Raw genomic sequence first — 227,293 nt, 5'->3', positions numbered from 1 at the left:
TCTCCTTAATGTTGACGCCGAACCCGACACCGATCGCCATCGGGGTCGTCATCATCATCGCCATCTCGATCCTTCTCTTCTTGAACCTCGAGTCGACGACCCGGACCGTCATCTTGACGACGATTCTGATTATGGAAGGGGCGAGCCAATCGGACATGCCCGTCTGGATGTTCGCCGGAGAACGTTACTTGCTTATCATGATGGGGATCACGGTGGCGCTTCTCGTCAACGCGCTCTTGTTCCCGCCACGCTATGAGCGGAAACTTGAGGACGAAATTACGACCGTCTTCCAAATGGCCGTCCGTATCGCCCGTCTGTTCTCGGAAACGGAAGGGGGGCGCTCGTCGTTCGAGTCACTCGAGGAGACGAAGAAGAAACATCGGGATTCGAAGACAACTTACGACTTCTTTGAAGAAGAGATTAAAGCCAACCGCTGGCTCGAGAAGAAGACACCGATTTATCGCCGAGCCGTCTTGAAGTCGAAAATGATTGATACGAACAGTGCCGCTATCCACGTACTCGACAAGCTGCATGACGATTTTCTGACGCTCGAACACTTGCCTCCACAGCTCAAGGACGAATTGATGCGTCATATGCGACACTTGCTCAGACGACATGAGCGTCTATTCTCGGCTTATGAGTTAGAGAACGAGCACATCATCGACCGGGAAGAGGATCTTATCCACGAGAACTTCGACTTCGCCAAGCTGATGATCGAGAAGATGCGGGATGAAGAGGAAGACCTCATCCTGACCGTCGTCCCGCTCGTCGCAACGATGACGGACTGGGTCAAGGCGATGAACGAACTCGAACGCTACCTCATCACCGAGATGAAGAAGCATGGGGACAATTTGAAAGTGGAGCCACGCAAGAAGTGGTTCTTTGAAGACTGAATGTCTGTTAAAAAAATCGCCTTACCTTACTTGGCTTTTAAAAAGTCAGTGAGGTGAGGCGATTTTTATGAGCTGAGCTTGCTTGTTTTTTATTTTCGTCACGTAAGGCGAGAAACGGGTTGAACCCATATAGTGATCTTGCTCCGAGAGACTAGAGAGTAAGGCGAGGATGTTTTTAAGCTGCTTCGCCCCTTCTTGGATGCTCAAGTGATTGACATGTCCCTTTTGATCTAATCGGTTCACAAACAGCTCGACCTTCCCGCCGCTTTCAATCAATTCCCGACTGACCAATGCCGTATCCTCTATCAACTCTTCGAACTGATGATGAAGGCCGATCCCGTTCGAAGCCGACAAGTCGAGATACACCGTGAACATGTCTTGATTGACCGGCTGGTACAGTTTCGTTTGCAAAGTGGATTTCTTCGCCGTCGCATACCAGTCGATTTGTCTAGACGGTTCATCCTCATAGGGCTTCGATGAGATTTGTAGTAATCGATCCTTAATTGGAGAATATTTAGAGACGCGCTCACCAAGCTTCAGGTGTGATCGTATACGCTGCGCATGAGTACTTGAAATCGATGGATATACCGTCCAACGTAAAGGGGGAGCCAAATAGAGTGTTAACGTCCCTAACGATAGAGGCAAGCTAATCGTGATGGAGATTTCTGCTATTTCGATGGGCCCTCTTCGATTACTTGTAAGTTCGAAGACGAAATCAGACGGCAGCTCGTCCAATTCGATGATGGTTTCCGTATGCCCCTCTAAGTTCACGACGTAAGGTCCATCCTTTGGCGTACGTATATACGTTTTCGTGCCCATTTCGTTTAAGAGGTGCACGTTCGTCAGTTCAAGGGTGAACTTACAACTTTCGTCCTTGAACAGAATCGAGTCGAACTGTCTCCACGTGACGTCCATTTGTGCAGTCAGTCGTTTCGTGTAACGCTCGATATAAAGACTTGCTGCCAAAAAAACAGCAAGAACGAATGAAAAGATCGAGAGGTACGGCACGAACAACAAGATGACCATCACTGAAAATAAGACGATTTGGATTCGTTTTTCAAGCAAGAAAAATACATTGGTCGTGATGTTCATCGGAGTCACATGCCCATCTCGACCGGGACCGGGATGGTCGCCAAGAGTTCTTCCATGACCATGGCCTTCGAGGACTTGATCTCGCCCTCGAGCGTCAGTGTCAATCGATGTGCGAAAACGTATGGGGCCAAGAACTTGATGTCCTCTGGTGTGACATAGTCACGATTTTGGATATAGGCATAACTTTGAGCGGCTTTCGAGAGCGCGATCGTCGCACGTGGACTGATCCCCGTCTGAACATTCCGGTGACTACGTGACGCGGTCGCAATCGAGACGATATAACGTAACACATCTTTCGAGATGTGGATTTTCATGGCATCGGCTCGATATTGTAGGAGTTGCTCGAAATCGACATTCGCCAGTACCGCCTTCCGGGTCTCGGTGACGGATTCCTCCAACAATTGAAGTTCGAATTCTTCGGTCGGGTACCCTGTATGTAAACACATCATGAACCGGTCAAGCTGCGCATCAGGCAAAGAAAAGGTACCAGATGATTCAATCGGGTTTTGCGTCGCGATGACGAAGAATGGGGTAGGAAGGTGATATGTCTTGCCCCCGACCGTCACCTGTCGTTCTTCCATCGCTTCAAGCAATGCAGACTGGGTACGTGGGACGGCCCGGTTGATTTCATCGATGAGCACGATGTTGGCGAAGATCGGGCCTTGCTTGTTTTCAAACTCTTGCGTCTTTAGATTGAAAAAATCTGAACCGACAATATCTGACGGTAATAAGTCGGCTGTGAACTGAATTCTTGAAAAGTCGCCGTGGAAACTCGTCGCCAATGTCTTGGCCAACATCGTCTTTCCGGTGCCCGGTACATCTTCTAAGAGAACATGTCCGTTTGCCAAAAGTGATGTCACACACAACTCTACTACTGTCGGATTGCCCAAATAGACTTGGTTGATTTCCTCAATCATCGTACGAATGTTCATCAAGATTTCTCTCCTTTATAGTGTTGGATGTATTGTCTGACAGATACTTTGAAATCATGAAGTGAGCGCTCGTCGATCACGTCCAGTTCTCCATATCGTACATCGGCATAAGGTTTCACAGATTGTTCGAATCGAATGCGTGCAAACCACTCTGAGACGGTCTCGTGAGGTTTTCGTTTTTGAGTGTCGCTCAAGATGTCATTCAACTCCACGAGTAGTTTCCCAAGCTCAGTATCAGAGGCATAAAGAAAGGTTGGTGTTGTATTGGTCACCGTGTTCATGTTGGCTCGAGATGATAATGGTCTCTCGTCAGCTGAGGACGGTGTCGCTTTGCGTCGCCGCTTATCCCACCAGTTTCGTACGCGCTTGTAGTACTTGAGAAATAAAATGAGCAAGAAAGCTATAACTGCCCATTTTAGGACATCTGAAACAGTCTCTTGATCTTCGCCAGACGTCTTCTTCTCAAACCGTTCTTTCGACAAAAGATCATACCACTTCGGTATATCATTAGTATCCTCTAGATTCTCTGTTTTGTCTTTAAAGGTTGCCAACTCACCGTCGATATACCTTGGATTTCCCGACATGTCTTGTTGGGTGGGACGATCTACAATCATTCCATAAAGGAAAGTCCCGCCGGTTTTAAATAAAGCGAGGATGACCAAGGTCGAAATGATAAAATAATACATTTTTCTTTTCTGCATAAACCCTCCATCATCAAAATGCCTGCCTACTTTTGTAAGATTAAGTTATTGTTAGTAGAATACACATTGCTACTTTATTTCGCAGAAGTGATTCACCTTCTATTTGATTCTATTGATAAAAAAAACGGGTCTACCAATCAAACCGTTACTACATCGCATAAGTTTATACTTATATATTCCATTATAAAAAAATAATGTCAATAATTGAATTTAATTACATTAGATTGATCTGGTCCTTCATCGTTCAAATTCTGCGTATAATGAAAACATCTTAAGCGATATGGGGATGAGCAGATGCAAACCTACTTACAACACACCACGAAGTTTTGGAACATCCGTGTCGGGTCCGACGAGTTCGCCTTACATTACGGAAAGCTCGGGACAATCGGGAAAGTGCAAATCAAATCGTTCGAATCGGAGGACGTCTGTCAGAAAGAAGCGGACAAGCTGGTTCGCCAGAAACTCCGGAAAGGGTACATCGAGACCGAGATTGATTGGGACGACTTCATTTATGTCGACGACCCGGAAGTCGGTCCTGACCGACTCACCGCACACCCTCGGTTCAATGATCATTTTCAGGAGGATTTTTACTTGGATTGCACGGATGAGTACAGTCCGTTCGGCAGTGACTAAGGGGCCGACGTTCTCGTGATGTTCGAGGATGCGATTCGAAAACAGCGGGACATCGATTTTCTCGTCGGGGCGTACGACATCGTGTCGGGCTGGATGGAGCGGGACGTGTCGAGCCCGGACGACTGGGCGACATATGAATATGGCTTCGACTGTGACGTCGCTATCATGGCAAGTACGTTCGCGTCGATTAAACTGACCGGTCATCTAGACGCTGCGCTACAGGGGGAAGGTGTCGCCGCACTCGACCGCCTTATCCAGCAAGTGGAGGCCGAAGACAAACCGCGCTTTGAGTTGATGAGATCACGGTTGAACAGTTTCCCGACCTCAATTTGAAACTTTTTTAGGGAGTGCACCGTATACTAGAGGTAGAACGGGCACATGCTCCGAATCGTTAGGGGGAAACACTAATGTCAGACATAGAAACAACACCAACATCATTCAGCGGCACATTGCCGATTGAGGCACGTACCGTCTTCCGGTTGTCGAGTGCCATCTTTTATCTCATCGGCCTCGTCATCATAGGTGGACTCGTCGCCGCCGCGCTCTATTTTGACTGGCCGACGTGGCTCCAATATACGATGTACGCTTTACTCGCCATCGATCTCATCTATAGTGTGATCGACATCGTCGTCTTCCAAAAGTGGAAGCAAGAGCGGTTCACGTATGACGTGAAACCACTCGAGATCCGCCTGCATCACGGGATCATCACGACGCATGACGTATTGATTCCGATGACGAAAGTCCAATACGTCCACGCCCAGCAAGGCCCGTTGCTACGAAAGTACGGCTTGCAGACGATTACGATCGGGACGGCCGCCGGATCGCATGACATTTATGCGATTGAGGAGTCGTTCGCGAAGACGCTTCGTGAACAGATTGCGGTCTACGCTCGCATCGAGGAGGAGGATGTCGTATGACGGAAGCCGCCCTCACGTGGCATCGGCTGCCGAGTCGCGTCTTACTGTTACGGGTATTAGAGGTCATCAAGTCGTTCGCTATCCCACTCGTGTTATTGTTCGTCGTCAACAACGATTGGGAGTCCACGTTCGGCATCATCTTACGGGTCGGAATCCTGCTCTTTCTCGGGCTCGATGTCCTGCAGAAGTTCTTCGGCTGGCTCAACTTCCGGTATGCGCTCGATGAGAAGACGGTATATATCATCGATGGCAATTGGATTAAGAAAGAGAAGTCGCTTCCGCTCTATAAGATTCAAAGTGTCCATTCGAACAGCCCGTTCTTGTACCGATTGCTCGGGGTTGTCGAGTTGACGTTCGACACGAACGCGAACAGTGACGACGCCTCGTTCAAACTGGCCGGCGTCTTCCCGAACGAGGCGAAGCGGCTCGAGGACATCCTTGACCAGGTGCGTCATCGCAAGACCGAGACCGACATACCGGTAGAAGGGGAGACGGACGGGACAGTTGCACCGGTGGCGATTGAAAAACCGTCGAGCCGTTTATTGTACGCCCTCTCAACCCGAGAAATCATTATCGCCTCGCTGACGTCATTGTCAGTGTTCGCCATCTTCCCGGTCGCCTCGACAATCATCTCGTCGATTGATGACTTCATCAATCTCGACGGGACGTTCGATACGATTGGGGATTGGGTCGTCCATGCGTCAATCATCGCGATTGGTGTGCTCGTCTTAGCGGTCCTGATCTTGTCGATTGTCATCGGCATGGTCATCAATTTCTTGAAATACGGGAATTTCCGACTCGAACGACGCGGCGACCGCATTCGCGTCGAGAAGGGATTGCTCAACCGTTCCGCCAAAGAGATTCCGTACGAGAAGATTCAAGCGGTCCGGGTCAAAGAGACGTTCATCCGGCGGTGGTTCCATATCGTCGGTGTCGAACTCGTCGCAGCGGGGACGATGGACGAGTTGAAAAATGAATCATCGACCATCCTGCCGTTCGTGAAACGAGAGCGGGCAATGAATGTTTTGAACGAACACTTCGACCAGTTCGTCTGGTCTGATGCGCTCCATCGCCTGCCGAAGCGTTCGCTCTGGGTTAAACTGTTGCGCATCAGCTGGGTCGGACTGATCGTCTCGGGAGTCGTACTGTACTTCTTCCGTGAGTATGCCTGGTGGCTCATCCTGTTGTGGGCCATTATCATCGGCGGCCGTTTGTTGAGCTATATGACGACACGCTACGCCCAAAACGGTCAGTTCATAGAACTACGGACCGGCGCCTTCAACGTCACGTCGTTCTTGACGGACAAGCCGAGGATCGAACAGATTCAAGTGACGCAGACGCCGCTCCAGCGCCGTTTCGATGTATGTAACGTCCTGTTCTCGACGCGCGGTGTCTTATCACATGAATTAATCGAGGATATCCCGAAACAAGAAGCGGATGCCATGCTGAAGTGGTTCTCTCGCTATGAAGAAGAAAACATGAAACGACCGGGCTAACGCTGCCCCGTTCGTATAGTCGACGAGCCCAATCGCAACACGCGATTGGGCTCGTTTTTTTACACCTTGAGGCATTCTTTCCGACGTAACCTTAAGGGTGGAAAAAAATATGTGGATACGAAAAAACATGACGGGTGTAGGTCACACGGGCCATGCTTTCTCATGGACAGCATTAGGAGAGACTTTTGGGAGAATGATTGTGAACGTCGTTTCTCTTGGTTGGCTCGTCACGTGAATCTCACCCTCATGTAAATCGATGATGGACTTGGCGATGGCAAGACCGAGACCTGATCCACCAGTGTAATGCGCGCGTGACTGTTCCACTCTAAAAAATCGCTCAAACACGTAAGGAATGTCACGGGAGGGGATGGCATCCTCGCCGTAGTTCGTCATGTTGATAAGGACCGCTTCATCCGTATCGTCGATGAACATATCGATATACGTTCCGTCACGCCCGTAACGAATCGCATTCTCGAGTATATTCTCAAACACACGGACTAGCTTCAACGCATCCCCTTCCACGATGGGACGTTCGGCTGAGGAGCTGAATCGAGCTTCCATTCCAACTTCCGAGAGACGTAACGTCGACTGCATGATGAGCTGATTGAGCAATTCATCGAGACGGACCTCGCTTGTCTGGAGGGCGATACGGTCGTTTTGTAGAAACGTATAGTCAAAGATATCGTTAATCAAGCCTTTCAGATGGGTCGCGTTCTCATGAATGACGTGAATGTAATGACGCAACTCCACCTCGTCCCGGTAACGGTCGCTGTGAATCAAGTCAAGATAACCCGTGATCGACGTGAGCGGGGAGCGCAAGTCGTGGGCGACGTTCGTCACGAGCTCATGTTTCAAACGATCCGCTTGAAGCACTTCCTGCTCCGCTTTTGCCGCACTGTCCGAGATGGCGCGAACGGTTGCCATCAACCGGTCTAGCTCTGGCGGAACAGATCGTTCATCCGAATCACGGTCGACATGGAGTTCTTCGACAAGTGACGTCATCCGTTCAATGTGAAACTGTAAATATCGTTTGCGCTCATATTGATAAATCAACACGAGACAAACGATAACCACCAGACTGTAAAACATGACGATGACACCTTCCCGAAAATACGACAACACGATGATCAGACTCTCCACAAATCGTGATGACTCTTCAAAGTACCAGATGACAGGCAGTAACAGCATACCGCTCAGGGTGGCGACCCCGAAAGCAATCAATACATACATCAGACGTTTCCACATCGGGATGAACGTTATGACGCGCCATATATTATGTCTCAATTTTATATCCCACTCCCCACACCGTATGAATGATGACCTCATGTGGCACGACGGCATGTAATTTCTCACGGATGTTACTGATATGAACCATCACCGTCTGATTCGACCCGACGCCATGCTCTTGCCAGACCGTCTCAAATATCTCTTCAGAGCTGAACACCTGGCCTTTATGTTTCGCCAGTAAATACAAGATCTCAAATTCACGTGCCGTCAATCGAATCGTCTGATCTTGCATCGTGACAGTGTGACTGGCTCGATCGATCAGGAAGGGGCCAGCTTGCACACTTGAGGACGCGCTTGGTCGGTTATAGTTTGAACGGCGCAGCAATGCTTTGACACGTGCCATCAACTCGAGCGGATTGAACGGCTTGATGATGTAATCATCGACCCCTGTCGTCAATCCCAATATCTTATCCAGGTCACCCACTTTGGCACTGACCATTAAAATCGGGATTTGGCTCGTCTGACGCACCCGCTTACAAAATTCAAGCCCATCCATCCGAGGCATCATCCAATCTAAGATGATTAAGTCAAACGGCTCTCGGTTGAACAAGGCAAGCGCCATTTCCCCATCGGTTGCCAGCGTCGTGAGATACCCGTCATTCTTTACATACACATCAATCAGTTCTGCGATTTGGACATCATCATCCACTAACAAGATTTTTGTCATGCCTGAAACTCCCTTACGAATTAAAGTTGGAAATTCTGATATAAACGTCGGAACGGGGCAAATTGGACGACGAAACGAACGAGTAGGAACCCTAAAAGTGCGCCGAGCGCATTTGCCAATAAGTCATTCACATCTGTGCTTCGTCCACTGCCTAGTGTCGTACGTACCAATAATTGAGTCAGTTCAAGGATAAGACTGAATTGAAAACCTCGTAGGAGGACTTCTTTTTTCGTGATCGACGGTTTCAAAAATGGAAGATAGCAGCCGAACGGGAGAAACATGACGACATTTAGCACAAATGAATACACATCGATGGTCAGAATCGGAATAAAATTAATCGTTCTCCACCACGGGACTTGATTCGCATACTTTCCTAAATTGACGTCAATTGGGAAGAAGACAAAGTGAAGGACACCTAATACGTATATCCCGAACGACAAAAGCAAAAGAGTTTGCGGGACCTTTACATGTTTCTTACGAAACGACCAGACGAGTAACGTGATGAGACCGAGAATCGCGAGCGGGATAAGAACGACCCCTGATTCGATTGTGAACATGACTGAATAATCTTTATTATACATGGTATGAACCTCCTAAGAATTTGAACTGTCTTCAGTGTAGATGACGGATTTAAAGATTTCTTAAAGGTGTCATAAATGAAATCTAAAAAAGGCATAGCGCTTTGCTCTGCCTCAAACTGTTGAACAACGGGCTTAGAAACGTGGTCTCTGAATGATGTCGGACGGACAGCTATCATTCGTCACGTCAACTTCACCGTTTTTGTGTTTCTGTTACTGAAAAATGGGAACAAGTATGGTATGATGCAAGTAGAAAGAGACCGGTGCTGGACACACCGGCCTCTGGCTCACAGGCTACCACTTCAAGAGTGGCCCAGCCGCCACAATGGTTAGTGAATCAGAAAGTGACCCATCTCATTGCGCCGAGGGGGTCATTTTTTTGTGCGTTCAGACGTTGCACGATCGGATGTTTGGTGTAATACCAAATGAACGATGATCGGAGCGAGGATCGGGACGATCACATAATCGCCGACCCAGGTCCATAATTGTTCCATCCGCACCACCGCCTTCCTCCATTGTGGACTTGGCGGCTGACCCCACTATTGCTGCGTTAACCTGCTCCTTCATTATAGCAGATTCTCTTCAAAAAAGATGCTAAAAACAGGAACGTTTGTTCTTGTTTTATAAAATGAACCTTTCGTCCGAACGGGTCTCATGACTGGGTCCAAAGATGGATTTGAACCAAGATTGGCTTGCATGTCAGAAGTCAGACAGGATATAATCAATCTCGTGTGTATAACCACATGGGTGGGTGAGGGTGCCAATAAAGGATTGATTCCTATGGCAAAACAAACAGAATGGAAAACAGAAACATACGGGGGCGTGCTGAACTTTCTGGCGACAGCATACATCCCGGCCGTTCACGCGGCAATCTTGACACAAGCCGGACTCCCGTTCGAGGGAGCGCTCGTCGGAGCGATTTTGACAAGCATCATCGGAACGTTCATCGCAGGGCTGTTCAACTTGCCATTGCTCCTGTTACCAGGGATGGGCATCAACGCGCTGTTCACGTACACGCTCGTCCTGCAGATGGGGCTGAGCTGGCAAGGCGCGCTCGCCGTCTCGTTCGTCTCGGGGGCGCTCGTCGTCCTGCTGACGGTAACGAAAGTGGCGAGGAAACTCGCGAACGCGTTTCCACCGATCATTCATGACGGATTGACGGTCGGGCTCGGCCTGTTCCTCATCTTGATCGGGCTCGAGGCGGCGGGGATCGTCTCGGGCGGTGGCGGGGCACTGCTTCACATCGGAGACCTCGGGGAACGACCGGTACAGGTCGCGTTCCTGTCGCTCTTCGTCGCCATCCTGCTCTTCTTGAAGATGGGACCGAGCAGTTTCTTATGGACGATCGCGTTCGGTGTCGGCTTGAGCGCCGTCATGGGAACGCTCGACTGGACCGGCGAGTATGCGCTCACGCCGTTCTTCGTGTCATTCGGTACCGTGTTCGGCAACGTCTCGTTCGCCGAGTCGGCGTCACCGATCTTCCTTGTCGCCGTCGGCGTGTTGACGCTCGTCTTGCTGATCGAGAACATCAGCCTGATCCAAAATCAGACGCGCGCTATCGGTAAGGATGCGGACGCACCCAAAGGGCTCGTCGCCCAAGGGTTGTCGACGATGGCCGGTGCCATGTTCGGCTCGAGCCCGACCGTCTCGACGGTCGAGGTCGCGGCCGGCATCTCGGTCGGTGCACGGGGCGGCATCGCCTCGTTCGTCACGTCAGGCCTGTACGTCGTCTCGCTCTTGTTGTTGCCGCTGTTCGCGATCATTCCGGTGACGGCGATCGCGCCGGTGTTGATCATCATCGGCATGATGATGTTCCAGAACGTGAAGCATCTCCCGCTCGACAATTGGGAGCATGCCTTCCCGGCGATTCTCGTCATCATCATGATTCCGTTCACGTATTCCATCGTCGATGGCATCGGGCTCGGCTTCATCGCATACACGATGATCGTCTTGTTCAAGAAGGGCTATCGGTCGCTCAGTCCGGTCGTCGGTGTCTTGACCGTATTGTTCTTGGTTTTCTTTTCTTTACCAGTCTGGCTGTAAGATGGGGCGGTGCCGTGTATACGGTGCCGCTTTTTTGTATGATGAGACAAAGGGGTGAGGGTCTATGGAGAAAGGGTGGGTTCGTTTCAATCGGAATCGCATTTACAAAAGGGATTGGGTTATCTCGCTCTCTTGAAGCAGTGTGTGAAAAGCTTATAGACGGCAACGGCAGAATTATCAACACGTCATACAGTGAGGACGAGGGCGGAAGTAACTGGGTGACGGTTCGAACCGAGGAAGCAGCGTTTGATGTGTCGCACAGCCAGTTTTATGGATCCGTCCGCTTAACGACTACACGATTCGGTCGACGCGACCAAATCGTGACGGTGTCGTTGCGAGACGAATTGGAGTTTGACGGCCTACTTATCGATTTGGACTATGAGGACGTATTCCCCGATGAAACGAAATCGAAATCGCATGTTGAAATCAGCAAATACGTGGAGCGACTTTTGGTAGACCTTTACGGACGCGTACCATTCGCTTACGCAGTAGCGAGTCATGAGATGGAATGGGACTGGGCACCTGCGACCTTCCATCGTGAAATCGAAAGCATGGGTCATCTCCCTCTCTCCGTCGTCCCGGTCGATGGTGGCATCAACATGTATCACGGGTCGATCGCACTTGACGGAATGACACCACAACCGAATCGAATGAACAAGATTCGTCTATGAAGCGTTACAGCGACATGGTATAATTTCCTTAATTTAGAAATTGAGGAAGGCGAATGTACAGTAAATGAGGGAGACACATGAACCGGGAATCGAAAGTACGCGGCATGAGACGGAAGATCAACCAAATGACAGAGCGGGTCGAAGAGATGGCATCAACGTTTCCGACGACGTTGATCAATGGGTACTGGAACCGCAAACTACCGATTGGACAACGCGTGCTCTATTCCAAACGGTTCAAAAGGAGAGGAAAACGTGCCGTCGTCGAAACGTTGATGGATGGTGCGATTCACTTGAAGCAAATCCGCCCTGATGAGTCGTCTCGAATCGTGGTGTTATTGGACATCCCAACACACTGGTCGTCTGAAATCATCGTGTTTCACAGCGATGACACATATCGATACTTCATGCAAAACGTGGATTGGGTTCCAATTGCGAAAGACGATGAGCAAGATACATATTTACCTACACTTCCCGTCGATGTTGAGCTGAAACGCTTCACGTCCACAACCTGTGATGAGGACGGTTGGTCAGAAAGTGAGATTAGGCTATTAGAGATTTAGCGATTTACTCCATTCATTAATTACTGAAAATTCCGACAACGGATATTGGAAATTGACTAATTATTTAAAGGGGAGCTCTTTCATGATCCAACGTTTCTTACAAACAGAGCACTTCCGTCTATGAGGCGGGCACACCTGATTTTCCTGTCTGCTGTCATGGCGGCTATCGTTCTACTATCCTTATTTACCTATACTGGACAATTAGCGTATACCTTCTATCAATCACTCGACATCTCAGGCAGTGAGGTAAATGGCGTGTCAAAAGGGTGTCGTGATAAGACAAAGCTGTTTGGCATGATTGAAGTTGTCGATGTCGATCGTTACTGCCAAAGTGGAGGACCACTCGAAGAACAGTTTCAAGCAGGTGAAGATATGGGGCCAGCAGAAGGCCCGATTGATAAAGGTGGGACACCGCGTGAAAATTTAAATGACGTTTCAAGAATCAGCAACGGTACACCGTCCGAACAGGCATCAGCCTCCCGCTCATATTTGCCATATATCATTGTAATCGGGATTGCTTTGTCGGCCATCTGGATGTGGCAAAAACGTCGTCGTATACCGAGACAGTTTGAAGAGGAGTCGTCATTTGCCGAACCTCTTCAAAAAAATCCAGAAATACGTTCGAACCAGAAAAATAAGTCGACTGTCTCGTTACCTGTCTCTACCTTGCGGAAACACTTGATTCACTTCGAACAAGCATTACCCGTTCCAAAGAGACGGCTTCCGCACGAGACACTCTCCACATGGGCAGCCCGCATCGGCCTAGACGCACCGCTCCTCCCTTATTTTGAGACCCGGTATGATGAGGGGGCAGTATTGGACACGCGCCAAGCGACCATCTTTGAACGACAGCTAACCGACTATCTATCCCAAATGGAGAAGGAGTAACCCATATGACGATCCAATCAGTGCTCAATCAACTAGACCGCATTTATCTTGGAAAACCGGAGATCACCCGTCTTTGCTGCACGGCGCTCCTCGCCAACGGACACATCTTATTAGAGGACGTCCCCGGTACCGGGAAAACGCTCCTTGCGAAAAGTATCGCCAAAAGTTTCGAGGCCGAGTTCACACGTATCCAGTTCACGGCAGACCTGCTTCCGACGGACATCATCGGGACGGATTTCTTCAACGTGCAGACCCAGACGTTCGAGAACAAGACCGGGCCCATCTTCACGAACATCTTGCTGATTGACGAGGTCAACCGGGCCGTCCCGCGTACCCAATCGGCGTTGCTCGAGGCGATGGAAGAGCGACAAGTCTCCATCGGCGGTGTGACGTATCGATTGCCCGAACCGTTCTTCGTCATCGCAACCCAGAATCCGATCGAGTCGGCCGGCACATTCGCTCTCCCAGATGCACAGCTCGACCGCTTCCTCTTGTCACTCCAAGTCGGCTATCCGGGGGCGGAAGATGAGCGGAATTTGATTCTGCAGACCTTGACGAAGACGCGGCATACCGTCCACGCGCTCATGACGAGCGAAGCGTTCTTAGCGGCGCAAGCCGAGGTCGAGGACGTCCGCATCCACGAAGACGTCGTCACATATCTGCTCACACTGATCCAAGAGACGCGTCATCATCCGCTCGTCGAGGTCGGCGCCAGCCCTCGGGCGACGCTCGCTCTCGTCAAAGCATCCCAAGCGTATGCCTATATCCAAGGCCGGCAATTCGTGACGCCGGAGGATGTTCAGGCCGTGGCACCACACGTCCTATCGCACCGCTTGACGTTGACACTTGAAGGGGACGTCAAATCGACGAAACGGAACGTGCTCGACGATCTATTAGAGCGCGTCGAAGTACCTGTCGAGAAGGTGTGACGATGCGACAGGTCGAAGTCAGTTCACCGTCCCTATTAGAAGATAAACTATGGCCCGCCTATACGAGTGTGATGCTGCTAGTCGTATGGTTCCCTTATGTCTGGCCTGTCGCATATGTGTGCGGCGCTTTACTCGGGTTGATGGTGGCTCGGAACTGGATGACGAAACAGATTGAGCAGCATGTCCACGTGACGTTCAAACAAAAAGAACAGTTACTGTTCATCGAGGACACCGCTGTCTATCAGGTAAACGTAACAGGACTGAAGCGATTAAAGACGCTAGGTCTACCGCTGTCGCTTCGTTTCGGCTTACAACCAGGTTTGACGTTCACCGAGGGAGGGGGCACGCACACGATTCAAGTGATTTCGGAAGAGCCACGTTATTCGATATCGATTCAAGCAGTGAAACGTGGCCCGACTGGCGTTTCCGAGTGTGTCCTCAGCGTGAGACTGCCGTTTCGGTTAGGCGTCGTCCTACTCGTCGAACCGGTCAAGTCCTTGCCGAATTGGACCATCCTCCCGTCCATCAAGAAAATGAGTCTCTCCGACTCGAAGCAAATCCGTATCGGGGACCGAATCGTCAAACATTCCCCGCTCAAAGACCCACTGATGGTGCTAAGTTCTAAAAGCTATGAAGCGGAGCCTGTGAAACAAATCGATTGGATTGCCACAGCAAGGACTGGAAAGATGCAGGCGAAAGTGTTCCAGCGACAAAATGTGGATACGTTCACGTTGATGCTCGATTTGAACACCCCACAGGGAAACGGGTTGCATGCCCGGTTTGAAGAGTTGATTCAGCAAGCCTCGTACGTCGTCTCTTATTTAGTGAAAGAGGAATGTAAAGTCGAACTGTTCATCAATCGACTCGACCGAATCAATCAGATTGACCACCTACACATGAACGAGGGAAGAAAACAGCTCCGGCTCTCCCTCATGCGACTCGCAGTAGTCAAAGAGCAAGATCAATTCGTTGCGTCTGAGCGCTTTTCGCGCATTGTCGAAAGTCGGAAACATGCGCAAAGCGAGCTCATCACCATCAATCATGCGTTACTCATCAATCCATAGGCAAACCACTAATAAGGAGAGAATGATATGACTGATCAAGACTGTTTGAGACGATTCGTCGCCCATATCGACTGGCTCGACATACTCCGAACCATCGATGAAGCGACATGGGACACACCGGTCGCCCCAGGGAAGTGGTCGATGAAAGCCCTCATTCTTCATATGACGAACTGGGACCGCTATCTGTTGAGCGAGACGTTGCCTGCCATCCGCGAAGGAAAAGACGTTGTGTTTCCAGAGTTTGACTCCTTCAATCAACGATCCGTCGAGCAAGCGACGTCCGGCATCTCGTCCGATAAGGTCATCAAAGAATCGATTGAAACGAGACGTGCGTTGATTCAGGCCATCGAAGGACGAGGACGACTGTCCCAACAGGCGGAGGCGAAACTGTTTCCCATCATTGAAGACTTTATCGAGCATGACCACCATCACGAGCAACAAATCGACACGTTCCTACATCGCAGCGGACAGGAGAGACCATCATGAACGAACAACTATTCCGTCTCGGCGGCATCCTCGGATTAAGCCTCGCCCTCATCACGACACCGGTTCTCGCGGCAGAGACCGAGAAGACACCCGAGGCGTATGCCGACCAGCATTTTGAAGAGATTGTACTCGATTATATCCATGAGGGTCCAGCGCAATATGACATGACGACGAGTGAAAACCTATCGTTTGGCCCACTCCATCCCGTCATGACACCATCCCGGACGTATATGACGTCTGAGGAGACGTTGCCACTTGGAGAGGCGCTCGAGTTCACGGCCGAATATATCGCCGTCGTCTATCAGGACAACGTGCCGGTCAACGTCATCGGGACGTACGAAGTGGCAGCGGACGAGTTTGGCTTCTCGACGTTTGGATATGGGAAAGAGTTGGCCGTCGCCCTGGATGCGCTGGACGACCCAAAAGGCGACATTGTCTATCAAGCGCAACAAAGTGCCTGGTTCGAAGTGGACGGTGAGACGATGAGCGCGCTGACGCCGGATACGAAAAAGTTTGTCGGAGAGGACACGATTTCGCTGACTTCGTACAAAGAACTGGCCGGTAACCTATACACCGCACCTGGTGAACCGAGAGATAGCGACCGGGTCGGTGTGACAGCTGTTTCAGAGGAAGCAGCCAGGCCACAAGAACTTCGACGTTACGGGATTACCGTATTGGCGTCTATCCCGTTCATCTATCTCGTGTTCCGTCGGCGGTTACGCGGATGACAGAATCGAACGGCAAAAGGGTCACCATCGACGTAACAACCATCCGAACTTCAAAAGAGTTGCATCTTCTCTTGAAAGATCAGTTAGGATTCCCAAATCACTATGGCGAGAATTGGGCGGCGTTTTGGGATGTCATCACGGACGAGAATGGATTACCTGACATCGTGAAGTTCGTGGGGTGGGATGTATTGACGCAGCGCCTGCCGGACGATGCAGGTCATTTGAAAGCGTGTTTCACTGATTATGGGAAGGAAGCGGAACTCAAACCGTGTCATGTCATGTATGACTCGGCACGGATGGTCATCTTGCCATCCCATGCGTTACAGGAGGGGGAGGCGCTCCGCTTGATTCATCGACATGTAGCAGGCGCAACGTTCCCACTCCGCGTCGAACGAAAGACGTCAATCCGCCAACCGAAGAGACATCGCTTCTCGACCGAGCGGTGGGAAGCGTCATCCGTCACGGAAGGGATTGTCGACAATCTAGAGGCAGTCGATTCATGGCTGACGCTAAGTGATGACGAAAATCAACAAGACGTGGTGATTTTCTCGGACAAGTCGGATTGGCTCCTCAGCTATTATCCGGACGGGTTGACGCTCCAAGGCACACAAATCGAAGTGGTCGAGCCCGCAGACACCGCCGACTATGAGACATTCTTTCAACACTTGATACGGGGTGCATACCCAATCGAGCTGACATTCTGTCTAAGTGGCACATTCGGACCAACGGAGAAGGTATATCGATTGACGTTAAATGATACGAATTGGGAGCGGTTGATTGAAGAAGAGTTGTTGCCACAGCTTGACCTTCCGAAGACAAGAGGGTTTTGGCAGTCCCTTGCACGGCCGACAGAGCCACAGACAGGGGAAACATTTTTAGGGGAGTTTCATCCGAACATATTCGGAAACTTTGTATTGGCTCACAGCGCGGATGATTGTTATCATTTTTTTGACCATATAAACTTAGCGATTAAGCGGTTTTAGGTGAGAATTTGCGTTTGAGTGTGTATTCATCCTTAGAAAACCTTTACGGATCGGAGATTTATTAATGAAGTTGTATACTTGCATCTGTTGTGGCTATAAGACGATGGACGAAGAACCTCCAGGGACGTTTTCGATTTGTCCAAAATGTTTTTGGGAGGATGATGGTGTGAATCCTGATTCTTGGGGAGGCGCCAATGGTATTTCATTGCGAACGGCGCAACGGAATGTAATTTGGTTTGGCGTATCCGATGAATGGTACATCAACGAACATAGTACGAGGGAATATGAAAAAGATATGACGTGGAAACCCGTATGGGAAATGGAAGAATCTCAATCTGCGTTCATTTTAATTAATGGTGATGTCTTTTGTAAAAAAAAGAACAAGAATGTTGATATTAACCGGTTTAATGAACAATTCGAAAAGATGTTGAAACAAAATGGGTGGGTATTCGCCGGAGAGTTGAATCAATCTGAAACTTAAGTTTGAGATCCGTAGTTACCGCACACATTTCAACATAAAAAGAAAGTAGGAATAGGATTGGACTATTTAGAACATTTAGAAACCCATTGCGGCGAATTTGTCGGTGGCTACGATTTTCCCGATTTACCGGAGGACCATGTCCAAATCCTCAAATTGAAAGAGCCAAAACCATCTGACGTCGTGAGCATCTCGACACTAGGGTTACATCTGCATCCTCTTCAATTCGAGGATGGCTCCGGTGCCCATCAAGAGGTGCTGTTTCGCTTCAAACAAAAGCGTGCCGAGCAGGACATCGTCCAGTTAGCATGGCACTTAGCGACCCATGCGCTCGAGACACATCAAGCATTTGATTTAGGTGAGTACTTCAGCTTGCCGAAAGGTGTGCTCAAACGTAGTAAATTCTCATCCATCTATGTGACCACACCATTCTACTCGGATGAATCGTTTTTGGTGTACGAAGGCGATACGCAGAACGTTCTCGTCGTCTGGTTCGTCCCGATTTTCCCGTCAGAAGAACGGTTTATCGAGGAGCACGGTGCCGAAGCGTTCGACGAATTGCTTTATGAAACGGATGACGAACTGCTCGATTTGAAACGCAAACCGCTCGTCTAAACCGAATCCGTGTTAACTGACAAGCCCCCATGCGCATGCATGAGGGCTTGTTTTACATATATGGACCGTTCGCTTGGACGACGAACTGCGAATGCTCGTAGTGGTACGTGATGCGTGAGTAGTCGAAAGGCTTTCCGTTCGTCAGATGAAAGATCGTCTCGATGCGAAGCGTCGGGTCGTCCTTCTTAAGACCGAGGTACTGGGCTTCGGTCTCGTCCAACCGCCCGACCTGCATGTACATGTCCGAGAAGCCGATCGTGACGCCAAGTGCGCCTTGGACGTAATCGAAAATCGAGTCGGCGACAATCTCCCGGTTCAAATACGGCACAATCGCCTTCACGTAATACGATTTCTCGTAACAGAACACCTCGCCGTCGACATAGCGGACGCGTTCGACACGATAGACGTCATCTGTCACGTCAATACCGAGGTTCGCTGCAATCGTCTCGTCGGGCTTTGTCACCGAGACGTCGAGCACATCCGATGTCAGAATGCGGCCCCCGAGGTTGCTCTTGAATCCTTGCGTCGAGAACAGGCTCATATAACCTGGGCGGTTGTGGCGCCGGACGAAGATGCCGCTCCCACGCAATTGAAAGATGATGCCTTTTCGCTCGAGCAACTCGAGCGCTTTCGTGATTGTGCTCTTACTGACGGCATATTGGCTCATCAACTGTTCGAGGACGGGCAGTTTATCTCCTTGCTTCAAATCGTGTTGATTGATGTATTGTTCAATCTCTGCTGCAATCTGTTGGTATTTTAGCATGTGGCATCCTCACCTTGTATGATCTGCTTTGATTGTACCACGTCACCATTTCGTCGAGAATACAAAATGTATCGTACTTGTATAATTGTACCGGTACAATTATACTTGACGTGTACGATTCATCATTGGTATCTCGAACAAGGAGGAACAAATATGAAGACATTACCAAAAGACTTTCTATGGGGTGGCGCTCTTGCCGCGCATCAATTTGAAGGCGGCTGGGACGCCGACGGGAAAGGACCGAGTGTCGTTGATGTGTTGACGGCAGGCGCCCACGGTGTCGCACGTCGCATCACAGACAAGGTCGAGCCGGACGAGTTTTATCCGAACCATGAGGCCATTGGCTTCTACCACCGTTATAAAGAAGACATCGCGCTCTTCGCCGAGATGGGCTTGAAGTGCCTCCGTACCTCAATCGGCTGGAGCCGGATCTTCCCGAACGGCGACGATGCAGAGCCGAACGAAGCCGGTCTACAATTCTACGACGACTTGTTCGACGAGCTATTGAAGCACGGCATCGAACCGATCATCACGTTGTCGCATTTCGAGATGCCACTCCACCTCGCGCGTGAGTACGGCGGGTTCCGCAACCGTAAAGTCGTCGACCATTTCGTCCGTTTCGCCGAAGTGTGTTTCGACCGTTACAAAGACAAGGTCAAATACTGGATGACATTCAACGAGATCAACAACAAGATGGACGTCAACAACCCGCTCTTCTTATGGACGAACTCAGGTGTCATCGTCGAAGACGGGGAGAACGCCCGTGAAGTGATGTATCAGACGGGACATCACGAATTGATTGCGAGTGCGCTCGCCGTCGCGAAAGGGAAAGCAATCAACCCGGACTTCGAGATCGGGGCGATGGTGTCTCACGTGCCAATCTACCCATACTCGTCGAACCCGGACGACGTCATGCTCGCCGAAGAGATGATGCGTCAGCGCTACTTCTTCCCTGACGTGCAAGTGCGCGGGGTCTATCCGAGCTACGCCTTGAACGAATTCGAGCGGGAAGGTTACACGATCCCGTTCCTTGATGGAGACGAAAAAATCTTGAAGAACGGGACCGTCGATTATCTCGGGTTCAGCTACTACATGTCGACGACCGTGAAGAGTGACGTCGTCGCCGACAACAGCGGGGACATCGTCAACGGCGGTCTGCCGAACGGTGTCGAGAACCCGTATATCAAGTCAAGCGACTGGGGCTGGGCAATCGACCCGGTCGGCCTCCGCTACGTGCTCAACCGGTTGTATGACCGCTATCAAATCCCGCTCTTCATCGTTGAGAACGGATTCGGGGCAGTCGATGAGATCGTCGACGGGAAAATTCATGATGCGGCCCGCATCGACTACTTGAAGGCACACATCGAGCAGCTGAAACAAGCGGTCGTCTATGATGGTGTCGACTTGATTGGTTACACACCGTGGGGCATCATCGACATCGTCTCGTTCACGACGGGTGAGATGAAGAAACGGTACGGTATGATTTACGTCGACCGTGACAATGAGGGCAACGGCTCGATGGAGCGGATGAAGAAAGATTCGTTCGATTGGTACAAGCATGTGATCGAGACGAACGGGGAAGCGCTCGCCTACGAGCCTTCGAAATAAACGACGATACCTCCCAGAGACGACCGTCTTCAGGAGGTATTTTTCTGTGCTTATGTTGTTTTTGGTTTGACCGCTACCCACACTTCGCTATAGACGTTGTCTGATGGTCCGTCATGCTTCGTGAACGAGATGCTCGGCAAGTCGGCCAGCTCGTACCCAGACGTCGGTAGCCATTCGGCATAAGTCTTGGCCATCGTCTCCTGCAGCGTTTCCGGGAACTGGCCGGTATTTGGGAAGACGGCCCATAGGTTCGACTCGATTGTAATCTGTTCAAGGTCTTCATACGGATTGTGTTGCGTTGTCGCAAAGCCAATCATGTGCGTCAGTGAACCTTGTTCGTCCAAATAGCCTTCATCGAAGTCGTATGATACGTTGAGCACTTGGTGCGGATAGAGGTCCGCCAACTGATGCATCTCGCTACGCTGTTGCTCCGTGATGGACTGTGCCAACGCGACAATTGAATGGTTCACCCCTTCAAACTGAATCGGGACGCGTTTCGACACGCCGACGACGTTGAAGGAAGGTTTTTGTTCTAGTTTGAATTCCATCGAGATTCCTCCTTTGATGTCGATAAAGAATGTGAATTTCGGGAATGACTTTTGTATCTTGTTCTTGATCACTTCTGACGGTAAAAAGCCGCACCAGTCTCGAAACGCCCGCGAGAAGCCGTCGACGGATTGGTATCCATACATATAGGCCACGTCCGTGACCGATTTGCCATGAATCAAGTCCTTATTCGCTTCGGATAATCGACGGTTTCGGATGTATTCATTGAGCGTCATCCCGGCCATGTACGAAAACATGCGTCGAAAATGATAGTCCGACACTCCGACGATGCGGGTGATGTCCTGACTCGTGATGTCTTCTGTTAGGTGTTGATCGATATGGTCCATCAATCGGTTCAATGACTCAAGCATCTGCATTCCCTCCTTTCTGCACTCATCATACTTCGAACATCGTAAAGGGACTCGATGATTTCGATACGGATGTCATCGGATAGAAGACATCACTGGTTGTAGCCGATGAACGTTGTGAACAGGATCAGGATGATCGACGACGTCATGAGGAGGAATGCAAGCGAGCTCGCGAACACGAGAAATGCTTTGGAGAAGTGAAGACGTCGTTTCCAAATTGCGATGACAAACACCACGTTCAGCATGAGAAACAGTGCGAGCAACAGTAGCGGGAGGGCCCGGTCCTGCATCAATATAAGTAAGTCCATAACTAATCCCCTTCCTTTGCTGGTTTGTTAACAACGAAATTAGTGATGCTCGGTGAAGACGAGATACCAACAATCCTGTCCTTGCCAGACGCGTATCGTCCAACAAGATCCGTTCGGAAAATCGTCAAGAGAAAACGCATGATTAAAGGTGAGGTGGTGTTTGAATGTCATTTCCCACATTTGCTGTAGTTGGTCGAGTGGCTGTTCTTCTAACTGGATCCTCCGCGAAGAATGGTGTCGGGTGATCAAACACCTGATGGCCTCAGGACCAAATACCAACCGTTCGATAAGCTCCAAAGTAAGCGGTTCAACCATCTCGTGTTCTGAGACAAGCAAATTCCCTTGATAGAGTTGTTCATTCGTATTGTCGATATGAAACGGTGATAAGGTCAATGTGATGGTCCTTTCATTTGAACATTTTATAAATCAGGTTAGTTATCCTAATCCCTCCTATAATGAACGAGAATGGTAACGCATATCGTTTGTGATCAAGGAGGAAACAATTATGAAGAAACTACTTCGCGCGACCATCGCTGGGATCGCGTTGTTCACGCTCAGTGTCGCGCCGTCAGAGACCGTGGACGCCGCACCGAAAAAATTTAAGAATTGTACCGAGCTGAATAAGACATACAAAGGCGGGGTCGCTAAAACGAAGACGACGAAAAACAAAGGCGGGAAGACGAAGTACAAGCCTTACGCCAACAGTTCGCTGTATGAAGCGAACAAATCAAAAGATCGTGATAAAGACGGTATCGCTTGTGAACGCTAAGAGATGAGAGGACAGCCGTCCTCCGTCTCTTTTTTAGTTATTAAAGCGGTACGATATATCCCCTTCAGCATCATATCCAGCGATCGACTCAATCGACTCGATTTCGTCGACGAGCACGAACCAGACATTATTCCCGGCCTTCGTCTTCAACAGCTCCGGTTCGAACCGGTCCCCGTTCAACTCGACGACGACCCGGCTCGTCTCGCCGTGGTTCATCCCATAAAGGATCTCGTATGGGGAACATGCTGACGTATCTCCGCACGTTCGGCCATCGATTGACCATGTGAGATTTTCTTCTGACAGCGTTCGCGATGTAATCGACTCAACGCGATCGTCAATGGTAATTTCAAGCCCGATACCTTGCGTGGACATATCGTCGCTCCATTCGTCGACAGCAAAGCTGTTCTTGAAAAAGCGAAGACTCATGTCACGGTCATCAACAGGGTAGGTGAGAATCGGTTGCGCTCCATCGGGCAGCTGTGGCTGCTTCGTCGAATCAAATGCCCAGGCAACTCCGGATGATAACAACAACATGAACACGAGAATGAGGACAATCTTTTGCTGACGGTTCATGTATTCCACACTCCTTATGAGCAAAAAAATTCGTTCTAACTCTTCATATATGTATATCTTTTATTGTACGGGACGGTCTTTCATAACAGAAGAAGATATTTCCAAGTGGACACACACTTCTTCAAAAATCCGGGTATAGAATAATGACACGTGAGCAGGGTGCACTTGTCATTTTCTCTGTCGCTCTTCAGTTGTCTCAATAAGGAGGAATGCGGTGGGAAATTATCAGGTAAGACGGCGCTCGTCACCGTGGCCGGGTCAGGGATGGGGCGGGCCATCGCCAAACTGTTTGCCGAGGAAGGGGCGTGCGTCGTCGCCGTCGACATGAATGCGGATTCGGTCGAAGCGGTCGCCTCAGACATTAAAGCGAGCGGCGGGGAAGCCGTCGGTGTCGCCGGGAACGTCACGAAACAGGAAGATATCGACAAGATGGTCGAGACGGCGACGAGCACGTTCGGTTCGCTCGACATCTTGGTCAACAACGCCGGGATCATGGACAACTTTTTGACCGTCGGCGAAGTGACCCACGAAGTATGGGACCGGGTCATCGCCGTCAACTTGACTGGACCGATGAAATTGGCCCGGGCCGCCATCAACGTCATGGACAAGCAAGAATCGGGTGGCGTCATCATCAATAACGCCTCGGTCGGCGGTCTGTTCGGGACACGGGGCGGTGCCTCGTACGTCGCCTCGAAGCACGCACTTATCGGCCTGACAAAAAACATTGCCGCCACGTACGGCACGTTCAACAAGATTCGGGCCAACGCCATCGCGCCGAGCGGGGTCAATACGAATATCGGTGCCACCATCACCGCACCGAGCGAGCTCGGGATGCGTGCCATCCAAGGGGCAGGGGAGGCGCCGATGGGTGAACCGGAGCAGATCGCCAAAGTCGCGTTGTTCCTCGCCTCCGACGATTCGAGTTTCGTCAATGGCGACGTATTGAAAGCAGACGGCGGTTGGACCGCCCTGTAACGAGAAAAGCCGACACGCGTGTCGGCTTTTGTTATGTCTTCAATTTGCGAAACGCGAGCGGCGTCCGATTATGTACTTTCTTGAACGTCTGGACGAAATGGCTCACGCTCGTGAAGGCAAGCCGGTTCGCCACTTCAGCGACCGGAATGTCCGTATCACGCAACAGACGTGCGGCCCGTTGCATCCGGACGACTTGGACGTAGGCGAGCGGTGAGGTGTCTCCCCATTTCGTAAAATAGCGGCAACACTCGGCCCGGCTCAATCCGCCGACAGCAGCGATGTCTTCAAGCGACAGCTTCATCGTGTCATGGTCGTGTATATAGGAAATCATACGCTGCATGCGCTCCTGCCCATGCCGCCGTGTCACGGGTGGCCGTTGAATCCAGTAGCGCCAGACGACGGCGAGTTGCAAGGTCGCATCGAGCCATGCGAAAGCAGCGTCTTTCTTTAAATTTCTGATGATTTTATCAACCGTCTCAAGGGTGGCCTTGTCACCTGGTTCAGCCGGGTGCAACACGTGATGGCCAATCGTCTCGATGAACGGGGTGACATAGCGATCCGCGAGTGGCGCGGCCATTAAGTCGAACGGGTCGACTTGGACCATCGTCATGTGAAACGAGTCATCGGTCCGCTCGACTTTGGTGATTTGTCCACGGTCGAGTAACAATGCCATCCCGGTACGAAGCCTTGAACGGGTACCGTTAATTCTGACATCGACTTCTCCTTGCGTCACTAGCCAGATTTGAAATTGCGCAGTCATCATGAACCCGATCTCCATCGTTCGTCCGGTCCACGACTGGACATCAATCATGTTTCCTTCAACATTCATTCCCACACCTCAACAATCGAACATTTATTTCAATTTCGCACCGGATGGAGACTTCGTTCCCTCGCCACCAGGCGTCAATCCGGACATTTTGAATTCATTTCCGCGAGACGGCTCGAACGAGTTTCTTCAATATAATGGCGTCAGAAGATGAACCAACCTGTGATTCCGGCATGGACGAGGATGGCGACCGGGACACCAATCCGAAACATCGGCTTCAACGTCTTATGACGGAAGAGGCGCATCGCGAGATAGGCCCCGAATGCTCCACCAATCCAGACGAGAATGAGTAACGTTCGTTCTGAAATTCGCCATTCCCCTGATTTTGCACGGCGTTTATCGAGGAAAAATGACATAAACGCTAGTAAATTAGTCACAATGTAATATAGCAGTAATAGTTCCAAAGACTAAAACCTCCTTTCTCTTCTCTTAAGTATAGACGAAAACGGCTCAACAAAGCCATTTTTATCTGGATTGTAAAAATTCAGATTCCTCTCATCTCCGTGAAAGCTTCTGTAACTGAACTGATATCACTCTCATATCAGGCTGTAACGGCAGTGAAATATACAGGTGTTACAGTAAGGGGGCGTTAGAAAAGGGAGGAATATTCTTATGAAAAAACCACTATTGACACTAACGGCACTCGCTGGCCTTAGTTTAGGAGTCGCTGCTCCAGCTTCGGCAGCATCAACACACACAGTTCAGTCTGGAGATACACTTTACCGTATCGCCGTGAACAACAACGTATCTGTAAATGATATCAAACAAGCGAACGGCTTAAACTCTAATATGATCTATCCGAATCAAGTATTGAAGCTCGCGAAGTCAGAAGCTAAAGCTTCAAGCGCTTCAAAAACGTATACAGTTAAAGCAGGCGACACGTTGTATCGCATCGCGACAAACAACGGCGTATCTGTCAAACAGTTGATGACATGGAACGGTCTTAATTCAGATCTCATTTTCCCTGGTCAACAATTCTCTGTAAAAGGTGCTAAAGCAGCATCGGTTGCGAACAGCGCACCAGCCGCTAAACCAAAAGCATCAACATCTGCACCAGTGACGAAACAGTCTACGTCTACAACGCAAACCCAAGCTCCGGCTTCAGGTAAGACGATGACTGTGGAAGCAACGGCTTACACGCCATACTGTGCAGGATGCTCAGGAATCACGGCAACAGGAATCGACGTCCGCTCGAACCCGAACCAAAAAGTCATCGCGGTTGACCCTTCAGTCATCCCACTCGGCTCTAAAGTATGGGTTGAAGGCTACGGCGAAGCAATCGCAGGAGATACTGGTGGCGCCATCAAAGGTAACAAAATCGATATCTTGATGCCGACACGAGAGCAAGCGCTCAACTTCGGTCGTAAATCAATCACAATCAAAGTCTTAAACTAATCGATTTACCCCAAAAACACCGCAGGCGCGGTGTTTTTTTTGTGTGTCTATCCCTTTACCTGCAAACGAGCATTTCATTCTTACGAAGAATGGGTAAACAAGAGACAAAAGGAGGAAATCGAGATGGTCACGACAGAATTCATTCTAGGCATACTCGGTATCGTATTGGTCATCCTCAACGTGACGTTTGCGGTCACCATCATCTTCTTCGAACGGCGCGATATCGGGTCGACGTGGGCCTGGCTACTTGTTTTATTCTTCGTGCCGCTGCTCGGATTCTTCATCTATATCTTCTTCGGACGCTTGATCAAATCGAATAACTTCTACCAAGTCGACGAGGAACGACGGCATGAATACGCGGAACACGTCCATAACCAGTTAACTGAGCTCGACGACCATGGCGGCTTGTTCGCCAGTGATCCGCTCTTATCCAAGTATCGTCGCCTCGCCCGCTTGAACTTATCCTCCACGAATGCGCTCGTGACGTATCATAATGCAATTCAAGTCATCCATGACGGCGAGCAGAAGTTCGAGGCGTTGTTCCATGACATCGAGATGGCGACCCAGGAAATCAACATCCAATACTATATCATTCAAAATGATTCGCTCGGTCAAGCGCTCATCGAGGCACTCACGCGCAGGGCCAAGGACGGCGTCAAAGTACGTCTGCTCTATGACGCCGTCGGCTCACGGGGATTGCGACGTTCCCATTTCAAACAACTCCTCGCGCACGGCGGCGAGGTCAAATCGTTCTTCCCGTCACGTCTTGGCATCAACTTCCGTGTCAACAACCGGAATCACCGGAAACTATGTATCATCGATGGGGAGATCGGCTATATCGGCGGTTTCAACGTCGGGAATGAATACCTCGGGACGAACCGTCAGTTCGGCTATTGGCGCGATGTGCATCTACGGATGAGAGGGGAGGCGGTCCGAGAACTGCTCGAGCGTTTCCTCCTCGATTGGAACCGTGCCGTACCGACGAAGCATCGGGCCGAGAAAGAGGATTTCATTTGGCCGTCCATCCTTATTGAGACGGCCCAATCACCGGTGCAAATCGTCACATCGGGCCCGAACTCATCGACCGAGCACTTGAAAAACATGCTCGTCAAGATGATCACCGAGGCGAAAGAGACGATTTACATCCAGACCCCTTACTTCATCCCTGACGCCAGCTTCCTCGACGCCTGCCGCAACGCGCTCATGTCCGGGACGAAGATCCGCCTGATGATCCCGAACAAGCCGGACCATATGTTTGTCTACTGGGCGACGTATACGAATGCGGCCGAGCTTGTCCGCTACGGGGCCGAGGTATATACGTATGAAGGCGGCTTTTTGCACGCGAAGACGCTCGTCATCGATGGCGAGGTCACCTCGATCGGCACGACGAACATCGACGCCCGCAGTTTCCGACTCAATTTCGAGATCTCGGCGCTCGTCTATGACGAGGTCGTGGCCCAGTCTGTCATCGATGCATTCAATCGAGACCTCGCATGTGCTGACAGGTTAACGGTTGAGCGTTATGAGACACGAACGAAATGGATTCGCTTCAAAGAGAGCGTGTCGCGCCTGTTGAGCCCGATTCTTTAAAAAAAGACCAGTCAGGTGTCCCGGAAAGTCCGGTCATCTGGCTGGTCTTATTGTTTGAGCGTCTGTTTGACTTGCCGTTCGAACGCCTCGACGATCGGAGCCGGCGCTTCTTTCTCTCCGTACTCGGCCGCCTCCAGCCATGTGGCAAAGCGACTTCCTTCGGTAAATCCGATTCGTTCGAACCATTCCGAAACAGTCTCTTCGCGCTGGCGGGGATGCGCTTGTTCGAGACGTCTCCCGGCATCAAGCAGACGGACGTGCCGAGGAGCCCGTGTCGAGCGGCGAACCGAATCGGCCGCTTGATGGCGTTGCTTCGGCACCGTCACATCCTCATGGATTTCTTTTCGGCGTTGCACATAGATGAATAAAGCGATGACGCTGACGAGAACGACGAGAAACGTGACGACCAAGAATAGCGATTGATTCGTCGTCGATTCGAGTAACGTCTCGTTTGAAATCGTCTCGGCATCGATGTTCGGATTGTCCGGGACGAGGATACGGTTGACGCGATCGGTCGGATCGAGATTGACTCCGTCGAACCAACCGCCGATCCAAATCAGGATGGGCTGGATCCAGGCGACGAGATTGCCGAACAACAGCTCTTTGATGGTCCGGATGATTATCGCCAAACCGAGGCCGACCCCTAGGGCGACGACGAGCGTGGACAACATTCGTTTATAGTCACGGCGATAATACAGGCTCCGTTGCCAAAACAAGAACAAGAACGGGAAGACGATCATCGCCAGCGGCTGAGACGCCGGCGGGAACAACCAATCGACAATGAGGAAGAGCACACTTGCGATCGCATAACGGTCCGTCCAATCGAGAGTTCGGATAAAGGCGTGGACGTACGTGAACAACAGTAGCGTGATGCTCATCTCATACGAGAACAAGAGCGCGGCGATGCTCAGGGCCGTCTGCACCCCGAGCTGCCAGTTGCGCGGCAAGCGGAGCGTCAGCAGAAAGACGAGCGGAAACACGTGACCGACATAGAACGCGGCGAACACCCACCAAAGTAGTCTCATCGTCCGTCACCTCCCAGTCGTAAAATGGATTGGCTGCCGCCGTATTTAGCGACCTTCCGTTCGAACAACGACCGGGCGAGTGGGAAATCCCGTTCCGACAGGCAGGCGAGCGTCGTCATGACCTTGCGGAAATGCGTCTCACCGCTCCCCGGGGCGAGGTCATAGGTGATGCCTTCCTTCGTCAGGGTCGGGACGATCAGCCCATAGCTCGCGTTCTCTTTCTCGAAGTCGCGGCATAGCGCCGCCGCCTGCGAGATCAACCGTTCCATCTGATGGGTGAGAGCGCGCCCGTCTTTCGTCAACAAGTCGAGCACGACGACATATTCGTTCGCCTGGACGGGTTGCTCGGTCCGGGCGAGCAGTTCCCCCGTTTTCGCATAGGCCGACCAATACAGTTGTCGCATCGGCTGGCCGTGATACGGCGCCACTGACTGGAACGTCTCCGGGTCACGGTAGGCGCTATGACGGACCATCTCCTCCCCAGGTAACGTCGGAGGGCGCTTCGGAATCGGATAAGGCAGGAATTCAGGGAACACATAGCCGATGCGGTCGAGCGGGTCTTCCTTATAGAGCGAGAACATACGGAGCGGGTCACGAATCTCCATACCGATCGCCTCCATGCGGATCGGTCCGCGTCGAATCGCCTTGAGCGGGAGCGTATAGGCGACGGCCGCCTCGCGTCCGACATAGTTCTCTTGGCGCCAGAAGGCGTGTTCCTCCGACTCGACGGTCGGATGGAGATAACCCGACAATCGGACGACGCCAAGGGGCACAGGCGCCGTCGAAATCAATTTGAGCGTATACGTCTCTTCATCGTTCGGGAACAGCTTCAGTTCGTCAGTCACTTCGACGTGGACGTATTCAGCGAGCCGGAATAACAACTCCGGCATGATGAGCGCATACAGGCTGAACCCGATAATCACACTCGCGAGGAAGACGTTCCCGTATAGGGCGGCGAACACCCCGACGACGAACAAGAGCCACATATACCCGGACTCGAGGTAGCGAGGGCTGACGAGTTGCATATCACACCTCTGACGGGACCGGGATGGTCTCCAAAACGGACTTGATTAATTTGGACGGCTTCGTCTTGAGCGATGCCTCGACCGTCAAGACGATCCGGTGGCCGAGGATGGGCAGGGCGAGCGCGCGAATGTCTTCAGGCGTGACGTAATCCCGTCCGTCCATATAGGCGTGCGCCCGGGCTGCCATCGTATAGGCGAGCGTCGCCCGCGGGCTCGGTCCGACCTCGATGTCTCGGTGATGACGGAGCGCCTCGACGAAGTCGAGAAGGTAGTCTTCCATCGCCTCGTGAAACAAGACGTCACGGACGGCTTGCTGCATCTCGACAAGCTCGGTCTGTTGCAACGTGAACGGAGCCGCACTCAAATGCTCATTCCGCAGCAACCGGCGTTCCGACTCTCGTGACAGCGGAGCGAGTGACAGTTTGAATAAGAAGCGGTCAAGCTGCGCCTGAGGCAGCGGGAACGTCCCTTGCCCGTCGAACGGGTTTTGCGTCGCGATGACGAAGAACGGGTCTGGTAAACGAAGCGACACCTCGCCGAGCGTCACTTGCCGCTCCTGCATCGCCTCTAACAGTGCCGACTGCGTCCGTGGTGTCGTCCGGTTGATCTCATCGACGAGTAAAATCGACGTGAAGATTGGGCCCGTTCTCCGTTCGAACGCGCCTGTCGTCGGATTGAACAGTTCCATCCCTAAAATGTCACTCGGCAACGTGTCCGGCGTACACTGTACCCGTTGGAATGCGGCCGAGACCGAGGTGGCCAGGCTACGTGCGAGCGTCGTCTTTCCTGTCCCCGGTCGGTCCTCGAGCAGGACGTGTCCCCCGGAGAGGAGGGCGATCGTCGCCAGCTTGATCGCCTTCGACTGCCCGATCACTTGATCGTTTAAATGTGTCGTCCATTGTTGCACCATAATAAAATTCCCCCGTCTATTTTCTGATAATTAAGAAAATCATAGCACACTCGCGGTCCGAGATGGAACGCTAAAGACCAGCGCTTCAAAATATGTACGTCACGTGTGGTCAATCCGAAGAGGCCGTCTTCGCTCTTTTCTGGCTCGGGAACTTAAAAACCAAGTAATAAAGGACAATCATACTCGTGTATGGGTTTAAGGCACTGACCCATGCCGGTCCATCGAATAAAATATACGTGAGTGCGATGAGGCCGGATGCGACGAATAATAGCTTTGAGAACATAGGTGATGTCTCTCCTTTGAAGCGAAATATAGAATAAGTTGACTATACCATGTCACTTTCGCAATAACCGCCCGACAAAAAAACTGACCTGCCTGTATGAGGCAAGTCAGTCATCGTTTCGGTGTATCCAAATAGCGTTCGAAATGCCGCTCCAGCCAGTCCTGGAAGAACGACATGAACGTACAGATGCCCCAATAGATCAAGGCGACAACCAAATAGACGGTCATATAATCGAATTCCCGACCCCCGACGATTTTCGCCTTATTGAAAATCTCCGGAACCGTGATCATGGCGGCGAGCGAACTCGCTTTAATCAAATCGAGGAACACGTTCGAAAGCGGGGGGAGCGCGATTCGCGTCGCCTGCGGCAAGATGACCCCTTTGAGCGTCAGCCACTTGTTCATCCCGAGCGAGCGGGCCGCCTCGACCTGTCCCGGATCGACGGCACGGATCGCAGCCCGGATAATCTCCGCGATATAGGCCGCCGAGTTCAGACTGAACCCGATGATCGCCGCCGTCAGCGCCGCGAACTCGATGCCGATGAATGGAAACCCTGAATATAAGATGAACAGGATAATCAAAATCGGCACGCCCCGCATGAACGAGATATAGAACGTCGACGGGAACCGAAGCATCCGGGACGGTGACAGTTTCCCAAGGGCAAGCACGAGACCGAGCAACAAGCCGAAGAGCATGCTGACGAATGAGATCCAAAGCGTGTTCGGCAAACCGCCTAGCAGATAAGGGAACGAGCGCACAGCCAGGTCGACGTCAAAGATTGCTTCCCATTTCACACCTTCGAACATGACCGCTTAGTCCAATTCGACGATCGTCGCGTCGACGTCCGGTTCTACCGAGACATCGGCTCCGTTATAGAACGTTTCCGACAATTCTTTCACCGTACCGTCTTCAAGCATCTCGCCAAGGACGCGGTCGATGTTCTCTTGGAGCTCTGTATTCTCTTTGTCCATCAAGAACGCGACTTCCTGTGGGTTATAGGCGATATCCGGGTGGATCGTGATATCGAAGTCCGGGAAGAAGGCGAGGGCGAGTGTCTGAAGATAGTAGTCGTTCAAGATGACGTCGGTCCGTCCTGTCGAGACGTCACGGAGATACTGGTCGTTCGTCGCATTGTCATAGATGACTTCCTCGGCCCCATATTGACGAGCCACGTCCATGAAGACAGTTGTCGCTTCCCCAGCGGCTTTCTTGCCTTTCAAGTCCTCAAGTGACTCGATACCAGACAGGTCGCTCTTACGAACGATGGCCGTGCCGTACGTGTACTTGTATGGCGTCGAGAAGGCGAACTTCTCTTTGCGGTCCTCTGTGACCGAGATATCGTTTGCTGCGACATCGACTTGTCCGTTTTGGACACTCGTCAACATGTTGTCGAACGCCATCTCTTTGAATTGGACCTTAAGGTCGAGACGCTTCCCGATCTCTTTCATGAGCTCGACGTCAAACCCCGTCAACGTATCGCTATCTTCTTCCCGGAACGAAGCGGGGTAGAGCGTCCCTGCCGTACCGACCGTGAGCGTACCGTCTTCTTTGATTTCGTCCCAGCGCGAAGTTTCGGCCTGATCGGTGCTAGAATCACCACACGCCGCGAGCGGGACAGCCAATAATAGGGATGCTGCCAAACCTTTTGTCATACGTTTCATTCAAGTTCCTCCTTAAGTTATCATCTGTCTAAAAATAGCATGACATACGCTTACAGGCAACTCCTAAGAGCGTATAAACAGTCTTAATGTTATATTTGAAACATTAATCCATTAAGCGCTAACATGTTGATGAATGAAGGATTCAATCGAATGACACAGTTTATTAATTGTGGTGAAACAGATGAATGGATGTCGGTTTGAACAATACGGTTTAAGCGAAGATATCATCGTGTTGATCAGCCGACTCCCACGCATGTGAACGTCATTAATTAACGTATGATAGATAGTGAAGGATTATTTGGAACATATCAAAATGAGGAGAGGAGGGCACACATGGAGAAATGGGAAAGATGGACCGCCAATCCAGAGATACCGGATAAACTATATCTGCAGGCGCTAATTGATGATAAAGACGGATTAAGACTCATGTTTACCGATGCGCATGAAAACACACATACATTCTTGTTTGACGGACTTGTATTGTCGTATCGAAATACAGACGAAGGAACGCTTATTAGAACGCTAGAACATTTATACAAACATCATGACCCTGATTTTTTTGGCGACTGGACACTCTTTAAAGTGACCGATTCCAGCTATTTAAAATGGTTAGCTGAAGAATCAACAAACATTTACGAAACGGTTTATAATATTCAGCATTACGTGTTCCTGACATCAAATGATATAATTGAAGTGTTGTCGACAGAACCACCGACTTTGATTTCATGATCGCCACTTTATGGCTAGTCTAGTGAGACCATTTGGTTCTGGCATGGAGCGGTCATTACATATGAAGGGAGAAAGATGCAATGGAAGAAGCCCCGAACATCTCGATCAAACCGTTAGATGAGTATTCCATCAGCGTCGTGAACGAAGCCAATAATCCGTTTCCAGTCATCGGAAAAATCATTCCGAGCTTTTGTGACAGGGTTTGGACGTATGAGGAACAGTTATATGAAAAATCCCATGAGACGAGCTTTCCGGACGATTCACTGGACTGGTATGCATACATCAATCGTGAGGACAAACAAGTATTCTTGGCGTTCGACGAGACGACATGTATCGGACAAATCCGTATGGTGAAAGACTGGACCCGTTTTGCGTATATCGAGAATATCGCGGTGCGAGCGAGCTATCGGAACAGCGGACTCGGACATTTACTGATGGAAGCTGCGGAAACGTGGGCAAAAGAACAATCGTTGCTTGGATTGTCACTGGAAGCGCAGAACGATAACGTGATCGCGTGTCGATTTTATGCAAAAGAAGGGTTCGCGCTCGGCGGCGTGGATACGCTCAAACAGACCGGCAATCCGAACATCGACATGACGTTGTATTGGTACAAGATTTTCTGATTTTCTCGAGAGGAGAGACGTCACATCTGACATCGATTTTCTCTTTTTTTCTTCTAGTTAACATAACATATATTATCAGTAAAAATAAAACTCCGTCTCAATTCTTTAGTATACTTAAAGTAGTGAGACGGAATGTGAAATTTGCCGAAAGGGATTCAAGTTCGCGTAAAACGGATCAATGTGACGCCCGGTTCGGGTTCAAACTCGGCACTCGGTTCGAACCCGAGCTTCGTGTACAGTTTTTTGGCCGGTCCGTTATGTTTGCCGGTGTGCACATAGACGAGTTTGTCCTCGTGCAAGCTGAGCACGTGTTCGAGCAACGTCGTCGCAAGTCTCGCCCTGAAATATCGAGGATCGATGCACAGTTTTGTGACCTCGACCGTGTTCTCAGCCGCTTCGATCGTGATAAAGCCAATCAACCGCCCGTCGTTATACAAACCGTAGCTCGTACCGGGCAGATTCTGGATCACCTCGACCGTCTCATAACGCGCTGGGATCTCATCGAAGCCGATTAGCTCGGCCTCGACCGCATAAGCGTTTCGTTGAATCTCGAGCATTTGCTCGGCCAGTTGATAATCTGTCGTCTGAATCTCGCGTAATTCCACCTGTGAGCACCCCCGGATTATCGTAAAAATAGACGTGCTTGCTTGCGTTTGGCCCGCTTCAGTGCCAAATAGAGCCGATGTGTCCCGGCGACTGGTTGCCCATGACCGACGAATGTACGTTGCGGTGCGAGATCGATCAACTTCTCCGCCTGCTCTAACGCTGCACGCTTATCCCATGTCGCGATACCCGGCAGCGGGAACAACGGACGAACGTCCCCTGCCACGGCGACTCCCCCACGCGTCTGAAATGCATCTCCCGCAAACAAAATCCGCTCCTTTTCATCGAAAAAAGCAATCGAACCAGGGGTATGACCCGCTGCCGGATAAACCCGTAAGCCGAACAGCCGCTCACCTGGGTCAAGCAATTTATCCGGCAAAGAATGGATTTTCGGGAGAGAACCCTTCAGTTTGAGAGCCCGCTCGTCCGGGTCAGTCGTCCGGTCCCCTTCAAGGAGACGGGCGTCGCGCCTCGAGACGTACAGCTCGGCATGAGGATGGGCTTTCAAAATCGTATCGACACCGCCGACATGACCCCCATGGGCATGCGTCAACAAGATAGCGAGAAGCGGGCGTTCGAACGTCTCGATATACGCTAAAATCGCTTCCGCGTTCTGCGCGAGCCCTGTATCGATCAAGACAAGCCCGAGCTCACGTTCAATCAGTTGGACGTTGATGGGTAAGATGGGTGCGAAAAACGTCAGTTGATGGACGTGATCAAAACGTGTGACTTTCATGGAATCCCCTCCCCTTAATCGAATAACGTGGTCCAATCTTCTTGCCAACGGGCCTCAAAACACATATAGAGCTGCTCTCGCGTGTTCCGCGCAAGTGACAAAGGTGGTAAGGCGTCTCGTGTAAAGAACGCAACCTCGCTCGTCTCATGACTAATTTGCGCCTCTCCACCAATCAACTCGCATTCGATAAACAGTTTATAGTAATGCTGCGACAACGGCGGATGGTCGTGATGATGCATGTCGAACAAGGCAAGCAGCCGAATCGGTGCGACGTCGAAACCGGCCTCTTCCTCGATCTCTTTGATGATGTTCTCTGCCGGGGACAGTCCGATCTCACAAAAGCCGCCCGGAAGCGTCCAAAGTCCGTCTGACCTTTCCTTGACGAGTAACACTGCGTCATCCTTGAAGACGACGCCTCGGACGTCGAGCTTCGGTGTCGGATAACCATCGACGTGGGTCAATTCGGTGATTTCATGCAAAGCAAGATTAGATTGTTGCTCGAACATCTCGGTTGCGATTCGTTGGAGTTCGAGGTAACGTTCTCGATCGAACTCGTCTTTCGTAAACGTCAAGCCAGCCTGTGACAGCGCCTGTAGCCGCTTGGCCCAATCGAGCCACTGTGACATACGTATCCCCCCATGATTTGTCCTCCTGTCCCATTCGCCAAAAGGGATCGTTGTTCCTTTTAGAAATACCCGCTCCTAAGAGAAACTAATGTGACATGGAGTTGAAAAAATCAGCTGATGCCTCCGTGTTATACTGGATAGAGAATAAAATCAAGGGAGGTTGGACATGCCGATTTCACTGTTATCCCAGTTCAAAGCAGACTTGGACGGCTATACCGAGCGGCAGCTCCGTTATCAGGCAGCAGCAGACGTTTGGTCAATCGGGCAGATGTACGACCATATCATCGTGGTGGCCGAGGAATATGCGGACGAGATTGAACGGTGTCTCGCTTCCACTGAAGAACAACCGCTCGGGAAGACCGAGTTCGGTGAACGATTGTTCCGGATGGGTGGTTTCCCACCGGTCAAAATCCGCTTACCTGATGAGATGAACAAACCCCCGAACAACACGGACAAGCGCGAGACGCTCGAACGACGAATCGACGAGTTATCTGCACGCTTGAACCGCCTTGAACCGCTCGCCCGCGAGGCAAACCCTGACGTCAAAGCCCGACATGGCGGTTTCGGTTGGCTGAACGCCCAGGAATGGTACGACCTCATCGAGATGCATAGCCGTCATCATTTGCGCCAACAGGCCGATTTGGAGCGCTATCTCATTGAGGCTGGAATCTAAAATGCAATCAAAAAGAGACGCCTAGAGCGTCTTTTTGTTCATTCCTCATAATAATAGCTTCCCGTGAACGGATAATCTCGCTCGTTCCGTTCGCACCAGTCGAGAAAACTCTCATTTTCCGACTCCGCATGAGTGTAAGCCACCCAATCCGCCAGCAAGTCGCTATAGAGATTTAGTTCCGCCTCATAATCCGCTCGTTTTTCCTCGCTTAATACGGATTGGTTCAGCTTCCTCGCTTCTAAGATGATCTCTCTATCCTCATCAACCTCACTGAGATAGAGGTCTTCATTAATGTGATGAAACGCAAACCAGAGTGCATGGACTTTTTGATCCATGAGCGCTTCGACGGCAATCTGTTCGCCTAGCCCACCGAGTGCGAATGCCTGTTCATACTCTTGTAGCCAGCGATAAGGACGAGGGTCATTCGGGAAACGCTGCTTCCACTCATGAAGGGTCGGTTGTAGTACATTCGTTACGAGCGAATACACGAATATATTATAGGAGTCATCTGGGTCGGAAGATTCGTTATGCGTGTATAGCCAGGCAACGAATTCCTGTCGCTGATCAAAATTCCATGTCTCTACCGTCTTAAGAAACGGTGTCATGGCGGCAAGTGCCTGTTTTCGTAACCCTCGACTCTTCAATTCACAAAATGTGCGGAACTCCGGATAATTGTTCATGTTTGGATCGTTCAGCAAATCGTGCATGGAATGTTCTCCTCTTTAGTGGATTCAATCTCTTCTATTCCCTCTAGTATATCGAAACCAAAAACCCCTGCACAACGTCTGTTGTACAGGGGTTCATACGTTAATCGAGATACACGTCCTCAATCTCACCGAACGTCTCTTCATCAAACACGAATGAGCCGTTGGCGTAGCGGTCCAAGAGCGTCAACTGCTTCGTCTTGACCGTCTTCGCTTTCTCTTTCCCGATGATGTGGAGCGTTTCATCGTCATGCACCGGGAGCACACGACGAATCTGGTGCGGTTTCGATTTGACTTCGCGGATGAGCATCGTCCCGCGCAAGTTGCGGTTCGTGCAGTCGAACTGATCCTCGAGCTTCATCTTCTTGACCGCTCCACGTTGCGTCACGAGGACGAACAGCGGCGGTGTGAAGAAGGCAAAGGCATCGGCGACCACATCGCCATCTTTCAAGTTCATCGCTTTGACGCCGGCGGCACGTTGGCCGACGACCGGAACATCGTCTTCTTTGAACCAGAGGCCATAGCCGCGCTCAGAGACGAGGAACAGTTGTCCTGGCCCGTCACTGATGCCCGCGAAGACGACCTCGTCGTCACCTTTTAACTTGAGCGCCATGAGCGCTTTCGACTTGCGTTGGGCGTCATAGTCACGGAGCGGCGTCCGTTTGACCATGCCTTCACGCGTGACGAACAGGCAGTGCGCGTCGGTGTCGAACGTCGAGACGACATCGGCCGAGACGACTTGTTCGCCTTCGATTGGCACGAGGTTGGCCACATGCTGTCCGGCGTCTTTCCATTTCGACTCTGGAATCTGATGGACCGGGATGAGCAAGTAGCTGCCTTTGTTCGTCCAGACGAGCAAGTGGTCCGTCGTCATCGCCTGGGTGACGAGGACGGGACGGTCTTTCTGCTTCATCTCCGGCATCTCGTCGCTCGAGGCGCCATATGAGCGCATCGATGAACGTTTGACGTACCCGTCGCGGCTGACGAACACCATCGTCTCTTCGACGGCGATCATGACCTCTGTCTTCAGTTTCAACTCTTCGACTTCCGATTCGATGACCGAGCGCCGTGCGTCGCCGAACTCGTCACGGAGCGCGGTCAACTCTTTCGAGATGAGCTTCCGTTTCGTCGCGTCGACGTTCAAGATGTTGGCGAGGCGAGCAATCTCTTTTTGGAGCGCCTTCGCCTCTTTTTGGAGCTCGACGATATCCGTGTTCGTCAACCGATAAAGTTGGAGCATGACGACCGCTTCGGCTTGACGGTCCGTGAACGAGAACCGCTCCATGAGCTTCTGTTTCGCCTCGGACTTGTCTTTGGCCGAACGGATGAGTTCGAGCGTCTCGTCTAGGACCGAGATGGCCTGTTCGAGCGCGTCGACGATCTCGGCGCGTTTCTTCGCCTGATCGAGTTCGAACGTCGTGCGACGGGTGACGACTTCTTCGACGTGCTTCAAGTACGCGTCGATGATCGACAAGAGACCCATCTGTTTCGGTGTCCGGTTGACGATGGAGACCATGTTGTAGTTGTAGGCGAGTTGCAAATCGGTATGCTTCAAGAAGAAATGGAGCACACCTTCCGCATCGGCTTCCTTCTTCAATTCGATGACGACGCGGACGCCGGTCCGGTCGGTCTCGTCACGGACTTCGGCGACACCTTCGACTTTGCGGTCGAGACGGAGCTCTTCCATCTTCTTGACGAGGTTCGCCTTGTTCACCTCATACGGGAGTTCGGTGATGGTGATCTGTTCACGGCCGCCCTTAAGTGGCTCGATGACCGATTTGGCACGGATGATGACCTTGCCTTTTCCGGTCTCGAACGCCTTCAAGATGCCGTCTTTGCCCATGACGATCCCGCCAGACGGGAAGTCAGGTCCTTGCATATAACGGAATGCGTCATTCGTCGTCTCGACCTCACCTTTCAAGCGGGCGATGGCGAGATTGAGCACCTCGGTCAAGTTGTGCGGCGGAATCTCGGTCGCATAACCGGCAGAGATTCCCGTCGTCCCGTTCATGAGCAGGTTCGGGAGGAGTGACGGCAAGACGAGCGGCTCTTCGGTCGAATCGTCGAAGTTCGGCGTATAGTCGACCGTATTCTTCGAGATCGATGTCAGCATGACGCCGGCAATCTTCGACAGACGGGCCTCGGTATACCGCATCGCGGCGGCCGAGTCGCCGTCCATCGAGCCGTTGTTCCCGTGCATGTCGATGAGCGGGTAACGCAACTTCCAGTCCTGCGATAGGCGTACCATCGCCTCATAGACGGAACTGTCACCGTGCGGGTGATAGTTACCGATGACGTTACCGACCGTCTTGGCCGATTTGCGGTACGGTTTCTCGTTCGTGTTGCCTTCATGGTGCATCGCATACAGGATGCGGCGTTGAACGGGTTTGAGCCCGTCGCGCGCGTCCGGGAGGGCCCGGTCCTGGATGATATATTTCGAGTAACGCCCGAAGCGGTCACCGACGACCTGTTCGAGCGACAAGTTTAAAATATGTTGAATCGTCGACATCGTTACATCACTTCCTCAATCGCTTTAGTCACGTGTTCATTGGCGATGATTGAATCATCTTCCTGGAGGCCGAAGGCGACGTTCTCCTCGATCCATTCACGGCGATGGGCGACATTGTCTCCCATGAGCACCGAGACACGCTTGTCGGCGACGGCAGCGTCGTCGACCGTGACGCGGATGAGCGTCCGTGTGTCGGGGTTCATCGTCGTCTCCCATAGCTGGTCGGCGTTCATCTCCCCGAGACCTTTGTAGCGCTGGAGGATATAACCCTTCTTATACACTTTGACGAGCTTCTCGAGCGCCTCTTCGTCCCAGGCGTACTCGAACTGTTCCGACTTGCCTTTCCCTTTCGAAATCCGATAGAGCGGCGGCAAGGCGACGAACACTTTGCCGGCCTCGACGAGCGGACGCATATAGCGGAAGAAGAACGTCAACAGGAGCACTTGGATGTGGGCCCCGTCTGTATCGGCATCGGTCATGATGATGATCTTGTCGAAATTGCAGTCTTCAAGGTCGAAGTCGTGGCCGACCCCAGCCCCGATCGCGTGGATGATCGTGTTGATCTCCTCATTTTTCATGATGTCCTGGAGTTTCGACTTCTCCGAGTTGATGACCTTCCCGCGCAGCGGCAGGATGGCCTGGAACGTCCGGTCGCGGCCCTGTTTGGCCGAACCGCCGGCCGAGTCACCCTCGACGAGGAACAGTTCGTTCTTGGCGGCGTTCTTCGACGTCGCCGGCGTCAGTTTCCCGTTCAAGATGCTCGAACGTTTCTTCTTCTTGCCGTTGCGCGCCTCTTCCCGGGCTTTCCGGGCGGCTTCGCGGGCCTGGGCGGCGCGGATCGCCTTCTTGATGAGCATCGTCGCCATCTGCGGGTTCTCCTCGAGGAAAATCGTCAGTTGTTTGGCCATGACACCATCAGCGCTCGTACGGGCCTCGGGCGAACCGAGTTTCGATTTCGTCTGCCCCTCGAACTGGAGGAACTCTTCCGGGATGCGTACCGAGACGATGAGTGTCAAGCCTTCGCGGACGTCACCGCCGTCAAGGTTCTTATCTTTTTCTTTCAACAATCCGTTCTTACGGGCATACTCGTTCACGATGCGGGTCATCGCCGTCTTGGCGCCGACCTCGTGCGTGCCGCCGTCACGAGTCCGGACGTTGTTGACGAACGAGAGGACGTTCTCAGAATAGGCGTCCGTGAACTGGAAGGCGAGCTCTAGCTCGATATCGTTCTCTGTCCCTTCGAAATAGACGATCGGATGAAGCGTCGCCTTATCGTCGTTCAAATATTGGACGAATTCGGCGATCCCTTCCTCGTAATGGAACGTCTCTTCTTTGGCAGAGCGCTCGTCCGTCAGCGTGATCGTCAATCCTTTTAATAGGAAGGCTGATTCACGGAGACGTTCGGCGAGCGTGTCGTAGTTGTATGTCGTCGTCGAGAAGATCGAGGCATCCGGTTTGAAGTAGACGCTCGTCCCCGTCTGGCGCGTCTTGCCAGTCTCGAGGAGTGTCGTCTGCGGAATCCCGCCATCGGCAAACGTCTGCTCGAACACCTTGCCGTCGCGATAAATCGTGACGAGCACCTTGCTCGATAGTGCGTTCACGACCGAGGCACCGACCCCGTGGAGTCCACCCGACGTCTTATAGCCGCCTTGGCCGAACTTCCCGCCGGCGTGGAGGACGGTGAAAATGACCTCCGGCGTCGGTTTGCCAGAAGCGTGCATCCCCGTCGGCATGCCGCGCCCGTGGTCACGTACCGTGATGGCATCATCTTTATGGATGGTCACATCGATTTGGCCACCGAATCCGGCGAGCGCCTCATCGATCGCGTTATCGACGATCTCATAGACGAGATGGTGCAACCCGCGATGGTCGGTCGAACCGATATACATCCCCGGACGTTTCCGGACAGCAGTCAGTCCTTCGAGCACCTGAATGGCGTCTTCATTGTAATTAAATAGATCTGTTGACATCTTCGTCACCTCAATTTCGAACACACGTTCGTTTTTCTATCCTATTGTATAGCTGTTTTTGGATTCTGGCAAGCCTCCCCGCGAGCAAGGCTCGTGAAAAAAAGGAGACCTACCAAGGAGGTAGGTCTTAACCGAGAAGGCGGGCGTGCTCGACATAGATGCATCGATTTTCGATGTAGTCGAGTCCGGCATCGCGAGCGATTCGCTCGGCGTCCGGGCTGGTGAGCCCGAGCTGGTTGAAGACGAGACCGACATCCCCATGTCGGACCGCATCTTCGGCCACGCCGGCCAAATACTCATTGCGTCGGAAGACGTCGACGATATCGACGCGTCCCGGGATGCTCTCGACCGTCGGATAGACTTTACGTCCGTTCCACGTCTCGAGCGTCGGATTGACAGGGATGACCGTGTAACCTTGTAACAGCAGATAGTCTGCGATTTGGTTTGCGGTCTTGTTCGGGTTGGCTGACACGCCGACGACAGCAATCGTCTTCGCCTCGGTGAGCCATTGTTTCAAACGTTGATCGTCCATCCTGAAATCCCCCTTTTGTTTACGTACTCAGTGTACCTTTACCTGAATCACCGTTTCAAGCTTTATTTTCTTTTATCATACAACTGTAACTCTTTCAAATTTTTAAAACAAATCAATTGGTTCACCATAACTTATTATGTAAACCATATTATAAGGCGTATTTTTATGGTTTCCCGGGTCGATGTGTGACTCACTTGGAAATGACGCTTGAACGAACATTGCGTGAAATATCTATTTCACGCAATTATACGTTCGATTTAAAGGCGTTTGCGCGTGTCGATTTCAATCGATTGTTGGATAGGCATGGGCAAATGAGGATGGGTTCGGTATACTGAAAAAAGGAGGTGTTCGCGTGGGAACAGCCTATGAGGAACGTCGCGGTACACTATATAATTACCGCATCACTTTTTATGGGAACGTGTTCGCTTGGCTCATCCATGTCGTGTTCTTGATCACGTTTTGGCGACTTGACGTAACCGTCCTTGCCTGGTCGAACGTACTCAGCGTTCTTTATTACACATTGTCTTTTTATTTTGTACATAAACGATATTATCGGACGTTCTTCATTGGTCTCTTCGTCGAGGTCGTCTATAACGCCATCATCTCGACAATCGTCCTCGGCTGGGGCGCGAACGTCCACTACTTCATCCTCACGGTCGCCTATGGCGTGTTCTTCATGCCGAACGTGAGCCGGGCCATCCGAATCGCCTCGACGATGCTCGCCATGGGAATCTATGGCTATTTATATGTGAACGTGACGGACGGGACATCGCCGCTCGGCCCGACCCTCGAGCAAGTCATCGGGGTGACATGTTTACTCGCGACCATCGCCTTGATCGCCGGGCTGTCATTCATCTTCGAAGGGGCGGTCGTCGAGGTGACGTCCGAACTCGAACAGACGAACGAACGGCTACATACCCTCGCCTCGCGGGACGGTCTGACCGGTCTCTATAATCGTACGACCGGATACCGTTTAATCGAAGAGGCGATCCGTGAAGCAGTCTTGTCGGGACGCCCGTATGCGGTCGTCCTGGCCGACATCGACCATTTCAAGTCGTTCAATGAACGGCATGGCCACGACTGCGGCGACCTTGTGCTCAAACAAGTCGCCTCTGCACTCACGCGGACCGACGGCATTGCCGTCCGCTGGGGCGGCGAGGAATTTCTTTTGTTCTTGACGGACCAGTCAGAGGACGAGGCGGCGCAAGCGATCGACCACCTGAGACAGCAAATCAAATCTCTCGAGACGATTTATGAGGGACGACGGCTCAGCGTGACAATGACATTCGGTGTCACGACACACCGTGGGTTCAAGCCCGTCGATACGCTCGTCAAAGAGGCGGACGACCGGCTCCGGGCCGGGAAACAGGCCGGGAAAGACCGCATCGTCACGTCAATCCATCATTAAGCGAGGAGCGATTTTTTGAGTATATTCCGCCAGCTCGGCCAATCACCGACGAAAGTCGACGCGAGACGTTTCAACTTGAGCGGCTATGAACGCATGCCGCGCTTCATCCAACGGTTCTTGAACCACTTGGCCGCCAAACACTACTCGGAGCAGACCGCGCAGCGCTATCTGTATGATTTTTTGGATTTCTTCCGCTGGGTCGAGACCGCGAGTGCATCCGAGGTCGACCCGTCATCGGTCGAAATCGAATCGTTCGTCGAGTTCGACCATGCCGGGGCCGAGGCGTACGCGACGTACCTCGCCCTCGAGCTCGACAACGCACCGAGCGTGATCAACCGCAAACTGTCGTCGATGCAGTCGCTGTTCAATCATCTGATCGAGACGGGCATCACGGCGCACAACCCGTTCCAGGCCGTCGAGCGACCGAAGCGCGCCAAGCGCAACCCGGTCTATTTGACCGAACAGGAATGGCTCGACTTCTCGACGCTCGTCCGCAGCAACGTCGGCATGTCCGACCGCGAAGCGAGCTGGTACGAACGCAATCGGGACCGGGACTTCCTGATGATCCAACTACTCGGATTGACCGGGATGCGTGTCTCTGAACTTGTTGGCCTTGATTGGAACGATATCGACCGAGAGAACGGGACGATCCGTGTCATCGGGAAAGGGAACAAGGAACGCGTCATCCCGATCGCCTCCCCGCTCGAGCCGCTCCTCGACGGCTATCGTGGTCAAGGCGCAGGTCCCTTGTTCTGCTCCGAGAAAGGCAAACGGATCTCGGTCCGCACGGTGCAGCACGCGTTGAAAGGGCACATCGACCGCCTGAAGCCATATCTGCCATTTTTGACGCACAAGCAGGTCACGCCGCATAAATTGCGACACACATTCGCCTCTCGTCTCGCCATGAGCGGGGTCGACGTCTTGACGATCCAACAACTGCTCGGACACGAGTCGGTGGCGACGACGCAAGTATATGCCCATATCGGTGACGAGAAGAAAAAACAAGCGTTAACCGGTTTACGATAACTTATTATGTAAACCAAGATAAAACACCCGAATCTATCAACAGGATAGGTTCGGGTGTTTTAGTCATAACTGTTTTGTCGAGAGGATGACAATCGTCTCATCGAGCACTGTATAGTAGGCGTCCTCGAACGTTTGACGTTCGTTCGTCTCGAGGTTGAAGATGCTCACGCCGCCCCCTCCTTCAGCCGATTCATGGATGAAATAGGTCGAAGCGAGTACGCGCTCGAACGGAGCCGTATCGAGGAAGCGGGCACCGGTCGTCGCGTCAATCAGTTCGGTGTGATCTTCCGATTCCTCGACTTTGATAAAGACCGTCGAACTGACATCATCATACGTGAAGTCGATCGGTTCATAGGCCCCCCAGTCGACGACCGTGACCTCCCGGAGCACGTCCGGTGCCGCCAACTCATAAATCGTCTCCTCATTCGCTGCATCGACGAACGCAGAGAACCGCAGTTTCGCGTCCCGTTCCCCGAGATATTGGACCGTGTCCCCTTCCCCATGGAGCCGAATCAAGTCCTCGAACGGAATCTCCCCTTGTCGGTCCCGGATAGCCTCGACCGCCTCGTCGAGCGAACAGATGAGGATCGCTTCCGAGTGGTCGATCGCATCGTCTGGCGAGACCCGTCCGTCCTCGAGCGCCTCGTAATAGGCGAACTCGTCCAATCGGGCGTTACAGACGATATAAGGGACACCGTCCAGCTCGGTCGTGAACAGATACAGCTCGCGGAACTTACCGGCATGGCCGACGAGCCGTTCATCACGGATCCGTTCTTGGAACGACGTCTCGGCATCATACAACCATGCCTCATCCGCATCCCCGAAACTCGTCAAGAACAGGAAGTAACGATCGGCGAGTACCCAATAGAGCGTACTGTTGCCTCGTTTCTCGAATGTCGCGAGTACAACCTCCTGTCCAGAGTGGTAATCGAAGGCGATCAGTTCCGTTCGGACGACCCCGGTCCGGTCCGGTGTCTCGTTCAAGAAATAGACGCGGTCCTTACTGACGAACAGCTTCGAGATTCCGTAGTCTTCATACACACGACGGCCGACCGGAGTAACGGAACCGTCTTCTTCGTCATAGCGGAAGATCGAGAAACTTGTCTCACCCGACTTTTCGCGGTAATAGACGGACGTCTCGGTGACCGCGATCAAGTCCTCATGGCTGATTGACATGGCACGTGCATCAACGATTCTCATAGCGCACCTCTCTCATAAGAAGATTCGACCGGTTCGACGGTGACGATACCGGGTGGTCGTTTCGGGAATGAAATCCGCAGATGGGCGAATTCGATGACAGACTGGCGAGGGTCGGCCTTCTCGATCCAGCGAATTCGTTGCCGGTTCGCCAAGGCATGACCGATTTTTTCTTCGATTTGGAACTGCGAGATACCGCGATAGGCGACTTCCTGGATATACGTCGTCTCGTCGGCTTCGAACTGTTGCCAAATGCCCATGACGAGCTGCCCGAGTGCCGAGACGCGTTGTTCCGGTAATCGGACCGTCCGTAACGTCTGTTCGACTTCTTTCAAACAATCGAGCGGATCGTCAGCCACCGCGAACAATCGCTTCGCCGAGTTGTTCATGACCCGATAACGTCGTTTCCCGCTCTCCAGCCGGAGTACTTGCGCGTATGGCTCGACCGGTACCCCGTGAAAGAACGTGTCCACCCCACCCCAAGAAAATCCGAAGGCTGGATCGAACTTTTGGATCGTCTTCATGAAGGCGAGCATGAAATCCTCGACCTCCCGACGCTCGAGCCGTAACCATTCGGCGAGCGCGAGCGTGCCTCGGTCTTTCTGAATCCGGTGCACCGGGAAGAACAAGTCCCCCTCCGCCAGGCGATGTGGTTTGAGTTCGGTCCCGTCGGCGCGATAGTCCGTCGCCGGACGGCCGCTCCGGCCCGCATAGACAATCCATTCGTCTTCGGTGCTCTCAAACGCGTAGGCTTGATGCGCCCATGGCGGCGTCACGTATAATGCCGGATACTCTTCATACGTCTCCAGGTGCAGGTAAGAGCGGTCGGTCCACAGTTGTGCGAGCAAGCGGACGATTTCCCCGGTCTCTGAGTCCTTCGGTGCGATATAGTTGCCCGTGTTACCGATGTACGTCAAAACATGGAAGTCATAGGCGTGATACAGATGGCGGACGATGCGCTCGAACACGGCGGCGATCATGCGCTCGAACAGCGGATGGTCCTCGTTCCGGTCGACCGAGGTCGCATCGACGGTGCACATGAGCCATCCCATACGCACATAAAGCCGAATCCGGAGCGGATACGAGATCAACGGGGACGAAGATGCATGAATCTCCGTCAGACCAAGGTTGGCCATGTTCTCGACCTGTAACGTGAATCCGCTACGCCTCAGTTGTTCTTCCATCTTCTTTTTCCAATTGATCGTCTCCATCGCATTCACTCGCTTTCTGTTGCCATGTCAGCTTTGTGGCTCATTGTGAAATTTTTCCCGTTTCTTGATTCATACAAACGCCTTTCCACCGGCGTGTTCTGTCAGACGCTTGAGTGCTTCGTCAAGCACTGGTCGTGCCGTCCCGAAATTGAGCCGTTCGAACGTCGTCCCTGACGCACCGAACGGGAGGCCCGGTGACAAGAACAGACGGACTTGCTCGTGCAGCCACTTCTTCCGCGCTTCCGGTTCAAGACCGAGCCCCGCGAAGTCGATCCAGAGGAGATAACTCGCCTCGGGCATGAACGTCTTCAATTGTGGTAGTTCTTCCTGGAGCCGCTCGACGAGGTACGTCGCCTGCTCCTCGAGTTCGGCCGTTAATTGGTCAAGCCAACGCTCGGCGCGCGAATCCGTGTAGGCGGCAATGATGGCCGTGTTCGCGAACGGTGTCGGCAGGACGTGATGTTTGTTCTGGACTTGGATGATTCGTTTACGCATCGCATCGTCCGGACAGATGATGTAAGAAGCGAACAGTCCAGCGATATTAAACGCCTTCGACGGCGCACTCACCGTGATGACCGAGTCATCGAGTCGATTAAGGGCGGTGTGCCGTTGTGACGGGTACGTCAAATCGGCATGGATCTCATCAGCGACGAGGATGACGTCATGGCGACGTGCCAGCTCGACGACCTGCTTCAGCTCGGACTCTGTCCATACCCGTCCGACCGGGTTGTGCGGCGAGCAGAGCAAGAACAGCTTCGCCTTGCGCATCTGTGTCTCGAGCGCATCGAAGTCCATCTCGTAGCGACCATCGACTTGACGAAGCGGGGCGTCGAGCAACTCCCGTTTCAACCCGGTGACCAGTTCATGAAATGGCGGATAGACGGGCGACTGGATGACGACCCCATCCCCTTCCTCCGTCAACGCCTCGACGATATGCGTCAATCCCGGTACGACGCCACTCGAGAACAAGACGTGATTGGCATCGACGTTGAGCCCGTGACGGCGGTCGTACCATGAACTCACGGCCGCTTGCGCCTCTCTAGAGAACAAAGTGTATCCGAACTCGCCTGTCGCGGCCCGCGCCGTGAGCGCCTCCGAGATGGACGGGGCCGTGCGGATATCGATGTCCGCCACCCAAAGCGGCAAGACGTCATCTTTCAAATGGAACCAGCGGTCGAGCCCGTCCCATTTCACCGAATCCGTTCCGGTCCGGTCAAGCGATTGATGTAAGATTGATTTCATGTTCATCCCTCCTACTCCTACTGTAACAAAAAACGGACGTCCGAGTCCGCAAAACGATGGCGGATTCGGGGCACGTCGGCTATAATCGACCGAGATACTACAAGGAGGTGAATCTGATGGACGTGACCGTCATCCGCCATAAACGCCGGAAACGGGCGGCTTTCTTCGTAACGCCGGACGGAATCGAGCTGCGGATTCCAGCTAGGCTCCCGGACCGGGTCGTCGAGACGATTTTAACGGAGCATGCCGGCTGGATCGAAGATCGCCTCGCCGCATTGCCTAAGCGTGACATCTTACCAGCCGACAGACTGCTTTTGCACGGAGAGACGTTCCCGCTCGTCAAACGTGATACCGAGACAAGGTTCCGTTTCGACGGCGAAAACTTTCACTGTCCCGCTGCATGGGACGAGTCATCGCTTCGGAAAGCGCACGAAGCTTGGCTCCGCGAGCGGGCTCTCGCCTACGTCACGAATCGGGCGCCCCACTATGAACGTCAGCTCGGTGTGAAGGCGAGCCGAATCCGCATCGGCCACCAAAAGACGCGCTGGGGGTCATGCAGTTCGACCGGGACGATCTCGATCAACGTCCGGCTCATGCTCGCCCCGCGGGACGTCATGGACTATGTCATCGCCCACGAATGGACCCATCTCGTTCATTTCGACCACTCGAAAGCGTTCTGGTCGAAGCTTGCGTCAGTGTATCCAGACGTCGCCGGCGCGATGGCCTGGTTGAAACAGCATGGCCATACGCTGCAAATCAAAAAAACCAATTGAACGTGCCCCTTTTCAGGAGGCATGTCCGATTGGTTTTTTTAGATGGCGGAGGTGAACCGCTCGGCTGTCCCGTTCAGCGAATCGGCCGACTGTTCGATATGCTCGAACCGCTCGAGTGTCTGTTCCATGATGCGCACACTCTCTTGAATGTCTGCACTGGAGCGGGATACACCGTCGACGATCGAGACGAGCTCTTTGTTCATCCCATCCGTGTTCGAGCGCACTTCGATGACGGCACGTTCGACGAGACGTGACAGGTTCCGCACCTCGGTCGCGACGACGTTGAAGCCGAGACCGTGCTCACCTGCCCGTGCGGCCTCGATGGCGGCGTTGAGCGACAACAGGTTCGTCTGGGCGGCAATCTCTTTGATCGTACTGGCGATTTTCGTGATCTCGCCCGCCTGCTCTTGCAAGTTCGCGAGCATCTTCAAGTTCTGATTCGAGTCCGCATCAAGGCGTTCGATCGTCTGTTTCAACTGTTGACTCTCTTCCATGCCACGACGGGCCCGGTCGTCAAGGTTATCGGCCATGTCACGGAATGAACGCGCATATTCCTCAATCGTTTGTTGGCGACTCGTGATGTCGGAGGCGATTTTGACGACACCGACGACCTCGTCCTGTTCATAGATCGGCATATACGTCGCCTCGAGCCAAATCGAGTCACCTCGGGCGTCAATCCGTTCGATTTTGTCGGCCGAACTGAATCCGTCGAACAGCTTGTTCCAAAACGCTTGATAGTCGGGGCTGCTGACGAAACTTGGTGTGCAGAACAAGTGATGGTGCATCCCGATCATTTCGTCACGTTTATATTTCATTGCCTTGGCGAAGAGGTCGTTCACATCGACGACGCGTCGTTGACGGTCGAATCGGATCATCGCCACGTTGGCCTCGAGGGCACGGAGCACGTCAGGGGATGAGAGGCTAGCGGTCTTTGTCAGTTCCATTCCGATTATTCCTACCTTCTTTTCTCGATTTCCTTTAGTGCTTTATTCCTGGAATGTAGCGGAATTCTAGTGTACCCTGTGTGAAAAGTCCTGAATAGCGTCGGTTTTTGAAATCGAGTCAATATCTTGAATTTGAAGTGTTTTCCAGTTGGTTCACTGCTAAGTCCATGAACAAAGGACCCGTGCAGTGCACGGGTCCCCTATCATTCCTGGTCATCGAATATTGATTTGAACAGCGTGACTTGGTCGGCCGTGAGTTCACCCCGGCTGTCCTGCGGCTCGATACCGCCGATCATCCGCTCATCGAACCAGATTCCGAAGTCGAGCGAACGCTCGGGCGCATCGTCCGGCGTGAACACGAACGTCGCTTTTACATCCGGATCACGATCGATTGGGACGGGCTGGTCTTCCCATTTGATTTCTTCAGTCGTTCGGTCAAGCTCGGCATTCGTCTCAGCGTCGGTAATGGTGCGTGTCGGCCCGTAGTCCCCATCAGTATGTATCGTTTGGTACTCGATACGAGACGGATCCACGTCTTCCTCGCTACTGGCACAACCTCCAAGCAACAGTCCCGCGCAGATGACATATCCAGCTAACATGCGTTTCAACAGCGCATCCCTCCCTGATTCACGTCCAATCTGTTCATTCGAACGCTTGCGGGTACAGTTCTTGGAACGTCTCCGCCCCGACGCTCGACAGTTTGAACACTTCCCCGGTCTTCACGTCTTTCACATAGACATCGACTTTTTTCGAACGTTGCTGGTAGCTGACCTCGAACTGTTGCCCAAGATTTCCACGCAATAGCGTCAAATACTTATAATCTTCCGTTTCACCGCTCTTCGTCGACGGGCGCGCGGTCTCGATGGCTTCGACCAATCGATCATACGCCTCGCCACTCACGCTGACGGCGTCCGGATAAGGGAGCGGGACTTCACGGTGGTACGGATACTTATGGAGGTAAGCAATCGAAACCTTCTCTAACTCGGTAGAATCACTGAGCAACGGGATCGGTTTGAACCGCATCCACAAGGTCTTCGTCACCATCTGTCCGTCCACCTCGACCGTAATATCGTAAAGCGGAATTTGTTTCGACGGTTCCATCGTTCCACCTTCGAATACCCGACGGAAGGTCAGACTGTCTGCCCCATTGAGCAGGTCGGTATCTTGAAGAATGGATGAAGAGTAGCGAGCCCCGTCCCCGCCATAGGACATGAGCAGATGAGGCAGGTTCGTCTCCGTATCCCGCCCTAGTGCGATGAACACATCGAACGGTCTAAGGTTCGGCAAAAAGTCGAAGGATGGGCTAAAGAAGCCCCATTCTCCAATCCCAATCTCGACCGTGCCGTTAAATCCGGGGGACATCCTCATGAGCGTGACCGGATACGGCTCGATATCTTGTCCATTCTCGTAGAAGGCGTCCGGCTGATGTAGCGAGGCCCGCTCGTTCTCCGTCGCGACATGGACGTTCGGAAGGAACGAGACTTCAGTGCCAACTTCGTCTTTTAAGAAAGACGGCCGTGCCTCGAGCTCGACGGCTCGGTACCCTGGTATCCCATCCATTTGATGCGACCTACAGAGCGCATAGACCGCATCCCCTTCAACATATGTCACTTCGTCGAAGGCATATCCATCATAATCTTCAGTTATAAACGGGGCCCGGGTCGCATACGCCATCCCGAGCACCGTGAACGTCTCTTCGTCTAGTTCGGCCAATCGTTCTTTGTCTTCACATTGGTTCAAAATTGTTTCGGCATTTACTTCAGGCTCTTGACTGTTTATCGTAACCCGTTCGGCTTGCCAGTGCTCCTCGATATGGCCATAGCGGACGACGTCCACATCTTCCGAGCAGCCTGCCGTCAACCATAACAGTGACAATGCCATCAACGCTCGTTTCTTCATGTTGATTCCACTCATTTCTTCTTCAAATCAGGGAAGTAAGACAAGAACGTCTCGGCCCCTTCGCTCGTCAGTTTATATGTCTCTTCGGTTGATCGGTCGGTCACGTAGATATCCAGCTTCTTCGATCGCTGTTTATACGTCACCTCGAACTCTTGACCTTTGTGTCCATCGACAATCGTCAAGTATCTGTAGTCACCCTCCTCGCCTGAACGGTTCGTCGGCTCCGCAGAGTCGATCGCTTGGACGAGGTCGTCCATCTCGTTGCCGGCCGCTTTTAAGAGTGCAGGGTATGACAAAGGAGATTCTGTATTGAACGGTTGTTGGTGAAGGTAAATGAGTGGACCGGTCACAAGTGGCATGTAGTCTTCCTCAGGCTGTGTCTCGAGCTTCTTTCGTTCCGCTGTCGACAATAAATCAGAGGTGCGGTAGTTGAACGCCATCGTCTCATTGACGACTTTTCCATCACGGGTATAGGAAAACTCATACAGCGGGTAAGTTTTGTCCGGGACGAGCTCCGTCTCAAGCGGGAGACGTTCGACGGTTAACCCCTCATATGTATGTCCTTCTGTCGTCGGGTCAATCATCGATTCGAGCGGAGTCACAGAGAAATAAAGATCCGCAAACATGAGCAGCAAATACGGTTTCTCAGTGAGCTTGTCATAACCAATTGCCAATTTGATATCAGTCATGCCGGCCATCGACGGGTCGAACGAGAACAACGGATATGGACTCGGCATTCCTCCGACCTCCAATTCAATCTCGCCGTACAGAGCCGGGGAGAAGGCGACAATCGTATCGAGGAACGGTTCAATCGGGTTGCCTGACTCATTCAATTCATCCGCGTTGCGCAAGGCGGTTTTGGCGGAATCGTCGGCCGGTCCGACTACGGGATAGCGATTAATCGGTGTACCTGTCTTCACGTCCACATCGTCAGGGAACGACTCGATCACTTGCGCTGAGAATCGATTTGATGCCATATCACGACAAATGGCATAATTCTCATCTCCTTTCATATACGATACGGCCTTGAACGCATACTCTTCACCCGTGTCCGTCATCGGATAGCGGTTCGCCACAATCGTATCGAATACGGTCAAGTCGCCTTTTAGCTCGGTCGTCAAGTCACCGGTACAGGCTTGAAGTGTCTCGTCGGCTGAATGAAGGGAAATCAGTTTTTCTTCGGCATACTTGTTAACGGTCCAATGCGTATCGACATACGATAAGTTCACGACGTCTGGCTTTTCCCCACCGCAACTGGCCAATAAGCCCATGGATAATACGAGTGCACTGGCTAACTTTTTCAAATCATCCGCCCCTTAAAATCTATTTGTACCAATTTTACCATTATATGACTTTAAGGAGGAACAAGAAAAACCCGTCCACTCTCATGGACGGGTTCGCTCATTTAATTATACGGCTTGATCAATCGCACGCGTCAGTCGCGTCTCGACGTCGTGGGCGATCGATTGAAGCGACTCATCCTCGATCAGCTCGATCAGTTTCGTCGGCTTCGGCATCCCGACATGGGTCGACCCATCTTTCGTGAAGACAGCGAGCTTACAAGGCAGGAAATAGCCGCCTTCCCGATGTGTCGTGATGACTTTCTTCGCTTCTTTCGGATTACATACTTCAAGGATGCGATAGTCCCCGTCGATCGCTTGGCCTTTCTCTTCGAGCGTCTCGCTCAAATCAAAGTCCCAGAGCACTCCGAACTCTTCTTCCTTGAGCGTCGCTTTCAGCTTCTCGACGACCGCTTCGACCGTCTGGTCCGTCTTGACCGTGTAATCAAACATGTAAATCCCTCCTCGGTTATGGTCTCTTTCGTCATGTACCCGAACTGACTGACGACAAATCGTCCGATGGCGATAAAAAGTATATGTGATTTGAAACATATTTCGCGTTCGAAACGTATGAATGAGAGAAAATAGAGAAGTCCATACTTACGTAAAGGAGAAGTGGTTGCCGTGACGGTCACCGTATTCACACATACAAGCTGCAGTTCTTCCCGTAAGACGATTGATTGGTTACGCGAACAGAACATCCCATTCATCGAGAAAAAATTGACCGATCAAGGGATGTCGTTCACCGAGTTCAAAGACATGCTCCGCCTCACCGAGAACGGGACGACCGACCTGTTGTCCGTCCAAAAGAGCGTGTACAAACAAGCGGCGGACCAACTTGACGAGATGTCGCTCCGTGAGCTGTACAGCTTTGTGGCGTCGCACCCCCAAATCTTGAAGAGTCCGATCGTCGTCGACGACAATCGGATTCAGATCGGGTTCAGCGAGAAAGAGATTCGTACGTTCATCCCGCGCCATGACCGAATCGCCGAATTGAAACGATTGCTCGACAACAAGTAAGAGCCCTGCCGAAGCAGAGCTCTTTTCTTATGCCTTCTTGAGTCGGGCCGCCAAGCGGTTACCGAACGATTGAATGGATTGGACGAGCAGGATCAAGACGAAGATGGTCACGTACATGACCTCCGGTTCGAACCGGAGATGCCCGTATTGGTAAGCGATATCGCCGAGTCCTCCGGCCCCGACGAGTCCTGCCATCGCGGTCGCCCCGATCAAACCGATCGTCGCGATCGTCAAACCGAGCACGATTGAAGAGCGGGCCTCCCGGATCAACACGTACCAGATGATTTTACGGGTCGAGATGCCCATCGCCTCATACGCCTCGACGACCCCACGGTCGACCTCGAGTAGCGCCGACTCCATGAGCCGGGCGATATACGGGGCCGTGAACACGATGAGCGGCAACAGCACGCCTTGGACGCCAATCGTCGTGCCCATGATAAAACGGGTGAACGGGAGGATGAAGAATAAGAGAATGATGAACGGGATGGAACGGACGACGTTGATGACACTTGATAACGCCCCGTAGAAATAACGATTGGCGAGCCGGCCGTTCGGTCGCGTCAAGACGAGAAGCGTCCCGAGCGGCAGTCCGATCAACGTCGAGATGACGAGCGCGATGCCGGTCATCGTGAGCGTCTGGATCGTCCCCGTCCAAATCAAGTCACCCCAATTTTCCCAAAACTGAAGCACGGTTCGTCACCTCCTTCACTTTCACACCGCTCGCCTCTAAGAAGCGGACGGCTTGGTCGGTCTGGGCCTCATCCCCGTCCAAATGGACGAGCAGATTGCCGACGAGACCGCCTTTTAGCTTTTTGATGCCGCCCCCGATGATATTCGGGAGCAAGCCGAACCGTTTCGTCAACTGGGCGAGCACGGCCTGTTCACTCTGATGACCGATGAACGACAAGTTGACGAGCATCCCGTGCGTGCTCAACTCTTCGACGACCTCTTTCGGGACATCGAGGTTCGTCTTCAAGAACTTGCGTGTCGTCGCATGCTGCGGGTCCGAGAACACGTCGAGCACGTCCCCTTCCTCGATGATTCGGCCGGCCTCGATGACCGCGACCCGGTCACAGATGCGCTCGATGACTTCCATCTCGTGCGTGATCAAAAAGATCGTCAGTCCGAGCTCGCGGTTGATGTCGAGCAAGAGGTCGAGGATCGACTCGGTCGTCTCCGGGTCGAGCGCGCTCGTCGCCTCGTCGCTGAGCAGGATGTCCGGCTCATGCGCGAGGGCCCGGGCGATGGCGACACGTTGCTTCTGTCCGCCCGAGAGTTGCTCGGGATAATGTTTCCGATGGTCCGTCAAGCCGACGATGTCGAGGTATTTGTCGACGCGAGCACGGATCGTTGCCTTGTCGAGACCTTCAAGCCGGAGCGGGATGGCGACGTTCTCTTCGACGGTCGCCGTCTTGAGCAGGTTGTAGTGTTGGAAGATCATTCCGATTCGATGGCGGAGTTTTGAGAGCCCACGTTTGTCGAGCTTCGTGATGTCCTGCCCTTCGATCTCGACCTGGCCCGACGTCGGGCGTTCGAGCAGATTGATCATGCGGATGAGCGTGCTCTTGCCGGCCCCGCTTCGGCCGATGATGCCGAAGATCTCGCCTTTCTCGATCGTGAGCGAGACGTCGTCGAGTGCGGTGACAGCACCTTTATTTACCGTGAACGTCTTCGTGATTCCTTTAAGTGCGATCATAGGCCCTCCTTAAAACGCCGGGACGATCGAGCCGTCGAACGTCTCTTCGATGAACGTCCGGACCTCGTCCGAGTGATAGTACGACTTGAGCGTCGCGACGACCTCGTCATCCTTGTTGTCGGTACGGACGACGACGTAGTTCGGATACGGGTTGTCGACCGTGTCTTCGTGGAACAAGGCGTCCTCGTTGATTGACAGGCCGGCACCCATCGCGAAGTTCGTGTTGATGGCCGCGAGTGCGACTTCCGGGAGCTGGGTCGGGAGCTGAGACGCCTCGAGCTCGATGAATTCGAGGTTGAGCGGGTTCTCGGCGATGTCGCGTTTCGTCGCCTTGTCCGTCAAGCCTTCCTTCAGCGTGATGAGGCCCGCTGTCTCATACAGACGGAGTGCGCGCAGCTCGTTCGCCGGGTCGTTCGGGACGGCGACCTTGTCGCCTTCTTTCAAGTCCTCAATGTCGGTCAACTTTTCCGAGTAAAGACCCATCGGGAACGCGACGGTCTTGAACACGTCGTCGATCTTATAGCCTTTGTCGGACTTTTGCAGTTCAAGGAATGAGAGCGTCTGATAACTGTTCACGTCGAGACTGCCCTCGGCGAGCGCCGTGTTCGGGGTGTTATAGTCGTTGAACACTTTGATGTCGAGCTCGAGGCCGTCCTCGGCCGCGAGTTCTTGCACTTTTTCGGCGATTTGTTGGTGTGGACCCCCCGTGACGCCGATCGTGAGCGACTCCGTGCTGAGCGATTCGCTCGCGTCCGATTGACCGCACGCCGAGAGTGCGATAGCGGCGAGTAGTGAAGTTCCTACGAGTGCTGTTTTCTGTTTGATGTTCATCTGTTTTTCCTCCTCCAAAATGAAAGCCCGCTACTCATGAAGAGTGGCGGGCACGACAAGACAAAGTCGGACACGCTCATCTCCCAGACGTTCCGTCTGTTGGAATTAGCACCATGATCATAATGATCTGGTTGCCGGGTTTCATAGGGCCAGTCCCTCCACCACTCTTGATAAGCAATCGGTCTATTTAATTGTTATCATCTTACTTTCAATTCTTTTATTTGTAAATAGAAAATTGCAAATTTTCAAATGTTATTTTCAGAAAGTCTTTATCGAGCGGCTTTGGCAACTGTTGCAGCTCGGTCTCCGTCATGACGGAGTCGACCAATACCGGGATCTCGCTCGACCCGACCCCGAGCGTCTCGAGCGTCGTCGGGGCACCGAACTTGCTTAGCCAAGCCTCCAAATACGCGGTATCGGCCGAGCACCGCAACCGCTCTTGGACGATCAAGCCGAAGCCGACCTTGTCCCCGTGTAAGAAACGGTGCGTCGACTCGAAGCGACTGAGAGCGTTATGGACCGCATGGCCCACGGCGACCCGTGTCCCGGCGTCACCAAATCCTCCGACGGCACCTCCGATGGCGAGCACGTGATCGACCGCGAAGCGGACGTCATCACTATACGACTCAAAAGCGTGCTCGCTCAAATCAAGTTCGACGAGACGCCCGCACTGCTGGGCCAAGACGAGCCCGGTGTTGACGCCTGCGTCGACCGAGCTGTCACCGCTCAAGTAACGGGCCTCGTAAAACTTCGCGACCGTGTCGATGACACCGGCTCGGAAATATTCATATGGAGAGCGCGAGATGACCCGCGAGTCAACGATGACCCGTTCGATGACGACGCGGAACATGTCGTAGCGGTCGTAGCTCCCGTCCTCCCGATAGACGACGCTGAGAGGCGTGAACGCCGCACAGTTCGAGGCGAGTGTCGGGACGATGATGAGCGGCACGTTCTGTTGATAGGCGACGAGTTTGGCCGTGTCGACGAGCTTCCCGCCCCCGATGGCGATGAGGACATCGACGTCTTCAAAAATCAGCCGTTCGACTTCCTTGTCCGTACACTCCCCACGGAACGTCGTGGCCGGATAGTCCGTGATGGATGGATGGACGGCCCGCACGACTTCGTACCCGTTCTGACCGCGCAGGACGTGGGCACGTCGGCCGTCGACTAAGTCATCAAGACGGTCGAGCGCGTCATCGGCGTGGTCATATTCAAGGACGGCCTGACGAATCATGCCCGCACCTCCTCATAGGCGGCAAACAACCGCTCGATTCGTTCGACGGCCTCATCGATTTTCGGCTCGGGCGAGACGAGGCCGAAGCGGACGTATCCGTTCCCTTCTGAACCGAAGAAATAGCCCGGTGTGACGGCGACTCCTGCCTCGTACAATAACTTACGCGAGAACGATTTGGCATCGCCCTCGGGCACTTTCGCCCAGACGAAGAACGAACCCTCCGGCGGCTCGACGGCCCAACCGGCCCGGTTCAACCCATCGATCAGGCGATCACGCCGTGCCTCATAGAGTCGGGCCAAATCGTCCCGGATGGAGCGTGGGGCCTCGAGCGCGGCGACAGCCGCCGCCTGGATGGCCGAGAACACGCTGACGTGGACGTGGTCCTGATACGTATTGATCGCCTCGATGATGTCCGCGTTCCCGATGGCAAAGGCGACGCGCCAACCGGACATGTTGAACGCCTTCGACATCGTATATACCTCGATCCCGACTTCTTTCGCCCCTTTCGCCTGCAGGAAGCTCGGCGGGACGTGTCCATCAAACCCGATGCTGCCATACGCGAAGTCATGGACGACCATCAAGTCCCGCTCCTGGGCGAACCGAACGGTGTCATCAAAGAAGGCTGGTGTGGCGACGGCCCCCGTCGGATTGCTCGGATAGTTCAAGTACATGAGTTTCGCCCCTTCCGTATCGAGCGTCTCATAGTCAGGGAGGAAACCGTGCTCCTCGCGTAAGATGAGATCACGGACAACGGCACCGGCGAGTCGTGCCCCAGAGATGTAGTCGGGATAGCCCGGGTTCGGCAGCAAGATCCCGTCCCCTGGCTCGAGCACACATTGCGGCAACGTGATGAGTCCGGACTTGGAACCGATGAGGATCGCGACTTCCGTCTCGGGATCGACTTCGACGCCGTACTCATTCAAGTAAAACGTCGCCACCGCTTGTTTCAGACGGGCCTGACCGCGGAACGGACCGTATTGGTGGGTCGAGGCATCAAGGAGCGCCGTCTGAAGTGCGTCGCAGATTGGGGCGGGCGTCGGCAAATCCGGCGTCCCTTGACCGAGTCGGATGATATCGCGACCGGCCTGTTCAAGTGCTGCGACTTCATCGGCGAGTCCGACAAAATGTTGGGGTGGTAAAGTTTTAAGTAAGTGTGAGCGTCTGTCTGTCATGAATAGTCCTCCTATGCAAAAAACACCCCTTTCCGCGGAAAGGGGTGTCGAGATACGGACGTATTCAAACAACCACCTTTCCATCTCTCAAGGTCACCTTGCTGGAATTAGCACAGTATTGGAACAATCTGTTGCTGAAGCTTCATCGGGCCAGTCCCTCCGCTTCTCTTGATAGAAAGTGTTTTTATATGCGATTTGTCATTTTGTAATATGTCACTTAGTTAACCAAACGTTACCAATCTTGTCAATCCTTTTTCGAAAATGGGTGTGGCCTATTGAATCCCGATAAAAAAAAGGTCATAGTACAAAGTGAACACTATTCTACAAAATTTAAAAGATGAGGGGATGGACCTTTGGAATTAAATCGTCAATTGATTTGGAAGTTGAGCGTGATCGGATTGATTCTGCTCGTCCTATGGAAAGTCATCAGTGAACCGGACACGATTTCTAGTGTGTTGCACTACACGTTCCAGTTGCTGACGCCGATTATCATGGGAATTGCCATCGCGCTGCTCCTGAATACCGTCCTGTCCTATATAGAAGAACGGTTTCAATTAAAACGCTATCAAGGTTTGCTGATCGTTTATATCGTCTTCATCGGGATTCTTGTCATCTCCGCTGTGACATTGTTCCCGCGCATCTACTCGAGTGTGGCCTCACTCATCGAAGAGCTTCCGTTCTACATCCGACAGATTGACGGGTTCCTCGCCCAGTTGAACACGTACTTGAAAGAGTACAACGCGACGATCGCCCAAGCCATCGATTTCAGCCGCTTCGAGGAACGTTACTCGGGCTGGGTCGAGACCGCCGTCTTGTCGTCGGTCAGCTACGTGTCGAGCTTCACGATGACGCTCATCAATTTCTTGATTGGGATCGTCATCTCAATCTATCTGTTAAAAGACAAAGAGGTTTTTGCCCGCATGTTCAAGCGGCTGTTGTATGCGATGTTCCCGGTCGCGTCGGCTAAGACGACGATCGACATCTTTCAAGAGATGGATTACATTTTCAAACGCTATATCATCGGGAAGTCGATCGACTGCCTCATCATCGGGGTGTTGGCCGTCGCCGGTCTGTTGATCATCGGGGCACCTTACGCGCTTCTACTCGGCGTCATCGTCGGCGTCTTGAATTTTATCCCGTACGTCGGTCCGCTGCTCGGGATGATTCCGGCGTTCATCATCACCTACTTCTATGACCCGTTCACGGCGCTCATCGTCCTCTTGTTCATCTTCTTGTTGCAACAATTCGACGGACTCTGGCTCGGCCCGAAGATTCTCGGCGACAGCGTCGGCATCACCCCGTTTTGGGTCATCACCTCGATCATCATCGGGGGTAGCCTGTTCGGTCTCGTCGGGATGTTCATCAGTGTACCGGTCACGGCGATGATTCAAGTCGTGTTCTCTCGGTTGATCGACTACCGGCTCAGTCGAAAGAATTTGAACGAATTATTATGACACATTGACGATTTATGTTGACACATTTCACGGAAATATCATAATCTTGAAGAGAAGACAGTCCAATGCAGAAAGGAGAGGTACCGATGTCAGTCATTCAACGCTCGCACGTCCAAGTTCATATTGACCGGCAGGCGCCTCTCCGTGATTTGAATCCGTGATGTCGCCTGCCTTCCGAGGCATGCCTAAGATCGTAGGGACGCGTATGCCTTTGTGCATGCTGCGTCCCTTTTCTTATTCTATCAACTAAAGCAGGTGACCTTAATGATTCAATCACTCAAACAGCTCGACCGTAACATTTGGATCCGCTTCCTCGGAGAGACGATCACCGGTGTCATGATGTTCATGATCGCACCGTTCCTCGTCCTCTACTATAGCGACAAGCTCGACAGTTATATCCAGGTCGGGGTCATCATGGCGACCGGACCGATCATGGCGCTCATCGGATCGGTCGTCGGTGGACGGCTCGCAGACCTGTATGGCCGCAAACCAATCATGATGGCTGCCATTCTTGGCGACGCCCTCGCCCTCGTCGGTTTCGCCTTCGCCGAAACGTTTTGGCCGCTCCTTCTCTTGAACGCCATGCTCGGTTTGACGAACTCATTGTTCCACCCGGCCGCAAGCGCGATGGTAGCCGATGTGACCGAGCCCGAACAGATGAACGAGGCGTTCGGGCTGTTGCGGATGGGGCACAATATCGGGGCTGCATTCGGCCCGCTCCTCGGGAGTGCCGTCCTCTTTATCGACCGGCAGTATATCTTCTACTCGGCCGCTCTCGTCTTCGTCTTGTACGCACTCGTCCTCGGTCGCTTCATCCGGGAGTCGCTCCCAGAGACGACCGATGTCGACACGCCGTCGAACCGGGATGTCCTGCGCGTGTTCTACAATGACAAGGTGTTCCTCGTGTTCATCTTTGCCGGTGTCTTCATCTCGATGGGCTTCTCGCTCATCGAGAGCATGCTGCCCCTCTTCTTGAGAGAGTCGATGCCATCGTTCACCGATCGTGAGAACCCGTTCGCCTATATGCTCGCCTTGAACGGCATCATGGTCGTGTTGTTCCAGTTCCCGATCGCCTCGAAACTCGGTCGCAAACCGTTCGGCAACGTCATGCTCGCCGGGGCGACCATCTTCGGGGTCGGCATGATTCTGATCGCCGTCATGCCGCGTCTCCTCTATTCACTCGGGACACCGTACCTCGTTCTCGTCAGCGTCTTGCTCGCGGTGTACGCCTTCTATACGCTCGGCGAGATGATCATGTCCCCGGTCCAACAGACATTCATCGCCTTGATCGCTCCGGAGAATATGCGTGGTGCCTACAACGGGGCCGCCAGCATCCAATGGTTGATCGGCGGGGTGACCGCACCGATCATGGCAAGCCTGTTCTTCGACCAACGTGCCGGACATATCGCGTTGATCCTCGTCGGGGCGGCCAGCTGCGTGTCGGGGCTCATCTATTGGCAACTTGGACGCCGCGTCAGCGCAGCCGAAGCGAAACAAAAGACAGCTTGACTTATAAACCACACTGAACCTAGTCGTTTAGTGTGGTTTTTGATTTCGTTCGAATATCATTAAATTTTGAATTTTTCATTCGTTTATTCTTTACAAACATAATGATTCTTTTTTATGATGATACGGTTAAGGAGGGATCTTTCATGGAAAGGATCGATAAACAGAAAATTGTGGACAGCGTGCCACAAAAAGGTTTTTTCGGACAGCCTAAAGGCTTGTTCACGCTATTCTTCACTGAGTTTTGGGAACGGTTCTCGTATTACGGGATGCGCGCCATCCTCGTGTTCTACATGTACTACGAGGTATCTGAGGGCGGTCTCGGTCTCGACCAGAATGTCGCCTTGTCGATCATGTCGGTATACGGCGCACTCGTCTACATGTCGGGGGTCATTGGGGGATGGCTCGCCGACCGTGTCTTCGGGACGTCTCGGGCCGTCTTCTTCGGCGGCGTGTTCATCATGCTCGGTCATATCGTCTTGTCGATTCCAGGCAGCCTGACGTTCTTGTTCATCTCGATGGCACTGATTGTCATCGGTACGGGCTTGTTGAAACCGAACGTTTCAAGCATCGTCGGTGACCTGTATCACGAGACGGACCGTCGTCGTGACGCCGGGTTCAGCATCTTCTATATGGGGATCAACCTCGGTGCCTTCATTTCACCTTTGATTGTCGGTGGGGTCCAAAAGAGCTACGGCTTCCATTGGGGCTTCGCACTCGCCGCGGTCGGGATGTTCATCGGTCTTGTCGTCTTCCTCGTCACGAAGAAAGGCAACCTCGGTCTTGCCGGTTCATATGTGCCGAACCCGTTGACGCCGTCTGAGAAGAGAAACGCAATCAAGTATACGACGATCGCGGTCGTCCTCATCGGTGGCCTGTTGGCCGTGCTCATCCCGCAAGGTTTGTTCACGATCAACACGTTCATCGGCCTCGTCGGTGTGTTCGGGATCGCCATTCCGACGATTTACTTCATTATCATGTATCGCAGTCCGAAAACGACGGAAGTCGAACGGTCACGGATCATCGCCTACATCCCGCTCTTCATCGCTTCGGTCATGTTCTGGGCGATTCAAGAGCAAGGGGCGACGATTTTGGCCAGCTATGCCGACAAGCGGACCGACCTTGAATTTTTAGGGATCACGCTGTCACCGGCCTGGTTCCAGTCGCTCAACCCGCTGTTCATTATCATGCTCGCACCGGTGTTCGCATGGCTTTGGGTTCGACTCGGTGACCGTGAGCCGAGCATCCCGACGAAGTTCGCGTTCGGAATCTTGTTCGCAGGGTTAAGTTTCTTGGTGATCTTGCTCCCGGCCTATTTCGGAGGCCCGGACACGCTCGTCAACCCGCTCTGGCTCGTCCTTAGCTACTTTATCGTCGTGCTCGGTGAGCTCAGCCTGTCGCCGGTCGGTCTGTCGGCGACGACGAAACTCGCCCCGGCCGCTTTCTCGGCCCAGACGATGTCGCTCTGGTTCTTGTCGAACGCGGCGGCGCAAGGGATCAACGCTCAGCTCGTCCGTTTCTATTCACCGGAGAACGAGATGCTCTACTTCGGGATTATCGGTGGCGCGGCCATCGTGCTCAGTCTGATCCTGTTCGCACTCGCCCCGGTCATCAAAAAGTATATGCGCGGCATTCATTAAGCGTAAAAGCCCATTCCTCGGCCGAGGAATGGGCTTTTATATGTTTTGCTTATTTACGGACTTGGATGAGCGACAAGTAGCGGTCGATCAAGTCATGGTTGAAGTAATCGTGGAACCGGTCCGACTTGAGCGATTGGATCGACTCATGGAACGTCGCCGGGAGTGACGAGATGCCTTGACTCTCGATTTGTTTGGCCGAGTACTCAAACAAGTCGTCCTCGTTCGGTGATGACGGCTCAAGCTGTTGCTCGATCCCTTCGAGTCCAGCGTAAATCAGGGCCGCGAGGGCGAGATATGGGTTGGCGCTCGGGTCTGGGTTACGGACTTCGACGCGTGTCGCACTGCCGCGTGACGCCGGGATTCGAATCATCGAACTGCGGTTCGACGGGCTCCAACAGATGTTGACCGGTGCCTCGAAGCCTGGAACGAGACGTTCATATGATTCTGGGAGCGGGTTCGTGAAGATGGCCGTCGCACGGGCATGCTTCAAGATGCCTTCGATGAAATGACGGGCTGTGACCGACAGGCCGTAATCCGACTCCGGCTCTTCGAACGCGTTGACCGTCGGATTGCCGTCCTTGTCGTTCTTCCAGACCGAGATGTTGAGGTGCATTCCCGAACCGTTCACGTCGCGGAGCGGTTTCGGCAAGAACGACACTTTCGCGTTTTTCTCTTGGGCTGCCAACGTGACGATTTCTTTGAAGAACTGGATGTTGTCGGCCGTATGCAACGCGTCATCGTACTTGATGCCGATCTCGTGCTGGGCCGGTGCCACTTCATGGTGGACCGCTTCGATGTTGAAGCCGACATCGCTCAACCGGTTGGCGATATGTTGACGTACCTCATAGCCTTTGTCTTCCGAACGTGTCGAGAAGTATCCGGCCTCGTCATAGAACTCTCCGTTTTCGTCGAAGATAAAGAATTCCGGCTCGGCGCCGACGAAGATCGAGTATCCGTCACGAGCAGCGCGCTCGAGGGCATCCTTCAAGACGTTGCGCGGGTCGAACTCATACCGTTCCCCGTCTGGCGTGCAGACGTCACAGAAGAACGCGAGGATGCTCTCGTCCCCGTCCTGTTCGTAGCGTGGACGATCTAAATCCGGTCTCAAGAATAGGTCTGAGTTTTTGATGGAAGAAAAACCAGCGATGGATGAACCGTCAAACATCGTCTTCCCTTCAAAAACTTCCGGCAACAATTTTGCAGAGAGAGTCAATAGCTTCAAGTCTCCAAGCACGTCGGAGAAGTACATATGGATCTGAGTGATCCCTTTCTCCTGAACCGTTTTTTCAATCTCTTCTTGCTTCTTCCTGTTGCCATCCTTGTCAGTTCCGAATAGATTAGCCATGATTCTAAAAAACCTCACTTAAGTTATTTGACAGATCAACACTGTCATGACGTACCTTGCGTACGCTTCTCCTTAAGTCATAACCCACTTTAAAAAATGTTAAACCCCTAATTTGAAACATCGGGCTGAAAGTGGCTCATTCAGCCGTCGCTTGTTATGATGGGGAGAGACTGAAAAGAGAGGAAGAACGCTGTGAACATTTTTATGACCGGTGCGACCGGATTTTTAGGAGGGCGGCTCGCCCGCGAGTTGATTCATCGAGGCCACACGTTATGCGTCCTCGCCCGCACGCCTGAAAAAGTGGAGGCGATGTTCTCGCAGGACGAACGCCGCTCGATGACAGTGCTGGCTGGGGATTTGACCGCCCCGTTCCTTGGAGCGGACGATGAGTTTATCAAAAAACATGAGCGGAGCTTCGACTTGGTACTCCACATGGCCGCGCTCGTCAAATTCGACGAGGAGCTCCGCGATGAGCTGTTCGAGACGAACTTGACGGGGACTCTGCAATCGCTCAACCTCGCGAAAGCTTTGCACTGCCCCCGCTTCTTCCACGTCAGTACGGCGTATACGCTCGGCGCACGCGAGAACGGAGATGAGACGTTGTATGCGACCGATCAAACGTTCCATAACCCGTACGAGGAGAGCAAGGCCCATGCCGAACAAGCCGTTTGGGAAGCCCGGCATGACCTGGCCGTCTCCATTTTCCGGCCCGCCATCATCGTCGGTGACTCGAAGACCGGCGAAGCAGATTCGAAGTTCACGATGTACGGCTACATGCGGGCCCTGGAAGTGTTCAAGCGTCGACTCGAACGCAAAGGCGCGCCTGTCGGTCCGATCCGACTTCTCGGCTCTGAGACGGGCACGTCGAACCTCGTCCCGGTCGACTATGTCGCCGACGTGCTACTCGCGGCCATCGAACACGCCAAGCCGGATACCATCTATAACGTGACGAACGATGCCCCGCCGCGCAACGAGACGATGCTCGAATATATGAAGCAGGCGCTCGAGTTCCCACATTTGAAAATCACCGAGACGGCGACGTCCTCGTTGAGCAACGTCGAGCAGACGTTCAACGAGATGGTAAAAGTGTTCAACCCGTACTTGAACCGCAACATCTCATTCCAGGATGCGAACACGAAACGCCTGTTGCAGGACGCCGGGTTCAAACCGCTCGATTTGAACGAGCGCTCGCTGCGCCGGATCGTGAACGCCTATTACGAGACGAAATGACAACAGCCGGGACTGATCCGTATCAGTTCCGGCTGTTTTTATGATTTGTCGCAAACGAGGACGATCTTCCCGGCTTGGATTTCACTTTCGAGTGACTCGACCATCTCTTTCGTCAGACCGAGGCTCTCAAGCTGATCGATGCGGTCATCCGAGTTTTTCGTGAACTTCGACATGAGCGATTCCCACAATCCTTTTTCAGTGATGCGGTATGGTTGTACACCTGCTTCTGCGGCAAGACGCACCGTCAATTCTTCATCTTTGGCAAATAAGTAAATGTTCTCGTTGACACATCCGCCTGACACCATTCCATTCACTTCATGGTCGACCGAGGTCATATCCCGCACGATTCTTGTTTCTAACATATTCATCCTCCTAAACGTCCGCTGTTCTAAAATCGAATAATATACTATTCCCGAAAAATGAGTCGTAAAACCCATTTTCCGTCAGCGATTTGAAAAAGAGGGACTTAAGAAAACGTGGCGGTCCAGTCATCGATTCCAAAATGATCGACGATGCCTTGGATTCGTGCCCGTTCCTCCGGTTCAGACGAGACCCCTTCACGGCTGAGACGGACGATATTGACCCCGGTCTGCCAATCGATCTTCCCCGCCCGATAACCGGCCTGTTGCAACAGGCCGGCGACGATCTCGAGCTTCTCGCGCTCCATCGATTTCAATGTATGGCTCACTCTCACATGCGACACTCCTTCCCGTTCCAAGCCGTATTGTATCATAGGGACGGCAGACAGGTGCGACAGCGATTTCAATGATGCTATACTACTTATAATGAGACAAGGAGTGATGTAGATGCCGAGACAGGATATGAATACGATCATGCTCGACTATATGAATGAGAAAGAGGATTACGAGGCGTTCGCCGCCAAACTGAAGTCGCTTCTCAGTGAACTATTGAACGACGCCGGGATTCAGTTCCACTCGATCGTCGCCCGGGCCAAGGAAGCGGAGAGTCTATATGCCAAACTGTCCCGCAAACCGTACCAATACCGGTCATTGCGCGACGTTCAAGACTTGGCGGGGATTCGGATCGTGACCTATTTCCATGACGACGTCCGGGCCGTGGCCCAAATCCTTGAGGACGAGTTCCGAATCGACCGTGAACAGTCGATTGATAAATCCACCCTGCTCGACCCGAACGAGTTCGGCTACCTCTCGGTCCATTACGTCGTCGGTTTGAGTGACAAGCGGCTCGCCCTCGGGGAGTATCGCCGCTTCGAGGAGAAAGAGGCCGAGATTCAAGTCCGGTCCATCTTGCAACACGCCTGGGCCGAGATTGAGCACGACCTAGGTTATAAAAACCCGAACGCCGTCCCGCCGGAGATCAAACGCAGCTTCAGCCGTGTCGCGGGACTGCTCGAAATCGCTGATTCCGAGTTCGTCAACATCCGCAAGCAGCTGCGGACGTTCGAGCAGGAGACGGTCGAACGGATTGTCGAGTCACCGGACAAAGTGAGCATCACCCGGGACAACTTGAACTATTATATCGCCAATGACGTCACTGTCGAGAAGCTTGATAATGCCATCTTCCAGAGCGACTGGTTGCTCGACACCGACCTGTCGACGATCATCGAATTGACGCGCATGTTCCATTATGCCGAGATTCGCACGTTCCAGGACTTGAGTGACACACTCGATCGTTACTTCAACCGGGCCATCCAATGTGCGACGCTCTTACCGTCGTCATTATTGCCGCGGCAAGGGATGGGTGTCGTTTACGCAGTCCTTGCCAAGCTGCTCGCCGAAGGGGATGACCAGCAGATCGAGTTCTTCTTCCGCCGCTTCTATCCGGACTTGAAACATTACGATGAAGTCATCCAAGAACTTCGCATCCGTGAAGAGCCATCATAACTTTACAGACTTCATGTTTTTGTTGTAGAATGTTTTTATGTTCTGAAATATATGCAAATAATGATATTTACCTAGGAGGTACGCTTGAGGATGACAACGCCTGTACAAACAGCATCCCGCCGTCAGCTCGTCGCTGATGCTGAGCGAGGGATTCGCATGAACTATCGCGGAGTGAAGAAAAACCTCCGGTCGATGTTCTCTCAATACTTGACGCGCAACGAATTCTTCATCCTTCGTTCGCTTTGTCAAAATAGTCCTCAAATCGCCTCGGCCTTATCGAACGAGTTTCAGTTCTCGGCTTCGATGATCACGGCCCTCGCAGATGAGCTCACGAAAAAAGGATTGATCTCACGCGAACGTAGCGAACGCGACCGTCGCGTCGTCGAGTTACAGGCGACCGAGGAAGGTCGTGCCTTGTTCGAGACGTTAGAAGATATGAAAATCGAGTACTTGATGGACGTGTTCGAAGACTTTTCAGATGACGAATTGATTCTTCTGTCCAAATTGCTTGATCGAATGGACGCATAAAAACGACTGGGCCCGATTCATTTCGGCCGCAGTCGTTTTTCTTGTGTCGTCCTACAAACGAAAAACCCTCGGTCAGGGCAGTTGCCTTGATCGAGGGTTTTTCGTTCATGCTTTGGCGATTGCCGTGACGACGATCCGGTCACGATATCCGTGTTCCGGGTCATACGGGCCCGCACATGTGATGAGCTGAAGCCGTGTCGCTTGGGTCGCCGCAAAGATCGAGGCGAGCGGAACGTCTTCGAGTCGGTACCGTTCGACGGAGACGACTTCATATTCGATCACCTTTTTGCTACGCTGGAGCGTCACCGATTCTCCGAGGCGCAGTTCGCCAAGGTTTGCGAAGATGGCCGGTCCGCGAAGGTCATCGAGATGACCGGATAGTACGACGTTACCCGTCGCACCCGCTTTGGCCCCGTAACGATACCATCCGACCTCATCAGCGTCTGTCGGCGTATCCATCCGGTCGAGTCGGTCTTTCCCGACCGGTTGGATGACGGCATCGACATCAATTGACGGAATCTTCAGTCGTTTTGGGACGAACGTATCTGTGTGAAAAGATTGACGATCGATCTCGGTCGCTGACAGGACGAGCGGGTCGGCGAAACCGACGGTCGTCAGTTTCGAGTCCGCGTCCGGTGCGTCCGCGCCCGGTGCGATCATAAGGAACGATAGCGTTCCGATCAAGAGAAGCTTAAGCGTCTTGCTTCTGACGACGAAAGACGTAGAAGCCAGCTGCTGCTGCACCAAGGACCGCTGCTGCGAGCAACCAGTTCATTGATGCTGTCTGAGCGAGACCGCCTTGTCCTGTTTCTGGAGCTCCGGCCATTTCACCGCCGTCTGCTGCAAGGAGGACTTCAAACGCTGGTTCGCCTTCAAGGAGTCCGATGGCGAACGCCGTATAGTTTTTGCCGCTTTCGAGGGCAACACCGTCAAGTGCCTTCACGACGTCAGTCGCGCCGGCCGGACGAACTTCGAGGTCATACGTGCCAGCGTCGAGTGTGCCATAGTCGCTGACTGCTTTGAACTCAAGGTTCGAGAAGAGCGGGTCGCCACCTTTAGGGGCTACATCGACTGCAGGTGCGTCAGGTGAGAAGTGAGCGACACGGACTTTCGATTTACCGTCTTCAAAGTTCGCATCGTCTTCCATTGCTGCGATCTCGATGTTTTCAAGTTGGCCGATTGCTGCCGCTGTGTAGAACTTGCCTGCTTCGATCGAGAGGTCTGCCGCAACGACGACCGTCTCGGCATCACCTGCCGGCTTGATCTCAACATTGTAATCTCCAGCCGGGAGTGTCAAATAGTCGGTGAGCGCTTTGAACTCTGCGCCTTCGACTGCGACTTCACCGTTGACGTAGACATCTACCGCCGGTGCATCAGGTGAAGCATGGAGTACACGTACCATCGCGTTCTCGTGTCCATCCGCACTGACCGGTACGATGAGTGCGAACGCCAAGGCGAGTGTACCAAGTAAAGACATCAATTTCTTCATGTGAAATTTCCTCCTTTTTCTGCTTGGGTTGACCGATTGACTGCGTACGACAAGTTTGATGCGTGCTGCAAAGTGTGCTACATCTGATTGCTATGTAGCTGGTGACATCTTAAATTTAAGACAACGGAGCAATGGCGTAAAGGTGACGGTGTGCTCTGAATATGCCGCTGGGCACATCGAGAAGAAACCGCTTTCTTTACATTACCCACACTTCCCCTTCACCTTAATTTAAAAACCCCGCAACGCGTAACGTTACGGGGTTGAATGTGCTTTGGCCCAGTCGATGTCGTTTACGAACACCGCATCGACCCCGAGCCGGCGAAACCGTTCGAGGTCATGCACCGTCTTGACGGTATAGGGACGCACGGCGAGCCCTTTTGTTTGAAGCTGTAGGATTTCCTCATCGGTCATCGTCCGGACGTTCGGATGCACGGCGGTCGCCCCGACCTTCGCACAGTACGCCACAAGGTCATAGAGAGGTTGGGCCAAGAGCACCGCACACTCGATGTCTGGCGCCAACCGTTTCAAACGTTTGAGCGTCGCATGATTGAATGAAGAGAACACGACTTGTTCAACAGGGACACGTCGGTTACGGATTGTATCGACAAGGCGCTGCTCAATCCCGGGATACCGTTCGATATCGGTCTTGACCTCGAGGTTCAGTACCACCGACGTCCCTTGACACAAATCGAACAGTTCATCTAGCGTCGGAATCTGCTCGTGGACCGCGAACGTGACGCCCGCATTGACCGCTCTCAGTTCTGATAGCGTCATATCGGCGATCCGCCCTTGACCATCTGTCGTCCGATCGATTGTCTCGTCATGGATGAGGACGAGACGTCCATCTTTCGTCAGATGAACGTCCGCTTCAATCCCATCTGCCCCTGCCTCGAGTGCAGCCCGGAACGCTGTCATCGTATTTTCGGGATGGCGGTCCATCACTCCTCGATGCGCGAAGAATCTCATCTGTATTCGCCTCAGTTCGTTTTATATTTGCTCGTCAAGTAGCGGACGAGCGGACGTACCGAGATGTCTTCCCCGGTCACTTGTTTGATCAATTCGTTCGGGGTGAGCGCCTTCCCATGACGATGGACATTGTCTTCGAGCCACTGTTTGATCGGGCCGAACTCGCCACTGCTGACGAGCGATTCAAACTCTGGATGGGCATCACGGAGCGCCTCTGTCAATTGGGCGGCATAGACCAAGCCGAGTGCATAGCTTGGGAAGTAACCGAATGAACCGCCGGCCCAGTGCACGTCTTGCAGGACGCCTTTCGCATCACTCGGGACATCGACACCGAGATATTCCTTATACAGCGCGTTCCATGCCTCTGGTAATTCCTCGACCGAAAGATCGCCTTGGATCAGTTTCTTTTCGAGCTCATAGCGGATGATGATGTGCAGACTATACGTCAACTCGTCCGCTTCGATTCGAATGAGGGAGGGTTTTGCCTCGTTCACCCCGGCATAAAACGTCTCGAAAGAAACGTCCTGAAGCGCAGGGTGTTCTGTTTGAAGACGCGGATAGACGCTCTTCAGGAACGCTTCGCTTCGCCCGACAAAATTCTCGAAGAAGAGCGACTGTGATTCATGGATTCCCATCGAGGCCCCGCCTCCGAGCCCGAGCTCGTCGAGTTCCGAGTCGATTTGTTGCTCATACGTGGCATGGCCCGCTTCGTGCATCGTCCCGAACAAGGCGTTGCGGAAGTCGGCCTCGTCATATTTTGTCGTAATGCGCACGTCGCGCCGGTTGATCGTGATCTCGAACGGATGGACCGTCGCGTCGAGTCGGCCCCGTGTCAAATCGTAGTCGACGACACGCATCCAATCCTCGCACAACCGCTGTTGGACCGACTTGTCCATCGCCCAGTCGAGTCCTTGTACAGGTTCCGGCAATTCGCGGATGAGCGGGACGAGTTCGTCCCGGAGCGTCTGGAACAACGCATCGAGCTGTACGACCGTCATGCCAGGTTCATAGTCGTACAGCAAAGCATCATACGGGTGAGACTCGTAGCCGAAATACTCGGCGAACTTGCGTTGGAACCCGATGATCTTCTCGAGATATGGGGCGAACATGTGCCAGTCATCCTGGTCCTTCGCTTTCTCCCATGCCGTCTCGGCTTCAGAGACTAGCGTCACGTACGCCTGATATTCCGATGAAGGGATTTTAGCGTTCCGCTCATACTGCGTCTTGGCGACGGCGACCGATCGGACTTCAATCGGCGTCAATTCCTCGGTCTCGGTCATTTGCGCGAGCAAGTCTTTGAACGACTCGCTCGTCTGGCGCTTGAACGCCTCGGTCGACAGATAGCCGATCGTCTCGGCCCGAAGCGGTGCCGATTGTTCCGGCATCTGGGTGCGCATGTCCCAGTATAGTAAAGAAATCGCCTCATCGAAGGCACGCAATTGTTTGAAATGGTCACGCCACTGCTTTGTTAGTTCCATTCTGATTCCACCCCTATGACAGTTATATCGTTACTTCTTTACTTTAATATAGACGAAGGAAGTTGCCTATTCTTTCGACACATCGGTTTTCTGCTCATATGAGAGCGGCTTCGTCGCCGGTCCCTCCAACACGTTCCCTTTCGTATCGAACCGTGACCCGTGGCAAGGGCAATCCCACGAGCGTTCGGCGTCGTTCCAATTGACCGTGCAGCCCATATGCGTGCACCGTGTCGAGACGAGATGGCATTCGTTGTCGAGGTCGCGATAGGCGCCGACCTTCTTGCCGTCGACTTGGACGATGCCTCCCTCGTCCAGCTGCAGGTCGTCGAGCGTACCCGGTTTCTCGAGTGAACCTTTGACGAACTGGGTCGCCGTGTCGAGGTTCGTTTTCAAGAACTGACCGACATCCGCCGGCTTGAACTTGGAACGAAGTGGATTTAATAGTTCTCGGAAGCGATTGTCCTGACCGGTCAACAGATCAGCCAAGAGGAGCCCCGAGGCGATCCCGTTCGTCATCCCCCACTTGGCGAATCCCGTCGCGACGAACACATCCGGCTCCCGGCTAAACATCTGTCCGACATAGGGGAGATGGTCCAGTGTGATCAAGTCTTGTGAGGACCAACGGAAGCTGGCCTTCTTCGTTTCGAACGCGTCATGGGCGAACCGGTCGAGCCGGTTATAACGCGAGCGCGTCTCCGTCACGTGACCACTCAAGTGACCCTCCCCTCCGACGAGCATGTACGTCTTCTCCCCTTCCTGGAACGTACGGAACGACCGACTCGGTGAATCGACGCTCAAATACATCCCCTCAGGTACGCTTTGCTCGGTCTCGCAAGCGACGATATAAGAGCGTTCGACCTCGAACTTCGAGAAATAAAGTCCCCGGATATCATTGAACGGGTAATGGGTGGCGACGACGACTTGGTTCGCCTGGACCCGCCGCCCCGTCGATGTCGTGACGATTGGTCGGGGTCCGGAGCTGATCTCAGTCGCCCGCGTCTTCTCATGGAGTCGACCGCCCGCCTCAACGAAACGAACGGCTAGCTCGTTCAAGTACTTGACCGGGTGGAATTGGCCTTGGTCCCGGATGACAAGGGCCTGTTTCACTTGGAGCGGGAGCGCGGCATTCACTTCCTCCGTCGCGTCCCCGCCTGCGAGGTCGAGCTGCTCATATGCCTCCCGTTCGGCGACGAGTTGGCTCGATCCGTCGATAGAATATAAGTAAGAATCTTTCGTCTCGTAATCGATGTCGAAACCGTCCGCGACCTGGTCCTGCAAATAGCGAAGGGCCTCTTGATTGAACTCATAATAAAGCCGGGCCGTCTCATGATTGAACGTTCGAATCAATTTGGAGTAAACGGTCCCGTGCTGCACGGAACATTTCGCCGTCGTATGACCGGTCGTCCCCCGTCCGACCTCGGCCGCCTCGAGCAGGACGACTTGTTTACCGCGTCGCTGTAGTTCGTAGGCTGTCACGAGCCCGGCGATGCCCGCTCCAATGACGACGACGTCACATGAGACCGAGCTTTCTAACTTTGGATACGGTACGGTCTCGTCGTGTTGACGCCACAGGGAATTGGTGAATGGATAACGATGCATGAAGGTGCCTCCTTTAGTGGGTTGAGTGTCTGTTATTGTGTATACCCATTCCACTTCATTTCATACGCGTCAATTATTGACCTGATTCTTTATTTTGATGACGATTTCAAGAGGCTCCATCCATTATGGTAGAAAAGTAAACAATGAAGGAGCGATTACATAGTGAAACGAAACCGCAGACACCGTAGAAAGACGTACATCATGAGGCGATTGACCGTCGGCCTCGCCCTGATCGGACTACTCGCCATCATCCCTGCCCTAATCGGCTTCAAGCAAGACTCAGAACCAAAAGCAGAACCATCCGCTCCGGTAGCCGTCCCCGTCAAATCCGGACCGACTTTCCCGGAGATTCCAATCAAGGAATGGACACATCAACCGATTGCAGCAGCCGAGACACCGGATCTGCTCGTCGGGTCGATGGCGTTCGTCAATTTGACGGACGGTCAGATTTTAGTAGATAAAAACGCATCGGAACGCGTCTTTCCTGCCAGTACGACAAAACTGATGACTGCCCTCCTCGCTTATGAGACGGCAGTCGACAAAGATGAGCTCGACAAAGACGTCGTCACCGTAAAACAGTCGACGCTCGATATCCCGTGGGACAGTCACATCGTCCATCTCGCAGTCGGTGACCGGCTCACCGTCCGCCAGGCGCTCTATGCGACGTTGCTCGAGTCGGGGAATGACGCCGCCAATAGCCTCGCCGAATACGTAAGCGGTTCGACATCCGAATTCGTCGACTTGATGAACGCCCGTTCGAAAGTACTCGGGTTGACCGGGACCCAATTTCGGAATGCGCACGGCTACTCCGACCCGGAACACTTTACGACTGCACTCGACATGGCTAAAATCACCTACGCGTTCGGCACGTATCCAGAGCTAGTCGACATCGCCGGGACGTACGAATACGAGGCGAAGTTTGTCGATCAGGCCGGAGATTTGAAACGACGTTGGTGGTATCACCTGGGGTCGGCCATCAACGAGCGGAGCATCCACTATTCGAAGCTCGTCACAGCAACGAAAACCGGATATACGGACGAATCAGGCTACACGATGGTGTTCTTGATGGAACGCGACGGCAAACAATACGCTTTGGTAACCATGCAAGCTAAATCGGGACAGACGTTCCCGACGATGCGTACGGTTGAACAGATTGCTTTTGGCATTACTCATGAATAAATGGACATCAACCACCCGCTCTTCCCTGTACAGGGAAGAGCGGGTGGTTGCGTTAAAACATCAGAAATTAGACGAGTTATATGACAAACAGATGACACAGGAATAACACCCACATGACTAATTGTCAGAATATTTAAACTTTAATCATGAAAAATATAGCCCTTATCCATTGATACAATGCGCTTTAGAGCCATTTTTATGAAAAGATGACAGTTTGCAATGATTGAGTAGGTCCGTTATGGTTAGTCACAAGTTCGCCGAGTCACTCAAGTTTGACGCATTTGTGTGAGATTCACACATGATTGAACTACGATTGATAAAACGACAACAATTGAACACGTACAGGAGGTAATCAAATGTTATGGCAAGAATGGGTATCCATCGCGCTTTATCTCGTGATGATGCTCCTCATCGGATACGTCGCCTATAAGCGAACGACCGATTCATCAGATTATATGTTAGGTGGCCGTAAAATGGGGCCAGGTGTTACCGCCATGTCAGCCGGAGCTTCGGATATGAGTGGTTGGATGTTAATGGGACTTCCGGGCGCAATGTACGCCACGGGATTATCAGCGATTTGGTTAGCCGTTGGATTGGTCATCGGAGCTTACTTGAACTACTTGTTAGTCGCTCCCCGTCTACGCGTCTTCACGGAGATGGCAAATGACTCGATCACGATTCCTGACTTTTTAGAGAATCGGTTCCGAGATCACTCGAACTGGCTACGGATCCTGTCTGCATCCGTTATCATCATCTTCTTCACGTTCTACACGTCAGCCGGACTTGTGTCTGGCGGGAAGTTGTTCGCAAGCTCGTTCGGGCTTGACTATCAGATGGGCGTCATCGTGACGATTAGCGTCGTCATTCTTTATACGCTCTTCGGTGGCTTCACAGCCGTCAGTTGGACAGACTTTGCACAAGGTGTCATCATGTTCCTTGCGCTCGTCCTCGTCCCAATCGTCGCTTTGACAGACGTCGGTGGTGTTTCAAACGCCGTCAACACGGCCACGACGCTCAACACGGATTTGTTCGACCTCTTTAAAGGGACGTCGACGCTCGGGATTATCGGTCTCCTCGCTTGGGGACTTGGTTACTTCGGTCAACCGCACATCATCGTCCGCTTTATGGCGATCCGTGATGTGAAATCATTGAAGACGGCACGCCGTATCGGTATGGGCTGGATGACAGTCTCGATCATCGGTGCCGTTATGACAGGTCTAGTCGGAATCGCCTACTTCCGTGGTCAAGGGAATGCCCTGGCTGACCCGGAAACGGTGTTCATCCGCTTCTCAGAAGTATTGTTCCACCCGTTCATCACTGGATTCTTGCTCGCTGCGATTCTAGCGGCGGTCATGTCGACCGTATCGTCACAGCTTCTCGTGACATCGTCAGCGTTGACAGAAGACTTCTATCGCAAGTTCTTCAATAAAGAAGCAAGTGAGAAGACGATGGTTCTCGCCGGTCGAATCGGTGTTTTAACGGTCGGAGTTGTCGCGACTCTCATGTCGCTCAGCCCGTCGAACACGATTTTGACGCTCGTCGGCTATGCGTGGGCAGGCTTCGGCTCAGCCTTTGGTCCAGCGATTCTCTTGTCGCTCTATTGGACGAAGATGACGCGCCAAGGTGCCCTCGCCGGTATCCTCGTCGGTGCCATCACGGTCATCCTTTGGATCGTGACTGGACTCTCGAGCGTGATTTATGAGATGGTGCCAGGCTTCTTCCTCAGTATGCTTGCCATCGTTCTCGTCAGCACGTTCACGAGCCAACGTGAACAAAAACGAATCAACCGTGAATTCAGTGAAATGGAAGCTGAACTCGCCGTTGCGAAAAAAGAATAACATCAATCAAAAACGCGGGCCGAACGGCTCGCGTTTTTTTGTTGCGCACGGTCACGTATCTTTACTCTAACTCGGCTTGTATTATAGATCACCGTGATCAATGCATTAAAGAAAAGCCCGCAGATATGATATCTGCGGGCTTGAGACTCGATTACATCGCTCTCGCCATGAACCATAATTGAATGAAAAATGGCACCAATACGAGGACGAGCATCGCATTGCGCATCCATCGGTTACGGTTCCAGTAGTACGCCATCAAGACGAACGGATGTAGCGCCGTCAGCTGATATGGGTTGAACCAGAACCAGGTGAGCATCAATACGATAAAGAAATATAACACAGAGCGTTGTTTCGTGGTGCGCCATTCGCGCCACATGTCGAACGCCCCTTTGAAGAATACGATAAACGTCACAATCCAAAACACCATCACAATGATACTATTCAATGACTAGACCACCTTCATGAGACATTTTCAATATAGAACCCGCCCCAGTAAATATGTCGATACGTGTATTCTTTTCCACTCTCTGCCGTGATGATGATTTCATCCTCAGTCAATACGAGCACATGGACCGGAATCTCACCTTTTCGTAACATCGGGCTAAACAGTTGAAACTGTTTGTTCAACCATTTCCGCTCCGAGAAATCACGGTAATGATGCAAGGCGAGCGACGGATGAACCAAGAACACACCAATGATCAAAGCGATGGCTCCCGGTGAGGCGGCCACTTCAAGCAGTAACGAGAGGACGAGCAGAAGTGATAAGACCGCATAACCGAACTCGAGGAGCTCCATCAAAGAGGCTCGACTGGCAATCACGTACTGCATGACGCGGAAGGCCACGTACAGTAACAGACTGACCATCACATACTGGGTGAACGGAGCGCTACTCATCTCAACGTCCAAATAGAACAAGATCGGCAGTAACATGACCCACTTCCATAATTGTAAGGCGAGGTAAAACAATGTTTGATCGATGAAACGACGATTGTGTACGAGCCGTTGCATATCCATGTTTCCCACCTCCGATTAAAAGATGTGATCTTATCGATATCATTCCCTGAATCAAAGATTGATAACAACGATTTACACGTCAACCGGATATTTCTTTTTGTTCGATGAGCGTGGCGTTCAGAAGTCCCCCGAGAAGGATGACCGAGGCCGCCAAGTAGAACCAGATCAACAAGATGATAAAGGCACCGAGCTGACCGTAAAACTGTTCATAGTTTGCATACTGTGAATAGTAGCTGAATACGTTCGAAACTGTCAAGATGCCGATTGTCGCAAAAGCCGCCCCGGCCCAGCTGTCTCGGAACGTGCCGCGATGGCTCGGCAACCACTTATAGACGAGCAGGAAGACACTGAACAGGATGAGTGTCCCGATGATCCAACGGAAGTAGAACCAAATCTGGGCATATCGGGCGACGATGTCATCGATAAAGATGATATGGGTCGCCAACTCTCGTAGCGCCGTCTCGATGACCGGGACGAGCAACGAGAACGGCAGGACGAACATGAGCGCGAGCGTCACGGCGATGTCTTGCAACACCCCGCGCCAGAACGCTTTGTTTCGGATCAGTCGATAGGCGTCGTTCAAGGAGCGAACGAGCGATTGGACGGCCATCGACGAGATCCAAAGTGCCGGTAAGATGCTGAGCGAGGCCAAGCGCAGTCTCGAATCATCAAAAATGGCTTCGATGTTCCCTTGTAACAATCGATAACTCGCTTCGGGCATCACCAAGGACAACGCCGAGATGACGTCTCCGCTCGAGAACGGCAGCCATCCGACGATGCCGAGGACGAACAATAGAAATGGGAATGTGGACAGGATGAAATAGTAAGCCAACATCGCGGCTTGATCGAAGAATCGTTCGGCAAAAAATCGTTTGAATGTGTGAAGAAATGGTTGTATCATATCGTGCGCTCTTTTCTATTTTTATTATATAAATGCGGTATGTGAAATAAAAAAGTTTCAAAAAGGAAAGGCAGGACTGGCGCTGTACGTCAATCCTTGCCTTACACTCAACTAATATTCTCTCGTTTCGCTTCCCATGCTTCGACGTGCTCTTTCCCTGGCAGCTCGACATCGTCCCGATTGAACACCGGATCGCGCCCTGCTCGTTTCTGGGCCACGTAATCATCAAGCAACAGTTTCGCGACTTTACTGAGTCGGAAGATGGCGTACATGTTCACGAGTGCCATCAGACCCATGAAGATGTCGGCGATCGACCAGACAAGCCCGGCCGAACGGACCGAACCGAACAATACCATCCCGATGACGGCGATCCGGTAAATGACGAGATACACTTTCCGTTCCGAGATGAACTCGATGTTCGTCTCCCCGTAATAGTAGTTCGCCAAGATCGAGCTGAAGGCGAATAATAAAATCGCGATCGTCATGAGCGATGTCGCGACCGGCCCGATCTCGGTGAGGAGCGCCTCTTGGGCAAGTTCGATGCCTTGGAAATCTTCAGAACCCGGCACGCCAGAAATGAGGACAATCATCGCCGTCGCCGTACAGATAAAGAGCGTATCGACGAACACGCTGAGTGACTGAATGAGACCTTGCTTGACCGGGTGACTGACCTCGGCGGTCGCAGCCGCGTTCGGGGCCGACCCCATCCCCGCCTCGTTCGAGAACAAGCCTCGGCGAATCCCTTGCAAGACGGCCGCACCGACCGCTCCGCCAAGCAGTTGTCGGAACCCGAGCACGCCTTCTGAGAAAATGGCTGAGAATACGGCCGGGACGACCTCCAAATTCGTCAAGACGACCCACAGGGCGAGCAAGATATAACCGCCAGCCATGATTGGGACGATAATCCCTGACAGTGTCGAGATGGAACGGATCCCCCCGAAGATGACGATCCCCGTCACGACGGCCAAAATAATCCCGATCCAAAGCGTGTCGATCTCGAAGACGTTGTTGACCGACAAGGCGATCGTGTTGGCCTGGACCGAGTTGAATGCAAATCCAAACGCGAACGTGATCAGAATGGCGAACACGATACCGAGCCATCGCTGACCGAGCGCCCGTTCGATATAGTAGGCCGGTCCGCCGCGCCACGCCTTGCCGTCATGCACTTTGTACACTTGGGCGAGCGTGCTCTCGACGAACGCTGACGCCGAACCGATCAACGCGATGAGCCACATCCAAAACACGGCACCCGGTCCCCCGAGTGCGATCGCGGTCGAGACGCCGGCGATATTCCCGGTCCCGACCCGTGCTGCCGTCCCGATGGCGAACGCCTGGAACGACGATACTTGTCCTTTTTCGTGCTTGATCCCTTTGACGAATAACAGCTTGAACATCTCGGGCAGCATCCGGAACTGGACGAACCCCATCCGAATCGTGAAATAAAGCCCACCGGCAATCAATACGAAAATGAGTACGTACGTCCATAACAAATCATTCGCCTGCATGACGAGCTCGCGAATGTCCATGCGCATCCCCTCCTTTTACGGAGTTATTACCCGCTCGACGGACCGCAGAAACGAGACGGTCAGCGCGAAGCCTCTTCTAGTATGCGTTCACAGAGCGCATGCGTCGTCAGACTATCGGCAGCGAGCACCGACTCGTTCGGTTCGCCGTTCAGTAGCTTGATGAACGCATCGATCATCGTCGTGAAACCGCGACGCATAAGGTTCGACTCCCACGGACTCAGAGCCCGCTCGAGCATGCCGTCGCGCGTGAAGTCATACACGCGCTCGACGTCGCGGGACACCCGCTTCAGACGCGGAGACATCACTTCCATCACTTCTTCCGTACAACCGTTGTCGCGGTTCATGATCCCGAGCGCTTCGATCCCATCCGCCGTGAATTGAATCTGCAACTGTTTCAGCGTCTCTCCTTCATAGCGCGTCCGCACCGACAAATTCTCAACCGGTGCGAGCCCCGTCAAGTAACGGAGCGTGTCGACGACGTGGACGAAATCCTCGATGATGAACTCTCGGAGCGTCGCCGGTTGATACGTGCGGTTCTTTTGAATGAGGACGAGGTTTTGGTCCGTGACTTCCTTCAAGGCCGCCGTCGCCGTCGCGAAACGACGATTGAAGCCGGTGACGAGTTCGACCCCGTTGTCTGCCGCGAGCCGCACGAGCCGCTCCGTCTCGTCGAGCGAGAACGTGACCGGCTTATCGATGAACACATGGACGCCCCGCTCGAGCACGTAGCCGACCTGGTCCGCGTGGGCCGACGTCGTCGAATGGATCAACACGCCATCCACCTCATCGAGCGGCACGTCTTGTAACGACCGGTAATGGCCGCTGAATCGGTATTTGTCGACGAGCTGCCCCGCTTTCGCCTCATCTCTCGAGACGAGATAGACGTCCACCCCTTCTAATCCGGCATAAACCGGTAAATACGCTTTTTTAGCGACATCCCCTAACCCAACAACCACGATCTTCATTTCAACATCTCTCCTCTTCGATCGACTGAACAAAACCCCATGGCGTACGCCCGGGGTCGATGGTTCACTTAATGGACGGCAAGAATCTCAAAACTCGTGATCGGCTTGCGAATCGCATCCGACACGATTTGATATAGGTCGGCGAGTTGCTCATTATCCTTTAAATCTGGCGTCCGGTCGAGCTCGACTTCACACGTTCGTGTCGTCTGTTCCTTATCTTGAAACGCATATTCAATCGTATATGTCTGCATGACACGTCTCCTCTCAAGCAATGTATACGTATGTATAGCCTGAAACGAAATGATTGAAACGCCTCGGGTGTGCGACTCAAATCGCTCGAGAGCCCCCTGTTCGACCCGTTCTCACCCATTGTACCATTCGTACCTAGGGCGACGCCTCCCCCATCTGTGACAAAATCTGTCTCGTTTGTCGGAAGCACGATTAAAACCGCCTCCAATCCGTTTGCTTGTAAATGTGGGCGAAGATTCCTAGAATGGACAAGTATGCATAAAAGACATAGGAGTTTTAACATGAAAAACAATCTTACTTATCTTGCCTTCCCGCTGGCCATGCTGTTGTTGGCTGGTTGCACGAACGAGACAGAACCGAATCCCGAGTCGAAGACGGAACCTCAGGAACAGGTTACTGTTGAGACGGAGCCCCCTGACCAGACCGGAACGAACGATTACTTCACGGGCTACGACTTGATTGAAGTCGAGGGTGGAGATTTGTCAGGCGACCGCGAGAATAATGTCGTCGTCGATATCGGATACGGGGAACGCGAGTACTGGGCGTTCACGAACGAGCACGGACAACTCGTGAAAGTGCTCGCCGACGAGATCGTCTTGCAAGATGATGAGATCGAGGACGTCACGTCTTCGGGTCGCTATTATTCAGACGAGGCGAAAGTGCCTGGTGTCGAGCATCGCGACCTCGACGAAGGGCACGTCATCGCCGATTCGCTCGGCGGCGTCTCGAACGCCTTCAACATCACTCCGCAAGACAGCACGCTCAACCGCCACGGGGACCAGGCGTACATGGAGAGCGTGATCCGGAGCGCAGGCGGGGCCACCGACTTCGAGGCCATCATCACCTATCCGGATACGGAGACACAAATCCCTTCACACTATGAGTACACATACACTGTCAAAGGAAATGTCATTACCGATTCGTTCGACAACGTGAACCCGGACGAGGTGAACGAGTCGCTCGGGCTGACCGAGAGTGCGACTGAAGCCGAGACCGTGTCTGAAGACGGTGACGTCGCGAGCATCGATATGAACGGAAACGGCCAGGTGACGATCCAAGAAGCGAAAGATGCCGGGTTCAGCATGCCGATCACCAGTGATCATTGGCTCTATCCTTACATGCATGACAATGATGGCGACGGGATGGTCGGGGAATAAGCTATTTGCATCACCCACAACGATATGAAAGAATCATCGACGTCACGCTCTTCCTGACCAAAGGGAGAGCGTTTTTTTATGGCGAGTCGATATGAGATTGTAAGACATAAAATCAAGCAAAAAAGGACCATAGACGAGTGTCTACGATCCTTCGACCAATTGTTATTTTGAGTCAGTCGACTCAACAGGGCGTCTCGGCGGACGTTTACCGAAGAACTGGTAGTACTGCGTCTCAATATTTCCGTTGTACAGCTTACGGCGTTTCGTCGCCGGACGGCCGTACGCCTTCTCGAAGTCCTCATAGCTCGTCAACATGTAGACGCTATAGCCCGGATACTTGGCGAACTGCTGGCCGATCCGCTCGTACAGGTCGATGATCTCTTCCTCGGTCTGCAACCGTTCGCCGTATGGCGGGTTACCGATGATGACACCGTACTCTTCTTTCGGCTTCAAGGCAGCCGCGTCGCTGTGGACGAACGTGATGGCGTCACGGACGTCAGCGAGCTCGGCGTTGTCCTTGGCGAGCTTGACCATGCGTGGGTCGAGGTCGATGCCGTAGATTTTGAGCGGTTTGTCCCACTCCGCTTTCTCGTTCGCTTCATTGATTGCCTCATACCAAGCTTTCTTCGGTACGCACGGCCAGTCTTGTGAACAGAACTCACGGTTGAGACCAGGTGCGATGTTGCGACCGATGAGCGCCGCCTCGATGGCGAGCGTCCCAGAACCGGTGAAGACGTCATAGAACGGCATGTCCGGCTTCCAGTTCGTCAGCTGGATCATCGCCGCGGCCATCGTCTCTTTGAGCGGTGCCTGTGAGTGAAGCTCACGGTACCCGCGACGGTGAAGCGCGTCACCTGACGTGTCGATCGTGATCGTCGCCACATCTTTCAACAAGGCGACTTCGATTGGATAGTACGCGCCTGTCTTCGGAAGCCACTCGCCCGGCTTGTCGTATCCGCGTTGCATCGCGTCGACAATCGCCTTCTCCGTGATCTTCTGACAGTCGCGGATCGAGAACAACTTCGACTTGACCGAGCGGCCGTCGACGATGAACCGGGCGTCCCACGGCATGAGATCCGTCCAAGGCAGTTCGACGACACCGTCGAACAGTTCCGTGAACGTCGTCGCTTTGAACTCGGCGACGACGAGCTTGACGCGGTCGGCCGTCCGGAGCCAAAGGTTGAGACGTGGAATGTCCTCCATCTCCGCGTCGATATAGACGCGTCCGTTCTCGACCTCACACGTGTAGCCGAGGTCACGTACTTCTTTGGCGACGAGAGCCTCGATGCCCATCGCCGCGGTGGCGATCAGTTTACGTTTTGCCATACTATCCCTACTTTCTATAGTGTAACTCCTAAAATGGTCATGTAAAAAGGAGCTCAAGTAGGATTGCTTGAACTCCTGGTCAATGTTAAATGAGAGACTATGCTGCCCTGTAAGCCATGTTCTGTACTCCGGTGCTCATAACGGTCTCCCTGGCACGATGGAGTGACAATCATCTATCTGCGCCGATTGGCGCCTTCCGTCCCGTTCGGTTCCAGTCAGGAAGTTCCCCTACCATAGTTTGGGTTTCTCGCTCGTGGGGTTTACCTCGTTCCACTCTGAACGTTTCCGATCAGACTCCGTCACTGTGGCACTTTCAAGAAGCTTGCACCATATCCGAGGACTTAGGTGCTTCTTCTGCCGTCAACTTGCGTTGCCTACACTTATCTTTTCGTGTAGCACGATCACTACAGCCATCACAGGCTGTGCGAGCATGGACTTTCCTCAAGACTTGCGTCCCGCGATTGCCCAGACCTCATAGTCACTTTACCCATTGTAGCGGATAACCCGAGAAATGACAACCGAGAACCTGAACTTGATTTTCATGGGCGTCAGCGCTAAAATAAGGCGTGTTCCATTGAACAAGGAGGGATTTTGATGCGTCAAGATGCAAAAAACGGTTGGATTCAACGACTGACCTATGTGATTGAAATCGATGACATTAAAGCGCTCCACCCGAACAACGGCGTGTTCGCCTTCTACCGGAATAATCGACTCGTTCGAGGATTCGAGCCGTTTGACATCAAAGCACCAAATGAATTGTCCAAACGTTCGTATCACTTCGACCATCATAACTTGGCCCACTTACAGGAACGTTTTCCTGAATCAATCCCGACGTTCGACGCGTCGACACAGACACGTCGCGCCTGGAGCGACGACGTCCGCGTCGGCCTCTGCGAGATCATCGTCGACGGGAAACTGAGTTTTGAACATATCGACGATAACGGCAACGTCTTAGAAGCGAATATCCGTTGGAGTGGTGAAGCCATCACGAAAACATAAATCAACACCCGAAGCCAGCACTGGCTCCGGGTGTTTTTTTATGTCGATTCCGCCGAAGTATCCGTCTCGACTTGAACCGGTTGCGGCACATATTTGACCGTCACCACTTTTTCAGTGACGTCGGTCGGCTTCAACAGCACCGTATAGGCCGATCCCGTGTCACCACGAACGGGGAACTTGCCCGGTACATGAAGCGCCTCATAGACGACTTTCTTGTTCGCGTCGAGCACGGTGACGACGCCTTTTCGGGACGTGGTCAACTCGAACGTCCCGGCATCGGCCGCTCTGACCGTGACTAGCGGCTTGACGGCGTTCACATAGGTGAACGAACGATTGACCGAGCGTTTGTGTTTCCCGTCAGTGACGGTGGCATTCAGGCGATATTTCCCGCTCGGTAACCAATCTCCTCCGGCGTACATCGTGAACATCGATTTCCCGGCTGAGAGTGTTTTCACTTTACGCGTTCCTTGATACAACGTATACGTCGTCTTCAAGTTCGACTTTTTCATGACCGTCAGTTTCGCTTCTTTCACATAGCGGCTCTTGAGCGTCGATGGCGCGGAGAGCGCGACCGGTCGTGGTGTCGCATCGATCAGCCGCTTCGTGTTGAGCTCGGTATACGTCTTCCCGCTCGCACGTGGCATTTTTTGAAGCAAAGCATCGATGTCGGCCGGCGTCAGGAACGGGTTGACCGATTTGACGAGCGCGATCCCAGACGACACCATCGGCGCCGCCATCGATGTCCCGTCCATGTAGACGAAGCTATTTTTCACGCCGAGCGACAAGACATTCACTCCGGGCGCCACGATTTTGACTTGGCTGTCCATATTGCTAAAAGCAGCGACACGGCGATTTGCGTCGATCGCCCCGACCGCGATGACTTCTTTCATATTCGCCGGGAACGACGTTTTCTTCTTCCCGTCATTCCCGGATGAGGCGACGATGACGACACCTTTGGCACGGGCGCGACGAATCGAGTCGGCGAGGACGCGGTCATAGTCTTGACCTCCGAGCGACATGTTGATGACGTTCGCCCCTTTCGCGACCGCCGTGTCCACCGCCTTGGCGACCGTCCAAGAATCCGTGTATTCCGAATTTTTGCCGTAAAAGACGTTATAAAAATGATAACGCACGTTCGGAGCGAGCCCTGCCATTCCGAACTTGTTGTGACGTCCGGACATGATGCCGGCCGTGTGCGTGCCGTGATAGTCGACACTATACGGGCCTTTCATCGAGTTGACGACACGCGGGACGTTATACAGCTCTTTATGACTCCGGTCGGCCGATGAATCGATCAATGCGATGACGATGTCCGACGCCCCTCGGGTCGTATTCCACGTCAAGTCGGTACCCGTTTGCTTGATATAGTATTGATGACCGACCCTAGGCTCGGCCACGACATAGCCGTGCTTTTCCAACAGCACCGGTTTGGCCGCGTCCACAGACGTCGGGACTAGCAGCGCGAGCGCTGCTGCAATCATAATTTTTTTCATCGCCTTCCGCTCCAATCCACACTTCATAAGATGACCCCATTATCTCAAATCACGCGGTCGATTTCCCTTTTTTTCAAAAAATAGATTGTGACATTTTTGCGACGCTTACCAATAGTCCGGCTGGTCAGGGTCATTCATCTCGTATTCAACGATTTTTCCGATCGTCAAATACGTGTAATAGCGCGCCAGCTCCGTCCGATACGGGTCAGGTGTGAATCCGTCCAAGTCCTCGCCGAGCGGTGAGCCGTCGATCGTCTCGAACTGTTGACAGAAGAACGATTCCGTCTCCTTGTCCCAGACGATATTGTCGCCGATATAGCCGCTCCCGAACCGGATATAATCGATGATGGAAGGCACGATCACCTCGGCCGGAAGCCGCTCACTCATGCGGCCGACCAATTCATAGCGGTCCCGATCGGCATACTCGGCTTGGTCGAGGGACGTACATTTCAAGACCTCTTTATTGATTTCAATCAAGACGACATAGTCCCCCGGATCAATCGATAGCTTCATCTCATCACCTCATCTCAACTTCCACATAGCTTTATCTTAACAAATATTCGGAACGAAACCGCGAAATCCTGTATGCCTGTAAAATTTTCCATCTGGTCGATTCATACAACATGACGAAATCTGTTTTTGGTATACTGAATGAGATGACATGAAGAGAGGAAGTGCAGTATGGCCAAACGCCCTTTGACCCCTCGCGAGAGTGAATTGATCGCCACGGCCTTGTTCGTCGTCGGGAACGTCCCTTACGTCGGGCACATCGACCGGCTCGAGTCGATCACGCTCCGGGATATCGCAGACGACTATTTGAGTGGAAAAAATTCCGTCGCCGACGCCGTCGAGGCGCTCGACCAATACATCTATGTCCGACGACACCGTTTCAAAAACGTCACGCCGAACAACCTTTGGACGCTTGACGATCGGACCGAGCAGGAGGCACTCCGCTATATCGTGCGCCGGCCTGAGCTGAAGAAAGGCGAGACGCTCAGCAAAAAGGATCAACCGTTCACTGTGGGCCAAGATATCGAGTTCAAGGTCGATAAACAGCTCGACCGCGGCCAGTTCCGGATTTACATCGGTAAACTGAACGGCTACACGGTGAAAGCCCAGTCGAAAGATAAGGAAAAACTCAAATCGGTCAAAGGATGGATCACCCACCTCGACCGGAAAGACCGACTCGTTTTTGTCAACATTTCCGAGTTCGGGCGCGAACCGATCGACCCGGCCGCCAAAGTCCGGCTTGAGGCGATGAGCGCCGCGCTGCTCGGCTGGTTCGCCACCGCCACGTTACCAACCGAGGATGAAGCGATGACGGCCAAACAGATGATTGCCACGCTCCAGCGCCGTGACCAACCGTACTGGTTCACGTTGACCGTCGCGATGAACCATCCGAAGCCCGAGCACGTCAAGCGTTGGGGCACAGTCGTCAACCTGCTCGTCAAGGCGAGCGCCGGCGACGCTTCTGCTCTTGAGACACTCGAGGCGCAAGAAGACAAGTATTTCAAAGATGCCTTTTTGCGGGCGCTTCGGGCCTTGCATAAAGAACTGACCAAAACGACATAACATGCAGGTGACCTGCCACGGGTCACCTGTTTTCGGTGTCGTGATAGAAAGGAAGAGAGCGATGCACGTACTGATTGTAGAGGACGATTTGGCTATCCTTCACCTCGTTGAGACCACGCTACAGCGAGCCGGACATACGGTGACAGCGGTCATGGATGGGGCCGACGCCGAGCGACTGTTTATGGCGAACCCTGCCGATGCCGCGATCATCGACATCTTGCTGCCCGGCCTCGACGGACGGACGCTCTGCTCACGTCTGAAGCAACTGACGGACATTCCCGTCATTTTATTGACCGCCCTCGGGGAATGGGAAGAAAAACGAAGCGGCTTCGAACACGGAGCCGATGATTATATGACGAAACCGTTCATCCCGGAAGAGCTGCTGTTCCGCCTTCAAGCCGTCGCAAAACGTTACGCCAAAAATGCGGCCACACTCGTCACAGTCGGACCGCTCAAGCTCGACTTGCGCGATTATCGCCTTGAACTGAACAGTGAGACGATCCACCTGCCGAAAAAGGAGTTCGAGCTGCTCTATCAGCTGGCGGCGTTCCCGGGCCGGGTGTTCACCCGGGATGAACTGATCGAACAAGTATGGGGCCTTGACTTTGAGGGCGACGACCGGACCGTCGACGTGCACATCAAACGACTCCGAGGCCGCTTGCATGACGACACGATCACGATTCGAACGGTTCGGGGCGTCGGCTATACGCTCGAGGTCTCGCCATGAAGACGCTCTATACCCGGATCGTCCTGACCGTGTTCATGATTTTGCTCTTGTCCGGCGCCATCGCCCTTCTCGTCAGCAATGTCGCCTATTACGTCTGGTGGCAGCCGTCCTACAGCGAAAAGACCGAACAGACGGCACAAGCCGCCCTTGACTACTTCGAGACGCATACGGACGGTGAGGCATCGGCCTTTTATCGTTTGCTCGCTCAGACGGGCTATCAACTCCTCGTCGTGCGTCCTGACGGTGAGATCGACCGCTATGGAGGTTCGTTCCGGGACGAGCAACTCGACGAAGCCGTCATCGCCTCGGTCCGGTCCGGCGAACGCTACGACGGGATGCGCGCTTATCCGTTCCACTTGTTTTGGCTCGGCTTGTTCGACAATGAAGTCGTCAACACGTATGGCTTCAGCCTGGACGGGGAAGATGCCGTCTTCATCCGCCCCGACCTTGGCGCCCAAATCCGAGAATTGCACTTGTTCGTCGGCTTGTTCTTTGCACTCCTGACCGGGCTCGCCTTCATCTTGATCGCCCTATCGACAAGCCTGATCGTCCGACCGGTGCGCACATTGACGGATGCGACTCGCTCCGTCGCATCCGGGGCCCGTCCGCTCGATCTCCCGACCGAGCGCAACGATGAGATTGGAACCCTCGCCCGTCGTTTCTCTGACATGGTCGACTCACTGGAGAAATCCGAGGGTGAACGGCGTCGCTTCGTCTCAAGCGTCTCGCACGAATTCCAAACACCGCTCACCTCAATCAAAGGCTACGCCTCGGAACTGGCCGCCCGAACCGAAGGGGACGCCTTGATGTATGCCGGGATCATTCGTGACGAGACGGATCGCCTCTCGGATTTGACAAAACAGTTGCTCCTGCTCGCCCGGCTCGACGAGTCGAACGTGTCGCTCTCCGAACAAGTCGATGTGAGCGCATCGATCGAGGACGTCATTCGTCGCCATGCGTTCCAGCTGGATGAGAAAGGGATCGCCGTCGCGACAGAGCTTGACACATCGCTCGTCGTGACCGGCGACCCGCTCTTATTGGCCCAAGTCTGGACCAACTTGTTGACGAACGCGATTCACGCCTCTCATGACGGGGGGCTGATCACCATCAAAGCGTATGCAGCCGATCGTCCGACCGTCTCGATTCAAGATGCCGGCGTCGGAATGGATGAGGCGACACAGGCACGCCTATTCGAACGTTTCTATAAAGGAGATGTCTCTCGGACCGGCCGGGGCACCGGTCTCGGACTTGCTATTGCCCAAGACATCGTCCGCCTGCATGGCGGTGAGATGACGGTCGAATCCCATCTCGGGACAGGAAGCACCTTTTACGTCCGGTTTTAGTCCCGTTCATATTCTGTTCATATCCGTCAGTTATGCTTCCTTCATCGCTATGAAGGAGGCTTTTTTGTATGAATTTAGCATTTAAAGAAATGTGGCGGCAAAAACGAAAATTTTCATTGATTTTTGTCATCACCCTACTCATTGTCTTATTGTCGACGCTGATCACCGGGCTTGCCGATGGGCTCGCCTATGACAACGGGGCCAGTTTGCGTGAACTCGACACCGAGACGTTTCAGTTGGCTGAGGATGCGGACGGGCAACTGACCCGCTCGTTCATCGAACTGCCGACGCCAGAAACGCTTACACCGCTCGGGGTCAAACCGTTGACACTCGTCGATGGGACCGTGAAACAGGACGCCACGCTATTCACGTTACCGCGGGATTCTGACATCGGGCCCGCCCTCGACCTCGCCGTCGGCGAAGTCCTCGTCGATCCAAGCTTTCTCGGGGACTTTAAACTCGGGGACACGATTCAAGATTTCACGACCGGCTACTCATTCACCATCGCGGGGACGACGGACGGACGTTACAGTCATGCACCCGTCATGTGGGCATCGATGGAGACGTGGGAGGCGTTCCAGGCAGACAGCGGACAACCCGAATACGTCTCGGCTTGGCTCGGGGAAACTGAGACGTCGCTCGCAACGCTCTCCAAACAAGACGTCGTCGAGGCCGTCCCGGGCTATACAGCCGAACAAGGCACGTTCACGATGATGCGCGGCTTCTTGTTGTTCATCGGTGCGTTCATCTTGACCGCATTCTTTTATATGTTGACGCTCCAGAAACTGCCAGAACTCGGAATTTTGAAAGCGATCGGGATTCGCCCTCGTGTGATCGGCACGGCGCTCGTCACGCAAGTCATGGCAACGGTGCTCGTCGCGAGCCTGTCGGCAGCCGCCTTGACGGCCCTCGTCGCCTCGTTCGTCCCAACTGATATCCCATTCCGTTTCGATGCGGGACATGTGCTGCTCTACAGTGTGATCATGTTCGGGCTCTCACTCATCGGTACGTTGTTACCGCTTTGGAAACTGCGTCACCTTGACGCCGCCGACGCTTTAGGAGGGACATTACAATGAAATTGATGAACATCAGCCACGCCTATGACGGACAATCTGTGTTGCGTGGAATCGATTTGCAGGTCGATGCCGGGGAATGTATCGGCATCATCGGACCGAGCGGCAGCGGGAAAAGTACCTTGCTCCAAATTCTCGGACTATTGAAACGACCGGTGTCGGGACAGGTCGAGCTCGAAGGACAAGACTTGCTCGGTGCCACTGAAGAAGAGCGACGCCTCTTGAGGCTGAACGAAATCGGATTTGTGTTCCAGCAAGCACATCTCGTCCCTTACTTGACGGTCCGGGAACAACTCGAGCTCGTCCAGGCCGAGAGCGAGTCGAAACAAGATCCGATTCGGCTGCTCGACGCGCTCGGTTTGGGGCATCGTCTCGACCAGTTACCAGGGCAACTGTCCGGAGGCGAACGTCAACGTGTCGCGGTCGCTCGGGCCTTGGTCAATCGCCCCCGACTGATTTTGGCCGATGAGCCGACGGCGAGCCTCGATTATGAGAATGGCCGACGGGTGATGGAGTTGCTCGTTACTGAGGCACGGATGAGTGCGCGACGGGTCATCGTTATCACCCATGACGAACGGATGCTCGACGTCTGTGACCGGGTCCTCATGCTTCAGGACGGCCTGCTCCAACCGTCGCCCCGGCATCAAAACAGGGAAGACCGCGATTGAGGCGGCCTTCCCTGTTGTTTGTCAGATGACGTGCGCGTGAAGTGGCTCCTCAATCGATGCACTTACGAGTTTTCCTAAATGATGCGTCAACCAGGCGTTGAAACCGATGATGAGTGTCATGTTCCCATGCTCGTCGATTCCGGCCGAATCGACCCGGATTAGTCTTTCCTCGATATGTTGCGAGACGAGAGTGATGCGGGCGAGCGCTAGGACTGATTGGAAGACCTCGTCCGCCGATGACCCAATCGCTTGCGCCACGTCCGACACGGACAGTTCGATCGGTCGTGCCGGCTCAAGCACATAGCGGTCAATCAGCACATCGAGTACCATCGCATGCTGACGATGGCCGTTGACCGGGGCACGATAGAAGGTCACCCCTTCGGCGGTCTTGTAATCCACCTGCCCCGTCAAGCACGCGTGCAGCAACTGAACCATCACCTCTCGCCCCATCGCTTCGTCTCCTCCCGCTTCACCTTGATGATTGTCTGGTTCCATCATAGCAAGACGATACTGCTCAAACGAACGGGACAATCATCGGTAAGTCCCTTGCTTAACGGCATGAACCCGCCGTCAAACTGACACTGCGCGTGAACTATCGTCACGTTTTCGGGTACAATAATGGAGAAAGGAGCGGTTCAGATGCAGAAGAGATGGAAAGTTGGACTTGCAACACTATTCACCGGCTACTATGCCATCAGTTATTATGCGTTCAAGCGCATGACGCGAGGCAAACGCAAGACACCAGAAATGCTCTTGGCCCCGTATACGAAAGAAGATCAATCGTTTTATCATGACGTGCCGTTCGAGCACGTCTCGCTCCGTTCTCAGGATGGCTATCGGCTGTATGGACGCGTCTACCGCAATGAAGGGTCGACGAAATGGATCGTGTTCGTTCACGGCTATACCGCCTCTCACAGTTTCATGGCCCCACATTTGGCGATGTTCCATCGCCTCGGGTACAACCTCCTCGCTGTCGACTTGAGATCGCACGGTGAGTCCGAGGGCGTATACGCCTCTTATGGTTACCACGAAAAGCATGACATCACCGATTGGGTCGACTGGTTGCGGGCCAATGAAGTGGTCACGGAAGTCGGGTTGCACGGTGTCTCGATGGGAGCTGCCTCGATTTTACAGGCCGGACCGTTAACCGACGTCGACTTCTTGATCGCCGAATGTCCGTTTGACGATATGAGACAGCTCATGCGCCATCAGTTGAACGTGCTGCATCGGTTGCCCGGGGACCTGCTCTTGCCAGGGATCAACTATTTCTTGTGGACACGGGCCGGTTTCCGGATGCATCAAGTCCGGCCCAAATACGATCTCGCCGCGATTGACGCGCCCGTCTTGTTCATCCACGGAACGAAAGATGATTTCGTGCCGACGTGGATGTCGGTCGAGATGAACGCGCTCAACCGGCAAAACGAGTTAGCCCTCATCCATGGGGCCGAGCACACAAACTGTATCTTGAAAGATCAACCCGCCTATGAGGCGGCCGTCAGTCAGTTTCTGAATCGACGACGTGAATCGGTCCAGCGATAAGGTCGAGCAAGGCATGGACGACCATCACTGGCCATAATACCCCCATCGCCAAGTACAAATAGCCGAGTCCCCAGCCGACGATCCCGGTGACCAGAACGCCCCTGACGCCTTGATAAGCATGGGCCAACCCGAACAAGGCGCCGCCGATGAAGGCGAGTGTCAAGGATGAGACGTCAAGATAGAGACTGACGGTGTAGAGGAGCACACCACGGAAGATGAATTCCTCGGTCACACCTGCCGTCCACGAGACAGCGCTCCATGCCTTCGCCTCAATATCCGTCCGCGGCAAGAGCAACCGCTCGATTTCGAGCTCATAGTACGGTCGTAACCGCCGCCGTAACCGAGACGAGGTTTTGACGAGCAAGTAAAACGCCAGCAGCACGGAGATGAGGATGGTCGTGAAAAAGAAAAACTTCCAAGCGGACATGTCCCCTTCGACCGGGGCGAATCCGAGACCGACCATGTCTGGCGGGACGCCGAACAAGAAGACGAGGGCGAGCAAAAGCAGACTGAGCCCCCACGACGACTTGACTGTCTGTTCATAGACACGTCCACGACCGAGCGTTTCGATCATCGGCTTCATCAACCGGGCGTTGAACAATTGAACGATCAACAAATACATGAGAATGATGGTAAAGACGGCCTGTTCGAGCATCTATATCCACTCCTGTCCTTCCTGTTAGCTATATGCTACACTATTCGGGTATTGTCTAGAAAGCTAGGAGGCGGAATCTTGAAACGATTGATTTTGCGACTGACCGGTCTCATGCTTGTGATCGTGCTGTGCCTCGGCGCAATCGGCTGGTTTGGTCAACATGATAAAGTGAACAACGCCCTGTACCGGGCCTATTACGGGGACCATGGCGTCCCGTCCGTCCATCGCGATGTGTATGAGGATGCCGCGGCCACGTATGACGTCGATTGGCGCTTACTTGCCGCCGTCCATCGCGTCGAGACGATTTTCTCCCACAGTTCATCGATGCGTTCATCGGTCGGGGCGATCGGACCGTTCCAATTCATGCCGCGGACGTGGCTCGGCTGGCAATATGACACGGACGATCAAAAAGGCGATGTCCCTGAGGACGAAGTCGATTTGACGGATCTCGCGCTCATCGAACAGTACGGCGGTCTCGGACGCGATGGCAACAATGATGGCAAAGCCGACCCGCACAGTCTCGTCGACTCGGCCCATACGGCCGCTTACTATTTGAGCGAGCACGGCGGGACGAAGGCAGACACGACGGACTCGATTCGAAACGCCATCTTCGAGTACAACCGCAGTGAACAGTATGTCAATGATGTGATGTCGTTTTATGAGTCATATCAAACCGATGTGTCTTATTTACCGGATGACAAGGCGTCGGCAACCCAAAGTGTCGCGCGCTACACAATCCGCTACTTGGAATGGTTCGCAGGCTGGGTCTGACCCGGCACTATTTGATTAAAAGTGAGGAAACCTTATGAACACCCATATCGAGGAAGTGACGATTCGTGTCAAGTCGGTCTTCAATGAGGACAAGACGAAGCGCTACTTGCGTTCGTACGAATTCACAGATGTCGTCGACGGCGTCATCTGTGCCGTCATCATCTACTCGCCCCGGATGAGCGATGCTTTCTTGTCCGGTACGACAACGCAGCGGGCGTATATGCTCATGCGGAACCATCTCGATCAACCGATCCGTGAGATGCGCGTCATCAGCCTCGTCCCGACACTCGCCATCAATGACAATCTGCCGTACGTCGAATCGCAACTCGACGAAGTCAACTTTCATTACGTTGAGGAAACGCTCGACGAGGTCGAGGCGAGCGGAGGTATGATTATCGTCGGCTGGGGCTCTCCGGGACGCTTGATGCATCATGCCACCCCGTATAAGGCGCTCTTTGCCGACCATGAGGCGCATATGTTCTGTATCGGCACGACTTCCAAAGGCGAGCCGCAACAGATTCGTATGGCCAACGAAAACACCGTGCTCGAGGCGTTCAATAACGAATCGATCAAACCGAAATTTAGAATCGTGAAAGAGACGAAACAAGACGACTCCGAGTGAGTCGTCTTGTTTTAACGTACGCCAAGCCACACGCTCACTCCAAACAATAGGAGCAAAAGCGACGCCAACAGAAAGTCGTTCCTGGTGACGGGCACAACCTCGTACGTCGCTCGAGGTTCCCCCGTAAACCCACGTGCTTCCATCGAGAACGCGATTCGTTCCGCTTGGCGGATCGATCCAGCAAGAAGCGGAACGATTAATTTGGGGACGTGGCGGATGTGATCGAGTCTCGTCTCCAAACGCACGCCTCGTAACGCATGCGTTTCATACAGTTGCATCAGTTCTTTTTTTAGAATCGGAAAGAAACGAAAACCGACGAAGACACTATATGCGATTTTTGGTGACAGCTTTCCTTGTTGCATCAAACTGTAGACGAACCGTTTCGGGTCCGTCGTCAGCGTGAACAGAAGCGACAAGGCTGTGAATGCCAACACACGTAAGGAGAGCGTCGCTGCTAGCATCACATTCTCGTCGGTCACATCATTGCCAAACAGCTTGAACACGACATCTCCGCTTGATTGCTTTCCAAAGACGAGCGTCGTCCACAATGTCCCGAGCGCGGTCAATAAAAATGGGATCATGAACAACCCCCATCTTCTCCAGCTCACAGCAGAGAATAGCGTTTGAAGTGTAACTGTACCGAGAAAAACAGCAAGCGGAGTCCAAGGGTTATACATGAAGGCGAGACCGAACATGAGACATGCCACGGTCAGAAATTTAATCGTCGGGTTCATCTCATGAAATGTCATCGCGATTCCTCCATCAATAAGCCGTGGGTGCGTAGTAATTCTTTTTCATCCCAGAGTGAAGCGTCATATGGCCCACTCAAGTCGCCGTCACACATCAAATAATATGTGTTCGCAATCCGCGCGAAGCTGAGGTCGTGCGTCACAAACAAAATCGTCTGGCCGGATCGTGTTCGTTCGACCATTAAGTCATAGAGCGCACGAAGCGATACCTCGTCTTGTCCGGCAGTCGGTTCATCAAACGCAATCAGTTGTTTATTAGACAGCATCATCACTCCGATGGCGAGCCTTCGTTTTTGACCGTGACTAAGGGAGAGTGGATGGTGGTCACGCACTGATTCGAGCCCGAGCCGCGTTAAGACGTCCTCAATCGGGCGATTATGGCCATATGCGAGTTCTCGGGTCACATCATTCGTAACGAATAGATGCGCCGGTGATTGCGGGACGAGGCCGACTTCACGATGTTTCCGGGCTAGGCTTCGCAGCCATGTCGACTTTCCGCTACCATTTCGACCGAGCACCGCAATGAGATCACCCTCAGCGACCTTTAACTCGCTCGCTGCTAATTGAAATGTTTTTCGTTTTAATTCCGGTATGTGAAATAACATTTTTTTCCTTGTTCAACTTTAATTGGAGAGAACGCATAATCTGGTCGGACGATGAACGGTCCATCATAGTCGATGCGCCCACTCACGAGCTTTATTTGTCGGTCAAAAAAATCACCCCATATGTATGGCCGATGCTCGATGACGACAACGTTTACGGTCTGTGCGACGCCGTCGAGCCAACGAACGAAATGATGGGCGGTCTCAGGATCGAGGTGAGCGAGCGGCTCATCGAGGAGGAGCCACTCGGGGCGGCCAATCAAGGCACAAGCGACGGCAATTTGCTGCTTCTCACCCCCCGATAGGTCATGAATGGTACGGTGACGATAATCGGTCAAATGCAACGCCTCTAACATTGTGGTGACACGGGCCATCATCTCGTCTCTCGCGACGGCAAAGTTTTCGAGCGTGAAAATCAATTCTTCTTCGACCGTCTGCATGACGAACTGACTGTCCGGGTCCTGAAAGACCGTTCCGACGCGCCGGTTCACTTCGCCAGCTTCATACGTATCATAAGAGCGATCGAACAAGTGCAGTCTGCCCGTCACGATGCCATCACAATTGTCCGGATAGAGACGATTCATCAAAGCGAGCAATGTTGATTTTCCCGACCCACTTGCCCCTGTAATGACCGTTCTCCCTTTTGTTAGACGTAGTGTGATATCCGTCAAGACATCGCATTTCTTGTTCGGATAACGAAATGTCAGATGTTCTGCCTCAACCATGCATACGGTCCTGTCGCGCGAGAGCATACCCATCAAGCGCGCCCGTCCGAAGCAACAAGTCGCTCAAAATCTTACCGCCCAGACCAGCAATCAACATCCCGCTCGTTGCGCGTAGTGCGAACATCGTAGCCACATATGTCGGACTGAGGGCATTGAGCCCTCCCATGACGTACGTATATGCGAAACTTGTCACAGCAGCACTGAATCCGGCGAGCATGAGCACCCAAAGATCATAGCGTTTATAACCCGTCAAAGCGAACGCCGCTTCGGCGCCGATCCCTTGAACGATCCCGACTAAAATGATGCGCGGTCCGATGGCGTTGCCAATCATCATCTCAATCGTCGCCGCAAGCACTTCGGACAAGAATGCAGCCCCAGGCTTGCGAATGATATAAGCTGCGATAATCGAGACGATGAACCATATCCCAAAAATCCATTCGTAGGCGATTGGTCCAATCAGACCGGCCCACAAGTTCCCAGCATGGACGAACGCCAAATAGACCACCGCGAACACGACCGATAAAATCGACAACAAGACGATCTCTTTTAACTTCCACGATTTAAGCATCCATGCGTCCCTCGTGTGACGGACTGTTCACGCTGAACGTCACCGTCATGACGACGTGGCTTGTCTTCTGTCGGACGCGATCAAACGTCGCCTCATAGAAAGCGAACACCGGCTCGATGTCCCCATGTATACCTGAGGCGTAATGCATCGAGTCATTGAAGACACCTCGCTCTTTCGCAAAAGCGATTTCTTCGTAGATGATGTCCATATAGTCGTCATCACCGAGCGGATAGAGCGCGAACTGTGAGGAGACATATTGCGGACCGACGGGACCATTAAGCGGTTCGCTCGACACAACGAGCACTTCATCTCCGGCCGTATCCCCTGGACACCCGACCGAGAACGTCCCGCTCATCGACACATGTTCCCCTGTCTTCGTCGCGTGTGACAGCACGGTCTTAGCCACATCGAATACATGCTCACTTCGTCCACGGATGACCGTCGACACGTCATCGGTATGTCGCCAGACGTTTTGTAAATCCGTCTCCTTCAACGCCCCTTTGATGATGCTCACGAAATCGGTCGTCATCGGGCTCAGTGTAAAGCGGAACCCGACGATCGGGCTCGTTCCACATTGTTTGTTCATGTTCTATTCCCCCTTATTATGTGTACACAAAAAAGCCGCATCCATGAGAATGCGGCCACTCGTCCAATTTTAATCCATTAGAAAAAGTGCCACACTTCCTCACGCCGGTATTACCCGGATCGAGTCATAAGGGATTGGAGCCATGCTCACATCTCAGCCGAAGCACCCCTAGTGTAGTCCAATGTATGCGGTTGTTCATGCAAGAATCAGTATAGACGACCGCTTTCATTTTGTAAACGGTCTTATGAGAACGTGACGACCTCGTTCCCCGGAAGTGTGTCCCGGAGCGTCGACCAATCTAACGCTATTTCCTCATCTGTCAACAGACACGCGTCGAGTCCGGCCTCGATGACCGAACGATCCATCCGCTGCCCGATCAAGACGAGCTCCGTCTGTCGGTCCCCGTACGGTTCGACATAGTCGGCGGCGAGTTCCGGTTCGGCCGCGAACATGTGATGACGCTCATCTTCCGGAAGCGTCGCGAGCCAGCGCCCGGCATGTTCGAGCGTCGAGGCGTAGCCCGCTTGTGAAAACAGACAGGCGAGGTCGTTCCGGGAAGCAATCCATAAGAACCCTTTCGCGCGGACGATTTCTTCCGGGAACGCCTCGATCCAGGCATGGAGACGCTCCGGGTGGAACGGCCGACGCCGACGATAGACGAATGAACTGATGCCGTATTCTTCCGTCTCCGGCGTGTGCACATCTGTCTCAAGTTCTTGAATCCACCCGGCCGCATGCATCGCCTGTTCGAAATCGAACAAATTGACATCCAACAGCTCGGTCAATTCCACGTTCGCATGGACAGACGTCAACAGCTTCGCGGTTGGGTTGAGCGCCTTCAACAGTCCGGTCATCTCGACGAGTTCGGTCTCGGTCACGCGATCCGCCTTGTTCAAGACGATGATATCGGCGAATTCGACTTGGTCGACGAGCAGGTCGACGACTTCGCGGACGTCCGTCGCCTCGATCGCCTGCTTGCGTTCATGGAGGGACTCGCCCGAGTTGAAATCTGTTAAGAACCGAAACGCATCGACGACGGTCACCATCGCATCGATATAGACTCGGCTCGTCAAATCGATGCCGAGGGCGTCATCGGCATATGTAAACGTTTGGGCGACCGGGATCGGCTCTGAGATACCGGACGACTCGATGATGATTCCGTCGAGGTCCCGCTCGTTCGCAAGCTCTGCTACCGCCTCGAGCAGGTCCTCACGGAGCGTGCAACAGATGCAGCCGTTCGATAGTTCGACCAACTTTTCGTCCGTCCTTGAAAAACCGCCCTGTTCAATCAATCGCTCATCGATATTCAACTCGCTCATGTCGTTGACGATGACGGCGTATTTCTTGCCCGTCCGATTGTTCAATATGTGGTTCAATAGTGTCGTCTTACCGCTTCCTAAATAACCGGACAGCACGGTGATCGGGATTCGTCTCATTCTACCCACTCCTAAATCGTAATGATTACTTTTTAGATAATGACGGGTCGGTGACGTCTTGTCAAGAAAAAAACACGCCCGTTTCCGGACGTGTTCTCCTGCCTATTCCTCTAACGCCTTGCGTTCGGCCTCTGAGCGTGGATAGGCGTTCGCCTGCCATTCGGCTCGATAAATCGAGTCGAGCTGGGTCAGACCGACCTCATCCGCGTCCTTGTCGGCATCCACACTCGGCGTCTCATCCCACCGCGGATTCAAATACGTATGATCGTCTTCCCGGTTTGCCTCCAACAGCTTTTGAATCCCGACCCGGGCGACCGCCGCGAGCGCCAAACCGATTCCCGCACGAACGAGCAATCGTTTTACCATCTTCGTACCTCCTTATCGACCAAACCGATAGAGCGGCATCCCTTTCACATCTGTATCAATTTTAAAGACCGACCCTGCGTCCGGATGGGCCTCGAGCGCCGCGTCATCCATTCCTTCGCGCGCCGTCGTGATCGCAAGTTGTTTCAAGTCATCACCGACGAAACAGCATGACGTGACGTTCGGGGCCGGCACGAGCACCTCGAGCACTTTTTCACCCGTCTTCGGGTTCCAGCGCGAGACGCGTCCGCCCGCGAAGTGGGCAATCCATAAAAAGCCGTCCTCATCGGATGTCATGCCGTCCGGGAATCCTTCCTCATCTTTGAAATCGATGACGACTTCCCCATCCCCGAGTGTTCCTGTTTTCAAGTCGAACGGGTATTTGCGGACCGTCTCGGTCGGTGTATCGATGTGGTAGAACGTCGAGTGGTCCGGAGACCATGTCAGACCGTTCGACAGCGTCAGTTCACTGAGCATGACCTCGGTCGTGCCGTCACGGTTCAAGCGATAGAGCGTCGCCTCGTTCTCCTCGTCGTTGAGATGAAGCGTCCCGGCAAAGATTCGTCCGTACGGGTCGGCCTTTCCGTCGTTGAAGCGAAGATCCCCTTCCGGGTCATCGAGTTCGACGAGTTTATCGAGTCGCTTCGATCCCTCGTCCCATTCATAGATGCCGTCTTTCAAGCCGACGACGACGCCGTCTGTCACTTTCGGGACCGCAAACCCGATCTGTTGTCCCATATCGAACGATGACAGCTCGTCTTCCTTTTCGTCGTACCACCAAAGTGTGTGTCCTTCGATGTCGACCCAATAGAACCGTTTCAGTTCAGCATCCCAACACGGGCCTTCCCCAAGTGTATTTCTGACTCGAATCCATAACGCAGCGTTTACTGTCTCCATTGAATTGCCTCCACTCTCTACATTGATTTCAACTGACTATTCCCTGAGCGGACGAGGTCTATTCAAGATTTTTCAAAATCGTTCCGCAGAGTTAGGGGCGATGTCCGTCTTTCCTTCACCGGAGCGGCTCTATGAAAAAAACTCCTTGAATCATTCGATTCAAGGAGTCCACTTATTTCGCACCTTCGACGTTCATATGTTTACTGCGCAACTGGCCGCATGCCGCATCGATGTCAGTCCCGTGCTCAAGGCGGACACCGGTGTTGATGCCACGCTTCTTCAAGACATCATAGAACGCCATGATGTCCTCCGAGGTACTGCGCTCGTATTGGATATGCTCGTTGACCGGGTTATACGGGATCAAGTTGACGTACGACTTGTCCTTAATATCGTCGATGAGCGCCGCCAATTCCTCGGCGTGCTCCGGTAAATCGTTCACTTTCGACAGGAGAATATATTCGAACGTGATTCGTTTGTTCGTCTTCTCGACGTAATACCGGATGGCCGGCATGAGCTTGTCGAGCGGGAACGCCCGGTTGATTTTCATGATTTGCGTCCGCAGCGCGTCGTTCGGCGCATGGAGCGACAGCGCCAAGTTGATGCGCAAATCGAGGTCCGCGAACTTGTAAATCTTGTCGGCGAGTCCGCTCGTCGAGACGTTGATTTTACGCGGCGCGATCGCGAGACCGCGCTCGTCCTTGACGACACGCAGGAAGTCGACCAAGTTGTCAAAGTTATCGAACGGTTCGCCGATCCCCATAACGACGATATGGCTGACCCGGGCCCCTTCGCCGACTTCGTCCAAGTAGTGTTGAACGGTCATGATTTGTTCGACGACTTCGCCCGCCGTCAAATCACGTGTCTTCTTCAAGAGACCGCTCGCACAGAAGCTGCAGCCGATATTGCACCCGACCTGCGTCGTCACACAGACCGAACGGCCGTACTTATGTCGCATGAGCACAGTCTCGATATAGTGCCCGTCGTGTAGTTTAAGTAAAAATTTGACCGTCCCGTCGCCCGCCTCTTGTTTGACGAACAGGTCTTGCGTCGAGATGACGTATTCGGCGGCGATCGCCTCACGCACCTCGGCCCGTACCGAGATGTCCTCGATTTGCTTCACTCGGTCGATGTAGAGCGAGTCCCAGATTTGTCTCGCATGGAAGGCGCTGTATCCCCAAGAGACACACGCTTCTGTCAGCTGATCGAACGTCAGCCCGTATATAGATGGTTTCATTGCTATCTGTCCTTTCTTCAATCCGCATACGTACCATTGTAGCGGACGTGGACGACGGGTGCAACGTTCTTATAACGGTGGAACGGGACGCGAAATATGCCGCTCGAACGCATACGCCAGACGGATCAAGTCACGTTCGGCATAACTCGTCCCGGTGAACGACAGGCCGAACGGCGCCCCGCTCGCTTTCAAGCGATATGGGATCGTGATGGTCGGATGCCCGGCTTTTGCCGCCATGTCATAGTTCAAATCGTGAGGCAAGACGAGCGCGTGCAACTGCTGTTCGTTTAATAGACGGTCGAGTCCGTCCGTCTTGGCGTCACGCACGTCATCGAGCCGGCGCGTCAAATAGGCCGCCTCGATGAGACGTCCCGACAATCTTTCCGCTTTCTCGAACGTCTTTTGTCCGTGCGGGATCGTCTCAGGATGTCTGTTGTTCCAGTCCATCAAATCCGACAACGTCTCGTATGGGAGCGTCGTCGTGGCCAGGTACGCCTCGATCCCGAGTTTGAACTCGTGGTACAAAATATCGCCTTGGTCGAGCGTATCATGGGCGGGCAGTTCGACTTCGACAAGGTCGATGCCGCTCTGTTTCAACAGCTCGGTCGCCTCACCGTATAATGCTTGTTCTTCTGCTGATAAATCAGCTTTGACGATCCCGACACGCATCCCGACCGCTTGGCGCTCGTCGAGGCACGTCCGATACGGCGGACCGGCCGGGAGGTTGAGTGTCGCCGGGTCCGCCGGGTCTTCCCCTACCATCGCCTCAAGTGCCCTTACCGCGTCTTCGAGCGTTCGTGCCATCGGTCCCGCCGTGTCTTGCGACCGCGAGATCGGGATGATGCCACTCCGACTGATGAGGCCGACGGTCGGTTTGATGCCGACGATGCCGTTGTGCACGCTCGGATGGATGATCGAGCCGCTCGTCTCGCTACCGACAGCGAGCAGTGTCAGGTTCGCTGCGACCGCAGAGGCCGAACCTGAGCTCGAACCTCCGACATCGAGCTTATCCCCATATGGATTGAGCGTCTGCCCACCGACGCCGCTCCAGCCGTTCGGCATGCCCTCGGTCAAAAAGTTGGCCCATTCGGACAAGTTCGCTTTCCCGAGGATGATGGCCCCGCTCGCTCGCAGGTTTTGGACGAGATTGGCGTCCCGGCCTGCGAAGTGATGCGCGAGTGCGACGGCCCCGGCCGTCGTCTTCATGAGTCCGGCTGTCTCGACATTGTCTTTGATCAAGACAGGAATGCCGAGTAGCGGCAAGCGTAGCCCGCGACGAAATGCCCGGTCAGCCGACTCGGCCTCGAACAAGGCGTCCGGGTTCACCTGGATGACCGCCTTCAGTTTGTCGTTGAACTGGGCGATCCGGGTCAAATAATAGGCCGTCACGTCACGCGCCGTGAACGTTCCTTCTTTATATCCGCGATGGGCGGTTTCGATATCGAGTTCCATAAAATCAAATGTGTCAGTCATATTGATTCCTCCTTTGGTCACTCGATGGTATTCGCTATCGACATTTGATTTCCTGTTTTCGTTCGCCAACGAATGTGTAACTTGGTACACTGAAAGAAAAGGGAGGTTACTATGAACCGTTCGTACGTACTCGTCTTATTGTCCGTCTTTGCCTTGTTCTTCTTACAGTTATATGCCGGGGACGCCCCGTATACGCTACCGCTCTCCATCGTGCTCGGCATCCTGATCCTCGGTGCCACCTTGCTCCAACTACGGCGCAAGCCAAACCGTTGACGCCGCTTCAAATCTGATGGTATGATGCTGTCACCAACTACATATCGATATCTTGAGTGAACGAGAGACCTGGCTCTATGACTTCACAGCAACCTGCTACGGCAAGGTGCTACTACCAGCAAGGCGATTGCCTTGGCCGATATGACAGAGCGCTCATGTCGATGACATGGGCGCTTTTTTTGGGAATGAACATGAGGGGGACTTATTAATGGAAAAAGCAACATTCGCAGGCGGCTGCTTTTGGTGCATGGTGACACCGTTCGAGGAACAGCCCGGCATCGAGTCGATCGTATCAGGTTATACGGGAGGTCACGTCGACGATCCGACGTATGAACAAGTGAAGACAGGGACGACAGGACACTATGAGGTCGTCGAGATCACGTTCGACCCGACGCTGTTCGCTTATGAGCGACTGCTCGAACTGTATTGGATTCAGACCGATCCGACCGATGACGGCGGTCAATTCCAAGACCGAGGCAGTCAATATGCGCCGGCCATCTTCCATCATACGGAAGAACAACGTGTGAAAGCAGAGCAGAGTCGCGACGCGCTCGCGGCGAGTGGACGTTTCCAACAGCCGATCGTCACGAAGATTTTACCGGCCGACACGTTCTATCCGGCCGAGGAGTACCATCAAGACTTCCATAAAAAAAATCCGGCCCACTATAAAGAGGACCGGAAAAAATCTGGGCGTGACGCATTCATCGAACAAGCCTGGTAAGCGAAAGACGGGTCGTCTGACCCGTCTTTTAGCTTTTGGCGATTCCGAGCATGAATCCGGCCACGACGATGAGGCCGATACCCATAAAGACGAAGACACGTTCTTTCGTCGTCTTCTCTTCTTTTAATAGATAGATCCCGCCGAGCGTCGCCACGACGACGTTCAATTGCGACAAGGCGAATGACGTCGCGATTCCGACTTCACCGCTCGACACGAACAGCCCGAAGTTCCCGATCCCCCAGGCGATCCCGGCCAAGATGTTTTTGAACGTCTTCGGATCGAACTTCTTCACATCTTTCTCACGCAGGCTGAACAACAGCGCCGCGACGAACATCCCGACCGACTGTGGCAAGATCGCCGTGATCCCGTCGACCTCGAAATAGTTCGTCAGGACGGCGTACGTCACGTAACCGATACTCGACACGAGCAGAACGAGCAAGCCTTTCTTCAAGGCGCCGCTGCTGTCGCCGTCTTTGTTCTGCTGATACGACGTCAACGCAGCCCCAATCACGATGAGAACGAGCGCCGAAAATCCGAGCCATAGTTCGGTCGTCGTTTTCCAGTCTCCGAGGACGATGACACCGAACAACGATGTACCGAGAAGCTGCATGCCGGTGCTGATCGGCATCGCCTTCGAGACACTTAAAATTTGAAACGATTGGAACTGTAAATATTGTCCGAGTGCCCAAAACGCGCCGGAGATGAATCCGGTCACGATTGCGAGCGTCGTGAACCCGGGATTGAACACGAGTGCGATAATGACCGCCATCACCATCGCCCCGATTGTCGTCCCGATCAACTGTTGAATCGGCTTCCCGCCGACCTTTGAGACGATGAGCGGGATGCTCCCCCACATCAAGGCAGGTAAGAGTGCGAGTAAAATCATTTCCATACATGACACCTGCTTTCGTAATATAACATCATTTGTGATTTTCCCACGTTCAGTGCTGATTAAACTTTGTTCAAAAAAATTAAAAATAGCCATTGCCAAATGTTTTACTAGGATGATATAATAATTTTCGAACGGGGCATTAGCTCAGCTGGGAGAGCGCCACGCTGGCAGCGTGGAGGTCAGCGGTTCGAGCCCGCTATGCTCCATTATTGAAGTCACCACTCATTTGAGGGGTGACTTTTTTTGCGTCGCCGCTCGGTTTAACTCATCCGCTAGCGGGTAATGATTGTAAGACATCATTATTCTAAAGGGGGACTTATCATGGACCGAGCCTCTGTCGAAGAGACCATTTTAGCCGTCATCGACTGTATGCGGGCAAGCAATCATTGTTTCTCAAAATGCTTACAAGAAGAAGATTTGTTGATGGTCGCCGAGTGTATCCGGCTGACGAAAGAATGTTCGGAAGTGTGTGCACTCGCCTTGAACGCGCTCGAGACCGATTCGGCTTTCACCAAACCGATTGGTGCACTCTGCGCCCAGGTGTGTGACACGTGCGCCGTCGAATGTGGCCGCCACTTGCACGACCATTGCCAACGCTGTGCCGAAGCATGTCTCCGCTGTGCCGAAGCATGCCGCAACCTCGTGGCCGCATAATCGCTTTTTAGTCTAACGATATGTTAGACTTTTTTTATACTTGTTTTTACGAGAAAGGGATTAATTATGCCACATTCAATTCTTGCCATCGACGTCGAGACGGCGAACCGCGATAGTCGCAGCATCTGCTCTGTCGGCTGGAGCCTGCTTGTCGACGGTGAAATCATCGAAACGAACCAACTGCTCGTCAATCCGGAGGAAGACTTCGATGCCGGCAATATCCGGGTCCATGGCATCCGGCCGAGCGATGTCTGGGACGCCCCAGCGTTACCCGAGGTGCTCGAACAGCTCTATCCGACGCTGCGGGATGTCGACCTCGTCATGGCACACAACGCATCGTTCGATATGGGCGCGTTCAAGAAAGCGATCGCCAAATACGATTTATATACGTTTCCGACGATCGAGTACGGCTGTACCGTCAAGTTGTCGAGAAAACTGTATCCAGGTCTGCCGAATCACAAGCTGAACACGATGGCGGAATATTTGAACGTCCCGTTCATGCATCACGATGCGGCTGAAGATGCTCGCGTCTGTGCCCTGCTCATGCGCGACATGATGCAGAAGACCGGGATCCATGATCCGCGTGAACTGCACCGGTACACATCGGTCAAGCTCGGAAAACTCGCTTATTGAACGATATGCATGCCAGACAGGCCAAGACACACGTCTTGGCCTGTTAGCGTTTAAAGATCCATTTTTTCTGGACATAATAACTGACGACGAACAAGAAGCTGTCGACGAACACTTTGATCCACACCTCACCGTCGCGGATGACATAGAACAGCGCATAGACGAGACCGGCCGACAGCGCCATCTGCAATCCGACTAGACCGAAGTATTTCGGCATCGCCCGCTTCGCCTTCGAATGGAACACAATTTTCCGATTGACGAAATAATTGAACAGCGATGACAGGATACGGGCCACGACCGTCGCAATCAAGACGTGCGTCGTCTCGAACCACGGATTCAACAAATAGACGAACAAGGCATAGAACCCGATGTCTAACAGAAATGATGCGACCGATGATAATGAATAGGCCAAAAACATGCGATAGATAAGAATCGAGTCGATCACCGGCCGGAAATGGGACGAGGCGTTTTCTGCCACATAGACGGTTTGAATTGGTGTCTGATGAATCGGGACTTGCAATCGTTTCGTGAACGTCAACATGTTCATCTCGAACTCATAACGGTTCCCCGGCACATCAAGCAATTGTTCTGCATACCGCAGCGGAATCGCCCGGAGGCCGGTTTGGGTGTCCTTCAGACGAAGACCGCTGCCGAGCAACATGACGCCGCGCGTCATCTGATTTCCGAATCGGCTCCGGAACGGGATATCGGACCCTGAAAAGTCGCGGCAGCCCATAATCAAATGATGAGGCCAACGTATGCCTTCTTCATACAGCTTCAAGACGTCGGCCGGCAGATGTTGCCCATCCGCATCGACCGTGATGACCCCGTTCGTTCTAGGGAAATGCTGAACGACATGTCGAATCCCGGTTTTCAACGCCGCACCCTTCCCTTGATTCCGGGTATGCTCGAGCACCGTGACCCATTTTCCGACCTCGTCAAAAATCGGACGGGACGTCTCGGCACTCCCATCGTTCACGACGAACAGATGGACGAACCCTTCTTCTTTCAACTCCCGGACCAGTGTGACGAGCGCTTGATCGGGATTATATGCTGGGATTAATATGACGTAATCATCAAGACGTTCCACGGAATGCATTTGCATCGCCACCCCTCCTTCCCTCCTTCTATACCCAAGTGAGTGAAAAGTGATTCCTCGAACCGCCTCAAACAAAAAACACGATGTCCGAGGACACCGTGTGGTCGATCAACCGATGAAGATGAAGTAAGACGACGCGAAATAGACGAGGACGACGAGAACGGACGGCAAGACGTAGCGGAACTTCGACGTGACATCTTTTCGAAGGACACTGTACATGACCAAGACCGACAAGATCGTGATCCCGATCGCCGTCACCAAGTGTGACGTGGACACATCCGCCAAAATCGAACCGCCTCGGTAGAAGACATCCGACATCGCGATGATGAGCATATTGAAGATGTTACTCCCCAAAATCGAACCGAACGCCAAGTTGACGTTACCAAGCTTCAAGGCGACGAAGACGGCGACCGCTTCTGGGAGCGACGTCGAGGCCGCGATCAAGAAACTGCCGACAAAGCTCGAACCGAGTCCGGTCACGACGGCGATTTGGTCACCTAACACTGAAAGCGCCGTTCCGGCCGCCATGATGACGAGTGCGGCGATGATGAAGCCGATGACCGCGCGCTTGATCGGAATTGAGTCGGTGACGCTGACACCGACTTCTTGCTCGACTTCCCGTTCTGTCGTAGGTTCTTTTGGACGTTGTCCGATATAGTAAATCCCAACCGCGTACAACCCTGCAATCAATAAGGCATCGATCCCGATCCCGAGAATCGTGAAGTCGATGCGGATGACGAGTGCGAGCATCGTCACGAGCGTCAACATCAAACCGAGACTCGCCGTGTAGAGGTGATCCCGACTTGCTTCGTTAAATAGACGCTTCTGACGATAATACAAGTCAAACATCGCCAAGATAAAGATGTTGAACAAGTTCGAGCCGAGCATGTTCCCGATGGCGATGTCCGGGTTATTGATCATGACGGCCGATACGCTCGTCGTCACTTCCGGAAGCGATGTCGCTCCGGCAAGCAACACGGTCCCGACGAGCATGCCGCTCATCGTCGACTTCTCGCTGATGACGTCGGCATACGTCGATAATTTGATGGCAGCATACACGGTGAGTGCTGCGGCCAAGATGAAGTAAATAAATACCATTTTCTGTGTCTCCCCTTTTTCAAAAAATCAAAAAAGACCTTTTTATGGACGCCGAAGAAGCATCCATAAAAAGGTCTCGCGGACTTGGATCAGAAGCTCGATGGACCGAGTGCGTTGCACCGTAGTGACGATCCATCGACCACATTCGTGGTCGCTACTCCCCTTCTTATGTTCACGATGAATATATCACGTTTAAGGTCACTTGACAATCATTTCACTCAAGCCACGCGACGATCTCGTCCGACTGCAGTGCCATTCGATACGATAATTCATCGATCGCTTGGAGTGCCGGGAGCGACAAGCGTTCCCACAGTCCTGCTTCTTTCAATTGAGCCGACAAGGCGTCGAGCTCGGGTTGATTGACCTCGGTCCCGTGACGATAACCTTCGCGCATCGTCTCGTTCAGCTCAAAAGCGGTCTGACAAAGTGTCGTCGTCTCTTGAAGCCACTCCTCTTCACGGAACCCATGTTTGATGACACCGAACAACTTCTCTAACTTCTCGGTCCGCCCTTCTTCGACTCCATAAAATAACAAGTTCATTTCCGTCTCGAACGCTTCGATCAGCGTCGTCGTCTGCGCGAACGGCGTCAACGCATGGAGCAGTTCATGATAATACCAGGATTGGTCGCGGAGCGGCCGATTGAAACGGTCCCATACTTGTTTGCCGGCAGACTCGACGTCGAGACGAATCGAACGCAGATTATGTAGCTTGTCCGCGGCCAAGAGTGCGACTTCATCATACTGCATCGTCCGCACATGCTGAATCGTCATCCGTTTGCGTTCTTCCCACGACTGATGTTTCCCCGGCTCGGACACAGCCTTGACTAGACGTGTCACTTCATGTCCAAATCGTTCACTCAGTTCATCAGGTGTCGTCAACGTATCTTCGAGCAAGTCGTGGAGCAGACCCGCCACGACGACCGGGACGGGTTGCCGATCTTCGACGAGCAACATGGAGACGGCCACAGGATGGGTCAAGTAAGGAATATTCGTTCCTTTTCGAAACTGTCCGTCGTGACGGACGGCCGCGAAACGGAGTGCCTCCTCGATGATTTGATGCACGACGCTTCCTCCTTCGCTAGTTTCAATGTACTCCCCATCCTATACCCGTCACTAGGTCTTTACACGCATATCGGTTGTTGAAAGATAGGGTAATGGTCCCAGTTTCTTGATTCAAGCTTCGTAAATCATCTTTTTCGTCATGCCCCCGTCGACAATCAAATTATGCCCGTTGACGAAATCGTTTTTCTCGTCAATCAAATAAGAGACGGCACGGACGATATCCTCCGGCGTCCCGACACGTCCTGACGGATGCTGCGCGTGATCGATATCACGAAGGGCTTCATCCGAGGTATGGATCCATCCGGGACTGACCGCATTCACCGTGATTGGTCGTTCAGCCAAAGAGACCGCCATCGACTGAGTCAACGAAACGATCCCGCCTTTTGAGGCGCCGTATGCTTCCCAATCAGCCTCGTTCTGAAGCGCGCGGGTCGAGGCCACGTTGATGATGCGGCCGAAAGCAGCCCCTTCGTTCAACGTCAAGAAAGCTTTCGAGCAAGCGAACGTCCCGACGAGGTTAACATCGATCACGCGTTTGAACGTCTCGACGTCGAGTTCGGTCATCGGTTTGACGAGTGAGGATACGCCACCGTTATTGATAAGCACATGGGCGGTGCCGACTTCTTGATGAATTACTTTGAATACGCTGTTCACATCCTCATGATCCCCCAAATCCATCTGATGGAACGTCACTCCTTCAAGTTGTGGGTCTTGCCCGATATCGAGTCCGACAACACGATATGTCGTGCTAAAATGGCGGGCCAGTTCCCGCCCGATTCCTTGGCTGACACCGGTTATAATCATCGTCTGTTTCATTGTCATCCCTCCTGGACAGTAGAATACCCTGATTGCATGAAAATGAGTCCTATCAGTTCGACCAAAGTGTTTGGTCAGACGTCGTCACGACGGTCGCACCTGCCTCAAGGGCGGCCTCGATTTCTTCAGACGACGAGATCAAGCCGCCGGCGAAGACTGGAATATTTGTCGCTGCTTTCACGCACCGGATATATTTCGGGACGAGACCTGGTAATACCTCAATATAATCCGGTTGAGTGCGGTTGATGAGGCGATAACTCTTCTCGAGCGAACTCGAATCGATTAAAAACAGACGCTGCACCGTTTTAACTTGCTTTTGTTTCGCTTTTAAAATGACACTGCCTTTCGTCGAGATGATTCCATACGGTCGAAACGTCTGACACACATATTCGGTCGCATATTCATCCGCCTTCAGACCTTGAATCAAATCGAGATGGACGAACACTTGCTTGTCATGGGCCGCTAGTAACTGAAACACGGCATCAAGCCGGGCCACATGTACTTCAAGCAAGACGCCAACTTTGAATGGCCCTCTCACAAATGTCTCGAGGTCTTTCATGTCTCGGAGAGCAGGCAAAATCGTTTGACCTTCAATCATTCCCACACAACCTTTCTCCATTCCAGTTTCTCTCATTATCTGTACAACGTCATCCGGAAATCAAGGTTTACCGATTCAATATAGCGGGAAAATAATTTTAACTTATGCGCAGAGAGGGAGTAGTGACATGGTGAATGAAGTAGATGTACGGATTGAGACACCGACACCGGAGGAGCATCAACGCCTTCGCGTCAAAGCAGGCATGCCGAAACGTTCCGACTCAGGCACGGTGAAAGGGCTCGCTAACACGTTATACGGCGTTTGTTTATATAAAGACGACACGATGGTCGGGATGGGACGTGTCGTCGGGGACGGCGGCATGGTGTTTCATCTCGTCGATATCGTCGTCGATCCCGAGTGTCAAGGCCTTGGGCTTGGTAAATTGATCATGGAACGATTGATGGATTGGATTTTACAGGAAGCAGACGAGACGGCCATCATTAGTCTGATTGCTGACATTCCGGCAGACGGCCTGTATCGCCAGTTCGGATTTGACTATTCTCGTCCCGAATCGGTCGGGATGGAATATCAATGGAGTGAAAACTGATGGTGAAGCAATCCTTCCCTTTTTTAGGGGGTGACGTATGGACGTATTCAATGTAATCGTATTCCTCGGATTGGCACTCACCGTAATTTCGGTGCTCAGTTTGATTATCGAGCGGTTGTTCTTTCCTAGTATCCTCGCCTTCATTGCCATCGGCGTCGCGGTCGGCTTCTTTTGGGACGGGAATGAGGTCTTCAAAATCGCCGGGGAAATCGGGATTATTCTGTTATTCTTTCTACTCGGTTTAAAGTTTCCGCTGAGCGAGCTCGTCAAGCGAATGAAACAAGTGTGGAAAGCAGGCGTCCTAGATGTCCTTCTCGCCTTCGGGGTCACGATTGGAATCGCTTTGTTGTTTGGTCTCGACTTCTCACAAGCATTTTTGATCGGTGCCGTCCTCTATGCGACGAGTTCGTCGATTTCGGCGAAACTTCTCGAGCGACATTCTGAAAAACATGAAGATGTGAAAGAGTTCGTACTGGCGCTCCTCATCTTCGAAGACATTTTCGCCCCGCTCATTTTGACCGTGGCCCCGTTCATCATCCAAGACGAACCGATCGCTTTCACGGACATCGGGAAAGTGTTCGCCGGATTTCTAATTTTCGGAGTGCTCCTCTTCATCGGCTCTCGTTTCGTTTTGAACCGACAGCGGTTCGTCAAACATCTGTTGCGACAAGATGATGCGAGTATCGGTTTGATTGGATTGATTTTATTCTTTGCCGGGATTGGCATGGTGTTCGGCCTGTCCGAGATTCTCGGGGCGTTCATTGCCGGAATCATGCTTGCGGGCATCCACGATGTGCGGCCGTTGAAACGATTGACGGTACCCGTTCGCGACTTGTTCTTGCCGATTTTCTTCATCTCGTTCGGGATCTCCATCAATCTCGATCAAGGGGTCATCGTCAATGCCCTCTTCTTCGTCCTGATCGTTTGGGGTGTGTTGTCGAAGTGGATCGTCGGACGCGTCGGGGGTCGCATGTATGGCTTGACGCGGGTGCAGGCGAACGAGGCCGGCTTCTCACTCGCCCCGCGTGGCGAGTTCTCGATTTTGTTCACCGCCCTATCAAACGGAGCGATCAACTTATTTGTCGGTCTCTATATCTTCGTCTCGGCCATCGTCGGCATCGTCTTGTTCCGCTTCTCTGAGATTCTTGCTAACAAGACGGAGGAAAAACTTGAGAAAGTACTTCCCAATGAGACAAAAAATAAAGAAGATCAATGATAGAACACAAAGGAGGACCTTCGCGTGAAGGTCCTCCTTTGTTCGTCAAAATGATGATGCTTGTTTCGACTGTTTTTTCTTCCGTTTCTTGCGCCAGATGAAAAAGACAATCAGACAGACGGCCAATAATCCATATATCGCGTACGAATACACATCTAAATATCGTAAAATCGATTCCCAATTCTCACCGACCCGGATGCCGATATAAATGAGAATCGTGTTCCAAATGACCGTGCCGGCCGTACTGAGCAACAAGAACTTCAGAAACGGCATATTCGACATGCCGGCCGGTAACGAGATCAAGCTTCGGACGACGGGCATCAATCGTCCAAAGAACACCATCCAGCCCCCATATTTGTCGAACCAAGCATCCGCCCGTCGAACGTCCGCGATATCGAGCCGAATCCATTTCCCGTATTTCTTCGTCCACTTCTCAATCTGTTCGACATCTAAATATAATCCGATCCCATATAACAAAATCGCTCCTAAAATGGCACCGGCTGTCGCAGCGAAAATGACGAGCGGGACGTTCAAATCAGTTTTCACGGCAAAGAATCCACCGAACAAGAGCACGACCTCTGATGGAATCGGCGGGAACACATTTTCAATAAAGATCATGAACGCGATACCGAAATAACCGAACTGTTCAATGACCTGGATCATCCACTCTCTCATATCGTTCAACCTCCAATATCCCCTATTATACCCGTCACCTCACTTCAAAAACCGTCCCGACGTGCTAAAATGAAGTACTTGAACGAAAGCGAGGAAACGACAATGACCGAACCGATACGTTGCCCTTGGTGCGGTACAGACCCCATGTACGTCCGTTATCATGACGAGGAATGGGGCAAACCCGTCCACGACGATCAGAAGCACTTCGAATGTTTGACCCTTGAGAGCGCCCAGGCGGGACTCAGTTGGATCACCATTTTACGAAAGCGCGACCATTACCGGGAAGCCTACGCCAACTTCGACGTCGAAGCGGTCGCCTCGTTCGACGAAACGGATGTTGAACGGTTGTTGGCCAATCCCGGTATCGTCCGAAACCGCCGGAAAATCGAGGCGTCAATCAATAATGCCAAGCGCTTCATCGAGATTCAACAAGAGTTCGGCACGTTCGATGCCTACATCTGGTCGTTCGTCGACAATACAGTGATCAACAACCAATGGGCGGCCAATGACGACATCCCCGCCACGACCGAACTGTCTCATCAGATCAGCAAGGATTTGAAACGGCGTGGATTCAAATTTTTAGGGCCGACGACCGTCTATGCCCATCTGCAGGCGACCGGACTCGTCAATGACCACTTGACCTCTTGCTTCGCTAAATAATTTGATTATTTGGTCAATCCTTCAATAAAATCGTGCACTTGATTCAATTTTGTGACAAAATTTTGACATGGTGCATACCATAAACAAAGAAAGCGTTTTCATTATGATTGAGGGGGATGTTTTATGAACGGGATTTTAATATCCATCACCGTTTACATGGCGCTCATGGTACTACTCGGCGTCATCGCCTATCGGCGGACGGAGAGCATCGGCGACTATATGCTCGGAGGGCGCGGACTCGGTCCCGCCGTCGCGGCTTTGTCGGCAGGTGCTTCCGACATGAGTGGTTGGCTGTTGATGGGACTACCGGGTGCGATGTTCGCGACCGGACTCTCGAGCGGATGGATCGTCATCGGGTTGACGATCGGCGCGTACTTGAACTGGTTGCTCGTCGCACCTCGCTTGCGGACGTACTCGTATTTGTCCGAGGATGCCATCACGATTCCAGATTTTTTCGAGAAACGTTTTAAAGATTCACGCGGCACGTTGCGATCGTTCTCGGCGGCTGTGACACTCATCTTTTTCACCCTCTATGCCACGAGCGGATTCGTGGCCGGCGGCCGGTTATTCAATGCCGTCTTCGGAATTGAGTTCGGGACGGGCGTCTTGATTTTGGCTTCTATCATTATCATCTATACGTTCATCGGAGGATTTTTGGCGGTCAGTTGGACGGATTTCGTTCAAGGGTTGATCATGTTGTTCGCCCTCATCCTCGTCCCGGCCATCGCCATCACGGCGACCGACGGCGTGAGCGCCGCCTTCCAGACGATCGGTGACATCGATGAGGCGCTGCTTGATCCGCTGACTGGTCAGTCGCTCATCGGCATCGTCTCCCTATTCGCCTGGGGGCTCGGTTACTTCGGGCAACCGCACATCATCGTCCGTTTTATGGCCATCGAGAAGTTACAGGACATCAAGAAGGCACGACGGATCGGCATCTCATGGATGCTGTTCACCGTCGTCGGCGCGATGGCGACCGGGCTGTTCGGACTCGCCTATTATACGCAGCGTGGACTTGAGATCGATAACCCAGAAAACATTTTTATTAATTTATCTGATTTATTATTCGTCGATCTCATCACCGGCGTCTTGCTTGCGGCGTTGCTCGCTGCCATCATGTCGACCATCTCGTCACAGCTCCTCGTCTCGTCGAGTGCTGCGACGACCGACTTCTATCAGAAGTTCTTCCGAAGAGACGCCGGCGACCGTGAGCTCGTCATGGTCGGCCGGATCACGGTCATCCTCGTGTCGCTCATCTCGATTTGGCTGGCGTTCGGGGCGGATGATACGATCTTGAACTTGGTCGGTTACGCCTGGGCCGGCTTCGGCTCGTCGTTCGGGCCACTCATCCTGTTCAGCCTGTTCTGGAAACGGACGACGCGACAAGGGGCGCTCGCAGGTATGCTAACCGGTGCCTTCATCGTCATCGTCTGGAAAAACTTTGCCGCCGATTGGTTCGGGACCGTCGGTGAGCTCTATGAGATGATTCCAGCGTTCTTCTTGTCGAGCCTCGCCATTTATGTCGTCAGTCTGATGACACCACCACCGAGCTCGACGATCACGAACGAGTTCGAGGAAATGGAACACATCTTGAAGACAGAACGGATTTAACGATCGAAGTGCCATGCTACTATAGCCTGGCACTTTTTTTTGTCGCCTAACAAGGAAATTGACAGTCTATAGCGAAAGGTACATATAGATCAATTTGTATCATAAGAAAGGAAGTGACTCGTCCCTTGAAACGAGTAATCCCGTATAAACAAGCCATATTGACCTTGCCCCTCCTCTTTCTGTTCGGCTGTGCGACCGCCGACGTCGAGACGTCTACGGAGCAAACGGAGACCCCGGCACCAGAGACCGAGGCGGAGGAGCCGGCACCTGTTCCGGAAGAGCCAGAATCAGTCGTGACGACGACGTCCGTCTATGCGATCGGCGATATCTTGTTACACGACAACGTATATAATGCCGCCAAGAGCGGGGACGGCTATGACTTCACTGCCGCCTTCGAACCGATCGCCCCGATTTTGACCGAGGCCGATATTGCCATCGCCAACCAAGAGAGCATGATTGGTGGCAGTGAGATCGGCTTATCGAGCTACCCGGCCTTCAACAGTCCGTATGAGGTCGGTGATGCGCTCCAAGACGCTGGCATCGACCTGGTGACGACGGCGAACAACCATACGCTCGATCGAGGTGTCACGGCCATCGAGAATTCGATTGCCCACTGGAACGAGATCGGTATGCCGTATACTGGTTCGTTCTTATCGGAAGCGGACAAGGCTGAGATTCGGACGTTGACGAAGAATGATATCTCGTTCGCGTTTCTCGCCTACACGTACGGCACGAACGGGGTCGTTCCGAAACAACCGTACCATGTCAACTACATCGATCTCGAGGCAATGAAGCCTGAGATTGAAGCGGCCGAACAAGCAGCCGACCTCACCGTCGTCTCGCTCCATTTCGGGAATGAATATGAGATACTCCCGAACGAGGCACAACAGACACTCGTCCAAGAGCTGTCTGACCTCGGGGTCGATCTCATCATCGGCCATCACCCCCACGTCCTCCAACCGGTCGCTTGGGTGGACGGCGCTGAAGGCAACCGAACGTTCGTCGCCTACTCGCTCGGCAACTTCCTGTCCGGCCAACAAGGGGACGATCGTAATACGGGTGGCATCGTCGGCATCGATGTCGTCAAGACCGTCGAAGCGGATGAGACGACGTTCGAACTCGCCAATCCGATGTTCTATCCGACGTTCACCCGGCGCTCTAGTGCGGACGGACCGTTCGAGGTCGTGCCGTTACAGACGGCAAAACCCGAGTTGTTCGATGCCACGAGCGAACATATGTCGCAATGGATGCCAGAACTCGAAATCGTTCAATGAAGGATCACTTTCACAAGTGATTCTTTTTTTTGCCAAAAAAGGTTGCTTTACATGAAATCATCCGTTAGACTAAGTCGTATATTTATAAATACAGATGAATAATTATGTATAAGGGGTGTAAGGAAATGAAACAAAAACTCGTATTAGCTTATTCAGGTGGACTTGACACATCGGTCGCAATCAAATGGTTGGATGAACAGGGATATGACGTCATCGCCTGCTGTTTGAACGTGGGAGAAGGGAAAGACCTGGAGCGCATTCAACAGAAGGCACTCAAAGTCGGGGCCGTCAAATCGGTCATCATCGATGCGGTCGATGAATTCGTCAACGATTTCGCCCGTTACTCGATGCAGGCACATACAATGTATGAAGGCGTCTATCCACTCGTCTCTGCCCTATCGCGGCCGCTCATCTCGAAGAAGCTAGTCGAGGTCGCGCAAGCCGAAGGTGCCATCGCCGTCGCTCACGGGTGCACGGGGAAAGGGAATGACCAAGTCCGGTTCGAGGTGTCGATTCATGCGCTCGACCCGTCGCTTGAAATCATCGCGCCGGTCCGGGAGTGGAAATGGTCACGGGAAGAAGAAATCGCCTATGCGGCCGAGCACGGTATCCCGATTCCGATCGTCCAGGAAGAGCCGTTCTCGATCGACCAAAACATTTGGGGCCGGGCCGTCGAATGCGGCATCCTTGAGGACCCATGGGCCGCTCCACCGGCGAGCGCTTATGAATTGACGGCACAGCTCGAAGACACTCCGAACGAACCGACGTATGTCGAAATCGAGTTCAACGCCGGCGTACCAGTCGCCATCAATGGACAAGCAGCGACGTTCACAGCCATTCTCGAACAGTTGAATATCGTCGCCGGGGCTCACGGTATCGGGAAAATCGACCATATCGAAAACCGGGTCGTCGGGATCAAATCGCGGGAAGTGTACGAAGCACCGGGTGCGATGACGCTCATCACGGCACACCAGGCGCTCGAGGCGCTCACGCTCGTCCGGGAAGTCGCCCACTTCAAACCAATCGTCGAACAGAAATTGACGGAGACGATCTACAACGGTCTCTGGTACTCGCCACTGACGAAAGCGCTTCTCGCCTTCATCGATGAGACGCAACAGACCGTGACCGGTACGGTCCGGATGAAACTGTTCAAAGGACAAGCCATCGTCGACGGACGGAAGTCGCCGATCTCGCTCTATGACGAACATCTCGCGACGTACACGTCGGCCGACACGTTCGACCAACAAGCCGCCGTCGGTTTCATCAAGTTATGGGGACTGCCGACGAAAGTTCAAGCGGAAGTGCTAGCGGAGAAAGGAACGATGGTGCATGAGTAAACTATGGGGTGGCCGGTTCGAACAGACAGCCAGTGAATGGGTCGACGAGTTCGGGGCCTCGATTCATTTCGACGCCCAGCTCGTGTTAGAAGATATTGAAGGGAGCATCGCCCACGTGACGATGCTCGGGGAGCAGCACATTTTGACGGCGGACGAAGTCGCGCAAATCGTCGCGGGGTTGAAGACGCTAGCCAAGAAGGCACAAGCGGACGAATTGACGTTCAACGTCTTCCATGAAGACATCCATATGAACCTCGAGGCCCTCTTGCATGAAGAAATCGGCCCGGTCGCTGGAAAGATGCACACGGCCCGCAGCCGGAACGACCAAGTCGCGACGGATATGCACCTGTATTTGAAACGCCGTGTCCTCGAGACGATTGACGGGATTGAAGCCGTGCAGACGGCACTCTATGACCACGCCGCTCAAAACGTCGAGTCAATCATGCCGGGTTATACACACTTGCAACGGGCCCAGCCGGTCTCGCTCGCCCATCACTTGCTCGCTTACTTCTGGATGCTCGAGCGCGACAAAGAGCGTTTCAGTGACAGCTTGAAACGGATTGACATGAGCCCGCTCGGAGCGGGTGCCCTGGCTGGGACGACATTCCCGATCGATCGTCATCGCTCGGCCGAGTTGCTCGGTTTCGCCAAAGTCTATCCGAACAGTCTGGACGCCGTCAGCGACCGTGACTTCATCTTAGAGTTCTTGTCGAATGCGTCGCTGCTCATGATGCACTTGTCACGGTTCTGCGAGGAGTTGATCCTTTGGAGCAGTGAAGAGTATCGGTTCATCACGATCTCTGACGTGTTCTCTACGGGATCGAGCATGATGCCACAGAAAAAGAACCCGGACATGGCCGAACTCGTCCGCGGAAAGTCCGGACGCGTCGTCGGCAATCTGATGGGACTTTTGACAATTATGAAAGGACTCCCACTCGCCTATAACAAGGACCTGCAAGAAGATAAGGAAGGCATGTTCGACACCGTCAAGACGGTTCAGGGCAGTCTCAGCATCATGGCCGGTATGATTCAAGACATGACGTTCCACACGGAGACGATGAAGCAAGCGACCGAGCGCGATTTCTCGAACGCGACCGAACTCGCTGATTATTTGACGGCAAAAGGGATGCCGTTCCGTGAGGCCCATGAAGTGACGGGCACGCTCGTCCGGTATTGTATCGACCAGCGTCTGTATTTATCAGAATTACCGATTGAGACGTACCAAGCCCACTCTGAGTTGATTGAAGCGGATGTGTACGAGGCACTCTCGCCGGTGACGGCCGTCAAACGCCGCAACAGTTACGGCGGGACGGGCTTTGACTCAGTTCGGATTCAACTGACAGAAGCGAAAGAGAACCTACCGACACATGCGTAAACGATGAGGACCTGGTCAATTTGCGACCAGGTCCTCATTTTTCTGCTTGTCAAACGAAAAAAATGATGTTAACCTGACTTTAGTCAACGTTAACAGAAAAGGGGTTTACATATTGAAAATTCATGATTTGACACAAGTTGCCATCGGCGCCGCCTTGCTTGCGAGCATCGGCTCCATCGCCATCCCGATCGGCCCCGTTCCGATCACCCTTCAAATGCTCGGCATCATGACGGTCGCTTCCGTGCTCGGCGCCAAAAAAGGCGGTCTTGCCGTCGTCGTCTACTTATTGCTCGGCTTGATCGGTCTACCCGTCTTAAGTGGTTCGGGCGGGCTCGCCCCGTTCGTCGGTCCGACGGTCGGTTACTTGATCGCCTTCCCGATCGCCGCCTTTTTGATCGGTTGGTTATCGGAACGACATCGTACGTTCCCCGCTCTCGTCGCTTATAACATCCTAATCGGACTCGGCTTCGTCTATGTAGTCGGCAGTCTCGGTCTCCAAGCCGTGTTCGGATTGACGTTCATCGATGCACTCAAAGTGAATATCCCGTTCATCCTCGGTGACTTGATCAAAGCAGTGTTAGCTGCAGCCGTCGCCTACAAAGTCTCAACGAACCCGCAAATGCGCAGAACCCTCGCCTCGTGAAGGTTAAAACGTTTCATCGGAAAGAAGAGGTGGAACGTATATAGTATGGAAGGGGGTGTCCTGATGAGCGATTCAACGTTTAAAAAGCGCTTGATGAAAGCGACCCATATCCATCGCTCCCCGAAAGGACAGCGTCGCGGGAAAGACGAGCCGCAACGTGAAAAACGCGACACCGAGGCGTTCGAACGACGGTTGCGTGAAGCGAAGAGCAAAGTCGGAGAGATTCAAGAGAACATTGACCATATCGCCAGACGTTAACACCCTGTCCTCGGACAGGGTTTTTTTGATGCGCTTCAGCACACGTTATACCAATGGTGATGTTCATATGTAGGATATATCATGCTCCGACTATCCCTATAAGAAAGACCCTCGTCTGTAGACGAGGGTCGATCATCACTTCGAACGCGGCCGGATAAACAGCGCGACAATGAACGAGAGCGCGAGGACGACGAGTAGTCCGAGCGAGATGTCGTTGAAGCCGAGCAAGTTGAGTCCGACGCTGATGGCGACAGCGACATAGAAGCCACCGAGCGCTTTTTTGACGAGTTGCGAACTGAACCGTTGCAACTGCTTCGCCCCGATTGGTGAGCCAATCATCGCCCCGGCGATGAGCGCGAGACCATGCCAATAGTTCGCATCGGCCCCGGCGACGGCATAGTTGATGACGCCCGAGACGACGATGAGGAACGCCGCGGCGATACTCGTCCCGACGGCTCGTTTCATCTCGGTATTGAGCAGTTTGACTTGAAGCGGTGTCAATACGAATCCGCCGCTGACACCCATGAGTGACGAGATGAACCCGCCGAACAACCCGATAAAACCGAGGCGTGGGACCGACTCCGAGCCGACACTTCCTTCTTCATGTTGCTTCGACCGGAAGAACGAGACGGCAAAGTACGTCAGTAGCGCGATGTAGGCGAGCGAGATGACCGGCTTCGCACCGTCGAGCGTCTCAAGGTAGAACACGAGCGGCGTCGCCACCCACGTCCCGACGACACCGAAGGCGCCAATCATGAGGGCATGTTTCGGATTGACGTTCTTTAATTTAAGATGAGAGATCGTACCGGCCGTGGTCGACCCGAGCGTGAGCATCAGACTGAGCGCGATGGCCGCACTCGCCTCATATCCGAAGACGAGCAGCAGCGGCGTGAGTAAGATCCCGCCCCCGATGCCGAAGAATCCGCTCAAAATCCCGATGAGCGTTCCGAGCAGTAGAAACGATAGTAATGCTGTGACATCCATGAAAAAACCTTCTTTCTTTCCTTTTCATAATTAATCATAACAAAAAAGGAGCGCTTTATGGCGCCCCTCGTTTATAATACCTTCTCTAAAAATCCGAATACTTTTTGACGATACTCGGTTTGGAACGAGCGATGCGACTGCACGTGCCCATCATTCTCGGTCACCCACAGTTCGACTTCCTCCCCGGCCTCGGCCAATTGTTCACTCTCGCTCACAGGGATGGCATCATCGCCTTCACTATGAATCAACAACACCGGTGCCTCGATTTGAGCGATATCGTCAATCGGCTTGACCACATCGGCATCGAGACCTGTGAACCACGGCGTCACCGTCATGATGACCGGTGTGAACGGAAAGTTCGGTAAATCGCTCCATACAGGCAAGTTTGTCTCGAGGTAGCCCCGGAGGTCACTGAACGGACTATCGGCGATCACAGCGGCCACGTCGGTCTCATCAGCCGCAGACAACGCCGTCGCCGCGCCCATCGACACCCCGTATAAGACGATCGGACCGTCCGAGCGTTCTTTCGCATAGGCGATTGCGGAAGCGAGGTCCGCTTGTTCTTTCGCCCCGACCGTCACACGGTCACCTTCCGAGATGCCTGACCCCCGAAAATCGAACGTCAGGAACTGATATCCTTGTTCATGAAACTCCGGAATCAATTCTTTGAGCGGCAAATCGGACTGCTCGCGGTTCTTCCCATAACCATGTGCGAACACGATCGTTGCGCGCGGTGTCGGGTGCGGGATCCACCACCCGTACAAATCGTGACCATCCTCGGCTTCGATGGTCACATTCTCGTATTTGACACCTAACGTCTTCGGCGTATACGTCAACGTCTCACGTTCGGGCGACGTCAACTGATCGCCGATGTGGGCCGAGATGCCCACGACGGCGAGAAACACGATGAGAAGCAACACACCGGTCGCAATCCCTATATATTTAACCCAACGATTCATCGCACTGCCCCTCTCCATTGTCCACTTGCTTTCAGTTGACTCATCGGAGCCAACTCCGTAAAGCGATTAACGCATGTTGTACCGGTTCCCATGTCTCAGACGGAATGACGTAACACGTCGCCTCCGCAATGTGAAACGTCGTCACATCGGCACGTCGGACGATATTTTCACCGATTGGACCGAACGGGTCACTGTTGACATCCGTATGGTCGAATGTCTTCCACACCCGCGCCCCGTCCTCATAAAGCGCGCACCCAAACGACTTCACCGGTCCGTCAATTCCATACTCGGCATAATGCCATAACGTCGTCGCATCGAGCGGTGAACCGAGATGTAGGATTTTTGCATTACGCTCGATCATGCGTTCGATTGGCGAACCCGGCCCAAAACCGACTTCAAGTGTATGTCCTGCCACGATCTCCTCGGCACCATTCCCCCACGCAGCGACCGACCACATCGGATGATCGCTCCGAAACACGTTCGGATACGTACGGAACAGTTCCGGGACACGGCCCATGCCTCGAGTCGGTGTCTTTTCCTGGTCATACGCCGGCATTTCCTCCCGGATCGTTGGCCACCACTCGACTGGGACGGGTGGGGCTTCCCATTCAGCCGGGTCTGAATTATCACTGCTCTGGGTCGCCATCATGATCAGCCCGTCCGGACCGACCGTATCTTGGAGCGCCTCGATGACGGTCTGAGCCCCGCCACATACCCATCCGAGCTTTGATAAGGACGTGTGGACGAATAGGGTGTCCCCCGGCTTGACGCCGGCACCCTGTAAGTGGGCAACTAAACTTGTTTTCGTTTCGATATGTTTCATCGGATTCACTCCACGATGAGCTGGATCGTCGACCCGCTCCTTGATTTTTTGACTTCAATCCGGGCGTCGACCCGGTCCTTCAATTCCTGAACGTGACTGATGACCCCGACGAGCCGCCCGCTCGATTGGAGCGACATGAGAAGCTCGATCGCTTGGTCGAGCGATTCAGCGTCGAGTGTCCCGAACCCCTCATCGATGAGCATCGTCTCAAGGCTGACCCCGCCACTCAGTTGCTGGACGACTTCGGCGAGTCCAAGGGCGAGCGACAATGATGCTTTGAACCCTTCCCCACCCGACAGGTTTTGGACGCGGCGTGACTGACCCGTATAGGCGTCAAAGACTAATAGTTCGAGACCGGACTTGGCATTTCCTCTCGCCGTCTCGATTTTCCGCTCCAATTGGAACTGTCCGCTCGTCATTTGATCGAGATGGACGTTGGCCGCATGGAGAATTTGATCGAAGAACGCCGTCTGCACGTACGTCTCGAACGTTAACTTTTGCGGATTCAGTCCTCGACCGGTGTCGGCGATCAATTTGACCGTCTCCAGATTCCGTTGATCCTCATCCGTCTTCTCCCGGAGCGCGTTCCATTCGGCTACGATGTGACGATGACGTTTCAATTGCCCGTCCGCCGTCACGAGTTGTTCGGACAGCGCTTCGAACGAACGGTTCTCCTCGTGCAACTTCTCCTGGAGCCGTTCAAGGTCTGGTCGCGGACGGTCCCCGATTTTATCGTTCAGCGCCTTGACGGCGTGTTCGAGCCGGACACCTTCCTCCAGCTCGGTCGCTTGGCGTTCGCGCAGCTCGGGCAGTTGCTCGACGCGCGCGCGATACTCCTTGAACACAACTACAGTCAACTCAATCTTCTCGAGAGCAGCCTCCAGTTCAGCCGTCGCTTCGGAAAGACGAACATGCTCGAACTCGAGTTGTTCACCAAGGAGACGGAGTCGCTCCGCTTCCCCCCACTTCAATCGATTCAATTCTTCAAGCCGACGTTCATACGTCCCCACGTTTCGTTCGATGTGAGTGAGTCGCGTCGCGAGCTGATTCCGCTCGGTCTGCAACATTTCTAACGTCGTCCCATCCGGTTGACGCATCGACTGAAGCTGCTCTTGGACGGTCTGGAGCTGTTCGAACAACTTCTGTCGTTCATCTGCCTGCACACGCTTCGCCGTCTCGAGTTGCTTCAATTCGGTCGTGGTCGCGCGCAAGAGACGCTCCATCCGTTGTCGTTCTTCGGCTTCTTGACGCAACTGCCGGACGCGGGCGTCTTGGTGTTGCATCGCAGCGTCAGCCGCACCATCGAGCTTCAATTCGAGTCGAGCGAGATCACGTTCACGTATCAGCTCATCGAGCTGGCGTTTGAGCGCCCGATAATCCGCCCGAGCTTCATGGAGGTCGGCCTCGATCCGTTTCAGTGTCTCGATGGCTGAGCGATGACCGGCTTGGTCGATGGACGTCCCCGTTCGCTCGGCGTGTCCGTGGGTCAATGAACCGCAGACCGGACAAGGTTCCCCCGCTTCGAGTTGCTCGCGCAGCGTGTCGGCCATGAGCGCATGCTCGGCCTCGACGAATTGGTCGACTTGTTTCGTCTGGGCAGTGAATTGTCGCTGGACTTCCTTCCCGTTGCGTTCACAGGCACCGAGTCGTTCCGTGACCTCTGCCACTTTCTCCTCGAGCCGAACCTGATGTTGGAGCTGACTATACAGCCGTTCGGCCTCGACGAGTTGGTCTGGGGCCGGTGCGTGTTCCAGCTTAGCCGCAAGTTCGCCTTCAGTCGCTTGGAGCTCCTTGAGACGCGCTTCTTCTGAGAACAGGCTGAGCGGCTCCAACTGGCGTTTCAAGTCATCCCGACGTCTCGTGGCCCGGTGCCATTCGTCGACGTAGGGCAACATCTCGTCAATCGCATTGACGCGACTTGTGGCTTGATCTGCCTCCTGGCGCATGGTCGTGATGGCTTCTGCTTCTGCCTTCAACTCTTCCAGCTGTCTCGTGTAGCCTTCGTCTCGTTGACGGGATACATCGCGTTCACGGGTCAACCGTTCGATGTCGTGACGCACCGTTTCGGTACGTTGATAGAGCGGGCTGACGCTTGCCACTTGTTCAAGTCGTTGGATGAGCGCCTGGCGTTCTTCGCGCTCCTGTGCCGCTTCGCGGAATGCTTGGAGCGCGGTCGCGCGCACGTCCCGCTCTTCCATCAACTCGGCGAGCACGGTCGCCTGATTCACTTCTCGACGCAGCGCCTCGAGCCGTTCCTCACCAGTCCGGCGTTGTGCCTGTAGCGAGTCCCTCGCCGCCAAGAGCCGCTCCTCCCGGGCGTCGAGCCACGTCACGATTTCAGGCAAGTTTCGGGTCGACATGTCCTCGACGGCATCGTCTTCGAGTTCCAACAGTTTTAAGCGCGTCGTCTCGACCGCCCATTCGACTCGTTTGCGGTATTTGCCGTAACGTTCGATCCAATCTTCCTGAAAGGCACGGTACGCCTCCGTCTTGAAGATCGATTGCAGAATTTGTTGCTTCTTCGTCGAATCGGAATCGAGGAGCTGACGGAACTGGTTCTGCGGCAACAACAAGATTTGGCTGAACTGCTCATAGCTCAGTTGCAACAACGATTCAATCGTCTGTTCGACGTCGTTCACTTTCGTCGCAATCGGTTTCCAAGCGTCTTTCCATTCGTAGAGCACCGCCTCGTGCGGGATCGGCGTCTTATTTTTCGGGTGCGGCTGTTGTGGTTGGCGGACGATCCGATACCGTTCGTCGCGGATCGTGAACGAAAAGTCGATCTCGGTCTTTCGCTCCGGGTCCGCATATTGGCTTCTAAAATCACTCGCGTTTCGGAGCGTCCCACTCGCCCGTCCGTACAGCGCGAACGTCATCGCGTCAAAAATCGTCGTCTTCCCGGCACCGGTCCGGCCGCTGATGACGAACATCGAACGGCCTTCAAGCTGCGTAAAATCGATTTGTTCTGTCTCGGCGTAAGGACCGAAGGCGGTAATGGTCAATTGTTCCGGTCTCAAATCGATTCCTCCCCTTCTAAGAAGCGTTGCACCGTCGCATCGGCATCGCGGCCGTGGACGGCTTTAAAGAAGTCCATATATACATCCTCGACCGATTGCCGTTCGAGCTTCTCCCGTTCAAAGCGGGACGTCTGGTCTTGGCGACGCAACAACTCAAGTTCGAGGTGTAAGATGTTCGGATAGACGGTCCGCAACTTCGCCATCGGGTCGAATAACGCACGTTCATCGGTCAAGACGATTTTTAAATAGTCGTCGACGGCCTCGTCTTGATAAAACGACGGGTCGAGCAGCTCGTTCAACGTCCCGGTCAAGATGCGCAAGTCACGGCGCGCCTGAAGTGGACGACGTCGACGTGTCCACGTCCCGCCCCATTCGATGACGTCGACCGATTTCACATGCGTCGCCTCGGAGAACGAATATTTCATGAGCGACCCGCTGTACGCGATCCGGTCGTCGCGAATGGCGTCACGGTTATGCAGGTGTCCGAGCGCCGTATAGCCGAACGGCGCGTATAGTCCTTTGGCGACTTGCCCGGCCGTCCCGACGGACAGTTGCCGTTCGGAGTCGGTCTCGAGTCCGCCGGCGACGAAACTGTGGCCGACGGCGACCGCTCGTACGTCGATCGCCCCGTAAGAATCGACGACTGCGGCGAGCGCGTCATGGTGAGTCCGAATCGACTCGTCGCCGAACGCGTAACGGATGCGTGCCGGCTCGAGGAACGGCATCAAATAAAACGGGATGTCGTTCACGACAATCGGCCCTGTTCCCGGATCATATTTCCCGACGATATGGAGACCGACTTTCGTCAACAGTTTGGAGCTGTATTGGAGCCGCTCGGCCGAATCGTGATTGCCGGCGATGGCGAGCACGGGGATGCCCCGCTCGAGGACGAGCGCACGCCACATCTCATCGAGCAGATCGACGGCCTCGACGGGCGGCACGGCCCGGTCATACAAATCACCGGCGACGACGATGGCATCAGGCTTCTCCTCGTCGACGATGTGTAAAAATGATTCAAATAATATATGTTGTTGTTCTTCTGTCATGTGGCGACCGTGGACGATTTTACCTAAATGCCAATCGGCCGTATGTATCCATTTCATGCGACTTCACCTCTGATTCCATTCTAGCATTATTCCGGTGTACGATTCGACGTCTTGACACTTGTTTTCGAAACAGCGAAAGTTAAAAGGAAAGGGGGACGTATCATGGAGTCCACATCCACATGGCAAGCTTTTTTGCGCTTGTTCCGCGTCGCTCGACCACCGAAAGGTCTGTTCATCGGCGCTGTATTGATTTCGTTGCTCCAAGCGATGGCGTCACTCGCCATCCCGCTCATCTTGCAACGCGTCGTCGACAATTGGAGCGAGGCCGCGCTTGACGCCCGTCTCGTCGCCATCTTCGTCATCGCGTTTCTGATTCAAGTCGTCTCGAGCGCGATTTCGATCTATTGGTTACATATCGTCGGACAACGCGTCGTCGCCAACCTGCGGACGACGTTATGGGAGCATCTCGTCGCGCTTCCGATTCCGTTCTATGACGGCGTCAAATCGGGGGATCTCGTCTCGCGGCTCAACAATGACACGACGACGTTGCAGCAGCTCTTGTCCGAACAGAGCGTCCGCTTGTTGACGTCGTTCGTCTCGGTCATCGGCGCCGTCGGCATCTTATTCACACTCGATTGGCAGATGACGCTCGTCATCTTGTTCTCGGTGCCGACGACACTCTTGATTGTCATCCCGCTCGGGCGTAAACTTCGGAAAATCGCCAAGGCGACCCAACATGAACTCGGTGACTTGTCCGGGTTTTTCGCCGAACTGCTCGGGGAGATTCGGCTCGTGAAATCACAGGCGACCGAATCCGTCGAGGTCGCAGAAGGAAAACGCCGCATCGAGCGGCTCTTCGGTCTCGGTGTGCGCGAGGGACGGATTCAAGCAATCTTGATTCCGCTCTTGAACGTCACGTTGACGGCGATGCTGATCGCCATTCTCGGCTTCGGGGCTTATCGCGTCTCGACCGGTGCCCTGTCGACCGGTTCGTTGCTCGCGTTCATGCTGTACTTGTTCCAAATCATCACGCCGCTCATCACGATGACGGAGTTTATCACCCGGCTTCAAAAAGCACGCGGGGCGACCGAAAGAATCTCGGAACTGCTCGCCATCGAGCCGGAACCATACACGGCTGAGCCGTCGACGATTCGACAGTCGTCGCTCTCGTTCGAGGGCCTGACGTTCCGTTATGGCGACCAACCTGTGATTGACGACGTGTCCCTCATTGTCCCGTTCGGTGCCACGACAGCCATCGTCGGACGCAGCGGTGCCGGCAAGACGACACTGTTTGCCCTCGTCGAGCAGTTCTACCTTCCGTCGAGCGGTCACATCTATTACGGGGACCGGGATATCTCAACCTACGGCCGCAACGAATGGCGGCAAGTCATCGGCTACGTCGCCCAAGATTCGCCCGTCCTATCCGGGACGGTGCGGCAAAATATCTTGTACGGCTTGACCCGGACAGCGACCGAGGACGAGATTCGACGAGCCTGCGACATGGCCAACGCCTGGTCGTTCATCGAGTCGATGCCGGACGGACTCGATACAGAGATCGGTGAGCGCGGCGTCCGCTTGTCGGGTGGTCAACGACAACGACTCGCCATTGCCCGGGCGCTGTTACGCGACCCGCAAATCTTATTGCTCGACGAGGCGACATCAAGTCTCGACTCGGAATCTGAGCGTGTCGTCCAAGAAGCGCTCGACCGGCTCATGAAAGGCCGGACGACGCTCGTCATCGCCCACCGCCTTTCGACCGTCCAACATGCCGACCAAATCGTCGTGCTCGAGGACGGCGGCATCAGCGGGCTCGGGACGCACAAAGAGTTGCTTCGGGACAACAAACTCTATGAACGACTCGTGAAACAACAACTTTTAGGAGGCAATCAATTATGAAGACAATCGGATTTATCGGACTCGGTGTGATGGGTCAATCGATGGTCAGAAACTTAATGAAGGCGGGATTCGAAGTCCAAGCGTATACGCGGACGAAAGAGAAGGCGGCTGATTTATTGGCGGAAGGTGTCCGCTGGTGTGATTCGGTCGAAGCCGTCTGTCAAAACGCCGATGCCGTCATCACCATCGTCGGCTACCCGTCTGACGTCGAGAGCCTTTATTTCGGGGACGGTATGATTTTGCAGTCGGCCGAGCCGGGAACGCTCGTGATCGATATGACGACGTCTTCGCCGACGCTCGCCGAACGTATCGCTGAGGCAGCAATCGATCGCAGCTTACTCCCGCTCGACGCACCGGTCACGGGTGGCGATGTCGGTGCGAAGAACGGGACGTTGTCGATTCTCGTCGGGGGCGGCGAATACGCCTTCACGAAGGCGCGACCGCTGTTCGAGGCGATGGGCCAATCGATCGAACGGATGGGCTATGCCGGGAGTGGCCAATATGGAAAGCTCGCCAATCAAATCGCAATCGCCGGCATCATGATGGGCAACGCCGAGATGCTCGCCTTTGCGAAACAAGCCGGGCTCAATCCCGATCAACTGCGCCAGACGATCCGAGGCGGCGCAGCCGGCAGCTGGACGCTCGAGAACCTTGTCCCGCGGATGATCATCGAGGACTACGCTCCCGGTTTCTTCATCAAACATTTCATCAAAGATATGAAACTTGCCCTCGAGAGCGCAGACCAGTTGAACATCAAACTGCCGAGCCTCGAGTTGGCGCATAAACTGTACTCGATCCTCGAAGAGAACGGCTACGGCGAGAACGGGACGCAGGCGCTCATCGAATACTACATGCACCAAGACGTTTGAATCGGCTCGCTCGTGGAATTAGTAGTACAGAAGGGAGCGATGACAGATGCCATGGAATATGAAAGATTATCCGGAATCACTGAAAAACTTCGACCCGCTCGTCAAAAAGAAAGCCATTGATATCGCCAACGCCTTGCTCGCCCAAGGCTACTCCGATCAAAAGGCGATTCCGATCGCCACGGAACAAGCGAAAAAATGGCATGAACATGCCTCAAAAGAAGAGAAAGACGAGTTCCGTGACGCTCCCGACCCACAAAAGTCGGATCGGCACGGGACATAAAAACAACCGGTCGGCTCATTCAGCCGACCGGTTGTTCGTTTGCTTCTGTTTCTGCCTTGATTTCGACGTACAGTCCGGCGAGCGCCGTGTTGATATAAGGTTGCACGAAGATATAGGCCAATCCGCCGGTGAACAAGACGAGCACATACCAACCGATGAAACTCGCATATAGACGAAGCATCGTGCGCTTGTGCCCAAACATGAGACGGCGGCTTTCACGCATCGCGCCGAAAGCGGATAGTTCCGGGCGGTCCCGTAGGACGAACGGGACGATCCGATACGTCAAATAGAACCAGATTCCCGGCACGATCAAGAACAGCATGAGCACGTTCAAGCCGAGATAAAAGACGGCATAATACGTGACGGCACGCATGTAATCTTTGAGCGAACCGAACGCTTCGAACAGCAGACCGAACGACGGTTTCTCGGCTTTCGCGATGTCGAGGAATACCCAGTTGCGGCCAAGTTCTAGCGGAGCGAGCAAGACGGTCGCGGTGTATAGTAAACCGATCGAGACGAACAGGATGCTCGGGTCGGTCGATTCTAAATCGAGCTGCGTCGTGATGACCGCTTGAACGAGCATCGTTGCCACGACCGCAAGGAGCGAGATGCCCCAGTTCCCGGACAACATCCGAAGGGCAAATTGTTTATAGACTGATGATTGCATGACTTCACCTACTGTATCGTTTTTTTCATTATAGCAAAAAAACAGTCATCCGACTGTTTTTAGCGTGTCATCGTTTCCTTGATGGCGTTGAACTTCTGCTCATCTAGCTGTCCATCGGTCCTTACACCACTACCGACATGGACAAAGTCAATGCCTAATCGGTCGACGAGTTGGGACACGTTGTCCGCCGTGATCCCAGCGCCTGGAAGGATGTTCATTTCCGCGACGTCGTGCATCGCGCTCAACCGCTCTAAGCCCTCTAATGCCGTCGCTTGACCGCCAGATGTCAGCACATGGTCCACTTCAGGGAAATCATTCAACACGGTGATAGCGTCCATCAAATCGACCGCGTCATCAATGGCCCGATGGAACGTCAATGCCATCTCGCCCTTATGTTTAATCACTTCCCCGAGCAGTGCCTCATCGATGCGTCCGTCATTCGTCAAAGCACCGAACACGATGCCATCGGCTCCGAGCTCACGACACAGACCGACGTCTGCCAAAATCGTCTCCGCGTCCGCTTCATCATAGACGAATGAGTCTGCATGCGGACGAATCATGACGTGGACCGGAATCGTCGCTTGTTCGAGCACGTTTCGAATCGTCCCGAAACTCGGTGTCGTCCCGCCAGCTCGCATATCCGCAATCAATTCGAGACGGTCCGCCCCGTAACGCTCTGCCTGTTTCGCTTCTTTCAATGTGGTCACGATCACTTCAATCATGTCTTCTGCCTCCTTATTAAGGTGCGAAGCGCCATTCGACCTCGTGCTCCGCTAACGCACGTTTCCAATCTGCGGGCTCCGGGAAATCCGAGATGATTGTCGTCACCTTGGAAAAATCGGAGACCCGATACCGCTTTTGTTGGTTGAACTGGGTATGGTCGGCCAGTAGAAAACATTGTCTACTTTGGTCGAGTACCGCTTGCGTCACGGTCGAGAGACCGTGAGCATCACACGTCAAACCGAGCGAGGGATCGACCCCCTCGACGGAGAAAATCGCCATGTCAAACATGTACGTCTTTAACTGCTGCAAGACGTGTTCGCCGACGGTGACGAGATGCTTCGGATCAATCGTGCCGCCGAGCAGTTGGATGTCCCCCGTGAAGACGCCTTTGGCCCGTTGCTCGAAGAGCGCCTTTGCCGCCATGAGTGACGGTGTGACGACCGTCAAATTTCGTCCGCGAAGTCTCGCGGCGACTTGTTCCGGGGCGACCCCATGACCGATGTAAAGGAGGGTATCATCCTCGACGAGCTGAAACGCCGTATAGGCGATGCGACGAATCCCGTCCATGTTTGAAATCATCATCGGTTGGAACGATACGCTTTGATGCAGCACCGCCCCGCCATACACCCGTTTGATGCGATGTTCTTTTTCAAGTTCTTCTAAGTAGCGGCGGATCGACTCCCCAGAGACGTTCAACCGTTCAATCAACTCACTCGTCTTCACTTTGCCTTCTCGTTCAATCCATTCCACAATCTTTTGCTTACGTTCTTCTCCAATTAAAGACACTTCCCTGCCTCCTCCGCAAATATCGCTTCCTTTCTCAGTGTAGCGAACGGATGTAAATTTAACGTAAACAGAAAGTAAAGAACGGGCAAATCCAACAGATTTTTCGCTCATTTCGACGAAAATCAACAGAAATCCACAAAAAAAGACAGTCGAATGTTGACGTCTTGCTTTCAATCCCGAGCGCATCTCATGAAAATGACCGACCTTCTCTCCGTATCCTCCGAGATCTTGCCGGTCATCGAAACATTCATTTTCGTTTTTGGAACAGTGGTACTTTCGGTTCAGTGCCGGAGCGAATCCGCTGCCAGTTCGTGCGGTGTTTGATGATGATGAACAAGGCGAGCGGAACGATGACGATGAGCGGTAGCCAATCTTTCGCGATGACACCATACGTGACGACGGTCACGAGCCCCACGGCTGCGGCAGCCATCGAAGATAGCGATACCATCTTCGAGACGAACAGCGTCACGAGGAACGTCCCGACGACGACGACGAAAAACCATGGGAACGCCGCGAGCAGAACGCCCGCACTCGTCGCCACCGATTTTCCGCCTTTGAACTTGGCAAACACCGGATACGAATGACCGATGATGGCCGGGATCCCGGCGAGGAGCAAGCTCATCTCGCTCCCGAAGAGGAGCGGTAATAGCGCTGCGACCAACCCTTTACCCATATCCCCGAGCAGAACGAGCGTGCCGGCTTTTTTGCCGAGCACACGGAACGTGTTCGTCGTGCCCAAATTCCCACTCCCATGCTCCCGGACGTCGACCTTATAGCCGAGTTTTCCGACGATAAGAGCAAACGGAATCGCACCGAGTAAATAGCTGATTAAAATGATGATGATTTCTGTCATGTAAGGCATCGCAATTCCCCTTAATCCATTAATTGCTCGAGATAGTGCTCAAGCGGGACGTTCGCCTTGTGGACGTCAGTCGCATGCTCTACCCCGATATAGCGTAAGTGCCACGGTTCGTACATATAACCGGTTTCGGCCTCATATGCACGTTGATAACGGACGATGAATCCGTACGTGTGGGCATTGTCGGCCAACCACTTGCCCTCTTTCGTCTGTTCTAGACTTTGTGTCAATTGATAGCCGACCGAGGCGCTCGAAACATCGATGGCGAGCCCGGTCTGATGTTCCGAGTGTCCTGGTGGTGCCGAATATTTCATCGCCTGTTCTTTCCCGTCCCGAGCGACATAGTTATTGAACAGTTGCACTTGATAATCGTAGGAACGGAACGCACTCGTCCCTTTTAACTCAATGTCGGCCGCTTTCGCGCCCGTCATGAGCTTCTCGATGGCCTGTGCCGCTTCTTTACGAAGCATCTTCCGCTCCCCGGTCGCCGATTCGACGAAATCGATATTCGCCGTCACGAGATCGGCTGGTTTATAGCCCGCTGGCAAGGCGATTTGCTTATTGACAAGGATGAGTGTGTCGAGCTTCAAATTCGCCGTCCCATTCTGTTCAAGCGGTTCGCTCGGCGCTTCAGTCGGCTCCTCTACAGGAGGCGCCTCGGCAACCGGCACTTCTTCTTCAGGCTGATCCTCGGAAGGCTCTTCCGCTGTCGGTTCCTCCGTTTCCGGAGTCGGTTGTTCTGCTTGCTCGTCTTCTTTATCCGTCGGCGTTTCGGCCGGAGTTTCTGTTTGTTGTTCGGTTTCGGCCGGTTTGTTCTCGGCTTCTTCCGTTTTGCTTTGGTCGCTTGTGGTACAGCCCACTAATGTGAGCGTCAAGGCGCAGCACACCATCAGCATAGATGGTTTTCGCATGCGATCTTCCCCTTTCATTGTACAAAAAATACCGTCAAGATATGATACCATACTGACGGTACAAAAGAACCACTGTTATAAGACGGGACTCATGACGCGCATATACATGTCATGCCACTCAGGAAACTCACGATCGAGTCGAATCGGTTTGAAGTCACCGCGTTTGACGACGACATGTGTCGTCTTCGCCGAACCGACGAGATGACCGTTTTGATCAGTCAACTCATAACCATAGACCGTCCGGACCTTCGAATAACTATCGACCCAAACTCGTACGTGGACTGTATCTCCGTACGTCACGCTCTTCTTATAATCGACCGAGACGTTCGTCACTGGGGAAACAAATCCAGCTTCCTCCATGTCTTTATATTCGACCCCGAGCTGGCGCAACAATTCGGTGCGTGCCATTTCAAGATATACTAAATAGTTTGCATGATAGACGATGCCCATCATGTCGGTCTCCTGATAGCGGACCGGAATCTGAATCGTATGCATTGAATCGTCCTCACTTTCAACTTGATTATATTATAACTTGGTCTTAATATCTACTTCTAAAATCTGATTCAATTCACTGTCTTGTGACGATGCTTCGATCAAACGATACGATTGTCTCGCAATCGCTTCATCGATCAACGATAGGGCCGTCCGTGCATTCGGTCGGTCGATTTCTTTTAGACGGTCAAGGAGTGCCTGACTGACATCTTCATCACACGTATAGCCGAATTTTGCGGCATACTTCTTGGCGATATCGACGATCTGTTCAAGCGAGTAGTCCTCGAAGTGAATCGTCCGCTTGATCCGGCTGTTGAGCCCTGGGTTTGAGTTGATCAGGCGACGCATCGGCGCCTCATAGCCCGCCATCACGACGACGAGGTTGTCTCCATGCTTTGGCATCTCGTCAACGAGCGTATCAATCGCTTCGCGCCCGTAGTCGTTCGGCCCTCCATTCAGGCTGTATGCCTCATCGATCAACAACACGCCACCGAGTGCATCGCGAATCGCGGCTTTCGTTTTTTGTGCCGTTTGCCCGACATAGCCGCTGACGAGATCGGCCCGGCTGACGACTTTCAAATGTCCGCGTTTTAAATATCCTGTCTTCTTCAAAAGCTGGGCGTACAGGTGGGCGAACGTCGTTTTTCCGGTCCCGCTGTTCCCGACGAGGGCGGCATGGAGCTGGACGGGTGCCGTCTTCAACCCGAGTTCACGCCGACGCTTCTGAATCGTGACGAGTGCCTCGATCTCGCGCAGTTGACGTTTCGCCTCATCCATCCCGACCAAATCGTCGAGTGTCGGACCGGACGTATCCTCGGTCGCATCCATATCAAAATCGACTTCTGTCAGGAGGGCCATCTCGTCGAGTGGGGCATCGGCACCAAATCGCGACCCTTTCTTGAACATGGCGTCGAGTAGAATGTTGTGCACCGTCCGCGCGTTGCCGAACGTCGCGTCGACCCGTTCCCGGTCGATTCGCGCAATCAAGGCGCGCTTCGCTTCGACCGTCAGGACGTAGTTGTTCTCCGCCGCCACTTTTTCACCGATGGCGACGAGTTCGTCATCACTGTAATTCGGGAGCTCGTAATGGTTGGATTCCGGGAAGCGGGAACGAAGTCCTGGGTTCGCAAGCAGAAAATGACGCATTTCTTCCGGGTAACCGGCGAGAATCACGACAAATTTTCCCGCATACTCCCCGCTCGTCATCGCGGCGACGAGCGTGTCGATGGCTGCTTGTCCATAGTCACTCCCACTCGCATCTTGACGTTTCAAGGCATACGCCTCGTCGATGAATAAGACACCGCCCTCGGCTTCCTTCACCTTGTTCATGACTTGTTCTTCCGTTTGACCGACGAACGCACCGACGAGACTCGACCGGTCCGCCTCGACGACATCGGGACGTGCGAGCAGACCGAGCTCGAAATAAATCTCGGCCATGAGACGCGCGAGCGTCGTCTTGCCGGTCCCTGGATTGCCGGTGAACACGAGATGGAGTGAAGGTTGGTGTTTGGACGAGAACCCCGCTTTCTCACGCTCTTTCTGGAACAACAAGAACCGATACCATGCTTTGACACGTTGCTTCACGTCAGACAAGCCAATCATCGACTCAAGCGACTCAATCGCACTCGACCGTGTCGCTTCAGTTTGTTCTGGTAACAATGCAACAATCGCGTCGAGTCGTTCCTTGACGAGACCGACTCGTTGGCCGAAGCGGTGAAACGCCTCGCGGCTGAAATAATTCCCTTGCATCGACGCCAAGAGTGAGGCTGTGTCGTCTTCGAGCGCGGCCACTTCTTGCATCGCTTCGATGACGACGATGAACAGACGTTCGAGTTGCCCTTTAAACTCCGAGTCCCGTAAATCAGATTTGGCGCGGTCAATCTCATCGTGAAGCTGCTCGAGATGTTCGAGCAACTCGGATGTCTTCGACTCATATTCGGTCAATATTTGAACTTTCATCGACGCGTAATCCGTCTCACGCAGCTTCGGCCACTCGACATGCAGCTGTTGCTTGTGGCGCCGCAAAAGATCATACAATTGACTGACACGAAGGGCTGGCGGCAAAGCACCGAGCGACTCCAACTCTTTCACCCAACGAGTTAACAGCGGGTCGATCGACTGACGGTGCTGTAACCGTCTCGTCGCGAGTAGTGTCAGTGTGCGAATCAATTCTTGGCGATGCCCGGTCGCGCGTGACCAATGGGCGTAAGACAGGAGAGCCGCTTCATCGACGCGCCCACCTTCTTCCCAAGCCGTCAAATCGGTTTGGACTTGCTCCAAGGTGATCTGTTTCATAATATTCTCCTTTTTAGACGACAAAGGAGCCGACGTCTCAGTCTGCTCCTCGCCGGATTATCGTGATTCAAAAGAAGTCATGCGAATCGAATGGAACAACTTTCCGTTGTTACGCGACTCGGCGGCGAGCAGGATTCGCTCGTTCGCATCGACGTAATAGGTCACCGCTTCTTCATTCTCATCTTCACTGAAAATCGATGGATACTTCTCGACCCATTCCGCTGGGACGGCTTCCGGTGTTTCTTTCTTGACGAACGCTTGTGCCGTACGACCGATGATATCGACATCGCCTTCGCTCGAGCCAAGTGTTCCGTCGTCTAGCCATTTACGAATCTGTTCGTTCGTCGCCCTCGACAAGAACGGGTGCGGGGCGACCGCGCCTGAACTTGTCTCTTGGCTGTTCGTCTCATCGCCGTCCGGATTGAACTCACGATAGACGGTCCCATCCCACTCAGCACGGGCGCCGACGTTCGGTCCCTCTACGACCTCGGACACGAAGTGCCCGTCTTCGTCATATGTCACTTTATATTCACGAACTTCTAGCGTCTCCCCGTCCTCAGGCAACTTTTTTTCTTCATAGCCGATGACCACAGACGTATAGAAAGGCTCGGCCCGATTGGTGCGGCCGTCGTCGTCATTTAAATTGGTGACCAAATAAAAGTTATAGGCGAGCAGGGCGCCGACAATGAGAATACCGGCAAAAATCACCCAACTCAATCGCTTCTTTACGTGTTGTTTCATAGAATGCCCTCCCAATCTTCTTCACTTACTATCCTACACTAGCGAGAGGGTCCTGCAAAACATTAACCACTAAAAAAGGCCTCCGTATGGAGACCTTTCAACTTATCCGAGTTTATCTTCTTCGTCTTTATACGCTTCAATCCACTTGTCCCGCTCGTCCGGTTCGTCGGCCAAGTCCTTGAACAAGGCGACGATCATCAGAATCAAGACAAAGATGAACGGGAAGGCGACGAGAATCGCGACCGCTTGTAGCGCCCCGAGCCCACCTGCATATAAGAGGACGGCAGCGATTGAGGACTGGATGAAGCCCCAAATCAACTTGATGCGCATCGGCGGGATCAGTTTCCCGTTCGTCGTCAGCATTCCGAGCACGTAGGTGGCCGAATCTGCTGACGTGATGAAGAATGTCGAAATCAGGAAGATGGCCACGATACTGAGTACCGTCCCAAATCCGCCGAACGTCTCGAACAAGGCGAACAACCCGACTTCCGTCCCGATCTCGTTAACTTGGTCGATCAGTGCTGCGCCGCCGAACAAGTCAGCCCAGATCGCCGATCCACCGAAGACAGAGAACCAAAGTAGACCGAACGATGTCGGAACGAGTAGAATCCCGATGATGAACTCACGAATCGTGCGACCTTTTGAGACGCGGGCGATGAACGTTCCAACGAATGGTGACCATGAGATCCACCATGCCCAATAGAAAATCGTCCACCCGTTGATCCATTCCCGTTCGACAGGCTCAAATGCACCCGTACGGAAACTCATCGTCGGCAACTGTTGCAAGTATGTCCCAATCGTCTGTGTGAACAAATCGAGGATGAACGCACTCGGTCCAGCCACTAGTGTTGCCCCGAGCAAGACGATGGCAAGGAAGATGTTCGTGTTACTCAAGATTCGAATCCCTTTCTCGAGACCCGTCGAAGCACTGATCATATAGAGCACCGTCACGACGGCGATGATGATCAGTTGTGTCGAGAACGCGTTCGGCACGCCTGGAATCAAGTAATGCAAACCACCTGCGATTTGCTGGGCCCCGAAACCGAGCGAAGTAGCGACACCGAAAGCGGTCGCAATGACGGCCAAAATATCAACGGTCTGTTTGACCGGACGTTCATAGCGGTCATTGACGAGCGAACCGATCGTCTCTCCGATCGTCGCCGGACGACCTTTGCGGAACGTCGAGTAAGCAATGGCGAGCGCGATCATCGCATAAATCGCCCACGGGTGGAAGCCCCAATGGAAGAATGAATAACGCATCGCAGTACGCGCATCGCCTTCAGGCGTCGGTGATTCGAATGGTGGTGCGTGGAAATGCGACAACGGTTCTGCCGCCCCCCAGAAGATGAGTCCGATCCCCATCCCGGCACTGAACAACATGGCGAACCATGTCATGTAGCTGAATTCTGGTCGGTCCGTATCTTTTCCGAGTCGAATCGAACCAAATCTTGAAAAAATTAAAAAGACGGCGACTAGTAATATTCCGGTCGCACTGAGTAAATAAAACCAACCCATCCCGTTCGAGAGCCAACCTTGTAACTTCGTCGTCACGTTCAAGAGACTCGCGTTACCGAGGAGGCTCTCCGGGAAGACGCCCCAAATTGTGAACAAGACCGTAATGATGGCTGAAACGAGAAAAACGGTCGTCACTTGGCTTTTTCTTTCCATAATCTCACTCCTATTCAATTTTCTTATTTTCATATACGTTTTCCACCGTAACATAGTTTATAAACCCGACTCAACCCCTCGGCGTGTAATCGCGCCGCTGACAAAAAGAGTGACGATTCGGTTTCGTCACTCTTGCGGCTTCGGTTCTAGCGAGACGATCAATGTCTCGTCCACGACGTAATAAGGCCGTTTCGGCAACACTTTTAAATACCCGCCTTCACGTAATCGTGTCAAATCAAGTTGTAACGTCTGTTGGAATTTTCGGAGCGGTAATTTTTTTTCTTGTTCGAAATATAAATCGAGCGCCCGCTGGACTTGATCCATCTCATAGACCACTTCCCGTTCAGTTTCGGGAACGATGTGAAACGTCTCTTTCGACATGTAAAATCGCTGCCTCGGTTTGCCGGGTAAATGTTTCTTCAAACGCGCAAGATCGATTTCCTGTGCTTCATCGAGGAGCACCGTCCGATTGACGCCTTTCGGCAACGTCTGCTCATACTCGTGGATCGCCTCCCGCAACTGAGGAAGCGTGATGTCGACTTCCTGTTCCGTCACTTCCTCTTTTTGCGTCAGCCGTTGCCACCAGTTTTTGCCTGATTTCGTTTGTCGCTCCATACACTCCCCCCTCTCCCCATTCTCTTCCCGATATCGTGCACCGTCTCACCTTATATTCGCACATTCACTAAAAAAACCTTCCTTTTTTCAAAGGAAGGTCAGTTGGCTTATTTCAATTTGTTACGGAGGACCATCTGCAAGATTCCACCGTGACGGTAGTAATCGATCTCGACTTCAGAATCGAAGCGGGCGACGACTTTGAATTCAGTCACCGTACCGTTCTCATGAGTCGCTTTGACGTTCAGGATATCACGTGGGCGGACCGATTCGTCGACTTGGATGTCGATCGCCTCTTCGCCTGTGAGTCCGAGTGAGTCCGCTGACTCTCCGTCCATGAACTGGAGCGGCAAGACGCCCATCATGACGAGGTTCGAGCGGTGAATCCGTTCGAAGCTTTGCGCGATGACGGCACGGATGCCGAGCAAGTTCGTTCCTTTGGCTGCCCAGTCACGTGACGAGCCCATTCCGTAGTCGTTCCCAGCGAAAACGACGAGGCCTGTGCCCTGCTCTTTATACTTCATGGCCGCATCGTACATCGGCATGATTTCGCCAGTCGGCCAGTACGTCGTGAAGCCGCCTTCAGTGCCTGGTGCGACTTGGTTACGGATACGGATGTTCGCGAACGTACCGCGCATCATGACTTCGTGGTTTCCGCGGCGTGAGCCGTACGAGTTGAAGTCGAGCGGTGCGACACCTTTTGATTGAAGGTATTGGCCTGCTGGTGTCGTTTTCGAGAATGCTCCGGCTGGTGAGATGTGGTCGGTCGTGACCGAATCAGCAAACTTCCCGATGACGCGGAGTCCGTTCAACGCATGGACGACGCCCGCTTCCGGCTCGAGGTTTTCGAAGAATGGCGGGTTTTGGATATACGTTGAATCGTCCGAGAAGTCATACAAGTTGCCTTCTGGCACGTCGAGGGCGTTCCAACGCTCGTTTCCTGTGAACACCGTGTCGTACTCTTTACGGAACGCTTCCGGTGAGACGACGTCTTGAACGACCATCTTGATTTCATCATTTGATGGCCAGATGTCTTTGAAGAAGACATCGTTGCCATCTTTGTCCGTTCCGAACGACTCGTTCATGATGTCGAAGTTGACCGATCCGGCGAGCGCGTACGCGACGACGAGTGGCGGTGACGCCAAGAAGTTCGCTTTCACGAGCGGGTGGACACGGCCTTCGAAGTTACGGTTCCCCGAGAGGACCGACGAGACGAGCAAATCGTTCGATGTGATCGCTTCTTCGACTTCGCGGTCGAGTGGACCCGAGTTTCCGATACAAGTCGTACATCCGTAACCGACGGTGTTGAAACCGAGTTGGTCGAGATACGGCGTGAGACCGGCTTTATCGAGGTAATCGGTAACGACTTTCGAGCCTGGTGCGAGCGACGTCTTCACGAATTTCGGAACCGTGAGACCACGTTCGACGGCTTTCTTCGCGACAAGTCCTGCTCCGACCATGACGTATGGGTTCGACGTGTTCGTACAACTTGTGATCGCTGCGATTGCCACGTCACCTGTACGCATGTCGACACCGCCGTCCGTGTAGTTGACAGCTGCCGTCTTCTCAAGCTCGGCTTTTTCAAGACCGAAACCGCTGTGTCCGGCTGGTGCTGTCACGCTGTCGACGAACGCCGTCTGAAGGTCTGACAAGTTGATCCGGTCTTGTGGACGTTTCGGTCCAGCGAGCGACGGCTCTACTTTCGACAGGTCGAGCGTGAGCGTTTTCGTGAACGACGGGTCAGCCTGGTCTGGCGTATAGAACAAGTCGTTCGCTTTCGAGTAGGCTTCGACAAGGTCGATCAATTCTTCTGGGCGACCTGTCGTGCGCATGTAGTTGAGCGTCTCTGTATCGACTGGGAAGAAGCCACATGTCGCACCATATTCAGGTGCCATGTTGGCGATCGTTGCCCGGTCCGAGAGCGGCATCGTGTGAAGCGACGGTCCGAAGAACTCGACGAACTTGCCGACGACTTTCTCGTTACGGAGCATCTCTGTGACGACGAGCGCGACGTCTGTCGCTGTGACACCCGGGTTGACTTCACCGATGATTTTGACGCCGACGACGTCTGGTACCGGGAAGTAAGACGGTTGTCCGAGCATGCTCGCTTCTGCTTCGATTCCACCGACACCCCAGCCGAGGACACCGAGTCCGTTGATCATCGTCGTGTGCGAGTCCGTTCCGACGAGCGAGTCCGGATAGGCGACATTGCCCGTCCCATCATTCTTTTCGAGCACGACCGAAGCCAAGTATTCCAAGTTGACTTGGTGGACGATCCCTGTTGCTGGCGGGACGGCACGATAGTTGTCGAATGCCGTCTGGGCCCAACGTAAGAACTTGTAGCGCTCTTCGTTACGCTCGAACTCGATGTCCATGTTTTTCATGAGTGCGCCGGCGAAACCGTACGCATCGACTTGGACCGAGTGGTCGACGACGAGGTCGACCGGGATTTCCGGGTTAATCTTGTTCGGGTCTCCGCCGAGGTCGGCCATCGCTTTACGAAGTGAAGCGAGGTCAACGACCGTCGGTACACCCGTGAAGTCCTGAAGGACGACGCGAGCCGGTTTGAACGGAACATCGATGTCTTTCGAGACTTCGGCAGTACCCCATTTAGCCAAGTTCTCGACATGTTCTTTCGTGATGGCGCGGCCATCCTGCTGGCGAAGTACAGATTCGAGCAACACACGAATCGAGTACGGAAGTCGACTAAGTTCCGTCACCCCTTCTTCTTCAAGCTTTTTGAGCCGGTAATAATCGTACGCTTTGCCATTGACCTCGAACTGCGTCCGAGATTTGAAAGCGTCTAATACGTTCGTCTGTTCCATACGATATCCCCCTTTTTGAAAGCGGCGACTTCGGCATGTGCCGTAATCGCTTACTTATCACATGTTTATCATAATACAACTATAGCGTGACGTAAAATACATTCCGTCACAAATTAGTCATAAGTAAAACTTATCAAAATCAACCAAGTCACTGAAACAAAAAAAGGACGGCCCTTTGAAGAGCCGTCCATCCATTATTCTGCGCCAATCTCGACGTTGACGTCGAGAGCGTCGACGAGCGTGAGCTCGTCTTCATAGCGTTCTTTGAAGCGATCGAACGTGAACTCGTTGGCGAACAAGAACACGGGACGCTCCCAGCGGTCTGTCACGAGCATGTTGCGTGAGTCTTGGAACGGCTTGAGCGCCTTTAATTCCTTGTCCTTCACCCAACGGGCGACGCTGTACGAGACCGGCTCCATGCGGATGTCGACGCCGTACTCGTTGTTCAAGCGATACTCGAACACTTCGAATTGGAGTTGACCGACCGCACCGAGATAAATCTCGTTGTACTCGTTACGGTACACTTGGATCGCTCCCTCTTGGGCGAGCTGCTCGACACCTTTGTGGAAATGTTTCGACTTGAGCGAGTTGACCGGCGAGACGCGCATAAAGAGTTCCGGTGGGAACGTCGGCAACGCCTCGAACGCGATTTTTTGTTTCGATGTCGTGATCGTATCACCGATTTGATACGTGCCCGAATCATAAATCCCGATCACGTCTCCAGCGAACGCCTTGTCGACCGTCTCCCGGTCGTTGGCCATGAGCTGTGTCGACTGGCTCAACTTGATCTTTTTGCCCGTCCGTGTGAGCGTGACATCCATGCCGCGCTCAAAGACGCCCGAACAGATGCGAACGAAAGCGATGCGGTCGCGGTGGGCCGGGTTCATGTTCGCTTGAATCTTGAAGACGAAGCCGCTGAAGTCCTCTGACGTCGGGTCGATTGGACCGACGTTCGACTTACGTGCCTCAGGCGCCGGTGACATATCAAGGTAGTGATTCAAGAATGACGTCACCCCGAAGTCGACGAGCGCCGTCCCGAAGAAGACCGGCGTCAATTTCCCGTGCTGGATCGCATCGACGTCGATTTCATTGCCGGCACCGTCGAGAAGATCGATTTCATCTCGAAGGTTCGTCAAGTTCTCTTCCGTCAAGTGATCGGCGAGGATTGGATCATTGACCCCATCTTCGTTCAACGTGAGCGTCGCTTTGTCACCACGGAACAAGTGCACTTCGTTTTTTAAGCGATCGTATACCCCTTCGAACTGCATTCCGCTCCCGATCGGCCAAGTCACGGCGACCGAAGGCATGCCGAGCACTTCTTCAAGTTCTTCCATGAGCTCGAGCGGATCTTTCGCTTGGCGGTCAAGCTTGTTCATGAACGTGAAAATCGGAATCCCGCGCATCCGACAGACTTGGAACAATTTCTTCGTCTGCGTCTCAATCCCTTTGGCCGCATCGATGACCATGACGGCACTGTCGACCGACGTCAAGACGCGATACGTGTCTTCCCCGAAATCGTTGTGTCCTGGTGTGTCCATGATCGAGACGACCTTGTCTTGATAGACGAACTGCATGACCGATGACGTGACCGAGATTCCACGTTGTTTCTCGATCTCCATCCAGTCAGATTTGGCGTGTTTAGAGTTTTTACGGGCTTTGACCGTCCCCGCTTCACGGATGGCTCCCCCGTGAAGGAGCAATTTCTCGGTGAGCGTCGTCTTACCGGCATCCGGGTGCGAGATGATGCCGAAAATACGCCGCTTCTCAACTTCTTGTTTTAATTGGTTCATGTATGGCTCTTTCCTTTCTGAACATTACGATTTACACTGGCTCTTGCTCATTGCAACGCTATCTATTCTAACGAAGCCCGCGCGTTTCGTCCATCTTTATAGTAAGGAACGGATAGCTGTAGCTTTTGTATCGCGCCCCTTTTTTGTATACTTAGCTTGAATGATCGTGAAATGACAGAACGGGGGAAAGACGATGCCAGAAAACTTGGTGATGTATTTCATTGTCTTCTGGGGATTCGTGATGATCGGGTTGATGTCGATCGGCGGCTACTTCATGTTCCGCAAATTTTTAAAACGAATGCCGAAAGAAGACGGGCGCTCACTCCTCGACATCGAGGATGATTACATCGACAAGACACGCCACTTATGGACACCGGAGACGCGTACATTGCTTGATCGTCTCGTCACACCGGTACCGGAGCTGTTCCGCGACGTCGCCATCCGAAAGATTGCGGGCAAAATCGGACAGTTCGCTCTCGAGACGCGGGCCCGTGAAATGACGACCGAGCTCGTCGTCAAAGGCTATATCGCCGCGACACCGAAACGGGACCATAAATTTTTAAAAAAGGCGCTTGAAGAAGAACAAATCGACTGGAAAATGTATCAACATTATTTCCAACAATGATGAAACGAGATGCCGGCCTTGGGCTTGGCATCTTTTTTTTTTAAACAGTTCAACTAAGTTATACGAAACGGAAATTGTGCCATACGACTACTAGGTCCAAAGTACCTTTTTTCGCCGGATTAATTATTCTTAAATACCGTTCATAATATAGACAATATTGAAAACGCTTACAATAAAGTGGTATGACCAATATTAGTATAACATGCATGGGTTTTAGCAATAAAAAATGGATAGCTTTTCCTTTATTTACATTTCTATAATGTACGTATCTTGATTCCAAAAGGAGGTTTTCCGATGCATGATGTCACGCACGTCACGCGAACTGACACCACTCGCTCCGCCGAAACAATCGTCGAGAGCCCGTCATTCCACAAGTTGATGCAAGAAAAGAACCGGTTCATTGTTCCATCCATCATCTTCTCACTCATCTTTTATTTTACGTTACCAATCTCCACGAGCTACTTCACGTTCTTGAACATCGCTGTCGCCGGTCAGATCACTTGGGCCTGGGTGCTCGCCTTCGCTCAATTCTTCATGACCTGGACGTTCTGTGTCATGTATAGCCGGCGGGCCCGCCGCTTCGACGAGCTCGTCGCAGCCATCAAACAAGAGGAGGATGGACGATGAACTGGACAGCTATTCTTCTATTCGTCGCGATTGTTGGACTCACGCTCGTCATCACATTTTTCGCCGCCCGAAAGACAAAGACAGCAAGCGACTTTTACACGGCAGACGGTGGTTTGACCGGATTCCAAAATGGTCTGGCCATCGCTGGTGATTATATGTCGGCCGCTTCATTCCTCGGGATTGCCGGGATGATTGCTCTCGCCGGGTTCGATGGGTTCTTTTACTCGATCGGTTTCCTCGTTGCCTACCTCGTCGTCCTTTATTTGGTCGCCGAGCCGCTCCGTAACCTCGGGAAGTATACGATGGCCGATATGATTGCGGCACGCTTCAACAAGCCGCGCGTGCGTGGGGTTGCCGCCATGAATGCCATCGTCATCTCCATCTTTTATATGATCGCCCAACTCGTCGGCGCCGGGGCACTAATCGAACTGTTGCTCGGGATCCCCTACACGACGAGCGTCATCGTCGTCGGAATCTTAATGACCGTCTATGTCGTTTTCGGGGGGATGACCGCGACATCATGGGTACAGATCACAAAAGCCGTCTTGTTGATGATCGGGACCGCCATCATTTCATTCCTCGTGTTCGCCCGCTTTGACTTCTCCGTCTTCACCATGTTTTCCGAGGTCAGTAAGGCGACACCGCTCGGGGAGAACTTCTTGAACCCTGGCAACAAGTTCAAGCTCCCGCTCGATACGATTTCACTCAATTTGGCACTCGTCCTCGGGACGGCCGGTCTACCGCACATTCTTATCCGCTTCTTCACGGTCAAGGATGCACCGACGGCACGACAATCCGTCGTCTATGCGACATGGGTCATCGGTGCGTTCTACATACTGACGATCTTCCTCGGATTTGGGGCCGCCGCGTTCGTCGGATCGGACGCCATCGTCGCCGCCAACCCGGCCGGGAACATGGCCGCGCCGCTCCTCGCCCAAGTGCTCGGCGGTGACTTATTGTTCGCTTTCGTGGCCGCCATCGCCTTCGCCACAATCCTTGCCGTCGTCGCAGGACTCGTCCTATCGGCGGCCTCGGCGTTCGCCCACGACTTCTATGGTCATATCATCCGGAAGGGCGAAGCGACCGAGAAAGAACAAGTCACAGCGGCCCGGATCGCTTCAATCGCGGTCGCACTCGTCTCGATGGGACTCGCCTTCTTCGCCCAATCGATGAACGTCGCATTTCTCGTCTCTCTCGCATTCGCTGTCGCTGCCAGCGCGAACTTGCCGGTCATTTTGTTCACGATTTATTGGAGACGGTTCAATACGGGCGGAGCCGTGTTCGGCATGGTCGTCGGATTATTCTCGTCCCTCTTCCTCGTCGCCATCAGCCCGAACGTGTGGGCACCGGATGGCTCGGCAATCTTTATCGGTGAGGCGTTATTCCCGCTCACGAACCCGGGAATCGTCTCGATCCCGCTCGGCTTCCTCGCCGCCATCGTCGGGACGTACGTGACGAAGTCGGACGAAGTCGCCGGAAACTTCGAACGCATCCTCGTCAAAGCGAACACCGGGATCGATGCCGAGACGGAAGCTGCCATGACGAAAAAATCTTCATAATCGACAAAACGGCGTCCCTCGCGAGGGACGCCGTTCATGTTGAAGCGATTTGTTTATATTTTTGGTACATGGCGATGCGCCATGGGACGATCATGCCCCAGGCAATCAAATAGAACAGTCCGCCCGTCGCGAAAATATTGACTTCGTCTCCGAGAAACGCCTTCATGACCGTCCGAATCGCCAATAAGACGAAGACGACGATAAAAAACGCTTTCGAACGGGATAAGTACACCTCACCATCACGTTTCTCGAAGTTCGATGTCTTGATGAGAAATACACTGAAAATCAATCCGACGATTAAAGCTTCTCCGACCTCGAGCCAAGTCAATCGAAACGCCGGGACGAGAAATTGCAACATCCCGGTCGACATCGCCAAGGGCGGAATCAAGATCTTTTTAGCATTCGTCGGACGTGCTGATGCTTTGACGCGAACGAAGCTCGCAATCAGGCCCATCATTAGTGCGACGAGGGTCGATCCCCAAAATATCGACATTCGGTCAACCCCTTTTAAAATCCGGTGAATCCTACTAATTCGCTCATCCAAGCAGCGAAGCGATTCATGCCATCAAAATATAATACGACGCCGAAGGCCATCATCAAATAACCTCCGAATTTTGCCACCTTGGCACTGTTGCGCGCCAAGTATTTGATTTTCCCGACAAAGCTCGCCATGATGAGGAATGGGATGGCGAAGCCGATGACGTACGCCAACATATAGCCCATCCCTTGACTCGGGTTCGAGGCCGCGAGCGCGATGACACCGGCAAGAATCGGTCCAGTACACGGGGTCCAACCCGCCGCGAATCCAATTCCGATCAATGCCGTTCCAAAGTAGCCGCTTTTACGCTCCCCTAAAGCGAGCTTTTTCTCACGCATCATGAAACTAGGTTGCCAAAGTCCCGCCAAAAAGACGCCGAATACGAAGATGAGGATGGCACCGAACATGCGCAAACTATCCTTATATTGAATGAACACGTCGGCAATGAGCGAGGTCGACAGACCGAGCACGAGGAAGACGATCGAGAAACCAATCAAGAATGAGAACGTGTGAAACCAGGCCGTGCGTTGTCGCAGTCCCTCGCTCTTTAAATCAGAGACTGAGACCCCAGTGATATACGATAAAAAGACTGGATACAACGGTAGCGTGCACGGTGATAAAAATGATAAGACGCCCGCCCCAAATGCGAGCCAAAGTGTGACTTCCATGCGATCTTCCACCTTTCAGCCCCATTATAGCGAAAACCTTTTCAAAATGCTCGCATCTTTTTCCGAGCACCTTACATGATTGAAGTTGTAATCTTTGAAATGGAAATGAAACTTGTAAACGGTAGTGTTAGATGCTAAGATTTGGATATTCTTATTAGTCAGTATCGATCTTAAAATGATGGGGGAAACACCGTGGCGGTCATCACAGCTGAAAACTTACATTATGCCATTGAACAGAAACGCGATGAACTGTATGAAATCGCCTCGCAGCACAGTTGGACGTCTCCAGAAGTGATTCATGTCAGCCAAGAATTGGACAAGCTGATTACACGTCACGTCCTAGCCATACACGCTTCAGACCACATAAATTAATCGAACCAAACGGCCCGTCCTTCTTTGAAGTGGCGGGCTTTTTCCATGGAAAAAAGACACCTTGACGGTGTCTTTTTTGTAATTTATGACATCAGACGTTGACCAGATTGAAGTTCGTACATCTTTTTGTACAGCCCATCCTGTTTTAAAAGCGCCTGATGGTTACCTCGTTCGACGATCTCACCCCGATGAAGGACGAGAATCAAGTCGGCATCTTGAATCGTCGACAGACGGTGAGCGATGGCAATCGTCGTCCGTCCCCGTCTCATCCGATCGAGGGCGAGCTGGACACGCTCCTCGGTCTCGGTGTCAATCGAACTCGTCGCCTCATCTAAAATCAAAATCTTCGGGTCACGGGCGACCGTCCGGGCGAAGGCGAGCAGTTGCCGTTCTCCGCTCGAGAATGTCGCGCCGCGCTCACCGACCGTATGTCCGTAACCGGCCTCAAGCTTCTCGACGAACGTATGAGCTTGCACGAACTCGGCCGCTTCCCGGACTTTGTCCGAGTCGATCGTCGGATTGAACAGTTTCAAGTTATCCTCGATCGTCCCTGTGAACAAAAATGGATCTTGGAGCACAAGCCCGACTTTGGCTCGGAGCTCGGCTTCCTCGAACTGCTCAATCGGATACCCGTCGATCGTGATTTGGCCTGATTGATACGGATAGAACCGGGTCAACAGGTTGATGATCGAACTCTTTCCGCTACCCGTGTGACCGACGAGGGCGACCGTCTCGCCTGGTTTGGCGACGAATGATATCTGTTTCAATACATCGACTTCCCCATCGTAACTGAACGTGACGTTCTCGAACCGGACTTCCCCGGAGCCGATTTCGGCAGGACCGGCAAGACTCTTTCCTGGAGCCGGTTCATCCGTGTCCAAGATTTTGAAGACACGGTCCGCCGAGACGACCGCCTGTTGAAACTCGCTCAAGCGTTGCATGATGTCGAGCACCGGACGGAAGATGCGCTCGATGTAGCTGATGAAGGCATAGACGACCCCGACCTGCACTTGCTCGGTCGTCGACAAGACGCCGTAATAGCCGAGCAGTCCAATGATGGAGAAGGCGAGCAACAGCTCGATGATTGGTCGCAGCAACATGCTGTCGAGCTTCAAGTTTCGATAGCGTGCCTCTTGATGGGCCTCGTTCGTTTCTTCGAACTGGCGGACGAGCCGCTCTTCTTGACGAAACTGTTGAACGATTCCCATCCCGTTGATCGATTCATTCAATTGCCCGTTCAGTTGTGACAACAAGTCACGCACTTGGGCAAAATATTTTGTCGAATAGCGGCGATACGCCCAGATGATGAGCCAGAACAGCGGAACAAGGACGAGCCCCATCGTCGCGAGCGTCGGTTCGAGGATATAAAGGAACACGTACGTCCCGACCAATTGAACCGCTGACTGTACAAACGTGCTCATTACCCCGACATACAGTTCCTTGACGGCCTCGGTGTCGTTCGTGATTCGAGAGACAAGCACTCCCGCCGGAGTCCGGTCAAAGTAGGCGAGCCGCATCCCCATCACATGTCGGAAGATATCCATCCGGATGTTTTGCACGATCTTCAAGGCAATCTTTTGGAACGAAATTGACTGCAAGTAGTCGAAGATGATCGCCGAGATATGGAGGACGAGATAGACGACGAGCAAGGTGACGACCCAGTTTGTCGGATAGACGCCAGGCGTCACGAACTCATCGATGAACACTTTGATTAAGAACGGTCCTGCGAGTTTTGCGCCGGTGGCGAGCAGCAAGAACACAAAAGCGAGTCCGAGCGGACGTGCGTAGCGGTTCGTGTAGGCCAACAGGCGTTTGATGACCGCCCATTCCTGAACGTCATGCTTCATGGTGGCCACCTCCTTCGACAATCGCCTCGAGTTGTTGGCGATCGTACGTGTCTTTGTACCAACCGGGCTCGCGAATCAAGTCCTGATGACGCCCGCGTTGGATGATTCGACCGTCCTCAAGGACGAGAATCTCATCAGCGTGCTCGACCGCGGACAGTCGATGCGCCACAATCAAGCGGGACTGGTCAGGGTTCCCGGTCCGGAAATGCTCGATGATCGCCTCCTCCGTCTTCGCATCGACAGCCGAGAGGGCATCGTCGAGGATCAACACGTCCGCCTCAATCATGAGGGCACGTGCGATTGAAATCCGTTGCTTCTGACCACCCGACAACGTCACACCCCGTTCCCCGACGAGCGTGGCGTATCCTTCCGGCAGCCGCATGATGTCATCATGAACCTCGGCGATTTTGGCCGCCTCCATGATTTCGTCGAGTTTCGCTTCCGGTTTGCCGAATGCGATATTGTTCGCAATCGAATCGCTGAACAAGAAATGATCTTGCGGGACGACGGCGACTTTATCGAGCAGAAGTGATTTTTTCACTTGGCGAATGTTGACACCACCGATTTTGATCGTCCCATCATGTACGTCATACTCTCGTGTCAACAAGCGTACAATCGTCGTCTTACCAGAACCGGTACGGCCGACGAGTCCGAGCGTCCGTCCGCGTTCGAGGCGGAATGTGACGTCTTGCAGGACGGGCGTCTCGTCATAGCGGAACGCACGAATATCCGCTTCAATCTCCGAATGGGCGAGTTTCGTCGCCGCCATCGGGTCATCCTGAATCTCAGGTTTGACGGCGAGCATCCGCTCGATCCGGTCGTAAGACGCCCGCCCTCGTTCGACGATATTGAACAGCCAGCCGAACGCGAGCATCGGCCATGTGAGCAATCCGAGATAGGCGGTGAAACTAACGATCTGTCCGATGGTCAGCTCTCCTTGTTCAATCAAATACGCCCCATAACCGATCGACAAGATATACGAGAGGCCGACGATTCCAAAGATGGTCGGGTCGTACAAGGCGTCGATTTTCGCGACACGTACGTTTTTCGCCATGACTTCGTCGGATAGCTTCTCGAACGAGTCAACGTCGCGGCCGACTTCCCCGGTCGACTTCAACACCCGGACACCGCTGACGCTCTCTTGGACTTTATCGTTCAGTTCAGAGAACGCCGCTTGGGCGACCCCGAACCGATTATGTAAGAGTTTGCCGTATCGCGTCGTCAACGCGACCATGATTGGCAGCGGCAACAATGCCACGACCGTCAACTTCCAACTGATGGTCGTCACCATCGTGATGATGACGAACGTTCCCATGGTGATGCTATCGACGAGTGTCAAAATCCCCGCACCCGCCGTCGTCGAGACGGCTTGGACATCGTTTGTCGCATGGGCCATCAAATCCCCGACCCGCGACTTCTTATAAAACCGTTGATCTAAATCGGTGAAATGACGATAGAGCTGACTCCGCAACATCCGACCGAGGCGAATCGAAGCCCCGAAGATGAAGTATCGCCAGAAGAAACGGGCCACATAGTTCCCGATCCCGACGGCCGCGAGCCCGCCGAGCAACATCCATAATAAATCTGTTCCAAGCGTTCCCCGGTTGATTTCATCGACGATTCGTCCGATGATGCGCGGCGGTATAAGTTCGAGCGCCGCGACGAACATGAGTAAGACGATGCCGAGCGCATACGTCCGCCACTCGAGCTTGAAGAACCAAGCTAGTTGTTTGAATACACGAATTGGAAACACCCCCTATGTTGTCTTGAATTCAGACTATTCTATTAGATTAGCGAAAGTTTGTTCGATTGTCTAACAAAAACTGGATGAAAAAAGCACTTTGCGGGCGCAAAGTGCTTCGGTCAATCGAGTTTATTTCTTTTCGTTCTTCATTTGAACGTTCATGGCGCGCATCACTTGGTTGACTTTCTTCTGTGACGGCTTTTGACCCATTTGCATCATCAATGTACGAATCATATCTTCGTTGATCGGTGGGTTCTGTTCGAGGTAGTTCATCATGTATTTACGAGCGATAAAGAAACCGATCGCAATACCCCCGATTAGTGCTGCCACGATAAGAAGAATCCAGAATAATGTACTCAAGGCTTAACCTCCTCTACCATATGAAACATCGTTTTTTACTATACACTATATTACGCTAATTCGCTAGTCGTCTGAAAAAAAAGTGGTGACCCAAAACCTCTGGGCCACCACTGACAACATGCGATTAAAGTGATTTGACAGCTGCGACGACGTTGTCGACCGACATACCGTATTCTTTCATGAGGAGATCCCCAGGAGCAGAGGCGCCGAACTTGTCGATGCCGAGTACTTTTCCGCCGAAACCGACGTATTTGTACCAACCGAGCGTCGCGCCCGCTTCGAGCGAGACACGTTTCGTAATCGACGACGGAAGGACCGATTCTTTATACTCTGCCGATTGCGCTTCGAACAATTCCCACGAAGGCATCGAGACGACAGCCGCGTTCACGCCTTCAGCCGCGAGTGCTTCGCGAGCTTCGACGAGGACGTGTACTTCAGAACCTGTACCGAGAAGAAGGACGTCTGCCTCGCTTGAGTTGCCGGCGACGACATAGCCACCTTTAGCTGCGTCTTCAACCGACGTACCAACGAGCTCTGGCAACGCTTGACGCGTCAAGACGAGAAGCGATGGTGATGTTTTCGTCGTGATTGCTTGCTTCCAAGCCGCGATCGTCTCTTTTCCGTCAGCTGGACGGAGAACAGACAAGTTTGGCATCGCACGGAAGCTCATCAAGTGCTCGACCGGTTCGTGCGTCGGGCCATCTTCGCCGACCGCGATCGAATCGTGTGTCAAGACGAACGTTGATGGGATTCCCATGAGCGCAGCAAGTCGAACTGCCGGGCGAAGGTAATCCGAGAAGACGAAGAACGTCGCGCCGTATGGGAGGACCCCACCGTGGAGCGCCATCCCGTTGACGGCTGCTGCCATCGCGAATTCACGGACCCCGAACCAAATGTTGCGGCCGGCTGGATCTTCATCGAAGTCCGCAGCGCCTTTGATCATCGTGTTGTTCGAACCAGCGAGGTCAGCCGAGCCTCCGAAGAGAGTCGGAACCGCTTTGGCGATCGCGTTCAATACTTCACCGCTCGTTTGACGAGTCGCTTTTTTCGAACCGATTTCGAACGTCGGCAATTCGCTGTCCCAACCTTCTGGGAGCTCGTTGTTCATCGCACGCTCGAACTGGGCACCAAGTTCAGGATGTGCTGACTTGTAAGCTTCAACGAGTTCGTTCCAGTCCGCTTCATGCTTCGCGCCTGGCTCAACGACTTTATCGTTGAACAAGTCGTATACTTCGTTCGGTACGTAGAAGTTCTCGCCTTCCCACTTGTAGAACTGCTTCGTGAGCTCAATTTCAGCTTCGCCGAGTGGTGCACCGTGTGATGCCGATTTGCCTGACTTGTTCGGTGAACCGAAGCCGATAACCGTCTTCACTTCGATGAGGGTCGGTTTCGACGTTTCTGCTTTCGCTTCGTCGATTGCTTTCGCGATCGTATCGATATCCGTACCATCTTCGACACGGATCACTTGCCAACCGTAGGCGTTGAAACGATCTTCAACGCTTTCCGAGAACGATTTGTGAAGGTCGCCGTCAAGCGAGATATCATTTGAATCGTAAAGGACGACGAGTTTGCCGAGTTTCAAGTGACCAGCGAGCGAAGCAGCTTCTGCCGATACGCCTTCCATCAAGTCACCGTCTCCGCAAATCCCGTATGTGAAGTGGTCAACCACTTTGAACTCATCGCGGTTGTACGTCGCTTCCAAATGTTTCTCTGCCATTGCCATCCCGACAGCCATGGCGATCCCTTGTCCGAGCGGTCCAGTCGTCGCGTCGACACCTGCCGTGTGACGGTACTCTGGATGCCCAGGCGTTTTCGAATCCATTTGGCGGAACGATTTGAGATCGTCCATTGAGAGATCGTAACCAGATAAGTGAAGAAGCGAGTACAAGAGCATCGAACCGTGTCCCGCTGAAAGGACGAACCGATCACGGTTGAACCAGTTCGGGTTTTTCGGGTTGTGACGCATTTTGTCCGTCCAAAGTGTGAACGCCATCGGAGCCGCACCCATCGGCATACCCGGGTGACCTGAGTTCGCTTTTTGGACCGCATCGATTGAGAGCGTCCGAATCGAGTTAATCGCTAATAATTCTTTAGTAGTTGTTTCCACTAATTTCATCCTCTCTGTTGTTAACAAAGTTTCTACCCGTCATATTTTAGCACACTCATTCGTGTGTCACAACTAATTAATTAGTATAACACATTAAATGGAATCGTTTACTTCCTTTCGTTTGAAAACGCATCAATGAGTCCCCCTGATCAACGTTCGCGTATAACAAACATGCACATCCTATATGAAATAGGATGTGCATTCATGGTCATTCTGAGCGGTAACGTTCCTGCTCATCTTTTAATTTTTCTGGCGTTACGTCGTTTCCTTCCGGATCGACGACCTTCATTCCCATCATCTGTGATTTGAATGATTGGCGGAACGCTTGCAAATATTGTTGGCGCAGCGCTTGCTGCTCGTCCATCTCTTGTGGTGACAGACCATCTGTCTTTGCTTTGTTGGCGAGGAAATTGATTCGCTCCAACTGTTCAGGTGCTAGCATCGGGCTCGCCCCCTCTCTACTGAATTTGTCCTTCTACTGTACAAAATCAGCGAGCAGGAATCAAGTTTCTGGTACCGACACGTGCTCCAAGTAGCGCCGGTTCACGGTCGCTTTCGATACCTCATAACCAAAACCGCGGAGGGTGGCGGCAATTTCAGCGAACGTGAGTCCACGTTCACGCAATTGGACGATTTCTTCAATCGGAACTTCGATTCGGCTCCGGCCGCCCTGGTCATGGTGCTGGATATTCCGATGCGGATTAAATCCGTTCGCGACCGCCCGACGCATTCCGCGTGAAATTTTAGCGTTATGGATCTTGCGTTGATACTCTTCGACGACACTGACGATTTCGAGCACCATCTTCTCGGCGTCGGAGACGATATATTCATCGGACGACTGCATCGTCAACAAGCGCACGTTATGTTTCATGAGCGTATGCAAGATAGCGATTTTTGCATTTCCCCGTCCGAGACGGCTGTCATCGCTCACGAGCACGGCATCGAGATCAGACGTCGAGACGTGCTCCAATAGATCGAGCAGTCCCGCCCGATTGACCTCATACCCGCTCTCTTGTTCACTGATCACATCGACAACCTCAGCATCAAGACGTCTCGCCATCTGCTTCAATTCGTCCGCCTGACGACTGAGCGACGTCTCTTGGGTGGACTTGTTCGTCGATACGCGACAATAAATGACGACTCGCATCGCGTCACTTCCTTTCTTTCCATTCGCCCTCTACGATACACAGGATGAAGGGATGTTCGCAATCAGAAACGATTATTCGGCGGCGAACCACGTCGTCTTGTCGTCTTTTTTCTCATCCCGTTTAGCGAGAATATGCGCTTCGAGCGTCTCCGCCTCTGTCAAGGCGACTTCTTCTTCAATACTGTGTTCGACTTTTTGTTCGGTCACGACGACCGCTTCGTTGTCACGAAGCTCTCCGACCGCGAAAAATACGAACATACCGAATGCCAACATGCCGACTAAGATGATTCCATTGATTGTGTCTCTCATAATCATTGCCTCCTGGGAATAAGAATACACGTTCTCGAGAACGTCTGTTCGTTTATCTGTTCTCATCATAAAATAAGAACTTCTGTTCGGTCAAGCAGAAAAAAACGAACGAATGTTTGTGCGCTCATGTGTTCTTGTGTTAAACTAAACCCATAAAGAATAGGATGCGTTCGCAGGTTATTCGACATAATCGAGGTGAAATCCATTGAAAAAAATGTCAGCAAGACAACAACAGATTCTTGATTTTATAAAAGCCGAGGTTCGGGCGAAAGGGTATCCCCCTTCGGTCCGCGAAATTGGCGAGGCTGTCGGGCTCGCATCGAGCTCGACTGTACACGGTCACTTGGACCGTCTTGAGAAGCGTGGATTGATTCGACGTGATAAGACGAAGCCACGCGCCATCGAGATTTTGGATGAAGAGATGTCCGTCGTCGAAGACCACGATGCCGTCATGTACGTGCCGGTCATCGGGAAAGTCACAGCCGGTACGCCGATCACGGCCATCGAGAACGTGGAAGAACACTTCCCGCTCCCGGCTCACGTCGTCGGTTCCGACAACGTCTACATGCTCTCTGTCTCAGGAGACTCGATGATTAACGCGGGGATCTTGGATGGGGACCGCGTCCTCGTCCGTCAACAGAACACGGCCGACAATGGAGAGATTGTCGTCGCCATGACGGATGAAGGTGAAGCGACCGTGAAGCGGATTTATAAAGAAGCTTCGAAAGTTCGCCTCCAGCCGGAGAACGACGAGCTCGAAGCGATGTATTTCGATAACGTGTCGATTTTAGGGAAGGTCATCGGTGTATACCGCACGATTCACTAATGGCTAGTGGCAAGACACATACCCGTACGAATCTCGTGGCAATCGGTGCTCTTGCGATTGCCACGCCTTTTATTGACATCGATGTTCCGACCGTGTTCTTGCTTGGCGCCCTCATCGGGACGTTCTGGCTCTCCCCGGATCTCGATTTGAAGTCGGACGCCTATTATCGATGGGGACCGCTTCGGGGCTTTTGGCTCCCTTATGTGAAGATTATGCCCCATCGGTCGTTATTCTCGCATTTTCCGCTCTTGAGCGATCTGATCCGGGTCATCTATCTCGGTTTCCCGCTCACGCTTCTGCTCACGGTCACGCCGTATGAGGAAGTTGTCAGATCGTGGCTCGATCTGAACGGGGCAGCATGCTTCTTCGGACTCGTTTTCGCGACGACGCTACATACGACGCTCGACTATGCGTCCACGTTCTTCAAACGTGCGTTTTAACCAGATCGTTATGCTACACACCCAAAAAGGGCAACCCGTCTAAATAGACAGGGTTGCCCTTTTTTGAACCGTTTATTATATAGAAGTTCAATAACTTTTATGCAACATGACATGATGTTCAGCCACTTCTCGTCCATTTACTAACAAGACGACACGATGCTCCCCTGGATAATGCCGACGGGTCGTCAAATCTGACCAGTCGTGCACTCTGGTCGCTGCAAGTCGCGCCCCCCCAGCGACGGTTCTATTCGCTAGCAGGAATGCTTTACGACTCGCTTTCCCGTTGGCCTTTATAAACTCAATCGCGTATTCGATACGAATATAAGCAGCATCCCCTGGACGAATGGACACATCGTATTGAATCTCGCACGCCTCCCCTATGCTGATCACGTTCGGATGTATAGAAATCGATGAGTCGACGGTTAAATTTGTTTCCTGCGTATAACCGAATATCGTTAACGCGTCAGGATGGGCTGACTTGATCAGTGTCCGGCATCCGTGTCTAATGATCCAATCGGTATGAGGATGCTCGCCCTGCCATCGTCGCGAGACTGCGAGTACAGCTTCTGGGTGATCTTTCGAGATATCGTTGAGGTTGTTAGCGACACTTTTTCTCACATATAATGATGGATCGTCTTTTAACAACTCTAAAATCTCCAACACTGGAGCTGGGTCTTCTTTGAACATCGGTAACGATTCCGCCCACGGAAGGCGAGGACGACAACCCTCACTCGCCAAACGCCGAACATGTTCGTTCGGATGAATGGCCCAAGCTGTCATTTGGTGCATCACACGCGTTGGTTCCCGCAATAAAAAAGACCTGATCGCAAATTCAGAAGACGACTTCTGTGTGAAGCGTTCGAGCGCTGACATCGAGCGTTCCCAATGCTCTTCTGCCTGTCCATACACCGCTACAAAGTCCGGGAAAAACAAATAAGGAAAGCCGACGCAGTCATCTGCAATTTCAACCAATACGTCCAAAGCTGATTCGTAATCCTGTGGCAAATACTGACCGAGTTTTATCGAAATACGTCGAGTACGCCCTTTGAGTGCCAACGCTTCCCACGATTCATCTATGATTGATGCGATAAAAGCCTGTACGTCAAATGACGGATACACGGTTTGAATACGTCGTCCAAATTCCAACAAAAAGGTCTCATCATACACGTCTTTTAATGGTGTTGCCACTTCTCGTCCCCCTATCCCATTCCATTACATTTATAGTGATATACATTCTCCCTCATTATATTGATTAGTTGAAGCGAATTATAGAAAAAGAGTCCTGAATGAGCACTTCATACGAAGACTCGTTCAGGACTCTGATTTTAAAGGGAATATCCCTTATTAGTCGACTTAGTAGAGCGTCATGTACTGATCGCGTTCCCACTCTGTCACTTGCGTACGGAACATATCCCACTCGATTTCTTTCAACTCGAGGAAGTGCTCACCGATATGTTCACCGAGTGATTCCATGACGACTTTGTCGGTACGGAGTACTTCGAGCGCGTCGAAGAGCGTAGCCGGAAGGTCGTCAATCCCGTTAGCAACACGTTCTGGCTTGTCCATGACGTAGATGTTGCTATCGATCGGCTTCGGAGCCGCCATTTCTTTCTCGATTCCATCAAGACCTGCAGCCAAAAGCGTGGCCAAAGCGAGGTACGGGTTCGCCGCCGGGTCGACCGAACGTACTTCGATACGTGTCGAGAGGCCACGGGCCGCTGGTACACGAACGAGTGGTGAACGGTTGCGCGCGCTCCATGCTACGTAGCAAGGTGCTTCGTAACCAGGAACGAGGCGCTTGTACGAGTTGACAGTCGGGTTACAGACAGCCGTGAACGCACGAGCGTGCTCGAGAATCCCTGCCGTGAAGGCGCGAGCCGTGTCAGAGAGTTCCATTTCGCCGTTTGGATCGTAGAAGACGTTCGTGTCCCCTTTGAAGAGCGACATGTTGGCGTGCATCCCTGAACCGTTGACACCGAAGAGTGGCTTCGGCATAAACGTCGCGTGAAGACCGTATTTCGCTGCGATCGTCTTGACGACGAGTTTGAACGTTTGGATGTTATCGGCCGTCGTGACCGCATCTGCGTATTTGAAGTCGATCTCGTGCTGACCTGGTGCGACTTCGTGGTGTGATGCTTCGATTTCGAAGCCCATGTTTTCGAGCTCGATGACGATCTCTTTACGGCAGTTCTCGCCGAGGTCGACCGGTGCCAAGTCGAAGTAACCGCCTTGGTCGTTGAGTTCGAGTGTCGGTTGGCCGTTCAAGTCTTTCTTGAAGAGAAAGAACTCAGGCTCTGGTCCGACGTTGAACGCTGTGAAGCCGAGCTTCTGCATGCGCTCGAGGTTACGCTTCAAATTGCCGCGCGGGTCACCGCTGAACGGTTTGCCGTCCGGCGTATAAATATCACAAATCAAGCGAGCGACTTTACCGCTGCCGTCTGTCCACGGGAAGACAACCCATGTGTCAAGGTCTGGATAGAGGTTCATGTCTGATTCCTCGATGCGTACGAACCCTTCGATTGAAGAGCCATCGAACATCATCTTGTTATCAAGTGCTTTGTCCAATTGGCTGATCGGTACCTCGACGTTTTTGATCGTACCGAGGATATCCGTGAATTGAAGACGAATAAAGCGTACGTCCTCTTCTTGTGCGATGCGTTTGATGTCTTCTTTCGTGAACGTTTTTCTGGCCATGGTGAAATGTCCCCTCTCACATTGTGTAATGGTTAGTGTACTGGCGTCATCGATAAAAACGTGACAGCTCACCTTGAATGAGCGACGTCTTATTGAAACGGCCAGCTTCTTGAAGCTGTGTTTTCAATAATTTGTGTAACTCTTGTTCAGAGATCTTCGGTGCTTCATCGACCGGTGCCTTTGGTGATTCCGCATCTTTGGCGTCCGTGTTGTCGAGCATATGACGAATCGCCGCCAAGTTGAAGCCTTGGTCGATAAAATCCTTGATCGTGAGTAGACGTTCGACATCATTAAAGGAATAGAGCCGTCGTTTCGATTCCGTCCGACTAGGCGAAATTAGACCCTGTTCTTCATAGTACCGAATCTGTCTACCTGTCAGCTGTGTCAAATCTTGAACGATTCCAATCGGAAACAACGGGTTGGAGCGACGAAATTGATCGGCCATCTCTTACCCCTCCTTTTCTGTCTCACACTGTGAGAATAATACATGACAACTTACCTGTCAATAGATGTTAAGAAAGTTAACATGACATTTCGGTTACAACTTCTGTGAGATATTGTCACGGTCAAATGTGACGAGCTCTTTCGTCCGCAATTGGCTCAAGGCGAGCATGAGCGCGACCTTGACGTGGGCGTAAGTCAATCCGCCTTGGACGTATGCCGTGTATGGAGCCCGGAGCGGTCCATCGGCCGACAGTTCAATCGATGATCCTTGAATGAACGTCCCGGCCGCCATGATGACGTCATCCTCATAGCCCGGCATATAGGCTGGTACCGGCAACGCGTGGGCATTGACCGGTGACGCCATTTGGATGCTCTGACAGAAGGCGATCATCTTGTCACGGTCGCGGAACGTCACCGATTGAATCAAATCGGTCCGGGGCGTCGTATAATGCGGGTCGGTCTCGAAACCGAGCAATCCGAGCAGGCTCGCCGTCAAGTGTGCCCCTTTCAACGCTTGGGCGACCGTATGTGGCGCCATGTAAAACCCTTGGTACATCTCTTGGAGCGAGTAGAGTGACGGACCGGCCTCGCTCCCGATGCCTGGCGTCGTCATGCGGAACGAACAGCGTTCGACGAGTTCTTTCGTCCCGGCGATATAGCCGCCCGTCTTCGCCAAGCCGCCACCCGGGTTCTTGATGAGCGAGCCGGCCATGAGATCGGCCCCGACGTGGGTCGGTTCGATCGTCTCGACGAACTCGCCGTAGCAGTTGTCGACGAAGATGAAGACGTGCGGATGTGCCGCTTTGATCTTCCTGATCGCCTCACCGATTTCTTGGACCGGGATGCTGCGACGATTGGCGTAACCTTTCGAGCGCTGGATGCCGACGAGCTTTGTCTCAGGACGAATCCGTCCGATGACGGTCTCGACGTCGATTCGGTCCTCTTTCAGCTCGACAGTGTCGTAGCCGACACCGAGCTCTTTGAGCGACCCACGGCCGTCTCCCCGAATCCCGACGATCTCTTCGAGCGTATCGTACGGCTTGCCGGTGATATAGAGCAGCTCATCTCCTGGCAACAACACACCGAACAAGGCAATCCCGATGGCGTGTGTCCCGGAGATGATTTGCGGACGGCATAGGGCGAGGTCCGCCCCGAACACGTCGGCGTAGATCGACTCGAGCGTGTCGCGCCCGATATCGTCATAGCCGTACCCGGTCGTCGGATTGAAATGGAAATCCGACACTTTGTGTTTCTTGAACGACTCGAGGACACGGTATTGGTTGAACTCCGCCGTCGCCTCGATCGTTTCAAAATATGGTTTTACCCGTTCTTCCGCCTCGGTCACGAACGGGGCCAATTCATCATAGTACGCAATCTTTTCTTGCCACATCATTGTTTCACACCTCAAATGGTTTCAGCGTCGCATATAGACGCGTGTCTTCTCTCATATATCCGACGAGTTCGACCGAACCGTCATCGAGGAACTTCTCCTCGAGACGATACATCGAATCTTTGGCCGGATGGTAATGCTCGAACGAGCGGACCGGCAAGACGACGTGTACTTTCGTCAACACATCCGCAATCTTATCTTCAATCGCGCCGATGAGCGTCTCGATATCGGTCGAATCGAGCGCCGAGATGACGAGCGGTCCGCCGACGAAGTCTTCGGTCAACCGGTCTTTCTTATTGTATACCTCGAGCTGCGGTACCTCACTCGCCCCGAGTTCCGACAAGACCGAATTCGTCGTGTCGATTTGGTTCATGTAATGCGGATTCGATGCGTCGATGACGTGCAAGACGAGGTCGGCCCCGAGCACTTCCTCGAGCGTCGAGCGGAACGCGGCGACGAGTTTCGTCGGCAAGTCCCGGATGAATCCGACCGTGTCCGTGATCAACACTCTACCGCCCCGCGGCAACTCGAGCTCGCGCGTGAGCGGGTCGAGCGTCGCGAACAGTTCGTCCTGTTCGTACGTATCCGCATCCGTCAAGCGGTTAAAGATTGTCGACTTCCCGGCGTTCGTGTAACCGACGAGCGCGACTTGGAACACACGGTTTTCTTTCCGACGCTCCCGGTAACGGTCACGGTGCGCGACCGTGCCTTCGAGATTTTTCTTGATTTCATCGATGCGGCGCTTGATGTGACGACGGTCGGACTCGAGTTTCGTCTCACCCGGTCCCCGAGTCCCGATTCCGCCACCGAGACGTGACAACTGCGTGCCTTGTCCGATCAAACGTGGGAGCAGGTAGTTCATCTGAGCGAGCTCGACTTGGAGCTTCCCTTCTTTCGATTGGGCCCGTCCGGCAAAGATGTCTAAAATCAATTGCGTCCGGTCAATCAGTTTCATCTCGTCCGGGTCGTTCAGCGAGATGCGGATATTCTTCGATTGGGCCGGCGACAGCTCGGCGTTGAAGATGACGATGTCCGGCTCGAACTGTTCGATGAGCACCGCGAGCTCCTCGACCTTCCCTTTCCCGATGAATGTGCGGCGGTCGACTTGTTGCCGTTTCTGATCGAGACGGGCGACGACCTCACCTCGTGCCGTATCGACCAATTCGACGAGTTCCCCCATCGATTGTTCATATGTCCAATCGTCGACGGTCGGTAATTGACACCCGACGATAATGACTTTCTCTCGTTGCATAAAAATCCCTCATTCCTATAAGTCTCATCCTCCATCTTACCACGAAACGACGAATGGAGAACGTCCGTTTGTGGTACGATATGAGGAGAAGGAGGAACGTCCATGACGAAACGTAGAAAAGAGTATCCATTGCCTGAATATATCGAGGCGTACTTGTTCCATCTCGGCGCGAGCGGCCGTCAACCGTCGACGCTGAAACGCTATCGGTACGATTTGATCGATGTGCACAAATACTTTCATGACCATAACGTCGAGCTCGATGCCCCGGAGGCGTGGCTCGCCGTCCCGCTCGAATCGTGGAAGACGTTCGTCAACGACTTCCTCATCGAGGAGAAGCAATATCAACAGGCGACGGTCGCCCGGATTGTCACCGTCATCAATAGCCTGACCGTCTTCTTGAACCCGCTCCGTAAGAAGATGCTGACGTATGCGCAACCGGCCCACACGCTCACCGTCGACCAGATCGCCTTGCCTGCCGAGTTCAACAAGCTCGTCCGGACGATCCGCTCAACAAGCGGTCTGAGCGAGAATCAGCTCCAGGCGCACCCATATCTCGTCAACCGAAACGAGTTGATTGTCACGCTGTTCTATAAATACGGTCTCCGGGTCCACCATATCATTCGTCTCCGGATGAACGACCTGCATCTCGCGAGCCATGAGTTCGACGTCTATGACCGGCTCGGCAACCGGTTCACGTTGAAACTCAGTCAAGAAGACCAAACGCTCCTCATGAACTACTTGGCCGACATCCCGACGCCCGTCCGTCCGCGCTGGTACTCGGACGACCCCGTCTTCGTCTCGTTCGACTTCGCCCGAATGACATTCCGCTGGGTGTATGCGAAGAACCAGCCGAAACAGTTGACGATCGTCATGATCACGAAGATGATGCGCCAATTGAACGAACGGAGCGGTCTCACCCGCTCGGTCACACCATCGATGCTCCGGAACGCCCACGTCTTGAAGACGTACGCGACCGACATGACGTCACTCGAGCGGATGAATGTGACATGTATGCATAAAGAGTCATCACTCCGGCGCTACGAACAGGCGTACGCGGAGTTCGGTAGCGAACTCTACGGCGAACAAATCCCAAACGAAAACCCCGCCTTGTAACAGGACGGGGTTTTGTATGTTAATGGGCCCATTCATCTCGCAACAGCCCGTACACGACGTGGTCGACGTAGCGGTCATAGAGCCACTCCGCATTGCGAAGCACCCCTTCTTCGAGGAAACCGAATCGCTCGGGCAGCGCCCGGCTCTTCACGTTCCCAGTTGCGACCCGAATCTCGATTTTATCGAGTTTCAAATCACGGAACCCATAATCGATGACCGTCTCGAGCGCTTGACTCATGATGCCCTTGCCTTGAAAGTCTTGGCCGAGCCAATAGCCGACCGTCCCGCATTTGATGCCCCGGTCGATGTCATTGAAGCCGATCGTCCCGGCGAGCTCGTCCTGATACACAATCGCGAACGATTTCGGATAGCCGCCCGTCTCCATCAATCCTTTGATTCGTCCTTCGATGTTTTGCCGCGAATCTTCGACCGTCTCGGTGTAATCGAGCCACCCGAGCCACTCGCGAAGGTATGGCTTCGATGCCATCGTCAATTGGAACAACGCCTCCGCGTCGTCAATGGTGAACATTCGTAGTTGAAGCTGATCATTGATGTCATAGCGTAACATGTCATTTCCCCCGTTAAGTTACCAATTATTGTGTTCTTCATCATTTCATCGTAAACTATTTGTAAATAATTTGAAAGCGGTGAAAGTATGTAATTCGACCTCATGTCATCCACCCAAAATTGAATAGTTCCGGAGGAGAGTCATGATGAAGTCGTTTTACCTGATGCTGGTCAGTCAATGGCTGGCCAATATTGGTGACGTGCTTTATATCGTCGCCTTAATCGCTTTGTTATATCAACAGACCGGTTCCGCCCTGGCTGCGGCCAGTTTCCCGATTGCCGTCACGCTCGGCATGACCGTGAGCGGTCTGTTCTTTGCCCGCATCTTATCTCGGTTCACCTTCGGTCAGATGTTGCTCGTCACACAACTGTTGAAGACAGTCTTGCTCGGGGCCGTCATTTGGTCGGAGTCGATTCTCGTCCTCGGCCTCGTCGTGCTCATCGCCTTCTTGGATGGGTTCGCCCGTCCGGTCCAGGCGTCGTTCATCCCCAGGCTGACGACGAATCGCCAACAAGCGAACAGTCTCGTCCAAGGGTCGAACCAGTTCATTCAGCTGGCGATGTGGCCTCTCGGCACGATGGTCGTCGCTTCCTTCTCAAGCGAGCTCGCTCTGATGATCGCGTTGATGTTGTTCATGCTCTCGACGCTCGTCACGCTTCGCTTCGTCCGTTCACTCGACCGCGACGTGACGGTAGAAGATGGCGAATCAGACATATCGCTTAAGGACAGCCTCGCCTTCGTGCGCACTGCTCCTTTCGCCAGGTTAATCACGGTGTTCGTCACGTTCGAGTCGTTCGTCAGCACACTCTGGATCTCGGCGCTCTTGCTCGTCTATTTGGAACGCCACCTCCACATCGATACGGGCTGGTGGGGAACGATGAACGCGAGCTTCTTGATTAGCATGATTCTGGCCAGCGCTTACCTGTATCGCGCAAAGCGCAACAGCTCGCTCGCCGTCAGCTCCATCTTGTCTGTCTTAGCGGCCCTATTGTTCGGCATGACATCTCATATCGCGTTCGCGCTCATCGCGCTCGCGGTTCAAGGATACGCCACCCAGCTCCGCATCATCCAGACGAACACGGTGCTCCAAGAAATGACACCTGCCTCGCAACTTCCGTACGTGTATAGCGTCCAACAGACGGCCTACACCCTCGCCTTCAGCATCGGCAGCCTGACGTTCGGACTACTCGCGGACGGATTGCCGATTGCCATCGTCTATTTGATTGGCGCAGCGTTGACCGTTCCGCTCGTCTGGGTCGGTCGACAAATCGACCAGATGGGAGATGTGGTCCAATCTTCATAACAAAAAGGCGCCCCCTTATATGATTTACAATTCCTTTGGTTACAACAGATTCATTCCGCATCACGTATACTAAAAGAAAATACTAGTTAGGAGGAATCTAAATATGAACACGTTATCAAACCAGGAAAAGGACGAGATATTGCAAACTCTACATGTACGATTTAACGCCCATCCCGAACGACATCCTGATCTCACTTGGCCCGACGTCTTGACTCGCCTTCAAGAGGACGACCAGAAACTCGTCGTGCTTGCCGAGATGGAACGAACCGGCGGCGAACCTGATGTGATTCGACTTCCGAATGGCGCCTTAGCTTTTTGCGACTGCTCTCCAGAAAGTCCGAGTGGTCGACGCAGCCTATGCTATGACGCTTCGGCGTTGGCGGCACGGAAGAAGAACAAACCGGATGGGAGCGCCGTCGCATTGGCTGAGGAGATGGGAATCGAGCTACTCGACGAAGCAACGTATCGTCATCTACAGACGCTCGGTTCGTTCGATTTGAAAACATCGAGCTGGATTGTCACTCCAGAAACGATTCGTCAAAAAGGCGGCGCCTTATTCTGCGACCGCCGCTACGACCATATCTTCCTCTATCATAATGGTGCCGATTCGTATTATGCGGCCCGTGGATTCCGCGGGATGTTGATTCTTTGAGCAGGGCCACGGGCCTTGCTTTTTGATGTGGATAGCCAAAAGAAAATGACTGGGAACTATATCACCCATCAGCGTTGGCTCCTCTAAATCTTGAAACAATATTTGTTCCCCAGATGCACACGGACCCCAGCCAAGAAAAAAATATGTTCAGACAATCAAAAGAAGGTTAGCCTACTCCGAATATCTTTCTTAAGATTTTTTGATCAAAATACGGTGTTTGAAATAAACGATAACCATTCATCATGTCTTAACTGTTCAAATTTTAAAGCCTACCTCCTATATGCCTACCAAAAATTTCAAATGAATGAACGGATGGGCATGATGGTTTATCTCACGTCCACATCACCCCACCAAAAAAAACTGCAGACGGTTCGTCTGCAGTTCAACCTTACGCGTGGAGCGTGACGTTCAATTCTTCTGCGACCGCCTTGAAGGCAGCGAGCGCACGTTCGAGGTCGTCACGGGTATGTTCCGCCGTCACGATCGTCCGAATCCGGGCCTTGCCTTTCTCGACCGTCGGGAAGGCGATGCTCTGTGCGAACACGCCGTGGTCTTTCAGCTTGTCCGAGAACGTGTGTGCGAGTGTCTCTTCACCGAGCATGACCGGCGTGATCGGTGTCGTCGCATGCCCGATATCGAAGCCGAGATCGCGAAGTCCTGTCTTAAAGAACTCGGTGTTCGCCCATAACTTATCGAACAGTTCCTCTTCTTCCTTCATGACACGAATCGCTTCACGGTTCGCCGCAACGACCGCTGGCGGGTGTGACGTCGAGAACAAGAACGGACGTCCTTTTTGAATCAAGAAGTCGCGCACGTCGTTCGAGCAGGCGACGTACCCGCCGAGGACGCCGATCGCTTTTGATAGCGTCCCGACTTGGAGCGCGACCCGTCCGTCGAGACCGAAGTGGTTGACCGTACCGCGACCATTCTTCCCGAGCACGCCCGAAGCGTGGGCGTCGTCGACCATGACCGCCGCGTCATACTTCTCGGCGAGCTCGACGATTTCCGGGAGCGGCGCGATATTGCCGTCCATCGAGAAGACGCCGTCCGTGACGATGAGACGTGTCCGGTAATCTTGCGTCTCTTTCAAGGCCGCTTCTAAGTCCTCGAGATCGACGTGTTTATAGATGCGGCGGGCCGCTTTCGTCAACCGGATGCCGTCGATGATCGAGGCGTGGTTGAGCGCGTCGCTGATGACGACGTCCTCTGGGCCGAGTAGCGCCGACAAGACGCCGAGGTTCGTCGCGAAGCCCGACTGGAACACGAGCGCCGCTTCCGTATGCTTGAACTCGGCGAGCTCGCGTTCGAACGCCTCATGCATCTCGAACGTCCCGGCGATCGTCCGCACCGACCCAGTGCCGGCACCGAACTGTTCGACCGCTTCGATTGCCGCTTGCTTCAAGCGCGGATGGTTGGCGAGACCGAGATAGTTGTTCGACGATAGCTGGACGAGCGACTTGCCACCGATCGTGACCTCGTTCCCTTGTGCTGATTCGAGCGGCACGAGCGAACGGAACGTGCCCGCTTGTTTCATTTCATTGACTGCTTCTGTAATATGTTCAAATGCCATATTGATTCCCCCTGTTTATGGTAATAAGACGACCTTTCCACATTTCCCGGCCCGCATGAGCTCGAAACCTTGCTCGAACTCCTCGAGCTTGAACACGTGCGTGATAATCGGTTCGACGTTCAGCTGACCCGTCGCGAGAAGCGTCGACACTTGGCCCCACGTCTCATACATCTTGCGTCCGGTGATGCCTTGGACACGTACCCCTTTAAAGACGACGTCACGCGTCAGGTCGATCGCGACCGGTTTTGCCGGGAGTGACAACACGTTGACATCGCCGCCGGCCGTGACCATCTTGAACGCCTGGTCGATGGCGACCGGATGCCCGCTCATCTCACAGACGACATCGATGCCGTCCCCCTCCGTCTGATCCATGATCAGCTCGAGCGGATTTTGCTCAAGGCTATTGATGACGACGTCCGCCCCCATGTCTTCGGCGAGCTTCAACCGATACGGGTTGACATCGATTGCATAGACCCGGCTCGCGCCCGCTGCTTTGGCGACACCGACGGCCATGAGCCCGATCGGTCCACAACCGACGATGGCGACCGACTTGGCCGACACGTCACTGGCGAGCACCGTATGGACAGCGTTACCGAGCGGTTCTTGAATCGAGGCGAGCTTCGACGGCATCGACTCGGGATTGACCCACAAGTTCTCTTCCGGCATGACGACGTACTCGGCGAAACAGCCTTGCGTGTCGACACCGATGATTTTCGTGTTCTTACAGATGTGATATTGCCCGCGCAAACATTGTTTGCATTGATGACAAACGATATGCGTCTCGGCCGATACGGTCTGTCCGATTTGGATGCGTTTCGTACCTTCCCCGAGCGCCACGACTTCCCCCGCGAACTCGTGACCGAACACGTATGGCGGTTTGACTCGGCTCTTCGCCCAGTCGTCCCACTCATAGATGTGGACATCGGTCCCGCAAATCGATGTCGCCTTCACTTTGATCAACACTTGCCCGGCTCCTGGTGTCGGGATTGGCACTTCGACCAACTTCGCCCCGAATCCGGCCGTATGTTTTTGAATCGCTTTCATCACAGGTGTCGTTGCTTCCTTCTCTGTCATAGACACGAGCTGTTCCATTGAAAACGTCCCCCTCTTCATCTCTTGATCGAACTTCACGTTCCCTTTCATCTTGTCATAAAATGACGAACCTGAGAAGATAGAACGTCATATTTTCAGACAAAAAAGAGAAGCCATCCGCGCCGATGGCTTCTCTTACAAGAATAGGACCTATGTCCCGACCGCAAGCTCATCGTGGTTCGATGATGAGCTTGATTGCCGTTCGTTCTTCTCCGTCAATCATAATATCGGTGAACGCAGGGATGCAAATCAAATCCAATCCGCTCGGCGCGACGAAACCACGCGCGATCGCGACCGCTTTAATGGATTGATTGAGCGCCCCGGCGCCGATTGCTTGAATCTCACACGTTCCTTTTTCACGAAGTACGCCAGCGAGTGCACCCGCCACGGAGTTAGGATTCGATTTTGCCGAAACTTTGAGTACGTCCATTCTTGTTTCCCCCTCGGGTAGGTTGTTCAATCAAACCAAACGGTCTGATCATCTAGGTGTATGCGTTCGATTTTTGTGGCTCGTTTCGATTGGTCATCGATAGTGATTAAAACTCCATTAAGTTGTTCCCGTCCCTCGGCAACTTCAAACCGGACCGGGAGTTGTGTCATGAATTTTCTCAAGACGACCTCGGCATCCATGCCGAGCACCCCATCGAGCGGTCCCGTCATCCCGACGTCGGTGATGTATGCCGTGCCGTTGTTCAATACGCGGTTGTCAGCGGTCTGGACGTGCGTATGGGTCCCGACGACGGCTTGAACGCGTCCATCGAGATGATAGCCCATCGCAATCTTCTCACTCGTCGCTTCAGCGTGCATATCGACGAAGATGGCATCGACCTCACCACGGATTTCTTCGACGAGGGCATCGACCGTGCGGAACGGACAGTCGAGCGATGGCAGGAACACCGTCCCCATCGCATTGATGACGGCGAGCTTCTTCCCACCTTGTTTCAACACCATCATGCCGACACCAGGTGTGCCTTCCGGATAGTTGGCCGGACGGACGATACGGTCGGCATCATCGATCCAGTCGAAGATGTCACGGTTGTCCCAAGTATGATTCCCCATCGTCACGCCATGGAACCCAAGCTCAAGGAACTGTTGGTAGATTTTTTTTGTGATACCGCGTCCGTTGGCTGCGTTTTCACCGTTGACGAGCATGAACGTCGGGCTATACTTGCTCTTCAAGCGTCCGATTTGGGCACTCAGGATGTCGCGACCCGGTTTTCCGACCACGTCGCCGATAAATAAAATTTTCATAGTTTTGTCCTCCTCCAATAGAAAAAGCGGAGAATGTCTCCGCTCTTGTTACTTCGCATAATCGACGGCACGCGTTTCGCGAATGACCGTCACTTTGATTTGGCCTGGATAATCAAGCTCATCTTCGATCCGTTTACAGATGTCGCGGGCCATCTTGTTCGCCACGACGTCGTCGACGACGTCTGGGCGGACGATGATCCGGACTTCACGTCCCGCTTGGATGGCATATGATTTCTCGACTCCTTCGAACGACTCACAAATCGCTTCGAGGCGCTCAAGGCGTCGGATATAGCTTTCGAGCGTCTCTTGACGGGCTCCTGGACGCGCCGCTGACAAGGCGTCAGCCGCTGCGACGAGAACCGCGATCGTCGAGGTCGCTTCGACGTCCCCGTGGTGCGAGGCGATCGAGTTGATGACGACCGGATGCTCTTTGTACTTCGTGGCGAGCTCGACACCGATCTCGACGTGGCTGCCTTCGACTTCATGGTCGATGGCTTTCCCGATATCGTGGAGGAGACCCGCTCGTTTGGCGAGCGTGACGTCTTCCCCGAGCTCGGCGGCCATCATGCCGGCGAGATGGGCCACTTCGACCGAGTGAGCGAGCACGTTTTGACCGTAACTCGTCCGGTAACGCATTCGACCGAGCGTCTTGACGAGGTCCGGGTGGACACCGTGGATGCCGGCTGAGAATGTCGCTTCTTCTCCGTATTCACGGATGCGCTCATCGACTTCTCGACGCGACTTCTCGACCATCTCTTCGATGCGGGCCGGGTGAATCCGACCGTCTTGAACGAGTTTCTCGAGCGTCATCTTGGCGATTTCACGACGGACCGGGTCGAATCCAGACAGGATGACCGCTTCCGGCGTGTCATCGATGATGAGGTCGATGCCGGTGAGCGTCTCGAGCGTGCGGATGTTACGTCCTTCACGTCCGATGATGCGTCCTTTCATCTCATCACTCGGCAAGTTGACGACTGATACGGTCGTCTCGGCGACGTGTTCGGCCGCGTAACGTTGCATCGTGAGAGACAAGAGGTGTTTCGCTTTTTTATCAGCTTCTAATTTTGCTTTTTGCTCGATTTCTTTTTGAAGGAGAGCAGCATCGTGAAGCGCTTCCTGCTTCGCTTCGTCCATGATGATGGTCCGTGCTTCTTCTTTCGACAAGGCTGCCACGCGTACTAGTTCTTGGCGTGCCTCCTCATATAATTCCTCCACTTTGCTCTCGAGCGTTTCCGCTTCACGCTTCCGTTTCGCGAGTGCAGCCTCACGTTCATCCAAGGCGTCTTCTTTCCGTTCAAGCATGTCTGCTTTCCGGTCGAGAAGCTCTTCCTTTTGGACGAAACGATTTTCTTTCACTTTCTGCTCTTCACGTCGTTCGCGCAATTCTTGTTCGGTTTCATTGCGAAGTTGAATCATCTCTTCTTTTACTTCAAGCCGTGCTTCTTTTTGCATCGCTTCCGATTGTTGGCGCGCTTGCTCCACAATCTTGGTCGCTTCCGTCTCGGCACCTTGAATCTTCGCTTCGGCGATCGATTTACGCACAAAAAAACCTGCAACAAAAGCTATCGGCAAAAGGAGGATCAGAATAAGCTCTAATAGCCATTCCATCATGTTCACCTCCCTTTCGCAAGGTTATTTTATTTTTTCATGAATGAAAACGCGAGCGAGCCCGCGTATAGCTTTATTGTACTTATTTACCTGTTAGAATGCAATGCACGGACAGGATAGAACTACCAATTCATCAAAAAAATTATACTAAAAAAATCTCGCCTGAACCGTGTCAGGCGAGAAACGTTGCTTATTCTTCGTCTAGAAGCGAGAGGACGTCATCGTTGTCAGCTTCGACTGTGACCGTCTTTTCACCGTTGAGACCGTAGTGGTCGCGGATTCGTTCTTCGACCGATGCGGCCACCGACGGGTTCTCTTTCATATACTGCTTCGCGTTCTCACGGCCTTGACCGAGACGCTCTTCGTTGTACGAGTACCACGCGCCGCTCTTTTGAACGATATCGAGGTCGGCCCCGATGTCGATGAGCTCGCCTTCACGCGAGATGCCTTCGCCGTACATGATATCGACTTCCGCCGTCTTGAACGGAGGCGCAATCTTGTTTTTGACGACTTTGATTTTCGTCCGGTTCCCGACCATGTCTTGGCCTTGTTTGAGCGTTTCAGCACGACGGACTTCGAGACGGACCGACGAGTAGAACTTGAGGGCACGACCACCAGGTGTCGTTTCCGGGTTACCGAACATGATTCCGATTTTCTCACGGATTTGGTTGATGAAGATGACGATCGTCTTCGATTTGTTCGTCGCACCTGACAATTTACGGAGCGCTTGGCTCATGAGGCGGGCTTGAAGACCGACGTGTGAGTCTCCCATCTCCCCTTCAATCTCGGCTTTCGGAACGAGTGCCGCAACCGAGTCGACGACGAGGATATCGACCGCACCAGAGCGGACGAGGGCTTCCGCGATCTCAAGGGCTTGTTCCCCTGTATCCGGTTGAGACAAGAGCAACTCATCGATGTTGACGCCAAGGTTTTGGGCGTATTTCGGGTCGAGCGCGTGCTCGGCGTCGACGAAGGCTGCTTGCCCGCCGCGCTTTTGAACTTCAGCGATGGCATGAAGCGCCACCGTCGTCTTACCTGACGATTCAGGTCCGTACACTTCGATGACACGACCACGTGGGTAGCCACCGGCACCGAGAGCGATGTCAAGGGCGATTGAGCCTGATGGGGTAACGGAAACTTGCTGATCTGTATTTTCACCAAGGCGCATGATTGAGCCTTTACCGAATTGTTTCTCAATTTGGCGTAATGCCATTTCTAACGCTTGTTTACGATCACTCATAGATTAATGAGCCTCCTTTGATTGATACTTTCATTATAAGCGAACCGAGAACGATACACAAGTTTTTTGCGAACGTTTATTCGCCTTTTTTCATTTGTTGAAGGAGCGCCCATATTCCGTCTTTTGTCGCTCGGGCTTGAATGACGTGCCGCTCTTGATGTGGATAGTTGCGTTCAATCACGTCAATCCCGGCCGGTGACCGGATACCGATAAATACTTTGCCGACCGGTTGACCCGAACTTGACATGGGTCCGGCTTCTCCAGTGAACGCCAGTCCATAATCCGTCTCGGTCTGACGAATCAAACCGAGGATCATTTCAAAGGCGACTTCTGTTGAGACGACCGAGTGTGACTCAATTGTATCAAGGGACACCCCTAAAAACCTATTTTTTAGCTCGTCCGAATACGTGACGACTCCACCTTTGAACACCGAGGATGCCCCCGGCACGGCCGTGAGCATTGCTTGGGCCTGACCGCCGGTGAGCGACTCGGCAATCGACAGTGTGGCATTGCGCGCTTGCAACTCTCGAATCAAATGGGTAGCGAGCGTCTCCTCATCGGAACCAAAGTAATACCGGCCGACCCGATTTAAAATGTCCCGTTTGACCCGGTCGACCATTTGCCGCGCCTCGGATTCCGTTTCGGCCCGAGCACTGATTCGAAGCCGTGACTCGCCCGACTCGGCATATGGGGCGACCGTCGGATTGGCACTGGTCGTTAAATCGACGACCGCCTCATCTAACGCGGACTCGCCGATTTCATAAAACCGAAGCGACTCGGAATGAATCGTCGCACCCGTGAACTTGTTCGGGAACGTAGACTCGACAATCGCTTTCATTTCCCACGGTACGCCAGGCAGTAAGAGCCATGTCGTCTCCCCTTCAATCCACATGCCGGGCGCAAGACCGACCGGGTTGTCAAGTACTTCGGACCCGGATAAGACGTCGGCCTGACGAGCGTCTCCTTCATTCATCGTCCGTCCGCGCGAGGCGACAAAACGACGAATCGTCTCGAGCGAGGCCTCGTCGCGGACGAGTGGACGGTCGAGCACGTCGGCAAGCATCGTCTTCGTGATATCATCGGCCGTCGGGCCAAGTCCGCCAGTGACGATAACGAGTTCGCTCCGGGCTTTCGCTTCTTCGAGCGTTGCTTTCAGGCGCTCCCGGTTATCCCCGACGACTACATGATACAGGACGGACAGTCCGTATTTCGACAGCTGTTCTGACAAGTAACGGGCGTTCGTGTTGGTAATTTCCCCTAAGAGCAGTTCAGAGCCTACCGCAATGATTTCGGTCCGTTTCATCCGAATTCCTCCCCCCAAATAAAAAAACGAGCTGTTCGGCCAAGCTGAACAACTCGTCTGTGCCGACGGTTACATCGACTTTACAATGATCTTGTAATTTTGTGCAAAATATTCGGCCCCTGAGTAAATCGTCAAGACGAGCGCGAGCCACATCGCCCATTCACCGAACGGAATGCCGACATAGCTGAAAATCGGGTTGCCGAACAGTAGGAAGATGATGGCAAAGAGTTGGACCCATGTCTTCGCTTTGCCCGACTTTCCGGCCGCGACGACGATGCCTTCATCGGCAGCCACGAGACGCAGCCCCGTCACCGCGAATTCACGCGAGAGGATGACGACGACGACCCAAGCCGCGACGAGGTCCATCTCGACGAGCAGGACGAGTGCCGCCGTGACGAGTAGTTTGTCAGCGAGCGGATCCATGAACTTCCCGAAGTTGGTGACCAAGTTGTGCTTGCGGGCGAGATGTCCGTCAAGCCAGTCAGTGATAGCGGCAATCGTAAAGATGACCGCGGCGATGAATTGATGGAGCGGTACGTCCGCCCCGAGGAAAGCGATGTCTCCCCAATCAAAATCTACGGCGAGTAAGACGACGAACACGGGGATGAGCAACACCCGTAACATCGTCAAACGGTTAGGTAGGTTCATCGAGAACTCCTCCTCTAGAAGGAGAGTCAACTTATTCTGCGTCGACTCTCTTTACAAATATATTTTGTGTGACCGGCGAGTCGGCTAATTCAAGCTCCCGGCCATTGACAACAATTTTCTCGACCCCACCGATCAAGCCGATTCGGATGCGAAGCGTATCCGTCTCCGCGTCCTCGATGACAATCGGGTTTTGTTTCGATTGGTTCGGATATTCCGGAGCGAGGAACGGTCCTTCGAGTGATGTGTCTCGGACGCCGACATACGTCGCCGGCGATTCTTTCACATGGATCTCCGTCGTCAACTTATCGGCTGTCGCAATCTCGTACGTGAGATCAGCTCCGCTCGTCGACGCGACCGCAATCGGCCCCGTCTCTTCAGCAGGCTCTTCTTCGACCGGCTCTTCCTCGACCGGTTCTTCTTCAACCGGTTCCTCTTTCGGGACATCCTTATTTTGGTCAATCGTCACACCCGAGTTCGACGGCTCGGCCGGTGACGCGTTTTGATCACCAAAATCAAGGTTTCGGACGACGTAATAGACGGCCGTCATCAAGAGGAAGGCGACGAGCACGAGCATGACTTTCGGTACCCAACGCGACACACGGCTCGACGTTTCCGAGGCTTTCGAGTAGGTTTGTTTTCGCGACAATTGAACGGTCGGCTGCGGCTCGATTTTCGGCAAGTCTTTCGCATACGTCTCGTACAGTTCATCGACATCAAGCCCTAACGATTCCGCGTACGTTTTGATGAACGCCCGTGCATAGAACGAGCCAGGGAGATTTTTGTAATCACCTTCCTCGATCGCGATGATATAGCGTTTTTGAATCTTCGTCGTCTGCTGGATTTGGTCGAGCGTCAAACCGCTCGCCTCACGCCTTTGTTTCAAAAAAGTCCCTAGTTCTGTCACAGGGGTCCACACCTTCCATTCAAGTAGTTATTCAAACCATTCTGCCTCACGATGTGTCTCTTGAGGAATAATGATCTCCTCATCTTGTGAGTTCCGTAGTTCGATGATGTAATCAAAATCCTCGAACACACAGTCGGTGTTGCGCACATAAAGATCTGGGTGCTCGATGACTTTGACAGACGGAAGTCGCATGACTTCGCGAATCAATTGCCGATGGCGTTCATCCATCGTCCGCGTCGAGACGGCACCGTCGATGATGTAGACGTGGTCTCCTTCGCGTTCTTCCTCGAACAGCGAAGTCCGCACCGTCTGCTTCATGAGCGTCGAGGACAGGAATAGCCAGCGCTTGTTCGCACAGACGCTCGCTGCCACAATCGACTCGGTCTTTCCGACACGCGGGTTGCCGCGCACGCCGATCAACAAATGCCGCTCTTCTTTCATCAGTTCGGCGACGAAATCGACGAGGACACCCAGGTCCTCACGCACGAAACGAAACGTCTTCTTGTCATCGTTATCGTGCTCGATGTAACGTCCGTGTCGAATTGCGATCCGGTCCCGGAGTTTCGGGCGCCGGAGCTTGATGACGACGATGGCTTCCATCTTGCGCAAAATATGTTCCAAACGATGGACGTGATCGGCCGCCGGTGCCTTTAACAGCATGCCGCGGCGCTGTAGATCGACGCCGTTGATCGTCACGATTGAGATTTGAAGCATCCCCATCAGTGAGGCGATATCCCCGAGGATACCGGGTCGATTTTGGCAAAGTTCATATTCGAGATACCATTCTTCGAACTTATGATCCATCTCGTCCACCCTTTCTGATGTGTGCTCGCTACCTTGTTCATTCTAAATTATTTTAGAAGAATTGAAAAGAACTCGTTTCAACCGAGCCAACAAAGTTTCACACCCAACCGCCGTCGATCCGAAGCACGGTGCCGGTCATGTATGCGGCTGCCGGAGAGCAGAGGAAGCGTATTGTCTCCGCTACTTCCCCTGGGCCTCCTAACCGGCCGAGCGGAATCTCATCCCGAACGTCTTGTTTCGTCTCTTCTACCGTATCATTCATCGGGGTGTCAATCCACCCCGGCGTGACCGCGTTGATGCGGACGTGAAACGGTCCGGCCTCACGCGCGAACGCCTTGACGAATCCAAGCTGGGCGGCCTTGACCGTTGAATAGAGGACTTCTCCGGCCGCACCGACCTCGCCCCAGACACTCGAGACGACGACGATGTCGAGCGGGCGGTCATACGGTTTCAGCCCGACAACGTGCTGGACGAGACGGACCATCGAGCGGACATGTATGCGATACAGCCGGTCGAGCTCGAAGAGTGACTGATCGACGAGCAGACCGTAGGCATGATTACCGGCGACATGGATGAGGCGGTCGACCGGTCCGAGCGTCTCGAGCCAAGCTTCGAGTCCGGCTTCATCGTCGAGGTCACACGTGACGACGTCGGCCGTCAACTGTTCGTGTGAAACGAACGCACGAAGCGACTCCGTTTGCGAATGCGCCTGCAAAATGAGTGCATCGTCTCGAAACGCTAGCGCGACGGCACGGCCAATCGCTCCGCTCGCTCCCGTGATGAGCGTCGTCACGGTTTCTTGACGACACAGACCGTCCGATGATCGGCTTGGAACAGACGGTCGTACGCCGCATACAGGTCGTCAAGCGTAATCGCATCGAGCAAGTCCGGGATGTCGAACATGTTGCCGCCGCTGAGTGCGTAGCGTGAGAACTGGTTGGCGATAAACTCTGGTGAGTTGAGCGCCTTCAAAAACTGTCCTTTCATCATGCGCTTCTTGCGATCGAGTGTCTCGCCGCCGAGTTCGAGCGGACGCTCGAGAGCGGACGTGATCCGGTCGACGAACGTCTCGACGTGTGGCGTCTCCATTGACAGGACGGCGAAGGCGAACGTCTCTTCTGACGTATAGTCGAACGAGAACGCGTCATCAATCAATCCTTCGGCGTACAGTTCCGCATAGAGCGGTGCCGTCGTGTCGAACAAGGCGTGCATGAGGAGCTCGACGATGAGCTCTTGCTTCATGCCCTCTTTGCCGGGGCGTGGCGTATCTTTATAGCCGATCATCACTTTCGGGACCGAGACGTCCATCTCGATGACCCGTTCCGTCATATGGACCGTCTCGGGCTCCTCGACCACCTCACGCGCCGTCAATAGCGGCGCATCAAACGTCTTCGCCGCCTGATTGGCGGTAATCTCGGCAAGGACAGCGTCAGGGTCGATATTGCCGACGACGAACAGCACCATATTGCTCGGATGGTAAAACGCCTCGTGACAGCGATATAAATCGTCGGCCGTGATGGCGCTAATCGATTCGATCGTGCCGGCGATATCGATTTTGACCGGATGTTCGGCATACATCGCCTCAATCAAACCGAAGTAGAGGCGCCAGCCCGGATTGTCCTGATACATTTGAATCTCTTGGCCGATGATCCCTTTCTCTTTCTCGACCGAGGCCTCCGTGAAGTACGGCGCTTGGACAAAGTCGATCAACGTCTTCAAGTTCTCACTGACGTTCGACGTCGCACCGAACAAGTATGCCGTCCGGGTGAACGACGTGAACGCGTTCGCCGACGCGCCGAGGCGTCCGAACTGTTGGAACACGTCGCCGTCTTCTTTCTCGAACATCTTATGCTCAAGGAAATGGGCGATCCCGTCCGGCACGTCGACCCAATCTTCCGTTTTAAAGCGACGGTCGATCGAACCATATTTCGTCGTGAACGTGGCATACGTCTTCTCATAACCGGTCTTCTTCAATAAATAGACCGTCAATCCGTTCTCGAGGACGGTGTGATGGAGCGTTTCTCCGACGTTTGGAAAATCGAGTTTCATACAGTTCCCCCCTTTAAACAATAGACAGCCTGTAAATCCAGGCCCTTGGCGAGCGCGGCCACATCATCCCGCGAGGTCCGCTCGATGATGGCCATCTCTTCCTCGAGCGAGAACGGACGGATGTCCGAGCCGCTCATCCAAGCGATCAATTGGCGCGGGTTATCCCCGAGTTGACGACGTTGATGGTACAGCATCGCTTTCGTCTGTTCGAGTGTCTCGTCCTCGAACGTCCCGGCCTGGAGGTCGGCGAGTTGGTCGGCGATGATCGCCTCGGTCTTCGCCTGGTTCGAGGCATCGATCCCGGCATAGACGAATAACATCCGGCTGAGTGAGCTGTACTGCGAGGCGGCATAGTAGGCCAAACTCTCTTTCTCCCGGACGTTCATGAACAGTTTCGAGTGCGGGAAGCCGCCGAACAGTCCATTGACGACTTGCATCCGGACAGCGTCTTCACTGCGCGGGTCGACGTCGACTTGATAGGCGAGGTGCAATTTGCTCTGATTGATCGTTTGATGTTCCTCGAGACGCTGAAACTCACGGTCGACCGGCTGTGGATACTCACGGACGAGTCGTTCCCCGAGCCCTTCGAGCGGCGCGAACGCGGCAGTCACTTGCTCACGACTCACGTCGCCGACGACGTAGACGTCGACACGATCGTGACGGATCATCGAGGTATAGGCATCAAAGAGCGTCTTAGGCGTCACGTGCTCCAACTGTTCGAGTGTACCGAGCGACTGGATGGCGAGTTCGCCGCCGAGCAGTTCTTGAAGACGTTGCTGGGCGAAGCGCATCTTGTCATCGTATACCGATTCGATGCGCTGACGCTGGAGACGGGCCTCCTGTTCGACGATGAGCGGTTGGAACGCCCCGTCATAGGCGTTCGGACGAAGGAGTACTTCTTCGAGCAGCTTGATCGCCTCACTGAGCACCGGTTCGCCGACGAGCGCATCGCTCACGACTTCGAGCTGGAACTGGATGACATGTTCTTTGCCGACTTTCGACGCTCCGGCGTAAAGGCTCGCGTCATATAATTGTTCGAGCGGCGTATGAAACAATTCGATCGACGGATAGGCTTCTGTCGCTTTCTCCATCACATACGGCAGTAAAGCCCGGTCGGCAATCGTCTCAGCCGACAGTGGGGCCGCAAATGAGACGAGGCATGTCGTCGTTTTAAATTTTTGGGTCGGGTAGACCGAATAATGCAGTCGTTGTTGGAATTGTTCGATTCCTTTCATAAGTTGATCTACTCCTTTTTCTTTTTCGTTTTGAACACGTCCGCACCGCGGGCGTATTCTTGATCGGGAACTCCGGCCACGACATTGGCGTAACGGGCCGCGGTGAACAAATAGTCGCTCAGCCGGTTATAGTACGGGAGCTGACGAGCGGCGGCGTCGACGTTGACGAGCTCTCGTTCGACACGGCGACAGACGGTACGTGCCACGTGCAGGCTCGCCGCACCGACACTGCCACCCGGCAAGATGAAGCGGACGAGCTCCGGACATTTCGGTTCAAGTTCGTCAATCCACGTCTCGAGCTCGGTGACGATTGTCAAATCGACTTGTTGTGGCGGCGTCTCAGTATACATGAGCTCGGAACCGAGATCGAATAGATCATGTTGAATCTTCGTCAGCTGGGACCGGAGCGTCTCGTCTGTCTGATGGGCGAGCGCGAGACCGATCTGACTGTTCAATTCATCTAACAGCCCCATCGCCTGGATGTGCGGATGAATCTTTAAGACACGTCCGCCGATGAGTGATGTTTCCCCTTTGTCCCCGCCTCGTGTGTACAGTTTCATGTCATTTCCTCCTTGATGCCACAAATGGTGACCCATAGGAGTCACCATTGTCGTTATGCGTGCGGTTGTGTGTACGGAAGATGAATCGTGAACGTTGTCCCTTCCCCGTGCGTGCTCGAGACGTCGACCGTGCCTTGATGGGCATCGATGACGTTTTTGACGATGGCGAGACCGATGCCGGTACCCGTCTTGCCGCCGCTCGTCCGCGCTTTATCCGCTTTGTAGAACCGTTCGAACACGAACGGCAAATCTTCTTTCGGGATGCCGCTGCCCGTATCCGACAAACGGATCACGAAGCCGGCCTCCTCTTCACTCGCCTCGAGCCGGATTGATCCCGACTCGGTATGGGCGATGGCATTGCCGATCAAGTTCGTGAACACTTGTTCCAATCGGTCCCCGTCCGCCTCGATGGCATGACGCGGGGCCTCCGTTGACAGCGTGATGCCTTTTTCGTTCGCCATTTGGTTGAATTTGCGCATGACGCGCGGAAGAAATTCACCGAGGTCGAACGTCGTGAACTGCATCGTCTCTTTGCCTGACTCGATTCGTGCCAGGTCGAGCAAATCGTTGACGAGACGGGCCAATCGAAGCGATTCATCGTAGATGATGGAAGCGAACTCTTTCGTCGCGTCATCACTTTCGGTCATGCCGTCGATAATCGCCTCGGAATACCCTTGAAGCGTCACGAGCGGTGTCCGTAGCTCGTGGCTGACGTTGGCAACAAAATCGGTTCGCATCTTGTCAAGACGATGGCTCTCGGTCGTGTCACGGATGACGACGACCGCGCCTTCAAAATCATCCTCGCCGAGAAGCGGTGTCACCGTCAACGTATAATAATGTTCGTCTTGTTTCACTTCGATCGTCTTCTCCGGTGCCCCGGCAACGACGTCCTCATAGAGAGACAGGACGACTTCATGCGGCTGTTCGTCGATGAGGAGCGGTTGGGCTTGCGGGTTCGTGACAATGACGTTCGCATGACGATCGAGCGTGATGACCCCATCGGCCATCGACCGTAAAATCGAGGCGAGTTGGAGCCGTTCTCGATCGAGCGCATTCACGTATGTCGACAGTTGGCTACTCATCGCATTGAACGACCCGGCCAACTCCCCGATCTCATCGTTCGACTTCTGGACGAGACGGAGGTCGAATTGCCCTTCTCCCGTCTTATTGACCGCGTCACGCATCTCGCGGAGCGGTGCCGTGATCCGGGTCGATAAAAAGAAGGCAAATACGGTCGTGACGATGATCGCCGACGCGACCGTCCAAAAGATGATCGTCCGAGCCCCTTCGTTCGCACTCGAGATCGCGTCGAGCGGTTCGATCAAATAGAGCGTATATTCGCCTGTCTCGAGTGAGAATGTCGTCCGATACGCGAGTGCCGCCTGATCGTCAAATGACGAAAAGTTTCCAATCGCCGTCTCCCCGACCGCCTGATACGTTTCCCAATCCTGACGGCCGAGCTCCGTCATGAGACCGTCGACTTCCGTTCCAAAGTTCGAACGGACCGTCCCGTTCTCTAATATATAGTTCGCACCGTACACTTCAATGATTTGGTCGACCGTCCGTGACGCGTCCCCTTCTTGAAGCAACACCGACTGGACCTGCCCGCCGAGCTTGGCCAAGTGGCCGCGTTCCTGGTCGATATGGAACGAGTTGAAAAACTCGAGCATCAACACAGAGACGATGAACAAGATGAGACTGACCAATACGAGAATCGTCAACCATAGTTTTGTGACGATGCTATTCCGGCGAATCATCACTCACTGATGACTTCGAACTTGTACCCGACACCCCATACCGTCGTGATCATTTGCGCGGCTTCTGGAGAGACCCGGTTCAACTTCTCCCGGAGTCGTTTCACGTGTGTGTCGACCGTTCGAAGGTCTCCAAAGAATTCATAGTTCCAAACTTCTTTCAACAGTTGCTCCCGTGAAAATACTTTGTCGACTTGTTTGGCCAAGAAGAACAAGAGCTCATACTCTTTCGGCGTGAGCGCGATTTCTTCTCCGTCGACCGTGACGCGGTGCGCATCGTTGTCGATCGTCAAATGCGCGAAGACGATCAAGTCTTTTGATTTTTCGGCCGTACGCAAATATTTCGTCGAGCCCGAGCGGCGAAGGAGTGCCTTGACGCGCAAGACGACCTCACGCGGACTGAACGGTTTGACGATATAATCGTCCGCTCCGACTTCGAAACCTTGGACACGATCGACTTCTTCGCCTTTCGCCGTCAGCATGATGACCGGTGTCGCCTTCGATTTCCGAAGCTCGGTACATACTTCGACCCCGTCCATTTTCGGCATCATCAAATCAAGCAGGATGACATCAAAATTGTGCTCAAGGGCGAGCTGAAGCGCCTCTTCCCCGTTCGTCGCTTCGACGATCACATATTGTTCCCGTTCCAAATACATTTTTAATAGGCGGCGAATTCTTTCCTCGTCGTCGACCACTAAAATTTTAGTTTTATTAGCCATCCACTAAACCTCCTAAAGAACCATTACAAGATGTAGCGAATGTTGCACAATTGTGAACATTTCGCTCTCTTTCATAACTATACCACTCTATTATTTGGCTTCACAACGGTCAGTTGACAGCGGCGTAAAAAAAGAAGCCACCGAAGTGACTTCTTTTTTTACGCATATGAGTGCAAACCTGCGATGACGAGGTTGACGAACACCAAGTTGAACATGATGACGGCGAAGCCGCCGACACATAACCAAGCGGCTTTTGTTCCCGTCCAACCACGTTGGATGCGCATATGCAAATAGTAGATATAGATGAGCATCGTGATGAGCGCCCACACTTCTTTCGGGTCCCAGCCCCAGAAACGGTTCCAGGCGATTTGTGCCCAAATCATCGCGAAGATGAGTCCACCGAGGATGAACACCGGCAAGCCGATGGCGATCGACCGGTAACTGATCTCGTCGGCGAGATCAAGGTCGACTTTTTTCGCGAGCGGTTGAAGCGCCTCGGCAATCCGTTTTCGCAAGATGACGAAACGAAGCAGTACATAAATCACGACGCCGGCGATGACCGACCAAATGAGCGTGTTCAACTTCAATGTATTGATGAACGTCGGTAACTCAAGTGACAGTCCGCCCGAACCAGAGAGAAGCTGAGCCCCTTCCGGCACGAACAACATCGGCATGAAGTATTCATACGACTCTTGTGTCCCGCGGTCGTTCGTGAACTCGACCACGCCACCGGCACCGATCGCCTTGAAGAGCATCGAGACGAGAATGAAGCCGAGCGTGCACATGAGGACGAACATCGTAATCTCAAGCCACGTTCGTGACTTCGACTGTTCCCGCATCGACGTCTCATTCAATAAGAAAATGAGACCTGAGGCGAAGCTGATGGCGAGAATTCCTTGGCCGAGCGCGGCCGTCGTGACGTGAATTTTCAACCAGACACTGTTCAAGGCCGGGATAAGCGGTGCCACTTCGCTCGAGAACATCGAAGCGAAAGCGATGACGAGAAGCGCCACCGGCATGGCGAACAAGCCAAGCACGTCATTTTTATAAATCCCGTACACGACGAGGAACCCGAACACCATCATCATGCCGAAGAACGTCGTGTATTCGTACAGGTTCGATACCGGTGCATAACCGACCCCGACCCAACGTAAAATAAAATATGTCATTTGAGCGATGAAGCCGATGACGGCCAAAATGAACGCATATTTGCCGTAGGCGATACGGTTGACGTTTCGGCCTTTGCGCATCCCGCTGACCGCGATCGTGAATAACACGGTCGCGACAGCGTAAAGGATGAACGCGATAAAGAGCAAACGACTGCTCCACTGAATCCACTCCATTATGATTCCCCTCTTTCATTGGTTGAGTTGTCGTCCGTCTTTTTTTCAAACCGTGCCTGATCTTCCCAGATCGGCAGGCCATTTTTCTCTAGGAGCGGTGTGATTTCGCGATTGAGCGAGGACGGGTTCTTGTTGGTGAAACCAGCGACGAGCACGTCCGTCTCATTGTGTCGGCGAATCCAGATACGACGGTGCGGCCAATACATCCCCATGACAATTCCAATCATGAAGATGACTCCACCGACAATCAAAATCGGATACGTCGAGTCACTCTTGACGCGTAGACCACTCGTACTTGCCATCTCCGTACCAGCGAACTGGAACACATAGCGATTATCTTCATCGGCCACGTTTAAACGAATTCCAATCAAATTCGATTCCGTCGTGCCGTCTGGTGTGTCAATCGCCATGAAGAAGGCCGGGTTGAGTGCCCGTGGCGATTTCGTGTTCGGTTGGCCGTCCTTGACCTCAAAGTCAGGATACAGGTCGTTCAGTTTGACCGTGACGTCTCCGAGGTCATACGTCGTCTCCGGGTTCGTCAAATCGACCGTGAACGGTCCATACACATCACCTGTCTCTTTATCGGCAACGTTAAAGGACATCGACAAGAATTCCAGGCGACTCGAATACTGTTCTTGATACACTTCGTACTTTTCAAACTTGAACGGGTGGTTCACTTTCGTCGAACCGGTATCGACTTCCTCGAGTTGCGGCGATCCGTCCTCGTTCGTCCCGGTCTTCTTGAACAGCGTCAATTCCGTCTCATAGTTTTTCGGGACTGCGCCCGCTTTCTCGATCGCCTTGGCAAATTTCGCATCTTCCGCGTTATTTTCCGGATCATACATCTCTAAGATGAACTGATCGTTGCGAAGATAATATTCATCATCCGTCGCTTCGAGCGGAACCGTATCGCCTTCGCGCACCCATTCGAGCGTATCCGTATGGAATGCCGGGAAAACGCGAAGCATCGCCCCGATGAAGAAGATGACGAGCCCAATGTGATTGACGTATGGACCCCAGCGACCGAATCGATATTTCTCGGCGAGTAAGGCATCCCCATCACGCTTCACTTGATAACGCTTGGCTTTTAAAGCCTCTCCGAACGCATCGATTTGCTCGTCCGTCCCTTTTCCCTCACCAATCAAACGTTGTCCGCGCATGAAGCGATCGGTACGTCGGACCGGTTGAAATTTCAACGCTTTATACAGCGGGAAAAATCGATCAATCGATACAACGATGAGCGATAACGTCAGCATCACGATCAACGTGATGTACCACCACGATGTATAGAGGTTGTGGAATCCTAGCGTGTAGTAAATCGTACCCGGTGTCCCGTACTCGTCCGTGTAATACTGGTTCGCCGGCAACTGTTGCGGAATATACATCTCTTGCGGGAAAATCGTTCCGATCGCCGACCCGACGATGATAAGCCCGATGAGCCATAGACCGACCTTGACCGATGCAAAAAAGCTCCACACCCGGTCAATCCATGACCGTGGACGACGCTTCGATCGTAAATCGGCGCCGTCGTATTTCATATCTAGCATTTGTGCGCCCCCCGTTCGCTTACAATGACTTCTCGGCCAACTCCATCAGTTTCTCTTTCGTGAGTTCACCTTCGTACTTTTCAATCACTTTGCCGTCGGCATCGATGACGAACGTGACCGGCAAGTTATAAATCCCGTACGCCTTCTCGACTTCGCTGCGCGTGTCCATCAAAATCGGATAGTCGAGCTTGACGCCGAGGCCGTTCACGAAATTATCGACCCGAAGCGGTGTCTCGCCGACGTTGACCGCCCAAAAATCGACGCCCATGTCTTGGAGTGCGGCATAGTTGTCCTGGACGACCGGCATCTCTTTCTCACACGGTTCACAGAATGTGCCCCAGAAGTTCAAGAGCAACCCTTTACCGTCGTATGTGTCACGCTCGACCATCGTCGTCCCGTCAAGACTGACGAGCTTGAAGTTCGGCGCATCGTCACCGGCCTCGATACGTCCGTCGTTGCCGGCTTGTTCAAACAATTGCATGATAACGACCGCTCCTGCGAACAGGACCATCGTCATAATCATGAGCCGCCAAAATGACCGTTTTTTCTTATGGGCCATCGCCTGGTTCATGCGATCACCCGACTTTGTTTCTTTCGTCATGAGTTCACACCATCCTTTAGTTGTTATTGTACTGAAAAAACACCAAAAACGCACATTAACAGACTTTTTTCATCTTTTTGTCACACAATCTCCACAAAATAAAAAATCATCCTATCTCAGGACGATTTTTTAGTTGTTATTTTTTCTTTTTCTTGCCCCGTTGTACGGGTGGTACGGTCGGGTTGGCAAGCTCACGTAGCTTCGATACTTCCTTGCGTGACAGTTCACGCCATTCGCCCGTCGTGAGACCGTCGAGCGTCAAGAAACCGAACTGTTCGCGTTTCAGTTTGATGACTTCTGAACCGACTGCTTCGAGCATGCGACGGATTTGACGGTTATGGCCTTCCGAGATGACGATTTCTAAGATGGCCGAGTTTTTCTTATGGTCGACCGTCTTCATCTTCACTTGGGCGCTACCCGTCTTGTAGCCGTCATCGAGTTCGACACCCGACTCGAGTTGTTTAATCGCGATATACGAAGGAATGTTCTTCACTTTCGCGACATAACGTTTTGGGATCTTGAACTTCGGATGGGTCATCATATTCGAGAACTCACCGTCATTCGTTAAAATGATGAGTCCCGTCGTGTTATAGTCGAGACGTCCAACCGGGAAGACACGCGATCCAGGCGGTACGAGATCGGTGATGACTTTCCGTCCTTTATCGTCTTCGACCGTCGAGACGTAACCGCTCGGCTTGTAGAGCACATAATAAACATGCTCTTCTTGTTCGATTTTCACACCGTCGACCTCGACTTCAGACTTTGGACCGACTTTCGTACCGAGTTCGCGCACGACTTTCCCGTTGACGCGCACCCGTCCATCTAAAATCATTTCTTCGGCTTTACGCCGTGAGGCGACACCTGCTTGGGCAATCACTTTTTGTAAACGTTCCATTTATTCATTCTCCAATCTATCTTGCGTAATCGCAGACGGCTGGCCGAAGAACAAATCGCCTTCGTCCGAGAGCTCGTCTTCAAACGTTAATGGGGGCAATTCATCGAGTGAATTGAATCCAAAATGGTCCAGGAAATGTTCGGTCGTCCGGTATAACTTGGCCCGGCCGATTGTCTTGGCCCGGCCGGCCGCTTCAATCAATCCTTTAGACAACAGCGTATGGATGACACGTTCGACTTTAACGCCCCGGACTTCCTCGATATCAGCCCGGGTGACCGGTTGCTTGTACGCGATGATGACGAGCGTCTCCATCGCGGCACGTGATAACGCCTGTTCGGCCATCGTGCCGACGTAGCGTTGAATGTACTCCGACACTTCAGGAATCGTCACGAGCTTATACACGCCCGCGGATTCAATCAGTTGGAACGGACGACCCGAATCTTTGAACGATGCTTCTAGTTTGCTCAACTGTTCGCGGGCAGCGGCTTCCGAAATGTCGAGCGTGTCCGCGAGGGCCCGCACTTCCATTCCTTCTTCGCCGACGACGAACAATAGACTCTCAATAATCGTTTCATAAGACAGCAACGGCTTCATCCCTTTCCTTTGACGATTCGACGAACGAGATTTGAATGTCTCGCTCTTCCTGTTTGGTCGTAACAACGCGCAACTTGATCAATTCGAGTAGCGCCATGAACGTGACGACAAGGTCCGACACATCGGGACGTTCCTCAAAAAACGAGAAGAACGATGTTGTCCGCTTTGCCGAGACGTGATCGTGCAACCGTGTCATCTGTTCTTCAAGCGTCCGTTCTTCACGTTTGATCGTCTTTTTGCGACGCTCTTTCCACCGCTTGCGTTCGACCATTTTCGAATAGGCGTGCAATAAGTCCGCAAAGTTGAGTGGACCGTCATACGGCTGGACGAGGTCGGACATGTAGCGCGTCAAATCCTCACCGGGACGGCTATACAGTTCGAGGCGAGACTCTTCTTGCTCGCGCATGAATACGACCGCTTCTTTATACGCCTTATATTCAATCAACTGTCGAATCAACCCTTCTCGGGTCGGTTCTTCCCCAAAGTCGGGAATGTCATCTTCTTCAACTGGAACCGGTGGCAACAGTTGCTTGCTCTTCAATTGGAGCAACGTCGCCGCCATGACCAAATATTCACTGGCCACATCGAGTTCAAATTTTTGCATCGTCCGGATATAGGCGACATACTGATCCGTGACCTCGGAGACAGAGATGTCTGCGATGTCGAGCTCCATTTTTCCGATCAAGTGGAGCAACAGGTCAAGCGGGCCTTCGAACGTATCGATTTTGACGTTGTACGCTTCCATAGAGACACCTGCCATTTACATTTTTGCGCTTTAGTATAACATGTTTTGTAGTACCGTGACCACGAAAGGAGAAATTTGATGTCGACGCCTTTTATCCAGTATACGCTCTTATTTGAATGTCATGCCGATTATTTCGAGTGCCATGAAGTGCTTGAAGAAGCATGGCAGGACGGGGGGCGAGAGGATCTCGGTTACGCCGCCTTGATTCAATACGCCGTTGCCCACTACCATGCCCGTCGCGGTAACACGCCCGGTGCAAAAAAGAGTATCGCAGCGTTACAGCAGAAGCTCACGTTGGCCGTGACCGAACTCGAAGCCCTTGGAATCGATACCGCGACGTTCGCCCGTGACTTGCAACGTTGGCCGCTCCCGGAGGCGCTTCCGCTCAATGAAGCGACACGACAACGCATCGAGCGTTTGAAGCCCGCCTTCGAACCGACCACTTTGACGTTTGACGAGCTCGTCCATAAACATATGTATCGAGACCGGACACCCGTCGTCACCGAACGGCTCCGAGCGCTCGAGGCACGTAAAAAAGCTAGGCGCTGAGCCTAGCTTTTTTTAAATGACGACTTGGTTCCATTTATCGAGCAGGTCACCGGTTTTGCCTTGACCGACAAGCGTCAAGTCGAGCGGCAATAAGTTCCGGGTCTCATCGAGCAATTCGTAAGAACGCTTCTCGCCGCGGAACGACGGAGACAGCGCGATATGATGGATGAACATCGTCGTCTCTTGTTGCTCCATCCCGATGATCCCGACGAAGTCTTCCCCGACTCTCCACAGATAGAGGAATTTGGCAGGGTCTTCTTCGTAGGATCGGACGAGTTCGAGCAAGGCGAGCGGAGATTTGTCGCTACATGAGAACGCGAGCAAGCCCATCGCCGTCTTTTCGTACGATTGTTTGTATTTCACCAGCATTGCTGGTTTCACCACCTTTAGTCATTCATGTTTCACTAAGTGAACACGTGAGAGACATGGCTCATTGTGCCATAACGTTCAGGCAGAAATCAATTCTCGTCCCAAACTTTAACTTCGGCCATCTTCGTGCCTTGACGAAGTTTGACCGCGTGCTCAAGGCCAGACGTCACTTTTCCGAAGACCGTGTGGACACCGTCGAGATGTGGTTGTGGCTCATGGACGATAAAGAACTGTGACGAGCCCGTGTTGCGTCCGGCGTGTGCCATTGAAAGCGAACCCGCTTCATGTTTGTATGGGAACGATGTCGATGTCTCACATGGGATCGTCTTGCCTGAACCACCCATACCTGTCCCGTCTGGGCAACCGCCTTGGCTGACGAAACCTGGGATGACCCGGTGGAACGTCAAACCGTTATAGAAGCCGCTGTTCGCGAGCTCCTCGAAGTTGTCGACCGTGATTGGTGCCGCATCGTGGAACAAGTCGAATTCGATCATTTCGCCGTTCTCTAATTTCATAGATCCTTTTTTCATGAAAAGTTACCCCTTTATGTTCATATTGTCATTCTCACTCACACATTGCCCATTCTATCAAAAAAAACCGTCTGTCTCCACTATTTTGTGGAAACAGACGTTCTGACTTGCCGCTTACTGGATGACGGCGTGGACGAGTGGACGCGCCGTCGGCTCTGTCGCACCGATCGTGTACGCGTGGTCCATCCGCTCGAGCGCAGATGTCATGTCTTCTTTGTTCGAACGGAGCACGGCGATCACGTCACCGGCCTCGACCTTGTCACCGACTTTCTTCTCGAGCGTGATACCGGCCGCGAAGTCGAGCTGATCATCTTTTGTCGCGCGACCTGCGCCGAGGAGCATCGCTGCCACACCGACTTCGTCAGCGATAATCGACTCGACGTAACCTGCTTGTTTCGCGACGAACGTCGTCTCATACTTCGCTTGCGGAAGTTTCGATAAGTCATCGACGAGCGACGCGTCGCCACCTTGTGCCGCTACGAACTGACGGAACACTTCGAGGGCATGACCGTCGGCCATCCGTTTCTCAAGGTCAGCGTACGCTTCCTCGAACGTCTGATAGAACTCGCCGAGTACCGCCATATGGCCGGCAATCGTGAGGGCAATCGTCTTCAAGTCGGTCACGTCTTTGCCCGAGAGGACTTCAATCGCTTCTTTCACTTCATTGGCGTTCCCGATTTCGAAACCGAGCGGCTGGTCCATATCCGTGATGACGGCGACCGTCTTACGGCCGACGTTCTTACCGATGGCGACCATCTCTTCAGCGAGCGCTTTCGCGTCGTCGAACGACTTCATGAACGCGCCTGAACCCGTCTTGACGTCGAGGACGATGCTGTCGGCACCGGCCGCGATCTTCTTCGACATGATCGAGCTCGCGATGAGCGGGATTGAATCGACTGTCGCCGTCACGTCACGGAGTGCGTAAAGACGTTTGTCGGCAGGCGTCAAGTTGCCCGTCTGACCGATGATTGACATCTTGATGTCGTTTACTTGCTTCGTGAATTGTTCTTCCGTCAACTCGACGTTGAAGCCAGGGAACGATTCAAGCTTATCGATCGTCCCACCCGTGTGGCCGAGACCGCGACCACTCATCTTCGCGACCGGAATCCCGATTGACGCGACGAGCGGAGCGACGATTAAGCTGATTTTGTCACCGACGCCGCCAGTCGAGTGTTTATCGACTTTTTTACCTTGGATGTTCGACAAATCGATGACGTCACCAGACTTGACCATCTCCATCGTCAAGGCCGCCGTCTCTTTCTCTGTCATGCCGTTAAAGTAAATCGCCATCGAAAGGGCTGACATCTGATAATCAGGAATCGTCTCGTTCGTGAAGCCTTCGACGATGAAACGAATCTCCTCTTCGTTCAATTCGCCACCGTTACGTTTTTTCAAAATCAAATCGACCATGCGCATAAGTTTCGTCCTCCTAGTTGGGTAGTGGTTACATGCTTTGAATCGTGCCGCGTACGAGTGAAAGGAAGTCTTGGCGGACGCGTTCTGTCGTCTCGATGACTTCTTCATGGTTGAGCGGTTGATCTAAAATCCCGGCTGCCATGTTTGACACGCACGAGATGCCGAGCACTCGCATATCTGAGTGACGGGCCACGATGACTTCAGGCACCGTCGACATGCCGACGACGTCGCCTCCGAGCAGGCGAGCCATCTTGACTTCGGCCGGTGTCTCGTAAGTCGGACCCGTGTTCCCGAAGTAGACGCCTTTTTGAACAGAAAGTCCAAGTTTTGTGGCGACGCCTTCCGTCAATGTGACGAGCTCTTTATCGTACGCTTCTGACATGTCCGGGAAACGTGTTCCGAAGTCGCTCGCGTTCTTACCGATGAGTGGGCTCGTACCGAAGAAGTTGATGTGATCCGTAATGATCATCAAGTCCCCTGGATTGAACGACTCGTTGCAAGCACCGGCCGCATTCGTGACGATGAGCGTCTCGACACCAATCAATTTGAGGACGCGGACCGGGAACGTGACTTGTTCCATTGAGTAGCCTTCATAGAAGTGGAACCGTCCTTGCATCGCGACGACGCGTTTTCCTTCGAGGTCCCCGAAGACGAGTTGGCCGGCGTGACCTTCGACGGTCGATACCGGGAAGTGCGGGATGTCCTCATAAGGGATTTTCACCGCGTTCTCGATTTCATCCGCGAGGACGCCGAGACCTGAGCCAAGAATGAGTCCGATTTCTGGTGTTCCGTTCATGCGTTCCTGTAAAAATGCCTTTGTTTCGTTCCAATTTACCATGAGTAATGCCTCCTCAAATTTCGTTTAAGAAACTCTTTCCATGCGCTGGTGCATCGACGTCGAAGTTATCGGCCACTGTGGCGCCGATATCGGCGAACGTTCCGCGGATGCCGAGGTCGACCGCTGTCGAACCGTGATGATGGACGATGAGCGGCACATATTCACGCGTATGGTCCGTTCCTGGTGCCGTCGGGTCGTTCCCGTGGTCGGCCGTGATGATGAGCAAGTCGTCTTCACGCAACTTCTCCATCACTTCCGGCAGACGGGCGTCGTACTCTTCAAGCGCGATCGCATAGCCTTCTGGGTCACGGCGGTGACCGAAGAGTGCGTCAAAGTCGACGAGGTTCAAGAAGCAGAGTCCTTCGAAGTCTTCATCGAGCGATTCGACGAGTTTGTCCATCCCATCCATATTCGATTTCGTCCGAATCGCTTTCGTGACGCCTTCGCCGTCATAAATGTCGCTGATTTTCCCGAGGGCGATGACATCTTTCCCAGCTGTCTCAAGCGTGTTCATGACCGTCTTGCCGAACGGCTTGAGCGCGTAGTCGTGGCGGTTCGATGTCCGGACCCAAGCGCCAGGTGTTCCGAGGAACGGACGGGCGATAATGCGACCGAGCATGTACGGGTCTTCGCGCGTGATTTCACGGGCGTATTCGCAGATGCGGTACAACTCGTCGAGCGGGACGACTTCTTCGTGCGCCGCGATTTGGAGTACCGAGTCAGCTGATGTATAGACGATCAAGGCACCTGTCTTGACGTGCTCTTCGCCGAGTTCATCCAAGATCTCTGTCCCTGATGCCGGTTTATTGCCGATGATGTCGCGTCCGCTGAACTCTTTGAGTCGGTCGATCAAATCGTCCGGGAATTCTTCGAACACACGGAAAGGCGTATCGATATGAAGGCCCATGATCTCCCAGTGGCCCGTCATCGTGTCTTTCCCAGCCGAGATTTCTTCCATGCGACCGTAGGCGCTCGGTGTCGTCGACACTTCGATGCCGTCGATCGGCTTGATGTTCGACAGCCCGAGGCGGCCCATATTCGGCATGTTCAACCCACCGTGTTCACGAGCGATATGCCCGAGCGTGTCTGAACCGACGTCTCCGAACTGGTCGGCATCTGGGGCTTCCCCAATCCCGACCGAGTCCATGACGACCAAGAAAATACGTTTAAATTTCTTCACAAAAAGTTCCTCCTTTAGTGTCTTTACGCACGCGGATGATGTTTTCGATAGACATCGTGGAGTCGTGCCTTATTGACATGTGTGTAGATTTGAGTCGTGGAGAGGTCAGCATGCCCGAGCATCTGTTGGATGGCCCGAAGATCGGCCCCGTTCTCGAGCAAGTGTGTCGCGAACGAATGACGGAGCACGTGTGGCGTGATCTCTTTTTGGATACCGGCCTCTTTGGCCCGTCGTTTGATCATCTTCCAGAACCCTTGACGGCTGAGCCTTCCGCCGCGCCCGTTCAAGAACAACGCCTCGGTCTCCCGACCGCCGAGCCCGTTGCGGGCCTGTTGGATATAGCGTTCGACAAAACCTTGGGCGACCGATGACACCGGGATGATCCGGGCGCTCTCGCCTTTGCCTTCACACTGTAGATACCCCAATTCGAACTGTAAATCATCCAAATCGAGCCCAAGAAGTTCGCTGACGCGCATCCCCGTGCCGTAGAGCAGTTCGAGCATGGCCCGATCACGGAGCGCGAGCGGGTCTGACGTCGGCACACTGTCGAGCAACCGTTCAACGTCATCTTGAGACCACGTGTCCGGCAGATGACGTTCCGCTTTCGGCGTCTCCAAATAAAGTGCCGGGTCAGTCGTTGCACCACCTGTCATCTTCAAATGATGATGGAACGTCCGAATCGAACTGACGGCCCGTCGGAGTGATGAAGCAGCCCGACCGGCTTGCGATAACTCTTCCATATGTTTGACGATGTGTGCCCGCGTGACTTCATTCCATTCTGTCACCCCGAGTTGGGTGAGTGTCGATAAGTACTGGGTCAAATCGCTCGCATAGGCTTGTCTCGTGTTCGTGGACATTCGTTTTTCAACCGTCATGTACTGCAAAAATGACTCGACTTGCGAACGCATGACATCCCCCTCCTTCCTCGCTACACCTGAATACGCTTACATCATATCACTTATGTAAACCGTTGTGAAGACGTCTGACCTCATTTTTTTTAAAGCTTTTTTGTGACAGGAATTGGTGAGGTTTTCACGCATATATTTCGATTGAGGGCTTACAAATCTCATCATGATTTGGTACACTCAAGTCGACTTATTAAAATGATTTAAAAAGTTTGAAAGGAGTCGTCCATGGACCAGACCATTACTAATCTGACGGTCGCCGTCAGACGTCAACTCGTCTTATCCGGTCATTCGACCATCGCCGCCATCTCAGAAGCGACCCGGCTCAGTTTTCCGACCGTCAAGAAGCAGTTGGAGCAGTTGATGGAGGCCGGTGAAGTGTTTGAACAAGGTTTTGAGGATTCACGCGGTGGTCGCCCAGCCAAACGTTACATCTATAATGAGCGGTTCACGCACGGATTGACGCTATACGTCGAGAAGTCGGTCGTCCGCTATCGTGTCATCGATAGCATCGGTACGATGATCGACGACGGGACGCAGGAGATTCTAAACGGGGACCACCTCGGTGCGCTCGGCTCGGTGCTCGACCGACAGTTGGACCGAACCCCCGATGTGAGCGCGATCTCCATCGGTGTCGCAGCGGCCGTCGCAGATGGGACGGTCATCTTCGCCCCGGACTATCCGACGTTCGCACACCTCGACTTGAAAAGTTGGGTCGAGTCGCGTTCCAATCGCCCTGCCGTCATCGAGAACGATATGAACGCTGCCGTCTATGGATACGGACACACGCACGAACTCGCCGGTGACCAATCTATCGTCTACATCTATTTAGGAAAGAACGGACCCGGTGCCGGGATTCTCATCAACGGACAGCTCATCCGCGGCAAGACGGGATTCAGCGGGGAAATCTCGTTTTTACCCCTTTACGACGACTCGACGTTTCATAATCGGATGGAGAGCGAGCGAGCGGCCCCGCTTTCGGATTCCGCTTTCGAAGCGCTCGGTCGGCTTGTCGCGACGTTCACCGCGACGCTGAATCCGAACGCCATCATTTTTTCGGATGTCGATCTCGTCGATCCTGAGTTGGAGGCAATCAGGCATGCTTGCCAGCGTCACATTCCGGTGGCTCACATGCCAGATCTATTGATTGGCAACTGGGAGGAAGATTATTTTGCAGGCTTGGCTCGACGTTGCGTCGGGTTGATGCTTGAATCAATTTGAAGAGGTGTACCATGACAGGATTTTTATTATTTGCCGTGATTTACATCGCTTTTATCAGTCTCGGTCTGCCCGACGCCTTGCTCGGTGTCGGTTGGCCGTTGATGCACGTCGAGTTCAACGCCCCGATCTCGATGGCCGGATGGATTTTTATGACCATCGCCGCGGGGACGATTTTATCGAGCCTGCTCAGTGGCCGATTGCTCGAACGGTTCGATACGAAACAAGTCACATTCGGCTCCGGGCTCGTGACTGCTCTGTGCCTGCTCGGTTTTTACGCGGCCCCGTCCTTGATTTGGCTGTTTGTCCTATCGATTCCGCTCGGACTTGGCGCCGGCGCGGTCGATGCCGCGCTCAACCATTACGTCGCGGAAAACTATAAGGCGCACCATATGAACTGGCTCCATTGTTTTTGGGGCGTCGGAGCGACGGGCGGACCGCTCGTCATGGCCGGCGTCTTGACGGAGAACGGTTGGCGCGATGGCTATTTGATTGTCGCGTTGATTCAGTTCGCGCTCGCCTTCATCTTGCTCCTGTCGTTCCCGCTCTGGAAGCGCGAAGTCAAAACGGAACCCTCCTCGCTCGAACGACAAGAGACGGCCGTGACCGCGCTCGATCGAAAACTGCCGAAAGGCGTCTCGTATGCACTAGCCACGTTCCTGCTTTATTGCGGCATTGAAGCGCTCATCGGACTGTGGGCCAGCAGTTACCTCGTCCAGATGAAACAGTTTACGGTCGCGACGGCCGCGACGTGGGTATCGATCTATTACGGCAGCATCACGCTCGGGCGTTTCTTGAGCGGGTTCCTGTCATTCCGCTTCACGAATCGACAGATGATCCGACTCGGGCAAACCCTCGCCTTAATCGGTAGCCTCGTGTTTCTCATTCCGACGACTGAAACCATGTTGATCGGCTTAATTTGTATCGGTCTCGGGCTAGCTCCGATTTACCCGAGCATGCTCCATGAGACGCCGCAGCGGTTCGGTGCGGAACGGGCCAAACGCTTGATGGGCTTCCAGATGGCGTTCGCCTACACGGGCAGCACGTTCCTGCCACCGCTATTCGGTCTCGTCGTGTCCAAGACATCGCTCGGTCTATTCCCGCTCGTGGCCGTTTTGTTCATGGTCGGGATGCTCTTGAACACGGAACGCTTGAATGTCATCATGCAGCAACAATCAAAGGAGGAACCCACATGAAGATTGAACACGTCGCCCTCTGGGTGAACGAGCTTGAACAGATGCGCTGTTTTTATGAGACGTATCTCGGGGCAACGGCGAACGACAAGTATACGAACGAACAGAAACAGTTCGAATCGTATTTCCTGACGTTCCCTGATTCGACGTGCCGACTCGAGTTGATGCGCCGTCCGGACATCGAAGACGCTTCGCTTGAGACGCTCGGCTACGCACATATCGCGTTCGCGCTTGGCAGCAAAGCAGCGGTCGACACGTTGACGCGACGGCTCGAGGCCGACGGCTATCCGCTTGTGGATGGTCCGCGGACGACCGGGGACGGCTATTACGAGAGCGTCTTCCTCGATCCGGAACAAAACAAACTCGAATTGACCATATAAGGAGACGACACCATGATCAAAGCCATCTTATTAGACCTCGACGGAACGCTATTGAACGATCAAAAACTCATCTCACCCCAAACGAAACAGACGCTCCTCGATTTGCAGGCGAACGGTGTCAAAGTCGTCCTCGCCTCGGGCCGACCGAAACGGGGCATCGAACCGTTCGCCGACGAGCTCCGGCTCCACGAGTATGGCGGTCTCCTCGTGTCCTCGAACGGGGCATGTGTGACCGATGCCAGAACGAACGAGACGCTGTTCGAACAGGCCATCGATCAGGACGACGCGATTGCCATCTTGGATCATTTGACCGGATTCGACGTCATCCCGATGATCAATGACGAGACGTATATGTACGTCAATGACGTCTTCAGCGGCATGCTCGAGTTAAATGGTAAGCCGTTCAATATCATCGAATATGAGTCGCGCGGCGGACGGTTCCAATTGCGGGAAGAGCCGCGACTCGCCGACGCCATCACCTTCCCGATCTATAAAATCCTCGTCGCCGGACAGCCGGACTATCTACAGGCCCATGCCGACTTGCTCGCCGGACCGTTCAAGGACCGCGTGACGGGCATGTTCACGGCAGCCATGTACTATGAGTTCACGGATCTCGGCATCGACAAGGCCCGGGCACTCGATCACGTGTTCCGGGAGATTGGGATTGACCGCGAGCACGTTATCGCGTTCGGGGACGGCCATAACGACCGCTCCATCATCGAGTATGCCGGCATCGGGGTCGCGATGGACAACGCCGTCAAAGACATCAAGGCTATTGCGAACGAAATCACGCTGTCGAACAATCACGATGGCATCGCCACCGTCTTGTCCCGTTATTTGACGACGTGACGACATACAAAAGACAGGCAGCCTTTAAGAGGCTGCCTGTCTTGCTTTATCCGTTGATGACTGCTTTATGACCCTCAAGCGTGACGCCTTTGGCTTGGCACACTTTACAGATGCCGTGAAACGTCAAGCGATGGTCTTTGATTAAAAATTCGTATTTGCTTTCGACTTTCTTCTCAACGTCGACGAGCAAGTCTTCCATGATTTCTTCGACTGAACCACACTCGACACAGACGAGATGATGGTGCGAATGGTTCGCGCCTTCTGGTCTGAGGTCGAAACGGGCAACGCCGTCACCGAAGTTGACTTTGTCGACGACACCGAGCTCGGTCAAGAGCTCGAGCGTCCGGTAAACCGTCGCGAGCCCGATTTCCGGAGCGATGCTTTTGACGAGCATGAAGACGTTCTCCGCACTCAAATGATCCGTTTCATTCTCAAGTAAGATGCGGACCGTCGATTCTCGTTGCGGTGTCAATTTATATCCTTTGGCGCTCAATTGCTGTTTGATCCGTTCAATTCGCGTTTCCATAAGGCGCCCCCTCTTTGCATAATTCACTATTCAAAGCATACCGAAGTTCGTTCGGTTTTTCAAATTAAAATGATTCCTATGTAAGTGTAACATATGTCACTCTAGTTTAGAATCATTTCAATTTAGATAATTGCCACCATTGAATCGCCATGATCGTCTTCGCGTCGGTGATGCGTCCACTCGCTAACAAGTCGACCGCCTCGTCGAACGTAAAGCGTTGGACTTGTAAAAATTCGTCTTCATCGAGGTTCATCACACCGGCCGTCAAGCCGTGTGCGACATAGACGTCAACCCGTTCGCTACAAAAGCCGGGTGCCCCGTAAAACGAGAAGATTTTTTCAAGGTTCTCGGCCGTATAACCGGTCTCTTCTTCGAGCTCGCGCTTCGCGCTCGCAAGCGGCTCCTCACCGACTTCCAATTTTCCGGCCGGAATTTCGAGCGACATCGATTCGAACGCTTTCCGGTACTGCTCGACGAGGACGATGCGGTCGTCTTCATCGACGACGAGGACGGCGACGGCCCCGTTGTGATAGACGAGTTCGCGGACCGACGTCCCTCCGTTCGGGAGTGACACGACGTGCTTCTCCACGTTAAAGATCTTTCCTTCGTAAATGACTTCCCGTTCAATCGTTTTTTCTTCCATTGTATGTACCCCTCACCTTTTCCTATATACTGTAATTATGATTCATATTGACAGACGGAACAAGGAGGAATTATCAATGGCAGAGTTAGGATTAGGAACTATGTCGATTTTGAAACATGGCGAGGCGGAAGCGCGACAGATTTTAGAGGCCGCCTATGCGGCTGGCATCCGCCACTTTGATACGGCCGACGTCTATGACCACTTCGAAGTCGAAAAACTCGTCGGCTCGACGTTCGCCGGACGTCGGAACGAACTGTTTTTGACCAGTAAAGGCGGGAATCAATGGACAGGGGACGGAATGCGTTGGAATCCAGCCCCCTCCTATTTAGAACAGGCCCTACGCGATTCTCTCGAACGCTTACAGACGGATTACTTGGACTTATATTACGTTCATGGCGGCACGATGGAAGACGACCTGGACGCGACAATCGATTTCATACGTCGACAGAAACAAGCTGGCGCCATCCGCCAAATCGGACTGTCCTCGATTCGCCCGAACGTCATCCGCTACTGGCTCGAACACGGAGAACTCGATGTCTTGATGACCCCGTACTCCCTGCTCGACCGCCGCATCGAAACGCTCGAACTCGACATCCCGATCGTCGGGCGCGGTCCGCTCGCCAAAGGCATACTGACCGACGAATGGTCTGCCCGCTTGTCGGAGAAGGGCTTTGAATCGTGGACTGAAGCGGAGTTGCGCGACTTGATGCCGACGATTCCCGAACCGATTCAAGCGTACGCCCTCGCAGCCGCGGAGCGGACATGTGCCGTCGTCCTACCGGGCGCGTCCTCGGTCGACCAATTGAACGATTTGATCGCCGCTCATCAATGCGGCGTCGATTCGCGCAAACTCGACGATCTGTTGGCCCGGCTGCCGGTCCAACCCTACACAAAACATGCGACCTGAACGTCAGGTCGCATGTTCGTCTCGCTGTTTCATCTGTTCGATGGCCCAATCAGCCCAACCGGCGTAATTTTCCATCATCCGGATGGCGTACTCGCTCGTCAGTAAATAACCGAGCGTGTCAGCCTCGGACTGGTGCGCCGCTTGAAACGCCCGAATCTGATGAGCGACTTGTTCATGATGCGCTTTCGTCTCCTCGACGTAACGGATCGCCTCGTCGAGCGGGAGTAGTTGCAGGAGGCTGACCCGCAGCAAGTTCTCATCTTTCATCTTCGGTTGGTACGAGGTCGGTTGCCGGAGCCAGTCGATTAGCTCTTGACGTCCCGCCTCGGTGATTGAATAAATCTTTTTATCCGGTAAGTCATGTTGAGCGACGTGCTCAGAGGAGACGAGTGACTCGTCTTCCATCTTTAACAGTTCGCGATAAATCTGTGTATGATGGGCGTGCCAAAAATGAATCATTTGTGCTTTGAACGTCGCGTTCAAGGCATAGCCGGTAGCGGGTTGATGGGTCAATAACCCGAGTAGTGCATGACGTAACGCCATAACCATCACCTATCCCTTGCGGTTCTATTTTTATAAGTGTATCACATATTGCCATGCGACCGAGAATGCCAATCGGTTGACGCCCGTTGCGAATACACAGACAATATATGTGAAGGGAGAGATTTTATGAAACCGATCCAATCTGATCAACAATTCCAAGAGGCCATCCAAGATAAAGGTATGGTCATCTTTACGACATCATGGTGTCCCGACTGCCGTCGTCTTGATATGTACGTCGACGAACTCGTCAAAGACTATCCGCAGTTCAACTGGTACGTCGTCGACCGCGACGAGTTGCCTGAACTGTCGGACGCGCAAGAAGTCCGAGGCATCCCCTCACTTCTTTTCTATCAAGAAGGCGTCAAACAAGAACACCTCCACTCGGCGAACGCCAAGACGGAGATGCAAATCCGCTCGTTCCTCGATACGTTGAACGCGTAAACAAAAAGACGGCCGTCGTGGTCGTCTTTTTTTGTTCACTTGAAGCGCTCGAGATAACGCCGGTCGATGCGCCGCTTTAGCCAAAACGGCAGACGACCGTGCCATGTCAGCTTCCCGAACGTCAAGAGTGCCCGTCCTGGGGTCGTCAACAAAATATTGAGCGACGTCCGCGATTTGAACCGGCGTGGCGTACCGAGCAGTTGACGGGCGACATGCCGACCCGAACGGACGGCATCGACACCACCGTTCAATCGGGCCGCCATATCCCCGGTGATATAAATCTCGCGGTAGACCGGGTGTCGCAAATCGTCTTCCGTGTCGATGAACGCCCCATCGTCCGCAAGTCCAGCCTCAGACCAAAAATCATCAGGAACGACACCGGTCGCGTCTAAGACGAGTCCCTCTGTCTGAGTCCCTGGTTGGAACGACGTCAGAATGAGCATCACGCCGCTGCGGACGAGACGCCGCGCCATCTGTCGCCCGACATGATGGGGAAGTTCGGGTAAGATGTCACGAGCATAGAGCGTCACGCGTTGCTTCTGTCTGATGCAAGCGAAGGCGAGTTCGACTCCGGCTTTGCCCCCGCCGACGATCGTGATTGCGTCACTCTGTAAAATCTCGTCCAGCATGTTTGTCGTCATCGGTTTTAACCGGTTCCCGATCCCACGACTCTTCGCACCGGTCGCGAGCACGAGGATGTCATATGCGACGTGGCCGCGATCGGTTTCGACGAGGCGCGCATCCGGATCGAGACCGATCAGGCGCTCGGCGACGGGAGAGACGTCACGACGCAACCGCGTCGTCGCCGATTCCATCTCGCCAGCGATCACTTGAGGGAACGCACCCGTATAAATCGCCTCTCGTCCACCGATATATGACACTTCGTAGTTTTCGTTAAGCGCATCGAGATGTTCGAGAATCTCGAGCTGCCCATGACCGAGCCCGACCAAGACAAGGCGCGGCTTCATCTTAGAATCCGCCTTGCTTCAAACAAACGTTGGAAGATCGTGAACACTTCAAGGACGAGGAAAATCGTCGCGATGACGCCGATCCATGTCGGGAAAAGAATCATGAGCGTGAACAAGATGAAACATTCCGTCCGCTCCAAGATACCAGGCTGATAATAAAATGATTTCTCTGAACGGCGTGAGCTGCTCGCCCCGACTGCGAGGAACAACGTCATCGCCACGACGAACGACCCGAGCAAGAGCAGGAAGATCGGCATATGTTCAGGATGTCGTAGCGCGAGCGCGATGACGACGGCAATCTCGACGATGCGGTCGAAGACGAGGTCGAGCACCGTGCCGAACCCCGTCTTTTGGGAGCGCCGGGCCATCGTCCCATCGAGGACGTCGAAGAGACCCGACACCCATAACAGCAACACGGCCGTCCACAACATATCGTTATAAATGAACAGACCGACCGAGACACCGATGATGCCTCCGAGGATCGTCACTTCGTTCGGGGTAAAGTTCCATTTCAAAAGCCGATCGGCCCCGCGCTCGATGACGGGACGGACGAAGCGGCTACCGTATGTGTCTAACATCAAATTCCTCCTTGTTTCTGTCGCAAATAATACGTCTCGCCGACTTTGAACGATTCGCTCCGCGGTAAGATGACATATTCTCCGGTCGGGCGCCGGTACTCGCCGAAATGATGCCCGAAGCGAATGAACGTCCGGACGAGCACGATCGAATCGGACGTCGGCTCTGTCGACACGTCGATATCGGTCGACGGAAGCAGCGTACCGCTCACTTCGACAAAGTCACCGAACGTCGACTCCGTCTCGGATAAACGTCCCGGCGTACCGGTCACCAGAACCCGGCCCGTCTCGAGCAATGTCACCCGGTCGGCGACGAGCATCGCTTCTTCCCGATCGTGGGTCACAAGGAGCGCCGTCAACTCGAGTTCACGGACGAGGTCACGAATCAGTCGTTGCAACTCGGATTTGAGACCGGGGTCGAGGTTCGTGAACGGCTCATCGAGCAGAATGAGTCGAGGCGCGGCCGCGAGCGCCCGGGCGAAGCTCGCGCGTTGCTGTTCCCCTCCAGACAATTCATGAATTTCAGCGTCGTATCGGCCGGGAAGCTTGACTCGGGTGAGCCACGCTTCCGCTTCTTCCCGTGACCGGTTCGGCGTGGCGAGCGTCACGTTCTCCCCGACTGTCAGATGCGGGAACAAGAGCGGGGATTGGGACAACATCGTAATCCGGCGCAAGTGAGGCGGTACCCCATCGAGCGGCATCTCCTCCCACGTCACCGACCCGGCATCAAGCGTCTCAAGTCCGGCGACGATGCGGAGCAGTGTCGACTTCCCGGAACCGCTCACACCCACGAGGGCATGGATTTCTCCGTTCGGGATGGTGAGATCGATGCCGCACAACACGTCGCGGTCTTTAAAACGTTTTCGTATTCCTGACAATACCAAGCTCATTGCAAACGCCCCTTCACCAATCTAATCCAGATGCCAAACATCGCACCGAGCCCGATATAAAATAAGACCGGCAACGAGACGAGCACCCATGTATTTTGTAACGCCAATGAGACGTCATTGCCTCCGTAGGCCTGATATAGCCTCGTTGTGACCGTCGGGACGAGTCCGGCCCCGATCAATTGGACGAGCACGAATTGACTCAACACGATGACGGTCGAGAACAAGACGATCGTCCGGACCGACTCTTTCATGAGCGGGAATAGGACGAACCCAATCCGGGTGAGCGGCGCGAGCGTCAGTGACTGTTCGAGGAGCGGTCTCCCGATCACGTACATGGCGTTGTATGCCAATCGAATCGAATACGGCAACGTCGTGACGAGCAGGACGAGCCCGACCCCCGTGTACGTCCCGATGAGTCCGACTTGGGCGAGGGCGATATACATGCCGAACATGCTCGCCAAGACGGGGATAAACAATGGCAGAAACGTGAGCCATTCGACCCACGCCTTCCATTTCGACTCGGTGAACAAGAGCCACCAGGCCGTCCCGATGCCGAGCCAAACGTTGATGAGCGCCACGGCGACCACGTAGGCGACCGTATTCAAAATCGCCTCGTCCCACGTGGGCGACGTCGGGAACGTCAAAAACAACCCGGCGAACGGAAAGACGACGAAACAAGCGACGAGAAGTCGACTCATCGTCTCACCCCCCGTTCGATTCGGCGTCTCCGCTTGGCCGTCAAAGCGTAGGATGCGATGACGCCGCTGAAGATGAACAATGTCCAAGCGAGCGCGACCGCATACGACTCGAATGCATTTAAAAACAGACCAGTCGTCAATCGCTCGTAGGCGAGTACCCCGAGCAGCTCGGGGTACGTGACACCTAGCAAAGCCGGCACTTCATAGGCGAACGAGATGAACGCCACGAGCACCCAGAACGAGTCGAGGAGCGGTTTGATGAGAAATGGCCACTCGGCCACTCTGAACTGTTCGAGCGGTTTGAGCTGGAGCGTCTTGGCCATATCCAAATACCCTGGATTCAGTTGGCCGTATGTGCCGACCACCATCAAAAAGACGAACGGCACTTCTTTCCAGACGTACGTCAAGATGACGACGAGATGATGGCGCTCATTTGCCTCAATGAGGCCATATACCGGAAAGCCACCTGAGAACAACAGATAAAACAAATAGGCTGCCGCGACGTGTGGCACGAACATCGGCCATTTGAGGAATGATGCCAGCCACATCGAACGCCTCATATAGATCGTCCGGGCAAGCCACGTCCCAATCACGAGTGAGAGGAACGTCGATGTGAGCGTCACGTACAATGTCACCGTCAGGCTCGCACGCCACGCCGCCTCGTTCAACTCAGACCAGTCAAATCCGACGGTCTCATAGAGCAGGAAGGCGACGCCGGTGAATGGCAATGCCAAAACGATTAAACTAAGCCATAGACTACTTCGCGACACGATCCCACTCCTCACGAATCGCATCAATCACGGCCGGCCCATAGTCAGGGATTGATCGTTCGGCGAGACGTTCCGGATCAGGATAGGTGACACCATCATCGAGCTTCAAGAAGGCGTCACGGTCGGCCGCATCGAGTTTCGTCAAATCGAGCGACGTCCCATCCCCCCAATACGTCGCGTCTTGTTTGGCGAGCTGGGCTTCCGGTGACAGTAACTCATTGATGACGACGAGCGCACCGTTCGGATTTTTGGCGTTAAACGGAACGGCGAGAAAATGCGTCGAGGCGATTGAATGCTCGAGCACGAGTGCCCGTGTCCCCTTCGGGAACACGCCCTCGTTGCGTTCCGCCTCGGCCCGGCGCTCATTGAAGCCCATCGTCATCCAGACGTCACCCGCGGCGTACAACTGGTCGAGTTGGGCGAGTGACTTCGGATATGTTGACCCTTGTTTCCATAGGGTCGGCGACCACGTCGCAAGCTTCTCCCAGAACGCGTCTGGAATCTCTCCGTCACCGGCCGCAGTCCCATACTCGGCGTAGAGCAGATGGCGCACGAACGCGTTGCCCGTGAAGTCTGTCACTTCAGGATACGTGAAACGGCCCGGATTTTCTTCGGTCCAACGATGTAATTCGTCGAACGTCGTCGGCGGATTTTTCACTTTGTCCGCATCATAGTGCATGACGAACTGCACGTTCCCCCAGGCGACCTCGAGCCCGTCGGTCGGGGTGCCCGCATCAGTTGCCTGGGCTTCTTCGTTCAAAAGCGCGGCGTTCGGGATTTTGTCGAGCAGGTCGCCTTGGAGCAACTCCGCCTCGGCGGCGTTACGGAAATTGTCTCCGTTGATCCACATGAGGTCGATTGTCCCTTCTTCTCGATTTGCCCGCTTGTCGAGCGACAATTGGCGCACGAACTCGGCCGTGTCCATCGGGACGCGGTTCAACTCCACGTCATAAGTCTCTTTCAGGCGGGGCGCGACATACTCATCGATGTAGCGATTGATACCGTCATCGCCTCCCCACATATAAAAATTGACCGTCGACTGTTTCGCTTCTTCAGCTGCCTGTTCGAACGTCGGTGCGATTTCGGCGCGCGTCGTCCCGCAGGCAGCGAGGAAGATGAGTGACAGCATCAAGCCAAATTGTTTCAATCGGCGCATCGTGTCTCCCCCTTTTTCTCTATGTTGGCGCATTTACTTTCTGTCAAATCCCCGTTTTGCGAGCCGTTCGAACATGACCGGGCACATTGCGTACAGTTTCGCGCCAAGTTCCATCCACCACGGGGCGTTCACTTCACGTTTCGACGCCTCGCACGCCGCGACGACGCGTTTCGCGAGACGATCGGGATTGAGCATAATCGATTTCACGCTCGCCTCGTAACGTCCGCTCTTGTCGGCTCGGAGAAAAAACGGTGTCGCGATCGGACCCGGATTGACCGTCAACACATGAATCCCTTCCGGCTTCAGTTCCAACCGAAGCGCGTTTGAGAACTGAAGTAACGCCGCCTTTGAACCGGCATAGACGGCCGACTTCGGCGTCGGTACTTTCGCCGCTTGCGAGCAGACGTTGATGATCGTGCTGCCGCGGCGCATCGACCGGGCACAGTCACGTGCGAGCATCATCGGGGCGATCGCGTTCAAGCGCATCGTCTCCTCGATGACGTCGGTCGATTGATCGACGACCCGGTCGAACTCACCGATACCGGCATTGTTCACCCAGACGTCGATCGGCCCGTATGTTCGTTCGACGTTTGCCACGAGCGTCTCGTATTCGGTACAGACGTCGGCGACGAGCCAATCGGCCGATAGTTTCGTGCCGAGTTCACGCAAACGGTCCTCACTTCGTGCAATCAATGTCAAGCGGGCACCCGCCTCATAAAAAGAATGCGCCAGCGCGGCCCCAAAGCCGCTCGACGCACCCGTGATCACAATATGTCTCATTCCACAAATTCCTCCGCTCTCATATAGATCCATTTCCCGTCTGTCAACCGTTTGACGACGCGGCCACGTTCCTCGAGCAACGTCAAGCGCGCGAACACCTCACTGAAGACGAGCGGCATCGCCCGACGCATCTTGCGGCCATAGAGGCGCATCGACCAATCGAACACGCTCAACCCGTCCACCCAGTCGTTCAGGAGCAATTCACTTCGCTCATAACGCTGGGCGATGCGCGCCTCGATCAACGGTCGCGGTTTTTGAATCGGTTCCCCGTGCCCGCTCACGACGAGCTTCAAATCGACGTCTTGAAGTTTTCGGAGCGAATCGAGATACAGGACGACCGGTGAGGCAAACCCTTCCTCCTCGTACGGTTGTTCAATGAGCGGGTTCGGTTCGACCGTATCAATCAAATGATCACCCGCGATCAAAACACCGCCAGGACCAAGGAGACCGAGCTGGTCACTCGCATGACCAGGCAGATGGATCGTCTTCCATGCCCCGTCACTCGTCACATCCTGACCGTCCTCGAACGTCATCGTGACGGTCGTCGGACCGATCCAACGCAACGCTTCCCGATAATCAGGCAGTTTGTTCACAATCGACTCGGGTGTACCAAACCAGTGCGCCAAGTCGTGTAAGAACTGATTGCCCCGTTTGATGAAGTTCGGTGTCTGTTCCAAATAGCGAACGAGCTTCTCGTGTCCATATACAGGAATCGAGGCGTCACGCAAACGCCACGCCTGACCCGCATGGTCGGCATGATGGTGCGTCAAAAATAAAAAATCAATATCCGCGAGATTCAGTTCGAGCTCGGCCAATTGTGTCGTCAATGAAGTCCACGCCTCTTCCGTGTCTGGTCCGCAATCGACCATGAAGAAACGGTTCATATGTTCGACGACATAGACGTTCACGTTGCCGACCTCGAACGGCGTCGGTATATCGAGTCTTGCCAGTTGGCTTGAAATCCAGTTCGCCACGTCCCCACAACCCCTTCCACCTATCTTCACTCATTATACCTGTCGATCAGAACGGATTTCAATCACACAAAAAAAGGAGAGGATTTCTCCTCTCCAATCACTTATAAGTTGATGACGGTAACTTTATCGCGTGTCATCGTCTCGAGGCTGCGTCCAATCCCTTGGACCCCGAGGCCTGATTGCTTCACGCCGATGAACGGGAAGTGGTCAGGGCCGCGTTCTGTGCGACCGTTCACTTGGACTGTACCGACTTCGAGCTTGTCGGCGACCGTGAAGGCGTTGTTCACGTTTTGTGTGAACACGCTCGCTTGGAGACCGAACTCTGATTCGTTCGTGAGTTCAATCATCTCGTCGAGCGACTTGACGCGGATGACCGGCAACACCGGTCCGAACGGCTCTTCCCAAGCGACGCGCATCTCACGCGTGACGTGGTCGAGGAGCGTTGGATGAAGGAGGTTGCCGTCGCGTTCGTTTCCGTGGACGACCGTCGCTTGTTTGTTGACGGCGTCGTCAATCAAACCTTGGACGTAATCTGCCGACTTCTTGTCGATGAGTGGGACGATAAAGCTGTTATCGACCGGTGAGCCGACCGTGAGCTTCTCGACACGTTCTTTCAACATACCGACGAGTTCGTCTGCTTGATGTTCGAGCACGAACACGCGCTTGATCGCCGTACAGCGTTGTCCTGAATACGAGAACGCCCCGCTGATGATTTGATCGGCAGCCAGGGTGAGGTCCGCATCTTCAAGGACGAGGGCCGGATCTTTCCCGCCGAGTTCGAGCACGACAGGTACCATCGATGCCTGTTGTGACAAGTGTTGCCCTGTCCCGGTACCACCTGTGAATGTGATCATGTCGATGCCAGGGTGTGACGTCAAGTAGTCACCGATGACCGATCCGCGTCCTGTTACGAGGTTCAATAGACCGCTCGGAAGACCTGCATCTTGAAGCGCCTCGACCATTTTCACACCGCTGATAGCGCCTTGTGTCGCTGGTTTAAACACGACCGCGTTACCAGTGATAAGAGCCGGTGCGATTTTGGCTGCTGCCAAGTTGACCGGATAGTTGAACGGCGAGATCGCGAGGACGACACCGAGTGCTTCTTTCTTGATGATTGCCATCTTGTTCTTCGAACCGCCCGGGAATGAGTCGCCTTGCATGAATCCGCCTGTGAAGCGAAGTCCTTCTTCCGCCGTATAGCGAATGATTTCTGCTGTCCGGACGACTTCTTTCTTCGCATCGCTCAAGTTTTTCCCGACTTCGCGCATGATGATTTGACCGATCTCATCTACGCGCTCTTCGAGTTTGTCCGCCCAAGCGTACAACAGTTCGGCACGCTTGTTGACCGGAAGCGCCGCCCATTCCTGTTGTGCACTTTTCGCGCCGTGAATTGCCTCATCGACTTCATCACGAGACATCGCCTGGACATGTCCGACGACTTCTTCTGTATAAGGTGAAACGAGTTCGATTGTTTCGTTCGTTGTTGATTCCTGCCATTGTCCATTAATTAAATATGGATACGTGTTCATACTCATAATCTCTATCTGCCTCCTGAGTAAGCTTTGATATCTCGTTGCCACCCCCATTGTATGCAAAATCAAATCGGTAGAACAACTATAAAGATTCAGTTTATGTAATGTAAACGGTTACTCGTCAATTTTTTGTCAATTCCGCCTCGACTTTGCCACTTTCAACTGTAGATGTTCATCAAATCGACCGATAGAAAGGAAGAGAGTACGTGAACTAGGAGGGACCACCAGTGAGCATGGATCATAATATTTTACTTGAGGCAGGCACGAACGAATTAGAAATCGTCATTTTCCAATCTGGCCCGTTCATTTTCGGGATCAACGTCATGAAAGTACGTGAAATCATCACGATGCTTCCCCTCACCCCGCTACCGGGTACCCCGGAAGCGATCATGGGGCTCATCGAGCTTCGCGGCGAGGTCATGACCGTCATCGATTTACCAATGGTCATCGGTCACCCGCGTGACGTTGGAGAGAACGACCGCTTGATCGTCTGTGAGTTCAACGGAGAGAAGTCGGTGCTCCGCGTCGACCAAGTGACCGAAATTAAACGAATCTCATGGGAACAGATTGACACGCCGTCCGATCTCGCGCGCGGCATGCAAGGCATCACGAACGGGGTCGTCAAAACGGGAGACCAGATGATTATCCTTCTCGATTACGAGCGGATTGCGCTCGAATTGTCACGAAAGGATATCATGGCCCGCGAATCGGTCAAACGGCTCGGTGCCCGGGAACGGTCGAACAAACAAGTGTGGATCGCGGAAGATTCAGAGATGTTACGGACGCTCATCATTGACACGCTCGACGATGCCGGCTACTTCAACACGACGATCTTCAACAACGGAAAGGAAGCGCTCGATGCGTTCGAACAGAGCGACGTTCATTGCGACCTGCTCATCACCGACATCGAGATGCCGCAAATGGACGGCTTGCATTTGACGAAACGACTCCGTGAGATGGACCAATTCGCCGACCTGCCGATCGTCATCTTCTCTTCACTCATCTCGGATGATTTGAAGCATAAAGGCGACGCGGTCGGGGCGAACGCCCAGATCACAAAACCAGAGATTGGCATGCTGATCGCCACACTCGACGAATTTTTAGCTTGATTTGAAAAACGGGATTTCGCCTCGCAGCGGAATCCCGTTTTTCCTATGGCAACTCGTTCAAGTGGGCGTCCCATTCTTGATCGAAGCGATGCATATCGGCTTCAATCTCATCGAGAATCGGTTCGAGGTTCGACGTCTCGTTCGTCTCCCCAGCCATTTCAAGCTGATGGAATCGAGCGGCCGTCTCGTCGAGCCCGACAGAATAAGAGGCCCCTTTCAACAAGTGGGCAAGTTGTTCGATTTGTTCGTGATTTCGTTCATGCACCATCTGTTTCAATTCAGGGAACTTCGCCTCGAATTGACGCACGTACGTATCGGCAATCTTTTTCAAGAATTCTTTATTTCCGCTAGCGATTTGATGGAGCTCCGCCAACTTTTCTTCGTTAAACAGAGCATTTTGGGGCGTTTGTGACAACTCCATCCCTCCTTTGACTCAATCCTACTGCCATTCTTTCCCACTGTAGCATGTTTTCGAGAAAAAACAAAAAAACTCCTCCTTTTCCGATTGCACTCTCTCAATCGCCTACCTATAATTAGGTTGAGCTAAGGTAGGAGGAACATTATGCTAACGATTTACCGTACCGACGCATCTGGGCGTGTCGACGAAATCGACGACTTTGATAAAGGAAGCTGGATCCAACTCGTCAATCCGACGAAAGACGAGGCTGATCAAGTCATCGCCGCCTCCGGCATTCCTGAAGACTTCGTCTACGACCCGCTTGATATTGAAGAAAAACCACGATTTGAAAAAGATGATGAGGGGCTCCTCATGATCATCGACGTCCCGTACGTGGAAGAAGATGATACGGGACGCGCCTACAACACGATTCCACTCGGTATCATCGTCACCGGCCGCCATTTCATCACCGTCTGCTCACGAGACCTCGACGTGCTCAACCTGTTCGCCAACGGAAAAGCCCGGCTGTTCCGAACGAACTATCGGAGCCGGTTCGTCTTCCAGATTTTGCACCGAGTCAGCATGACGTACTTGCGTTTCCTTCGCCAAATCGACCGGCGCATGGACGAGCTCGAGCAAGAGTTGCAACGTTCGATGCGAAATCAGGAAATCTTTCAATTGATGAACTTACAGAAGTCGCTCGTCTATTTCATGACCTCACTTAAAGCGAACGACAGCGTCCTCGACCGCATCGTCAAGACACCGAGCCTCGAGAAGCACGAGGAAGACGAGGAATTGCTCGAAGACGTGTTCGTCGAGCACCGCCAGGCGATGGAGATGGCGTCGATCTATAACGACATCATCAGCATTAAAATGGACGCCTTCGGTTCGATCATCTCGAACAACGTCAACTTCGTCATGAAATTCTTGGCCTCGATCACAATCGTGCTGAGCATCCCGACGATGATCTCTGGGATATTCGGGATGAACGTTCAAGTCCCATGGGAAGGCCAATCGATCGGTTTCGTGTTCGCGCTCGCGATGATGGTCGGCTTCTCAAGCCTCGCCTTTTATATTTTGTGGCGTAAGCGTTATTTCTAAAGAAAAGGAGGGTGTCGCCGGCTACGGTGACACCCTCTTATTTACATCAATTTGACCGTGACGAGACAAAGGTCATCGTCGATCTCGATTTTAGGAACGAGCTGTTCGGCGACATGGCGTGCGTAGTCGAGCCCGTAGGACGCGATGTCCTTCTCGAGCCAACGGATGCCGTCATCGATGTCTTTGCTATAACATTCCATCAGCCCATCCGTATACATATGCATCGTCATACCCGGCTCGATGTCAATCACGTTCGACTCATAGTTCGGCTCCTCGAACATACCGACCGGCACTCCGGTCGTCTCGAGGCGAGTGACGCCTGTATCAGACGTCACGATGACCGGCGGATGTCCGGCGTTGACGTACTCGATTTGACGCTTCGTCGTATCGATATAGCAGTATACGGCCGTGAAGTAGCTCTGCATGTCCTCTCCCGAGAACAAGAACGTCATTTGGCGGTTCAACTCGCTCATCACATCGACCGGATATTGGACGTTGCCGACGAGGCCCGGTAAAATCGAACGAATGCCCATCGTAATCAACGCCGACGACACGCCATGCCCCATCACATCAAAGATGATGACGCCGTAGCGATCAGGTGCGACCTGGAACCAGGCATACATGTCACCGGCCAGTTTTTTAGACGGCAAATACAAGGCCCGGACGTCAATCTCATCGTTACTGATCGGTGGGGTCAAGGCACTTTGTTGAATCTTTTGCGCGAGATCGAGGTCATATTGAAGACGTGCCTCATATTTCTTCCGTTCATCCACGGCTGCTTTATAGCGAAGCGCCGAACGGATTCGTGCGAGCAGTTCCGTGATTTTAATCGGTTTCGTCGTATAATCGGACGCCTCAGCGTCAAGTCCTTCCGCAATCTGCTTTTCTTCGGTGCGGCCCGAGACCATGATCACGGGCAATTCCTCGTAACCGGTCATCTGTCGAATCCGTTTGCATGTCTCAATCCCAGAAATCCCTGGCATCTCGACATCAAGCAGGACAAGGTCGTATAGCGACGGGGCTTGCGGATCCATCAGGAGCGCGAGCGCATCTTCACCACTTGAGACCGAAATCGTCTCATAATCATGTTGATGCAATAATTGTTCGAGAACCATCGTATTGACCGGTTCGTCGTCCACAATCAAAATCGCCATAGTCATCCCTACTTTCTCTGTCAGTGTTCTTCTGCATATTATTGTATCATATCTAATCGCCTCATTAGGTATTTCAATGCTGTGACAGTTCGAAGTACCCGAAAGATGGAGAATCTCTTTCGTTTTTGGCATACTAGAAGTACGAAAGTGAGGAATGGCCCATGGGATGGATTTTTGCAGTGAGCGGTTTGATTATCTTGCTCGTCTTGATTGCCTCGATCGTCGTCATTCAAAAAGGATACGCCTACAAGGACAACAAAGATGACATCGTGCTCGATTACGAGGAGATTAACCGCCGCATCACCGAAGATGAGCAGCAGAAAAAATAAGAGCCATCCACGACGGATGGCTCTTATTTTTTATTTAAATTCGAATCGGAGCGCCCCTTTTTCAAGATAGAGCGCAGCGTCGAACGTCTTGTCCCCTTTTTTGAACGTATGCACGTTCGACTGGCCGCCGTTGATCATCTGTTTCAGCTCATCCTTGGCAATCCCGACGCCGAGCACTTGTTTCGACATCGTGAACTTGCACCCTTCGCGATAACCGCTGCAGCCGATAAACTTCGGATGCTCGACGAGCCCTTTGCCGCAGCTCGGACAGATGCCGAACGACGCTTTTGGCCGTGCCGCAGATTTTTTCCCGAAACGTCTTGCTTCGATCGTGTAGCCTTCCGGGTTTGCCGACTCGACACGCGCTTTCGCCTCTTCGACGAGATGAATCGACATCTTTTTCGCCTGTTCGATAAACTCGGCGGCGGATGCCGATGCCTGTCCAATCTCATGGAGCCGCTTCTCCCACTTCGCTGTCATGGCCGGCGAGGCGAGGATGCTGTCGCCGAGCACATCGATCAAGAGACGGCCCTTGTCGGTCGGGACGAGCTCTTTCTTTTGCAGGTCGACATAACCCCGTTTTTTCAATCCGTCGATAATATTGGCCCGCGTGGCCTCGGTGCCGAGCCCTTCGACTTCTTTCATGATGTGAATCAGTTCCTCATCATCGAGTTGCTTGCCGGCCACTTTCATCGCCATGATCAGTGCCCCTTCCGTATACCGTTTCGGTGGCTCCGTCTGTTTCGATAATACTTCGACTTTTTTTTCGGTCAACGGTTCACCGACCGTAAGTGCCGGGAGCTCCACGTCCTTGGACTTCATCTCGACGACTTGCCGGTACCCGGGGCTGACGACGACCGTCCCTTTCGCCCGGTATAGGTCGTCCCCGTCCATGAGGTCGACCGTCGTCTTCTCAAGCTTCGCCGGAGGGGCGAACGCCGCAAGAAAGCGACGGTTAATCAAATCGTATAGTTTTGCCTCGTCCCCGCTGAGCCGAGCCACATCGCCACACGCCTCCGTCGGGATGATCGCATAGTGATCACTGACCTTTTTCGCATTGACGTAGCGACTGTTTCGCGACGGATTCTCGGTCAACACGTCCTGAAGTCCGGCATAGGCCGCGGACTTCAACAGCCGGGCTTTCGTCTGCGGGAACAGTGTCGCTTCGTCCGGTGTGACGAAGCTCGAGTCGGTTCGTGGATAACTGATCCACCCTTTTGTATACAACTTTTGAGCGATATCGAGCGTCTTCTTCGCCCCAAAGCCGAACCGCTTGCCGGCCTCGGCCTGCAAACCCGATAAACTGAACCAAAACGGCGGGTATTCCGTCTTGTCCTCTTTGTCAATCGAACGGACAATCGCCGTCCCGGTCGCCCGGTTGACGACGGCGTCGGCTTGATCGCGTGTCTTCAGTTTCGTCGTCTTCCCGAGCATGTATTTCGCTTTGAACGTGCCACGTCCTTTTTGAAGTGTCGCCTCGACCTCGAAATACGGCTCTGGGACGAACTGTTTAATCTCTCGTTCGCGATTGACGATCAAAGCGAGCGTCGGCGTCTGGACACGACCGAGCGAAAACACGTCCTCGATGCCGATCGTCTTCAACAGCGTCGTATACGCCCTTGAGGCGTTCATGCCGACGAGCCAGTCGGCACAAGCACGACTCATCGCCTCATGATAATAAGGGACGGTCTGGTCGCCGGGCAGCAGTTCGGCGAAACCACGGTCGACCGCCTGTTCGGTCAAACTTGAGATCCAAAGGCGTGACAGCGGTTTTTTATTGCCAGCGAGTCGTAAAATGAGCCGGACAATCGCTTCTCCTTCTCGCTCGGCATCGGACGCGATGATGATATCGGTGATGGAGCGATCGTGCAGCCATTTTTTGATCGTCTGAAACGGTTTCGATTTACCTTTCGAGATGCGATAGTCGAATCGGTCCGGCACAATCGGGAGCGACTCATATTTCCACGACTTCCATTCCGGTTTATAGTGGGACGGTTCTTGAAGCTCGCATAAGTGACCGACCGCCCAAACGACGATGGCACCTTCCGGGAAACGGGCGCAAGAAGCGATCTCAATCTCGTCTTTTTTCTTTTTTGATGGATACGGCGCAGCCAGTTTTTGAGCCTGCGACGGTTTCTCCGCGATGATTAGTCTCATAGGATCCCTACTTTCAAAGTCATCCGAAATATCTCGTCGGAACGACACTTTCGAGAAAGAATGTATTTTCTTATCTATTCTATAATATCATTAGAAGAGTATGTACAACATAAAGGGGGATGTCGATTGTCTTATCTCATTTTATTCGCCGCTGTATTTTTCTTGTCGACGAGCGTATTATTCGTCAAATGGACGTCCGCGCCGGCCGAAACGGCCGCGTTTTACCGAATGCTGATCACGTGTCTGATGTTGTTGCCATTTGTCGACTTCAAATCACTCATCGGGACGCGTCTCATGACGAGATATGCCTTGTTGCTCAGCGGGACGTTGCTGGCGTTCCACTTTTGGCTCTGGTTTTTGTCACTCGATTATACGACCGTCGCGAGTTCAACGTTATTCGTGACGTCGAGTCCGATTTTCGTTTTAATCGGGAACGCCTTGATCTTTAAAAAGAATCCGACCCGAAAAGGTTTAGCCTTCGCACTCATCGCCGTCCTTGGGGGCATGCTTGTCGCGGCGGGTGACATCCAACTTGGACGCGAAGCGCTCTTCGGGGACCTGCTCGCCTTAATCGCCGCCCTTCTTATCGCCGGCTATTGGCTCGTCGGTCAACACGTCCGGACCGAGATGAACACGAATACTTACTCGTTCAGCGTCTATCTCGTCGCGACGGTCGTCCTCTGCTTCATGCTCCTCGTGCGGGGGACGACGTTCACCGCGTTCGAATCGGTCAACTGGTGGTATTTCCTCGCCCTCGCCTTCTTCCCGACGATTTTGGGGCATAACTTGTTCAACTATGCGCTCGCCCGGGTCAGTGCCACCGTCGTCAGCATCACCATCCTTGGCGAGGCACTGTGGGGCATGCTGTTCGGGTTCTTCTTCTTCGACGAACGTCTCGGCGTGATGCAATGGATCGGCGCGGCCGTCCTGCTCGGCGGAATCTATTTGTTCCTAAAAGAAGACGCCCGTTCCACCAGAACGGACGTCGCTTCATAAATTGGTCGCTTTCGCTTCGACTTCTTCCTCAGACGGGCGGAACAATAACTTGCGGTCCCACACCGCCATGCCGACCGCCGTCAAGAAGGTCATGGCATCGGCGATTGGAAACGCGAGCCATACCCCAAACACGCCGAAGAAGTTCGGCAAGATGAAGACGAGCGGAATCGTATAGAGCGTTTGTCGCGACAGTGACAAGAACATCGCGACACGGGCCTTTCCGAGTGATTGATAAATGCCGTTGATGAGCATTTGCACGCTCGGGAGAAACGAGACGGCGAACAGCACATGGATGGCCGTCACCCCGCCGACAATCAAGTTCGCGTCGGTCGTGAACATGCGCATGAGCTGTTCCGGAATCAACTGGAGCGTCAGCCAGATGATGACCGCGATGGCAATCCCGACCCGCAACGCCGTCCAGATCGTCTCGCGCATCCGGTCGAATTGTCTGGCCCCGAAATTGTACCCGACGATCGGCTGCATGCCTTGGACGATGCCCATGATTGGCATCCCGACGAGCGCCATGAATTTATTGATGATTGCGAAGATGGCAAGCTCCTCGGTGCCACCATACGTTCCGAGCATGACGTTGACGCCGACGAATAGAATCGATTGCGACACCATCATGATGAATGAGGATGACCCAATCGCCATAATCTCTTTTAATTCGCCGAACCGTAGTCGAAACTTCCGCCATTGGAAGTCGAGCTCGGTCCGGCGATTTTTTTTCGCGAAGAAGAACCGAAGCATGAGGACCGATCCGACGACTTGGGCGAGCGCCGTCGACCAGGCCGCACCGTAAATGCCCCAGTCGAACGTGAAGATGAATAGCGGTGTCGTCACCAAATTGACGACGACGGTCGTGAGCATCACTTTCATCTGATAGGGCGCTTGTCCTTCAGCCCGTACCATCGCGCTCGCCGCGAGTGTGAACATGAAGAACGGCGAGCTGATCAGCACGACGGATAAGTATTGACGGCTCAGTTCCATGATGGCCGACGTCGCTCCAAACACTGTCAAAATGTCATCTAACATGAAAAAGGCGGAACTGACTGCGAAGGCCGCAAACACCCCGACGAGGACGAGCACGTTCAAAAACGTGACGGCGGCACCGGCATCGTCGCCTTTGCCTAGTTTCCGTGAACTGATCGATGCGCCGCCTAACCCGACCGCGCTCGAGACGGCCATGAGAATCATCTGGATCGGGAAAGCGATCCCGATGGCGGCCACGGCGGTCGCCCCGATGCCGCGGGCGACGAAGATCGTATCGATGATATTGTAGAGCGCCGTCACCAGCATGCCGATCATCGCAGGTAGCGACAGCTTGAATAGCAGGCGTCCGATCGGGTCGGTCCGGAGCTGCTCCGTATTTTGATTCATGCTTCCATCCCCTTTTTCGTCTATGTTAATAGGGTAGCAAGATTGGATGGAACGGTCGACTATGTTGTCTTACCGGATGTGTCAGACCGGGCTCGGCACTGGAGGGCTCACGACGCCGGCTTTTCGTTTGCGCATAATGAAATCGGTCACGACCGGCTGCTCGACTTTGACGCGCACCGTCATCATCGCCTGGTTCGCCGTCTCAAGTCTTTCTCCCGACTCATCGTACAGCTCATCGATTCGCTGGGAGAAACGGACGAAGCCGGGGCCGAAGAACTCGACTTCTTCTCCGCGTCGGAAATGGTTCCGCTGCTCGAGTGTTGCCATTTGTGTCGTCGGATCATACGAGATGACGCGTGCCGCAAATGCATATTGCGGGATGGCGCGCGGCTTGCCGAACAGTTGCTCGTTCTCGGTCGGGACGCCGTAATAGAATCCGGTCGCGAGTTCTCGTTGTGCCGCTTTCCAAATTTCTTCTTCCCACGCCGGGTCGAACTCGAACCCTTCAGGATCGGCGCAGTAGGCGTCGATGACTTGACGGTAGACGTTACAGACGGTTGCCACATAGTGAATCGATTTCATCCGTCCCTCAATTTTCAAGCTGTCGACGCCAGCATCGACCAAGTCCGGGATGTGGCGTACCATCGCCAAATCGACCGAGCTCATCGAGAACGGTTCCTCGTCGCGTGCCGCCATCTCGTCGGTCAACAGCTCGTCCGCCTCGAAGAAACCATATTTCCAACGACAAGATTGGGCACAGCCACCCCGGTTCGCATCGCGGAGCGCCATATGATTCGATAACGTGCAACGGCCCGAGTACGAGATGCACATCGCCCCATGGACGAACGTCTCGATTTCGACATCGACTTGCCGTTTCATTTCTTTGATTTCTTCCATCGAAACTTCGCGGGCGAGGACGATTCGCTCCAACCCTTCCTCTTGCCAGAAACGGAGTGTCTCATAGTTCGTTGCTGACGCCTGCGTCGACAAATGGACCGGAAGTCCCGGTGCATCCGTGAGGCACACCTCGATCATGGCCGGATCGGACACGATGACGGCATCGATGCCGATATCGCGAAGCTTGCAAAAGAACTCGCCAGCACCGTCGATATCCCCTTCATGCGTCACCATGTTGGCCGCGACATACACTTTTGCGCCACGCGCATGGGCAAACGCGACTCCTTCGGCTATCTCTTCGTAACCGAAGTTACCCGCCCGGGAACGGAGCCCGAACTGTTGCCCCCCGATAAAGACCGCATCGGCCCCGTACAAAATCGCCATCTTCAATTTTTCTAAGTTCCCAGCTGGTGCTAATAGTTCTGGACGTTTTTTCATCTCGGTTCCCTCACTTGATCTCTTCTGGATTTCGTAACAACAGTCCGGTCCCGAGCCGGAATTGTTCAGGTTGGAGTTCGGCGAGACGCCGTTCCATACCATGACGGTCGAACCGCCCGTTCAATAGATCCGACCGGGCTTTATCGAACAGACGGACGATGTCGACGAACGCATCGCCCGCATGCCAGCCTTCGAGTTTCCACGTGTGCAATCCGCCCTTCAAGAGCGTGGGCAATTGTCCCATGAGTGTCAAATCTTCAGAGAAGACGTGCGTACCGTTGTCGTCTTGATAGACGGGATAGCGACTTTCCGCATCCGACGGTTCGCTCACATAATACTCTCGTGCTTCTGCCAATGCGTTCGACCGGCCGATCTCGTTGAAGTAGTTCGTCAAGAGCGGACGTTTCGAATGATGGATGCACGTCGGGCCATACACTTGCACTTCGACCGGCAAACCGATCTGTTGTTGAATCATCCCGAGTTCGGTCAACGTCACTTCACGGGCTGCGATCGCCCCGATGGCGTCACGCTTCCCCCAAAACTGAATGTGTCTCGCCGACGTGACGAGCGTTTGAGCATCATACCAATAGGGGATATTGGCATTACGGATCAGGCGGATGGCGCCAGGGTCGCCTGCCGTCACACTGTCGATCCCGATCGCTTTGAGTTCCTGCAAATATTCAGGGAGCGTCTCGATCTGCTCGTTATGCATCAAGTTATTGACGGCGACCGTCACTTCTTTGCCGTATCGGTGGGCGACTGCTGTGACTTCTCGCACAGCCGGAAGTGACCAGTCACCTTTGTGGCGTAACCCGTATTTTGAATCTCCGATATAGATGCGGTCGGAGCCCGCCATGATTAGCGCCTCTGCTTGCTCGACGCTTTGTGCCGTAGTCACTAGCTGAATCATCATTTGCTTTCTTCTCCTCACTTTGTGAGTCTAATCACATATTCTTGCTATACTCTAGCACACGTTTTGATGTGGTGGCCGTGCAGGAATTTAACAACTCGTGAAGAAATCAGTAACAATGTATGACTTTTTACATCGAAGGAGTGGACGATTTTGACAAAAACCGCCTTAATTACTGGAGCCTCGACCGGAATTGGCCTCGATCTTGCCGTTTTAGCGGCCCGGGACGGGTATGACTGTATCCTCGTGTCTCGCAACGAGCCCCGTTTGCACGAATTGAAAAAAGTACTTGAGAAGCGGTACCGTGTCCACGTGCACGTATTCGCCCTCGACTTGTCTGAACATCAGGCCGCAAAACGGCTGACAAACGCGATTGAAGACGCCGGACTGACGGTCGACTTTTTAATCAACAATGCCGGTTTCGGGACGGCCGGCGAGTTCATCGACCTCGACGCCGAGATCGAGGCCGAAGAGGTCCGCTTGAACGTCAACGCCTTGACTGAACTGACGAAAGCCTACTTACCTGGCATGGTCGAGCGAAATCATGGTTATGTCTTAAATGTCGCCTCGGTCGCCGCCTTCCAACCCGGCCCTTACATGGCGGTCTATTATGCGACGAAAGCGTACGTGTTGTCACTCACCGAGGCGCTCCATGCCGAAGTGAAAGGGACAGGTGTGAACGTGAGCGTCCTGTGCCCGGGACCGACCGATACCGGTTTCTTCAATCGTGCCGGCAGCGAAATGATGGTGTCGAAAATGCCGTCCCACCTCGTCGCCTTTTTCGGCTATAAAGGCGTCATGAACAACAAACGCGTGGTCGTTCCCGGCGTCTCGAACCAGTTGCTCGTGGCCGCGGCCAAACTCATGCCTAGGGCGGTCAGCCTCGAGATCTTGCGCCGGTTCCAAAAACCGTCAGATGCCGGAACGGAAGATGTGCCGATGACCTGACAATCATAATCAATCAAAAGGAGGAGGTTCCCGTTGTGGGACCTCCTCCTTTTACGTATAGTGATTGTTCAATGTCGAGCCAACTGCACCATGCGCCGAATCAGTGAAACACCTGGAATGCACACCATCAGAGCGGTCGCCACGACGACTGCCCAGGCCAACACGCTCTCGAGCGTGACCGCTCGCTCGGCCAGTCCGTCAAGGACGCGTCCCCCTTGTACAGACAGGACGATCATTAGTGCAGGCCATACACTCGCGCCGAGAATACTGAGCATCCCATAGCGCGTTCGAATGAGACGACGAGACATCAACAATAAATTGAGTCCCATAAACAACAGTCCAATGAAAAGAAACCAACCGATTTCAACTAGATTGACGTATCCGCTCATGCACGCGTCACCTCACTCGGTGTGATATCTACTTGTTACCCGTCTTCTCGTACAAATATGCGAACGAACAGATCGTGCAATAAGATGAGAAAGACGGCATTCCCGATGCCATGGGCCATATCGAACGGCAAACTGAGCACGAGCAATTTGACGAAGTCGACCCCGATCACCTCGGCGAAGGACAGGTTGGCCGTCCATCCGAATAAAAAGCCGGCCCCGAGACCGACGGCGGCAAGGAACAACCGGGAGCGACGGAGCAATGGCTTCAAGAACGAGACGACGGCGACGACAAGGAGCCACCCTAAAAATTGAAACAGAACGAACGGACCGATCCCGAGCAACAGGCCTGATAAAATCGGAACGAACAATGCCAACATGGCCCCACTCGTGAATCCAAAATAAAGGGTCGTCAGCATGAGCAGCGCTGTCGAAGGTTGGACATTCGGGATGGCCACGAACAGCCAACGTCCGATGACCGCGAGAGCGAGAATTTGCGTCAAGACGGCAATCGGGGCGTCACTCCGTTCGAACCTCGACATGACCCCCGCTGCAATCAAGAGGATGAGGACATATGTGACCATAGCGCACTCCGTTTCATATAGTCGCTGCGATCCCCATCAAAGACGAGCATCCCGTTCGACAGGCAAATGATTCGGTCTGCCGCCTGAATCAGTTGCTCGTCATGGGTGGCACACATGATGTGCGCCGTCCCGGCCTTCTCGATTAACGCCCGTTCAAACTGAGAGCGCTCCTGCTCGGTCAAGCCCACGCTTGGCTCGTCCAACAAGAACAGAGATGCCTCAGAATCGAATATGGCTTGCAGTTGAGCGAGGCGACGATTCGTCGCATGCGGGAACGGACCAAACTCTTGCTCGGCCGGTAAATAAACCGGCCGCTCGGTCCATTTGACCTTCCCATACAACGGACGCACGCTTTTGGCAATCAATTCGAGCAACGTCGACTTCCCGCTGCCATTCGTACCGATACAGACGGTCAGACCCGGGCCCTTCATTTCGTAAGACACATGCTCGACCGCATAGGACGCCTGTAACGGGTGGCGATAGGACACGTCCGTAACGACAAGTTGAGGCTGATTCATGGTCGGATTGACGTGTAACGCGCCGGACGGACTATGTTCGCGCGCCCTATCCGTGTAAGCAATCCGAACCCCGAGCCCGGTCAGCCTGCTGAGCAACATCGTTAAATGCTCGACCCGAAACCGATCCAAATGTCGAAACGGCTCAATCAAGACGAGCGCCTCGGCTGAATCGGCGAGGGCGTGAGCGATGCGGACGAGTTGCCGTTCTCCGCTTGAGCACTCATCGAATCGCTTATGAAATAGATGATCGATTTGAAGAATGGCAGCCAGTTCGGCTCCTCGCAGGGCGTCACTCCCAGAAATGAGCGATGAAACCTTCCCGGCAAGCGGGGTATCAAGGCGGATGACTCGCGCTCGTTCTTCCCTCACCCACTCATCGAATTCATCATGTCCGTCTGCCAAGGATAACCAACGCATCGCGCAACCCTCCTTTCGTCAAATATGGATACAGTAACCACACGACCGGCACTCCCATCGAGGCGATCGCCACGAAACCGAGCAAGACGAGGCATTGGACGGTGTCATGCCGTTCGAAACGTCGCATTCGATTCGTCACATACACCGGTTCAAGACGTTGACTGTCGATACCGACCACGATCGCCTCTTGCCACTCGCGCCTCGGATGGCTCGCAATGGATAATCGCACCGCCCGCTCCATCGACGGGACGAGGGCCCATCCCCCATAGAGCAACCGGGTCGAACGCGGCCATCTGTTCAAGAACGGAAGCAATCGTTCGAGTCGCATGAACCGGTTCACCCAGATCATACCGAACAAAAATGTGGCTAATGGAATCAATTGATTCGTGATGCCCATGAGAGAGACGTTCCACCCAAAAACAATCGGTGCAAACGAGATCAGCATGAACGCGGCCAAAACACCGAGCATCGCCAGCGGAAATCGTCGTTCGAGGAGCAACAGGCCGACAAGTCCAAGAAGGAACCAGACCGAATCATTTAAATAAGTCAGGATGAACAAATGGGCCACTAAGAAGAAAAGGAGCGTGACCGGATGTCTGCGCTCCCAATCTGCCTCATTCGAAGAAAGAAATCGCATCTTCTTCGAAACGCCATTGAATAATATCGGTCGATTCGACTTCTTTGGCCCCAGCGCCTTC

General features: G+C 53.3%; 240 protein-coding genes, 1 tRNA gene, 1 other RNA gene, 1 pseudogene and 4 riboswitches (2 of these 247 only partly in view). Of the genes and pseudogenes, 84 read left to right on the top strand and 159 right to left on the bottom strand.

Features of this window, described 5'->3' with window-relative positions; translation table 11 throughout:
* Nucleotides 1-893: the 3' portion of an FUSC family protein gene (locus KNP86_RS06745; protein ID WP_214753354.1), read on the top strand. The gene continues 199 nt to the left of window position 1, outside the view; the window shows 893 of its 1,092 coding nt (coding positions 200-1,092); the start codon falls outside the window, past its left edge; the stop codon is at nt 891-893.
* Between the two features lie 45 nt (nt 894-938).
* Here the strand turns inward: KNP86_RS06745 and KNP86_RS06740 are convergent, their stop codons facing one another.
* The 3 genes from KNP86_RS06740 to KNP86_RS06730 are packed head-to-tail and all read right to left on the bottom strand — an operon-like array spanning nt 939 to nt 3,618.
* The gene (locus KNP86_RS06740; protein WP_214753352.1) at nt 939-1,985 is read right to left on the bottom strand and encodes a DUF58 domain-containing protein; all 1,047 of its coding nucleotides are present in this window, start codon (nt 1,983-1,985) and stop codon (nt 939-941) included.
* A gap of 5 nt (nt 1,986-1,990) precedes the next feature.
* Nucleotides 1,991-2,917 carry an AAA family ATPase gene (locus tag KNP86_RS06735; protein ID WP_214753350.1) on the bottom strand — a complete coding sequence of 309 codons (927 nt, stop codon included), beginning with the start codon at nt 2,915-2,917 and terminating at the stop codon, nt 1,991-1,993.
* Nucleotides 2,917-3,618 carry a hypothetical protein gene (locus tag KNP86_RS06730; RefSeq protein ID WP_214753348.1) on the bottom strand — a complete coding sequence of 234 codons (702 nt, stop codon included), beginning with the start codon at nt 3,616-3,618 and terminating at the stop codon, nt 2,917-2,919. The genes KNP86_RS06735 and KNP86_RS06730 overlap by 1 nt, the downstream gene beginning before the upstream one ends.
* A gap of 294 nt (nt 3,619-3,912) precedes the next feature.
* Here KNP86_RS06730 and KNP86_RS06725 point away from each other — a divergent pair, with 294 nt between their 5' ends.
* The 4 genes from KNP86_RS06725 to KNP86_RS06710 all read left to right on the top strand — a co-directional run bounded on the left by KNP86_RS06725 (nt 3,913) and on the right by KNP86_RS06710 (nt 6,664).
* Complete coding sequence (locus tag KNP86_RS06725; RefSeq protein ID WP_214753346.1) at nt 3,913-4,251, top strand: WGR domain-containing protein; 339 nt, start codon at nt 3,913-3,915, stop codon at nt 4,249-4,251.
* Nucleotides 4,252-4,266: 15 nt separating this feature from the next.
* Nucleotides 4,267-4,584, top strand: coding sequence for a hypothetical protein (locus KNP86_RS06720; protein WP_214753344.1), 318 nt, complete (start codon nt 4,267-4,269; stop codon nt 4,582-4,584).
* Nucleotides 4,585-4,658: 74 nt separating this feature from the next.
* Entirely contained in the window at nt 4,659-5,168 is a 510-nt protein-coding gene (locus KNP86_RS06715; protein ID WP_214753343.1) for a PH domain-containing protein, read from the top strand.
* Nucleotides 5,165-6,664 carry a PH domain-containing protein gene (locus KNP86_RS06710; protein WP_214753341.1) on the top strand — a complete coding sequence of 500 codons (1,500 nt, stop codon included), beginning with the start codon at nt 5,165-5,167 and terminating at the stop codon, nt 6,662-6,664. Before KNP86_RS06715 ends, KNP86_RS06710 begins: the two co-directional genes overlap by 4 nt.
* Before the next feature lie 141 nt (nt 6,665-6,805).
* On the opposite strand, the gene KNP86_RS06705 is transcribed toward KNP86_RS06710, so the two are convergent.
* The 4 genes from KNP86_RS06705 to KNP86_RS15710 all read right to left on the bottom strand — a co-directional run bounded on the left by KNP86_RS06705 (nt 6,806) and on the right by KNP86_RS15710 (nt 9,690).
* Nucleotides 6,806-7,948, bottom strand: a complete 1,143-nt coding sequence (locus KNP86_RS06705; protein WP_251130439.1) for a sensor histidine kinase — start codon at nt 7,946-7,948, stop codon at nt 6,806-6,808.
* Nucleotides 7,938-8,618, bottom strand: coding sequence for a response regulator transcription factor (locus tag KNP86_RS06700; RefSeq protein ID WP_214753337.1), 681 nt, complete (start codon nt 8,616-8,618; stop codon nt 7,938-7,940). The genes KNP86_RS06705 and KNP86_RS06700 overlap by 11 nt, the downstream gene beginning before the upstream one ends.
* Before the next feature lie 20 nt (nt 8,619-8,638).
* Complete coding sequence (locus KNP86_RS06695; protein WP_214753335.1) at nt 8,639-9,199, bottom strand: VanZ family protein; 561 nt, start codon at nt 9,197-9,199, stop codon at nt 8,639-8,641.
* A 368-nt stretch (nt 9,200-9,567) separates the two neighbouring features.
* Nucleotides 9,568-9,690 (bottom strand): hypothetical protein, encoded by a 123-nt coding sequence (locus KNP86_RS15710; protein ID WP_255417482.1) that lies wholly within the window; start codon nt 9,688-9,690, stop codon nt 9,568-9,570.
* A gap of 286 nt (nt 9,691-9,976) precedes the next feature.
* Between KNP86_RS15710 and KNP86_RS06690 the strand changes: the two genes are divergently transcribed.
* The 11 genes and pseudogenes from KNP86_RS06690 to KNP86_RS06640 all read left to right on the top strand — a co-directional run bounded on the left by KNP86_RS06690 (nt 9,977) and on the right by KNP86_RS06640 (nt 18,641).
* Complete coding sequence (locus tag KNP86_RS06690) at nt 9,977-11,239, top strand: NCS2 family permease (RefSeq protein WP_214753333.1); 1,263 nt, start codon at nt 9,977-9,979, stop codon at nt 11,237-11,239.
* A 38-nt stretch (nt 11,240-11,277) separates the two neighbouring features.
* Nucleotides 11,278-11,910 (top strand): Imm64 family immunity protein, encoded by a 633-nt coding sequence (locus KNP86_RS06685; protein ID WP_214753331.1) that lies wholly within the window; start codon nt 11,278-11,280, stop codon nt 11,908-11,910.
* A gap of 77 nt (nt 11,911-11,987) precedes the next feature.
* Entirely contained in the window at nt 11,988-12,470 is a 483-nt protein-coding gene (locus tag KNP86_RS06680) for a DUF3916 domain-containing protein (protein WP_214753329.1), read from the top strand.
* Nucleotides 12,471-12,725: 255 nt separating this feature from the next.
* Nucleotides 12,726-13,358, top strand: coding sequence for a hypothetical protein (locus tag KNP86_RS06675; RefSeq protein WP_353048155.1), 633 nt, complete (start codon nt 12,726-12,728; stop codon nt 13,356-13,358).
* Between the two features lie 5 nt (nt 13,359-13,363).
* Complete coding sequence (locus KNP86_RS06670; RefSeq protein ID WP_214753327.1) at nt 13,364-14,287, top strand: AAA family ATPase; 924 nt, start codon at nt 13,364-13,366, stop codon at nt 14,285-14,287.
* Nucleotides 14,288-14,289: 2 nt separating this feature from the next.
* Nucleotides 14,290-15,351: a DUF58 domain-containing protein gene (locus KNP86_RS06665; RefSeq protein ID WP_214753326.1), complete on the top strand. Its 1,062-nt coding sequence runs from the start codon at nt 14,290-14,292 to the stop codon at nt 15,349-15,351.
* A 27-nt stretch (nt 15,352-15,378) separates the two neighbouring features.
* Entirely contained in the window at nt 15,379-15,837 is a 459-nt protein-coding gene (locus KNP86_RS06660) for a DinB family protein (RefSeq protein WP_214753324.1), read from the top strand.
* Complete coding sequence (locus KNP86_RS06655) at nt 15,834-16,565, top strand: hypothetical protein (protein ID WP_214753322.1); 732 nt, start codon at nt 15,834-15,836, stop codon at nt 16,563-16,565. The genes KNP86_RS06660 and KNP86_RS06655 overlap by 4 nt, the downstream gene beginning before the upstream one ends.
* Nucleotides 16,562-17,548: a barstar family protein gene (locus tag KNP86_RS06650; protein WP_214753321.1), complete on the top strand. Its 987-nt coding sequence runs from the start codon at nt 16,562-16,564 to the stop codon at nt 17,546-17,548. Before KNP86_RS06655 ends, KNP86_RS06650 begins: the two co-directional genes overlap by 4 nt.
* Before the next feature lie 64 nt (nt 17,549-17,612).
* Nucleotides 17,613-17,861, top strand: a pseudogene (locus tag KNP86_RS15670) (CPCC family cysteine-rich protein); the annotation flags it as partial.
* Between the two features lie 225 nt (nt 17,862-18,086).
* Nucleotides 18,087-18,641 (top strand): suppressor of fused domain protein, encoded by a 555-nt coding sequence (locus KNP86_RS06640; protein WP_214753318.1) that lies wholly within the window; start codon nt 18,087-18,089, stop codon nt 18,639-18,641.
* A gap of 52 nt (nt 18,642-18,693) precedes the next feature.
* Here the strand turns inward: KNP86_RS06640 and KNP86_RS06635 are convergent, their stop codons facing one another.
* Nucleotides 18,694-19,404 (bottom strand): GntR family transcriptional regulator, encoded by a 711-nt coding sequence (locus KNP86_RS06635; RefSeq protein WP_214753316.1) that lies wholly within the window; start codon nt 19,402-19,404, stop codon nt 18,694-18,696.
* 153 nt (nt 19,405-19,557) lie between these two features.
* On the opposite strand from KNP86_RS06635, the gene bglA reads away from it, so the two are divergent.
* On the top strand, nt 19,558-21,012 hold the full coding sequence (bglA, locus tag KNP86_RS06630; protein WP_214753314.1) for a 6-phospho-beta-glucosidase BglA: 1,455 nt from the start codon (nt 19,558-19,560) through the stop codon (nt 21,010-21,012).
* A 50-nt stretch (nt 21,013-21,062) separates the two neighbouring features.
* On the opposite strand, the gene KNP86_RS06625 is transcribed toward bglA, so the two are convergent.
* On the bottom strand, nt 21,063-21,929 hold the full coding sequence (locus KNP86_RS06625) for an AraC family transcriptional regulator (RefSeq protein ID WP_214753312.1): 867 nt from the start codon (nt 21,927-21,929) through the stop codon (nt 21,063-21,065).
* Nucleotides 21,930-22,018: 89 nt separating this feature from the next.
* Nucleotides 22,019-22,234 (bottom strand): hypothetical protein, encoded by a 216-nt coding sequence (locus tag KNP86_RS06620; protein ID WP_214753311.1) that lies wholly within the window; start codon nt 22,232-22,234, stop codon nt 22,019-22,021.
* A gap of 505 nt (nt 22,235-22,739) precedes the next feature.
* On the opposite strand from KNP86_RS06620, the gene KNP86_RS06615 reads away from it, so the two are divergent.
* Nucleotides 22,740-23,003 carry an excalibur calcium-binding domain-containing protein gene (locus KNP86_RS06615; RefSeq protein WP_138859434.1) on the top strand — a complete coding sequence of 88 codons (264 nt, stop codon included), beginning with the start codon at nt 22,740-22,742 and terminating at the stop codon, nt 23,001-23,003.
* Nucleotides 23,004-23,036: 33 nt separating this feature from the next.
* Here KNP86_RS06615 and KNP86_RS06610 read toward each other — a convergent pair whose 3' ends face one another.
* Nucleotides 23,037-23,576, bottom strand: coding sequence for a hypothetical protein (locus KNP86_RS06610; RefSeq protein ID WP_214753309.1), 540 nt, complete (start codon nt 23,574-23,576; stop codon nt 23,037-23,039).
* A gap of 165 nt (nt 23,577-23,741) precedes the next feature.
* Between KNP86_RS06610 and KNP86_RS06605 the strand changes: the two genes are divergently transcribed.
* Complete coding sequence (locus tag KNP86_RS06605; RefSeq protein WP_285800900.1) at nt 23,742-24,551, top strand: glucose 1-dehydrogenase; 810 nt, start codon at nt 23,742-23,744, stop codon at nt 24,549-24,551.
* Between the two features lie 31 nt (nt 24,552-24,582).
* Here KNP86_RS06605 and KNP86_RS06600 read toward each other — a convergent pair whose 3' ends face one another.
* Nucleotides 24,583-25,380 carry an AraC family transcriptional regulator gene (locus tag KNP86_RS06600; protein WP_214753307.1) on the bottom strand — a complete coding sequence of 266 codons (798 nt, stop codon included), beginning with the start codon at nt 25,378-25,380 and terminating at the stop codon, nt 24,583-24,585.
* A gap of 140 nt (nt 25,381-25,520) precedes the next feature.
* Nucleotides 25,521-25,781, bottom strand: a complete 261-nt coding sequence (locus tag KNP86_RS06595; RefSeq protein WP_251130438.1) for a DUF1294 domain-containing protein — start codon at nt 25,779-25,781, stop codon at nt 25,521-25,523.
* A 208-nt stretch (nt 25,782-25,989) separates the two neighbouring features.
* On the opposite strand from KNP86_RS06595, the gene KNP86_RS06590 reads away from it, so the two are divergent.
* Both KNP86_RS06590 and cls read left to right on the top strand, forming a co-directional pair.
* Complete coding sequence (locus KNP86_RS06590; RefSeq protein WP_214753306.1) at nt 25,990-26,772, top strand: LysM peptidoglycan-binding and 3D domain-containing protein; 783 nt, start codon at nt 25,990-25,992, stop codon at nt 26,770-26,772.
* Nucleotides 26,773-26,895: 123 nt separating this feature from the next.
* Nucleotides 26,896-28,362, top strand: coding sequence for a cardiolipin synthase (cls, locus tag KNP86_RS06585; protein ID WP_214753304.1), 1,467 nt, complete (start codon nt 26,896-26,898; stop codon nt 28,360-28,362).
* A gap of 47 nt (nt 28,363-28,409) precedes the next feature.
* Here the strand turns inward: cls and KNP86_RS06580 are convergent, their stop codons facing one another.
* From KNP86_RS06580 to KNP86_RS06555, 6 genes are all read right to left on the bottom strand, one after another.
* The gene (locus tag KNP86_RS06580) at nt 28,410-29,387 is read right to left on the bottom strand and encodes a hypothetical protein (RefSeq protein WP_214753302.1); all 978 of its coding nucleotides are present in this window, start codon (nt 29,385-29,387) and stop codon (nt 28,410-28,412) included.
* Nucleotides 29,384-30,412, bottom strand: a complete 1,029-nt coding sequence (locus KNP86_RS06575) for a DUF58 domain-containing protein (protein WP_214753301.1) — start codon at nt 30,410-30,412, stop codon at nt 29,384-29,386. The genes KNP86_RS06580 and KNP86_RS06575 overlap by 4 nt, the downstream gene beginning before the upstream one ends.
* Nucleotide 30,413: 1 nt before the next feature.
* Nucleotides 30,414-31,322 carry an AAA family ATPase gene (locus tag KNP86_RS06570; protein WP_214753299.1) on the bottom strand — a complete coding sequence of 303 codons (909 nt, stop codon included), beginning with the start codon at nt 31,320-31,322 and terminating at the stop codon, nt 30,414-30,416.
* Nucleotides 31,323-31,431: 109 nt separating this feature from the next.
* The gene (locus tag KNP86_RS06565) at nt 31,432-31,605 is read right to left on the bottom strand and encodes a hypothetical protein (protein ID WP_214753298.1); all 174 of its coding nucleotides are present in this window, start codon (nt 31,603-31,605) and stop codon (nt 31,432-31,434) included.
* A gap of 110 nt (nt 31,606-31,715) precedes the next feature.
* On the bottom strand, nt 31,716-32,411 hold the full coding sequence (locus KNP86_RS06560) for an amino acid ABC transporter permease (protein ID WP_214753296.1): 696 nt from the start codon (nt 32,409-32,411) through the stop codon (nt 31,716-31,718).
* Between the two features lie 6 nt (nt 32,412-32,417).
* Nucleotides 32,418-33,266, bottom strand: coding sequence for a transporter substrate-binding domain-containing protein (locus tag KNP86_RS06555; protein ID WP_214753294.1), 849 nt, complete (start codon nt 33,264-33,266; stop codon nt 32,418-32,420).
* Nucleotides 33,267-33,599: 333 nt separating this feature from the next.
* Here KNP86_RS06555 and KNP86_RS06550 point away from each other — a divergent pair, with 333 nt between their 5' ends.
* Nucleotides 33,600-33,995, top strand: a complete 396-nt coding sequence (locus tag KNP86_RS06550) for a hypothetical protein (RefSeq protein WP_214711377.1) — start codon at nt 33,600-33,602, stop codon at nt 33,993-33,995.
* Between the two features lie 80 nt (nt 33,996-34,075).
* Complete coding sequence (locus KNP86_RS06545) at nt 34,076-34,618, top strand: GNAT family N-acetyltransferase (protein WP_214753293.1); 543 nt, start codon at nt 34,076-34,078, stop codon at nt 34,616-34,618.
* Between the two features lie 155 nt (nt 34,619-34,773).
* Here KNP86_RS06545 and KNP86_RS06540 read toward each other — a convergent pair whose 3' ends face one another.
* The 3 genes from KNP86_RS06540 to KNP86_RS06530 are packed head-to-tail and all read right to left on the bottom strand — an operon-like array spanning nt 34,774 to nt 36,583.
* Nucleotides 34,774-35,223, bottom strand: a complete 450-nt coding sequence (locus tag KNP86_RS06540; RefSeq protein ID WP_214711375.1) for a GNAT family N-acetyltransferase — start codon at nt 35,221-35,223, stop codon at nt 34,774-34,776.
* A 17-nt stretch (nt 35,224-35,240) separates the two neighbouring features.
* Complete coding sequence (locus tag KNP86_RS06535; RefSeq protein ID WP_214753291.1) at nt 35,241-35,957, bottom strand: MBL fold metallo-hydrolase; 717 nt, start codon at nt 35,955-35,957, stop codon at nt 35,241-35,243.
* A 14-nt stretch (nt 35,958-35,971) separates the two neighbouring features.
* Nucleotides 35,972-36,583 carry an NUDIX hydrolase gene (locus KNP86_RS06530; RefSeq protein ID WP_034777626.1) on the bottom strand — a complete coding sequence of 204 codons (612 nt, stop codon included), beginning with the start codon at nt 36,581-36,583 and terminating at the stop codon, nt 35,972-35,974.
* 166 nt (nt 36,584-36,749) lie between these two features.
* Here KNP86_RS06530 and KNP86_RS06525 point away from each other — a divergent pair, with 166 nt between their 5' ends.
* Nucleotides 36,750-37,256 (top strand): DinB family protein, encoded by a 507-nt coding sequence (locus tag KNP86_RS06525; protein WP_214753289.1) that lies wholly within the window; start codon nt 36,750-36,752, stop codon nt 37,254-37,256.
* A gap of 38 nt (nt 37,257-37,294) precedes the next feature.
* Here KNP86_RS06525 and KNP86_RS06520 read toward each other — a convergent pair whose 3' ends face one another.
* From KNP86_RS06520 to KNP86_RS06505, 4 genes are all read right to left on the bottom strand, one after another.
* Complete coding sequence (locus KNP86_RS06520) at nt 37,295-37,963, bottom strand: hypothetical protein (RefSeq protein WP_214753287.1); 669 nt, start codon at nt 37,961-37,963, stop codon at nt 37,295-37,297.
* 100 nt (nt 37,964-38,063) lie between these two features.
* Entirely contained in the window at nt 38,064-40,469 is a 2,406-nt protein-coding gene (gene parC, locus KNP86_RS06515; RefSeq protein WP_034777628.1) for a DNA topoisomerase IV subunit A, read from the bottom strand.
* Between the two features lie 2 nt (nt 40,470-40,471).
* Nucleotides 40,472-42,439: a DNA topoisomerase IV subunit B gene (parE, locus tag KNP86_RS06510; protein ID WP_214753285.1), complete on the bottom strand. Its 1,968-nt coding sequence runs from the start codon at nt 42,437-42,439 to the stop codon at nt 40,472-40,474.
* A gap of 127 nt (nt 42,440-42,566) precedes the next feature.
* On the bottom strand, nt 42,567-42,971 hold the full coding sequence (locus tag KNP86_RS06505) for a CoA-binding protein (protein ID WP_138859418.1): 405 nt from the start codon (nt 42,969-42,971) through the stop codon (nt 42,567-42,569).
* A gap of 352 nt (nt 42,972-43,323) precedes the next feature.
* On the opposite strand from KNP86_RS06505, the gene KNP86_RS15760 reads away from it, so the two are divergent.
* Together KNP86_RS15760 and KNP86_RS06495 are read left to right on the top strand one after the other, a co-directional pair.
* Nucleotides 43,324-44,379 carry a GGDEF domain-containing protein gene (locus KNP86_RS15760; RefSeq protein WP_034777631.1) on the top strand — a complete coding sequence of 352 codons (1,056 nt, stop codon included), beginning with the start codon at nt 43,324-43,326 and terminating at the stop codon, nt 44,377-44,379.
* Between the two features lie 15 nt (nt 44,380-44,394).
* Complete coding sequence (locus KNP86_RS06495; protein ID WP_034777633.1) at nt 44,395-45,405, top strand: tyrosine-type recombinase/integrase; 1,011 nt, start codon at nt 44,395-44,397, stop codon at nt 45,403-45,405.
* Nucleotides 45,406-45,468: 63 nt separating this feature from the next.
* Here the strand turns inward: KNP86_RS06495 and KNP86_RS06490 are convergent, their stop codons facing one another.
* The 3 genes from KNP86_RS06490 to KNP86_RS06480 form a co-directional block, all read right to left on the bottom strand.
* Nucleotides 45,469-46,605 (bottom strand): hypothetical protein, encoded by a 1,137-nt coding sequence (locus KNP86_RS06490; RefSeq protein WP_034777636.1) that lies wholly within the window; start codon nt 46,603-46,605, stop codon nt 45,469-45,471.
* Nucleotides 46,602-47,813 (bottom strand): hypothetical protein, encoded by a 1,212-nt coding sequence (locus KNP86_RS06485; RefSeq protein WP_034777637.1) that lies wholly within the window; start codon nt 47,811-47,813, stop codon nt 46,602-46,604. Before KNP86_RS06485 ends, KNP86_RS06490 begins: the two co-directional genes overlap by 4 nt.
* A gap of 69 nt (nt 47,814-47,882) precedes the next feature.
* Nucleotides 47,883-49,055 carry a MalY/PatB family protein gene (locus tag KNP86_RS06480; RefSeq protein WP_034777639.1) on the bottom strand — a complete coding sequence of 391 codons (1,173 nt, stop codon included), beginning with the start codon at nt 49,053-49,055 and terminating at the stop codon, nt 47,883-47,885.
* 116 nt (nt 49,056-49,171) lie between these two features.
* Between KNP86_RS06480 and KNP86_RS06475 the strand changes: the two genes are divergently transcribed.
* Complete coding sequence (locus KNP86_RS06475; RefSeq protein WP_214753283.1) at nt 49,172-49,828, top strand: M48 family metallopeptidase; 657 nt, start codon at nt 49,172-49,174, stop codon at nt 49,826-49,828.
* A gap of 38 nt (nt 49,829-49,866) precedes the next feature.
* Here the strand turns inward: KNP86_RS06475 and KNP86_RS06470 are convergent, their stop codons facing one another.
* From KNP86_RS06470 to KNP86_RS06450, 5 genes are all read right to left on the bottom strand, one after another.
* The gene (locus KNP86_RS06470) at nt 49,867-50,772 is read right to left on the bottom strand and encodes a methyl-accepting chemotaxis protein (RefSeq protein WP_214753282.1); all 906 of its coding nucleotides are present in this window, start codon (nt 50,770-50,772) and stop codon (nt 49,867-49,869) included.
* Nucleotides 50,773-50,975: 203 nt separating this feature from the next.
* Nucleotides 50,976-51,380: a hypothetical protein gene (locus tag KNP86_RS06465; RefSeq protein ID WP_214753280.1), complete on the bottom strand. Its 405-nt coding sequence runs from the start codon at nt 51,378-51,380 to the stop codon at nt 50,976-50,978.
* Nucleotides 51,381-51,414: 34 nt separating this feature from the next.
* A complete protein-coding gene (locus KNP86_RS06460; protein WP_214753278.1) occupies nt 51,415-52,671 on the bottom strand; it encodes a hypothetical protein in 1,257 nt (418 codons plus the stop codon).
* A gap of 11 nt (nt 52,672-52,682) precedes the next feature.
* On the bottom strand, nt 52,683-53,975 hold the full coding sequence (locus tag KNP86_RS06455) for a hypothetical protein (protein ID WP_214753276.1): 1,293 nt from the start codon (nt 53,973-53,975) through the stop codon (nt 52,683-52,685).
* Nucleotides 53,976-54,080: 105 nt separating this feature from the next.
* Nucleotides 54,081-54,464, bottom strand: coding sequence for a DUF302 domain-containing protein (locus tag KNP86_RS06450; protein ID WP_214753274.1), 384 nt, complete (start codon nt 54,462-54,464; stop codon nt 54,081-54,083).
* Between the two features lie 171 nt (nt 54,465-54,635).
* Between KNP86_RS06450 and KNP86_RS06445 the strand changes: the two genes are divergently transcribed.
* A complete protein-coding gene (locus KNP86_RS06445; RefSeq protein ID WP_021067479.1) occupies nt 54,636-55,031 on the top strand; it encodes a Spx/MgsR family RNA polymerase-binding regulatory protein in 396 nt (131 codons plus the stop codon).
* Nucleotides 55,032-55,058: 27 nt separating this feature from the next.
* Here KNP86_RS06445 and KNP86_RS06440 read toward each other — a convergent pair whose 3' ends face one another.
* The 5 genes from KNP86_RS06440 to KNP86_RS06420 all read right to left on the bottom strand — a co-directional run bounded on the left by KNP86_RS06440 (nt 55,059) and on the right by KNP86_RS06420 (nt 59,964).
* Nucleotides 55,059-55,658 (bottom strand): methionine ABC transporter permease, encoded by a 600-nt coding sequence (locus tag KNP86_RS06440; RefSeq protein WP_251130456.1) that lies wholly within the window; start codon nt 55,656-55,658, stop codon nt 55,059-55,061.
* A 34-nt stretch (nt 55,659-55,692) separates the two neighbouring features.
* Nucleotides 55,693-56,727 (bottom strand): methionine ABC transporter ATP-binding protein, encoded by a 1,035-nt coding sequence (locus KNP86_RS06435; RefSeq protein WP_214753272.1) that lies wholly within the window; start codon nt 56,725-56,727, stop codon nt 55,693-55,695.
* 9 nt (nt 56,728-56,736) lie between these two features.
* The gene (locus tag KNP86_RS06430) at nt 56,737-57,558 is read right to left on the bottom strand and encodes a MetQ/NlpA family ABC transporter substrate-binding protein (protein ID WP_152567737.1); all 822 of its coding nucleotides are present in this window, start codon (nt 57,556-57,558) and stop codon (nt 56,737-56,739) included.
* Nucleotides 57,559-57,631: 73 nt separating this feature from the next.
* A riboswitch (SAM riboswitch) is annotated at nt 57,632-57,735 on the bottom strand.
* A 40-nt stretch (nt 57,736-57,775) separates the two neighbouring features.
* Nucleotides 57,776-58,792 (bottom strand): iron-containing alcohol dehydrogenase, encoded by a 1,017-nt coding sequence (locus tag KNP86_RS06425; protein WP_214753270.1) that lies wholly within the window; start codon nt 58,790-58,792, stop codon nt 57,776-57,778.
* On the bottom strand, nt 58,789-59,964 hold the full coding sequence (locus tag KNP86_RS06420) for an aminotransferase class I/II-fold pyridoxal phosphate-dependent enzyme (protein WP_034777650.1): 1,176 nt from the start codon (nt 59,962-59,964) through the stop codon (nt 58,789-58,791). The genes KNP86_RS06425 and KNP86_RS06420 overlap by 4 nt, the downstream gene beginning before the upstream one ends.
* Before the next feature lie 77 nt (nt 59,965-60,041).
* Nucleotides 60,042-60,142: riboswitch (SAM riboswitch) on the bottom strand.
* Between the two features lie 175 nt (nt 60,143-60,317).
* Here KNP86_RS06420 and KNP86_RS06415 point away from each other — a divergent pair.
* From KNP86_RS06415 to KNP86_RS06405, 3 genes are all read left to right on the top strand, one after another.
* Nucleotides 60,318-61,418: an AI-2E family transporter gene (locus KNP86_RS06415; protein WP_034777652.1), complete on the top strand. Its 1,101-nt coding sequence runs from the start codon at nt 60,318-60,320 to the stop codon at nt 61,416-61,418.
* Between the two features lie 264 nt (nt 61,419-61,682).
* Nucleotides 61,683-62,927 (top strand): MDR family MFS transporter, encoded by a 1,245-nt coding sequence (locus KNP86_RS06410; protein ID WP_214753268.1) that lies wholly within the window; start codon nt 61,683-61,685, stop codon nt 62,925-62,927.
* A 143-nt stretch (nt 62,928-63,070) separates the two neighbouring features.
* Entirely contained in the window at nt 63,071-64,564 is a 1,494-nt protein-coding gene (locus KNP86_RS06405; RefSeq protein ID WP_214707724.1) for a peptide MFS transporter, read from the top strand.
* A 49-nt stretch (nt 64,565-64,613) separates the two neighbouring features.
* Here KNP86_RS06405 and KNP86_RS06400 read toward each other — a convergent pair whose 3' ends face one another.
* Complete coding sequence (locus tag KNP86_RS06400) at nt 64,614-65,909, bottom strand: glutamine synthetase family protein (RefSeq protein ID WP_034777655.1); 1,296 nt, start codon at nt 65,907-65,909, stop codon at nt 64,614-64,616.
* Between the two features lie 192 nt (nt 65,910-66,101).
* On the opposite strand from KNP86_RS06400, the gene KNP86_RS06395 reads away from it, so the two are divergent.
* On the top strand, nt 66,102-67,139 hold the full coding sequence (locus KNP86_RS06395; protein WP_214753266.1) for an SDR family oxidoreductase: 1,038 nt from the start codon (nt 66,102-66,104) through the stop codon (nt 67,137-67,139).
* A 38-nt stretch (nt 67,140-67,177) separates the two neighbouring features.
* On the opposite strand, the gene KNP86_RS06390 is transcribed toward KNP86_RS06395, so the two are convergent.
* Together KNP86_RS06390 and KNP86_RS06385 are read right to left on the bottom strand one after the other, a co-directional pair.
* Nucleotides 67,178-67,501, bottom strand: a complete 324-nt coding sequence (locus tag KNP86_RS06390; protein WP_034777657.1) for a YflT domain-containing protein — start codon at nt 67,499-67,501, stop codon at nt 67,178-67,180.
* Nucleotides 67,502-67,605: 104 nt separating this feature from the next.
* Entirely contained in the window at nt 67,606-67,833 is a 228-nt protein-coding gene (locus tag KNP86_RS06385; RefSeq protein ID WP_157964157.1) for a hypothetical protein, read from the bottom strand.
* Between the two features lie 112 nt (nt 67,834-67,945).
* On the opposite strand from KNP86_RS06385, the gene KNP86_RS06380 reads away from it, so the two are divergent.
* Both KNP86_RS06380 and KNP86_RS06375 read left to right on the top strand, forming a co-directional pair.
* A complete protein-coding gene (locus KNP86_RS06380; RefSeq protein ID WP_200881484.1) occupies nt 67,946-69,004 on the top strand; it encodes a GTP pyrophosphokinase in 1,059 nt (352 codons plus the stop codon).
* A gap of 90 nt (nt 69,005-69,094) precedes the next feature.
* Nucleotides 69,095-69,532, top strand: a complete 438-nt coding sequence (locus KNP86_RS06375) for a MarR family winged helix-turn-helix transcriptional regulator (protein WP_034777659.1) — start codon at nt 69,095-69,097, stop codon at nt 69,530-69,532.
* A gap of 105 nt (nt 69,533-69,637) precedes the next feature.
* Here the strand turns inward: KNP86_RS06375 and KNP86_RS06370 are convergent, their stop codons facing one another.
* The 5 genes from KNP86_RS06370 to KNP86_RS06350 all read right to left on the bottom strand — a co-directional run bounded on the left by KNP86_RS06370 (nt 69,638) and on the right by KNP86_RS06350 (nt 75,064).
* On the bottom strand, nt 69,638-70,276 hold the full coding sequence (locus KNP86_RS06370) for a class F sortase (RefSeq protein WP_353048154.1): 639 nt from the start codon (nt 70,274-70,276) through the stop codon (nt 69,638-69,640).
* The gene (locus KNP86_RS06365; RefSeq protein ID WP_214753264.1) at nt 70,224-71,021 is read right to left on the bottom strand and encodes a DUF4397 domain-containing protein; all 798 of its coding nucleotides are present in this window, start codon (nt 71,019-71,021) and stop codon (nt 70,224-70,226) included. The genes KNP86_RS06370 and KNP86_RS06365 overlap by 53 nt, the downstream gene beginning before the upstream one ends.
* Before the next feature lie 252 nt (nt 71,022-71,273).
* Complete coding sequence (locus KNP86_RS06360) at nt 71,274-71,987, bottom strand: glycerophosphodiester phosphodiesterase (protein ID WP_214753262.1); 714 nt, start codon at nt 71,985-71,987, stop codon at nt 71,274-71,276.
* 11 nt (nt 71,988-71,998) lie between these two features.
* A complete protein-coding gene (locus KNP86_RS06355) occupies nt 71,999-73,465 on the bottom strand; it encodes a carboxypeptidase M32 (protein WP_034777664.1) in 1,467 nt (488 codons plus the stop codon).
* Between the two features lie 66 nt (nt 73,466-73,531).
* Nucleotides 73,532-75,064, bottom strand: a complete 1,533-nt coding sequence (locus KNP86_RS06350) for an FAD-dependent oxidoreductase (RefSeq protein WP_214753260.1) — start codon at nt 75,062-75,064, stop codon at nt 73,532-73,534.
* Nucleotides 75,065-75,265: 201 nt separating this feature from the next.
* Between KNP86_RS06350 and KNP86_RS06345 the strand changes: the two genes are divergently transcribed.
* Nucleotides 75,266-76,243 carry a D-alanyl-D-alanine carboxypeptidase family protein gene (locus KNP86_RS06345; protein ID WP_034777667.1) on the top strand — a complete coding sequence of 326 codons (978 nt, stop codon included), beginning with the start codon at nt 75,266-75,268 and terminating at the stop codon, nt 76,241-76,243.
* 356 nt (nt 76,244-76,599) lie between these two features.
* Nucleotides 76,600-78,081 carry a sodium/proline symporter PutP gene (gene putP / locus KNP86_RS06340; RefSeq protein ID WP_214753258.1) on the top strand — a complete coding sequence of 494 codons (1,482 nt, stop codon included), beginning with the start codon at nt 76,600-76,602 and terminating at the stop codon, nt 78,079-78,081.
* Between the two features lie 151 nt (nt 78,082-78,232).
* Here the strand turns inward: putP (KNP86_RS06340) and KNP86_RS06335 are convergent, their stop codons facing one another.
* From KNP86_RS06335 to KNP86_RS06310, 6 genes are all read right to left on the bottom strand, one after another.
* Nucleotides 78,233-78,526 carry a hypothetical protein gene (locus tag KNP86_RS06335; RefSeq protein WP_233004283.1) on the bottom strand — a complete coding sequence of 98 codons (294 nt, stop codon included), beginning with the start codon at nt 78,524-78,526 and terminating at the stop codon, nt 78,233-78,235.
* A gap of 14 nt (nt 78,527-78,540) precedes the next feature.
* A complete protein-coding gene (locus KNP86_RS06330) occupies nt 78,541-79,095 on the bottom strand; it encodes a hypothetical protein (RefSeq protein ID WP_034777669.1) in 555 nt (184 codons plus the stop codon).
* Nucleotides 79,096-79,174: 79 nt separating this feature from the next.
* Nucleotides 79,175-79,996, bottom strand: coding sequence for a YihY/virulence factor BrkB family protein (locus KNP86_RS06325; RefSeq protein ID WP_034777670.1), 822 nt, complete (start codon nt 79,994-79,996; stop codon nt 79,175-79,177).
* A gap of 107 nt (nt 79,997-80,103) precedes the next feature.
* Nucleotides 80,104-81,522 carry an alanine/glycine:cation symporter family protein gene (locus KNP86_RS06320; protein WP_034777671.1) on the bottom strand — a complete coding sequence of 473 codons (1,419 nt, stop codon included), beginning with the start codon at nt 81,520-81,522 and terminating at the stop codon, nt 80,104-80,106.
* Nucleotides 81,523-81,581: 59 nt separating this feature from the next.
* Nucleotides 81,582-82,487, bottom strand: coding sequence for a Gfo/Idh/MocA family protein (locus tag KNP86_RS06315; protein ID WP_214753257.1), 906 nt, complete (start codon nt 82,485-82,487; stop codon nt 81,582-81,584).
* A gap of 68 nt (nt 82,488-82,555) precedes the next feature.
* Nucleotides 82,556-82,738, bottom strand: a complete 183-nt coding sequence (locus KNP86_RS06310) for a hypothetical protein (RefSeq protein WP_034777673.1) — start codon at nt 82,736-82,738, stop codon at nt 82,556-82,558.
* 279 nt (nt 82,739-83,017) lie between these two features.
* Here KNP86_RS06310 and KNP86_RS06305 point away from each other — a divergent pair, with 279 nt between their 5' ends.
* On the top strand, nt 83,018-83,893 hold the full coding sequence (locus KNP86_RS06305; protein ID WP_214753255.1) for a DNA/RNA non-specific endonuclease: 876 nt from the start codon (nt 83,018-83,020) through the stop codon (nt 83,891-83,893).
* 162 nt (nt 83,894-84,055) lie between these two features.
* On the opposite strand, the gene KNP86_RS06300 is transcribed toward KNP86_RS06305, so the two are convergent.
* On the bottom strand, nt 84,056-85,219 hold the full coding sequence (locus KNP86_RS06300; protein ID WP_114166232.1) for a THUMP domain-containing class I SAM-dependent RNA methyltransferase: 1,164 nt from the start codon (nt 85,217-85,219) through the stop codon (nt 84,056-84,058).
* Between the two features lie 105 nt (nt 85,220-85,324).
* Nucleotides 85,325-85,692: RNase P RNA component class B (gene rnpB / locus KNP86_RS06295), an RNA gene on the bottom strand.
* 121 nt (nt 85,693-85,813) lie between these two features.
* On the opposite strand from rnpB, the gene KNP86_RS06290 reads away from it, so the two are divergent.
* Entirely contained in the window at nt 85,814-86,218 is a 405-nt protein-coding gene (locus KNP86_RS06290; RefSeq protein WP_214753253.1) for a hypothetical protein, read from the top strand.
* A 38-nt stretch (nt 86,219-86,256) separates the two neighbouring features.
* Here KNP86_RS06290 and KNP86_RS06285 read toward each other — a convergent pair whose 3' ends face one another.
* Complete coding sequence (locus tag KNP86_RS06285; protein WP_251130437.1) at nt 86,257-87,738, bottom strand: S8 family peptidase; 1,482 nt, start codon at nt 87,736-87,738, stop codon at nt 86,257-86,259.
* Between the two features lie 78 nt (nt 87,739-87,816).
* The gene (locus KNP86_RS06280) at nt 87,817-88,224 is read right to left on the bottom strand and encodes a hypothetical protein (protein WP_214753251.1); all 408 of its coding nucleotides are present in this window, start codon (nt 88,222-88,224) and stop codon (nt 87,817-87,819) included.
* Nucleotides 88,225-88,392: 168 nt separating this feature from the next.
* Here KNP86_RS06280 and KNP86_RS06275 point away from each other — a divergent pair, with 168 nt between their 5' ends.
* From KNP86_RS06275 to KNP86_RS06255, 5 genes are all read left to right on the top strand, one after another.
* Nucleotides 88,393-89,283, top strand: a complete 891-nt coding sequence (locus tag KNP86_RS06275) for a hypothetical protein (RefSeq protein ID WP_034777683.1) — start codon at nt 88,393-88,395, stop codon at nt 89,281-89,283.
* A gap of 61 nt (nt 89,284-89,344) precedes the next feature.
* On the top strand, nt 89,345-90,010 hold the full coding sequence (locus KNP86_RS06270) for a response regulator transcription factor (RefSeq protein WP_034777685.1): 666 nt from the start codon (nt 89,345-89,347) through the stop codon (nt 90,008-90,010).
* On the top strand, nt 90,007-91,353 hold the full coding sequence (locus KNP86_RS06265; RefSeq protein WP_214753249.1) for a sensor histidine kinase: 1,347 nt from the start codon (nt 90,007-90,009) through the stop codon (nt 91,351-91,353). The genes KNP86_RS06270 and KNP86_RS06265 overlap by 4 nt, the downstream gene beginning before the upstream one ends.
* Nucleotides 91,354-91,421: 68 nt before the next feature.
* Nucleotides 91,422-92,429: an ABC transporter permease gene (locus KNP86_RS06260; protein ID WP_138859379.1), complete on the top strand. Its 1,008-nt coding sequence runs from the start codon at nt 91,422-91,424 to the stop codon at nt 92,427-92,429.
* Complete coding sequence (locus KNP86_RS06255) at nt 92,426-93,094, top strand: ABC transporter ATP-binding protein (RefSeq protein WP_052090128.1); 669 nt, start codon at nt 92,426-92,428, stop codon at nt 93,092-93,094. The genes KNP86_RS06260 and KNP86_RS06255 overlap by 4 nt, the downstream gene beginning before the upstream one ends.
* A 21-nt stretch (nt 93,095-93,115) precedes the next feature.
* On the opposite strand, the gene KNP86_RS06250 is transcribed toward KNP86_RS06255, so the two are convergent.
* Complete coding sequence (locus KNP86_RS06250) at nt 93,116-93,544, bottom strand: hypothetical protein (RefSeq protein WP_214753247.1); 429 nt, start codon at nt 93,542-93,544, stop codon at nt 93,116-93,118.
* Between the two features lie 189 nt (nt 93,545-93,733).
* Between KNP86_RS06250 and KNP86_RS06245 the strand changes: the two genes are divergently transcribed.
* Entirely contained in the window at nt 93,734-94,633 is a 900-nt protein-coding gene (locus KNP86_RS06245; RefSeq protein ID WP_034777690.1) for an alpha/beta hydrolase, read from the top strand.
* On the opposite strand, the gene KNP86_RS06240 is transcribed toward KNP86_RS06245, so the two are convergent.
* Nucleotides 94,590-95,288 (bottom strand): CPBP family intramembrane glutamic endopeptidase, encoded by a 699-nt coding sequence (locus KNP86_RS06240; protein ID WP_034777692.1) that lies wholly within the window; start codon nt 95,286-95,288, stop codon nt 94,590-94,592. The genes KNP86_RS06245 and KNP86_RS06240 overlap by 44 nt on opposite strands.
* A 78-nt stretch (nt 95,289-95,366) precedes the next feature.
* On the opposite strand from KNP86_RS06240, the gene KNP86_RS06235 reads away from it, so the two are divergent.
* Both KNP86_RS06235 and KNP86_RS06230 read left to right on the top strand, forming a co-directional pair.
* Nucleotides 95,367-96,059: a lytic transglycosylase domain-containing protein gene (locus KNP86_RS06235; protein ID WP_233004295.1), complete on the top strand. Its 693-nt coding sequence runs from the start codon at nt 95,367-95,369 to the stop codon at nt 96,057-96,059.
* A gap of 34 nt (nt 96,060-96,093) precedes the next feature.
* Entirely contained in the window at nt 96,094-96,681 is a 588-nt protein-coding gene (locus KNP86_RS06230; protein WP_034777694.1) for a DUF1643 domain-containing protein, read from the top strand.
* 11 nt (nt 96,682-96,692) lie between these two features.
* Here the strand turns inward: KNP86_RS06230 and KNP86_RS06225 are convergent, their stop codons facing one another.
* The 10 genes from KNP86_RS06225 to KNP86_RS06180 all read right to left on the bottom strand — a co-directional run bounded on the left by KNP86_RS06225 (nt 96,693) and on the right by KNP86_RS06180 (nt 105,314).
* On the bottom strand, nt 96,693-97,430 hold the full coding sequence (locus KNP86_RS06225) for an energy-coupling factor transporter transmembrane component T family protein (protein ID WP_214753245.1): 738 nt from the start codon (nt 97,428-97,430) through the stop codon (nt 96,693-96,695).
* Entirely contained in the window at nt 97,427-98,035 is a 609-nt protein-coding gene (locus tag KNP86_RS06220; protein WP_251130436.1) for an ABC transporter ATP-binding protein, read from the bottom strand. The genes KNP86_RS06225 and KNP86_RS06220 overlap by 4 nt, the downstream gene beginning before the upstream one ends.
* On the bottom strand, nt 98,011-98,757 hold the full coding sequence (locus KNP86_RS06215) for an ABC transporter ATP-binding protein (RefSeq protein WP_214753241.1): 747 nt from the start codon (nt 98,755-98,757) through the stop codon (nt 98,011-98,013). The genes KNP86_RS06220 and KNP86_RS06215 overlap by 25 nt, the downstream gene beginning before the upstream one ends.
* Complete coding sequence (locus KNP86_RS06210; RefSeq protein WP_034777699.1) at nt 98,750-99,325, bottom strand: ECF transporter S component; 576 nt, start codon at nt 99,323-99,325, stop codon at nt 98,750-98,752. Before KNP86_RS06210 ends, KNP86_RS06215 begins: the two co-directional genes overlap by 8 nt.
* Nucleotides 99,318-99,911 (bottom strand): YkoF family thiamine/hydroxymethylpyrimidine-binding protein, encoded by a 594-nt coding sequence (locus KNP86_RS06205; RefSeq protein ID WP_214753240.1) that lies wholly within the window; start codon nt 99,909-99,911, stop codon nt 99,318-99,320. The genes KNP86_RS06210 and KNP86_RS06205 overlap by 8 nt, the downstream gene beginning before the upstream one ends.
* A 79-nt stretch (nt 99,912-99,990) precedes the next feature.
* Nucleotides 99,991-100,091: riboswitch (TPP riboswitch) on the bottom strand.
* A gap of 62 nt (nt 100,092-100,153) precedes the next feature.
* Nucleotides 100,154-101,347, bottom strand: a complete 1,194-nt coding sequence (locus KNP86_RS06200) for a GTP-binding protein (RefSeq protein WP_214753238.1) — start codon at nt 101,345-101,347, stop codon at nt 100,154-100,156.
* Nucleotides 101,348-101,449: 102 nt separating this feature from the next.
* Nucleotides 101,450-101,713: a hypothetical protein gene (locus KNP86_RS06195; protein ID WP_034777704.1), complete on the bottom strand. Its 264-nt coding sequence runs from the start codon at nt 101,711-101,713 to the stop codon at nt 101,450-101,452.
* A gap of 12 nt (nt 101,714-101,725) precedes the next feature.
* Nucleotides 101,726-102,607 carry an SMP-30/gluconolactonase/LRE family protein gene (locus KNP86_RS06190; RefSeq protein WP_034777705.1) on the bottom strand — a complete coding sequence of 294 codons (882 nt, stop codon included), beginning with the start codon at nt 102,605-102,607 and terminating at the stop codon, nt 101,726-101,728.
* Between the two features lie 172 nt (nt 102,608-102,779).
* Nucleotides 102,780-103,841, bottom strand: coding sequence for a dual-specificity RNA methyltransferase RlmN (gene rlmN, locus KNP86_RS06185; RefSeq protein ID WP_034777707.1), 1,062 nt, complete (start codon nt 103,839-103,841; stop codon nt 102,780-102,782).
* Nucleotides 103,842-103,910: 69 nt separating this feature from the next.
* On the bottom strand, nt 103,911-105,314 hold the full coding sequence (locus KNP86_RS06180; protein ID WP_251130435.1) for an amidase family protein: 1,404 nt from the start codon (nt 105,312-105,314) through the stop codon (nt 103,911-103,913).
* 111 nt (nt 105,315-105,425) lie between these two features.
* On the opposite strand from KNP86_RS06180, the gene KNP86_RS06175 reads away from it, so the two are divergent.
* Both KNP86_RS06175 and msrA read left to right on the top strand, forming a co-directional pair.
* Nucleotides 105,426-105,587, top strand: coding sequence for a hypothetical protein (locus KNP86_RS06175; RefSeq protein WP_214711331.1), 162 nt, complete (start codon nt 105,426-105,428; stop codon nt 105,585-105,587).
* Between the two features lie 44 nt (nt 105,588-105,631).
* Nucleotides 105,632-105,732: riboswitch (SAM riboswitch) on the top strand.
* Nucleotides 105,733-105,795: 63 nt separating this feature from the next.
* Nucleotides 105,796-106,308, top strand: a complete 513-nt coding sequence (gene msrA, locus KNP86_RS06170) for a peptide-methionine (S)-S-oxide reductase MsrA (RefSeq protein ID WP_214753236.1) — start codon at nt 105,796-105,798, stop codon at nt 106,306-106,308.
* Between the two features lie 28 nt (nt 106,309-106,336).
* Here msrA and KNP86_RS06165 read toward each other — a convergent pair whose 3' ends face one another.
* Nucleotides 106,337-107,200: a GRP family sugar transporter gene (locus tag KNP86_RS06165; RefSeq protein WP_034777713.1), complete on the bottom strand. Its 864-nt coding sequence runs from the start codon at nt 107,198-107,200 to the stop codon at nt 106,337-106,339.
* 133 nt (nt 107,201-107,333) lie between these two features.
* Here KNP86_RS06165 and KNP86_RS06160 point away from each other — a divergent pair.
* The 3 genes from KNP86_RS06160 (at nt 107,334) to KNP86_RS06150 (ending at nt 108,487) form a co-directional block, all read left to right on the top strand.
* A tRNA-Ala gene (locus KNP86_RS06160) sits at nt 107,334-107,406 on the top strand.
* A 115-nt stretch (nt 107,407-107,521) separates the two neighbouring features.
* Entirely contained in the window at nt 107,522-107,854 is a 333-nt protein-coding gene (locus KNP86_RS06155; protein WP_034777716.1) for a four-helix bundle copper-binding protein, read from the top strand.
* Between the two features lie 66 nt (nt 107,855-107,920).
* Nucleotides 107,921-108,487 (top strand): 3'-5' exonuclease, encoded by a 567-nt coding sequence (locus KNP86_RS06150; RefSeq protein WP_034777719.1) that lies wholly within the window; start codon nt 107,921-107,923, stop codon nt 108,485-108,487.
* 43 nt (nt 108,488-108,530) lie between these two features.
* Here the strand turns inward: KNP86_RS06150 and KNP86_RS06145 are convergent, their stop codons facing one another.
* From KNP86_RS06145 to KNP86_RS06125, 5 genes are all read right to left on the bottom strand, one after another.
* On the bottom strand, nt 108,531-109,589 hold the full coding sequence (locus KNP86_RS06145; RefSeq protein WP_052090129.1) for a bifunctional glycosyltransferase family 2/GtrA family protein: 1,059 nt from the start codon (nt 109,587-109,589) through the stop codon (nt 108,531-108,533).
* A 102-nt stretch (nt 109,590-109,691) separates the two neighbouring features.
* Entirely contained in the window at nt 109,692-110,681 is a 990-nt protein-coding gene (locus KNP86_RS06140) for a sodium:calcium antiporter (RefSeq protein ID WP_034777723.1), read from the bottom strand.
* A gap of 214 nt (nt 110,682-110,895) precedes the next feature.
* A complete protein-coding gene (locus KNP86_RS06135) occupies nt 110,896-111,744 on the bottom strand; it encodes an HD domain-containing protein (protein ID WP_353048152.1) in 849 nt (282 codons plus the stop codon).
* A 111-nt stretch (nt 111,745-111,855) separates the two neighbouring features.
* Nucleotides 111,856-112,560, bottom strand: a complete 705-nt coding sequence (locus KNP86_RS06130; RefSeq protein ID WP_214753234.1) for an SDR family NAD(P)-dependent oxidoreductase — start codon at nt 112,558-112,560, stop codon at nt 111,856-111,858.
* Between the two features lie 52 nt (nt 112,561-112,612).
* Nucleotides 112,613-113,158, bottom strand: coding sequence for a glycerol-3-phosphate responsive antiterminator (locus KNP86_RS06125; protein ID WP_034779918.1), 546 nt, complete (start codon nt 113,156-113,158; stop codon nt 112,613-112,615).
* Between the two features lie 127 nt (nt 113,159-113,285).
* On the opposite strand from KNP86_RS06125, the gene KNP86_RS06120 reads away from it, so the two are divergent.
* Nucleotides 113,286-113,705 carry a GNAT family N-acetyltransferase gene (locus KNP86_RS06120; protein WP_034777729.1) on the top strand — a complete coding sequence of 140 codons (420 nt, stop codon included), beginning with the start codon at nt 113,286-113,288 and terminating at the stop codon, nt 113,703-113,705.
* 37 nt (nt 113,706-113,742) lie between these two features.
* A complete protein-coding gene (locus tag KNP86_RS06115; protein ID WP_214753232.1) occupies nt 113,743-114,921 on the top strand; it encodes a cation:proton antiporter in 1,179 nt (392 codons plus the stop codon).
* A 45-nt stretch (nt 114,922-114,966) separates the two neighbouring features.
* Here the strand turns inward: KNP86_RS06115 and KNP86_RS06110 are convergent, their stop codons facing one another.
* On the bottom strand, nt 114,967-115,596 hold the full coding sequence (locus tag KNP86_RS06110) for a DedA family protein (RefSeq protein WP_214753230.1): 630 nt from the start codon (nt 115,594-115,596) through the stop codon (nt 114,967-114,969).
* 102 nt (nt 115,597-115,698) lie between these two features.
* Between KNP86_RS06110 and KNP86_RS06105 the strand changes: the two genes are divergently transcribed.
* The 7 genes from KNP86_RS06105 to KNP86_RS06075 all read left to right on the top strand — a co-directional run bounded on the left by KNP86_RS06105 (nt 115,699) and on the right by KNP86_RS06075 (nt 122,754).
* Nucleotides 115,699-116,256 carry a DNA-3-methyladenine glycosylase I gene (locus KNP86_RS06105; protein WP_214753228.1) on the top strand — a complete coding sequence of 186 codons (558 nt, stop codon included), beginning with the start codon at nt 115,699-115,701 and terminating at the stop codon, nt 116,254-116,256.
* A gap of 123 nt (nt 116,257-116,379) precedes the next feature.
* Complete coding sequence (gene putP, locus KNP86_RS06100; RefSeq protein WP_214753226.1) at nt 116,380-117,867, top strand: sodium/proline symporter PutP; 1,488 nt, start codon at nt 116,380-116,382, stop codon at nt 117,865-117,867.
* A 125-nt stretch (nt 117,868-117,992) separates the two neighbouring features.
* Nucleotides 117,993-119,141, top strand: coding sequence for a CapA family protein (locus KNP86_RS06095; RefSeq protein ID WP_251130434.1), 1,149 nt, complete (start codon nt 117,993-117,995; stop codon nt 119,139-119,141).
* Between the two features lie 125 nt (nt 119,142-119,266).
* Nucleotides 119,267-120,478 carry an argininosuccinate synthase gene (locus KNP86_RS06090; protein ID WP_034777739.1) on the top strand — a complete coding sequence of 404 codons (1,212 nt, stop codon included), beginning with the start codon at nt 119,267-119,269 and terminating at the stop codon, nt 120,476-120,478.
* Entirely contained in the window at nt 120,471-121,853 is a 1,383-nt protein-coding gene (gene argH, locus KNP86_RS06085) for an argininosuccinate lyase (RefSeq protein WP_214753224.1), read from the top strand. Before KNP86_RS06090 ends, argH begins: the two co-directional genes overlap by 8 nt.
* Before the next feature lie 112 nt (nt 121,854-121,965).
* Nucleotides 121,966-122,496, top strand: coding sequence for a biotin transporter BioY (locus KNP86_RS06080; protein WP_214753222.1), 531 nt, complete (start codon nt 121,966-121,968; stop codon nt 122,494-122,496).
* Nucleotides 122,497-122,559: 63 nt separating this feature from the next.
* Complete coding sequence (locus KNP86_RS06075) at nt 122,560-122,754, top strand: hypothetical protein (RefSeq protein ID WP_034777742.1); 195 nt, start codon at nt 122,560-122,562, stop codon at nt 122,752-122,754.
* A gap of 135 nt (nt 122,755-122,889) precedes the next feature.
* Here the strand turns inward: KNP86_RS06075 and KNP86_RS06070 are convergent, their stop codons facing one another.
* From KNP86_RS06070 to KNP86_RS06050, 5 genes are all read right to left on the bottom strand, one after another.
* Nucleotides 122,890-123,738 carry a sulfite exporter TauE/SafE family protein gene (locus KNP86_RS06070; protein WP_131435199.1) on the bottom strand — a complete coding sequence of 283 codons (849 nt, stop codon included), beginning with the start codon at nt 123,736-123,738 and terminating at the stop codon, nt 122,890-122,892.
* 71 nt (nt 123,739-123,809) lie between these two features.
* A complete protein-coding gene (locus KNP86_RS06065; RefSeq protein WP_052090130.1) occupies nt 123,810-124,697 on the bottom strand; it encodes an alpha/beta hydrolase in 888 nt (295 codons plus the stop codon).
* Between the two features lie 40 nt (nt 124,698-124,737).
* Nucleotides 124,738-125,520, bottom strand: coding sequence for an AAC(3) family N-acetyltransferase (locus KNP86_RS06060; protein WP_034777745.1), 783 nt, complete (start codon nt 125,518-125,520; stop codon nt 124,738-124,740).
* Between the two features lie 5 nt (nt 125,521-125,525).
* Entirely contained in the window at nt 125,526-128,537 is a 3,012-nt protein-coding gene (locus KNP86_RS06055) for an AAA family ATPase (protein WP_214753220.1), read from the bottom strand.
* Nucleotides 128,534-129,640: an exonuclease SbcCD subunit D gene (locus KNP86_RS06050; protein ID WP_214753219.1), complete on the bottom strand. Its 1,107-nt coding sequence runs from the start codon at nt 129,638-129,640 to the stop codon at nt 128,534-128,536. The genes KNP86_RS06055 and KNP86_RS06050 overlap by 4 nt, the downstream gene beginning before the upstream one ends.
* Nucleotides 129,641-129,745: 105 nt before the next feature.
* On the opposite strand from KNP86_RS06050, the gene KNP86_RS06045 reads away from it, so the two are divergent.
* From KNP86_RS06045 to KNP86_RS06035, 3 genes are read left to right on the top strand one after another with little or no spacing between them, the layout of a single operon-like run.
* Entirely contained in the window at nt 129,746-131,479 is a 1,734-nt protein-coding gene (locus KNP86_RS06045) for an ABC transporter ATP-binding protein (protein ID WP_214753217.1), read from the top strand.
* Nucleotides 131,476-132,348: an NAD(P)-dependent oxidoreductase gene (locus KNP86_RS06040; protein ID WP_034777753.1), complete on the top strand. Its 873-nt coding sequence runs from the start codon at nt 131,476-131,478 to the stop codon at nt 132,346-132,348. Before KNP86_RS06045 ends, KNP86_RS06040 begins: the two co-directional genes overlap by 4 nt.
* 46 nt (nt 132,349-132,394) lie before the next feature.
* Complete coding sequence (locus KNP86_RS06035; RefSeq protein WP_052090131.1) at nt 132,395-132,628, top strand: DUF2188 domain-containing protein; 234 nt, start codon at nt 132,395-132,397, stop codon at nt 132,626-132,628.
* A gap of 19 nt (nt 132,629-132,647) precedes the next feature.
* On the opposite strand, the gene KNP86_RS06030 is transcribed toward KNP86_RS06035, so the two are convergent.
* From KNP86_RS06030 to KNP86_RS05975, 12 genes are all read right to left on the bottom strand, one after another.
* Nucleotides 132,648-133,295: a DUF975 family protein gene (locus KNP86_RS06030; protein WP_034777756.1), complete on the bottom strand. Its 648-nt coding sequence runs from the start codon at nt 133,293-133,295 to the stop codon at nt 132,648-132,650.
* Nucleotides 133,296-133,354: 59 nt separating this feature from the next.
* On the bottom strand, nt 133,355-134,017 hold the full coding sequence (locus KNP86_RS06025; RefSeq protein ID WP_214711314.1) for a copper homeostasis protein CutC: 663 nt from the start codon (nt 134,015-134,017) through the stop codon (nt 133,355-133,357).
* Between the two features lie 16 nt (nt 134,018-134,033).
* Nucleotides 134,034-134,804 carry a DeoR/GlpR family DNA-binding transcription regulator gene (locus tag KNP86_RS06020; RefSeq protein WP_034777760.1) on the bottom strand — a complete coding sequence of 257 codons (771 nt, stop codon included), beginning with the start codon at nt 134,802-134,804 and terminating at the stop codon, nt 134,034-134,036.
* Nucleotides 134,805-135,051: 247 nt separating this feature from the next.
* Entirely contained in the window at nt 135,052-135,666 is a 615-nt protein-coding gene (plsY, locus tag KNP86_RS06015; protein ID WP_371743412.1) for a glycerol-3-phosphate 1-O-acyltransferase PlsY, read from the bottom strand.
* A gap of 11 nt (nt 135,667-135,677) precedes the next feature.
* Nucleotides 135,678-136,574 carry a M15 family metallopeptidase gene (locus KNP86_RS06010; RefSeq protein ID WP_214753215.1) on the bottom strand — a complete coding sequence of 299 codons (897 nt, stop codon included), beginning with the start codon at nt 136,572-136,574 and terminating at the stop codon, nt 135,678-135,680.
* Between the two features lie 75 nt (nt 136,575-136,649).
* Nucleotides 136,650-137,069: an acyl-CoA thioesterase gene (locus KNP86_RS06005; protein WP_034777763.1), complete on the bottom strand. Its 420-nt coding sequence runs from the start codon at nt 137,067-137,069 to the stop codon at nt 136,650-136,652.
* 30 nt (nt 137,070-137,099) lie between these two features.
* The gene (locus KNP86_RS06000; protein WP_214753213.1) at nt 137,100-139,361 is read right to left on the bottom strand and encodes an AAA family ATPase; all 2,262 of its coding nucleotides are present in this window, start codon (nt 139,359-139,361) and stop codon (nt 137,100-137,102) included.
* A gap of 57 nt (nt 139,362-139,418) precedes the next feature.
* On the bottom strand, nt 139,419-140,102 hold the full coding sequence (locus KNP86_RS05995; protein WP_034777768.1) for a hypothetical protein: 684 nt from the start codon (nt 140,100-140,102) through the stop codon (nt 139,419-139,421).
* A gap of 102 nt (nt 140,103-140,204) precedes the next feature.
* On the bottom strand, nt 140,205-141,770 hold the full coding sequence (locus KNP86_RS05990) for a BCCT family transporter (RefSeq protein WP_214753212.1): 1,566 nt from the start codon (nt 141,768-141,770) through the stop codon (nt 140,205-140,207).
* A gap of 126 nt (nt 141,771-141,896) precedes the next feature.
* On the bottom strand, nt 141,897-142,385 hold the full coding sequence (locus tag KNP86_RS05985) for a DUF3939 domain-containing protein (protein WP_084592824.1): 489 nt from the start codon (nt 142,383-142,385) through the stop codon (nt 141,897-141,899).
* Between the two features lie 107 nt (nt 142,386-142,492).
* On the bottom strand, nt 142,493-145,207 hold the full coding sequence (gene acnA / locus KNP86_RS05980) for an aconitate hydratase AcnA (protein ID WP_214753210.1): 2,715 nt from the start codon (nt 145,205-145,207) through the stop codon (nt 142,493-142,495).
* 194 nt (nt 145,208-145,401) lie between these two features.
* Nucleotides 145,402-146,997: a peptide chain release factor 3 gene (locus KNP86_RS05975; RefSeq protein WP_034777779.1), complete on the bottom strand. Its 1,596-nt coding sequence runs from the start codon at nt 146,995-146,997 to the stop codon at nt 145,402-145,404.
* Nucleotides 146,998-147,190: 193 nt separating this feature from the next.
* Here KNP86_RS05975 and KNP86_RS05970 point away from each other — a divergent pair, with 193 nt between their 5' ends.
* From KNP86_RS05970 to KNP86_RS05960, 3 genes are all read left to right on the top strand, one after another.
* Nucleotides 147,191-147,622, top strand: coding sequence for a DUF2621 family protein (locus KNP86_RS05970; protein ID WP_034777781.1), 432 nt, complete (start codon nt 147,191-147,193; stop codon nt 147,620-147,622).
* A gap of 294 nt (nt 147,623-147,916) precedes the next feature.
* Nucleotides 147,917-148,249: a DUF485 domain-containing protein gene (locus KNP86_RS05965; protein WP_214753208.1), complete on the top strand. Its 333-nt coding sequence runs from the start codon at nt 147,917-147,919 to the stop codon at nt 148,247-148,249.
* Complete coding sequence (locus KNP86_RS05960; protein WP_214753206.1) at nt 148,246-149,808, top strand: solute symporter family protein; 1,563 nt, start codon at nt 148,246-148,248, stop codon at nt 149,806-149,808. The genes KNP86_RS05965 and KNP86_RS05960 overlap by 4 nt, the downstream gene beginning before the upstream one ends.
* A 34-nt stretch (nt 149,809-149,842) precedes the next feature.
* Here the strand turns inward: KNP86_RS05960 and KNP86_RS05955 are convergent, their stop codons facing one another.
* Both KNP86_RS05955 and KNP86_RS05950 read right to left on the bottom strand, forming a co-directional pair.
* On the bottom strand, nt 149,843-150,295 hold the full coding sequence (locus tag KNP86_RS05955) for a CcdC family protein (protein ID WP_034779932.1): 453 nt from the start codon (nt 150,293-150,295) through the stop codon (nt 149,843-149,845).
* Nucleotides 150,296-150,315: 20 nt separating this feature from the next.
* A complete protein-coding gene (locus KNP86_RS05950) occupies nt 150,316-151,014 on the bottom strand; it encodes a cytochrome c biogenesis CcdA family protein (protein ID WP_034777784.1) in 699 nt (232 codons plus the stop codon).
* A gap of 192 nt (nt 151,015-151,206) precedes the next feature.
* Here KNP86_RS05950 and KNP86_RS05945 point away from each other — a divergent pair, with 192 nt between their 5' ends.
* Nucleotides 151,207-151,386, top strand: coding sequence for an aspartyl-phosphate phosphatase Spo0E family protein (locus tag KNP86_RS05945; RefSeq protein WP_034777785.1), 180 nt, complete (start codon nt 151,207-151,209; stop codon nt 151,384-151,386).
* Nucleotides 151,387-151,469: 83 nt separating this feature from the next.
* Here the strand turns inward: KNP86_RS05945 and KNP86_RS05940 are convergent, their stop codons facing one another.
* The 7 genes from KNP86_RS05940 to KNP86_RS05910 form a co-directional block, all read right to left on the bottom strand.
* Complete coding sequence (locus KNP86_RS05940; RefSeq protein WP_034777786.1) at nt 151,470-153,233, bottom strand: ABC transporter ATP-binding protein; 1,764 nt, start codon at nt 153,231-153,233, stop codon at nt 151,470-151,472.
* Nucleotides 153,223-154,977, bottom strand: a complete 1,755-nt coding sequence (locus tag KNP86_RS05935) for an ABC transporter transmembrane domain-containing protein (RefSeq protein WP_034779934.1) — start codon at nt 154,975-154,977, stop codon at nt 153,223-153,225. The genes KNP86_RS05940 and KNP86_RS05935 overlap by 11 nt, the downstream gene beginning before the upstream one ends.
* Before the next feature lie 129 nt (nt 154,978-155,106).
* A complete protein-coding gene (locus KNP86_RS05930) occupies nt 155,107-155,337 on the bottom strand; it encodes a YneF family protein (protein WP_021067584.1) in 231 nt (76 codons plus the stop codon).
* Nucleotides 155,338-155,461: 124 nt separating this feature from the next.
* Nucleotides 155,462-157,453, bottom strand: a complete 1,992-nt coding sequence (tkt, locus tag KNP86_RS05925; RefSeq protein ID WP_214753204.1) for a transketolase — start codon at nt 157,451-157,453, stop codon at nt 155,462-155,464.
* 199 nt (nt 157,454-157,652) lie between these two features.
* Nucleotides 157,653-157,886 (bottom strand): DUF896 domain-containing protein, encoded by a 234-nt coding sequence (locus tag KNP86_RS05920; protein WP_034777788.1) that lies wholly within the window; start codon nt 157,884-157,886, stop codon nt 157,653-157,655.
* Nucleotides 157,887-157,946: 60 nt separating this feature from the next.
* A complete protein-coding gene (locus KNP86_RS05915) occupies nt 157,947-158,591 on the bottom strand; it encodes a YneB family resolvase-like protein (RefSeq protein WP_034777790.1) in 645 nt (214 codons plus the stop codon).
* A 72-nt stretch (nt 158,592-158,663) separates the two neighbouring features.
* Nucleotides 158,664-158,900, bottom strand: coding sequence for a hypothetical protein (locus KNP86_RS05910; RefSeq protein WP_034777792.1), 237 nt, complete (start codon nt 158,898-158,900; stop codon nt 158,664-158,666).
* A gap of 205 nt (nt 158,901-159,105) precedes the next feature.
* Here KNP86_RS05910 and lexA point away from each other — a divergent pair, with 205 nt between their 5' ends.
* Both lexA and KNP86_RS05900 read left to right on the top strand, forming a co-directional pair.
* The gene (gene lexA, locus KNP86_RS05905) at nt 159,106-159,726 is read left to right on the top strand and encodes a transcriptional repressor LexA (protein ID WP_021067589.1); all 621 of its coding nucleotides are present in this window, start codon (nt 159,106-159,108) and stop codon (nt 159,724-159,726) included.
* Nucleotides 159,726-160,166 carry a metal-binding protein gene (locus tag KNP86_RS05900; protein ID WP_214753203.1) on the top strand — a complete coding sequence of 147 codons (441 nt, stop codon included), beginning with the start codon at nt 159,726-159,728 and terminating at the stop codon, nt 160,164-160,166. The genes lexA and KNP86_RS05900 overlap by 1 nt, the downstream gene beginning before the upstream one ends.
* Before the next feature lie 87 nt (nt 160,167-160,253).
* Here the strand turns inward: KNP86_RS05900 and KNP86_RS05895 are convergent, their stop codons facing one another.
* The 5 genes from KNP86_RS05895 to hflX all read right to left on the bottom strand — a co-directional run bounded on the left by KNP86_RS05895 (nt 160,254) and on the right by hflX (nt 165,946).
* On the bottom strand, nt 160,254-161,354 hold the full coding sequence (locus KNP86_RS05895; protein WP_214753201.1) for a DNA alkylation repair protein: 1,101 nt from the start codon (nt 161,352-161,354) through the stop codon (nt 160,254-160,256).
* 165 nt (nt 161,355-161,519) lie between these two features.
* Nucleotides 161,520-162,860: a type I glutamate--ammonia ligase gene (gene glnA / locus KNP86_RS05890; RefSeq protein ID WP_034777799.1), complete on the bottom strand. Its 1,341-nt coding sequence runs from the start codon at nt 162,858-162,860 to the stop codon at nt 161,520-161,522.
* A 46-nt stretch (nt 162,861-162,906) separates the two neighbouring features.
* Entirely contained in the window at nt 162,907-163,305 is a 399-nt protein-coding gene (locus tag KNP86_RS05885) for a MerR family transcriptional regulator (RefSeq protein WP_021067593.1), read from the bottom strand.
* Nucleotides 163,306-163,398: 93 nt separating this feature from the next.
* Nucleotides 163,399-164,694, bottom strand: coding sequence for a methionine gamma-lyase family protein (locus KNP86_RS05880; protein ID WP_138860295.1), 1,296 nt, complete (start codon nt 164,692-164,694; stop codon nt 163,399-163,401).
* 7 nt (nt 164,695-164,701) lie between these two features.
* Nucleotides 164,702-165,946 carry a GTPase HflX gene (gene hflX / locus KNP86_RS05875; protein WP_214753199.1) on the bottom strand — a complete coding sequence of 415 codons (1,245 nt, stop codon included), beginning with the start codon at nt 165,944-165,946 and terminating at the stop codon, nt 164,702-164,704.
* Nucleotides 165,947-166,048: 102 nt separating this feature from the next.
* Here hflX and KNP86_RS05870 point away from each other — a divergent pair, with 102 nt between their 5' ends.
* Nucleotides 166,049-167,059 carry a site-specific integrase gene (locus tag KNP86_RS05870; RefSeq protein ID WP_214753197.1) on the top strand — a complete coding sequence of 337 codons (1,011 nt, stop codon included), beginning with the start codon at nt 166,049-166,051 and terminating at the stop codon, nt 167,057-167,059.
* Nucleotides 167,060-167,078: 19 nt separating this feature from the next.
* On the opposite strand, the gene KNP86_RS05865 is transcribed toward KNP86_RS05870, so the two are convergent.
* A complete protein-coding gene (locus KNP86_RS05865) occupies nt 167,079-167,627 on the bottom strand; it encodes a GNAT family N-acetyltransferase (RefSeq protein WP_138859331.1) in 549 nt (182 codons plus the stop codon).
* A gap of 145 nt (nt 167,628-167,772) precedes the next feature.
* On the opposite strand from KNP86_RS05865, the gene KNP86_RS05860 reads away from it, so the two are divergent.
* Both KNP86_RS05860 and KNP86_RS05855 read left to right on the top strand, forming a co-directional pair.
* On the top strand, nt 167,773-168,930 hold the full coding sequence (locus KNP86_RS05860; protein ID WP_138859330.1) for an MFS transporter: 1,158 nt from the start codon (nt 167,773-167,775) through the stop codon (nt 168,928-168,930).
* Between the two features lie 103 nt (nt 168,931-169,033).
* Nucleotides 169,034-169,582, top strand: a complete 549-nt coding sequence (locus tag KNP86_RS05855; RefSeq protein WP_138859329.1) for a DUF4256 domain-containing protein — start codon at nt 169,034-169,036, stop codon at nt 169,580-169,582.
* A 388-nt stretch (nt 169,583-169,970) separates the two neighbouring features.
* On the opposite strand, the gene KNP86_RS05850 is transcribed toward KNP86_RS05855, so the two are convergent.
* The 22 genes from KNP86_RS05850 to KNP86_RS05745 form a co-directional block, all read right to left on the bottom strand.
* Entirely contained in the window at nt 169,971-171,152 is a 1,182-nt protein-coding gene (locus tag KNP86_RS05850) for a glycine C-acetyltransferase (protein ID WP_214707601.1), read from the bottom strand.
* Nucleotides 171,153-171,167: 15 nt separating this feature from the next.
* Nucleotides 171,168-172,244, bottom strand: a complete 1,077-nt coding sequence (tdh, locus tag KNP86_RS05845; protein WP_138859327.1) for an L-threonine 3-dehydrogenase — start codon at nt 172,242-172,244, stop codon at nt 171,168-171,170.
* A 169-nt stretch (nt 172,245-172,413) separates the two neighbouring features.
* Nucleotides 172,414-172,674 (bottom strand): stage V sporulation protein S, encoded by a 261-nt coding sequence (locus KNP86_RS05840; RefSeq protein ID WP_012726477.1) that lies wholly within the window; start codon nt 172,672-172,674, stop codon nt 172,414-172,416.
* A 26-nt stretch (nt 172,675-172,700) separates the two neighbouring features.
* Entirely contained in the window at nt 172,701-173,495 is a 795-nt protein-coding gene (locus KNP86_RS05835; protein WP_034777819.1) for a TIGR00282 family metallophosphoesterase, read from the bottom strand.
* Between the two features lie 48 nt (nt 173,496-173,543).
* On the bottom strand, nt 173,544-175,106 hold the full coding sequence (gene rny, locus KNP86_RS05830; RefSeq protein ID WP_029595337.1) for a ribonuclease Y: 1,563 nt from the start codon (nt 175,104-175,106) through the stop codon (nt 173,544-173,546).
* A gap of 187 nt (nt 175,107-175,293) precedes the next feature.
* Nucleotides 175,294-176,343, bottom strand: a complete 1,050-nt coding sequence (gene recA, locus KNP86_RS05825) for a recombinase RecA (RefSeq protein WP_021067612.1) — start codon at nt 176,341-176,343, stop codon at nt 175,294-175,296.
* A gap of 76 nt (nt 176,344-176,419) precedes the next feature.
* Nucleotides 176,420-177,646 carry a competence/damage-inducible protein A gene (locus KNP86_RS05820; RefSeq protein ID WP_214753195.1) on the bottom strand — a complete coding sequence of 409 codons (1,227 nt, stop codon included), beginning with the start codon at nt 177,644-177,646 and terminating at the stop codon, nt 176,420-176,422.
* 69 nt (nt 177,647-177,715) lie between these two features.
* Nucleotides 177,716-178,294, bottom strand: coding sequence for a CDP-diacylglycerol--glycerol-3-phosphate 3-phosphatidyltransferase (pgsA, locus tag KNP86_RS05815; protein WP_021067614.1), 579 nt, complete (start codon nt 178,292-178,294; stop codon nt 177,716-177,718).
* Nucleotides 178,295-178,325: 31 nt separating this feature from the next.
* Complete coding sequence (locus tag KNP86_RS05810) at nt 178,326-179,198, bottom strand: helix-turn-helix domain-containing protein (RefSeq protein WP_034777825.1); 873 nt, start codon at nt 179,196-179,198, stop codon at nt 178,326-178,328.
* A gap of 27 nt (nt 179,199-179,225) precedes the next feature.
* The gene (locus tag KNP86_RS05805; RefSeq protein ID WP_034777827.1) at nt 179,226-180,002 is read right to left on the bottom strand and encodes a YmfK family protein; all 777 of its coding nucleotides are present in this window, start codon (nt 180,000-180,002) and stop codon (nt 179,226-179,228) included.
* A 97-nt stretch (nt 180,003-180,099) separates the two neighbouring features.
* Nucleotides 180,100-180,795, bottom strand: coding sequence for an elongation factor P 5-aminopentanone reductase (ymfI, locus tag KNP86_RS05800; protein WP_214753194.1), 696 nt, complete (start codon nt 180,793-180,795; stop codon nt 180,100-180,102).
* Complete coding sequence (gene yfmH / locus KNP86_RS05795) at nt 180,792-182,051, bottom strand: EF-P 5-aminopentanol modification-associated protein YfmH (protein ID WP_214753192.1); 1,260 nt, start codon at nt 182,049-182,051, stop codon at nt 180,792-180,794. The genes ymfI and yfmH overlap by 4 nt, the downstream gene beginning before the upstream one ends.
* Nucleotides 182,048-183,286: an EF-P 5-aminopentanol modification-associated protein YfmF gene (yfmF, locus tag KNP86_RS05790; protein ID WP_138859321.1), complete on the bottom strand. Its 1,239-nt coding sequence runs from the start codon at nt 183,284-183,286 to the stop codon at nt 182,048-182,050. The genes yfmH and yfmF overlap by 4 nt, the downstream gene beginning before the upstream one ends.
* 8 nt (nt 183,287-183,294) lie before the next feature.
* Nucleotides 183,295-183,846 (bottom strand): cob(I)yrinic acid a,c-diamide adenosyltransferase, encoded by a 552-nt coding sequence (locus KNP86_RS05785; protein WP_034777834.1) that lies wholly within the window; start codon nt 183,844-183,846, stop codon nt 183,295-183,297.
* Nucleotides 183,847-183,899: 53 nt separating this feature from the next.
* Nucleotides 183,900-185,603, bottom strand: a complete 1,704-nt coding sequence (locus KNP86_RS05780) for a sensor histidine kinase (RefSeq protein WP_214753190.1) — start codon at nt 185,601-185,603, stop codon at nt 183,900-183,902.
* Nucleotides 185,603-186,319: a response regulator transcription factor gene (locus KNP86_RS05775; protein ID WP_214753188.1), complete on the bottom strand. Its 717-nt coding sequence runs from the start codon at nt 186,317-186,319 to the stop codon at nt 185,603-185,605. Before KNP86_RS05775 ends, KNP86_RS05780 begins: the two co-directional genes overlap by 1 nt.
* Before the next feature lie 158 nt (nt 186,320-186,477).
* Nucleotides 186,478-187,662 (bottom strand): c-type cytochrome biogenesis protein CcsB, encoded by a 1,185-nt coding sequence (ccsB, locus tag KNP86_RS05770; protein WP_029595329.1) that lies wholly within the window; start codon nt 187,660-187,662, stop codon nt 186,478-186,480.
* Nucleotides 187,662-189,209, bottom strand: a complete 1,548-nt coding sequence (resB, locus tag KNP86_RS05765; protein ID WP_029595328.1) for a cytochrome c biogenesis protein ResB — start codon at nt 189,207-189,209, stop codon at nt 187,662-187,664. Before resB ends, ccsB begins: the two co-directional genes overlap by 1 nt.
* A gap of 19 nt (nt 189,210-189,228) precedes the next feature.
* A complete protein-coding gene (locus KNP86_RS05760; RefSeq protein WP_029595327.1) occupies nt 189,229-189,810 on the bottom strand; it encodes a redoxin domain-containing protein in 582 nt (193 codons plus the stop codon).
* 136 nt (nt 189,811-189,946) lie between these two features.
* A complete protein-coding gene (locus tag KNP86_RS05755; RefSeq protein ID WP_029595326.1) occupies nt 189,947-190,705 on the bottom strand; it encodes a pseudouridine synthase in 759 nt (252 codons plus the stop codon).
* The gene (gene scpB, locus KNP86_RS05750; protein ID WP_029595325.1) at nt 190,706-191,299 is read right to left on the bottom strand and encodes an SMC-Scp complex subunit ScpB; all 594 of its coding nucleotides are present in this window, start codon (nt 191,297-191,299) and stop codon (nt 190,706-190,708) included.
* Entirely contained in the window at nt 191,277-192,044 is a 768-nt protein-coding gene (locus KNP86_RS05745; RefSeq protein WP_029595324.1) for a segregation and condensation protein A, read from the bottom strand. The genes scpB and KNP86_RS05745 overlap by 23 nt, the downstream gene beginning before the upstream one ends.
* Before the next feature lie 78 nt (nt 192,045-192,122).
* Between KNP86_RS05745 and KNP86_RS05740 the strand changes: the two genes are divergently transcribed.
* Nucleotides 192,123-192,593: a DUF309 domain-containing protein gene (locus KNP86_RS05740; RefSeq protein ID WP_214753186.1), complete on the top strand. Its 471-nt coding sequence runs from the start codon at nt 192,123-192,125 to the stop codon at nt 192,591-192,593.
* 12 nt (nt 192,594-192,605) lie between these two features.
* On the opposite strand, the gene KNP86_RS05735 is transcribed toward KNP86_RS05740, so the two are convergent.
* The 6 genes from KNP86_RS05735 to xerD form a co-directional block, all read right to left on the bottom strand.
* Nucleotides 192,606-192,962, bottom strand: coding sequence for a GNAT family N-acetyltransferase (locus KNP86_RS05735; protein ID WP_034777852.1), 357 nt, complete (start codon nt 192,960-192,962; stop codon nt 192,606-192,608).
* A gap of 89 nt (nt 192,963-193,051) precedes the next feature.
* Entirely contained in the window at nt 193,052-193,492 is a 441-nt protein-coding gene (locus tag KNP86_RS05730; protein ID WP_029334855.1) for a peptidylprolyl isomerase, read from the bottom strand.
* Nucleotides 193,493-193,606: 114 nt separating this feature from the next.
* Entirely contained in the window at nt 193,607-194,908 is a 1,302-nt protein-coding gene (locus KNP86_RS05725) for a pyrimidine-nucleoside phosphorylase (protein ID WP_034777853.1), read from the bottom strand.
* Nucleotides 194,909-194,936: 28 nt separating this feature from the next.
* A complete protein-coding gene (locus KNP86_RS05720) occupies nt 194,937-195,746 on the bottom strand; it encodes a purine-nucleoside phosphorylase (RefSeq protein WP_034777854.1) in 810 nt (269 codons plus the stop codon).
* A 13-nt stretch (nt 195,747-195,759) separates the two neighbouring features.
* Nucleotides 195,760-196,926 carry a phosphopentomutase gene (deoB, locus tag KNP86_RS05715; protein ID WP_214753185.1) on the bottom strand — a complete coding sequence of 389 codons (1,167 nt, stop codon included), beginning with the start codon at nt 196,924-196,926 and terminating at the stop codon, nt 195,760-195,762.
* A gap of 23 nt (nt 196,927-196,949) precedes the next feature.
* Nucleotides 196,950-197,834, bottom strand: coding sequence for a site-specific tyrosine recombinase XerD (gene xerD / locus KNP86_RS05710; RefSeq protein ID WP_214753183.1), 885 nt, complete (start codon nt 197,832-197,834; stop codon nt 196,950-196,952).
* A gap of 225 nt (nt 197,835-198,059) precedes the next feature.
* Here xerD and KNP86_RS05705 point away from each other — a divergent pair, with 225 nt between their 5' ends.
* From KNP86_RS05705 to KNP86_RS05690, 4 genes are read left to right on the top strand one after another with little or no spacing between them, the layout of a single operon-like run.
* The gene (locus KNP86_RS05705) at nt 198,060-199,052 is read left to right on the top strand and encodes an ROK family transcriptional regulator (protein ID WP_214753182.1); all 993 of its coding nucleotides are present in this window, start codon (nt 198,060-198,062) and stop codon (nt 199,050-199,052) included.
* An 11-nt stretch (nt 199,053-199,063) separates the two neighbouring features.
* A complete protein-coding gene (locus tag KNP86_RS05700) occupies nt 199,064-200,245 on the top strand; it encodes an MFS transporter (RefSeq protein WP_214753180.1) in 1,182 nt (393 codons plus the stop codon).
* Nucleotides 200,242-200,622: a VOC family protein gene (locus KNP86_RS05695; protein ID WP_214753178.1), complete on the top strand. Its 381-nt coding sequence runs from the start codon at nt 200,242-200,244 to the stop codon at nt 200,620-200,622. The genes KNP86_RS05700 and KNP86_RS05695 overlap by 4 nt, the downstream gene beginning before the upstream one ends.
* A 12-nt stretch (nt 200,623-200,634) precedes the next feature.
* On the top strand, nt 200,635-201,471 hold the full coding sequence (locus KNP86_RS05690) for a Cof-type HAD-IIB family hydrolase (protein WP_214753176.1): 837 nt from the start codon (nt 200,635-200,637) through the stop codon (nt 201,469-201,471).
* 46 nt (nt 201,472-201,517) lie between these two features.
* On the opposite strand, the gene fur is transcribed toward KNP86_RS05690, so the two are convergent.
* Together fur and KNP86_RS05680 are read right to left on the bottom strand one after the other, a co-directional pair.
* On the bottom strand, nt 201,518-201,997 hold the full coding sequence (gene fur, locus KNP86_RS05685) for a ferric iron uptake transcriptional regulator (protein ID WP_016509373.1): 480 nt from the start codon (nt 201,995-201,997) through the stop codon (nt 201,518-201,520).
* A gap of 112 nt (nt 201,998-202,109) precedes the next feature.
* Complete coding sequence (locus tag KNP86_RS05680) at nt 202,110-202,640, bottom strand: NUDIX domain-containing protein (RefSeq protein WP_214753174.1); 531 nt, start codon at nt 202,638-202,640, stop codon at nt 202,110-202,112.
* A 76-nt stretch (nt 202,641-202,716) separates the two neighbouring features.
* Between KNP86_RS05680 and KNP86_RS05675 the strand changes: the two genes are divergently transcribed.
* Nucleotides 202,717-203,547 (top strand): aldo/keto reductase, encoded by an 831-nt coding sequence (locus KNP86_RS05675; RefSeq protein WP_251130433.1) that lies wholly within the window; start codon nt 202,717-202,719, stop codon nt 203,545-203,547.
* Between the two features lie 3 nt (nt 203,548-203,550).
* Here KNP86_RS05675 and KNP86_RS05670 read toward each other — a convergent pair whose 3' ends face one another.
* Nucleotides 203,551-204,090 carry a PadR family transcriptional regulator gene (locus KNP86_RS05670; protein WP_214753169.1) on the bottom strand — a complete coding sequence of 180 codons (540 nt, stop codon included), beginning with the start codon at nt 204,088-204,090 and terminating at the stop codon, nt 203,551-203,553.
* A 126-nt stretch (nt 204,091-204,216) separates the two neighbouring features.
* On the opposite strand from KNP86_RS05670, the gene KNP86_RS05665 reads away from it, so the two are divergent.
* On the top strand, nt 204,217-204,531 hold the full coding sequence (locus KNP86_RS05665) for a thioredoxin family protein (RefSeq protein WP_214707562.1): 315 nt from the start codon (nt 204,217-204,219) through the stop codon (nt 204,529-204,531).
* Between the two features lie 35 nt (nt 204,532-204,566).
* On the opposite strand, the gene KNP86_RS05660 is transcribed toward KNP86_RS05665, so the two are convergent.
* The 9 genes from KNP86_RS05660 to KNP86_RS05620 all read right to left on the bottom strand — a co-directional run bounded on the left by KNP86_RS05660 (nt 204,567) and on the right by KNP86_RS05620 (nt 212,880).
* On the bottom strand, nt 204,567-205,499 hold the full coding sequence (locus tag KNP86_RS05660) for an NAD(P)/FAD-dependent oxidoreductase (protein ID WP_034777876.1): 933 nt from the start codon (nt 205,497-205,499) through the stop codon (nt 204,567-204,569).
* A complete protein-coding gene (locus KNP86_RS05655; protein ID WP_034777878.1) occupies nt 205,496-206,077 on the bottom strand; it encodes a CDP-alcohol phosphatidyltransferase family protein in 582 nt (193 codons plus the stop codon). Before KNP86_RS05655 ends, KNP86_RS05660 begins: the two co-directional genes overlap by 4 nt.
* Nucleotides 206,077-206,964, bottom strand: a complete 888-nt coding sequence (locus KNP86_RS05650) for an ABC transporter ATP-binding protein (RefSeq protein ID WP_214753168.1) — start codon at nt 206,962-206,964, stop codon at nt 206,077-206,079. Before KNP86_RS05650 ends, KNP86_RS05655 begins: the two co-directional genes overlap by 1 nt.
* A complete protein-coding gene (locus KNP86_RS05645; protein WP_034777884.1) occupies nt 206,961-207,662 on the bottom strand; it encodes an ABC transporter permease in 702 nt (233 codons plus the stop codon). Before KNP86_RS05645 ends, KNP86_RS05650 begins: the two co-directional genes overlap by 4 nt.
* Nucleotides 207,659-208,432, bottom strand: coding sequence for an ABC transporter permease family protein (locus tag KNP86_RS05640; protein WP_034777886.1), 774 nt, complete (start codon nt 208,430-208,432; stop codon nt 207,659-207,661). The genes KNP86_RS05645 and KNP86_RS05640 overlap by 4 nt, the downstream gene beginning before the upstream one ends.
* Complete coding sequence (locus tag KNP86_RS05635; protein WP_214753166.1) at nt 208,419-209,588, bottom strand: ABC transporter substrate-binding protein; 1,170 nt, start codon at nt 209,586-209,588, stop codon at nt 208,419-208,421. Before KNP86_RS05635 ends, KNP86_RS05640 begins: the two co-directional genes overlap by 14 nt.
* Before the next feature lie 33 nt (nt 209,589-209,621).
* Nucleotides 209,622-210,368, bottom strand: a complete 747-nt coding sequence (locus KNP86_RS05630) for an SDR family NAD(P)-dependent oxidoreductase (RefSeq protein ID WP_034777889.1) — start codon at nt 210,366-210,368, stop codon at nt 209,622-209,624.
* A complete protein-coding gene (locus KNP86_RS05625; protein WP_034777891.1) occupies nt 210,365-211,342 on the bottom strand; it encodes an MBL fold metallo-hydrolase in 978 nt (325 codons plus the stop codon). Before KNP86_RS05625 ends, KNP86_RS05630 begins: the two co-directional genes overlap by 4 nt.
* Before the next feature lie 101 nt (nt 211,343-211,443).
* Nucleotides 211,444-212,880, bottom strand: a complete 1,437-nt coding sequence (locus KNP86_RS05620; RefSeq protein ID WP_138860294.1) for an NADP-dependent glyceraldehyde-3-phosphate dehydrogenase — start codon at nt 212,878-212,880, stop codon at nt 211,444-211,446.
* A gap of 227 nt (nt 212,881-213,107) precedes the next feature.
* On the opposite strand from KNP86_RS05620, the gene KNP86_RS05615 reads away from it, so the two are divergent.
* Nucleotides 213,108-213,983, top strand: a complete 876-nt coding sequence (locus KNP86_RS05615; RefSeq protein ID WP_034777893.1) for a chemotaxis protein CheV — start codon at nt 213,108-213,110, stop codon at nt 213,981-213,983.
* Between the two features lie 43 nt (nt 213,984-214,026).
* Here KNP86_RS05615 and KNP86_RS05610 read toward each other — a convergent pair whose 3' ends face one another.
* A complete protein-coding gene (locus tag KNP86_RS05610) occupies nt 214,027-214,404 on the bottom strand; it encodes an Hpt domain-containing protein (RefSeq protein ID WP_214753164.1) in 378 nt (125 codons plus the stop codon).
* Between the two features lie 141 nt (nt 214,405-214,545).
* Here KNP86_RS05610 and KNP86_RS05605 point away from each other — a divergent pair, with 141 nt between their 5' ends.
* The gene (locus KNP86_RS05605) at nt 214,546-215,481 is read left to right on the top strand and encodes a magnesium transporter CorA family protein (RefSeq protein WP_034777898.1); all 936 of its coding nucleotides are present in this window, start codon (nt 214,546-214,548) and stop codon (nt 215,479-215,481) included.
* Nucleotides 215,482-215,522: 41 nt separating this feature from the next.
* Here the strand turns inward: KNP86_RS05605 and KNP86_RS05600 are convergent, their stop codons facing one another.
* Nucleotides 215,523-216,635, bottom strand: coding sequence for a PP2C family protein-serine/threonine phosphatase (locus tag KNP86_RS05600; RefSeq protein WP_034777900.1), 1,113 nt, complete (start codon nt 216,633-216,635; stop codon nt 215,523-215,525).
* 161 nt (nt 216,636-216,796) lie between these two features.
* Here KNP86_RS05600 and ytzI point away from each other — a divergent pair, with 161 nt between their 5' ends.
* Nucleotides 216,797-216,964, top strand: coding sequence for a YtzI protein (ytzI, locus tag KNP86_RS05595; RefSeq protein ID WP_131436521.1), 168 nt, complete (start codon nt 216,797-216,799; stop codon nt 216,962-216,964).
* A gap of 30 nt (nt 216,965-216,994) precedes the next feature.
* On the opposite strand, the gene KNP86_RS05590 is transcribed toward ytzI, so the two are convergent.
* Nucleotides 216,995-219,121 carry a DNA topoisomerase III gene (locus KNP86_RS05590; protein WP_214753162.1) on the bottom strand — a complete coding sequence of 709 codons (2,127 nt, stop codon included), beginning with the start codon at nt 219,119-219,121 and terminating at the stop codon, nt 216,995-216,997.
* Between the two features lie 126 nt (nt 219,122-219,247).
* On the opposite strand from KNP86_RS05590, the gene KNP86_RS05585 reads away from it, so the two are divergent.
* Complete coding sequence (locus KNP86_RS05585; protein ID WP_214753161.1) at nt 219,248-220,117, top strand: DMT family transporter; 870 nt, start codon at nt 219,248-219,250, stop codon at nt 220,115-220,117.
* Here the strand turns inward: KNP86_RS05585 and KNP86_RS05580 are convergent.
* The 3 genes from KNP86_RS05580 to KNP86_RS05570 form a co-directional block, all read right to left on the bottom strand.
* Nucleotides 220,112-221,497 (bottom strand): MATE family efflux transporter, encoded by a 1,386-nt coding sequence (locus KNP86_RS05580; protein ID WP_214753159.1) that lies wholly within the window; start codon nt 221,495-221,497, stop codon nt 220,112-220,114. The two genes, KNP86_RS05585 and KNP86_RS05580, sit on opposite strands and share 6 nt — an antisense overlap.
* A gap of 81 nt (nt 221,498-221,578) precedes the next feature.
* Nucleotides 221,579-222,832: a peptidase U32 family protein gene (locus tag KNP86_RS05575; RefSeq protein ID WP_214753157.1), complete on the bottom strand. Its 1,254-nt coding sequence runs from the start codon at nt 222,830-222,832 to the stop codon at nt 221,579-221,581.
* A gap of 10 nt (nt 222,833-222,842) precedes the next feature.
* Nucleotides 222,843-223,745 (bottom strand): peptidase U32 family protein, encoded by a 903-nt coding sequence (locus KNP86_RS05570; RefSeq protein ID WP_214753155.1) that lies wholly within the window; start codon nt 223,743-223,745, stop codon nt 222,843-222,845.
* 150 nt (nt 223,746-223,895) lie between these two features.
* On the opposite strand from KNP86_RS05570, the gene KNP86_RS05565 reads away from it, so the two are divergent.
* Nucleotides 223,896-224,690 carry an SDR family NAD(P)-dependent oxidoreductase gene (locus KNP86_RS05565; RefSeq protein ID WP_251130432.1) on the top strand — a complete coding sequence of 265 codons (795 nt, stop codon included), beginning with the start codon at nt 223,896-223,898 and terminating at the stop codon, nt 224,688-224,690.
* Nucleotides 224,691-224,758: 68 nt separating this feature from the next.
* Here KNP86_RS05565 and KNP86_RS05560 read toward each other — a convergent pair whose 3' ends face one another.
* The 5 genes in view from KNP86_RS05560 to KNP86_RS05540 are tightly spaced (at most 35 nt apart) and all read right to left on the bottom strand, a layout consistent with a single transcriptional unit that may run on beyond the window.
* Nucleotides 224,759-225,079: a hypothetical protein gene (locus tag KNP86_RS05560; protein WP_034777912.1), complete on the bottom strand. Its 321-nt coding sequence runs from the start codon at nt 225,077-225,079 to the stop codon at nt 224,759-224,761.
* 35 nt (nt 225,080-225,114) lie between these two features.
* A complete protein-coding gene (locus KNP86_RS05555) occupies nt 225,115-225,660 on the bottom strand; it encodes a hypothetical protein (protein ID WP_214753153.1) in 546 nt (181 codons plus the stop codon).
* Nucleotides 225,633-226,595: an ATP-binding cassette domain-containing protein gene (locus KNP86_RS05550; RefSeq protein ID WP_214753151.1), complete on the bottom strand. Its 963-nt coding sequence runs from the start codon at nt 226,593-226,595 to the stop codon at nt 225,633-225,635. Before KNP86_RS05550 ends, KNP86_RS05555 begins: the two co-directional genes overlap by 28 nt.
* On the bottom strand, nt 226,564-227,232 hold the full coding sequence (locus tag KNP86_RS05545) for a hypothetical protein (RefSeq protein WP_034777918.1): 669 nt from the start codon (nt 227,230-227,232) through the stop codon (nt 226,564-226,566). The genes KNP86_RS05550 and KNP86_RS05545 overlap by 32 nt, the downstream gene beginning before the upstream one ends.
* Nucleotides 227,210-227,293 carry the 3' end of a DUF4430 domain-containing protein gene (locus KNP86_RS05540; RefSeq protein WP_138859296.1) on the bottom strand. 327 nt of this gene lie beyond the right edge of the window, so the window shows 84 of its 411 coding nt (coding positions 328-411); the start codon falls outside the window, past its right edge; the stop codon is at nt 227,210-227,212. The genes KNP86_RS05545 and KNP86_RS05540 overlap by 23 nt, the downstream gene beginning before the upstream one ends.

This window comes from Exiguobacterium sp. s16 (assembly GCF_018618115.1).
In the GTDB taxonomy this organism is placed as follows: Bacteria; Bacillota; Bacilli; order Exiguobacteriales; family Exiguobacteriaceae; genus Exiguobacterium; species Exiguobacterium mexicanum_A.
Note: the sequence above shows the minus strand (reverse complement) of the source record. Positions and strands in the feature narration are given on the sequence as shown.

What these genes read in the sequence shown, in the direction of transcription:
- KNP86_RS05885 (WP_021067593.1), bottom strand. Translation starts at nt 163,305, where the DNA reads ATGGCCGATCAATTTCGTCGCTCCAACCCGTTGTTTCCGATTGGAATC.
- KNP86_RS06570 (WP_214753299.1), bottom strand. Translation starts at nt 31,322, where the DNA reads ATGGTGCAACAATGGACGACACATTTAAACGATCAAGTGATCGGGCAG.
- KNP86_RS06290 (WP_214753253.1), top strand. Translation starts at nt 85,814, where the DNA reads ATGCGTCAAGATGCAAAAAACGGTTGGATTCAACGACTGACCTATGTG.
- KNP86_RS06310 (WP_034777673.1), bottom strand. Translation starts at nt 82,738, where the DNA reads ATGCAGACATATACGATTGAATATGCGTTTCAAGATAAGGAACAGACG.
- KNP86_RS06150 (WP_034777719.1), top strand. Translation starts at nt 107,921, where the DNA reads ATGCCACATTCAATTCTTGCCATCGACGTCGAGACGGCGAACCGCGAT.
- rlmN (WP_034777707.1), bottom strand. Translation starts at nt 103,841, where the DNA reads ATGAAACCATCTATATACGGGCTGACGTTCGATCAGCTGACAGAAGCG.
- KNP86_RS06610 (WP_214753309.1), bottom strand. Translation starts at nt 23,576, where the DNA reads ATGAACCGTCAGCAAAAGATTGTCCTCATTCTCGTGTTCATGTTGTTG.
- msrA (WP_214753236.1), top strand. Translation starts at nt 105,796, where the DNA reads ATGGAAAAAGCAACATTCGCAGGCGGCTGCTTTTGGTGCATGGTGACA.
- hflX (WP_214753199.1), bottom strand. Translation starts at nt 165,946, where the DNA reads ATGCAACGAGAGAAAGTCATTATCGTCGGGTGTCAATTACCGACCGTC.
- KNP86_RS06005 (WP_034777763.1), bottom strand. Translation starts at nt 137,069, where the DNA reads ATGCATACGATTCAGATTCCGGTCCGCTATCAGGAGACCGACATGATG.
- KNP86_RS05730 (WP_029334855.1), bottom strand. Translation starts at nt 193,492, where the DNA reads ATGAAAAAAGGATCTATGAAATTAGAGAACGGCGAAATGATCGAATTC.
- KNP86_RS06450 (WP_214753274.1), bottom strand. Translation starts at nt 54,464, where the DNA reads ATGTTTGATTACACGGTCAAGACGGACCAGACGGTCGAAGCGGTCGTC.
- KNP86_RS06110 (WP_214753230.1), bottom strand. Translation starts at nt 115,596, where the DNA reads ATGAGAGAGTGGATGATCCAGGTCATTGAACAGTTCGGTTATTTCGGT.
- KNP86_RS06620 (WP_214753311.1), bottom strand. Translation starts at nt 22,234, where the DNA reads ATGGACTTACTTATATTGATGCAGGACCGGGCCCTCCCGCTACTGTTG.
- KNP86_RS06555 (WP_214753294.1), bottom strand. Translation starts at nt 33,266, where the DNA reads ATGAAACGTATGACAAAAGGTTTGGCAGCATCCCTATTATTGGCTGTC.
- KNP86_RS06250 (WP_214753247.1), bottom strand. Translation starts at nt 93,544, where the DNA reads ATGGGGCGAGAGGTGATGGTTCAGTTGCTGCACGCGTGCTTGACGGGG.
- ccsB (WP_029595329.1), bottom strand. Translation starts at nt 187,662, where the DNA reads ATGGAGTGGATTCAGTGGAGCAGTCGTTTGCTCTTTATCGCGTTCATC.
- KNP86_RS06200 (WP_214753238.1), bottom strand. Translation starts at nt 101,347, where the DNA reads ATGAGACGAATCCCGATCACCGTGCTGTCCGGTTATTTAGGAAGCGGT.
- KNP86_RS05970 (WP_034777781.1), top strand. Translation starts at nt 147,191, where the DNA reads ATGCCAGAAAACTTGGTGATGTATTTCATTGTCTTCTGGGGATTCGTG.
- KNP86_RS06065 (WP_052090130.1), bottom strand. Translation starts at nt 124,697, where the DNA reads ATGAATCGTTGGGTTAAATATATAGGGATTGCGACCGGTGTGTTGCTT.
- KNP86_RS05775 (WP_214753188.1), bottom strand. Translation starts at nt 186,319, where the DNA reads ATGGCTAATAAAACTAAAATTTTAGTGGTCGACGACGAGGAAAGAATT.
- KNP86_RS05850 (WP_214707601.1), bottom strand. Translation starts at nt 171,152, where the DNA reads ATGGCATTTGAACATATTACAGAAGCAGTCAATGAAATGAAACAAGCG.
- KNP86_RS06520 (WP_214753287.1), bottom strand. Translation starts at nt 37,963, where the DNA reads ATGCACGATTTGCTGAACGATCCAAACATGAACAATTATCCGGAGTTC.
- KNP86_RS06365 (WP_214753264.1), bottom strand. Translation starts at nt 71,021, where the DNA reads ATGAAGAAATTGATGTCTTTACTTGGTACACTCGCCTTGGCGTTCGCA.
- KNP86_RS06490 (WP_034777636.1), bottom strand. Translation starts at nt 46,605, where the DNA reads ATGAGAATCGTTGATGCACGTGCCATGTCAATCAGCCATGAGGACTTG.
- plsY (WP_371743412.1), bottom strand. Translation starts at nt 135,666, where the DNA reads ATGCCTTACATGACAGAAATCATCATCATTTTAATCAGCTATTTACTC.
- KNP86_RS06660 (WP_214753324.1), top strand. Translation starts at nt 15,379, where the DNA reads ATGACTGATCAAGACTGTTTGAGACGATTCGTCGCCCATATCGACTGG.
- KNP86_RS06305 (WP_214753255.1), top strand. Translation starts at nt 83,018, where the DNA reads ATGAAAAACAATCTTACTTATCTTGCCTTCCCGCTGGCCATGCTGTTG.
- KNP86_RS05745 (WP_029595324.1), bottom strand. Translation starts at nt 192,044, where the DNA reads ATGGAAGCGTACAACGTCAAAATCGATACGTTCGAAGGCCCGCTTGAC.
- KNP86_RS15710 (WP_255417482.1), bottom strand. Translation starts at nt 9,690, where the DNA reads ATGGAACAATTATGGACCTGGGTCGGCGATTATGTGATCGTCCCGATC.
- KNP86_RS06560 (WP_214753296.1), bottom strand. Translation starts at nt 32,411, where the DNA reads ATGTTCGAAGGTGTGAAATGGGAAGCAATCTTTGACGTCGACCTGGCT.
- KNP86_RS05680 (WP_214753174.1), bottom strand. Translation starts at nt 202,640, where the DNA reads ATGGAAGAAAAAACGATTGAACGGGAAGTCATTTACGAAGGAAAGATC.
- KNP86_RS05605 (WP_034777898.1), top strand. Translation starts at nt 214,546, where the DNA reads ATGCTAACGATTTACCGTACCGACGCATCTGGGCGTGTCGACGAAATC.
- KNP86_RS06600 (WP_214753307.1), bottom strand. Translation starts at nt 25,380, where the DNA reads ATGAATGTTGAAGGAAACATGATTGATGTCCAGTCGTGGACCGGACGA.
- KNP86_RS06010 (WP_214753215.1), bottom strand. Translation starts at nt 136,574, where the DNA reads ATGCGAAAACCATCTATGCTGATGGTGTGCTGCGCCTTGACGCTCACA.
- KNP86_RS06130 (WP_214753234.1), bottom strand. Translation starts at nt 112,560, where the DNA reads ATGAAACAGACGATGATTATAACCGGTGTCAGCCAAGGAATCGGGCGG.
- argH (WP_214753224.1), top strand. Translation starts at nt 120,471, where the DNA reads ATGAGTAAACTATGGGGTGGCCGGTTCGAACAGACAGCCAGTGAATGG.
- pgsA (WP_021067614.1), bottom strand. Translation starts at nt 178,294, where the DNA reads ATGAACCTACCTAACCGTTTGACGATGTTACGGGTGTTGCTCATCCCC.
- KNP86_RS06460 (WP_214753278.1), bottom strand. Translation starts at nt 52,671, where the DNA reads ATGAAGAAACGAGCGTTGATGGCATTGTCACTGTTATGGTTGACGGCA.
- KNP86_RS05575 (WP_214753157.1), bottom strand. Translation starts at nt 222,832, where the DNA reads ATGAAAAAACGTCCAGAACTATTAGCACCAGCTGGGAACTTAGAAAAA.
- KNP86_RS06575 (WP_214753301.1), bottom strand. Translation starts at nt 30,412, where the DNA reads ATGCAACTCGTCAGCCCTCGCTACCTCGAGTCCGGGTATATGTGGCTC.
- KNP86_RS06680 (WP_214753329.1), top strand. Translation starts at nt 11,988, where the DNA reads ATGAACCGGGAATCGAAAGTACGCGGCATGAGACGGAAGATCAACCAA.
- KNP86_RS06155 (WP_034777716.1), top strand. Translation starts at nt 107,522, where the DNA reads ATGGACCGAGCCTCTGTCGAAGAGACCATTTTAGCCGTCATCGACTGT.
- KNP86_RS06480 (WP_034777639.1), bottom strand. Translation starts at nt 49,055, where the DNA reads ATGAAATCAATCTTACATCAATCGCTTGACCGGACCGGAACGGATTCG.
- KNP86_RS05655 (WP_034777878.1), bottom strand. Translation starts at nt 206,077, where the DNA reads ATGTTAGACACATACGGTAGCCGCTTCGTCCGTCCCGTCATCGAGCGC.
- KNP86_RS06505 (WP_138859418.1), bottom strand. Translation starts at nt 42,971, where the DNA reads ATGGACGATCAACGTTTGAAACAATGGCTCACCGAGGCGAAGACGATT.
- KNP86_RS06730 (WP_214753348.1), bottom strand. Translation starts at nt 3,618, where the DNA reads ATGCAGAAAAGAAAAATGTATTATTTTATCATTTCGACCTTGGTCATC.
- KNP86_RS06740 (WP_214753352.1), bottom strand. Translation starts at nt 1,985, where the DNA reads ATGAACATCACGACCAATGTATTTTTCTTGCTTGAAAAACGAATCCAA.
- KNP86_RS06485 (WP_034777637.1), bottom strand. Translation starts at nt 47,813, where the DNA reads ATGGAGACGATCAATTGGAAAAAGAAGATGGAAGAACAACTGAGGCGT.
- KNP86_RS06380 (WP_200881484.1), top strand. Translation starts at nt 67,946, where the DNA reads ATGCCGAGACAGGATATGAATACGATCATGCTCGACTATATGAATGAG.
- KNP86_RS06275 (WP_034777683.1), top strand. Translation starts at nt 88,393, where the DNA reads ATGGCCAAACGCCCTTTGACCCCTCGCGAGAGTGAATTGATCGCCACG.
- KNP86_RS06650 (WP_214753321.1), top strand. Translation starts at nt 16,562, where the DNA reads ATGACAGAATCGAACGGCAAAAGGGTCACCATCGACGTAACAACCATC.
- KNP86_RS06165 (WP_034777713.1), bottom strand. Translation starts at nt 107,200, where the DNA reads ATGGAAATGATTTTACTCGCACTCTTACCTGCCTTGATGTGGGGGAGC.
- KNP86_RS06045 (WP_214753217.1), top strand. Translation starts at nt 129,746, where the DNA reads ATGGAGTCCACATCCACATGGCAAGCTTTTTTGCGCTTGTTCCGCGTC.
- KNP86_RS05600 (WP_034777900.1), bottom strand. Translation starts at nt 216,635, where the DNA reads ATGGCGATTTTGATTGTGGACGACGAACCGGTCAATACGATGGTTCTC.
- KNP86_RS06670 (WP_214753327.1), top strand. Translation starts at nt 13,364, where the DNA reads ATGACGATCCAATCAGTGCTCAATCAACTAGACCGCATTTATCTTGGA.
- putP (WP_214753226.1), top strand. Translation starts at nt 116,380, where the DNA reads ATGAACGGGATTTTAATATCCATCACCGTTTACATGGCGCTCATGGTA.
- putP (WP_214753258.1), top strand. Translation starts at nt 76,600, where the DNA reads ATGTTATGGCAAGAATGGGTATCCATCGCGCTTTATCTCGTGATGATG.
- KNP86_RS06220 (WP_251130436.1), bottom strand. Translation starts at nt 98,035, where the DNA reads ATGTTATTTCACATACCGGAATTAAAACGAAAAACATTTCAATTAGCA.
- KNP86_RS06635 (WP_214753316.1), bottom strand. Translation starts at nt 19,404, where the DNA reads ATGCTAAAATACCAACAGATTGCAGCAGAGATTGAACAATACATCAAT.
- KNP86_RS05675 (WP_251130433.1), top strand. Translation starts at nt 202,717, where the DNA reads ATGGCAGAGTTAGGATTAGGAACTATGTCGATTTTGAAACATGGCGAG.
- KNP86_RS06360 (WP_214753262.1), bottom strand. Translation starts at nt 71,987, where the DNA reads ATGAGATTCTTCGCGCATCGAGGAGTGATGGACCGCCATCCCGAAAAT.
- KNP86_RS06625 (WP_214753312.1), bottom strand. Translation starts at nt 21,929, where the DNA reads ATGCTTGAGTCATTGAACCGATTGATGGACCATATCGATCAACACCTA.
- KNP86_RS06355 (WP_034777664.1), bottom strand. Translation starts at nt 73,465, where the DNA reads ATGGAACTAACAAAGCAGTGGCGTGACCATTTCAAACAATTGCGTGCC.
- KNP86_RS06285 (WP_251130437.1), bottom strand. Translation starts at nt 87,738, where the DNA reads ATGAAGTGTGGATTGGAGCGGAAGGCGATGAAAAAAATTATGATTGCA.
- KNP86_RS06580 (WP_214753302.1), bottom strand. Translation starts at nt 29,387, where the DNA reads ATGAGACTACTTTGGTGGGTGTTCGCCGCGTTCTATGTCGGTCACGTG.
- scpB (WP_029595325.1), bottom strand. Translation starts at nt 191,299, where the DNA reads ATGAAGCCGTTGCTGTCTTATGAAACGATTATTGAGAGTCTATTGTTC.
- KNP86_RS05560 (WP_034777912.1), bottom strand. Translation starts at nt 225,079, where the DNA reads ATGAGCGGATACGTCAATCTAGTTGAAATCGGTTGGTTTCTTTTCATT.
- KNP86_RS06255 (WP_052090128.1), top strand. Translation starts at nt 92,426, where the DNA reads ATGAAATTGATGAACATCAGCCACGCCTATGACGGACAATCTGTGTTG.
- KNP86_RS05755 (WP_029595326.1), bottom strand. Translation starts at nt 190,705, where the DNA reads ATGGAACGTTTACAAAAAGTGATTGCCCAAGCAGGTGTCGCCTCACGG.
- KNP86_RS06655 (WP_214753322.1), top strand. Translation starts at nt 15,834, where the DNA reads ATGAACGAACAACTATTCCGTCTCGGCGGCATCCTCGGATTAAGCCTC.
- KNP86_RS06245 (WP_034777690.1), top strand. Translation starts at nt 93,734, where the DNA reads ATGCAGAAGAGATGGAAAGTTGGACTTGCAACACTATTCACCGGCTAC.
- acnA (WP_214753210.1), bottom strand. Translation starts at nt 145,207, where the DNA reads ATGGAACAGACGAACGTATTAGACGCTTTCAAATCTCGGACGCAGTTC.
- KNP86_RS05820 (WP_214753195.1), bottom strand. Translation starts at nt 177,646, where the DNA reads ATGAAACGGACCGAAATCATTGCGGTAGGCTCTGAACTGCTCTTAGGG.
- KNP86_RS06550 (WP_214711377.1), top strand. Translation starts at nt 33,600, where the DNA reads ATGGAGAAATGGGAAAGATGGACCGCCAATCCAGAGATACCGGATAAA.
- KNP86_RS06400 (WP_034777655.1), bottom strand. Translation starts at nt 65,909, where the DNA reads ATGGCTAATCTATTCGGAACTGACAAGGATGGCAACAGGAAGAAGCAA.
- KNP86_RS06710 (WP_214753341.1), top strand. Translation starts at nt 5,165, where the DNA reads ATGACGGAAGCCGCCCTCACGTGGCATCGGCTGCCGAGTCGCGTCTTA.
- KNP86_RS05740 (WP_214753186.1), top strand. Translation starts at nt 192,123, where the DNA reads ATGTCGACGCCTTTTATCCAGTATACGCTCTTATTTGAATGTCATGCC.
- ytzI (WP_131436521.1), top strand. Translation starts at nt 216,797, where the DNA reads ATGGGATGGATTTTTGCAGTGAGCGGTTTGATTATCTTGCTCGTCTTG.
- tkt (WP_214753204.1), bottom strand. Translation starts at nt 157,453, where the DNA reads ATGAAATTAGTGGAAACAACTACTAAAGAATTATTAGCGATTAACTCG.
- KNP86_RS06615 (WP_138859434.1), top strand. Translation starts at nt 22,740, where the DNA reads ATGAAGAAACTACTTCGCGCGACCATCGCTGGGATCGCGTTGTTCACG.
- KNP86_RS05900 (WP_214753203.1), top strand. Translation starts at nt 159,726, where the DNA reads ATGGCTAGTGGCAAGACACATACCCGTACGAATCTCGTGGCAATCGGT.
- KNP86_RS06230 (WP_034777694.1), top strand. Translation starts at nt 96,094, where the DNA reads ATGAACACCCATATCGAGGAAGTGACGATTCGTGTCAAGTCGGTCTTC.
- KNP86_RS06030 (WP_034777756.1), bottom strand. Translation starts at nt 133,295, where the DNA reads ATGCAATCATCAGTCTATAAACAATTTGCCCTTCGGATGTTGTCCGGG.
- KNP86_RS05915 (WP_034777790.1), bottom strand. Translation starts at nt 158,591, where the DNA reads ATGCGAGTCGTCATTTATTGTCGCGTATCGACGAACAAGTCCACCCAA.
- KNP86_RS06320 (WP_034777671.1), bottom strand. Translation starts at nt 81,522, where the DNA reads ATGGACATTCGCGAGCTCGTCATGCAGGCGAATGATTTGTTATGGACG.
- KNP86_RS05960 (WP_214753206.1), top strand. Translation starts at nt 148,246, where the DNA reads ATGAACTGGACAGCTATTCTTCTATTCGTCGCGATTGTTGGACTCACG.
- KNP86_RS06665 (WP_214753326.1), top strand. Translation starts at nt 14,290, where the DNA reads ATGCGACAGGTCGAAGTCAGTTCACCGTCCCTATTAGAAGATAAACTA.
- KNP86_RS06345 (WP_034777667.1), top strand. Translation starts at nt 75,266, where the DNA reads ATGAGGCGATTGACCGTCGGCCTCGCCCTGATCGGACTACTCGCCATC.
- KNP86_RS05725 (WP_034777853.1), bottom strand. Translation starts at nt 194,908, where the DNA reads ATGCGCATGGTCGATTTGATTTTGAAAAAACGTAACGGTGGCGAATTG.
- KNP86_RS06535 (WP_214753291.1), bottom strand. Translation starts at nt 35,957, where the DNA reads ATGAAAGTCACACGTTTTGATCACGTCCATCAACTGACGTTTTTCGCA.
- KNP86_RS06420 (WP_034777650.1), bottom strand. Translation starts at nt 59,964, where the DNA reads ATGACAGACAGACGCTCACACTTACTTAAAACTTTACCACCCCAACAT.
- KNP86_RS05580 (WP_214753159.1), bottom strand. Translation starts at nt 221,497, where the DNA reads ATGAATCAAAATACGGAGCAGCTCCGGACCGACCCGATCGGACGCCTG.
- KNP86_RS05735 (WP_034777852.1), bottom strand. Translation starts at nt 192,962, where the DNA reads ATGCTGGTGAAATACAAACAATCGTACGAAAAGACGGCGATGGGCTTG.
- KNP86_RS06205 (WP_214753240.1), bottom strand. Translation starts at nt 99,911, where the DNA reads ATGAACAAACAATGTGGAACGAGCCCGATCGTCGGGTTCCGCTTTACA.
- xerD (WP_214753183.1), bottom strand. Translation starts at nt 197,834, where the DNA reads ATGCGTTCGCAAGTCGAGTCATTTTTGCAGTACATGACGGTTGAAAAA.
- KNP86_RS05665 (WP_214707562.1), top strand. Translation starts at nt 204,217, where the DNA reads ATGAAACCGATCCAATCTGATCAACAATTCCAAGAGGCCATCCAAGAT.
- KNP86_RS05985 (WP_084592824.1), bottom strand. Translation starts at nt 142,385, where the DNA reads ATGGAGCGACAAACGAAATCAGGCAAAAACTGGTGGCAACGGCTGACG.
- KNP86_RS06390 (WP_034777657.1), bottom strand. Translation starts at nt 67,501, where the DNA reads ATGTTAGAAACAAGAATCGTGCGGGATATGACCTCGGTCGACCATGAA.
- KNP86_RS05965 (WP_214753208.1), top strand. Translation starts at nt 147,917, where the DNA reads ATGCATGATGTCACGCACGTCACGCGAACTGACACCACTCGCTCCGCC.
- KNP86_RS05785 (WP_034777834.1), bottom strand. Translation starts at nt 183,846, where the DNA reads ATGAAACTGTACACACGAGGCGGGGACAAAGGGGAAACATCACTCATC.
- KNP86_RS06060 (WP_034777745.1), bottom strand. Translation starts at nt 125,520, where the DNA reads ATGAAACATATCGAAACGAAAACAAGTTTAGTTGCCCACTTACAGGGT.
- yfmH (WP_214753192.1), bottom strand. Translation starts at nt 182,051, where the DNA reads ATGAAACTCGATTTTCCAAACGTCGGAGAAACGCTCCATCACACCGTC.
- KNP86_RS06215 (WP_214753241.1), bottom strand. Translation starts at nt 98,757, where the DNA reads ATGGTTGAGGCAGAACATCTGACATTTCGTTATCCGAACAAGAAATGC.
- parC (WP_034777628.1), bottom strand. Translation starts at nt 40,469, where the DNA reads ATGTCGACGATTCAACATATTTTAAACTTGTCGCTCGAACAGGTCGTC.
- KNP86_RS05990 (WP_214753212.1), bottom strand. Translation starts at nt 141,770, where the DNA reads ATGGAAAGAAAAAGCCAAGTGACGACCGTTTTTCTCGTTTCAGCCATC.
- KNP86_RS06180 (WP_251130435.1), bottom strand. Translation starts at nt 105,314, where the DNA reads ATGACTGACACATTTGATTTTATGGAACTCGATATCGAAACCGCCCAT.
- KNP86_RS05610 (WP_214753164.1), bottom strand. Translation starts at nt 214,404, where the DNA reads ATGGAGTTGTCACAAACGCCCCAAAATGCTCTGTTTAACGAAGAAAAG.
- KNP86_RS06350 (WP_214753260.1), bottom strand. Translation starts at nt 75,064, where the DNA reads ATGCATCGTTATCCATTCACCAATTCCCTGTGGCGTCAACACGACGAG.
- KNP86_RS05805 (WP_034777827.1), bottom strand. Translation starts at nt 180,002, where the DNA reads ATGGATCATAAGTTCGAAGAATGGTATCTCGAATATGAACTTTGCCAA.
- KNP86_RS06315 (WP_214753257.1), bottom strand. Translation starts at nt 82,487, where the DNA reads ATGAAGATCGTGGTTGTTGGGTTAGGGGATGTCGCTAAAAAAGCGTAT.
- KNP86_RS06330 (WP_034777669.1), bottom strand. Translation starts at nt 79,095, where the DNA reads ATGGATATGCAACGGCTCGTACACAATCGTCGTTTCATCGATCAAACA.
- KNP86_RS05590 (WP_214753162.1), bottom strand. Translation starts at nt 219,121, where the DNA reads ATGAGACTAATCATCGCGGAGAAACCGTCGCAGGCTCAAAAACTGGCT.
- KNP86_RS05720 (WP_034777854.1), bottom strand. Translation starts at nt 195,746, where the DNA reads ATGGTAAATTGGAACGAAACAAAGGCATTTTTACAGGAACGCATGAAC.
- KNP86_RS06700 (WP_214753337.1), bottom strand. Translation starts at nt 8,618, where the DNA reads ATGACAAAAATCTTGTTAGTGGATGATGATGTCCAAATCGCAGAACTG.
- KNP86_RS06590 (WP_214753306.1), top strand. Translation starts at nt 25,990, where the DNA reads ATGAAAAAACCACTATTGACACTAACGGCACTCGCTGGCCTTAGTTTA.
- KNP86_RS06175 (WP_214711331.1), top strand. Translation starts at nt 105,426, where the DNA reads ATGAACCGTTCGTACGTACTCGTCTTATTGTCCGTCTTTGCCTTGTTC.
- recA (WP_021067612.1), bottom strand. Translation starts at nt 176,343, where the DNA reads ATGAGTGATCGTAAACAAGCGTTAGAAATGGCATTACGCCAAATTGAG.
- KNP86_RS06425 (WP_214753270.1), bottom strand. Translation starts at nt 58,792, where the DNA reads ATGATTCGTCAGGCCGTCCTTGAATATGACCACGCCGATGACGCGCTC.
- yfmF (WP_138859321.1), bottom strand. Translation starts at nt 183,286, where the DNA reads ATGAAAGGAATCGAACAATTCCAACAACGACTGCATTATTCGGTCTAC.
- KNP86_RS06300 (WP_114166232.1), bottom strand. Translation starts at nt 85,219, where the DNA reads ATGGCAAAACGTAAACTGATCGCCACCGCGGCGATGGGCATCGAGGCT.
- KNP86_RS06210 (WP_034777699.1), bottom strand. Translation starts at nt 99,325, where the DNA reads ATGCTTAAATCGTGGAAGTTAAAAGAGATCGTCTTGTTGTCGATTTTA.
- KNP86_RS06040 (WP_034777753.1), top strand. Translation starts at nt 131,476, where the DNA reads ATGAAGACAATCGGATTTATCGGACTCGGTGTGATGGGTCAATCGATG.
- KNP86_RS05630 (WP_034777889.1), bottom strand. Translation starts at nt 210,368, where the DNA reads ATGAGACATATTGTGATCACGGGTGCGTCGAGCGGCTTTGGGGCCGCG.
- KNP86_RS06190 (WP_034777705.1), bottom strand. Translation starts at nt 102,607, where the DNA reads ATGGAGACAGTAAACGCTGCGTTATGGATTCGAGTCAGAAATACACTT.
- parE (WP_214753285.1), bottom strand. Translation starts at nt 42,439, where the DNA reads ATGTCAACAGATCTATTTAATTACAATGAAGACGCCATTCAGGTGCTC.
- resB (WP_029595328.1), bottom strand. Translation starts at nt 189,209, where the DNA reads ATGCTAGATATGAAATACGACGGCGCCGATTTACGATCGAAGCGTCGT.
- KNP86_RS06000 (WP_214753213.1), bottom strand. Translation starts at nt 139,361, where the DNA reads ATGAAACAGATCACCTTGGAGCAAGTCCAAACCGATTTGACGGCTTGG.
- KNP86_RS05760 (WP_029595327.1), bottom strand. Translation starts at nt 189,810, where the DNA reads ATGACGAAAGAAACAAAGTCGGGTGATCGCATGAACCAGGCGATGGCC.
- KNP86_RS06690 (WP_214753333.1), top strand. Translation starts at nt 9,977, where the DNA reads ATGGCAAAACAAACAGAATGGAAAACAGAAACATACGGGGGCGTGCTG.
- rny (WP_029595337.1), bottom strand. Translation starts at nt 175,106, where the DNA reads ATGATGGAATGGCTATTAGAGCTTATTCTGATCCTCCTTTTGCCGATA.
- KNP86_RS05650 (WP_214753168.1), bottom strand. Translation starts at nt 206,964, where the DNA reads ATGAGCTTGGTATTGTCAGGAATACGAAAACGTTTTAAAGACCGCGAC.
- KNP86_RS06105 (WP_214753228.1), top strand. Translation starts at nt 115,699, where the DNA reads ATGACCGAACCGATACGTTGCCCTTGGTGCGGTACAGACCCCATGTAC.
- KNP86_RS06280 (WP_214753251.1), bottom strand. Translation starts at nt 88,224, where the DNA reads ATGAAGCTATCGATTGATCCGGGGGACTATGTCGTCTTGATTGAAATC.
- KNP86_RS05860 (WP_138859330.1), top strand. Translation starts at nt 167,773, where the DNA reads ATGAAGTCGTTTTACCTGATGCTGGTCAGTCAATGGCTGGCCAATATT.
- KNP86_RS06695 (WP_214753335.1), bottom strand. Translation starts at nt 9,199, where the DNA reads ATGTATAATAAAGATTATTCAGTCATGTTCACAATCGAATCAGGGGTC.
- KNP86_RS06240 (WP_034777692.1), bottom strand. Translation starts at nt 95,288, where the DNA reads ATGCTCGAACAGGCCGTCTTTACCATCATTCTCATGTATTTGTTGATC.
- KNP86_RS06375 (WP_034777659.1), top strand. Translation starts at nt 69,095, where the DNA reads ATGACAACGCCTGTACAAACAGCATCCCGCCGTCAGCTCGTCGCTGAT.
- KNP86_RS06125 (WP_034779918.1), bottom strand. Translation starts at nt 113,158, where the DNA reads ATGATTGAAGGTCAAACGATTTTGCCTGCTCTCCGAGACATGAAAGAC.
- KNP86_RS05695 (WP_214753178.1), top strand. Translation starts at nt 200,242, where the DNA reads ATGAAGATTGAACACGTCGCCCTCTGGGTGAACGAGCTTGAACAGATG.
- KNP86_RS06115 (WP_214753232.1), top strand. Translation starts at nt 113,743, where the DNA reads ATGGACGTATTCAATGTAATCGTATTCCTCGGATTGGCACTCACCGTA.
- KNP86_RS05995 (WP_034777768.1), bottom strand. Translation starts at nt 140,102, where the DNA reads ATGAAACAACACGTAAAGAAGCGATTGAGTTGGGTGATTTTTGCCGGT.
- KNP86_RS06545 (WP_214753293.1), top strand. Translation starts at nt 34,076, where the DNA reads ATGGAAGAAGCCCCGAACATCTCGATCAAACCGTTAGATGAGTATTCC.
- bglA (WP_214753314.1), top strand. Translation starts at nt 19,558, where the DNA reads ATGAAGACATTACCAAAAGACTTTCTATGGGGTGGCGCTCTTGCCGCG.
- KNP86_RS06440 (WP_251130456.1), bottom strand. Translation starts at nt 55,658, where the DNA reads ATGACCGGCATCGCGCTCGTCATCTCGACGTTGATCGGACTGCCGCTC.
- KNP86_RS05950 (WP_034777784.1), bottom strand. Translation starts at nt 151,014, where the DNA reads ATGGAAGTCACACTTTGGCTCGCATTTGGGGCGGGCGTCTTATCATTT.
- KNP86_RS05865 (WP_138859331.1), bottom strand. Translation starts at nt 167,627, where the DNA reads ATGTTACGCTATGACATCAATGATCAGCTTCAACTACGAATGTTCACC.
- KNP86_RS06435 (WP_214753272.1), bottom strand. Translation starts at nt 56,727, where the DNA reads ATGATCGCACTTAAAGGAATCACGAAGACGTTCACGGTAAATAAAGGT.
- KNP86_RS05920 (WP_034777788.1), bottom strand. Translation starts at nt 157,886, where the DNA reads ATGCTAGCACCTGAACAGTTGGAGCGAATCAATTTCCTCGCCAACAAA.
- KNP86_RS05570 (WP_214753155.1), bottom strand. Translation starts at nt 223,745, where the DNA reads ATGATGATTCAGCTAGTGACTACGGCACAAAGCGTCGAGCAAGCAGAG.
- KNP86_RS06470 (WP_214753282.1), bottom strand. Translation starts at nt 50,772, where the DNA reads ATGGAACTGACAAAGACCGCTAGCCTCTCATCCCCTGACGTGCTCCGT.
- KNP86_RS06530 (WP_034777626.1), bottom strand. Translation starts at nt 36,583, where the DNA reads ATGTCACAGTGGCTCGATTGGGCCAAGCGGCTACAGGCGCTGTCACAG.
- KNP86_RS05910 (WP_034777792.1), bottom strand. Translation starts at nt 158,900, where the DNA reads ATGAGAGACACAATCAATGGAATCATCTTAGTCGGCATGTTGGCATTC.
- KNP86_RS05615 (WP_034777893.1), top strand. Translation starts at nt 213,108, where the DNA reads ATGGATCATAATATTTTACTTGAGGCAGGCACGAACGAATTAGAAATC.
- glnA (WP_034777799.1), bottom strand. Translation starts at nt 162,860, where the DNA reads ATGGCCAGAAAAACGTTCACGAAAGAAGACATCAAACGCATCGCACAA.
- KNP86_RS05555 (WP_214753153.1), bottom strand. Translation starts at nt 225,660, where the DNA reads ATGGTCACATATGTCCTCATCCTCTTGATTGCAGCGGGGGTCATGTCG.
- KNP86_RS06140 (WP_034777723.1), bottom strand. Translation starts at nt 110,681, where the DNA reads ATGGTATTTATTTACTTCATCTTGGCCGCAGCACTCACCGTGTATGCT.
- KNP86_RS06405 (WP_214707724.1), top strand. Translation starts at nt 63,071, where the DNA reads ATGGAAAGGATCGATAAACAGAAAATTGTGGACAGCGTGCCACAAAAA.
- KNP86_RS06525 (WP_214753289.1), top strand. Translation starts at nt 36,750, where the DNA reads ATGCCGATTTCACTGTTATCCCAGTTCAAAGCAGACTTGGACGGCTAT.
- KNP86_RS05690 (WP_214753176.1), top strand. Translation starts at nt 200,635, where the DNA reads ATGATCAAAGCCATCTTATTAGACCTCGACGGAACGCTATTGAACGAT.
- KNP86_RS06725 (WP_214753346.1), top strand. Translation starts at nt 3,913, where the DNA reads ATGCAAACCTACTTACAACACACCACGAAGTTTTGGAACATCCGTGTC.
- KNP86_RS06430 (WP_152567737.1), bottom strand. Translation starts at nt 57,558, where the DNA reads ATGAACATCAAACAGAAAACAGCACTCGTAGGAACTTCACTACTCGCC.
- cls (WP_214753304.1), top strand. Translation starts at nt 26,896, where the DNA reads ATGGTCACGACAGAATTCATTCTAGGCATACTCGGTATCGTATTGGTC.
- KNP86_RS06225 (WP_214753245.1), bottom strand. Translation starts at nt 97,430, where the DNA reads ATGACATTTCATGAGATGAACCCGACGATTAAATTTCTGACCGTGGCA.
- KNP86_RS06325 (WP_034777670.1), bottom strand. Translation starts at nt 79,996, where the DNA reads ATGATACAACCATTTCTTCACACATTCAAACGATTTTTTGCCGAACGA.
- KNP86_RS05870 (WP_214753197.1), top strand. Translation starts at nt 166,049, where the DNA reads ATGACGAAACGTAGAAAAGAGTATCCATTGCCTGAATATATCGAGGCG.
- KNP86_RS06050 (WP_214753219.1), bottom strand. Translation starts at nt 129,640, where the DNA reads ATGAAATGGATACATACGGCCGATTGGCATTTAGGTAAAATCGTCCAC.
- KNP86_RS05660 (WP_034777876.1), bottom strand. Translation starts at nt 205,499, where the DNA reads ATGAAGCCGCGCCTTGTCTTGGTCGGGCTCGGTCATGGGCAGCTCGAG.
- KNP86_RS06120 (WP_034777729.1), top strand. Translation starts at nt 113,286, where the DNA reads ATGGTGAATGAAGTAGATGTACGGATTGAGACACCGACACCGGAGGAG.
- KNP86_RS06260 (WP_138859379.1), top strand. Translation starts at nt 91,422, where the DNA reads ATGAATTTAGCATTTAAAGAAATGTGGCGGCAAAAACGAAAATTTTCA.
- KNP86_RS06735 (WP_214753350.1), bottom strand. Translation starts at nt 2,917, where the DNA reads ATGAACATTCGTACGATGATTGAGGAAATCAACCAAGTCTATTTGGGC.
- KNP86_RS06035 (WP_052090131.1), top strand. Translation starts at nt 132,395, where the DNA reads ATGCCATGGAATATGAAAGATTATCCGGAATCACTGAAAAACTTCGAC.
- KNP86_RS05645 (WP_034777884.1), bottom strand. Translation starts at nt 207,662, where the DNA reads ATGAGTCGACTTCTCGTCGCTTGTTTCGTCGTCTTTCCGTTCGCCGGG.
- KNP86_RS05880 (WP_138860295.1), bottom strand. Translation starts at nt 164,694, where the DNA reads ATGTGGCAAGAAAAGATTGCGTACTATGATGAATTGGCCCCGTTCGTG.
- KNP86_RS06715 (WP_214753343.1), top strand. Translation starts at nt 4,659, where the DNA reads ATGTCAGACATAGAAACAACACCAACATCATTCAGCGGCACATTGCCG.
- KNP86_RS06145 (WP_052090129.1), bottom strand. Translation starts at nt 109,589, where the DNA reads ATGCAAATGCATTCCGTGGAACGTCTTGATGATTACGTCATATTAATC.
- KNP86_RS06265 (WP_214753249.1), top strand. Translation starts at nt 90,007, where the DNA reads ATGAAGACGCTCTATACCCGGATCGTCCTGACCGTGTTCATGATTTTG.
- KNP86_RS05855 (WP_138859329.1), top strand. Translation starts at nt 169,034, where the DNA reads ATGAACACGTTATCAAACCAGGAAAAGGACGAGATATTGCAAACTCTA.
- fur (WP_016509373.1), bottom strand. Translation starts at nt 201,997, where the DNA reads ATGGAAACGCGAATTGAACGGATCAAACAGCAATTGAGCGCCAAAGGA.
- KNP86_RS05780 (WP_214753190.1), bottom strand. Translation starts at nt 185,603, where the DNA reads ATGATTCGCCGGAATAGCATCGTCACAAAACTATGGTTGACGATTCTC.
- KNP86_RS05545 (WP_034777918.1), bottom strand. Translation starts at nt 227,232, where the DNA reads ATGCGATTTCTTTCTTCGAATGAGGCAGATTGGGAGCGCAGACATCCG.
- KNP86_RS05975 (WP_034777779.1), bottom strand. Translation starts at nt 146,997, where the DNA reads ATGAACCAATTAAAACAAGAAGTTGAGAAGCGGCGTATTTTCGGCATC.
- KNP86_RS05700 (WP_214753180.1), top strand. Translation starts at nt 199,064, where the DNA reads ATGACAGGATTTTTATTATTTGCCGTGATTTACATCGCTTTTATCAGT.
- KNP86_RS06075 (WP_034777742.1), top strand. Translation starts at nt 122,560, where the DNA reads ATGAGCGATTCAACGTTTAAAAAGCGCTTGATGAAAGCGACCCATATC.
- KNP86_RS06475 (WP_214753283.1), top strand. Translation starts at nt 49,172, where the DNA reads ATGGACGTGACCGTCATCCGCCATAAACGCCGGAAACGGGCGGCTTTC.
- KNP86_RS06070 (WP_131435199.1), bottom strand. Translation starts at nt 123,738, where the DNA reads ATGGATGTCACAGCATTACTATCGTTTCTACTGCTCGGAACGCTCATC.
- KNP86_RS05670 (WP_214753169.1), bottom strand. Translation starts at nt 204,090, where the DNA reads ATGGCGTTACGTCATGCACTACTCGGGTTATTGACCCATCAACCCGCT.
- KNP86_RS06090 (WP_034777739.1), top strand. Translation starts at nt 119,267, where the DNA reads ATGAAACAAAAACTCGTATTAGCTTATTCAGGTGGACTTGACACATCG.
- KNP86_RS05940 (WP_034777786.1), bottom strand. Translation starts at nt 153,233, where the DNA reads ATGAAGCATGACGTTCAGGAATGGGCGGTCATCAAACGCCTGTTGGCC.
- KNP86_RS05635 (WP_214753166.1), bottom strand. Translation starts at nt 209,588, where the DNA reads ATGCGCCGATTGAAACAATTTGGCTTGATGCTGTCACTCATCTTCCTC.
- KNP86_RS06195 (WP_034777704.1), bottom strand. Translation starts at nt 101,713, where the DNA reads ATGGTAAAACGATTGCTCGTTCGTGCGGGAATCGGTTTGGCGCTCGCG.
- KNP86_RS06685 (WP_214753331.1), top strand. Translation starts at nt 11,278, where the DNA reads ATGATGAGACAAAGGGGTGAGGGTCTATGGAGAAAGGGTGGGTTCGTT.
- KNP86_RS06025 (WP_214711314.1), bottom strand. Translation starts at nt 134,017, where the DNA reads ATGATTGAAGTGATCGTGACCACATTGAAAGAAGCGAAACAGGCAGAG.
- KNP86_RS05835 (WP_034777819.1), bottom strand. Translation starts at nt 173,495, where the DNA reads ATGAAAATTTTATTTATCGGCGACGTGGTCGGAAAACCGGGTCGCGAC.
- KNP86_RS06270 (WP_034777685.1), top strand. Translation starts at nt 89,345, where the DNA reads ATGCACGTACTGATTGTAGAGGACGATTTGGCTATCCTTCACCTCGTT.
- KNP86_RS05550 (WP_214753151.1), bottom strand. Translation starts at nt 226,595, where the DNA reads ATGCGTTGGTTATCCTTGGCAGACGGACATGATGAATTCGATGAGTGG.
- tdh (WP_138859327.1), bottom strand. Translation starts at nt 172,244, where the DNA reads ATGGAACAGCTCGTGTCTATGACAGAGAAGGAAGCAACGACACCTGTG.
- KNP86_RS06565 (WP_214753298.1), bottom strand. Translation starts at nt 31,605, where the DNA reads ATGTTCTCAAAGCTATTATTCGTCGCATCCGGCCTCATCGCACTCACG.
- KNP86_RS05840 (WP_012726477.1), bottom strand. Translation starts at nt 172,674, where the DNA reads ATGGACGTACTCAAAGTTTCGGCAAAATCGAATCCTAACTCCGTGGCG.
- KNP86_RS05705 (WP_214753182.1), top strand. Translation starts at nt 198,060, where the DNA reads ATGGACCAGACCATTACTAATCTGACGGTCGCCGTCAGACGTCAACTC.
- KNP86_RS06410 (WP_214753268.1), top strand. Translation starts at nt 61,683, where the DNA reads ATGATTCAATCACTCAAACAGCTCGACCGTAACATTTGGATCCGCTTC.